Source organism: Pseudomonas sp. AC172 (assembly GCF_979258595.1).
Genome location: NZ_OZ409868.1, coordinates 1,137,680 through 1,363,230 on the forward strand (window position 1 = coordinate 1,137,680; position 225,551 = coordinate 1,363,230).

204 protein-coding genes and 1 pseudogene are annotated in these 225,551 nt (G+C 59.8%); 108 read left to right on the forward strand and 97 right to left on the reverse strand.

Annotated elements, in window-relative coordinates; all coding sequences use genetic code 11:
• Positions 1–236 precede the first annotated feature (236 nt).
• The 9 genes from ACZ0A4_RS05235 (at position 237) to ACZ0A4_RS05275 (ending at position 10,670) form a co-directional block, all read left to right on the forward strand.
• Positions 237–1,391 carry a mandelate racemase family protein gene (locus tag ACZ0A4_RS05235; protein WP_463573407.1) on the forward strand — a complete coding sequence of 385 codons (1,155 nt, stop codon included), beginning with the start codon at positions 237–239 and terminating at the stop codon, positions 1,389–1,391.
• 72 nt (positions 1,392–1,463) lie between these two features.
• Entirely contained in the window at positions 1,464–3,074 is a 1,611-nt protein-coding gene (locus ACZ0A4_RS05240) for an ABC transporter substrate-binding protein (RefSeq protein ID WP_463573408.1), read from the forward strand.
• Positions 3,075–3,158: 84 nt separating this feature from the next.
• Positions 3,159–4,172 (forward strand): ABC transporter permease, encoded by a 1,014-nt coding sequence (locus tag ACZ0A4_RS05245; RefSeq protein ID WP_016987798.1) that lies wholly within the window; start codon positions 3,159–3,161, stop codon positions 4,170–4,172.
• A 46-nt stretch (positions 4,173–4,218) separates the two neighbouring features.
• Complete coding sequence (locus ACZ0A4_RS05250; protein ID WP_463573409.1) at positions 4,219–5,829, forward strand: ABC transporter substrate-binding protein; 1,611 nt, start codon at positions 4,219–4,221, stop codon at positions 5,827–5,829.
• Between the two features lie 62 nt (positions 5,830–5,891).
• On the forward strand, positions 5,892–6,809 hold the full coding sequence (locus ACZ0A4_RS05255) for an ABC transporter permease (RefSeq protein ID WP_034152645.1): 918 nt from the start codon (positions 5,892–5,894) through the stop codon (positions 6,807–6,809).
• 11 nt (positions 6,810–6,820) lie between these two features.
• The gene (locus tag ACZ0A4_RS05260) at positions 6,821–7,660 is read left to right on the forward strand and encodes an ABC transporter ATP-binding protein (protein ID WP_463573410.1); all 840 of its coding nucleotides are present in this window, start codon (positions 6,821–6,823) and stop codon (positions 7,658–7,660) included.
• 10 nt (positions 7,661–7,670) lie between these two features.
• On the forward strand, positions 7,671–8,447 hold the full coding sequence (locus ACZ0A4_RS05265; protein ID WP_463557559.1) for an ABC transporter ATP-binding protein: 777 nt from the start codon (positions 7,671–7,673) through the stop codon (positions 8,445–8,447).
• A 23-nt stretch (positions 8,448–8,470) separates the two neighbouring features.
• A complete protein-coding gene (locus ACZ0A4_RS05270) occupies positions 8,471–8,839 on the forward strand; it encodes a 5-carboxymethyl-2-hydroxymuconate Delta-isomerase (protein ID WP_463573411.1) in 369 nt (122 codons plus the stop codon).
• A gap of 13 nt (positions 8,840–8,852) precedes the next feature.
• A complete protein-coding gene (locus ACZ0A4_RS05275) occupies positions 8,853–10,670 on the forward strand; it encodes a glycosyl hydrolase family 28 protein (RefSeq protein ID WP_463573413.1) in 1,818 nt (605 codons plus the stop codon).
• A 7-nt stretch (positions 10,671–10,677) separates the two neighbouring features.
• On the opposite strand, the gene ACZ0A4_RS05280 is transcribed toward ACZ0A4_RS05275, so the two are convergent.
• On the reverse strand, positions 10,678–10,956 hold the full coding sequence (locus ACZ0A4_RS05280) for a hypothetical protein (RefSeq protein ID WP_463577489.1): 279 nt from the start codon (positions 10,954–10,956) through the stop codon (positions 10,678–10,680).
• A gap of 99 nt (positions 10,957–11,055) precedes the next feature.
• The gene (gene rtcR, locus ACZ0A4_RS05285; protein ID WP_463573414.1) at positions 11,056–12,660 is read right to left on the reverse strand and encodes an RNA repair transcriptional activator RtcR; all 1,605 of its coding nucleotides are present in this window, start codon (positions 12,658–12,660) and stop codon (positions 11,056–11,058) included.
• 204 nt (positions 12,661–12,864) lie between these two features.
• Here rtcR and ACZ0A4_RS05290 point away from each other — a divergent pair, with 204 nt between their 5' ends.
• The 5 genes from ACZ0A4_RS05290 (at position 12,865) to ACZ0A4_RS05310 (ending at position 18,293) form a co-directional block, all read left to right on the forward strand.
• Positions 12,865–14,412, forward strand: a complete 1,548-nt coding sequence (locus ACZ0A4_RS05290; protein WP_463573415.1) for an RNA-binding protein — start codon at positions 12,865–12,867, stop codon at positions 14,410–14,412.
• 336 nt (positions 14,413–14,748) lie between these two features.
• Positions 14,749–15,975 carry an RtcB family protein gene (locus tag ACZ0A4_RS05295; protein ID WP_463573417.1) on the forward strand — a complete coding sequence of 409 codons (1,227 nt, stop codon included), beginning with the start codon at positions 14,749–14,751 and terminating at the stop codon, positions 15,973–15,975.
• A 15-nt stretch (positions 15,976–15,990) separates the two neighbouring features.
• Positions 15,991–16,779 carry a nucleotidyltransferase domain-containing protein gene (locus ACZ0A4_RS05300; RefSeq protein ID WP_463573418.1) on the forward strand — a complete coding sequence of 263 codons (789 nt, stop codon included), beginning with the start codon at positions 15,991–15,993 and terminating at the stop codon, positions 16,777–16,779.
• Between the two features lie 8 nt (positions 16,780–16,787).
• Complete coding sequence (rtcA, locus tag ACZ0A4_RS05305; RefSeq protein WP_463573420.1) at positions 16,788–17,813, forward strand: RNA 3'-terminal phosphate cyclase; 1,026 nt, start codon at positions 16,788–16,790, stop codon at positions 17,811–17,813.
• A 150-nt stretch (positions 17,814–17,963) separates the two neighbouring features.
• Positions 17,964–18,293, forward strand: coding sequence for a hypothetical protein (locus tag ACZ0A4_RS05310; RefSeq protein ID WP_463573421.1), 330 nt, complete (start codon positions 17,964–17,966; stop codon positions 18,291–18,293).
• A 56-nt stretch (positions 18,294–18,349) separates the two neighbouring features.
• Here ACZ0A4_RS05310 and ACZ0A4_RS05315 read toward each other — a convergent pair whose 3' ends face one another.
• The gene (locus tag ACZ0A4_RS05315; protein ID WP_463573423.1) at positions 18,350–18,763 is read right to left on the reverse strand and encodes a VOC family protein; all 414 of its coding nucleotides are present in this window, start codon (positions 18,761–18,763) and stop codon (positions 18,350–18,352) included.
• Between the two features lie 223 nt (positions 18,764–18,986).
• Here ACZ0A4_RS05315 and ACZ0A4_RS05320 point away from each other — a divergent pair, with 223 nt between their 5' ends.
• The gene (locus tag ACZ0A4_RS05320; RefSeq protein WP_463573424.1) at positions 18,987–20,798 is read left to right on the forward strand and encodes an ABC transporter ATP-binding protein; all 1,812 of its coding nucleotides are present in this window, start codon (positions 18,987–18,989) and stop codon (positions 20,796–20,798) included.
• Here ACZ0A4_RS05320 and ACZ0A4_RS05325 read toward each other — a convergent pair.
• From ACZ0A4_RS05325 to ACZ0A4_RS05335, 3 genes are all read right to left on the reverse strand, one after another.
• Entirely contained in the window at positions 20,795–21,739 is a 945-nt protein-coding gene (locus ACZ0A4_RS05325; protein ID WP_463573425.1) for an alpha/beta hydrolase, read from the reverse strand. The two genes, ACZ0A4_RS05320 and ACZ0A4_RS05325, sit on opposite strands and share 4 nt — an antisense overlap.
• A gap of 112 nt (positions 21,740–21,851) precedes the next feature.
• Positions 21,852–22,850, reverse strand: coding sequence for an NAD(P)H-quinone oxidoreductase (locus ACZ0A4_RS05330; RefSeq protein WP_463573427.1), 999 nt, complete (start codon positions 22,848–22,850; stop codon positions 21,852–21,854).
• Between the two features lie 60 nt (positions 22,851–22,910).
• Positions 22,911–24,110, reverse strand: coding sequence for a YbfB/YjiJ family MFS transporter (locus ACZ0A4_RS05335; RefSeq protein ID WP_463573428.1), 1,200 nt, complete (start codon positions 24,108–24,110; stop codon positions 22,911–22,913).
• A 111-nt stretch (positions 24,111–24,221) separates the two neighbouring features.
• On the opposite strand from ACZ0A4_RS05335, the gene ACZ0A4_RS05340 reads away from it, so the two are divergent.
• Both ACZ0A4_RS05340 and ACZ0A4_RS05345 read left to right on the forward strand, forming a co-directional pair.
• Positions 24,222–25,097 (forward strand): LysR family transcriptional regulator, encoded by an 876-nt coding sequence (locus ACZ0A4_RS05340; RefSeq protein ID WP_463573429.1) that lies wholly within the window; start codon positions 24,222–24,224, stop codon positions 25,095–25,097.
• A 249-nt stretch (positions 25,098–25,346) separates the two neighbouring features.
• Positions 25,347–25,742 (forward strand): hypothetical protein, encoded by a 396-nt coding sequence (locus tag ACZ0A4_RS05345; RefSeq protein ID WP_463573431.1) that lies wholly within the window; start codon positions 25,347–25,349, stop codon positions 25,740–25,742.
• A 49-nt stretch (positions 25,743–25,791) separates the two neighbouring features.
• Here the strand turns inward: ACZ0A4_RS05345 and ACZ0A4_RS05350 are convergent, their stop codons facing one another.
• Positions 25,792–26,514 carry a pirin family protein gene (locus ACZ0A4_RS05350; protein WP_463573433.1) on the reverse strand — a complete coding sequence of 241 codons (723 nt, stop codon included), beginning with the start codon at positions 26,512–26,514 and terminating at the stop codon, positions 25,792–25,794.
• A gap of 215 nt (positions 26,515–26,729) precedes the next feature.
• On the opposite strand from ACZ0A4_RS05350, the gene ACZ0A4_RS05355 reads away from it, so the two are divergent.
• Positions 26,730–27,680 (forward strand): GlxA family transcriptional regulator, encoded by a 951-nt coding sequence (locus tag ACZ0A4_RS05355; RefSeq protein ID WP_463573435.1) that lies wholly within the window; start codon positions 26,730–26,732, stop codon positions 27,678–27,680.
• 90 nt (positions 27,681–27,770) lie between these two features.
• Positions 27,771–29,228 carry an ATP-binding protein gene (locus ACZ0A4_RS05360; protein WP_463573436.1) on the forward strand — a complete coding sequence of 486 codons (1,458 nt, stop codon included), beginning with the start codon at positions 27,771–27,773 and terminating at the stop codon, positions 29,226–29,228.
• On the opposite strand, the gene ACZ0A4_RS05365 is transcribed toward ACZ0A4_RS05360, so the two are convergent.
• Positions 29,205–32,093 (reverse strand): ATP-binding protein, encoded by a 2,889-nt coding sequence (locus ACZ0A4_RS05365; RefSeq protein WP_463573437.1) that lies wholly within the window; start codon positions 32,091–32,093, stop codon positions 29,205–29,207. The genes ACZ0A4_RS05360 and ACZ0A4_RS05365 overlap by 24 nt on opposite strands.
• A 125-nt stretch (positions 32,094–32,218) precedes the next feature.
• The gene (locus ACZ0A4_RS05370; protein ID WP_463573438.1) at positions 32,219–32,650 is read right to left on the reverse strand and encodes a helix-turn-helix domain-containing protein; all 432 of its coding nucleotides are present in this window, start codon (positions 32,648–32,650) and stop codon (positions 32,219–32,221) included.
• A 248-nt stretch (positions 32,651–32,898) separates the two neighbouring features.
• On the opposite strand from ACZ0A4_RS05370, the gene ACZ0A4_RS05375 reads away from it, so the two are divergent.
• The 7 genes from ACZ0A4_RS05375 to ycaC all read left to right on the forward strand — a co-directional run bounded on the left by ACZ0A4_RS05375 (position 32,899) and on the right by ycaC (position 39,604).
• Positions 32,899–33,882 carry an MBL fold metallo-hydrolase gene (locus tag ACZ0A4_RS05375; protein WP_463573439.1) on the forward strand — a complete coding sequence of 328 codons (984 nt, stop codon included), beginning with the start codon at positions 32,899–32,901 and terminating at the stop codon, positions 33,880–33,882.
• Between the two features lie 54 nt (positions 33,883–33,936).
• Positions 33,937–34,860, forward strand: coding sequence for a LysR family transcriptional regulator (locus tag ACZ0A4_RS05380; protein WP_463573441.1), 924 nt, complete (start codon positions 33,937–33,939; stop codon positions 34,858–34,860).
• Between the two features lie 520 nt (positions 34,861–35,380).
• Positions 35,381–35,740, forward strand: a complete 360-nt coding sequence (locus ACZ0A4_RS05385) for a DUF6124 family protein (RefSeq protein WP_397482160.1) — start codon at positions 35,381–35,383, stop codon at positions 35,738–35,740.
• 255 nt (positions 35,741–35,995) lie between these two features.
• Positions 35,996–36,409 carry a DoxX family protein gene (locus tag ACZ0A4_RS05390; protein ID WP_463573442.1) on the forward strand — a complete coding sequence of 138 codons (414 nt, stop codon included), beginning with the start codon at positions 35,996–35,998 and terminating at the stop codon, positions 36,407–36,409.
• Positions 36,402–37,028, forward strand: a complete 627-nt coding sequence (locus ACZ0A4_RS05395; RefSeq protein WP_463573444.1) for an antibiotic biosynthesis monooxygenase — start codon at positions 36,402–36,404, stop codon at positions 37,026–37,028. Before ACZ0A4_RS05390 ends, ACZ0A4_RS05395 begins: the two co-directional genes overlap by 8 nt.
• 43 nt (positions 37,029–37,071) lie before the next feature.
• Positions 37,072–38,910: an amidohydrolase gene (locus tag ACZ0A4_RS05400; RefSeq protein WP_016987824.1), complete on the forward strand. Its 1,839-nt coding sequence runs from the start codon at positions 37,072–37,074 to the stop codon at positions 38,908–38,910.
• A gap of 70 nt (positions 38,911–38,980) precedes the next feature.
• Entirely contained in the window at positions 38,981–39,604 is a 624-nt protein-coding gene (ycaC, locus tag ACZ0A4_RS05405) for an isochorismate family cysteine hydrolase YcaC (protein WP_007913541.1), read from the forward strand.
• Positions 39,605–39,889: 285 nt separating this feature from the next.
• On the opposite strand, the gene ACZ0A4_RS05410 is transcribed toward ycaC, so the two are convergent.
• Complete coding sequence (locus ACZ0A4_RS05410; RefSeq protein WP_463573445.1) at positions 39,890–41,317, reverse strand: mechanosensitive ion channel domain-containing protein; 1,428 nt, start codon at positions 41,315–41,317, stop codon at positions 39,890–39,892.
• A gap of 108 nt (positions 41,318–41,425) precedes the next feature.
• Entirely contained in the window at positions 41,426–42,448 is a 1,023-nt protein-coding gene (locus ACZ0A4_RS05415) for an alpha/beta hydrolase (RefSeq protein WP_463573446.1), read from the reverse strand.
• Between the two features lie 161 nt (positions 42,449–42,609).
• On the opposite strand from ACZ0A4_RS05415, the gene ACZ0A4_RS05420 reads away from it, so the two are divergent.
• A complete protein-coding gene (locus ACZ0A4_RS05420) occupies positions 42,610–43,509 on the forward strand; it encodes a LysR family transcriptional regulator (protein WP_463573447.1) in 900 nt (299 codons plus the stop codon).
• Between the two features lie 145 nt (positions 43,510–43,654).
• On the opposite strand, the gene ACZ0A4_RS05425 is transcribed toward ACZ0A4_RS05420, so the two are convergent.
• From ACZ0A4_RS05425 to gspG, 3 genes are all read right to left on the reverse strand, one after another.
• Positions 43,655–44,179: a hypothetical protein gene (locus ACZ0A4_RS05425; RefSeq protein ID WP_463573448.1), complete on the reverse strand. Its 525-nt coding sequence runs from the start codon at positions 44,177–44,179 to the stop codon at positions 43,655–43,657.
• Between the two features lie 76 nt (positions 44,180–44,255).
• Positions 44,256–45,443, reverse strand: coding sequence for a type II secretion system F family protein (locus ACZ0A4_RS05430; protein WP_463573450.1), 1,188 nt, complete (start codon positions 45,441–45,443; stop codon positions 44,256–44,258).
• Between the two features lie 14 nt (positions 45,444–45,457).
• Complete coding sequence (gene gspG, locus ACZ0A4_RS05435) at positions 45,458–45,886, reverse strand: type II secretion system major pseudopilin GspG (RefSeq protein ID WP_007913548.1); 429 nt, start codon at positions 45,884–45,886, stop codon at positions 45,458–45,460.
• Positions 45,887–46,092: 206 nt separating this feature from the next.
• On the opposite strand from gspG, the gene ACZ0A4_RS05440 reads away from it, so the two are divergent.
• The 21 genes from ACZ0A4_RS05440 to ACZ0A4_RS05540 all read left to right on the forward strand — a co-directional run bounded on the left by ACZ0A4_RS05440 (position 46,093) and on the right by ACZ0A4_RS05540 (position 70,188).
• Positions 46,093–46,701 carry a lytic transglycosylase domain-containing protein gene (locus ACZ0A4_RS05440; RefSeq protein ID WP_456023965.1) on the forward strand — a complete coding sequence of 203 codons (609 nt, stop codon included), beginning with the start codon at positions 46,093–46,095 and terminating at the stop codon, positions 46,699–46,701.
• Between the two features lie 200 nt (positions 46,702–46,901).
• Positions 46,902–52,724: a manganese-oxidizing multicopper oxidase MnxG gene (gene mnxG / locus ACZ0A4_RS05445; RefSeq protein ID WP_463573452.1), complete on the forward strand. Its 5,823-nt coding sequence runs from the start codon at positions 46,902–46,904 to the stop codon at positions 52,722–52,724.
• Between the two features lie 295 nt (positions 52,725–53,019).
• On the forward strand, positions 53,020–54,942 hold the full coding sequence (locus ACZ0A4_RS05450; protein WP_463573454.1) for a YncE family protein: 1,923 nt from the start codon (positions 53,020–53,022) through the stop codon (positions 54,940–54,942).
• 14 nt (positions 54,943–54,956) lie between these two features.
• Positions 54,957–55,607, forward strand: coding sequence for an SCO family protein (locus ACZ0A4_RS05455; protein WP_463573455.1), 651 nt, complete (start codon positions 54,957–54,959; stop codon positions 55,605–55,607).
• Positions 55,604–56,224 (forward strand): SCO family protein, encoded by a 621-nt coding sequence (locus tag ACZ0A4_RS05460; RefSeq protein ID WP_463573456.1) that lies wholly within the window; start codon positions 55,604–55,606, stop codon positions 56,222–56,224. Before ACZ0A4_RS05455 ends, ACZ0A4_RS05460 begins: the two co-directional genes overlap by 4 nt.
• Before the next feature lie 9 nt (positions 56,225–56,233).
• Positions 56,234–57,784: a cytochrome c/ABC transporter substrate-binding protein gene (locus ACZ0A4_RS05465; RefSeq protein ID WP_463573457.1), complete on the forward strand. Its 1,551-nt coding sequence runs from the start codon at positions 56,234–56,236 to the stop codon at positions 57,782–57,784.
• A 15-nt stretch (positions 57,785–57,799) separates the two neighbouring features.
• Positions 57,800–58,561, forward strand: a complete 762-nt coding sequence (locus ACZ0A4_RS05470; protein ID WP_463573458.1) for a peptidylprolyl isomerase — start codon at positions 57,800–57,802, stop codon at positions 58,559–58,561.
• 219 nt (positions 58,562–58,780) lie between these two features.
• Positions 58,781–59,311, forward strand: coding sequence for a response regulator (locus ACZ0A4_RS05475; protein ID WP_034152602.1), 531 nt, complete (start codon positions 58,781–58,783; stop codon positions 59,309–59,311).
• 81 nt (positions 59,312–59,392) lie between these two features.
• Entirely contained in the window at positions 59,393–61,114 is a 1,722-nt protein-coding gene (locus ACZ0A4_RS05480; protein ID WP_463573460.1) for a GspE/PulE family protein, read from the forward strand.
• Positions 61,095–61,898, forward strand: a complete 804-nt coding sequence (locus tag ACZ0A4_RS05485) for a hypothetical protein (protein WP_463573461.1) — start codon at positions 61,095–61,097, stop codon at positions 61,896–61,898. Before ACZ0A4_RS05480 ends, ACZ0A4_RS05485 begins: the two co-directional genes overlap by 20 nt.
• 1 nt (position 61,899) lies before the next feature.
• On the forward strand, positions 61,900–62,445 hold the full coding sequence (locus tag ACZ0A4_RS05490; protein WP_463573462.1) for a PilN domain-containing protein: 546 nt from the start codon (positions 61,900–61,902) through the stop codon (positions 62,443–62,445).
• Complete coding sequence (locus ACZ0A4_RS05495; RefSeq protein ID WP_463573463.1) at positions 62,432–62,980, forward strand: GspMb/PilO family protein; 549 nt, start codon at positions 62,432–62,434, stop codon at positions 62,978–62,980. The genes ACZ0A4_RS05490 and ACZ0A4_RS05495 overlap by 14 nt, the downstream gene beginning before the upstream one ends.
• Positions 62,980–63,492 carry a hypothetical protein gene (locus tag ACZ0A4_RS05500; RefSeq protein WP_463573464.1) on the forward strand — a complete coding sequence of 171 codons (513 nt, stop codon included), beginning with the start codon at positions 62,980–62,982 and terminating at the stop codon, positions 63,490–63,492. Before ACZ0A4_RS05495 ends, ACZ0A4_RS05500 begins: the two co-directional genes overlap by 1 nt.
• Positions 63,489–65,336: a secretin N-terminal domain-containing protein gene (locus tag ACZ0A4_RS05505; protein ID WP_463573466.1), complete on the forward strand. Its 1,848-nt coding sequence runs from the start codon at positions 63,489–63,491 to the stop codon at positions 65,334–65,336. Before ACZ0A4_RS05500 ends, ACZ0A4_RS05505 begins: the two co-directional genes overlap by 4 nt.
• A 2-nt stretch (positions 65,337–65,338) precedes the next feature.
• Positions 65,339–65,812 (forward strand): type II secretion system protein, encoded by a 474-nt coding sequence (locus tag ACZ0A4_RS05510; RefSeq protein ID WP_053119085.1) that lies wholly within the window; start codon positions 65,339–65,341, stop codon positions 65,810–65,812.
• 5 nt (positions 65,813–65,817) lie between these two features.
• Positions 65,818–66,192, forward strand: coding sequence for a type II secretion system protein (locus ACZ0A4_RS05515; protein ID WP_007919395.1), 375 nt, complete (start codon positions 65,818–65,820; stop codon positions 66,190–66,192).
• Positions 66,167–66,706: a type II secretion system protein gene (locus ACZ0A4_RS05520; RefSeq protein ID WP_463573467.1), complete on the forward strand. Its 540-nt coding sequence runs from the start codon at positions 66,167–66,169 to the stop codon at positions 66,704–66,706. Before ACZ0A4_RS05515 ends, ACZ0A4_RS05520 begins: the two co-directional genes overlap by 26 nt.
• On the forward strand, positions 66,703–67,095 hold the full coding sequence (gene csgE, locus ACZ0A4_RS05525; RefSeq protein WP_463573468.1) for a curli production assembly/transport protein CsgE: 393 nt from the start codon (positions 66,703–66,705) through the stop codon (positions 67,093–67,095). Before ACZ0A4_RS05520 ends, csgE begins: the two co-directional genes overlap by 4 nt.
• On the forward strand, positions 67,092–67,523 hold the full coding sequence (locus tag ACZ0A4_RS05530; protein ID WP_053119089.1) for a curli assembly protein CsgF: 432 nt from the start codon (positions 67,092–67,094) through the stop codon (positions 67,521–67,523). Before csgE ends, ACZ0A4_RS05530 begins: the two co-directional genes overlap by 4 nt.
• 29 nt (positions 67,524–67,552) lie before the next feature.
• Positions 67,553–68,413: a CsgG/HfaB family protein gene (locus ACZ0A4_RS05535; protein ID WP_463573469.1), complete on the forward strand. Its 861-nt coding sequence runs from the start codon at positions 67,553–67,555 to the stop codon at positions 68,411–68,413.
• Between the two features lie 1,406 nt (positions 68,414–69,819).
• Complete coding sequence (locus ACZ0A4_RS05540) at positions 69,820–70,188, forward strand: DUF6124 family protein (RefSeq protein ID WP_463573470.1); 369 nt, start codon at positions 69,820–69,822, stop codon at positions 70,186–70,188.
• A 179-nt stretch (positions 70,189–70,367) separates the two neighbouring features.
• Here ACZ0A4_RS05540 and ACZ0A4_RS05545 read toward each other — a convergent pair whose 3' ends face one another.
• From ACZ0A4_RS05545 to ACZ0A4_RS05570, 6 genes are all read right to left on the reverse strand, one after another.
• Positions 70,368–71,405 carry a hypothetical protein gene (locus tag ACZ0A4_RS05545; RefSeq protein ID WP_463573471.1) on the reverse strand — a complete coding sequence of 346 codons (1,038 nt, stop codon included), beginning with the start codon at positions 71,403–71,405 and terminating at the stop codon, positions 70,368–70,370.
• A 139-nt stretch (positions 71,406–71,544) separates the two neighbouring features.
• Positions 71,545–71,751 carry a type II toxin-antitoxin system RelB family antitoxin gene (relB, locus tag ACZ0A4_RS05550; RefSeq protein WP_081265247.1) on the reverse strand — a complete coding sequence of 69 codons (207 nt, stop codon included), beginning with the start codon at positions 71,749–71,751 and terminating at the stop codon, positions 71,545–71,547.
• A gap of 311 nt (positions 71,752–72,062) precedes the next feature.
• Positions 72,063–73,514, reverse strand: a complete 1,452-nt coding sequence (locus tag ACZ0A4_RS05555; RefSeq protein ID WP_463573472.1) for a curlin — start codon at positions 73,512–73,514, stop codon at positions 72,063–72,065.
• A gap of 28 nt (positions 73,515–73,542) precedes the next feature.
• Entirely contained in the window at positions 73,543–74,007 is a 465-nt protein-coding gene (locus tag ACZ0A4_RS05560; RefSeq protein WP_053119098.1) for a curlin, read from the reverse strand.
• 73 nt (positions 74,008–74,080) lie between these two features.
• Complete coding sequence (locus ACZ0A4_RS05565) at positions 74,081–76,315, reverse strand: Ig-like domain-containing protein (RefSeq protein WP_463573474.1); 2,235 nt, start codon at positions 76,313–76,315, stop codon at positions 74,081–74,083.
• A 35-nt stretch (positions 76,316–76,350) separates the two neighbouring features.
• Positions 76,351–77,697 (reverse strand): hypothetical protein, encoded by a 1,347-nt coding sequence (locus tag ACZ0A4_RS05570; protein WP_463573476.1) that lies wholly within the window; start codon positions 77,695–77,697, stop codon positions 76,351–76,353.
• Positions 77,698–78,056: 359 nt separating this feature from the next.
• Between ACZ0A4_RS05570 and ACZ0A4_RS05575 the strand changes: the two genes are divergently transcribed.
• From ACZ0A4_RS05575 to ACZ0A4_RS05595, 5 genes are all read left to right on the forward strand, one after another.
• Positions 78,057–79,505, forward strand: coding sequence for an ATP-binding protein (locus ACZ0A4_RS05575; protein ID WP_463573477.1), 1,449 nt, complete (start codon positions 78,057–78,059; stop codon positions 79,503–79,505).
• Between the two features lie 166 nt (positions 79,506–79,671).
• Positions 79,672–82,479 carry a multicopper oxidase domain-containing protein gene (locus ACZ0A4_RS05580; RefSeq protein WP_463573478.1) on the forward strand — a complete coding sequence of 936 codons (2,808 nt, stop codon included), beginning with the start codon at positions 79,672–79,674 and terminating at the stop codon, positions 82,477–82,479.
• Positions 82,476–83,579: an SCO family protein gene (locus tag ACZ0A4_RS05585; RefSeq protein ID WP_463573479.1), complete on the forward strand. Its 1,104-nt coding sequence runs from the start codon at positions 82,476–82,478 to the stop codon at positions 83,577–83,579. Before ACZ0A4_RS05580 ends, ACZ0A4_RS05585 begins: the two co-directional genes overlap by 4 nt.
• Before the next feature lie 94 nt (positions 83,580–83,673).
• On the forward strand, positions 83,674–85,167 hold the full coding sequence (locus tag ACZ0A4_RS05590) for a sensor histidine kinase (RefSeq protein ID WP_463573480.1): 1,494 nt from the start codon (positions 83,674–83,676) through the stop codon (positions 85,165–85,167).
• On the forward strand, positions 85,136–86,566 hold the full coding sequence (locus ACZ0A4_RS05595; RefSeq protein WP_463573481.1) for a sigma-54-dependent transcriptional regulator: 1,431 nt from the start codon (positions 85,136–85,138) through the stop codon (positions 86,564–86,566). Before ACZ0A4_RS05590 ends, ACZ0A4_RS05595 begins: the two co-directional genes overlap by 32 nt.
• 84 nt (positions 86,567–86,650) lie before the next feature.
• Here ACZ0A4_RS05595 and ACZ0A4_RS05600 read toward each other — a convergent pair whose 3' ends face one another.
• Genes ACZ0A4_RS05600 through ACZ0A4_RS05610 form a run of 3 tightly spaced genes read right to left on the reverse strand, consistent with a single transcriptional unit; the run spans position 86,651 to position 87,659 of the window.
• A complete protein-coding gene (locus tag ACZ0A4_RS05600) occupies positions 86,651–86,998 on the reverse strand; it encodes a hypothetical protein (RefSeq protein WP_463573482.1) in 348 nt (115 codons plus the stop codon).
• 56 nt (positions 86,999–87,054) lie between these two features.
• Complete coding sequence (locus ACZ0A4_RS05605) at positions 87,055–87,363, reverse strand: addiction module antidote protein (protein WP_158958961.1); 309 nt, start codon at positions 87,361–87,363, stop codon at positions 87,055–87,057.
• A gap of 2 nt (positions 87,364–87,365) precedes the next feature.
• Positions 87,366–87,659, reverse strand: a complete 294-nt coding sequence (locus tag ACZ0A4_RS05610; protein ID WP_422609320.1) for a type II toxin-antitoxin system RelE/ParE family toxin — start codon at positions 87,657–87,659, stop codon at positions 87,366–87,368.
• A gap of 206 nt (positions 87,660–87,865) precedes the next feature.
• Between ACZ0A4_RS05610 and ACZ0A4_RS05615 the strand changes: the two genes are divergently transcribed.
• A complete protein-coding gene (locus tag ACZ0A4_RS05615) occupies positions 87,866–88,663 on the forward strand; it encodes a class I SAM-dependent methyltransferase (protein ID WP_463573483.1) in 798 nt (265 codons plus the stop codon).
• A gap of 120 nt (positions 88,664–88,783) precedes the next feature.
• Here the strand turns inward: ACZ0A4_RS05615 and ACZ0A4_RS05620 are convergent, their stop codons facing one another.
• From ACZ0A4_RS05620 to ACZ0A4_RS05700, 17 genes are all read right to left on the reverse strand, one after another.
• The gene (locus ACZ0A4_RS05620) at positions 88,784–89,476 is read right to left on the reverse strand and encodes a GNAT family N-acetyltransferase (RefSeq protein ID WP_463573484.1); all 693 of its coding nucleotides are present in this window, start codon (positions 89,474–89,476) and stop codon (positions 88,784–88,786) included.
• Positions 89,477–89,590: 114 nt separating this feature from the next.
• The gene (locus tag ACZ0A4_RS05625; protein WP_463573485.1) at positions 89,591–90,382 is read right to left on the reverse strand and encodes a ChbG/HpnK family deacetylase; all 792 of its coding nucleotides are present in this window, start codon (positions 90,380–90,382) and stop codon (positions 89,591–89,593) included.
• On the reverse strand, positions 90,354–91,538 hold the full coding sequence (locus ACZ0A4_RS05630; RefSeq protein WP_463573486.1) for a GNAT family N-acetyltransferase: 1,185 nt from the start codon (positions 91,536–91,538) through the stop codon (positions 90,354–90,356). Before ACZ0A4_RS05630 ends, ACZ0A4_RS05625 begins: the two co-directional genes overlap by 29 nt.
• 4 nt (positions 91,539–91,542) lie before the next feature.
• On the reverse strand, positions 91,543–92,232 hold the full coding sequence (locus tag ACZ0A4_RS05635) for an N-acetyltransferase (RefSeq protein WP_463573487.1): 690 nt from the start codon (positions 92,230–92,232) through the stop codon (positions 91,543–91,545).
• A 68-nt stretch (positions 92,233–92,300) separates the two neighbouring features.
• The gene (locus ACZ0A4_RS05640; protein ID WP_463573489.1) at positions 92,301–94,223 is read right to left on the reverse strand and encodes a hypothetical protein; all 1,923 of its coding nucleotides are present in this window, start codon (positions 94,221–94,223) and stop codon (positions 92,301–92,303) included.
• Positions 94,220–95,527 carry a lipopolysaccharide biosynthesis protein gene (locus ACZ0A4_RS05645; protein WP_463573491.1) on the reverse strand — a complete coding sequence of 436 codons (1,308 nt, stop codon included), beginning with the start codon at positions 95,525–95,527 and terminating at the stop codon, positions 94,220–94,222. Before ACZ0A4_RS05645 ends, ACZ0A4_RS05640 begins: the two co-directional genes overlap by 4 nt.
• Positions 95,524–96,525 carry a polysaccharide deacetylase family protein gene (locus tag ACZ0A4_RS05650; protein WP_141128657.1) on the reverse strand — a complete coding sequence of 334 codons (1,002 nt, stop codon included), beginning with the start codon at positions 96,523–96,525 and terminating at the stop codon, positions 95,524–95,526. The genes ACZ0A4_RS05645 and ACZ0A4_RS05650 overlap by 4 nt, the downstream gene beginning before the upstream one ends.
• A gap of 13 nt (positions 96,526–96,538) precedes the next feature.
• On the reverse strand, positions 96,539–97,675 hold the full coding sequence (locus ACZ0A4_RS05655) for a glycosyltransferase (protein ID WP_463573493.1): 1,137 nt from the start codon (positions 97,673–97,675) through the stop codon (positions 96,539–96,541).
• On the reverse strand, positions 97,668–98,633 hold the full coding sequence (locus tag ACZ0A4_RS05660) for a glycosyltransferase (RefSeq protein ID WP_463573495.1): 966 nt from the start codon (positions 98,631–98,633) through the stop codon (positions 97,668–97,670). The genes ACZ0A4_RS05655 and ACZ0A4_RS05660 overlap by 8 nt, the downstream gene beginning before the upstream one ends.
• A complete protein-coding gene (locus ACZ0A4_RS05665) occupies positions 98,630–100,003 on the reverse strand; it encodes an O-antigen ligase family protein (RefSeq protein ID WP_463573497.1) in 1,374 nt (457 codons plus the stop codon). Before ACZ0A4_RS05665 ends, ACZ0A4_RS05660 begins: the two co-directional genes overlap by 4 nt.
• The gene (locus tag ACZ0A4_RS05670; RefSeq protein WP_463573499.1) at positions 100,000–101,091 is read right to left on the reverse strand and encodes a glycosyltransferase family 4 protein; all 1,092 of its coding nucleotides are present in this window, start codon (positions 101,089–101,091) and stop codon (positions 100,000–100,002) included. Before ACZ0A4_RS05670 ends, ACZ0A4_RS05665 begins: the two co-directional genes overlap by 4 nt.
• The gene (locus tag ACZ0A4_RS05675; protein ID WP_463573501.1) at positions 101,088–102,680 is read right to left on the reverse strand and encodes a GumC family protein; all 1,593 of its coding nucleotides are present in this window, start codon (positions 102,678–102,680) and stop codon (positions 101,088–101,090) included. The genes ACZ0A4_RS05670 and ACZ0A4_RS05675 overlap by 4 nt, the downstream gene beginning before the upstream one ends.
• Before the next feature lie 16 nt (positions 102,681–102,696).
• Positions 102,697–103,722, reverse strand: coding sequence for a polysaccharide biosynthesis/export family protein (locus ACZ0A4_RS05680; RefSeq protein ID WP_331695387.1), 1,026 nt, complete (start codon positions 103,720–103,722; stop codon positions 102,697–102,699).
• A gap of 21 nt (positions 103,723–103,743) precedes the next feature.
• Positions 103,744–104,391, reverse strand: a complete 648-nt coding sequence (locus ACZ0A4_RS05685) for a CpsD/CapB family tyrosine-protein kinase (RefSeq protein WP_463573502.1) — start codon at positions 104,389–104,391, stop codon at positions 103,744–103,746.
• A complete protein-coding gene (locus ACZ0A4_RS05690; RefSeq protein ID WP_463573503.1) occupies positions 104,391–105,137 on the reverse strand; it encodes a sugar transferase in 747 nt (248 codons plus the stop codon). Before ACZ0A4_RS05690 ends, ACZ0A4_RS05685 begins: the two co-directional genes overlap by 1 nt.
• A gap of 18 nt (positions 105,138–105,155) precedes the next feature.
• A complete protein-coding gene (locus tag ACZ0A4_RS05695) occupies positions 105,156–106,193 on the reverse strand; it encodes an NAD-dependent epimerase (RefSeq protein ID WP_463573504.1) in 1,038 nt (345 codons plus the stop codon).
• On the reverse strand, positions 106,190–107,542 hold the full coding sequence (locus tag ACZ0A4_RS05700; RefSeq protein WP_463573506.1) for a UDP-glucose dehydrogenase family protein: 1,353 nt from the start codon (positions 107,540–107,542) through the stop codon (positions 106,190–106,192). Before ACZ0A4_RS05700 ends, ACZ0A4_RS05695 begins: the two co-directional genes overlap by 4 nt.
• Before the next feature lie 390 nt (positions 107,543–107,932).
• Between ACZ0A4_RS05700 and ACZ0A4_RS05705 the strand changes: the two genes are divergently transcribed.
• The 7 genes from ACZ0A4_RS05705 to ACZ0A4_RS05735 all read left to right on the forward strand — a co-directional run bounded on the left by ACZ0A4_RS05705 (position 107,933) and on the right by ACZ0A4_RS05735 (position 115,287).
• Positions 107,933–109,630, forward strand: a complete 1,698-nt coding sequence (locus tag ACZ0A4_RS05705; RefSeq protein ID WP_463573507.1) for a sulfatase-like hydrolase/transferase — start codon at positions 107,933–107,935, stop codon at positions 109,628–109,630.
• Positions 109,631–109,829: 199 nt separating this feature from the next.
• Positions 109,830–110,483: an ABC transporter ATP-binding protein gene (locus ACZ0A4_RS05710; protein WP_463573509.1), complete on the forward strand. Its 654-nt coding sequence runs from the start codon at positions 109,830–109,832 to the stop codon at positions 110,481–110,483.
• Positions 110,480–112,951, forward strand: a complete 2,472-nt coding sequence (locus ACZ0A4_RS05715; protein ID WP_463573511.1) for an ABC transporter permease — start codon at positions 110,480–110,482, stop codon at positions 112,949–112,951. The genes ACZ0A4_RS05710 and ACZ0A4_RS05715 overlap by 4 nt, the downstream gene beginning before the upstream one ends.
• The gene (locus ACZ0A4_RS05720) at positions 112,941–114,008 is read left to right on the forward strand and encodes a lipocalin-like domain-containing protein (protein WP_463573512.1); all 1,068 of its coding nucleotides are present in this window, start codon (positions 112,941–112,943) and stop codon (positions 114,006–114,008) included. The genes ACZ0A4_RS05715 and ACZ0A4_RS05720 overlap by 11 nt, the downstream gene beginning before the upstream one ends.
• 158 nt (positions 114,009–114,166) lie before the next feature.
• A complete protein-coding gene (locus ACZ0A4_RS05725; protein ID WP_150693427.1) occupies positions 114,167–114,409 on the forward strand; it encodes a hypothetical protein in 243 nt (80 codons plus the stop codon).
• A gap of 10 nt (positions 114,410–114,419) precedes the next feature.
• Positions 114,420–114,617, forward strand: coding sequence for a hypothetical protein (locus ACZ0A4_RS05730; RefSeq protein ID WP_463573514.1), 198 nt, complete (start codon positions 114,420–114,422; stop codon positions 114,615–114,617).
• Positions 114,618–114,702: 85 nt separating this feature from the next.
• Positions 114,703–115,287: a hypothetical protein gene (locus tag ACZ0A4_RS05735; RefSeq protein WP_463573515.1), complete on the forward strand. Its 585-nt coding sequence runs from the start codon at positions 114,703–114,705 to the stop codon at positions 115,285–115,287.
• 353 nt (positions 115,288–115,640) lie between these two features.
• Here the strand turns inward: ACZ0A4_RS05735 and ACZ0A4_RS05740 are convergent, their stop codons facing one another.
• On the reverse strand, positions 115,641–116,444 hold the full coding sequence (locus tag ACZ0A4_RS05740; protein WP_463573516.1) for a glycosyltransferase family 2 protein: 804 nt from the start codon (positions 116,442–116,444) through the stop codon (positions 115,641–115,643).
• Between the two features lie 223 nt (positions 116,445–116,667).
• Between ACZ0A4_RS05740 and ACZ0A4_RS05745 the strand changes: the two genes are divergently transcribed.
• Positions 116,668–117,480: a VanW family protein gene (locus ACZ0A4_RS05745; protein ID WP_463577490.1), complete on the forward strand. Its 813-nt coding sequence runs from the start codon at positions 116,668–116,670 to the stop codon at positions 117,478–117,480.
• Between the two features lie 265 nt (positions 117,481–117,745).
• Here ACZ0A4_RS05745 and ACZ0A4_RS05750 read toward each other — a convergent pair whose 3' ends face one another.
• The 12 genes from ACZ0A4_RS05750 to ACZ0A4_RS05805 form a co-directional block, all read right to left on the reverse strand.
• Positions 117,746–118,714: a tetratricopeptide repeat protein gene (locus tag ACZ0A4_RS05750; RefSeq protein WP_463573517.1), complete on the reverse strand. Its 969-nt coding sequence runs from the start codon at positions 118,712–118,714 to the stop codon at positions 117,746–117,748.
• A gap of 142 nt (positions 118,715–118,856) precedes the next feature.
• Positions 118,857–119,954: a DUF6708 domain-containing protein gene (locus tag ACZ0A4_RS05755; protein ID WP_463573518.1), complete on the reverse strand. Its 1,098-nt coding sequence runs from the start codon at positions 119,952–119,954 to the stop codon at positions 118,857–118,859.
• A complete protein-coding gene (locus ACZ0A4_RS05760; protein ID WP_463573519.1) occupies positions 119,954–123,316 on the reverse strand; it encodes a toxin VasX in 3,363 nt (1,120 codons plus the stop codon). Before ACZ0A4_RS05760 ends, ACZ0A4_RS05755 begins: the two co-directional genes overlap by 1 nt.
• Positions 123,313–124,212, reverse strand: a complete 900-nt coding sequence (locus ACZ0A4_RS05765; protein WP_463573520.1) for a DUF4123 domain-containing protein — start codon at positions 124,210–124,212, stop codon at positions 123,313–123,315. The genes ACZ0A4_RS05760 and ACZ0A4_RS05765 overlap by 4 nt, the downstream gene beginning before the upstream one ends.
• Positions 124,205–126,247 carry a type VI secretion system Vgr family protein gene (locus ACZ0A4_RS05770; RefSeq protein ID WP_463573521.1) on the reverse strand — a complete coding sequence of 681 codons (2,043 nt, stop codon included), beginning with the start codon at positions 126,245–126,247 and terminating at the stop codon, positions 124,205–124,207. Before ACZ0A4_RS05770 ends, ACZ0A4_RS05765 begins: the two co-directional genes overlap by 8 nt.
• A 130-nt stretch (positions 126,248–126,377) precedes the next feature.
• Complete coding sequence (locus tag ACZ0A4_RS05775) at positions 126,378–126,893, reverse strand: Hcp family type VI secretion system effector (protein WP_007919523.1); 516 nt, start codon at positions 126,891–126,893, stop codon at positions 126,378–126,380.
• Positions 126,894–127,250: 357 nt separating this feature from the next.
• Positions 127,251–128,630, reverse strand: coding sequence for a 2-oxoadipate dioxygenase/decarboxylase HglS (gene hglS / locus ACZ0A4_RS05780; RefSeq protein WP_463573522.1), 1,380 nt, complete (start codon positions 128,628–128,630; stop codon positions 127,251–127,253).
• An 88-nt stretch (positions 128,631–128,718) separates the two neighbouring features.
• Positions 128,719–129,939 (reverse strand): glycolate oxidase subunit GlcF, encoded by a 1,221-nt coding sequence (gene glcF / locus ACZ0A4_RS05785; protein ID WP_463573523.1) that lies wholly within the window; start codon positions 129,937–129,939, stop codon positions 128,719–128,721.
• A 2-nt stretch (positions 129,940–129,941) separates the two neighbouring features.
• Positions 129,942–130,991 (reverse strand): glycolate oxidase subunit GlcE, encoded by a 1,050-nt coding sequence (glcE, locus tag ACZ0A4_RS05790; protein WP_463573524.1) that lies wholly within the window; start codon positions 130,989–130,991, stop codon positions 129,942–129,944.
• On the reverse strand, positions 130,991–132,490 hold the full coding sequence (gene glcD / locus ACZ0A4_RS05795) for a glycolate oxidase subunit GlcD (RefSeq protein ID WP_463573525.1): 1,500 nt from the start codon (positions 132,488–132,490) through the stop codon (positions 130,991–130,993). The genes glcE and glcD overlap by 1 nt, the downstream gene beginning before the upstream one ends.
• A gap of 58 nt (positions 132,491–132,548) precedes the next feature.
• Positions 132,549–133,475, reverse strand: a complete 927-nt coding sequence (locus ACZ0A4_RS05800) for an alpha/beta fold hydrolase (protein WP_463573526.1) — start codon at positions 133,473–133,475, stop codon at positions 132,549–132,551.
• A 21-nt stretch (positions 133,476–133,496) separates the two neighbouring features.
• Positions 133,497–134,951: a flavin-containing monooxygenase gene (locus ACZ0A4_RS05805; protein WP_463573527.1), complete on the reverse strand. Its 1,455-nt coding sequence runs from the start codon at positions 134,949–134,951 to the stop codon at positions 133,497–133,499.
• Between the two features lie 177 nt (positions 134,952–135,128).
• Between ACZ0A4_RS05805 and ACZ0A4_RS05810 the strand changes: the two genes are divergently transcribed.
• The 3 genes from ACZ0A4_RS05810 (at position 135,129) to ACZ0A4_RS05820 (ending at position 138,431) form a co-directional block, all read left to right on the forward strand.
• Entirely contained in the window at positions 135,129–136,202 is a 1,074-nt protein-coding gene (locus ACZ0A4_RS05810) for a diguanylate cyclase (protein WP_454565144.1), read from the forward strand.
• 126 nt (positions 136,203–136,328) lie between these two features.
• Positions 136,329–137,567 (forward strand): M20/M25/M40 family metallo-hydrolase, encoded by a 1,239-nt coding sequence (locus ACZ0A4_RS05815; protein WP_463573528.1) that lies wholly within the window; start codon positions 136,329–136,331, stop codon positions 137,565–137,567.
• 561 nt (positions 137,568–138,128) lie between these two features.
• Positions 138,129–138,431, forward strand: a complete 303-nt coding sequence (locus ACZ0A4_RS05820; RefSeq protein WP_038369113.1) for a hypothetical protein — start codon at positions 138,129–138,131, stop codon at positions 138,429–138,431.
• A 122-nt stretch (positions 138,432–138,553) separates the two neighbouring features.
• Here the strand turns inward: ACZ0A4_RS05820 and ACZ0A4_RS05825 are convergent, their stop codons facing one another.
• The 8 genes from ACZ0A4_RS05825 to ACZ0A4_RS05860 all read right to left on the reverse strand — a co-directional run bounded on the left by ACZ0A4_RS05825 (position 138,554) and on the right by ACZ0A4_RS05860 (position 146,814).
• Positions 138,554–139,423, reverse strand: a complete 870-nt coding sequence (locus ACZ0A4_RS05825) for an isocitrate lyase/PEP mutase family protein (protein ID WP_007919546.1) — start codon at positions 139,421–139,423, stop codon at positions 138,554–138,556.
• A gap of 167 nt (positions 139,424–139,590) precedes the next feature.
• Positions 139,591–140,625 (reverse strand): arginine N-succinyltransferase, encoded by a 1,035-nt coding sequence (astA, locus tag ACZ0A4_RS05830; RefSeq protein WP_463573529.1) that lies wholly within the window; start codon positions 140,623–140,625, stop codon positions 139,591–139,593.
• Positions 140,626–140,686: 61 nt separating this feature from the next.
• The gene (locus ACZ0A4_RS05835; protein ID WP_463573531.1) at positions 140,687–141,703 is read right to left on the reverse strand and encodes an arginine N-succinyltransferase; all 1,017 of its coding nucleotides are present in this window, start codon (positions 141,701–141,703) and stop codon (positions 140,687–140,689) included.
• A gap of 118 nt (positions 141,704–141,821) precedes the next feature.
• Positions 141,822–143,171 carry an APC family permease gene (locus ACZ0A4_RS05840; protein WP_141129837.1) on the reverse strand — a complete coding sequence of 450 codons (1,350 nt, stop codon included), beginning with the start codon at positions 143,169–143,171 and terminating at the stop codon, positions 141,822–141,824.
• A gap of 77 nt (positions 143,172–143,248) precedes the next feature.
• Entirely contained in the window at positions 143,249–144,001 is a 753-nt protein-coding gene (locus ACZ0A4_RS05845; RefSeq protein ID WP_463573532.1) for an N-formylglutamate amidohydrolase, read from the reverse strand.
• The gene (locus tag ACZ0A4_RS05850) at positions 143,985–145,316 is read right to left on the reverse strand and encodes a type I glutamate--ammonia ligase (RefSeq protein WP_463573533.1); all 1,332 of its coding nucleotides are present in this window, start codon (positions 145,314–145,316) and stop codon (positions 143,985–143,987) included. The genes ACZ0A4_RS05845 and ACZ0A4_RS05850 overlap by 17 nt, the downstream gene beginning before the upstream one ends.
• The gene (locus ACZ0A4_RS05855; RefSeq protein WP_463573534.1) at positions 145,313–145,957 is read right to left on the reverse strand and encodes a cysteine hydrolase family protein; all 645 of its coding nucleotides are present in this window, start codon (positions 145,955–145,957) and stop codon (positions 145,313–145,315) included. Before ACZ0A4_RS05855 ends, ACZ0A4_RS05850 begins: the two co-directional genes overlap by 4 nt.
• A 2-nt stretch (positions 145,958–145,959) precedes the next feature.
• Positions 145,960–146,814, reverse strand: a complete 855-nt coding sequence (locus ACZ0A4_RS05860) for a MurR/RpiR family transcriptional regulator (RefSeq protein WP_007919561.1) — start codon at positions 146,812–146,814, stop codon at positions 145,960–145,962.
• Positions 146,815–147,144: 330 nt separating this feature from the next.
• Between ACZ0A4_RS05860 and ACZ0A4_RS05865 the strand changes: the two genes are divergently transcribed.
• Positions 147,145–147,714 carry a histidine phosphatase family protein gene (locus ACZ0A4_RS05865; protein WP_463573535.1) on the forward strand — a complete coding sequence of 190 codons (570 nt, stop codon included), beginning with the start codon at positions 147,145–147,147 and terminating at the stop codon, positions 147,712–147,714.
• A complete protein-coding gene (gene cobF, locus ACZ0A4_RS05870) occupies positions 147,714–148,469 on the forward strand; it encodes a precorrin-6A synthase (deacetylating) (RefSeq protein WP_463573536.1) in 756 nt (251 codons plus the stop codon). Before ACZ0A4_RS05865 ends, cobF begins: the two co-directional genes overlap by 1 nt.
• 199 nt (positions 148,470–148,668) lie before the next feature.
• Here the strand turns inward: cobF and ACZ0A4_RS05875 are convergent, their stop codons facing one another.
• The 3 genes from ACZ0A4_RS05875 to ACZ0A4_RS05885 are packed head-to-tail and all read right to left on the reverse strand — an operon-like array spanning position 148,669 to position 151,250.
• Positions 148,669–149,850 (reverse strand): acetyl-CoA C-acetyltransferase, encoded by a 1,182-nt coding sequence (locus tag ACZ0A4_RS05875; RefSeq protein ID WP_463573537.1) that lies wholly within the window; start codon positions 149,848–149,850, stop codon positions 148,669–148,671.
• Between the two features lie 11 nt (positions 149,851–149,861).
• Entirely contained in the window at positions 149,862–150,527 is a 666-nt protein-coding gene (locus ACZ0A4_RS05880) for a CoA transferase subunit B (RefSeq protein ID WP_122599988.1), read from the reverse strand.
• 24 nt (positions 150,528–150,551) lie between these two features.
• Positions 150,552–151,250, reverse strand: a complete 699-nt coding sequence (locus ACZ0A4_RS05885; RefSeq protein ID WP_007919568.1) for a CoA transferase subunit A — start codon at positions 151,248–151,250, stop codon at positions 150,552–150,554.
• 171 nt (positions 151,251–151,421) lie between these two features.
• Here ACZ0A4_RS05885 and ACZ0A4_RS05890 point away from each other — a divergent pair, with 171 nt between their 5' ends.
• Positions 151,422–152,309, forward strand: a complete 888-nt coding sequence (locus ACZ0A4_RS05890) for a LysR substrate-binding domain-containing protein (protein WP_463573538.1) — start codon at positions 151,422–151,424, stop codon at positions 152,307–152,309.
• Between the two features lie 199 nt (positions 152,310–152,508).
• On the opposite strand, the gene ACZ0A4_RS05895 is transcribed toward ACZ0A4_RS05890, so the two are convergent.
• The gene (locus tag ACZ0A4_RS05895; RefSeq protein ID WP_463573540.1) at positions 152,509–153,351 is read right to left on the reverse strand and encodes an NAD-dependent protein deacetylase; all 843 of its coding nucleotides are present in this window, start codon (positions 153,349–153,351) and stop codon (positions 152,509–152,511) included.
• A gap of 55 nt (positions 153,352–153,406) precedes the next feature.
• Entirely contained in the window at positions 153,407–154,453 is a 1,047-nt protein-coding gene (locus ACZ0A4_RS05900; RefSeq protein ID WP_463577492.1) for a class I SAM-dependent methyltransferase, read from the reverse strand.
• 406 nt (positions 154,454–154,859) lie between these two features.
• Here ACZ0A4_RS05900 and ACZ0A4_RS05905 point away from each other — a divergent pair, with 406 nt between their 5' ends.
• A complete protein-coding gene (locus tag ACZ0A4_RS05905) occupies positions 154,860–155,699 on the forward strand; it encodes an HvfB family MNIO-type RiPP peptide maturase (RefSeq protein WP_463573542.1) in 840 nt (279 codons plus the stop codon).
• Positions 155,692–156,444 carry an HvfC family RiPP maturation protein gene (locus ACZ0A4_RS05910; RefSeq protein WP_463573543.1) on the forward strand — a complete coding sequence of 251 codons (753 nt, stop codon included), beginning with the start codon at positions 155,692–155,694 and terminating at the stop codon, positions 156,442–156,444. Before ACZ0A4_RS05905 ends, ACZ0A4_RS05910 begins: the two co-directional genes overlap by 8 nt.
• A 1-nt stretch (position 156,445) precedes the next feature.
• Here the strand turns inward: ACZ0A4_RS05910 and ACZ0A4_RS05915 are convergent, their stop codons facing one another.
• From ACZ0A4_RS05915 to ACZ0A4_RS05930, 4 genes are all read right to left on the reverse strand, one after another.
• Positions 156,446–157,474 carry an NAD(P)/FAD-dependent oxidoreductase gene (locus tag ACZ0A4_RS05915; RefSeq protein ID WP_463573545.1) on the reverse strand — a complete coding sequence of 343 codons (1,029 nt, stop codon included), beginning with the start codon at positions 157,472–157,474 and terminating at the stop codon, positions 156,446–156,448.
• Positions 157,461–159,656 (reverse strand): hypothetical protein, encoded by a 2,196-nt coding sequence (locus tag ACZ0A4_RS05920; protein WP_463573546.1) that lies wholly within the window; start codon positions 159,654–159,656, stop codon positions 157,461–157,463. The genes ACZ0A4_RS05915 and ACZ0A4_RS05920 overlap by 14 nt, the downstream gene beginning before the upstream one ends.
• Before the next feature lie 241 nt (positions 159,657–159,897).
• On the reverse strand, positions 159,898–161,205 hold the full coding sequence (locus tag ACZ0A4_RS05925; protein WP_463573547.1) for an ATP-binding protein: 1,308 nt from the start codon (positions 161,203–161,205) through the stop codon (positions 159,898–159,900).
• Positions 161,202–161,942 (reverse strand): response regulator, encoded by a 741-nt coding sequence (locus ACZ0A4_RS05930; protein WP_007919579.1) that lies wholly within the window; start codon positions 161,940–161,942, stop codon positions 161,202–161,204. The genes ACZ0A4_RS05925 and ACZ0A4_RS05930 overlap by 4 nt, the downstream gene beginning before the upstream one ends.
• A 297-nt stretch (positions 161,943–162,239) precedes the next feature.
• Here ACZ0A4_RS05930 and ACZ0A4_RS05935 point away from each other — a divergent pair, with 297 nt between their 5' ends.
• The 3 genes from ACZ0A4_RS05935 to ACZ0A4_RS05945 are packed head-to-tail and all read left to right on the forward strand — an operon-like array spanning position 162,240 to position 164,036.
• Positions 162,240–162,503 carry a DUF2790 domain-containing protein gene (locus tag ACZ0A4_RS05935; protein WP_463573549.1) on the forward strand — a complete coding sequence of 88 codons (264 nt, stop codon included), beginning with the start codon at positions 162,240–162,242 and terminating at the stop codon, positions 162,501–162,503.
• 29 nt (positions 162,504–162,532) lie between these two features.
• Positions 162,533–162,787, forward strand: coding sequence for a hypothetical protein (locus ACZ0A4_RS05940; RefSeq protein ID WP_463573550.1), 255 nt, complete (start codon positions 162,533–162,535; stop codon positions 162,785–162,787).
• A 37-nt stretch (positions 162,788–162,824) separates the two neighbouring features.
• Positions 162,825–164,036 (forward strand): cytochrome c biogenesis protein DipZ, encoded by a 1,212-nt coding sequence (locus tag ACZ0A4_RS05945; protein WP_463573551.1) that lies wholly within the window; start codon positions 162,825–162,827, stop codon positions 164,034–164,036.
• 17 nt (positions 164,037–164,053) lie between these two features.
• Here ACZ0A4_RS05945 and ACZ0A4_RS05950 read toward each other — a convergent pair whose 3' ends face one another.
• On the reverse strand, positions 164,054–164,515 hold the full coding sequence (locus ACZ0A4_RS05950) for a GNAT family N-acetyltransferase (RefSeq protein ID WP_463573552.1): 462 nt from the start codon (positions 164,513–164,515) through the stop codon (positions 164,054–164,056).
• Positions 164,516–164,740: 225 nt separating this feature from the next.
• Here ACZ0A4_RS05950 and ACZ0A4_RS05955 point away from each other — a divergent pair, with 225 nt between their 5' ends.
• Positions 164,741–165,013: a DUF4242 domain-containing protein gene (locus ACZ0A4_RS05955; protein ID WP_034152514.1), complete on the forward strand. Its 273-nt coding sequence runs from the start codon at positions 164,741–164,743 to the stop codon at positions 165,011–165,013.
• A 33-nt stretch (positions 165,014–165,046) separates the two neighbouring features.
• Positions 165,047–165,859: a class I SAM-dependent methyltransferase gene (locus tag ACZ0A4_RS05960; RefSeq protein WP_463573554.1), complete on the forward strand. Its 813-nt coding sequence runs from the start codon at positions 165,047–165,049 to the stop codon at positions 165,857–165,859.
• A gap of 125 nt (positions 165,860–165,984) precedes the next feature.
• On the opposite strand, the gene pcsA is transcribed toward ACZ0A4_RS05960, so the two are convergent.
• Entirely contained in the window at positions 165,985–166,707 is a 723-nt protein-coding gene (gene pcsA / locus ACZ0A4_RS05965; protein WP_463573555.1) for a phosphatidylcholine synthase, read from the reverse strand.
• 260 nt (positions 166,708–166,967) lie between these two features.
• Here pcsA and ACZ0A4_RS05970 point away from each other — a divergent pair, with 260 nt between their 5' ends.
• From ACZ0A4_RS05970 to ligD, 4 genes are all read left to right on the forward strand, one after another.
• Positions 166,968–167,729, forward strand: coding sequence for a tellurite resistance TerB family protein (locus ACZ0A4_RS05970; RefSeq protein WP_463573557.1), 762 nt, complete (start codon positions 166,968–166,970; stop codon positions 167,727–167,729).
• A 163-nt stretch (positions 167,730–167,892) separates the two neighbouring features.
• Positions 167,893–169,269, forward strand: a complete 1,377-nt coding sequence (locus tag ACZ0A4_RS05975) for an iron-containing redox enzyme family protein (RefSeq protein ID WP_463573559.1) — start codon at positions 167,893–167,895, stop codon at positions 169,267–169,269.
• An 11-nt stretch (positions 169,270–169,280) separates the two neighbouring features.
• A complete protein-coding gene (locus ACZ0A4_RS05980) occupies positions 169,281–170,234 on the forward strand; it encodes a methyltransferase (RefSeq protein WP_463573560.1) in 954 nt (317 codons plus the stop codon).
• 17 nt (positions 170,235–170,251) lie between these two features.
• On the forward strand, positions 170,252–172,843 hold the full coding sequence (gene ligD, locus ACZ0A4_RS05985) for a DNA ligase D (RefSeq protein ID WP_463573561.1): 2,592 nt from the start codon (positions 170,252–170,254) through the stop codon (positions 172,841–172,843).
• Here the strand turns inward: ligD and ACZ0A4_RS05990 are convergent, their stop codons facing one another.
• From ACZ0A4_RS05990 to sodC, 3 genes are all read right to left on the reverse strand, one after another.
• Complete coding sequence (locus tag ACZ0A4_RS05990) at positions 172,844–173,245, reverse strand: hypothetical protein (protein ID WP_463573562.1); 402 nt, start codon at positions 173,243–173,245, stop codon at positions 172,844–172,846.
• 80 nt (positions 173,246–173,325) lie between these two features.
• Positions 173,326–173,640 carry a DUF2388 domain-containing protein gene (locus tag ACZ0A4_RS05995; protein WP_077572201.1) on the reverse strand — a complete coding sequence of 105 codons (315 nt, stop codon included), beginning with the start codon at positions 173,638–173,640 and terminating at the stop codon, positions 173,326–173,328.
• 160 nt (positions 173,641–173,800) lie between these two features.
• Positions 173,801–174,322 carry a superoxide dismutase [Cu-Zn] SodC gene (gene sodC, locus ACZ0A4_RS06000; RefSeq protein WP_463573563.1) on the reverse strand — a complete coding sequence of 174 codons (522 nt, stop codon included), beginning with the start codon at positions 174,320–174,322 and terminating at the stop codon, positions 173,801–173,803.
• Between the two features lie 247 nt (positions 174,323–174,569).
• Here sodC and ACZ0A4_RS06005 point away from each other — a divergent pair.
• Positions 174,570–175,325 (forward strand): annotated as a pseudogene (locus ACZ0A4_RS06005) (MCP four helix bundle domain-containing protein); the annotation flags it as partial.
• A 132-nt stretch (positions 175,326–175,457) separates the two neighbouring features.
• Positions 175,458–176,183, forward strand: a complete 726-nt coding sequence (locus ACZ0A4_RS06010; protein WP_463577494.1) for a methyl-accepting chemotaxis protein — start codon at positions 175,458–175,460, stop codon at positions 176,181–176,183.
• A 141-nt stretch (positions 176,184–176,324) separates the two neighbouring features.
• Here ACZ0A4_RS06010 and ACZ0A4_RS06015 read toward each other — a convergent pair whose 3' ends face one another.
• The gene (locus tag ACZ0A4_RS06015) at positions 176,325–176,756 is read right to left on the reverse strand and encodes a nuclear transport factor 2 family protein (protein WP_463573564.1); all 432 of its coding nucleotides are present in this window, start codon (positions 176,754–176,756) and stop codon (positions 176,325–176,327) included.
• 472 nt (positions 176,757–177,228) lie between these two features.
• On the opposite strand from ACZ0A4_RS06015, the gene mqo reads away from it, so the two are divergent.
• Entirely contained in the window at positions 177,229–178,875 is a 1,647-nt protein-coding gene (gene mqo / locus ACZ0A4_RS06020; protein WP_463573565.1) for a malate dehydrogenase (quinone), read from the forward strand.
• A 170-nt stretch (positions 178,876–179,045) separates the two neighbouring features.
• Here mqo and ACZ0A4_RS06025 read toward each other — a convergent pair whose 3' ends face one another.
• Positions 179,046–179,477: a nuclear transport factor 2 family protein gene (locus tag ACZ0A4_RS06025; protein ID WP_463573567.1), complete on the reverse strand. Its 432-nt coding sequence runs from the start codon at positions 179,475–179,477 to the stop codon at positions 179,046–179,048.
• Positions 179,478–179,913: 436 nt separating this feature from the next.
• Between ACZ0A4_RS06025 and ACZ0A4_RS06030 the strand changes: the two genes are divergently transcribed.
• Positions 179,914–180,360: an NUDIX hydrolase gene (locus tag ACZ0A4_RS06030; RefSeq protein ID WP_463573568.1), complete on the forward strand. Its 447-nt coding sequence runs from the start codon at positions 179,914–179,916 to the stop codon at positions 180,358–180,360.
• A 188-nt stretch (positions 180,361–180,548) separates the two neighbouring features.
• On the opposite strand, the gene ACZ0A4_RS06035 is transcribed toward ACZ0A4_RS06030, so the two are convergent.
• A complete protein-coding gene (locus ACZ0A4_RS06035) occupies positions 180,549–180,740 on the reverse strand; it encodes a hypothetical protein (RefSeq protein ID WP_141129804.1) in 192 nt (63 codons plus the stop codon).
• Positions 180,741–180,936: 196 nt separating this feature from the next.
• Between ACZ0A4_RS06035 and ACZ0A4_RS06040 the strand changes: the two genes are divergently transcribed.
• The 4 genes from ACZ0A4_RS06040 to ACZ0A4_RS06055 all read left to right on the forward strand — a co-directional run bounded on the left by ACZ0A4_RS06040 (position 180,937) and on the right by ACZ0A4_RS06055 (position 185,084).
• Positions 180,937–182,433, forward strand: a complete 1,497-nt coding sequence (locus tag ACZ0A4_RS06040; RefSeq protein WP_463573570.1) for a helix-turn-helix transcriptional regulator — start codon at positions 180,937–180,939, stop codon at positions 182,431–182,433.
• A gap of 137 nt (positions 182,434–182,570) precedes the next feature.
• Positions 182,571–182,828: a DUF1652 domain-containing protein gene (locus ACZ0A4_RS06045; protein ID WP_141129802.1), complete on the forward strand. Its 258-nt coding sequence runs from the start codon at positions 182,571–182,573 to the stop codon at positions 182,826–182,828.
• A 1,408-nt stretch (positions 182,829–184,236) separates the two neighbouring features.
• Positions 184,237–184,449, forward strand: a complete 213-nt coding sequence (locus ACZ0A4_RS06050) for a hypothetical protein (protein WP_463573572.1) — start codon at positions 184,237–184,239, stop codon at positions 184,447–184,449.
• Positions 184,434–185,084 (forward strand): trimeric intracellular cation channel family protein, encoded by a 651-nt coding sequence (locus ACZ0A4_RS06055; RefSeq protein ID WP_463573573.1) that lies wholly within the window; start codon positions 184,434–184,436, stop codon positions 185,082–185,084. Before ACZ0A4_RS06050 ends, ACZ0A4_RS06055 begins: the two co-directional genes overlap by 16 nt.
• 125 nt (positions 185,085–185,209) lie before the next feature.
• On the opposite strand, the gene ACZ0A4_RS06060 is transcribed toward ACZ0A4_RS06055, so the two are convergent.
• From ACZ0A4_RS06060 to ACZ0A4_RS06090, 7 genes are all read right to left on the reverse strand, one after another.
• Positions 185,210–185,977, reverse strand: a complete 768-nt coding sequence (locus ACZ0A4_RS06060) for an SDR family oxidoreductase (protein WP_016985259.1) — start codon at positions 185,975–185,977, stop codon at positions 185,210–185,212.
• A gap of 22 nt (positions 185,978–185,999) precedes the next feature.
• Positions 186,000–187,067: a phosphotransferase family protein gene (locus tag ACZ0A4_RS06065; protein ID WP_463573574.1), complete on the reverse strand. Its 1,068-nt coding sequence runs from the start codon at positions 187,065–187,067 to the stop codon at positions 186,000–186,002.
• A 190-nt stretch (positions 187,068–187,257) separates the two neighbouring features.
• A complete protein-coding gene (locus ACZ0A4_RS06070) occupies positions 187,258–188,226 on the reverse strand; it encodes a 2-hydroxyacid dehydrogenase (RefSeq protein WP_463573575.1) in 969 nt (322 codons plus the stop codon).
• A 171-nt stretch (positions 188,227–188,397) separates the two neighbouring features.
• Positions 188,398–188,826: a hypothetical protein gene (locus ACZ0A4_RS06075; protein WP_141127698.1), complete on the reverse strand. Its 429-nt coding sequence runs from the start codon at positions 188,824–188,826 to the stop codon at positions 188,398–188,400.
• A 15-nt stretch (positions 188,827–188,841) separates the two neighbouring features.
• Positions 188,842–189,324, reverse strand: coding sequence for a DUF4822 domain-containing protein (locus ACZ0A4_RS06080; RefSeq protein ID WP_463573576.1), 483 nt, complete (start codon positions 189,322–189,324; stop codon positions 188,842–188,844).
• A 342-nt stretch (positions 189,325–189,666) separates the two neighbouring features.
• A complete protein-coding gene (locus ACZ0A4_RS06085) occupies positions 189,667–190,191 on the reverse strand; it encodes a cysteine hydrolase family protein (RefSeq protein ID WP_463573578.1) in 525 nt (174 codons plus the stop codon).
• A gap of 206 nt (positions 190,192–190,397) precedes the next feature.
• Positions 190,398–190,781, reverse strand: a complete 384-nt coding sequence (locus tag ACZ0A4_RS06090) for a tautomerase family protein (protein WP_463573579.1) — start codon at positions 190,779–190,781, stop codon at positions 190,398–190,400.
• A gap of 253 nt (positions 190,782–191,034) precedes the next feature.
• Here ACZ0A4_RS06090 and ACZ0A4_RS06095 point away from each other — a divergent pair, with 253 nt between their 5' ends.
• The 4 genes from ACZ0A4_RS06095 (at position 191,035) to ACZ0A4_RS06110 (ending at position 194,727) form a co-directional block, all read left to right on the forward strand.
• Entirely contained in the window at positions 191,035–191,229 is a 195-nt protein-coding gene (locus tag ACZ0A4_RS06095; protein WP_034152472.1) for a hypothetical protein, read from the forward strand.
• A 68-nt stretch (positions 191,230–191,297) separates the two neighbouring features.
• A complete protein-coding gene (locus tag ACZ0A4_RS06100) occupies positions 191,298–191,480 on the forward strand; it encodes a hypothetical protein (RefSeq protein WP_463573580.1) in 183 nt (60 codons plus the stop codon).
• 233 nt (positions 191,481–191,713) lie between these two features.
• Positions 191,714–192,994 (forward strand): HAAAP family serine/threonine permease, encoded by a 1,281-nt coding sequence (locus ACZ0A4_RS06105; RefSeq protein ID WP_463573582.1) that lies wholly within the window; start codon positions 191,714–191,716, stop codon positions 192,992–192,994.
• A gap of 80 nt (positions 192,995–193,074) precedes the next feature.
• On the forward strand, positions 193,075–194,727 hold the full coding sequence (locus ACZ0A4_RS06110; RefSeq protein WP_463573583.1) for a SulP family inorganic anion transporter: 1,653 nt from the start codon (positions 193,075–193,077) through the stop codon (positions 194,725–194,727).
• A 51-nt stretch (positions 194,728–194,778) separates the two neighbouring features.
• On the opposite strand, the gene acnB is transcribed toward ACZ0A4_RS06110, so the two are convergent.
• A complete protein-coding gene (gene acnB / locus ACZ0A4_RS06115) occupies positions 194,779–197,388 on the reverse strand; it encodes a bifunctional aconitate hydratase 2/2-methylisocitrate dehydratase (protein ID WP_463577495.1) in 2,610 nt (869 codons plus the stop codon).
• Between the two features lie 469 nt (positions 197,389–197,857).
• On the opposite strand from acnB, the gene ACZ0A4_RS06120 reads away from it, so the two are divergent.
• Entirely contained in the window at positions 197,858–198,328 is a 471-nt protein-coding gene (locus tag ACZ0A4_RS06120) for a DUF1289 domain-containing protein (RefSeq protein WP_064117650.1), read from the forward strand.
• Positions 198,329–198,432: 104 nt separating this feature from the next.
• On the opposite strand, the gene ACZ0A4_RS06125 is transcribed toward ACZ0A4_RS06120, so the two are convergent.
• Complete coding sequence (locus ACZ0A4_RS06125; RefSeq protein ID WP_463573584.1) at positions 198,433–199,296, reverse strand: universal stress protein; 864 nt, start codon at positions 199,294–199,296, stop codon at positions 198,433–198,435.
• Between the two features lie 158 nt (positions 199,297–199,454).
• On the opposite strand from ACZ0A4_RS06125, the gene ACZ0A4_RS06130 reads away from it, so the two are divergent.
• The 3 genes from ACZ0A4_RS06130 to ACZ0A4_RS06140 all read left to right on the forward strand — a co-directional run bounded on the left by ACZ0A4_RS06130 (position 199,455) and on the right by ACZ0A4_RS06140 (position 202,214).
• The gene (locus ACZ0A4_RS06130) at positions 199,455–200,063 is read left to right on the forward strand and encodes a MiaE family protein (protein WP_463573586.1); all 609 of its coding nucleotides are present in this window, start codon (positions 199,455–199,457) and stop codon (positions 200,061–200,063) included.
• A gap of 156 nt (positions 200,064–200,219) precedes the next feature.
• The gene (locus ACZ0A4_RS06135; protein WP_463573587.1) at positions 200,220–200,927 is read left to right on the forward strand and encodes a response regulator; all 708 of its coding nucleotides are present in this window, start codon (positions 200,220–200,222) and stop codon (positions 200,925–200,927) included.
• The gene (locus tag ACZ0A4_RS06140; protein ID WP_463573588.1) at positions 200,928–202,214 is read left to right on the forward strand and encodes an ATP-binding protein; all 1,287 of its coding nucleotides are present in this window, start codon (positions 200,928–200,930) and stop codon (positions 202,212–202,214) included.
• A 172-nt stretch (positions 202,215–202,386) separates the two neighbouring features.
• On the opposite strand, the gene ACZ0A4_RS06145 is transcribed toward ACZ0A4_RS06140, so the two are convergent.
• Both ACZ0A4_RS06145 and ACZ0A4_RS06150 read right to left on the reverse strand, forming a co-directional pair.
• Positions 202,387–204,585 (reverse strand): TonB-dependent siderophore receptor, encoded by a 2,199-nt coding sequence (locus tag ACZ0A4_RS06145; protein WP_463573589.1) that lies wholly within the window; start codon positions 204,583–204,585, stop codon positions 202,387–202,389.
• 224 nt (positions 204,586–204,809) lie between these two features.
• Entirely contained in the window at positions 204,810–205,298 is a 489-nt protein-coding gene (locus tag ACZ0A4_RS06150) for a GFA family protein (RefSeq protein WP_463573590.1), read from the reverse strand.
• A gap of 137 nt (positions 205,299–205,435) precedes the next feature.
• Between ACZ0A4_RS06150 and glsB the strand changes: the two genes are divergently transcribed.
• Complete coding sequence (glsB, locus tag ACZ0A4_RS06155) at positions 205,436–206,344, forward strand: glutaminase B (protein WP_034152462.1); 909 nt, start codon at positions 205,436–205,438, stop codon at positions 206,342–206,344.
• A gap of 200 nt (positions 206,345–206,544) precedes the next feature.
• A complete protein-coding gene (locus ACZ0A4_RS06160) occupies positions 206,545–208,047 on the forward strand; it encodes an aldehyde dehydrogenase family protein (RefSeq protein WP_463573592.1) in 1,503 nt (500 codons plus the stop codon).
• 51 nt (positions 208,048–208,098) lie between these two features.
• Here the strand turns inward: ACZ0A4_RS06160 and ACZ0A4_RS06165 are convergent, their stop codons facing one another.
• The 3 genes from ACZ0A4_RS06165 to cynS all read right to left on the reverse strand — a co-directional run bounded on the left by ACZ0A4_RS06165 (position 208,099) and on the right by cynS (position 209,555).
• Positions 208,099–208,758: a carbonic anhydrase gene (locus tag ACZ0A4_RS06165; RefSeq protein ID WP_463573594.1), complete on the reverse strand. Its 660-nt coding sequence runs from the start codon at positions 208,756–208,758 to the stop codon at positions 208,099–208,101.
• Between the two features lie 11 nt (positions 208,759–208,769).
• Positions 208,770–209,006 (reverse strand): DUF2790 domain-containing protein, encoded by a 237-nt coding sequence (locus ACZ0A4_RS06170; RefSeq protein WP_463573596.1) that lies wholly within the window; start codon positions 209,004–209,006, stop codon positions 208,770–208,772.
• A gap of 81 nt (positions 209,007–209,087) precedes the next feature.
• Entirely contained in the window at positions 209,088–209,555 is a 468-nt protein-coding gene (gene cynS / locus ACZ0A4_RS06175) for a cyanase (RefSeq protein WP_129392419.1), read from the reverse strand.
• Positions 209,556–209,675: 120 nt separating this feature from the next.
• On the opposite strand from cynS, the gene cynR reads away from it, so the two are divergent.
• Entirely contained in the window at positions 209,676–210,569 is an 894-nt protein-coding gene (gene cynR, locus ACZ0A4_RS06180) for a transcriptional regulator CynR (RefSeq protein ID WP_463573598.1), read from the forward strand.
• A 244-nt stretch (positions 210,570–210,813) separates the two neighbouring features.
• On the opposite strand, the gene ACZ0A4_RS06185 is transcribed toward cynR, so the two are convergent.
• The 3 genes from ACZ0A4_RS06185 to ACZ0A4_RS06195 all read right to left on the reverse strand — a co-directional run bounded on the left by ACZ0A4_RS06185 (position 210,814) and on the right by ACZ0A4_RS06195 (position 214,149).
• Positions 210,814–211,143: a hypothetical protein gene (locus ACZ0A4_RS06185; RefSeq protein ID WP_463573599.1), complete on the reverse strand. Its 330-nt coding sequence runs from the start codon at positions 211,141–211,143 to the stop codon at positions 210,814–210,816.
• A 510-nt stretch (positions 211,144–211,653) separates the two neighbouring features.
• Positions 211,654–212,157, reverse strand: coding sequence for a GNAT family N-acetyltransferase (locus tag ACZ0A4_RS06190; RefSeq protein ID WP_463573601.1), 504 nt, complete (start codon positions 212,155–212,157; stop codon positions 211,654–211,656).
• A 48-nt stretch (positions 212,158–212,205) separates the two neighbouring features.
• Positions 212,206–214,149 carry a DNA topoisomerase III gene (locus ACZ0A4_RS06195; RefSeq protein ID WP_463573603.1) on the reverse strand — a complete coding sequence of 648 codons (1,944 nt, stop codon included), beginning with the start codon at positions 214,147–214,149 and terminating at the stop codon, positions 212,206–212,208.
• A 277-nt stretch (positions 214,150–214,426) separates the two neighbouring features.
• On the opposite strand from ACZ0A4_RS06195, the gene ACZ0A4_RS06200 reads away from it, so the two are divergent.
• On the forward strand, positions 214,427–215,833 hold the full coding sequence (locus ACZ0A4_RS06200; protein WP_463573604.1) for a serralysin family metalloprotease: 1,407 nt from the start codon (positions 214,427–214,429) through the stop codon (positions 215,831–215,833).
• A 289-nt stretch (positions 215,834–216,122) separates the two neighbouring features.
• On the forward strand, positions 216,123–216,491 hold the full coding sequence (locus ACZ0A4_RS06205) for a DUF427 domain-containing protein (protein WP_463573606.1): 369 nt from the start codon (positions 216,123–216,125) through the stop codon (positions 216,489–216,491).
• 53 nt (positions 216,492–216,544) lie between these two features.
• Here ACZ0A4_RS06205 and ACZ0A4_RS06210 read toward each other — a convergent pair whose 3' ends face one another.
• Positions 216,545–218,167, reverse strand: a complete 1,623-nt coding sequence (locus ACZ0A4_RS06210; RefSeq protein WP_016982967.1) for an MFS transporter — start codon at positions 218,165–218,167, stop codon at positions 216,545–216,547.
• A 170-nt stretch (positions 218,168–218,337) separates the two neighbouring features.
• Positions 218,338–219,984, reverse strand: coding sequence for a GMC family oxidoreductase (locus tag ACZ0A4_RS06215; RefSeq protein WP_463573607.1), 1,647 nt, complete (start codon positions 219,982–219,984; stop codon positions 218,338–218,340).
• Between the two features lie 133 nt (positions 219,985–220,117).
• Here ACZ0A4_RS06215 and ACZ0A4_RS06220 point away from each other — a divergent pair, with 133 nt between their 5' ends.
• The 8 genes from ACZ0A4_RS06220 to ACZ0A4_RS06255 all read left to right on the forward strand — a co-directional run bounded on the left by ACZ0A4_RS06220 (position 220,118) and on the right by ACZ0A4_RS06255 (position 225,424).
• A complete protein-coding gene (locus tag ACZ0A4_RS06220) occupies positions 220,118–221,002 on the forward strand; it encodes a LysR family transcriptional regulator (protein ID WP_463573608.1) in 885 nt (294 codons plus the stop codon).
• Between the two features lie 209 nt (positions 221,003–221,211).
• Entirely contained in the window at positions 221,212–221,559 is a 348-nt protein-coding gene (locus tag ACZ0A4_RS06225; RefSeq protein ID WP_463573609.1) for a metalloregulator ArsR/SmtB family transcription factor, read from the forward strand.
• A 15-nt stretch (positions 221,560–221,574) separates the two neighbouring features.
• Positions 221,575–222,045 (forward strand): arsenate reductase ArsC, encoded by a 471-nt coding sequence (locus ACZ0A4_RS06230; protein WP_463573611.1) that lies wholly within the window; start codon positions 221,575–221,577, stop codon positions 222,043–222,045.
• 12 nt (positions 222,046–222,057) lie between these two features.
• Positions 222,058–222,756, forward strand: a complete 699-nt coding sequence (gene arsH, locus ACZ0A4_RS06235; RefSeq protein WP_463573612.1) for an arsenical resistance protein ArsH — start codon at positions 222,058–222,060, stop codon at positions 222,754–222,756.
• Positions 222,757–222,971: 215 nt separating this feature from the next.
• Positions 222,972–223,943 (forward strand): tetratricopeptide repeat protein, encoded by a 972-nt coding sequence (locus ACZ0A4_RS06240; protein ID WP_463573613.1) that lies wholly within the window; start codon positions 222,972–222,974, stop codon positions 223,941–223,943.
• A 125-nt stretch (positions 223,944–224,068) separates the two neighbouring features.
• Complete coding sequence (locus ACZ0A4_RS06245) at positions 224,069–224,281, forward strand: DUF4287 domain-containing protein (RefSeq protein WP_128615608.1); 213 nt, start codon at positions 224,069–224,071, stop codon at positions 224,279–224,281.
• Positions 224,282–224,294: 13 nt separating this feature from the next.
• The gene (locus ACZ0A4_RS06250) at positions 224,295–224,774 is read left to right on the forward strand and encodes a GNAT family N-acetyltransferase (protein ID WP_463573615.1); all 480 of its coding nucleotides are present in this window, start codon (positions 224,295–224,297) and stop codon (positions 224,772–224,774) included.
• Positions 224,775–224,902: 128 nt separating this feature from the next.
• A complete protein-coding gene (locus ACZ0A4_RS06255; protein WP_463573617.1) occupies positions 224,903–225,424 on the forward strand; it encodes a GNAT family N-acetyltransferase in 522 nt (173 codons plus the stop codon).
• Positions 225,425–225,551: the final 127 nt, after the last annotated feature.

The following is a 225,551-nucleotide window of genomic DNA, read 5'->3' on the forward strand; positions in this document are numbered from 1 at the left end:
GATTTTGCTTGTTTGGAAACATGTTGAAACAAATTCGCCCTGTGAATAGGCATTTAGCGCCATTCATGTTATTCCACAGTCATCTTTAAATATGGCGCTTTGCTGGACGTTTAGCCTATAAGGCTTCGATTCAAAGAGGTGTTATTGGGTCTTTTCAAGTGTTGTACGATGACCTATGATCGGTCGCAACCGACGACACTCCTGTCACAAATCCAATAAGAAGGCTCAAGACGTCCATGAGAATCACAGCAGTCAACGTCCAGGTTTTTTCCTATCCCACCCGCCGCGCAGTCGACAGCGCCGGTCATGCTCATCCCGGTGATGTCAGTCAGGCGCAAATGGCGTTGCTGCGCATCCAGACCGAAGACGGCAAGGAGGGTTACGCCCTCGGTGCGCCGGAGCTGATTCGTCCTTATGTGCTGGATGGTTTTGTGCGCAAGGTGCTGGTCGGGCAGAACGCCTTTGATCGCGAAAAGATCTGGCATGACCTGGCGCACTGGCAGCGTGGCAGCGCCAGCCAGTTGACTGATCGCGCGCTGGCGTTGGTCGAACAGGCGTTGTGGGATTGGGCGGGGCGCAAGCTGGGCGTGCCGGTGCACAAGTTGATCGGCGGTTTCCGCGACAAGGTGCCGGCGTACGGCTCAACCATGTGCGGCGATGAATTGCCGGAGGGCCTGGCGACGCCGGAAGACTACGGACGCTTTGCCGAAACGCTGGTCAAGCGCGGCTACAAGGCGATCAAGTTGCACACCTGGATGCCGCCGGTCTCGTTCGCACCGAGCCCGCGCATTGACATCAAAGCTTGTGCGGCAGTGCGCGAAGCGGTGGGCCCGGACATCGCCTTGATGCTCGACGGTTATCACTGGTACAGCCGCACCGAAGCGCTGTACATCGGACGCGAACTGGAAAAACTCGACTTCGCCTGGTTCGAAGAACCGATGATGGAAGAGTCCGCCGAATCCTATGCCTGGCTGGCGGGGCAACTGGACATTCCGGTACTCGGGCCGGAAACCCTGTCCGGCAAACACCTGAGCCGGGCCAGCTGGGTCAAGCACGACGTTTGCGACATCCTGCGTGCCGGCGTCGCCGGGGTCGGCGGGATCGGGCCTTGCCTGAAAGTTGCGCACATGGCCGAGTCGTTTGGCATGGACTGCGAAATCCATGGCAACGGCGCAGCCAACCTGACGGTGGTCGGCGCGATCAAGAACTGCACCTGGTACGAGCGCGGCTTGCTGCACCCGTACCTGGATTACGACGAGGTGCCGGCGTACCTCAAACGCCTGGTTGACCCGATGGACAGCGACGGTTTTGTGCATTTGTCCGACCTGCCAGGTCTGGGCGAAGACATCGACTTCAACTTCATCGAGATGAACACGCTTAAAAGCTTCTGACGTGTACGCGGGCTGCCCGGTGCATGCCGGGCTGTCCGAGAGCCCTATAAATATAAGAAAGGCACTCTCGCTATGAACATTCTTCCTTCGCTGTGGGCGCGGGTTCTGGCGGCTACCCTGACGGTGACCGCGCTACCTGTCGTCCATGCCAAAACCCCGGCCGATCAATTGATCGTCGGCATGAGCATGATCAATCTGCTGTCCCTCGACCCGGCGGCAGCCACTGGTCTGGACGTGTCCGAGATCAATGCCAACCTCTATGACATGTTGCTGGTGCAAGACGTCGCCGATCCGGATCAGCTGTTGCCGGCACTCGCCGAGCGCTGGCAAGTCAGCGACGACCGCAAGACCCTGACCTTCAATCTACGCCAGGGCGTGCAATTTCAATCGGGCAACCCGTTGAGCGCCGAAGACGTCGCCTGGTCGTTGCAGCGCGTGCTCAAACTCAACCTCGCATTGGCGTCGACCTGGAAGGCTTACGGTTTTACCGCCGAGAATGTCGAGCGTTCGATGCGCGCGATTGATGCCAATACCTTCGTCATTGAGCTGCCGCGACCCACCGATCCACAGTTGGTGCTCAACACGCTGGCGACGTCGCCCAGCGCCTTCATTCTCGACCGCAAAAAAGTCCTCGAACATCAGAAGAACAATGACCTCGGCGCCGCCTGGCTGGTGACGCACGCCGCCGGCAGTGGTGCCTTCGTGCTCAATGACTGGCGGGCCAACGACGTGATTCTGATGAGCCGTTTCGACGGTTATTGGGGTGGCCCGGCCAAGCTCAAGCGCATTGTCATGCGCAACATGACCGAGTCGCAGTCGTTGCGTCTGATGATCGAGCGGGGCGACCTCGACATCGCCAAAGGCATGTCGGCGCCGGACATTCAGGCCTTGCAGAAAAGCGACAAGGTCCGCACGCAAACCCTGCAACGCGGCACGCTGTATTACGTCGCACTGAGTGTGAAGCAGCCGATGTTCGCCGACGCGCGCGTGCGCAAAGCCGTGCGCTCGTTGATCGACTACCAGGGCATCAACCAGACCGTCATGCCGCACTACGGCGTGATCAATCAGCGGCCGATGCCGTTGGGACTGGCTGCGCGCCTGCCGGATCCGGGTTATCGACTGAATGTCGATGAGGCCAAAAAACTCCTCGCCGACGCCGGTTACCCCAACGGGTTCAAGACCAGCATCCGCGTGCTGGCCGAACCGCCGTTCATCAACATTGCCTCCAATCTGCAATCGACGTTGGCGCAGGCGGGGATCGAAGCCAGCATCATCACCGGCACCGGTAACCAGATCTACGGCGCCATGCGTGAGCGCAGTTTCGACATCATCGTTGGCCGTGGCGGTGGCGGCGCCGAACGTCATCCCCATTCGAGCCTGCGCACGCTGGTGTACAACCCGGATAACCGTGACGAAGCCAAACTGAGCAACTTCCAGGGCTGGCGCACTTCGTTCTACAGTCCCGAGTTGAATCAGTTGATCGAGAGTGCCGAAGTCGAGCCCGATGCGCAGAAACAGCAGGCGCAGTATCAGGACATCCAGCAGCAACTCGATCAGCAAGTGGGCGCGATTCTGCCGGTCTCACAGATGACCGACACGGTGCTGGTCTACGCCGATGTTGCCGATTTTCAGGGGCACACGGCCGCGACCACGCGCTACAAAGACGTCTACAAAAAACGCTGAAATGCACGGATGAACTTCGCGTGCCGGGTGCACCGGTAACCGTATTATCAGGAGCTGACTATGTTTGTTATGACTGCCTCTGCCATGGGAGCCCGCGCCTCCAATACCGCGCGGCGTGCCAGCACGGTACTGGTGACGTTGCTGGGCCTGCTGGCGCTGACGTTTATCATCGGTCGGGTGATGCCGCTCGATCCGGTGCTGGCGGTGGTCGGGCCGGACGCCGACAGTTCGACCTACGATCAGGTGTACCGGGCGATGGGGCTGGACAAGCCGATCTGGACCCAGTTCGGCCTGTACCTCAATGACTTGCTGCACGGCAATTTCGGCAACGCGCTGTTGACCGGGCACCCGGTGCTCGACGACATCCGCCGGGTGTTCCCGGCCACCATCGAGCTGGCGACCCTGGCCATCCTCTTCGGTGTGCTGATCGGTTTGCCGCTGGGCGTTTGCGCGGCGAGTAATCAAGGGCGACTGGGCGATCATGTCGCGCGAGTGATTACCCTGTTCGGCTATTCCACACCGATTTTCTGGCTGGGCATGATGGGCTTGCTGGTGTTTTACGCCTGGCTCGGCTGGGCCGGTGGCGCCGGTCGCATCGACCTGGCGTACGACGGCATGGTGCCCGAAGTCACCGGGCTGTTGCTGATCGATTCGAGCCTGGCGGGTGATTGGGAAGCCTTCGCCAGCGCCTTGCGCCACATCGTTTTGCCGGCGCTGATCCTCGGGCTGAACTCGGTGGCTTACATCAGTCGGATGACCCGCAGCTTCATGCTCGAGCAACTGTCTCAGGAATACATCATCACCGCTCGGGTCAAGGGTTTGTCCCGTCGCCAGGTGGTCTGGGGTCACGCCTTTCGCAACATCCTCGTGCAACTGCTCACAGTGGTGGCGCTGGCTTACGGCTCGCTGCTCGAAGGCGCGGTGCTGATCGAAACGGTTTTTGCCTGGCCCGGTTTCGGCCAGTACCTGACCAGCAGCCTGATGCTCGGCGACATGAACGCGGTGATGGGCTGTGTGCTGGTGATCGGTTTGATTTTTGTCGCGCTCAACCTGATCAGCGATGCCTTGTACAAGGTCTTCGACCCGCGCACGCGTTAACACGCCTGGCAGCAGCACTAAAAATTATAAAAAGAAGGATTTTTCAATGACGACTGCATTTACCAAACTGCACGCTGGCCTGTTGGCGGCGATCCTGGCGCTGGTGCCGATGACGCAGGTCAGCGCCAAGACGCCGGCCGATCAACTGATCGTCGGCATGAGCATGGTCAACCTGTTCTCCATCGATCCGGCCAACGCACCGGGCCTCGACGCTTCCGGCGTCAATGCCAATCTTTACGACACTCTGGTCAAGCGTGATCAGGGCAATCCGGAACAGCATCTACCGCAACTGGCCGAGCGCTGGACAATCAGCGACGATGGCAAGCAGATAACCTTTCATTTGCGTCAGGACGTGAAGTTTCACTCCGGCAATCCGCTGACCGCTGAAGACGTGGCCTGGTCGCTGTACCGGGTGATGAAGCTCAACTTCGGCCTGGCCACGACCTGGAAAGCCTACGGTTATAACGTCGACAACATCCAGTCACTGATCCGCGCCAGCGATGCCCACACGTTGGTCATCGACTTGCCGCAAACCATGGATCCGCTGTTGTTGATCGACTCGCTGGCGATCTCGCCGAGCGCAGTGGTGATCGATCGCAAAACAGCGTTGGCGCATGAGAAAAACGCTGACCTCGGTGCTAACTGGCTGGTGACCAACGAGGCCGGCAGCGGCCCCTTTGTGCTCAGCAAATGGACGGCGAACGACTCGTTGTTACTGACCCGCTTCGACGGTTATTGGGGCGGTGCTGCCAAGCTCAAGCGGGTGGTGGTGCGGCACATGACCGAATCGCAGTCGCTGCGGCTGATGCTGGAGCGCGGTGATCTCGATCTCGCGTACGGCATGGCCGCACCGGACATCCGCGCCATCGACGGTTCGGAAAAAATCCACGTGCAGTCACTGTCGCGCGGCACCATGTACTACGTCGCGCTGAGCATGAAGCAGCCCGAATTTGCCAATCCCAAAGTGCGCGAAGCGGTGCGTAACCTGATCGACTACAAGGGCCTGGACGAACAGGTGATGCCGTATTACGGCCAGCTGAATCAGCAGCCGATGCAACTCAGTCTGGCGGCGCGCCTGCCGGATCCGGGTTATCACATGGACGTCGCCAAGGCGAAAAAGCTCCTCGCCGAAGCGGGTTATCCGGACGGCTTCACCACGACCATTCGCACACTGTCAGAGCCGCCCTTCATCGACATCGCCGCCCGCCTGCAAGCGACGCTGGCCGAGGGCGGGATCAAGGCCAGTATCGTCAACGGCACGGGCAACCAGGTGTACGGCGCCATGCGCGCGCGCAACTTCGACATCATCGTTGCGCGCGGGGCCGAGCGCTATCCGCATCCGTATTTCAGCCTGCGCACGTTTGCCTACAACCCCAACAACAGCGATGACGCCGGCCTGCCGAATTTCCAGGGCTGGCGCGCGTCGTTTTTCAGCCCGCAGCTCAATAGCCTGATTGATCAGGCCGGGGTCGAACGCGATGCCGGCCAGCGCCTGAACCTGTATCACCAGGCGCAGAAAATCTACGACGAGCAGGTTGGCCCGATCATGATGATTTCGCAAATGACCGACACCGTGGTCAGCGCCGCCGACGTCAAGGGTTTTGCCGGTGATGATGCCGAGGCGACGCGTTATCTGGGTGTCTACAAACAACGCTGAACGCTGCCCGGTGCGTCGGCGTACGCGCCGGGTGATCCTCAATTCAATCCGAGAACATGCCCATGATTGCCAACATGTCGTCTACTGATTCGAGCGCCAAGCGGCGGTCGGATCGTACCCCCGGATCCAGCTTCGACGCCTTCTGCAAAAGTGCCCTGAAAGTCTTGCGGCATTTGCTGCGCAACCCGATGACCCTGGCCGGATTGCTGGTTGCGCTGGTGCTGGTCGTGGTGGCGCTGTTTGCGCCGTGGATCGCCACCCATGATCCGGTGGCGCAGAACCTCGCCAATGCCCTGCAGGCGCCGGGCGCTGCCCACTGGTTCGGCACCGATGAATACGGCCGGGACATCTTCAGTCGGTTGGTCTACGGCTCGCGTATCACGCTGTACATCATCACCCTGGTGACCGTGATCGTCGGCCCGATTGGCCTGTTTATCGGTACCGTCTCCGGCTACTACGGCGGTGTTGTCGACACGGTGTTCATGCGCCTGACCGACATCTTCATTTCCTTCCCCAGCCTGGTGCTGGCGCTGGCATTTATCGCTGCGCTCGGTCCGGGCCTGGAACACGCGGTGGTAGCGATTGCGCTGACGTCGTGGCCGCCGATTGCGCGACTGGCGCGGGCCGAAACCCTGTCGTTGCGCAAGGCCGACTTCGTCGTGGCGGTCGAGCTGCAAGGGGCTTCGTCAACGCGAATCATCCTGCGGCACATTGTGCCGATGTGCATGTCGTCGGTGATCATCCGCCTGACCATGAACATGGCCGGGATCATCCTCACCGCAGCGGCATTGGGCTTTCTCGGCCTCGGTGCGCAAGCGCCGTCGCCGGAGTGGGGCGCGATGATATCCACCGGGCGCCGCTACATGCTCGAGTGCTGGTGGCTGGTGGCTGTTCCGGGGGCCGCAATCATGTTGGTCAGCCTGGCTTTCAACCTGTTGGGCGACGGCCTGCGGGACATTCTTGATCCGCGCAGCGAGTAATCGGAGGCTGTATGTCTGCAATCAAATTGAACGTCGAAGGGCTCAATGTGCGCTTCGTCAATACTCAGAAAGAAACCCACGCCGTGCGCGACGTGTCCTTCACCCTGGGGCGGGAAAAACTCGCCATTGTCGGTGAGTCGGGCTCGGGCAAATCGACGGTCGGTCGCAGCCTCCTGAAGCTGCACCCGGCCAGCGCGCGGATCACCGCCAAGGCCATGCAGTTCGGTGAAGTCGATCTGCTGTCAGCTGGCGAAAAGGTCATGCAACAGATTCGTGGCCAGCGCATCTCGATGATTATGCAGGACCCGAAATACTCGTTGAATCCGGTGGTCAAGGTCGGCGATCAAATCGCCGAGGCGTATCTGGCGCACCACAGGGCCAGCCGCAGCGAGGCCCGCGAGCGGGTGCTGGAAATGCTCGAAAAGGTCCATATCCGTGATCCGCAACGGGTCTACAACCTGTACCCGCATGAGGTTTCCGGTGGTATGGGCCAGCGCATCATGATCGCGATGATGGTCATCACTCGTCCACAGGTGATCATCGCCGACGAGCCGACCTCGGCCCTTGATGTGTCGGTGCGTCAGCAAGTGCTCAACGTGCTGGAAGAACTGGTCGAACAGCAGGAAATGGGTCTGATATTCGTCAGCCACGACCTCAACCTTGTGCGCAATTACTGCGACCGCGTGTTGGTGATGTACGCCGGCAGGGTGGTCGAATCGCTGGCCGCCGGCGACCTGCAACATGCACAACATCCCTATACCCGAGGCCTGATGGCGGCGTTGCCGAGCATGGACAACCGTCGCGAACGGTTGCCGGTGTTGCAACGCGATCCACTGTGGCTGACTTGCTGAGGAATCGACCATGTCCATGATCCAAGCACACGCGCTGAACCTGAGTTTCGGCGCCGGCCCGGCCCTCAACCAGGTCCTGCACGACGTCAGCCTCAGTGTCGCCGACGGTGAATCCTTCGGTTTGGTGGGGGAGTCCGGCTCCGGCAAGACCACTGTATTGCGCTGTCTGGCCGGGCAGTACCGGCACTGGACGGGCGAGTTGAGCATTGCCGGCGCGCCGCTGCAGCACAAGATTCCCAAGGCGCATTTCCGTCAGGTGCAGATGGTGTTTCAGGACCCTTACGGCTCCCTGCATCCGCGCCACACCGTTGACACGGCGCTGCGTGAGCCGCTGATTATTCACGGCGTGCGCGACAAGGACGACCGGATCAACGAGATCCTGCTCAAGGTCGGTCTGAACGACAGTTACCGTTTTCGCTATCCGCACCAGTTGTCCGGTGGCCAGCGCCAGCGCGTGGCGATTGCCCGTGCGCTGATTCTCGAGCCGCGCGTGTTGCTGCTCGATGAGCCAACCTCGGCGCTGGATGTCTCGGTGCAGGCGGAGATTCTCAATCTGCTGGCGGATTTGCGCCGGCGCGAGAAACTCACCTACCTGATGGTCACTCACGATCTCGGTGTGGTCACGCACCTGTGTGATCGGGTGGCGGTGATGCAGCAGGGCAAGATCGTCGAGCTGCTCGACAGTCAGGCGCTCAGCCAGGATCTGGCAAGCCACGCCTACACGCGGATGCTGGTGCAGGCCAGTCGTGATTTCAGCCAGGAGTCGGTGCGCCAGCTCGCTGGTTAAGCCGATCCATCAAGGAGCACGACATGCCGCATTGCCTTATCGATTGCCCGCAAACCCTGGCCCAGCGTGTCGGCGAGCAAACCCTGCTCACGACCGTGCATGACGCCCTCGACGCCTTCGGCCTGTTCAAGGCCGGCGACATCAAGGTGCGCCTCAATACGTTTGAGCACTACCGCTGCGGCGCGGGCGAGGACGATTTTGTCCACGTCGTCCTGTCGGTGTTGTCCGGGCGCAGTGCTGAACAGCGCCGGCGTCTGGCCTCGGCGACCGTGGCGGCGCTGGTCGCTTTACTGCCGGACGTCGAGTCGCTGTCGATGGAGGTTGTGGAAATGCCCCGTGAGACGTTCGTCAACCGCAGCCAATTTCTGCAAGAAGCCGGATTGTCGGCCTGAACAAGGAGTGCTCATGCCTTATCGAAATGTTGTTCCGACGCGGCGCAAACAGCCTTTGGCCTTGTCGCTGGCAGCCACGTTGACGCTGGTTTGCAGCGTGCCGTCGTGGGCGCTGGAGGCGCCGGAAAAATTGCAGGTGCCGACTCTGGCCTACGATGATCAGCAGATCATCCTGGTCTGGGAAAAGCCCGCCGATCACGCCGATATCAGCGACTACCGGGTCTACGCCAACGGTGTGTTGCTGGGCGGCAGCAACGCCAACAATGACCGCATCTCGCCGGCCAAACCTTACATTGACCGCTTCTACGAACAGGATGTTGCCGGTTTTCACCATCGCATCGGCATTCACAGTTACACCGCGCAAGGCTTGAAACCGGATACGGCCTATCGGTTCACCGTGCGTTCGGTGGGCACCGATGGCAAAGAGTCGGCCGACAGCCCGCCCGTTTTACAACGGACGAGCAAGGTTGCCGCTGTGTTCGATGTCAGGAAATATGGCGCCAAGGGTGACGGCAAAAGCCTTGATACTTTGGCGATCCAGAACGCCATCGACGCCTGCACCCCCGGCTGCAAAGTATGGTTGCCCAAGGGCACCTATAAAAGCGGGGCGCTTTACCTGAAGAGCAACATCACCGTAGAAATCGCCGAGGGCGCAACGCTGCTGGGGTCCGAGCGTGCCGAAGACTATCCGCTCGCCGGCTACATCCAGTATCCGTATTCGAGCACCGTGCGCCCGGCGTCGCTGATCAATGCCTTGCCGCGCGATCCGCGTCAGCATCAGTCGTTCGAAAACATTCGCATCGTCGGCAAAGGCACGATTGACGGCAACGGCTGGAAGCGCCGCGCCGATGTCGTCGACGAACGCGGTCAGCCATTGCCGTTCTACCTGCCCAGCGACAACACCCGCTACCAGCAGGACGGCATTCTGGCCAAGGCGCAAGTCGAGCAAGCGGTCGCGCGCGGCATGAACGTCAAGGACGCCTACGGGCAGATGCGCTCGTCGCTGATCACCCTGCGCAACGTGAAAAACGTGTTCTACGGCGGTTTCACCGTGGTGAACCCGGCCTTCCACGGGATCATGAACCTGGAAACCGAAAACGTGGTGCTGGCCAATACCACGCATAAAACCTACGACGCCAATAACGGCGACGGCATCGAATTCGCCAACAGCAAGGGCGCGATGGTCTTCAACAACTTCTTTGATACCGGCGATGACTGCGTCAATTTTGCTGCGGGTACCGGGGCGGATGCCGTGCAGCAAAAGCCGCAGGAAGATGCCTGGATCTTCAATAACTACTTTCGCAAGGGCCACGGCATGGTGGTTGCCGGCAGCCATACCGGCGCGTGGATTCAAAACATCCTGGCCGAAGACAATGTTTCCGATGGCACCGATGCCGGCCTTCGCATGAAAAGCACCAACTTCATGGGCGGCGGCGCGCGTAACGTGATTTTCCGCGACTCGGCGATCCGCAATACGCTCAAGCAAGCGTTCATTTTTACCCTCGACTACAACGATCCGAACGCCAAGCTGGATTACCAGCGCTCAACCATTCCCGGGCAATTCCGCGATATCCGCGTCGCCGATGTGAGCATTGAAAATGCACAAGGCAAGGCGATTGAGGTCAAGGGCGACAGTCAGCACAACGCCTGGCATCAGGGGTTGGTGTTCGAGCGCGTCCGCTTCAGTGGTCCGGCCAAGGCGCAGATCGACGGGTTGAAGGATTCGCTGTTCGACCATGTGTCGTTCAGCGAGCATGGCGCCGCCAACCCGTGGCAAATCACCGGGAGTGTCGGGCTGACGTTCAAGGATGTGCAGCCGCCACCTCCGTAGAGCCTGATCAAGGTTTCGGCGTTTTACCGAGGTCTCCCGAGTCGCTTGAAGTAGCAGCATCTTTGGCCGTTTCATGTGACTCGGCGCCGGAGTTCGAGCCCGACGCCTCTTCACCTTTCTTGTCGGCCTTGTCTGCGTTGGACTGAGCTTTACCGGCCTGATTCACGCCGGGAAGCGCGGTCGGTGGCGCGGCAGACTCGTCAGCGGCCTGCCCGACTGCCGAGGCGAAAAGCGGGCAGGCCGCGAGAAGGCCAGTCAGGGTAATCGCTGCAATTTTTCTGTTCATGATGAGCGTCTTCCGGTCGAAGCGGATGGTGATCATTGGAAGTGCCCTGCGAGCAAAGGTGCCCGCTGCTGGACGGGCGGTCAGTCGCTGACGTTCTCATCACGTGAGGTCGACGATCTGGCCCCACTCAAGCCCGAACCGGCCGAGGTATTTTCTCAGTCGATCGGCGTCGTTGGCTTGTGCCTTGGCCTGGCGTGAAATTCCGAACAGCCGGCGGCCGGCATCGGACAAACTGTCAGCCTGTCGGCACACCTCGATTACTGCCTTCAATTGCAAACGGTCAAACAGATCCATGGTTTCGGCGTCCCCCGGCAACGCTCCTGAAATCGCCTGCGGTTGCGCCCAGCCCCACGCGTAGCGCAGCCGATCAATTTCCTCCTGCACCTGCGCCTCATCAATTCGTCCGCTGTCGGCCAGGGTCGCCATGCGCGTGATCGAGGCGGAGAGTTCGCGAAAGTTGCCCAGCCACGCCGCCTCGCGAGAGCTGGCGAACGCCAGATAACTGCGCCGGGCTTCCAGGTTGAAGCGCACCAGTTGCCCGTGTTCGCGGGCGTGGCGTTCCAGCTCGAAATCAATGTTCGGTTCGATGTCCTCGCGGCGGCCGGCGAGGCCGGGCAGATCGAACGTCCACAGGTTGATGCGCGCGTACAAATCTTCGCGGAACAGACCGTCAGCGACTCGGCTGCGCAGGTCGCGGTGGGTGCCGGCGATGATCAGGAAGTCGCTTTCCACTTCCTTGTCCGAGCCCAACGGAAAGAAGCGTTTTTCTTCAATCGCCTTGAGCAGCATTGCCTGTTCGTCTGCGCCCAGTTCGCCGATCTCATCGAGAAACAGCATGCCGCCATCGGCAGCGCGCAACAGGCCGTCGCGGGCATTCTGTGCGCCGGTGAAGGCGCCTTTGACATGGCCGAACAACGCCGACATCGCGCCATCGCCACGCAAGGTGGCGCAGTTCACCTCGACAAAACGCCCCTGCATCTGATGGCGACTGCGTTTGAGTTCGTAGATGCGTCGGGCGAGGAAGGATTTGCCGGCGCCGGTCGGGCCGATCAGTAGCATCGGTGCCTTGGAGCGCACAGCCACGCGCTCGATCTGTTCGATCGAGCGGTTGAAAGCCGCGTTGCGTGTGGCGATGCCGGACTTCAAGAACTCGAGGCCTTCGAGGCGCTTGTTGGCGAAGCGCGAAGCGATGCGATCGTAGCGCGACAGGTCGAGATCGATCAGGGCGTGAGTGCCGATGGCGTGATCGCTGTCGCTGTTGCGCTTGGCCGGGGAGGTCTGGATCAGCCGCGCCGGCAGATAGCGCGCCTCGGTCAGCAGGAACCAGCAAATCTGCGCGACGTGGGTGCCGGTGGTGATGTGGACGAGGTAGTCCTCGCGCTCGGTGTCGAAATCGTAGGCGGTGGTGAAGTCGTGCAGAGCACCGTAGACCTCTTCGAAATCCCATGGGTTGCGCAGTGCCATTGGGTGCAAGCGCACCTCGGTCTCCGGTGAAACCTGCTGGATGTCGGCGCGCACCCGCTCGGCGAGGCTGACGTCGCGGGCGTCGGTGCCGTGAATCAGCTCGAGCCGGTTGATCAGCACGTCGTGCTGTTGGCACAAGCCAACACTGGGGCGCCAATGGCTCCAGCGATTGGCGCCTTTGCCGACGCGATCGAGGGTGGCGCCGATAAAACCGATGGCGACGGTTTGCTTGTTTGGCATGTTTATCTCAAAAGATAAAAAACGATATCCAATGATAAATATTCGGTGAGGGTTTTGTCGTCAATTCATTCGATGAAAAACGGATTAGTAAATAAAATCGATATAAATCAAGAAGATATAAATTTTATTTGAGAAAAATCAAAAGCTGGCACAGCCGCTGCAATACCTATCGCAACGAACAGGACAACACAGCGAGACGCCAAGATGGCCAACTCAAATCTCTTCAACACGCAATCGAATCACTTGCTGGCTTGCGACACCTTGAATGCTTCCGGTGCCAGCGCTTATGCCTACAGCCCGAAGCACCAACTGGCGCAATTGGCAGTGACCGGTTGCCTGAACCAGACCTTTTACGCCTGCGCAGAAAGTCAGCTGGATCAAGTGCTGAAGCTGGTGGGCGAGCTCGACAGTCGCTTCGTGGCGAAAGCCGCGATCTACGCTCGCAAGAAAGGTCACATGAAAGACATGCCGGCATTGTTGCTGGCGACATTGACCGCGCAGCGTTCAAGTCTGGTGCCAGAGGTTTTCGAGCAAGTCATCGACAGCGGCAAAATGCTGCGCAACTTTGTACAGATCCTGCGTAGCGGTGCCACCGGGCGTAAATCCCTTGGCTCGCAACCCAAGCGTCTGGTGCAGAACTGGCTGAACAGCGCGACCGAGCGGCAATTGCTGCAAGCGTCGATCGGCAATCAACCGTCGTTGGCGGACGTGGTGAAGATGGTTCACCCCAAACCTGCCGAAGCGTGGCGCGAAGCGTTTTTCGCCTGGTTGATCGGTAAACCGGTGGAGGCGAAGGCCTTGCCGGAGCTGACTCGCGATTTGCTGGCGTTTCGCAGCGGCGCGAGTGATGAAGTGCCGGCGGTGCCGTTTCAGTTGCTCGGCAACGAAACAATGAGCAAGGAGCAATGGGCCACTCAAGCCCGCAACATGGGCTGGCAGGGATTGCGCATCAACCTCAACAGCCTGGCGCGCCACGGCGCGTTTGAAGTACCGGGTTGCATCGAATATGTTGCGGCGCGATTGGCCGATCCACAGGAAGTGGCGAAGGCGCGGGTGTATCCGTACCAGTTGTTGTCGGCTTATCGGATGATGGGCGAAAACACCCCGGCGGCGATCCGCGACGCCTTGCAGGAGGCGCTGGAGTTGTCGCTGGCCAACGTGCCCAAGCTTGAGGGCGCAGTAGTGGTTTGCCCGGATGTGTCGGGTTCGATGGGCAGCCCGGTGACCGGTTATCGCCCTGGTGCGACCTCGCAGGTGCGCTGCATCGACGTAGCGGCGCTGGTGGCTGCAGCGGTCTTGCGCAAACAGCCGGCTGCCTGGGTGATGCCGTTCGAGATCAACGTGGTGGGTATCCAGCTCAACCCGCGTGACAGTGTGATCAGCAACGCCGAGAAGCTCGCCGGCATTTTTGGCGGCGGCACCAACTGCTCGGCACCGCTGAAGAGATTGGCGGACAGCGAAGCCAGGGTCGATACGTTGATCATGGTCTCGGACAACGAATCGTGGATCGATTCGCAGCGTTACGGCGCCAGCGAGACGATGCGCCAATGGGAACGGATAAAGAAGCTCAACCCACAAGCCCGACTGGTGTGCATCGACATCCAGCCAGGCTATGCAACACAGGCGGCGGATCGTGATGACATCTTGAATGTCGGCGGTTTCAGCGATGCGGTGTTCGATGTGATCGAGCAGTTCACCAGCGGCCAATACAGTGCGCAGCACTGGGTCGAGGCGATCGAAAGCGCGTCATGAATTGATTGATCACCGGCGCTGAATGCCGATGGGACTACATCCAATACGTCTCATCAAGCCCTTGTCAGCGCCAGTGACGGCACGAATGCCTGATGGCTGTACATCTTAGGCCGGTTAAGTCCGGAGCGCGGCAACGCGCAACAGTCATCAACTTTTGTCGTGCCACCTTTTTTGCAGTTATCGGCAGCGAATGCGACAGGTACTCCATCGGAACGCGGGTTCGACACCCGCCCCGGCAACGGGGGCTCAACTGGCAGAGCCACAGTGCCTGTGTTTTTGTCGCTGCGACTTACAGAACAACGCCGAATCATCGGCCAATGAATAAAGAATGAAGACATGAAAGAACACGCTTACCAACTGCTCGAAGTCGCCAACGGCAAACCGATCAAACTCTGGACCGAAGGCGTCCCGGTGGAAAACGAGGCCCGCGAGCAGTTGATGAACACCGCGAAAATGCCGTTCATCTTCAAACATCTGGCGGTCATGCCGGACGTGCACCTGGGCAAGGGCTCGACCATCGGCAGCGTGATCCCGACCGTCGGCGCGATTATTCCGGCAGCGGTCGGCGTCGACATCGGCTGCGGCATGATCGCCGCGCGCACGTCGCTGACCGCCGCTGATTTGCCGGACAACCTGCTCGGTCTGCGCAGCGCTATCGAGCAAGCCGTGCCGCATGGCCGCAGTTCAAACCGCTCGCGACGCGACAAGGGCGCCTGGGATGAAATCCCGCAGCAAGCCGATCAGGCCTGGGCGGGGCTGCAGCCACGGTTCAAATTGATTACCGACAAGTACCCGAAACTGGCCAACACCAACAACCGTGGGCACCTCGGTACGCTCGGCAGCGGCAACCACTTTATCGAAGTGTGCCTGGATGAAGCCAACCGGGTCTGGTTCATGTTGCACAGTGGCTCGCGCGGTGTCGGCAACGCCATCGGCAACCTGTTCATCCAGATGGCTCAGGCGGATATGCGTCAGCACATCGCCAACCTGCCGGACCGTGACCTGGCCTACTTCGAAGAAGGCAGCCAGCACTTTGATGATTATGTGGAAGCGGTGGGTTGGGCGCAGGACTTCGCCAGGCAAAACCGTGAGCTGATGATGCGCGCAGTGATTCAGGCGACACGGCAGATTATTCGCAAGCCGTTTGAAGTGGCGCTGGAAGCGGTCAACTGCCACCACAACTACGTGCAGAAAGAGCGGCATTTTGGTGAAGAGGTGCTGGTTACCCGCAAAGGCGCGGTGTCGGCGAAGAAGGGCGAGTTGGGGATTATTCCGGGCTCGATGGGTGCCAAGAGTTTCATCGTTCGCGGTCTGGGCAACGAAGAGTCGTTCAGCTCCTGCAGCCACGGCGCCGGCCGCACGATGAGCCGCACCAAGGCGAAGAACACCTTCACCGTCGAAGATCAGATTCGCGCCACTGCCCACGTCGAGTGCCGCAAGGACGAAGCGGTGATCGACGAAATTCCGATGGCCTACAAGGACATCGACAAAGTCATGCACGCCCAGCGTGAGCTGGTGGAAGTGCTGCACACCTTGCGTCAGGTGGTGTGCGTCAAAGGATAAAAGGAAAAGCAAGTCATGGAACTGCAAGAGCGTCATCCGCTGTGCGCCACAATGCGTGCGCGGGTACTGGAAGAGCTGGCGCGCATAGAGCGTGAACGTAATGTCACGGTGTTATACGCCTGTGAGTCAGGCAGCCGGGCCTGGGGTTTTGCCTCGACCGACAGCGATTACGACGTGCGGTTTGTTTATGTGGAAAAGCCCGAGTGGTTCGTTCAGGTCGATGCGCCGCGCGATGTGATCGAACGTCCGCTGGGCGATGAACTCGACGTCAGTGGCTGGGAACTGCGCAAGACCCTCGGGTTATTGCGCAAATCCAATCCGACGTTACTGGAGTGGCTCGACTCGCCGCTGGTTTATCGCAGTGAAACCGCTCAGGTGGCACAGCTGCGCGAACTCGCCGAAGCGTTCTACAGCCCGCCAGCGGCGCGCAGTCACTATCTGTCGATGGCGAAGAAGAACTTTCGCGGTTACCTGCAAGGTGGAACCGTCCGTTTCAAGAAGTACTTCTATGTGCTGCGGCCGCTGCTGGCGGTGCGCTGGATCGACCAGGGCCGAGGGCGGCCGCCGATGACGTTCGCCGACCTGCTGACCACCGTCGACGACCGCGCGCTGCTCGCGGAAGTCGACGAACTGCTGGCCCTCAAACGCAATGCCGACGAGAGCGCTTACGGGCCGCGTCGTCCGGCGCTGCACGGGTTCATCGCCGCCGAACTTGAGCGCGAAGTGCCCACATTACTCAGAACTCAGGAAGACTCGCGACGTCTGGATCGGTACCTCAGGGATACCGTCGGGCGATACGCGTAAGGAATGCAATGAAACAGGAAGTGATAGAACTGGACGGTGCCATCGGTGGCGGCCAGGTGTTGCGCAGTGCCTTGAGCCTGTCGATGCTGACAGGCAGGGCATTTCGCATTAAACAGATCCGCGCCAAACGCAGCCGTCCGGGATTGCTCAGGCAACATTTGACGGCCGTCATGGCGGCGGCCGAGGTCTGCGGCGCGACGGTTTCCGGTGCGCAGTTGGGCTCGCAAGCGTTGAGCTTTGAGCCCGGCGCGATTCGCTCTGGCGAATACCAGTTCGCTATCGGCACCGCCGGCAGTTGCACGCTGGTCTTGCAGACCTTGTTGCCGGCGCTGTTGCGGGCACCAGAGGTGAGTCGGGTGCGCATCTCGGGTGGCACGCATAACCCGCTGGCGCCGCCGACCGACTTTCTCTCGCGCAGCTGGTTGCCGCTGTTGCGGCGTATGGGCGCAAACGTCGAGCTGGACTTGTTGCGACATGGATTTGTCCCGGCAGGCGGTGGCGAGATCGAGGTGAACGTGCAGCCGTCGAACCTGATGCGGCTGGACTTGTGTGAACGTGGCGAGGCGATTTCGCAGCACGCATCGGCGCTGACCGCCGGGCTGGCGCCGACGGTGGCCGAACGTGAGTTGAGCCAGGTTGCCAAGCGCTTGAGTCTGCCGCCTGCGGCGCTGCAACATGTCACGCTCGATCCGGCGCGGGGGCCGGGCAATGTGTTGTTGCTGGAGTACGCATTCGAGCACGTCACCGAAGTGTTCAGCGCGTTTGGCCAAGTGTCGCTACGGGCGGAAAAAGTAGCCGACGCCGCGATCAATCAGGCCGCCGACTGGTTGCGTAGTGGTGCTGCGGTGGCCGAGCACCTTGCCGATCAGTTGCTGTTGCCAATGGCGCTGGCCGGTGGTGGCTCGTTCACCACGCCACGCATGACCGAGCATCTGCACAGCAATATCGCGGTGATCGAGTTGTTTTTGCCGGTTCGCATCGATTGTCGGGAGGAGGGCGCTGATCGATTGCGCGTTGAGGTCATCGCCATTTGATTGCCAGGCCAGGGCGGTGGGATTTCATCAGGAAACCCCACCGCCCTTTTTTACGTCCGCAAAAAACTCGCGAAAGGCGGCAAATTGCTGGCCCCCGGATTTTTGCTTCCCCGGCAAAATCGCCTTTTTTCAAAAGGTTAGGTTGGCTCTATGCGGACGATTGTCATCACCGTTGCAACGCTTTCCCTGGCTGTTTTCGCGGTGGGAGTGCAGGCGAAAGAACTGAGCAAAAGCCATCGCTTTGCCTGCACCTGGGGCTCGGAGATTGCTGCCGGTGCCCAGCAATCGAAGTTGTCGGGCGTCTCGCTGTACGGCGCACGCAAACAATTGCAGGTGCGCCGGTTCCAGCAGCCCTGGATGCGCATGACCGCGATGGGGATTACCGAGCAAACCTACAACAGCACGTCGAAGCTTAAGCCAGCGGCGGTCAAGCAGACCTATTACGAACAATGCGTGCGCCACGAATTGGCCCAGCGTTAATACAAAAAGCCCAACCTGAACAGGTTGGGCTTTTTCATGCCTGACGAATCTCAGCGTCACTTTTCACTTTCGCAATTGACCATCCACGACACGCCAAAACGATCCACCAACATGCCGAAGCGTGCGGCCCAGAAGGTCGCTTCCAGCGGCATGTCGACGCGACCGTCCTTGGCCAGTGCGTTGAACACGCGCTCCGCTTCGGCGATGCTGTCTACGTTCAGCGAAATCGAGCAGCCGCTCATGCCTTGAGTCGGCCGATCGGGCGTGGTGTCCGAGGCCATGATCATTTGATCGCCGACTTTCAGGCAAGTGTGAATGATCAGGTGCTGATGCTCTTTAGGCACATGCTCGGCGGCGGGTGTTTCGCCGAACGTCATCATGGCCTCCAGTGTTCCCGGCAAGGCTTGTTCGTAGAAGGTGAAGGCTTCGCGGCAATCACCGTTGAAGATCAGGTACGGGTCGATTCTCATGTCTCTGCTCCCGGCAGTCAGGCGCGGAGCGTGGCGGGTGTTCGCCGGGTTCCGCGTGGGGCGGTTAAAACATAGCAGAGCGTTGGACGCCGCAAAGACCCGATTCTTCCAGATGTTTTTGTTCTAAAAAACGCGTCGACAATAACGCGCTCGTCGTGTGAAATTCGGTCGTAGCGCTGGAGTACCATAACGCACCACCATCGCCTGCCGAGTCCAATGCCCCATGCCTGATCTATCGCGTTTCAGCTCTTTGTTCGATCAGGCGCAGCGCGCCTTGCGTTTGGTTTGGGGGACATCGCGCGGCTTGTTTCTGGGGCTGGTGCTGGCAACGTTGGTTGCCGGTTTGCTGCCGGCACTGGCGGCGTGGTTGGGGCAGCGGATTGTCGATGCCGTGGTTACAGCGATGCAGTTACACGCACAACACGGCAGTGCGCCGCTGTGGCCAGTGTTGCGGTACGTTTTGTTGGAGGCCGGGGTATTGGCGTTGTTGTCCGGCACACAACGGGCACTGTCGGTGCAGCAGTCGCTGTTGCGGGTGCAGCTAGGGCAGAAGGTCAATACGCTGATCCTGGAAAAAGCGCAGACCCTGTCACTGGTGCAGTTCGAGAACTCCGAGTTCTACGACAAACTGGTGCGTGTCCGTCGCGAGGCTTCGACCCGGCCACTGGCGCTGGTCATGAAGTCGTTGGGCTTGATTCAGAACCTGATCATGCTGATCAGCTTTGGTGTGCTGCTGGTGCATTTTTCGCCTTGGGCGCTGGTGCTGCTGGTGGTGGGGGCGTTGCCGGTGTTCTTCGCCGAAGCGCACTTTTCCGGGGACGCCTTTCGCCTGTTCACCCGCCGCGCGCCGGAGAGTCGGCAGCAGAATTACATCGAAACCTTGCTGTCCCACGAGACCTATATCAAAGAGGTCAAGCTGTTCGGTTTTGCACCGTTGTTGCTGCAACGCTACCGCGACACGTTCGCCAGGCTGTATGCCGAAGACCGACGCCTGACGTTGCGGCGCGATGGCTGGGGTTTCGCTCTCGGTCTTCTCGGTACCGCGGCATTTTACGCGGCCTATGCCTGGGTGGTGATCGATGCCGTGCATGGCCAGATCAGCCTCGGCCAGATGACCATGTATCTGGTGCTGTTCAAGCAAGGCCAAAGCGCGGTGAGCAGCAGTCTAAGTGCGATCAGCGGCCTGTACGAAGACGGCCTCTACCTGACGAGTCTTTATGAATACCTGGCCGAACCGGTGCAGGTGGATTCCGGTCACCTGACGGTCGGCGTCTGCCCGGGCGATGGTTTGCGTTTCGAAAACGTCGGTTTCCGTTACCCCGGTGCCAGTCGGCCGGCACTGGAAAACATTGACCTGCAACTGGTGCCCGGCAAGAGTGTGGCGCTGGTCGGGGAGAACGGTTCTGGCAAGACCACACTGATCAAGTTACTGACCCGGCTCTACCGCCCCGATCAAGGGCGCATCCTGCTCGACGGCAGCGATTTGCAGGATTGGCAGGAGACCGCGTTGCGTCGGCGGATTGGCGTGATTTTTCAGGACTACATTCGCTACCAGTTCAGCGTCGGAGAAAACATCGGCGTCGGCGATACTTTGGCGTTTAACGATTCGCAACGATGGAAAGAGGCCGCTGCCCAAGGCATGGCTGCCCCCTTTATCGAAGGGCTCGACAAGGGCTATGCCACGCAATTGGGACGCTGGTTTGCCGGTGGCCAGGAGTTGTCTGGCGGGCAGTGGCAGAAGATTGCCTTGTCCCGCGCGTACATGCGCCGTGAAGCCGACATTCTGATCCTCGATGAACCGACTTCCGCCCTTGATCCGGCGGCCGAAGCGGCGGTGTTCGAGCATTTCAGCCAGCACAGCGAAGGTCGCATGACCTTGCTGATTTCCCATCGTTTTTCCAGCGTGCGCAATGCCGACCATATTATCGTGCTGCAACAAGGCCAGATTCTGGAACAGGGCGGCCACGATCAACTGATCGCCGCTGCCGGGCATTACGCGCAACTGTTCGATTTGCAGGCTCGCGGCTACCGTTAAGTATCCCGTCCGCTGCGCACGGTTGCCGGCCCGGCCATCCGTGGGGCGGGCTTGCTCTGCATCAGGCTGTCGAGCGCCTTGCGGTAATTCTGCCCGCCGAGCGCCATGCTGTTGTTGTGCGTTGCCCCCGGCACCAGCAACAGGCGTTTGGGTTGTTGCGCGGCGTTGAACAGTTGCTCGCTGAAACGCGGAGGAACGAAAGCGTCAGCCAGACCGTGAACCACCAGCAGCGGCATATGAATGTCGGCGATCTTGTCGATCGAATCGAATTTCTGCGACAGCAGCCAGCGCACCGGCAGTGACGTGTTGGCCACGGACGCGGCGACATCCGCCAGCGTGGTGAAGGTGGACTCGATCACCAGTCCGCGCACGGGTAGCGCGGAGTGATCGCGGGCGGCCGCCTGCCCAAGTTCCGCTGCCAGATCGATCGCCACGGCGCCGCCCAGCGAGTGCCCGTAGATCAGGCGTTTGGCGGGATCCGGTTGCAGCAGTTTGAAGCGCTCCCACGCCACCCTCGCGTCTTCGTAGACACTGCTTTCCGATGGCAGATCACCGTGACTCTTGCCGAAACCACGGTAGTCGATGGCCAGCACTGAATAACCCGCCGCGCGCAATTGTTCGATGCGGAACAACTGTCCGGTGAGGTTCCAGCGCACGCCATGCAGATAGAGAATGGCCGGCGCATTGGCCTTTTCCGCCGGCCACCACCAGGCATGAATGTTCTGCCCGGCCTTGAAACTCTTTGGTTGCAGGTCGAGTTCCTGCACGCTGCCAGGCAAGCCGTGATACCAGCCGGCGGTGCCCGGTTCGATGCGAAACAGCAGTTTGCGTTCGGTGTGTTCGAGTACGGCACAACTGGTCGGCACGCCGATAATCAGCGCGGCCATGCAGGCGAACGCCAAACGGCGGCGGCGCAGACGCGTCATGAAGGACAGGAACATTAAACGTTTCACCCAGGCGCAGACAAAGAAGGCTTTTTACCAGATGACTTGGTCTGCGCGTGAATTTTTCGACCACCGTCCCGGCGCAACGATTACAAAATGCTGCAACGATTCACACCACCCTTAGCACGATCTTGCCGATATGGTCGCCGGCCTCCATGTGCGCGTGAGCCTGAACCGCATCGTTGAGCGAATAAACCTTGTCGATCATCGGCAGGCAGCGCCCGGCAGCCAGCGCTGGCCATACATGCTCACGCAGTTGATCGGCAATCGCGGCTTTTTCGACAGCAGTGCGGGCGCGCAAGAGGGAACCGGTGATGACCGCACGTTTGGCCATCATTGCCAGCAGATCAAAGTCAGTGGCCCGTGCGCCGCCAAGGAAACCGAGCATGACCAGACGACCGTCCATCGCCAGAGCGCTGACGTTAGCGTTGAGGTACGAACCGCCCATGATGTCGAGGATCACATTGACGCCCTGGCCTGCAGTTTTATCGGCGATGACTTCGGCGAACTCCTGCTCGCGATAGTTGATCGGCAAGCCGCCAAGCTTGCTGATCGCTGCGCATTTGTCCGGGCTGCCGGCGGTGGCGAACGCTTCTATACCGAATTCGCGGCAGAGCATCAGTGCGGTAGTGCCGATGCCGCTGGTGCCACCGTGAATCAGCGCGCGTTGACCATGGCTGGCGCCGCCTAGGCCGAACAGGTTGGCCCACACGGTAAAGAACGTTTCCGGGATCGCAGCGGCGTGCACCCAGTCCACGCCATCGGGAGTCGGCAGGGTCTGGCCGGCCGGGACTGCGCAGTATTCGGCATAACCGCCGCCATTGGTCAGCGCGCAGACTTTGTCGCCCACGGCGAACTGACTGACACCCGCCCCGAGCGCCACGATTTCACCGGCGACCTCCAGCCCGGGAATCGGATTCATGCCGGGTTTCATCGGGTATTTGCCAGCACGCTGCAAGGCGTCCGGCCGGTTGATTCCGGCAGCGTGTACGCGGATCAGTACTTCGCCTTGTGCCGCGACCGGCAGCGGCACGCGTCGAGGTTGCAAGACCTCGGGGCCTCCGGGTTCGGTGATTTCGATTCGGGTCATTTCATTGGGCAGGGACATATCGTTTCTCTTGGCTTGAGTGGTGTAAGTGGGAGCATGCCGAGCCGGCAATGATTCCCTTCAATTTGCGCAGCAGCGCGGCTCAACCGGGGCGGGCAGCCATTTCATGACTTGCTCCAGCAGCAGCGCCACGACGATCGCGCCAGCGGCAATGACGAACAACAACGCGTGATGACCGCCGCTGGCATTGAACAGCGCCGAATAGGCAAACCCGGCCAGCGCCTGAAACGTGGCGAATGACACCGTGGCACGGCTCCAGGCGATCTGTTGGCGATGGTGCTCCGGCACCAGCTCATGCACTCGAGCCAGGGCGAGCGGCACGATTCCGGGCGGAAATGAACCGAGAATTACCGCCAACAGCGCCAGCGCCACAAACGAGTGGGACATCGCCAGCAACCCAAGGGCAATCGCCTGCACTGCCAGCACCAGGCGAATGCCGGAGCGTGCGCCAAGCTGATCGGCAAGAAAGCCATAACTCACCGGGCCGACAATCGCGCCCAAGCCGTACATCACCCAGATCAACGCGCCGATATGCGCCCCGGCACCGAGTCCTCGCGCCACGTAATCGACCAGAAACACCATGGCGGGCACCAGGCCTGCGGCCATGAAGGCGTATTGAGCGAACAGCAAATACACCCCGCGCGGTGTCGGTTCTGCGGGCATTGTTTCTTGCGCAACGACCGGGTGCTGGAAATCAGACGGCCAGCCGAACCAGCTCAACGCTGTCAGCAACAAGGCCAAAGCCCCCAGGCCCAGCCATGTCGCTTGCAAACCAAGACTCAAAAGCGGTGGCACCAGCGTGCCCGAACCGGCAATGCCGAGACCGATGCCGAGAAAGATTGCGCCACTGGCCAGACCTTTACGCGCCGCCGGAACATGCGGCAATACCGTCGCGGCCACCAGCACCATGATCGCACCGCCGGCAATCCCTGACAGCAGTCGCCAGCCGAAGAACCAGCTCACCGACAACGGAAACGCGCAGGCGAAAAATGCCGCCGTGACCACCAGCATCATCAGCCGCAAAGCATTTTTATTGCCGAGCTGGCGCGCTGTCGGCCGGCCCAGCAGGGCGCCGATCAGATAACCCACCAGATTGGCTGCGCCGAGGTAGACCACATCATTGGCGCTAAACCACTGCGCTTCTATCAGCGAAGGAATCAACGGCGTGTAAGCGAAACGCGCCAGACCGATGCTGACCAGGCTGGCGCACAGGCCAGCAAAGATCGGCAGCCAGATACCGGTGGGACTTGGAGTGCGCATGTCAGCAATCTCGTGGAAGGTTTATGGCGCTCAGCATATCGGCTATCTTTGCTGCGTTAATGCAGCGATTAAGCGGCATTGCGATGCGAATTTGCATCATTGGGAGGCAGCATGAATTGGGATGATGCACGGGTGTTTCTTGCCGTTTGCCGCGAGTCGACGTTGCGCGGCGCAGCACGGGTTCTGGGGGTGGATCAGGCGACCGTCGGGCGGCGCATCACGGCACTGGAAAAATCCCTGAGCGCGACGTTGTTCCTGCGTACCTCTGACGGGTACGCGTTGACAGCGGTCGGCGAAGCAGCGCTTAAAAGCGTTGAAAAAATGGAGCATTCGGCGCTGGAGCTGGAGCGGCAGATTCAAGGCCTGGACGATCGCCTGACCGGCACGGTGCGCGTCAGTACCACTGATTCGCTGGCCATCGATTTCCTGATTCCGGCGATTGCCCGTTTGCACGAGCAGCACCCTGACGTGCGAGTGCAACTGGATGCGTCCACACAGATCCTCAGCCTGGCCAAGCGCGAGGCGGATATCGCTGTGCGCAACACCCGACCGGACAACCCGGACCTGATCGCCCGGCGAATTGCCCGATGGCCGGTGGGGCTGTTCGCTTCCCAAGCGTATATAGACGCCAATGGAGTACCGCCGCCGGGCACGGCATTTGAAGGGCATGATCTGGTGGTTTATCAACCGTATCTGCAAGGCAAAAAGGACCTGACGCTGGTGTCTGAGCCGTTGAGTCGTGGTCGGATCGTCGCCAGCCTCAGTTCCAGTTTGCTCGTCCGTCGTTCGATTGCAGCAGGGCTGGGTGTAGGAGAAATCCCGGTGTACATGGGCGAGCGCGATGGCTTGATCAGACTCTGGCCGGAGCGCGCTACGCCGTTGCCATATGAGGTATGGCTGGTAACCCACGCGGACCTACGCCATACCGCGCGGGTGAGGGCGGTGATTGAGCAGATTGTCGACGTGTTCGCGTCGGAGAATGGGTAGGTAGATGCTGTGTTGGCAGGGCTACAACCTCTGACGAAACGGCCTACACCAGAGGCAGAATCTCCCGGCTTGTGAGCCTGTTGGATGGGGCCTATTGTTACGGCATGTCGGTGAGGGGCGCAGGGCTCGCACTGATGTTGATACCAGGGAAGGTATTGGTAAACCCAGGAAGGTGCCGAATTGAGAACCACGGAATTCAGTCAAAATCCAATCAGTGACCTATCGAGTAAAGGTCGGAATACTCAAACCATGAACGCTATAAGCCGTGAAGAGTTCAATGCCAGGATCGAGACCATTGAGACGAGGATGGATGCTCGGTTCGAGGGTGTGTCGGCAAAAATCGATGCTTATCTTTTGACTCAGGCGGAGAGGGACAAACGGTACGATTTGATGTGGGACGGCGTACAAAAAATCGCCGAAGACTCAAAAGAAGCCATCAAACAAGCCTCGACAGTGAAGGCGCATTACTGGGCGACGACAGCCGTCCATTTTCTCGGAATGATCACCGTCGTCGTGGGGGCGCACTTCGCCAATCAGGCAGCGGTGTTATCCACCTTGCAGACGACACTCGCGGCGATCCAGGTAGGTAAAGATATAGGCGCACCAAGACCTGCTGCGCAACAAGCACCCGAATCAGCACAATAGAAAACGGCCTTCAAAGAAGGCCGTTTTTCGTGAGCATTGAAATACCAGGTCATGGCATCTCTGGCAATTCCTGCGGCCGCAAGTCGAACACCAACACCTCGGCATCGACACCGTTGCTCAAAGTCAGCAACTGTTCCTCGCGAACCCGCACGCCGTCACCTTCGCGCAGTTGCTGGCCATTGAGTTCAACGCTGCCACGTGCGACATGCACATAGGCGTAGCGGTTGGCCGGCAATTTCAGCGTGGCGCTTTCCTTGCCGTCGAACAGCCCTGCGTACACCCGTGCGTCCTGCCGCACTTTCAGCGAGCCGTCGTGGACGTCCGGCGAAATGATCAACTGCAGACGACCGCGTTTTTTCCCCGCGCTGAAATGCTCCTGTTGATAGCGCGGTTTGGCACCGGCGACCTCCGGCACAATCCAGATCTGCAAAAAGTGCACCGGTTTGGTCGCCGAATGGTTGAACTCACTGTGTGCCACGCCACTGCCGGCGCTCATCAATTGCACGTCACCCGGGCGGATAACCGAACCCGTGCCCAGCGTGTCCTTGTGTTCCAGCGCACCTTCCAGCACGTAGGAAAAAATCTCCATGTCGCGATGCGGGTGTTGGCCGAAGCCTTTACCGGCGGCAACGCGGTCATCGTTGATCACCAGCAGGTCGGAAAAACCCTGCTCGCGAGGGTCGCGATAGCTGGCGAAGGAAAAGGTGTGAAAGGACTTCAACCAGCCATGATTGGCGAGGCCACGATCGGAGGCTTTGCGAAGGGTCAGCATGATGAAATCTCCTTGCGGGACGTGAATTCGTCCGAGTGAGGAGAAGGTTACTGTTTACCGGGTTGCGCAATAAGTAGGTGGAAATTGAAAGACTGTCCCTGTCAGGTTGACAGTTTTGCGATAGCCTTCACACAAAACTTTTGCGCCCAAGCGGCCGTGGTTGGCCATAATGTCCGGGTTGTCTCACGCCTCTTAGATTTAAGTGATGTCCTCCCATGAAAACCGTGGCAATGGTGCTGTTTCCCGACTTTCTTCTGCTCGACATGGCCGGGCCATTGGAGGTTTTTTCGGTTGCCAATCGCTACTTGAAGCCCGATGCGCATTATCGCTTGATCACCCTCGGCACCGAACCGGGTCCGCTTCGGGCGTCCAACGGCGTCTTGGTACATGCCGACCGGACCATTGACGACGACGCCGAGCATTATGATCTGCTGCTGGTACCGGGAGGCCCCGGCGCCTACAACCGGCGATTTCCGTCTCTGTTTGCCTGGCTCAAGGGCGCCGCCCAGCGGGTCGACTATTACGGTTCGATTTGCACCGGCGCCTTCGTGCTGGGGCATGCAGGTTTGCTTGATGGTTATCGCGTGACCACGCACTGGAATTACACCGAGCGCCTGATCAAGGGGTTCCCGAAAGCCCATGTCACGACCGATCAGATCTATGTCGAGGATCGCAACCTGATCACCTCGGGTGGCGTCACGGCCGGTATCGATATGGCGCTGGCGGTGATCGCCCGTGATCATGGGAAGAAACTCGCCCAGGATGTAGCCAAAGTCCTGCTGGTGGTGATGAAACGGCAGGGCGGTCAAGCGCAGTTCAGTCCGCTGATGGCTGCCGTGGCACCGCAGGAAACGCCGATCACCCGCGCGCAGAATTATGTGCTGGAGCACCTCGACGAAGCTTTCACGGTCGAGCGCATGGCGGCCATTGCCAACATGAGTGCGCGGCACTTCGCGCGAGTGTTCACCCGCGACATCAACATGACGCCGATGGAATTTCTGCAAAGTGCGCGCATCGACTGCGCGCGAAATCTGCTGGAAACCAGCGATCTGCCGCTTAAAACCGTGGCTTACAAAAGCGGTTTCGGCAGTGTGCGGCACATGCGTTCACTGTTCGCTGAAAAGCTCGGCCTGACCCCTGCGCAGTACCGCGAACAGTTCAGCTAGAGCGCTTGTGTCCGTCTGGCGCACCCGGATGTCCGTGCTGCGCCTCGTCTAGCGGTTGTCGCGTCATCTGAGGCTGCCAAGATAGTTGGCATGGATAGCCTCAACGATTTGAACACGGCGTCGGTGCTGCATTTCGGCCCTTACGCCTTCCACCTGCGGCAACGGCTGATACTCGATGGAGATCGGCCCTTGCGCATGGGCGGTCGTGCGCTGGACATCCTGCAAGTGCTGGTCGAGCGTGCCGGTCGAGTGGTCAGGAAGGAACAGTTGATCGCTCTGGTATGGCCGACGTCGGTGGTCGAGGAGATCAATCTGCGCGTGCACATTGCCGCACTCCGGCGCGCATTGGGTGATGGTGAAAACGGACAGCGCTACATCGTTAACGTGCCGCAATGCGGTTACAGCTTTATTGCCCCGATACGCTGCGACAGCGTCACGCAAGTGGTCTTCGAGGGCTTGCAAACGCCCCAGCATAATCTGCCTGCGCGACTGACCCCGGTCGCCGGCCGCGATGCGCTGGTCGGCGGGCTGGTGCGGCAAATGCCACTTTGTCGACTGATGACCGTGACGGGCGCGGCCGGGGTAGGTAAATCCACTGTCGCATTGCGGGTCGCAGAACTGCTGTTGCAGTACTACCGAGACGGCGTGTGGCAGGTCGATCTGAGCTTGAACGACGGCGACACGTCGCTCCTCGATCATGTGCTGCGCACCCTGGATTGCGATTTGACCGGGCTCTCTACTCGCCATGCCTTGCTGCTGCTGGATAACTGTGACCACCACCGCGACGCTTGCAGAGCTGCGATTGAAACGTTGCTCGAAGCCGCGCCTCGACTGTCGATTCTCGCCACCAGCCGTGAAGCCTTACACGTCAGTCTGGAAACGCATCAGTACGTGCCACCCCTGGCCATCCCGAAACGCTCGACGGCAGATTGCATCACTGAAGCCATGGGTCATTCTGCAGTGCAGTTGTTTGTCAGCCGGGCTCGGGCTCGACAGCATGATTTCCGCCTGCGTGAGCAGGATGTCAAAGCGGTCTTTGAAATCTGTCGCCAACTCGACGGTTTGCCCTTGGCGATCGAGCTGGCGGCGGCGCAGATCGATGCGCTGGCGCTGGTCGGTTTGCAAGCGCAAATAGCCAAAGGTCTGCAAGTGCTCAGCCATGGCCGGCGCACCGCAGTGTCGCGGCACCAATCCATGCAGGCGGTTCTCGACTGGAGCTATCAGCGCTTGAGTGAGCAGGAACAACGTGTGCTGCAACGCTTATCGGTGTTCAAACTGGCGTTTACGCTGGAGGCGGCGCTGGCGGTGATCAGTTGTCCGCAATCGGCTCCGCAGACGCTTGCCGCGATTATCGACGGTCTGGCGCAGAAGTCATTATTGACGGTGGAGCGGGGCGGCAGTGCGGGCCGATACCGGATGCTCAACACCACCCGCTGCTATGCCCGCGAGCAACTTGAGCGCAGCGGGGAAGGGATTGAGCTTGAACGCCGGCATGCGCGTTACATCAAGCGGATTCGCCAGGCCTCAGGCGTGCACGTGCTCGCGTAAATCGTCGATCAGCAAGCGCACCTTGCGCAGGTCCGGAGTCGCGTAGCCCTCGGTAAAGCGTTGATAGAGCGGGCTGAGCAAATCCAGCGCCTCTTGGCTGCGCGATTGGCGCTGCCAGAGTTGCGCCAATGAAGTAGCGCTGCGCAGTTCCCAGGCGAGCGCGCCTTGGGCACGGGCGATGGTCAGGGATTGTTGCAGGAGTGCTTCGGCTTCCTGAATGGCCCCTTCGCGAGCAAGCTCGCTCCCACAGAGATTTTGGGTGTGCTCAGAACCCATGTGGGAGCGAGCCTGCTCGCGAAGAGGCCCGCCCAGACAAACCCTCTTTCCACTCAATAACGCATCCGCCCGAGCCCGCAAGATTTCCGCTGTGCTCCACCCCGCATCACCACTCAACGCCCCCTCAACCAAAGCGTCATCCACAAAACGGCCATCCAGCGTCACCATGATTTCCCGAATCAGCCCGCTGCTGTCCTTGGGCACCGGCGCCTTGGCTTGCGCGTCGATCACCTGCGCATAGTGCCGTGCCCACGCGTTGAACAGCAGCACCGAATGCTTCTGCGACTGCTCCAGCAACAGCTGCAACAGTGCCCGAGCGTTCTGTTGATCGCCGTTGTAATGGGCGATCAGGCAACTGGCCAGCGCCAGGGTGTAGCAAATCGAGGTGCCATGGTCGATCTGTATGGCAATGTCCAGGGCCTGCCGCGCCGTGCGCCAGGCTTGTTCCGGCAGACCTTGCATCCATAAGACCCGTGCCAGCACCGTCAGCGACGCGACGCTCTGGTCGTATTGCACGCCAAAGCCATGAGTGAAGCGGTTGACATGGCCGCTTTGCGCCATGTACTGCAACACTTGCTCGGCATGCAGGCGCGCCTGCGGCTGATCGCCGGCATAGTGCAGGGCCAATACCCGCAAACGGTGGGTGCTGAGTGACAACAGTGGGTCACCGTGCAGACCGAGGCGGTCGAAGTGCTCGCTCTGTGCCAGCGCCATGCGGTAGTGGCCGCAGCTGAGGTTGACCGCCATGTGCCCGGACACTGCGCGTAACTGCCCGGCGACGTCATCGTTTTCGTGCGCCAACCGGCGGGCATCGATGAAGGCTTCGATGGTTTCTGCAGTGCCGCCCCATGTGTGGTAGCAGGCGCTGCCAAGAGCCAGTTTCAGCGCAACTTTCAGGCGCAGGCAGGGTTCGCCGAGTTCATCAAGCAGGCTCAGCGCCCGACGCACATAGGCACCGTACTCCTTGAGCAGTGACAGCTCCTGCCATAAGGGCGCCGACGCCGCCGCCAGGCGAATTCCCAACCCCCCGGGGCCGACACCGTTCAGGCTCCAGTCCAGCGCTGCGCGCAAATCTTCCAGTCCTCGGGCGTAGCGTTCGATCCACAACAGCGTCGGGGTATTTTCCCAATCGTTCTGCGCCTGCTGCATTAACGCCAGACAGCGTTCGGCATGCCGTTCGCGGGTTTCTTCGCATTCGGCAGCGTGATCGAGTTTTTCCAGCGCGTAACGCCGGGTGGTGTCGAGCAAACGGTAGAACACGTCCTCGTCACCGACTTCGACGGCGAGCAGGGACTTGGCCACCAGTTGGCTGATCGACACAAACACCATGCTGGGGTCGATTTGTTGGCCGACGATCACGGCCGCCGCTGACTCCAGGGTGAACCCTCCGCGAAACACGCCCAAACGGCGCAGACAGGTTTGCTCGCAACGGTCGAGCAGATTGAAACTCCAGTCCAGCGTGGCGCGCAGGGTGAGGTGGCGCTCAAGACTGTTTTGATTGCCCGCTGCCAACGGCGGCAAGCGGCCCTGTAACTGGCTCAACAGACCGTCCAGACCCAGTTCGGCGACCTGCGCAGCGGCCAGCTCCAACGCCAGTGGAATACCGTCGAGTCGGTGGCAGATCTCGATCGCTTGCGGCAACTGGGTATCGCTCAGTTCGAAGCTTTCCTGCGCGGCCGTCGCTCGTTCGACGAACAATTGCAGCGCCGAAAAATTCAGCGTTTGCTCACGATTCAGCGTCGTCGTCATTGGCGGGTATTCGAGGGAGTCCAGACGCTGCACGTACTCGCCTTCAGCCCGCAGACTCTCGCGGCTGGTGGCGAGGATATGCACGTGCGGCGCCCCGCGCAGAATGCTTTCACTGAGCGCCGCAACGGCATCAATCAAATGCTCGCAGTTGTCGAGCAGCAACAGCATTTGTCGCTGTTGCAAACCATTGACCAGCGCTGCCAGTGGATCACCTTCGAGTAACGCCAGATCAAGCAGGGCGGCCAGATGCGAGTAAATCAACCGGGGATCGTTGAGCGGTGCCAGGTCCACCAGCCGAATACCATCGGTGTAATGCCCGATCAACTGCTCGGCCACGCGCAGGGCCACGGTGGTCTTGCCGATCCCGCCAGGGCCGACCAGGGTGATGCAGCGTTGGCGCGGCAACTGCGTCATCAAGCTGTCGACCAGCGGCTGGCGGCCGATCATCCGCGTGCGCCGCAAGGGCAGATTGTGCCGACCGCCAGCATCGCCCACAGGACGCTCCTCCATGGATTGCGGTAAAACCGGTGCGACAAAACTGTAACCGCGTTGCGCCACGGTGATGATGTAGCGCTGGCCGGCCTGACCGTCACCGAGCGCCTTGCGCAGCGCCGCCATGTGTACGCGCAAGTTGATGTCTTCAACGACAGTGTCCGGCCAGACCCCGGCCATCAATTGCTGCTTGCTCACCACTTCGCCGGCATGCGCCAGCAGAATCAGGAGGATGTCCATTGCCCGTCGGCCCAGACGTAACGGCTGCTCGCCTTCGAGCACGCGCCGTTGTCCGGGATGAATCCGATAGGGGCCAAAACCGAGGGCCTGATTCGGCGAAAGACTCAACAGCTCACTCCTGCGGTGCTGCGACGGACAGAGCGGAGTAGGGCCAGGTGCGTGCGCAGGCCTTCTAATCCGGGGTGTTCCGGCATAATCCTCAGGTTTGAGCCTCAGTGCAACGGGGGCCGCGATCAAAACACAGCGTGCTGGGAACGGTGAGTCCTCGGTTCTCTCGTGATCTGGCAGCGCCAGGCAAACGGATTGATGCCTTCGCTGCGGGTGAACATATGACAAAAGTGCGCCTGATCGCAGAACCCGCACTCCAGGCTGATTTGCGTCAGGCTCAGGTCAGTGTGCTGAATCAGCAGCTTGGCCCGCGCGATGCGCTGGGTGCGAATCCAGTCCTGCGGCGACAACCCGGTGCTGCATTTGAAGGCGCGGGAAAAATGGCTGCGTGACAGCGAACAAGCGCGCGCCAGTTCAGTGACCTCGAGGCTTTCGCCCAGACGTTCGAGGATCAGCTGTTTGACCTGTCGTTCGCGCTGCGGACTGAGTCCGCCGATCCCGGACTTGCGCGGTTCGCTGGCGGGGGCGAGGGCGACGCTGTGCTGTAAGTGAGCCATGGCCAAAGTCCGTGTCGATGGGGAATGCACGGTCGGCGCATCCCCTCAGGTCAAAAAAACAACGCTGCGCAGAGGACTTCATTGTTGGGTGAGGGCCGGGAACTGACGAGTTAATCGTTGTTAATTCCAGCGCATTGACCTGAACTCAGCACATCCCTGCAAGTCTGCGCCCCGCTGTTTGCGGCACGATGACTGCAAGCGTGGCGAGCCGATGGGGCGCCGCAATCGGCAGGTTCAGGGGGAATCAAATGAAAGGCATTTCCAAAGCAGCGGCGGCGCTGACGTTCGCGCTGGTAACGTCCAGCGTCATGGCTCAGGCACCACAGCAGGGCACTCAGGCGCCCGGCTATTTCCGCCTGGCCCTGGGAGATTACGAGGTCACCGCATTGTTCGATGGCTACAACGACCTGTCGCCGAAGCTGTTGCAGGGCATGAGTCAGAGTCAGATCCGCGCGCTGCTGGCACGCCGTTCGATTGAAACCCCGGGTGTCCAGACCGCGTTCAATGCCTTTCTGGTCAATACCGGCAAGCAACTGATTCTGGTCGACAGCGGCGCCGGGCAATGCATTGGCGCTACCGCCGGGCAGCTCCTGGCGAACATGCAGGCCGCCGGCTACCAGCCAGAGCAGGTCGATACGATCTTGCTGACGCACCTGCACCTTGATCATGTCTGTGGTCTGGTCGATGCACAGAAGCAAGCGTTGTTCACCCATGCCACGGTGTATGCCGCCAAGGCGGAAGCAGATTACTGGCTCGATCCGGCCGCGCTGGCCAAAGCTCCCGCCGGCGCCAGAGAATTTTTCAAGATCGCCCAGGACTCCACCGCGCCCTACGTCGCCGCCGGGCGTTTCAAGACATTCGCCGCTGACCAGTCGCCGTTGCCGGGGTTAGTCGAAGCGACACTCGAAGCCGGACATACGCCGGGCAGCACCACCTACCGTTTCACCTCGCAGAATCAGAGCATCGTATTCATGGGGGATCTGGTACATAACCTCGCTGTGCAGTTTGAGCATCCGCAAGTGTCAATCGGCTTTGATGTCAACAGTGCGCAAGCGATCAACGCTCGTCAGGCAGTCTTCAGTGCGGCGGTGGTCAGCAAGACGTGGGTGACGGCGGCGCACCTGCCGTTCCCGGGCATCGGTCATATCACCGCGCAGGGCAAACATTTTCAGTGGGTGCCCGTGGAATACGGTCCTTACAAGCGCGCGGCCAAGGTGCCGTTAATCGAGTAAAGTGCGCAGCGCCCACCCGCAAAAACGGCCTACACCGAAAAGGAAAACATGCCCATGAACCGTAACGATCTGCGTCGCGTCGACATGAACCTGCTGGTGATTTTCGAAGCGCTGATGTTCGAAAAGAACCTGACCCGCGTCGCCGAAAAACTGTTCATGGGGCAACCGGCCGTCAGCGCGGCGTTGGGGCGGTTGCGTGATCTGTTCGATGATCCGTTGTTGTTGCGCAACGGGCGTGGCATGGAGCCGACCGCGCGGGCACTGGCGATTCTCAAGGAGCTGCAGCCGGCGATGGATGTCATCTCCGGCGCGGTCAGCCGGGCCAAGGAGTTCGAACCGGCGAGCAGTTGCGATGTTTTCCGCATAGGCCTGTCGGACGACGCCGAATTTGGCTTGTTTCCGCCGTTGTTGCGTCAGCTCCAGCAAGAAGCACCGGGGATTGTTGTGGTCGTGCGCCGAGCCAATTACTTGTTGATGCCGGCACTGTTGGCCTCTGGGGAAATCTCCGTTGGCGTCAGTTACACCACTGAATTGCCGGCCAACGCCAAGCGCAAAAAACTGCGCGACATTCCCTGCAAAGTCCTGCGCGGCGACGACCGTCCGGGGCCGCTGACGCTGGATGAATACTGCGAGCGCCCGCATGCGATGGTGTCGTTCTCCGGCGACTTGAGCGGCAACATCGACATGGACCTGGCCAAGGTCGGCCGTTCGCGTCGCGTGGTGTTGGGCGTGCCGCAATTCAGCGGTTTGCGCGCCTTGCTTGCCGGCACCGAGATGATCGCCACCGTGCCGGATTACGCGGCCTGCGCACTGGTTGAAGGGTGTGCGTTGCGCGCCGAAGATCCACCGTTTCCGATCGATGCGGCGCAATTGTCGATGGCCTGGAGCGGGGTGCATGACAACGACCCGGCGGAGAAGTGGTTGCGCGCGCGGATCAGCCAGTTCATGGCGGCGCCGCTGGATATTCCAGTGATTTGAATCCCTGACAAAATGCCAGCAAGCACGCGAAACCCCTGTGGGAGCGAGCCTGCTCGCGAAAGCGCTGTGTCATTCAAAGCATTTAGCGACTGACCCGACGCCTTCGCGAGCAGGCTCGCTCCCACATTGGCTCGGTGTGATCCATAGATTTTCGGTGGTTTAAACACCGCCGTTTAAGCAACACCCACAGACACTCTTTCAGGCTACGCAACCTTGCGCCTTTGCCTACAGCTACGCCAGAATCCGCCGGCTTGTGCGCTTGTGGTCGGGTCTCTATCGTTTGGTGGTCGCTGAATAGTTCAGCGATCGGGTTTAGCGACCCGAATTGGATACAGGCGCACAGTGCACCCTACGTCTTTGCAGATTGTCTTTTTGCAATTGATGTTATGGCGGCTGCGCGCGGGAGGCCTTTGGGTCTGCCGGGTTCCTGTTCCTCCCGGTTCGCTAACCTGCGTGCAGCTGCCACCATTATTTGTTTAGCGACAAGTCATGGTGGTTAACCCAGGACAGGAGATTCACCATGTTCAAAGTCACACCCAACCCGCCCGACATCGACCCCACATCCCCCTACGAATCCATCGATTCCAGAAAACTCCACGAAGCCGCCGACCGCGCCCTCGACCATTACCTCCTTCCACCCGGCTCCACGCCACCCCCACGCAGAACCCGTGGCATGTACGCGGTAACTGCCGACACCAAAAACGAAGAACTGCTGACTGATGCCAGCGAAACACTCGCCTCGGCCAAGACCATCGCCCAGGATGTCGCTCATCTGTTGCCTGCACCGCAGCGTCGGGCGCTGTTGGGGATTGCGCAGTTGATCATGCTCGGTGAACTGGCGGTGAACCGGGTGCTGGATAACCTCGAAGTGCCAGGCTAACCGGAACCACTGATCGTTCCCACACAGAACTTGTGGACGTTCAGAAACCCTGTGGGAGCTGGCTTGCCAGCGATGGCGTCAGCTCAGCCAACAGCGACGGCGCCTGACACTCCGCTATCGCTGGCAAGCCAGCTCCCACAGAGTTCTTCGGCGTTCCGGTAACCTGGTTGATCGCAAGAACTGAGCACACCCATCCAATTTCCTCCCGACCATCATTGGCATGATTCCAGCCAATGACATTTCAAGGGTCGGGTCATGAATGCCTCAACAGATGAACGGGCACGCGACATCGGTTTGCTGTTCCTGCGGGTCAGCGGCGGATTGTTCCTGCTGTGGGTGCACGGCTTGCCCAAGCTGCTGGATTTCACCGCGCAATTGCAACTGATCGAAGACCCGTTCCACCTCGGATCTCACCTCACGTTGATCCTGGCGATTTTCGCCGAAGTTCTCTGTCCGCTACTGATCGTCGCCGGGTTACTGGCGCGATTGGCCTGCGTGCCTATTCTCTTTGTGCTGCTGGTGGCGTTGCTGGTCGTGCATCCGCAATGGAGTGTGGCCGAGGGGCAGTTCGGCTGGTTACTGCTGATCCTGTTTACCACTGTGTTGATCGCCGGGCCGGGACGGCTGGCGATTCCTGTTCGTTTGCCCGGAGTGCTGCGTTATGCCTGAAGTCCTCAATCCACAAGCACCGGGGGCCGATGAGACGGTCACATTGATTATCAAACACCGGGTCAAGGCCGGTTTCGAGTCGGCGTATGAAGCCTGGCTGCGCAATATCGTCCACGTGGCAGGGCAGCGGGAAGGGCATCTGGGTGTGGACGTGGTGCGCGGCAAGCGCGGTCGTCTCGACTTCTACACCTGCGTGTTGCGCTTCAGCTCCACCGAATCGATGCAAGGCTGGCTGGAGTCGTCGCAGCGTCAGGCGCTGGTCGCCGAAGCCGCACCGATGCTGGCTGATGGCGATCAGACCGAAGTCGCGCCGATCAATGAATTCTGGTTTACCCCATTGGCCGATGCCGCTTCGCCACCGCCGCGCTGGAAGCAAGCTGTGGTCACGCTACTGGTGATTTTGCCGCACACCTTGCTCGTGCCGCTGATCTGGGGGCCGCTGCTGGCGCTGCATCCGCTCTTGTCCAATTACGTGGTCGCCACGTTCCTGATCACCCTGACCATCGTCCTGTCGGTGGTGTACGTGGTAATGCCGCCGGTCACCCGTTTGTTTACGCCGTGGCTCGAAGCCAGCCTGGCCCATGAACACCTCGATTCCCAAGAGACCTCGCCACGCTGAGCACGCGGGGTTTGCTCCTTTTCACTTTGCTTGAGGAACTGCGATGAGCGCCGATCTGATTCTGTTCAATGGCCAATTTCATACCGTCGACCGCACCAAACCGCTGGCCAGTGCCGTGGCCATCACCGACGGCCGCTTCGTGGTCGTCGGCAACGACAACCAGGCCATGGCCCTGCGCGGGCCGAACACGCAAGTGGTCGATATGCATGGCCGTTGTGTGATCCCCGGTCTCAACGACTCGCACTTGCACCTGATTCGTGGCGGTTTGAACTACAATCTCGAACTGCGCTGGGAAGGCGTGCCGTCGCTGGCCGATGCCCTGCGCATGCTCAAGGATCAGGCTGACCGTACGCCGACGCCGCAATGGGTGCGCGTGGTCGGTGGCTGGAACGAATTCCAGTTCGCCGAAAAACGCATGCCGACCCTTGAAGAAATCAATCAGGCCGCGCCGGACACCCCGGTGTTCATCCTGCATTTGTACGACCGTGCGCTGCTCAACCGCGCCGCGCTGCGTGTGGCCGGTTACACCCGCGACACGCCGAACCCGCCGGGTGGCGAGATCGTCCGCGATAGCAATGGCAACCCGACCGGCATGCTGGTCGCGCGGCCAAACGCGATGATTCTCTACTCGACGCTGGCCAAAGGGCCGAAGCTGCCGTTGGAATATCAGGTCAACTCGACCCGCCAGTTCATGCGCGAACTCAATCGCCTCGGCTTGACCAGCGCGATCGATGCCGGCGGTGGTTTCCAGAACTACCCGGACGATTACCAAGTGATCGAGCAACTGGCCAAGGACGACCAGTTGACCGTGCGCATCGCCTACAACCTGTTCACCCAGAAGCCCAAAGAAGAGCTGAGCGATTTCCAGAACTGGACCGGCAGCGTCAAGTTGCATCAGGGCGACGACTTCCTGCGTCACAACGGCGCTGGCGAGATGCTGGTGTTTTCGGCGGCGGACTTCGAAGACTTCCTCGAACCGCGCCCGGACCTGCCGCAAACCATGGAGGAGGAGCTGGAGCCGGTGGTGCGCCACCTGGTCGAACAGCGCTGGCCATTCCGTTTGCACGCCACTTACAACGAATCGATCAGCCGCATGCTCGACGTGTTCGAGAAGGTCAATCGCGACATTCCGTTCAACGGTCTGCCGTGGTTCTTCGACCACGCCGAAACCATCACCCCGCAGAACATCGAGCGGGTGAAGGCATTGGGCGGCGGCATTGCGATTCAGGATCGCATGGCGTTCCAGGGCGAATATTTCGTTGACCGCTATGGCAAGCAAGCTGCCGAAGCGACCCCGCCGATCAAACGCATGCTCGCCGAAGGTGTACCGGTCGGCGCCGGCACTGATGCGACGCGGGTCTCCAGTTACAACCCGTGGACGTCGCTGTACTGGATGGTCAGCGGCCGCACCGTCGGCGGTCTGGCCTTGTACGAAGAAGGTCTGCCGCGCACCACCGCGCTGGAACTGTTCACCCACGGCAGCGCCTGGTTCTCCTCGGAGCAGGGCAAGAAGGGCCAGATCAAGGTCGGCCAACTGGCGGATCTGGCGGCGCTGAGCGCGGACTTCTTCCATGTCGAAGAAGAAGCGATCAAGTGGATCGAATCGGTCATGACCGTGGTCGGCGGCAAGATTGTCTACGCCGCCGGCGACTTCGAAGACCTCGGCCCGCGTTCGATTCCGGTGCTGCCGGACTGGTCGCCTGTCGTGAAGGTTCCGGGCCACTGGCGGCCGAATTCGCCGTTGCAGGCGCAGGTGCACCAGTGCAGCGGCCCGTGCGCCGTACACACCCACAGCCATGAAAAGGCGCGGATGTCGAACGCACCGGTCAGCGATTTCGCCGGTTTCTGGGGCGCGTTCGGCTGTTCCTGCTTCGCCTTCTGATTTCCCCTAAAGCGCCGGCCATCCGGTCGGCGCTTCACGCTTCATCCATCCGTCCATCAGGAGTTTTCCCATGAGCGTTCCTTACACACGTCTGAACAAAGATGATGCGGTTGTACTGCTGGTCGATCACCAGACCGGCCTGATCTCGCTGGTCCAGGATTTCACCCCGAACGAATTCAAGAACAACGTGCTGGCGCTGGGCGACATCGCCAAGTTCTTCAAGCTGCCGACCATCCTCACCACCAGTTTTGACGCAGGTCCAAACGGGCCGATCGTGCCTGAATTGCGTGAGCAGTTCCCGGATGCGCCGTTCATTCAGCGCCCGGGCCAGATCAATGCCTGGGACAACGAAGACTTCGTCAAAGCGATCAAGGCGACGGGTCGCAAGCAACTGATCATCGCCGGTGTGGTGACTGACGTTTGCGTTGCATTCCCGACGCTGTCGGCGATTGCTGAAGGTTATGAAGTGTTTGTCGTGACGGATTCGTCGGGCACCTTCAACACCACCGTGCAGCAAGCGGCGTGGGCGCGGATGTCGGCGGCGGGTGCACACCTGTTGAACTGGTTCTCGGTGGCGTGCGAGCTGCAGGGCGACTGGCGCAATGACATGGAAGGTTTGGCGCATCTGCTGTCGGAGCGTCTGCCGAACTACCGCAACTTGATTAACAGCTATACCAAGTTCACTGCCAAGTAATCGGCTGATCCTGAAAAGCCCCTCACCCTAACCCTCTCCCGGAGGGAGAGGGGACTGACCGAGGGGTTCTTTCGAGGTACGCCGACGTGCAATACCGAGTCGAACTCAGGTCTTGAAAATCCCGGAGATCGGCTTCTTTCGTGGTACGTCGACCTGCAATACCGAGCCGAACTCCGATCTTGAAAAACATGGAGATCGGCTCCCTTTCCCCTCGCCCCCTTGGGGGAGAGGGCTGGGGTGAGGGGGTAGGCTCTTGGTCTTGATCTTGATCTTGATCTTGCCGCTTCAACGCTTCTGCAGCCAACCGAGAAACCCGCCTTTCCTCACCGCCACCGGTTTGCCCATCAACGCGAGGCGACTGTTCTGTTGACGCACCGCCTGCAATTTATTCAACGCCCGACTGACCTCCGTGCGCTGTTCCATGCACTCACGAGTCAGCTTCTTGTCGAGCCGATAAATGATGCTCGACGTCAACGCCGTGAACGTCGCCTGCGACGGCGTATCGGCCAGAATGCTCTGTTCGCCCATGACCTCACTGGGCCCCATTCGCCCGGCCTCGACCTTATTGTCGCCGTCAGGCACGGTGGCACTGACCACCCCGGTGGCGATCACAAAAAGACTGTCCGGCACCTCATCCAGATCCAGCACCACCTGGCCCGCCGCGTACTGTTGCGCGACCATCGATTCGGCGAGGCGATCACGTTCTTCGCTGCTCAGCGAACGGAAGATTTTCACTTCATCGAGCAGCGCGCGGGCACGGGTCGACGGCTCAATTACGCCGTCGGGATGGCGCGAAATGCCCGCCGCTTCGAGATGCCGGTGGGCGAGGTCGAACAGTTGATTGCGCACTTCGCTTTTTTTGCCCAGCTCGGCGATGAAGCCGCTGGCGACGTATTCCGACATGGTTTCACCGGCCTCTTTCAACACGGCTTTCGGCGCCGGACTCAACAACAGAGAACTGCTGCCCTGCAAGGTGCGATCAAGCGCATCCAGTACCCGGCGCGGGCGAATGTGATTTGGCACCTGAATGCTGATCGACACGCCGTGCATGTTGTTCGGGCGGCTGAGGTTGACGATTTTTGCCTTGGCCGCCACCGAGTTCGGCACCACCGCCATGGTCCCGGCGCTGGTCAGCAGGTGCGTAGCGCGCCAGTCGATGTCGAAGACTTTGCCTTCGACGCCGTCGATCACCACGAAATCATCCACCTGATACGGCTTGGTGGTGTTGAGCACGATCCCGGAAAACACATCGGCCAAGGTGCTTTGCAGCGCCAGACCGACAACGATGGCCACCACGCCCGAAGTCGCCAGCAAACCTTTCACCGGCAACTCCAGCACGTAACCGGCAGCGGCGACGGTGGCCACCAGAAACACCAATGCGCCGATCACGTCTTGCAGCAAACGACCGCTATGGCCGATGCGGCGCATCAGCGCCAGGCCGATGACTTCGGTCAGCACCCGCGCCGCGTACAGCCACCAGAAAATCCCCAGCGCCGTCGCACCCAATTGCGCCACGCGGTCATCGGCGAACAGCGGAGCCTGCAACGGACTGACGCCGGCGTTGATCACCAGCGCCGTGAACGCCAGAAACAGCACCAACCGTACACCGACTCTCGGGGCGCGATGGGTGAAGGGCGAGAAGTGCCAGAGCACAGCGTCGAGCAGCAGCAGGGCGCCGCTCCAGGACAGCAGGTGGGTGTAGAAAAATGTCATGACCTTGGCTCCGTGGTGTCTGCAAGTGAAAAGATCGCAGCCTGCGGCAGCGCCTACAGGAGAACGTATTCCAATGTAGGAGCTGTCGCAGGCTGCGATCTTTTGCCGTTATGGATTCAGATGGGTCTTCAGCTCTGCCGCCGCCTGACGCACCGCTGCTTTCACCTCAGGAATCTGACTCAGCGGATTGAGCAAACCAAAGTCATGAATCATCCCGTTGTAACGCACCGAGGTCACCGCCACGCCGGCCGCATCGAGATGCCGCGCATAGCCTTCGCCTTCATCACGCAGCACGTCGAATTCGGCGGTCTGCACCAGTGCGGCAGGCAGGCCCTTGAGCTGTTCGGCGCTGGCGTTCAGCGGCGAAGCATGGATCTGCGCACGCTCGGCGGGGTTGGTGGTGTAGTTGTCCCAGAACCACTGCATCATGCCTTTGGTGAGGAAGTGGCCCTCGGCAAATTGCTGGTACGAACCGTCGTCGAATTGCGCGTTGGTCACCGGCCACATCAGCAGCTGGAAACGCAGCGCCGGGGCTTTCTGTTCCTTGGCCATCAGCGCCACGACCGCCGCCATGTTGCCGCCGACGCTGTTACCGGCTACCGCCAGACGCTTGCCATCGACACCGATGTCTTTGCCGTGCTCGGCCACCCATTTCGTCGCGGCATAGGCCTGGTTGATCGCGGTCGGGTACTGCGCTTCCGGCGACGGCGTGTAGTCGACGTACACCGCAACCGCGCCAGAACCCACCACCAGATCACGAATCAAGCGCTGGTGCGTTGGGTAATCACCGAGGACCCAGCCGCCACCGTGGAAGAACATGAACACCGGCAGCTCGCCTTTGACCTTGGCCGGACGCACCACTTTCAGGTTGATCGTCTGGCCGTCGACCTTGATCGCCTTGTCGCTGACTTCAACACCGGACAAGTCCACCTTCACCGAAGCCTGGGCGCCGGTCAGCACCGCACGTGCGTCTTTCGGGCTCAGTTGTTCAAGGGGTTTGCCACCGCCGGCGGCGAGGGCGTTGAGGAAGGCCTGGGTGTTGTGCTCGACGCCGCTGCTTTCAGCGGCAAAAGCGTTGCCGATGGACAGGGCGAGGAGGGAAGCGGTGAGGGTTTTCTTGACGAGGTTCATGGTGGAAATCCTTTTGAATATTTTTTGATTTATTTGCCTGGGTTGCGGGCTGCTGTGGCGCTGGGCTTCAGGCCTCAGCAACACCGTGAGCACAGATTAATAGGCTGCCGAAAAGTGAAAAAGCGGCTATAAAGCGTTTAACTGTCCACCAGAGAGTGACAATGAACCCGTTCGAAGACATGCGTATTTTTTGCCAGGTCATGGACTCCGGCAGCTTCACCTCAGCGGCTGATCAATTGGGCCTGTCAAAGCAGTTCGTCAGCCGGCGCTTGATGCAGTTGGAAGAGCGCCTCGGCGTGCGATTGTTGAACCGCTCGACCCGGCGTCTGGACGTGACGCCGCTGGGGCAGAGTTACTACGAATCGGCATTGCGCCTGCTCGGTGAAGTCGAACAGGTCGAGCAGGGCATCGCCGGGCAGACCGCCGAGCCGCGCGGTACGATTCGACTGAGCGCGCCGCTGTCGTTTGCTGTGGCGCATCTGGGGTGTTTGCTGCCGATGTTCTTGCAGCGCTATCGTGAGGTCACGGTTGAGGTCGACTTGAGTGATCGCCCGGTGGATTTGCTCGGTGAGGGCTACGATCTGGCGCTGCGCATTGGTGTGCTGGAAGACTCGACACTGATTGCCCGGCGCATCGCGTCGATCGAGCGGGTGTACTGCGCCAGCCCGGCGTATCTCGCCGAGCGCGGCACGCCGCTCCAGCCGGAAGATCTGCACAGCCATGATTGCTTGCCATACGGGCATAGTCGTTCGGTGCAGTGGCGCTTCAACGCGGGGCAGGGCAAGCCTGTGTTGGTCAATGTCACCGGGCGCATGCGCGTGAACAACGGCGAGTTGCTCAGAGATGCGGCGGTGCAGGGGATGGGTATTACGTATTTGCCGACGTTCATTGTTGGCGCGGCGTTGAAGGATGGCCGGCTGGTGCCGGTGCTGGATGATTTGCGTCCCGAGCCGCTGACGTTGTCGGCGGTATATCCGCAGCATCGTCAGGCGTCCAGGCCGGTGCAGGCACTGGTCGAATTCCTGCGCGAACGCCTGAACGAGAGCCACGTCGCCCTCTGAGCTGCGCAATGGTTTTCAAACTCCACAAAACCCCTGTGGGAGCGAGCTTGCTCGCGAAAGCGGTGTGTCATTCAACTCATTCTTCACTGACCCGACGCCTTCGCGAGCAAGCTCGCTCCCACAGGTTTTGTGGTGTTTCTAAAAATCAGTTGGCGCGCTTGTCATCGCCCGGCTCACCGCCGACATGCACGCCGCGATCATCGCCGGCTTCAGCCGCAGCATGGACACCACGATCATCACCGACTTCTCCAGCGCGGTGGACCCCGTGGTCATCGCCGACTTCACCGGCGCGATGCACGCCATGGTCATCTCCCGCTTCAGCATGGGTGCCGTTGCGGCCGGATGAGGCGCTGTCGCCCGAGTGCCCCGAGCCGTGGTCGCTGCCGCTGTGTCCACTGTTGCCGCCGCCACCGCTGCCGCTATTGCCGCCGCCTCCATGGCTGCCGCCGCCACCGCTACCGCCACCATTGCCGCCACCTCCACTTCCACCACTGCCGCCTCCGCCTCCGCCTCCATTTCCTCCACCACCGCCGCTACCTCCACCACCACCGCTTCCCCCATCCTTGGCATGAGCACTGGATACTCCGGACACACTGTCCGGAATGAGTACCGTAGACGCCGACAGAACTGCGCCGATGGCCATTGCGAGCACGAGCTTTTTAATGTGCATATCGTTCTCCGTCTTTGTGGTTTTGTCTGGGAACGCAGTAGTGCGTGGGTGCAGAGATCCGACCCGTTCCCGGGGATCAGTGAATACTCGAAGCCAGTTCGAAAATCGGGATGTACATCAGGATCACGATGACCCCGATCAGCAGTCCGATAAACGTCATCAACAGCGGCTCGAACAGTTTTACGAACCACTCCAGCCAGCGGCTGATTTCCTCGTCGTAGAAGTCGGCGCTGCGTTCCATCATTTGCCCGAGGTTGCCGGACTGTTCACCGGCCCGGAGCAGTCGTAGAGACACCGGCGTCACCAGGTGATTGAGTTCCAGCGCGGAGGACAGCGACTGCCCCTCGCGCACCCGCTCGCAGGCCTGATCCAGCCGCACCCGCGAGGCCACAGTGAGCAAGCCACGGACCATGGCCATGGCGGTCACCAGTGGAATCCCGCCTTGCAGCAAAATCCCCAGCGAGCGATAAAACCGCGCCAGTTCATACATGAAAATCCGCTGGTGCACGGCCGGCAGTTTCTCCACCAGCCGATCCAGCCCACGGCGAAACGCCGGTTGCTTTTGCAGCACGGCGAGGGCGATGACAATTGCCGCCAGCGCACCAAAGAATTCCGCCTGATGCGCATGCAAAAACATGCCGCTGCTCATCAACACCTGCGACAGCCACGGCAGGTTATTCCCCAGCCCTTCGAACACCAGACTGAAGCGCGGCACCACATAGCCCATCAAGAACAGCACCACGCCACCGCCGACTATCAGCAACAGCATCGGGTAGATCGAGGCGCTGATGATTTTCTGCCGCACCTCGTCCATGCGCTGGCGATAACTGACGTAGCGACCGAGCGCATCGCCGACCGCGCCGGTCTTCTCGCTGGACTGTACCAGCGCCACGTACAGCGGCGGGAAAACCGCCGACAACTGGCCCAACGCCTGCGAGAAGGATTTGCCCTCGTACAGCAGGCGCACCAGCTCACTCAAGGTTTTCCGGGCAGCGGGGGCGGTTTCTTTTTCGGCGAGGCTTTCCAGCGCATCGATCAACGGCAGGCCGGCATTCAGCAGGGTGGTCAGTTCCTGGCTGAACAACACCAGATTGAAGGTCTCGCGCTGGCGCAGTTTCAGCGAGCGCCAATGCTTGTCGGCGTGCGAGCTGAGCACACGTAAACCCTGATCCTCGGCGATGCGCCGCGCTTCGCTATCACCGGACGCCTCGACGCTCAACGACACCACGCCCGCCTTTCCGACCGCTTTCAGATGAAATCGCATGGGCCGCGCTCCGCTTACTGCCAGTTAGTCACTTCGGCGTTCTCGCCTTCGCCGCCGGGCTGGCCGTCCTTGCCCATCGACAGCAAGTCGTACTCGCTGTTTTCGCCGGGATAACGGTAAGCGTAATTACGCCCCCACGGATCCTGCGGCAGCTTTTTCTGCAGGTACGGGCCGGTCCATTTCGCCTCGTCACTCGGCGCGGTGACCAAGGCTTGCAAGCCCTGTTCGGTGGACGGGTAGTGGCCGACTTCCAGTCGATAGATATCCAATGCTTTGCTCAGCCCTTCGATCTGCGCCTTGGCGACTTTCACTTCAGAGCGACCGAGTTGGGCGAAGTATTTCGGCGCGACGATCCCGGCCAACAGGCCGAGCACCACCAGCACCACAAGCAATTCGAGCAGGGTAAAACCGCGTTGGCCACGCGGACGAAATTGCAGCTTCATGATGACCTCCCGTGAGTGGCAGCCGTGTCGCCTGAAGGGCTTATGCAATTGCCATGCTCAGCCCCCAATGAAAATCAATGGATAGGCTGTAACCCTTGTAATCCGGGAGTTTCAAGAATCGGCACAGTGCTTGCGTATGGCTCAAACGTGATCGGCCATTGGGGCATTTCCCCCAATTTATCGGGGTCGATCCGGGGAGGCCCGACATGAAAATTATCGCCAGCGGATTGCTCGGTTGTGTGCTGCTCAGCGGCGCCGCGCAGGCCGATGTGTTCATCTCGGTGGACGCCAAGGGCAGCTATGTCCTGTCCAACGTTCACCGGCCCGGACGCACTTACGAACGGGTGATCCACGAGGCTGAATTGCCGGTGGCCAGCCTCGACCAACAGCCGCAAATGATCGCCAACCAGCCCTACGCGGAACTGGTTTCGGCGGCGGCCAAAGTCAATCAATTACCCGAGGCGCTGCTGCACGCGGTGATCAACGCCGAGTCGCATTACAACCCCGGCGCCACTTCAGCCAAAGGCGCGGGCGGACTCATGCAGTTGATGCCCGACACCGCGCGTGAACTGGGCGTGACCGACGTCTACGACCCCAAGGCCAACATCCAGGGCGGAGCGAAATACCTCAAACGCCTGATGACCCTGTTCGACAACGACATTGCCCTCGCCGTAGCGGCCTACAACGCCGGGCCGGACGCGGTGCTCAGCCGTGGCCGGGTGATTCCGCCGTTCGCCGAAACCCAACGTTATGTGCCGAATGTATTGCGTCAGTACCGGCGTCTGCAGGGCCTGGCGATGGATGCGCCGTTGTAATCCCCTACCGGTTTTCCCCACTTTCGGGGCAAACCGGATGGCCCCGAAAAGTGGGGAAAAGGGGTGGGGAATATTCCCCGGACTCTCAAGTGGTCGCGGTAACTGATTGAACAGTAATGAGATTTTTTGTGGCACGCGGATTGCTCCGAGGCATTTGTCGAGAAGTGTTCCCAAGAGCACCCACTACGAGGTTACTGATCATGGTTGGCATTCATCACGCTCCGTCTCTATTGAACTGGCTAGTGATTCTGGCCTCGATGCTCAGCGTCGAGCTGGCCAGCGCGGCCGTGCGCTGTGAGCGCAACCTGGTGGCCAACGTCGTCGCCTTCGATCAACCGTTGATGTTCAACCGCCTCGGTGCGCAGAACATCAACGGCATGATGTTCGCCCTGCGCCGCGATGTCGTTGATGAACATGAGCAGTCGCTGGCTTACGGTGGCGCTGCGGTGCCGGGCAAAGTCTCGCTGCGCCCGGACAAGCGTCCTCGGCCATTAGTGTTGCGGGTGGCGGCGGGTGATTGCCTGACGATCAATCTGCAGAACCTGCTCGACTATCAGGCCAACCCGAACAAGCATTTTGAGAACGAGGGCGAAGAAGAGGGCGTCGAAAACGCCAACGGTGCCGAAGACTTCAAAGTCGACGAGCAAGTGGCGGATCGTCACGTCGGTTTCCAGGTCAACGGCCTGCAAGCGGTGAACAGCATCGATGACATTTCTTCGTTCACCGGGCGTAACGCCAACAGCCTGGTGCCACCTGGCGCGAGCCGTTCCTACACGTTGTTCGCCGAGCGCGAAGGCGCGTTTGCCGTCAGCAGCCGTGGCGCGACGTTTGGCGGCGAGGGCGCGGCCGGCAACGTCGCCAATGGTCTGTTCGGCCAGGTCGTCGTGCTGCCCAAAGGCGGTCGCACTTATCGCAATACCCTCACCGAAGAAGAAATGCGCCTGGCCACGACTGGCCGCGCACCCACCGGCCAACCGATCGTCGACTACCAGGCGCGCTACCCACAGCGCGAACCGTGGCTGCGTGAAGGCAAGGCTGGCACGCCGATCATCGGCATGGTCGATGGCAATGAAGTCATTTCCAGCGAAAGCGATGCGATTGTCATGGGCAGCAACGCCGACGGCAGTTTCCCGCCCAGCACCTATGCGCTGGAGTCGATGGGCAAACGCAACCCGGCGATCCCCAACCGCCTCGAAGCGTTCCGCGATTTCGCTTCGCAATTTCAGGACGAAACCGCCGCCACTCAAGCATTCCCGGCGTATTGGGCTGATCCGGTGATGGCCCATGTGCTGGAGCCGACCCGCGACTCGTTCATGATCAACTACGGTTCCGGCGGCATGGGCGCCGAAGTGGTCGCCAACCGCTTGGGCGTGGGGCCGATGCACGACTGTCTGTCGTGCGCCTATGAAGAATTTTTCCTCAGTTCGCACACCGTCGGCGATGTGGCGATGCTGGTGGATGTGCCGGCCAACACCGGGCTTGAGAACATCGCCCCGGGCCAGATACCGCGCGCCGATCAGATCGGCGTGAAAGCCACCATGGCGCTGTATCCGTCGGAGCCGTCGAACGTCAATCACAGCTACATCGGTGACTTCGTCAAATTCCGCAACACCCACAATGGCCACGAGCAGCACATCTTCCACCTGCACGGCCATCAGTGGCTGTTCAACCCCAATGACGACAACTCCGATTACGTCGACGCCCAGGGCATCGGTCCGGGCGCCGGTTATACCTATGAAATCGCCAACGGTGGTTCGGGCAACCGCAACCGTGTGGCCGGCGATGCGATCTATCACTGCCATTTTTATCCGCATTTTGCCCAGGGTATGTGGGCGATGTGGCGGGTGCACGATGTGTTCGAAGAAGGCACCCGGCTCGATGTTTCGCAGCAGGGCGCCGACGGTTATCACAGCGAACCGTTTGCCCTGCGCAGCGGCAAACCGGCGGCGGGTGCACGGGCCTTGCCCGATGGTGAAATCGTCGCTGGTACGCCGATTCCGGCCATCGTGCCGCTGCCGGGCAAAGCCATGGCGCCAATGCCCGGCAAAGTCGTGGTCGTTCCGAAAATCGGCGAAACCCTGGTCGCCGGCAATGATGACGAAGAGGATGAAGAAGATGGCGAGCACCACGGCGGAAACGCCGGTGGTCAAGCCATCGGCTCACTGGCGCTGGTCGATCGCAGTGAAGCCAATCGCAACGCCGACGGCAGCCTGAAAAATCCTGGCTATCCGTTCTGGATCGGCGGCATGGAAAGTTCGGTCGGCCAACGTCCGCCAACGCCGCCACTGGACATGCTCGACGCCGCCACCGCGCAAGCGCTCAAGGCCAGCGGCAAAGCGCTGTGGGCCAACCTCGACCCGGCGCAATCCGGTGGCTGGAATGGCGGCTTGCAGCGGCACGCACTGGATGGCGTCGCGGCCGGTGGCGAAGCGCACACCGTGACCACGTCACTGGACTTCTCCAAGGAAGTCACTCGCGCCAAACCGATTTACCTGCCGGAAGAAGGCACCGAAGTCGAACAAGCGGCGATGGCTTTCCATGCGAAAAAAGACCACCCAAGCTACGCCTTGCTGCCCGGCAATCAAGTGGTGGCCAAGGCGTTCCGCACCAACGGCGCCTTGCCAATGGCCGGCGCGCCGTACTACGAGCCGTGCATGGACGATCGGCAAAAGCGCCTGACCAGCAGCGCCGGCAGCGGTGAGTTCGCCAGCGGTGAGCGCATCGACGGCATGTCCTTTGTCGGCGCCTCGAGCTTCACCGCCGACCGCCCACGGATCTACAAAGCCGCCAACATTCAGTTCGATGCGGTGTACAACAAGGTCGGTTATCACTTTCCGCAGGCGCGCATTCTCGCGCTGTGGGAAGACGCCTGGCCGGTGATCACCAAGCAGCGTCCACCAGAGCCACTGGTGATGCGCATGAACACTTTCGATTGCGTGCAATACCAGCAAACCAACCTGGTGCCGGCCACTTACGAGATGGACGACTATCAGGTGCGCACGCCAACCGACGTGATCGGTCAGCACATCCACTTGCCGAAGTGGGATCTGACCTCGGCGGACGGCTCGTCCAACGGCTGGAACTACGAGGACGGTGTGCTCTCGCCCGGCGCCGTGCAGGAACGTATTCACGCGATCCGTGAGTTCAATCAGTGCGCCAGTACTGACTCGCGCGACGGCACCCAGGCTTGCCCGAAAGCCAGGAACCATCCGTTCTTCGGCCAGTATGGTCGCGCCGACTGGCTCGGTGCGCGCACGGCGATGCAGCGCTGGTTCGTCGATCCGGTGGTCAACGCCAAAGGCGTCGATCGCGGCCTCGGCACCATCTTCACCCACGACCACCTCGGCCCATCGACGCACCAGCAAATTGGTCTGTACGCCACTGTGTTGGCCGAACCGGCCGGTTCCACCTGGTTCCACGCCGAAACCGGCGAGCCTCTGTACAGCGGCGCGCGTCAGGACGGTGGGCCGACGTCGTGGCAAGCGGTGATCAATACCGGCGACCTCGATGGCGACGGCAAGAACGACAGCTTCCGCGAGTTCTTCCTCGAATACAGCGACTTCCAGCACGCCTATGAAGCTGGCGTCTATGTGGGGGCAGGTCCTAACGGTGTGCCGAATGCGCAAGCGTTCCCGGCGACTGCCGACAGCTTCCGCTACGCGATCAACCCGCCAGTGCGCAACAACGCCAGTAACCTGCTTGAAGGCGTGCTGGAAGTGCAGGGCGGTCAGGTGCCGGGCTGCCCGAGCCGGCCATGTCCGCAGGCGATCTCGGTGGATGATCCGGGCATGTTCGTCGTCAACTATCGCAACGAGCCGCTGGCCCTGCGCGTGTACGACCCGAACAAGGTCGGCCCGGACGGCAAGCGTGGCATGCAGGCCGACGGCCTCGGTGGCGATCTGTCGTTCGCCATGCAAAGCCGCACCGACCGGGCGATCCCGGCGATGAACCTGGCGCCGAATCTGCTCACCTCGGCGACCGGCCCAACCGGCGGCACCACGCTGTTCCCGCCGCACATCAACAAGGGCGGCGCTGAACCTGGCGATCCGTTCACGCCGATGCTGCGTACTTACACCGGCGACAACGTGCGGCTGCGGGTGCATGCCGGCGGCCATGAAGAAGAGCACAACGTCACCCTGCACGGTGTGAAATGGCTGCAGAGCGGTTCCGGTTTCGGCAACAGCTCCAACTCCGGCTGGCGCGCGTCGCAGATGATTGGTATCTCCGAGCAGATGGGCTTCATTGCGCCGGTATCGATGCTGTCCAGTTCGGCAGCGACCACCGGGGATTATCTGTATTCGATGGACGCTTCGATCGAAGGTTACTGGAGCGGCATCTGGGGGGTGATGCGCAACTACACCGCTAAACGCAGCGACTTGTTCGCCATCCCCAACAACCCGAATCCGGCGGGCATGCGCAACACCGTGGCCTTCGAGGGCAGTTGCCCACGGATCAGCGCCAACCCCAACGGTATTGGCACGCGGCCGACGGTACAGCGCAACTACGAGGTGGTCGCGGCGCTGGCCAACGACATTCTCGGCAATACGCTGGGCCTGACCCTCGGCGACCCCGAAGGGCTTGGTCAGCATGTCGGCGGGCCGCTGAATCCAGCGGGTGGCACCCTGGTGCTGAACTCGCGCACGGTGAGCATTCCACAGGTTACCGTGACCGATCCGGAGGATGGCGAAACCATCACCATTGGCGGGCAGAGCGGGCCGCTGCATGACCCGACCGCGATCCTGTATGTGCGCAAATCCGATCTGGATCCGGTGAGTGGCAAGCTGAAACCCGGCATCCCGGTCGAACCGCTGGTGCTGCGTGCGGCGGCGGGGGATTGCATCAACATCACCCTGGAAAACCGTCTGCCGAGCGTGATGCCTGACCTGACGCAAACCGCGGTGATGCAAGGCATGGTCAAGCGTGATCGCAACAGCGGTCTGGGCTCGACCACCTTCAGCAACAACTTGATGCGGCCGTCCAGCCACGTCGGCCTGCACGCACAGTTGCTGGCGTATGACATCACCAAATCCGACGGCGCCAACGTTGGCGGCAACCCAATCCAGACCGTGCCACCGCGCGTCGGCAACAGCGGCGCGTACCCGACGCGTACCTATCAGTACTACGCCGGGCACCTGGAACGTGAAGGCAAACCGGTGACCCAACTGGGGCGCAGCGTCGACAACATCAACGCCACCGCAGTCGAGTTCGGCGGTTTGAATATCACCCCGGCGGACGTGATCAAGCAGCCGCAAAAAGGCCTCGGTGGTGCGATGAGCATCCTGCCGATCGGCGCGACCTGGGTTGACGATGCACGCAAGGTCAACGCCACGGTCACTGCGCCTGGGCAAACGAGCTACCGCGACTTTGCGATGGTCTGGCACAAGGCGTTGAACACCCGTTGGGCCAATGGTCGGCCAGTGGAGGGGATCGCTGCAGAAGGCTTCGGTGTGCCGACCGATCCGCAGGACAACTCCAGCATGGCGATCAACTACAAGACCGAACCGCTGTGGTATCGCTTCGGCCTCGCCCCGGACGCACCGTTTGGTCATGCCGATGGCGCGGGTTATGGCGACATGACCAATGCGCATATGGCCTACAGCAATGCGCTGGTGGGTGGCGATCCGCAGACACCGGTGTTGTATGCCAAACCGGGGCAACCGTTCCGCACGCATATTTTGATGCCGAGCGGTGGCAGTCGCGGCACCACGTTCCAGCTCGACGGGCATGTCTGGTCGGTGAATCCGTTCCAGGCCGAGAAGAGCGATGTCGGTGGTTATCCGATGGGCTCGCCGGGCGTGGGATCGGTGCGCTTCGGCTACAACCCGATGTCGATGTACATCGGCGCCCACGAAAGCGTCCTGCCGGCCGCGCACTTCAGCTTCATGATCCCGAGCGCTGGCGGCAGCAATGCGATTCCCGGTGACTACCTGTTCCGCGACTACGCCGCCTACGGCAATACGTCCGGGTTATGGGGACTGCTGCGCGTGACCAACGAACCGGAACCGGCGCCACCAAGCCAGTAGGCACAAACGCAAGACCTGTAAATGCAAAACCCTGTGGGAGCTGGCTTGCCAGCGATGACGGCGGCACAGGCGCCATTGATGTGACAGAAAGGACGCCATCGCTGGCAAGCCAGCTCCCACAAGGGGCGGTGGTGGGCAGTGAGGATGCGGTAGGAATGCAAATCCCTTGTGGGAGCGAGCCTGCTCGCGAATGGGGGCAACTCGGTTTCAAGGGTGCAGCTGAAGACGCTTTCGCGAGCAGGCTCGCTCCCACATGGTCGGTGTTTTGCCAGATGAAGAGGTAGGGGAGTGCTAGATGAACAGGATCATCAACATCATCGGTATTTGCTCGCTGGCCATGGCCGGGGCGTTGCTGACGCTGAGTGAGATTGCGCTGGCGCAAACGGGGGCCGGTCAGACGCTGAATCGCGATGGCGTGGCGGTGGCCTTCAACCTCAAGCCACTGGCCGTTGACGGCAAGCTGCGCGAAGGCGAATTCGCCGATGTGCAGTTCCGTGTCACCGACAGCGCTTCCGGCCAGCCTTTGTCCGGCGTGGCCCCGGGCGCTTGGGTCGATCCGCAAGCCCTCGCCGCGGACCAGGCTCAGGGCCGCGACCAGAGCTGCAAAGCCCGGGTCGGGGTGTTCCTCAAATCCAACATCGGCGCGCGGCCGTTGCTCGACCTCAACAGCTATTTCCTGCTGGTGATGAACCGCGACGCGAGCATCGCCGTGGTCGATCCGTCGGTCTCGGTCGGCGGCATCACCAGCACCCTGGCGCGCATCGAACTCAAGCAACCGCCGATGGACTGGGTCACGCCCAAAGACAACAAACGCGTGTTCGTCTCGATGCCGACCGCAGGCGAAGTCGCCGTCATCGACAGCGAACAATTCAAAGTCATCGACTCGATCAGCGCCGGCAAGCAACCGTTTCGCGTCGCGCTGCAACCGGACGAACGCCTGTTGTGGGTCGGCAACAATGCGAGCAAGCCCGAAGACTCCGGCGTCACGGTGATCGACAGCCAAAGCCTCAAACCCCTCAAACATTTACAGACCGGTGCCGGCCACCACGAAATCACCTTCAGCAAGGACAGCCGCTTCGCCTTCGTCAGCAACCGCGACGACGGCAACGTCAGCGTGGTCGACATCGCCACTCTGAGCATCGTCCAGCAGATCAAAACCGGCTCTCACCCGTTGTCCGTTGCCTACTCACCACTGTCCGGCGCGGTGTATGTGGCCGACGGCAAGGACGGCACCGTCACCGTCATAGACGCCAGCACCCACGCCATTCGCCGGGTACTCAAACTGCAACAAGGCCTCGGCCCCATGGGCTTCAGCGCCGATGGCCGCTTCGGCGTCGTGCTCAACACCGTAGAAAACCGCGCCACCGTTATCGATGCCGCGACCAACAGCGCGATCCATGATCTGGACGTCAGTGCCGAACCCTACCAAGTGGTGTTCACCCAGGCCTACGCCTACATCCGCGGACTGGCTTCACCGAAAGTCACCATGCTCAACCTGTCCTCCCTCGGCGAGGGCCGCCAGCCGATCAGCCAAGGCTTCGAAGCCGGCCCGCAAGCGCCGCGTATGGCCGGGGATTTACCGCTGGCCTCAAGCCTGGCGGTCTCGCGCGACGACAACGCAGTGTTCGTGGTCAACCCGGTCGACAACACCACCTACTTCTACGCCGAAGGCATGAACGCGCCGATGTCCGGTTACCCCAACCGTGGCCAGATCGCCCGCGCCGCCATGGTTATCGATCGCAGCCTGCGCGAAGTCTCGCCGGGGCTTTACAGTGCGCGGGTGAAGCTACCGGCGGCGGGGCGCTTCGATGTGGCGTTCCTGCTCAATCAACCGAACATCATTCACTGCTTCACCGCGCAGATTGATCCTGACGGCAAACCGCAAAAACACTTCGGCCAGCCGAAGGTTGAGTTCCTCCTCGACAAGACTGCCGTGGCGCTAAACGACCCCTACGTCGTGCGCTTCCGCATTGTTCAAGGCAAAGACAAAACCCAGCGCAGCGGCGTCAAAGACGTGCAACTGCGCTACTACCTCGCGCCCACCTCGCACCCCCGCGAAGTGGCGGCGCTGGAAGTCGCCGACGGCGTGTACGAAGCGCCGATCACTCTCGACCGCAGCGGCGCCTGGTACCTGCATGTGCGCGCGGCCTCGCTGGGCGCCGGTTTCGATGACAAGACCTTTGCCAGTGTTCGGGTTACCCCCGGCCAGGCCCGTTGAAGAGGAGTTTCGACATGAACCGATTTGCATCCACTGGCCTGCTGACCCTGTGTCTGTTGAGCCTCGGCATCCAACAAGCCCAGGCCCATTCGGCGGACGAACACGCTGGGCACAAAGCCTCGGCCAGCAACACCCAAGAACACGCCCAGGTGAAATTCGCCAACGTGCCGCTGCTCGACCAGAACGGCAAAACCGTGCGCCTGGAACAGGATCTGGTGCAGGGCAAAATCGTCGTCATGAGTTTTATCTACACCAGTTGCACGACGGTGTGCCCGGTGGTTTCGTCGATCATGGGCAAGGTACAAAAACAACTCGGCGCGCGGGTCGGCAGCGAAGTGCAGTTGGTCTCAATCAGCATCGACCCGCAACGCGACGACCCGAAACGCTTGCAGGATTACGCCCGCGCTTTTCAGCGTGGGCCGGGCTGGAGCTGGCTGACCGGTTCGCCACAGTCGATCGCTGAAACACTCAAGGGCCTCGGCAGTTTCAGCGGTGACTTCAAGAATCACCAGCCGTTGATCCTCGTCGGCGACGGCAACAATCGTCACTGGATGCGCTATTACGGCTTCACCGATCCGGCGCTGCTGGCCAAGGAAGTGGAAAAACTCAGCGGCCTGCGCACCCACGCCAAACACACCGCCATCGCCATGGAGCAACAGCCATGAGACTGCTCGACTGGATCTCCCTGAGTGTATGTTTCTGGATCTTCAGCAACGTCGCGTTCGCCCACGAAGGCCATGCCCCTGAGCCGACAACAGCGGTTGCCGCCGCGCCGGCCAAAGGCACTCACGACGCGAAAACCTGGTTCACTGACACGCCGTTGCAGGATCAGAACGGCGAGACTTTGCGCTTCTACAGCGATGCGCTGCAAAACCGCATAGTGCTGCTCAACGTGATCTTCACCCGTTGCACCGATGCCTGCCCGCTGATCACCCAAAAGCTCAAGGAAGTCCGCGAGCTGTTGGGCGACAAGGCGCCAGGCATCACCTTCATTTCCCTTACCAGTGACCCGCTGCGCGATACGCCGGCGGTGCTCAAGGCTTACAGCTTGAAGCAGGGTTCCGATGACCCTCATTGGCTTTTTCTTACCGGCGACAAGGCGCAAATGGACCTCGTCTTGAGTCGCATCGGCCAGATCGTGCCGACCCCCGAACAGCACTCCACGCAGTTGATCGTCGGCGATGTCGCCAATAAACGCTGGAGCAAGATCCGCCCCGACGCCCCGGCCGCCGCCATTGCCCAGCGCCTGCAGTTGCTGACAATGCCTGTGGCCGGTCGTTGAGCCCGCGCCATGAAACGCTGCCGCGTCCTCACCCTGATCCTGCTCGCTGGCGTCAGCCTTGGCGCGGGCGCTGCGCCGTTGACCCCAGAAGAAGCGGCGGGAAAGCGCCTGTACCGTCAGGGCTTGTCGGCCAGTGGCGAAGCGATCATGGCGCGGGTTGGCGCGGCGGATGTGTTGCTGCCAGCGACCAGTCTGCCGTGTGCCAATTGTCACGGCGCCGACGGCCTCGGCCGACCGGAAGGCGGGATACGCCCGCCGCCGCTGAACTGGGCGCGACTGACCAGCACTTACGGCCAGCAACAGGTCAACGGGCGTAGCTATCCGGCGTACACCGAAAGCACGCTGGCGACCGTCATCGAGCAAGGCCGTGACCCCGGCCACAATCGTCTCGATCCGAGCATGCCGCGCTTTGTGCTGTCGATGAAAGATCAGCGCAACCTCATCGCGTACCTTAAACGCCTCGCCGACGAACGTGATCCGGGCCTCGATGCCGAGACCTTGCACCTGGGCACCTTACTGCCCAGCCAAGGCCCTTTGGCCGAGGAGGGCGCGACAGTTGCAGCCGTACTCAACGGCAGCGTGGCGCGGATCAATCAGGCCGGTGGCATTCACGGTCGGCAACTGCGCTTGACGGTGATCGATCCCGGCCCGGATCGCGCCAGCGCCGAGCAAGCCCTGCAACAGTTGATCGAGCAGGAACAGGTGTTCGCTTTGGTCGCGCCGTTGGCGCCGGCCCTCGACAGCGAACTCGGGTCGCGCCTGGAACAGGCCGGTGTACCGCTGATAGGACCGATGTCGATCCTCGGCACCCTGCCGGCCAGTCCGCAGATTTTCGAGCCATTGCCAGGATTACGTGAACAGTTGATCGCGCTGGCCGACTACGCCACGGCCAGCCTGCGCGTGCTGCAAGGGCCGACGCTGATTGCTTATCCCGATGACCCCGCTCAAACGCTGGCTGCGCAAAACCTCGGCCAGTATTTGCAGGATCACGGCTGGCAGAAAGTCCATCTGCAAGCCTACGACCCGGCGGCGGACGCGCTGCCGCTGGGCTCGCGCTCAGTGTTCTATCTGGGCAATGGCGGTGGTTTCAGTCGTCTGGCGACGCGGCTGCACAGCGCCGGTCAAGTGCCGTATCTGTTTGCCGCTTCAAGCCAGGTGGCCGGTGATCTGCTGCAAGTGCCCGACGGATTCACCCGACGGGTGTTTCTCGCCTATCCATTCGTGCCGAGCGACTGGACCCAGGCCGGGCGCATGGCCCTGACGTTGCTGCGCGAAGGTCAGGGCCTCGGTGCGCAACACGCGGTGCTGCAAGTCGGCGCCTTCGCCTCGATGCTGTTGCTCAGCGAAGGCATGAAACAGGCCGGCCGCGACGCCAGCCGCGAAAAACTGGTTACAGCGCTGGAAGGCCTGCACGACTTCGACACCGGCCTGACCCCGCGCTTGAGTTTCGGCCCCGGTCGGCGTCTGGGCTTGAGCGGCGCGCACGTGGTCACCGTGGATTTGCCCGATCAGCGCTTTTATCTGGTCGCACCCTATAAACCGATTGCTGCCAGCCCCTGAACGGAGGACCCGAACATGAAAGTCACAACGCTGATCTTGCTGCTGACCTGTTGGCTGCCGCTGGCGTGGGCCAACAACGAACCGGCCGTGGCGCGAGTCAACGGCGAGGAGATTTCCGGGTTTCGCTTTGAGCGCTTCTTCGCCGAATACCTGGAAGATCAGGGCCGCGCCGTGGCGAGCATTCGTAGCCCCAGGGCCTATAAAGAGCTGCGTCAGGCAGCGCTGCAAACGTTGATCGACAAAGAACTGCTATGGCAGGAGTCGCAAAAACGCGGCGTGCAGATTGACGATCAAGTGGTGCGCGAGCAAATCGAGCAAACCCGCATGGCCATCGGCGGCGCGGATAAATTCGTCCGGCGCTTGCAGGACGCCGGTTTCGATGAGGCATCCTTCACCGAGTACACCCGCCGCGAACTGGCGGCGCAGCAGATGTTCGCCGAGCTGATCCGCGCTAATACCTTGCAACCCCGCCACCTGCTGATCCGTGTGCCCGCGCAAGCGGATGCAGTCACAGTGGCTCAAGCGCGTCTACGCTTGATGCAAATGCGCGCCTCGATTGTCAGCGGGGCGAGTTTCGCCAGCGATCCGGTGCGTTCACCGTTCGGCTGGCATGTGATTTATTTGCCGAACCACTTGGAGGTCGCCGATGTCCCAGATTTGCAGGGGCTGGACACAGTCAGGGCAGAGCTCGCCCGACAGCAACAGACCCAGGCTCGTCGCCAAGTGCTCGCGCAATTACGGGTGCAGAACAGGATCGAACGAATTGACGACGACTGAAGGTTCCCCCCCAATAGTGGGGAATGGCTTCGATGCCCATTCAGGTGCTTCCCCGTTTCTGGGGAACGGGGTACCAGGACGAGCGGGCATTGTCATTAAATTCAAGGACATGAAAAGGTAAAATTACCGGCACTCAGCCTGGCATGAAGTGTGCGTTACCGATGGTAAGGCGCACTCTCAGGGCGGGGTCATCGGACCTGCTGTTTCAAGGAGTCGACCTTGGTTAACAAAGTACTGGTTGTCGAAGACGAACAGCTGCTTGCACAGAACCTTCAGGATTATCTGTCAGCGCAGGGGCTGGACGTCGCGATTGCACATGACGGAGCGACGGCTATCGGTTTGGCCGAAACCTTTGCCCCCGACGTGCTGGTGTTCGATTACCGCTTGCCCGATATGGAAGGCTTTGAGGTGCTCGACGCGGTCCGCCAGAACAGGACGTGCCATTTTGTGCTGATAACGGGTCACCCGACCGCTGAAGTCTGTGAGCGGGCGCGGCAACTGGGGGTCAGCCACATCCTGTTCAAACCGTTTCCCTTGGCGGAACTGGCGCGGGCGGTCTGCGACCTTCTGGGCATAAAGCGTGAAGCGAAACCCGGTGCGAGCCCTTCCGAAGGGTTTGTCGAACGACGCCAGAGCAGGACCGAGAGCTTCCCGTTGCAGTTGTACGATGGCAGTTGGGTGTTGGCGGATCGGCGACGACAGTTGCACGCCATGGCACCGGACGACGATCAAATGCTCACCGGGGAGTAATGGCGCGAACAGACGTTCCGGCACTTGCCGTCAAGGTTTGCCGCGCCGACAGGGCTCTAAGCCCCGGTTGGAGAGCAAGCCATGGAACGTCTGTCCGTTGTCGTCGAACCGCTGTTGGCCGAAAGCGCCCCAGAGCGTTTTTCCAGTGAATACTTTTCCAGCGAGCAGTTGTCCCAGGCCCGGGGGCGGGCCGCCACTTCCGGCGAACGCGTCCTCGAATCCCTCGGCGTACTCTGTGAACTGGCGCCGATGCCGTTCATTCACACTCTCGGCGCCACCCTGCATTACCCGGTGCTCGATACCGACAGCCTGTTTGCCGCGACGCCGGTATTCGACCGGGTCACCCTCGCACAATGCCTGAAACGTGAATTCATCCTGCTGCGCCACAACGAAGAAGTCATCGGCGTGTTTGCCGACCCCTTCGACCCGGCACGGCTGGCCTGGATCGACGACTGCCTGCACGGCGCGCCGCTGTATCTGGTGCACGCCGATGATCTCAAGGCCTATCTGGCGCGCCACGAAGAAAGCTTTCACGCCGTCGAATCGTTGAACGCTCAGGGCGATACCCATCACGAAATCGACACCCTGCAAAGCCTGTCGCTGACCAGCATCAGCGAAGATGCCAGCAGCGTGGTGAAGCTGGTCAACTCGACCCTCTACGACGCGCTGAAAATGCACGCCAGCGACATCCACCTCGGCACCACCGGCAACGGTCTGGTGATCAAGTACCGGATCGACGGCGTGCTCAACAACATCAGCAAAGTCCAAGGTACGGAGTTCTCCGAGCAGGTTATCTCGCGGGTCAAGGTCATGGCCGAACTGGACATCGGCGAGAAACGCGTGCCGCAGGATGGTCGTTTCAAGATCGGCATCAGTGGCCGCCAGATCGACTTTCGTGTGTCGATCATGCCGAGCATCTTTGGTGAAGACGCGGTGCTGCGGGTGCTGGATAAACAAGACCTCGCCGACAAGGTCTGCGGCGTGCAATTGCAGGCCTTGGGCTTTGAAGACGAAACCCTGCGCCAGTTGCGTCGCCTCGCCGCCGAACCCTACGGCATGGTGCTGGTCACCGGCCCGACCGGCAGCGGCAAAACCACCACGCTGTACGCGATGATCACCGAGATCAACCACGGCGTGGACAAGATCATCACCATCGAAGACCCGGTCGAATATCAATTGCCGGGGGTGCTGCAAATCCCGGTCAACGAGAAAAAAGGTCTGACCTTCGCCCGAGGCTTGCGCTCGATCCTGCGCCACGACCCGGACAAGATCATGGTCGGCGAAATCCGCGACCCGGACACCGCACAGATCGCCGTGCAATCGGCGCTCACCGGCCACCTGGTGTTCACCACCATCCACGCCAACAACGTTTTCGACGTGATTGGCCGCTTCACCCAAATGGAAATCGACCCCTACAGCCTGGTCTCGGCGCTCAACGCGATTCTCGCCCAGCGCCTGATTCGCTTGGTGTGCGCCAGTTGCAGCGCGCCGGTCAATCCGAGCGATGAAGAGTTGCGCGCCTCGGGCCTCGATCCACAGAAAGTCGATCACTACCACTTCGTCCACGGCAAAGGCTGCGGCCACTGCCGGGGCAGCGGTTATCGCGGGCGCACGGCGATTGCCGAGCTGCTGCACCTCGACGACGAACTGCGCCAGATGATCGTCGAGCGCCAACCGATCACCCAAATCAAAGCCCTGGCCTGCGCCCGTGGTTTGCGCCTGCTGCGCGAATCGGCGCTGGAGCTGGTGGAACAAGGTCGCACCACGCTGGAGGAGATCAATCGTGTCACATTTATCTCGTGAGCGTTTTGTCGCCGTGCTCGGCGCCAGCGGTGTTGGCTTGGGTCAACGGCGCGGCAGCGACACCCTGTGGCTGGGCAGCGTCGGGTACATCGACGAAGGCTTCCAGAGCTACGCGGTGGCGCTGGACACCCTCGATCGCCTGCTCGGCGAACACGCCCGCGCCGGTGCCGAACTGAGCGTGGTCATCTCCGGGCACTTCAGCCGTTTCTGTCTGGTGCCGTGGAGCGCGCAGATCAGCAGCCCTGAGGAACTGCGCGGTTTCGCCCAACTGTGTTTCGAAGACCTGTTCGGCGCGCCGACTCAAGCCTGGAGCCTGGTGCTGTCCGCCGAACCTGCCGGTTACGACCGCATCGCCAGCGCTTTGCCGCAAGACTTGCTTGAACGCTTGCGGGTGCTGGTCAGCGGTCGCGGTTTGCGTCTGCGCTCAGTGCAGCCGTACCTGATGGCGGCGTTCAACCGTTTCGACAAAAGCCTCGATGCCGGCGACTTCCTCTTCGTCGTCGCCGAGCCGCAACGCAGTGTGTTGTTGCTGGCAAGGGAAGGGCGCTGGGCCGGCGTGCGTTCGGTGGGCGGCAGCGACAGCGACGTGGCACTCAGCGCGTTGATCGGTCGCGAACGGCAGTTGCAAGCCTCGACCAGCGAACGCGGGTTCAACGTGTATCTGCATGCCCCGGCGCGCCTCGATGCGCATCCGGACGTGGCGGGTGTGCAACTGCGCACCCTTGAAGACGCCTCGATGACCGTGCGTGACGGCTTGTACGTCATGTCCCGGGCGGTGGCCTGACATGCGCGCGCTCAATCTCGACTTTCAGCCACGGCCACGTTCCGGCCCGTTGGGCTGGACCTTGCTCGGCGGTGGTGTGCTGCTGGCGCTGCTGTGCTTCGGCGTGCAACAGCACCTCGACGCGCACACCGAACAGCAACAGGGCCATCTGCAAACCACTCAGCGCCAGCTCACCGGCGACAGCGGTGCCAAGTCCACCCTGAGCCCGGCGGAAACCCGTGAGCAAGCGGCGAACCTCGCCGAGATGCGCAAGGTCTCGCAGCAATTACGCCGGCCGTGGGAACGCCTGTTCGCCATGCTCGAAGCGATGCCGCGTGATGACGTCGCGCTGCTGACCCTGACCCCGGATGCGCGCAAAGGTCAGGTACGCATCAGCGCCGAAGCCCGGGATCTGCAAGCGATGCTCGATTTCCACAAACGTCTGGAAGCCAGCGACGAGCTGTCCGACGTGTCGCTGTTGAGCCACGAAATCGTCGTCAAATCGCCGGAACAACCGGTGCAGTTCAACCTGTCGGCGACCTGGGAGATGGGCGATGCGAATCCCTAGACTGATCGTCCACGAATACCTGCAAGGCCTCGGCGTTCCGGGCCTCGCCGGGTTGGCGTTGCTGCTGGTCGCCATGGCTTGGGCACTCGGTGGTTTGCTGCCGGGCTGGCAATCGTTGCAGCACTTGAGCCAGCAGACTCAGGAAGCCAGCGAGTACCTGGCCAAGGTTGAAGACGGCAGCATCGCACCGCCGGTGGTGCCGCAACGTCAGCTCGACGACTTCCGCAACAAACTGCCGGCGCAGCCGCAAGCCACGGTCGCTATCGACCGCATCTACGCCCTCGCAGCGCAAGAGCACATCACCCTGGCGCGCGGTGAATACGCGCTCGGCGTCGACCCGAAAACCCATCTGGCGCGTTATCAGATTCTCCTGCCTGTACGCGGCAGCTACCCGCAACTGCGCCGCTTCGTGCACGCCTTGCTCGGTCAGTTGCCAGCGGTGGTGGTGGAAGACCTCGAGCTGCAACGCAAGAAGATTGGCGACACCGACCTCAATGGCCGGATCCGTATGACCCTTTACCTGTCGAGGTCGTGATGAATACCAAGCGCGTGACAGGGTGGGTAGCGTTCTTCGGCGTGGCGGCCGCGCTGGCGTGGTTGCCGGGGTATTTCTCGCCGAGCGAAGACGCCGATTCGAACGAAGTCGCCGTCGCCACACCGGGGAAAACCCGTGGCGCGCTGCCGGCCAGCACCGCCAAGGCCAAGGATGCGCCGATCAAGGACCTGAGCCCGGCCGGTGATCTGTTCGCCGCCAAATCCTGGAAGGCCGCGCCGACACTGGCCACGGTCACCGAACAAGCGATCAACCCGGCCACAGTGGTGCAAGCCCCGAGCCTGCCACCGGTGCCGTTTCAGTTCGTCGGCCGGCTGCATGACCGCAGCGACCTGCAAGTGTTTTTGCAGAACGGCGAAAAGATCTACGTCGTGCGCAACGGGGATGTGATCGACGACACATGGAAGATCACCGGCATTTCCGATGTGGAATTGAGCCTGGTTTACCTGCCTTTGCATTTGTCGCAGACCTTGTCTGTGGGGAGTACGCAATGAACCGTTCCCGTTTGCTGATGAGCCTGGGCCTGTGTGCCGGGCTGGCCGCGTGCAGCACTGCGCAGGTGGCCAACAAGGAAGCCGCCGACCTGATTGAACAGGGTCAGTACGAGGCGGGGCTGGCCCGGATCGAGGAAGGTCTGCGTGAAAATCCTCGCGACACCGAATTGCATTTGCTGCTCAACAGCGGCCGAGCCAAGGCGATCACCGCGCTGCTGACTTCCGGCGACACCGATCGCTCGCGCCGCGACTTCGCCTCGGCGCGTATTGCTTACGCACGCGTGCTGACCATCGAGCCAAACAACCGCCGCGCCCAGGATGCCCTGAAGCAGATGGATTATCTGCGCAGCATGGACGAAAAACTCGAGCTGGCCCGTGGCGACCTGCGTCGTGGCGATATCTACGGTGCGGATCGTCAGGTCAAACAGATCCTCGAACTCGACCCGAACAACGATGGTGCGCTGGAGCTGCAAGGCAACATTCGTCTAGTGCAGAGCCGCAATGTGATTGCCTATCCGCAACTGCGCACCAAGCTCGATCGCCCGGTAACCCTGGAATTTCGCGACGCCAACCTCAAGACCATTTTCGAAGTGCTGTCGCAGGTCGCCGGGCTGAATTTCATCTTCGACAAAGACCTGCGCCCGGACATGAAAGCCACAATCTTTGTGCGTGACGTGCGCATCGAAGACGCGGTGACCCTGCTGCTGCAACAGAACCAGTTGCACCAGAAAGTGGTGAACGAAAACACCTTGCTGATCTACCCGGATTCGCCGCAGAAAGTGAAGGATTACCAGGAACTGGTGATGCGCACCTTCTACCTGACCAGCATCGACGCCAACACCGCGCTGAACATGGTCAAAACCATGCTCAAGACCCGCGACGTGTTCGTCGACGAACGCCTCAACACTCTGACCATGCGCGACACCGAAGACGCCGTGCGCATGGCCGAGAAACTCCTGCAATCGCAAGACCAGTCCAACCCGGAAGTGGTGCTCGAAGTGGAGGTGATGGAGGTCGCCACCCAGCGCATTCTCGACCTCGGCCTGCAATGGCCGAGCACCTTCGGTGTGGTCAACTCCGATGGTTCGCCGGTCACGCTGCTGGGGCAACTCAAGGGGATCAACTCTGACCGCATCTCCATTGGCCCTTCGCCGCAAGCCAAGATCAACGCGCAGGACAACGACATCAACACCCTCGCAAGTCCCGTGATTCGCGTCAGCAACCGCGAGCAGGCGCGCATTCACATTGGTCAGCGCGTGCCGATCATCAGCGCGACTTCGGTGCCGTCGACGCAGGGGCCGGTGATCACTGAAAGCGTGACCTATCTGGATGTCGGTCTGAAGCTCGAAGTGACGCCCACGGTGCATTTGAACAACGAAGTGGCGATCAAAATTGCCCTGGAAGTGAGTAATGCCACACCGCTGGAACCGACCCGCCAAGGCACGATCCCGGTGCAGGTCGATACCCGCAACGCGCAAACCTCGCTGCGTCTGCACGACGGCGAAACCCAGATCCTCGCCGGGTTGGTGCGCAACGACCACGGCGCCACCGGCAACAAGATTCCCGGCCTCGGTGACATTCCCGGGCTGGGCCGCTTGTTCGGCAGCAACAAAGACACCATCGGCAAATCGGAACTGGTGCTGTCGATCACCCCACGGATCGTGCGCAACCTGCCGTACCAGAGCCCGTCGGACATGGAGTTCTCCACCGGCACTGAAACCAGCATGCACATCCAGGCACCGGATCGGTCGCAGAGTTACGTGATGCCATCGCCTGCCGCGCAACCGCGTGCCGTCGGTGAATCGGCCGTGGCCACCACCCGCGTTACTGTCGAGAAGCCTTGATCATGAACGCCTCCCAACGCGGTTTCACCCTGATCGAAGTCGTGGTGACGCTGGCCCTGATCGGCCTGTTGGCGAGCATGGCCGCGCCGCTGACCGAGACCCTGGTGCGGCGTGGCAAGGAGCAGGAATTGCGCAACGCGCTGTATCAGATTCGCGACGGCATCGACGCCTACAAACGTGCGTTCGATGCCGGCTACATCGAGAAGTCGCTGAACAGCAGCGGCTACCCGCCGAACCTGAAAGTACTGGTCGAAGGTGTGCGCGATGTGCGCAGCGCCAAAGGTGCCAAGTTCTACTTTTTACGCCGCATCCCGCGCGATCCGCTGGTGCCGGCCAAACGTGATGACGAAGGGGGTTGGGGCGTGCGCGCCTACAACAGTTCGGCTCAAAACCCGCGCGATGGCGAGGACGTTTTCGACGTCTACTCCCACGCCCGGGGCAAGGGCCTCAACGGCATCGCCTACCGCGAGTGGTGAACCTCATGCGCCGGGAAAAAGGTTTTACCTTGCTGGAGCTGATGGTGGTGATGGCGATCATCGCCACGCTGATGACCATCGCGCTGCCGCGCTACTTCAACAGCCTCGAAGCGTCGAAGGAAACCACGCTGCGCCAGAGCCTGTCGGCGATGCGCGAGGCGCTGGATCACTTTTACGGTGACACAGGCCGCTACCCGGATTCCATCGAGCAACTGATCGAACAACGTTACCTGCGCAACGCGCCACTCGATCCGATCACCGAACGCAAAGACCAGTGGGTGCTGATCGCGCCACCGGACGGTGTTGCCGGTGGCGTGGCCGATATCAAAAGCGGTGCTACCGGGAGGGCGCGTGATGGCAGCCAGTATTCCGAGTGGTAATCGCGCGCAGCAGGGTGGTTTCACGTACCTGGGCGTGCTGTTCCTGATTGTGGTGATGGGCATGGGCCTGGCCAGTGCCGGCGAATTGTGGTCGACCGCTTCACGTCGTGACCGTGAGCGCCAATTGCTCTGGGTGGGTACTCAATACGCTCAGGCACTGCGCAGTTACTACCGCAGTTCGCCGGGGCTGGCGCAATACCCGAAAGAGTTGGTGGATCTGCTTGAAGATCAGCGTTTTCCCGAGGCGAAGCATCATTTGCGTCAGCTCTATCCGGACCCGATCGGTCAGGGTGAATGGGCGCTGCAACGCGGGTTCGACGGGCGCATCACCGGCCTCAACAGTCCTTCGACCGAGCTGCCGTTGAAGCAGGCGGACTTCCCGACGCAGTGGTCGGATTTCGACGGCATGCAGCGTTATTCGGATTGGCAGTTCGTCGCCGAAAAAGCCTTTCTTGAGGGCACCAATGGCCCAGCGAAAGGCCAATCGAATTTGCCACAGGCGTTGCAGCCATGACTCGTCAGTGGTGGTGCGCGCTGGTCCTCACCGCTGTGGCGTGCTGCGCCAGCGCCGGTGAAGAAGACGAAATGATGGGCTTCATCGTCGACGACACGATCTCGCACATCGGCCACGACTTTTACTACTCGTTCAGTGAACGTTTGCGCGACACCAGCCGGATGGATTTCAACCTGGTGGTGCGTGAGCGGCCCGACGCGCGCTGGGGCAGCCTGGTGACCGTGGAATATCAGCAACGCCTGGTTTATCGGCGCTTCCTGCCGCCGAACACCGTGGAACTGAAGGACGAGGCCTACGCGGCCGCCGACTGGGTTCGACGCCAGGTTGTCCAGCGCAAGCTGGAGGCTCTGTTGCAGGACACCACCGACCTTGAGAAGGACGAACTATGAACAGCACAACGTTCTCACGGCGCAGCGGATTGTGGATCTCGGGGTTGTTGATCGGGCTCGCCAGCGCTGCCGCTGTCCAGGCCACTGAACTGGTCTACACGCCGGTCAATCCGTCGTTCGGCGGCAACCCGCTCAACGGCACCTGGTTGCTCAACAACGCGCAGGCACAAAACGATCACGACGACCCGGACATCAAGAGCCGCTCGGCGGTGGCCGGCACCTCGGCGCTGGAGCGCTTCACCAGTCAATTGCAATCGCGGCTGCTAGGGCAGTTGCTGGACAACATCTCCACCGGCAACACGGGGAGCCTGTCCACCGACTCTTTTATCGTCAACGTCATCGACGACTCCGGGGCACTGAGCATTGAAGTGACCGATCGAGCGACCGGTGAGGTTTCGGAAATCCAGGTGAACGGCCTCAACCCATGACGGGCTGACGGTTCCGGGGAGTGATGGACATGAAAAAAATAATCGCGTTAGGGCTGCTGTTGGCGACATTACAAGGGTGCAGTCTGCGTGAGCCGATGTCGGCCGAGCAGGACACCGAAACCCCGACCCTGACCCCCAGGGCCTCGACGTACTACGACTTGCTGAAGATGCCGCGACCCAAGGGGCGGTTGATGGCGGTGGTGTACGGCTTCCGTGATCAGACCGGGCAGTACAAACCGACGCCGGCGAGTTCGTTTTCCACCAGCGTGACACAAGGCGCGGCGTCGATGTTGATGGACGCGATGCAGGCCAGTGGCTGGTTTGTCGTGCTGGAGCGGGAAGGGCTGCAGAACCTGTTGACCGAGCGCAAGATTATTCGCGCGTCGCAGAAGAAGCCGAATACGCCGGTGAATATTCAGGGTGAGCTGCCGCCGTTGCAGGCGGCGAACATGATGCTTGAGGGTGGGATCATCGCTTATGACACTAACGTGCGCAGCGGTGGGGAAGGGGCGCGGTATCTCGGGATTGATTTGCAGCGTGAGTATCGGGTGGATCAGGTGACCGTGAATTTGCGTGCGGTGGATGTGCGCAGTGGGCAGGTGTTGGCGAATGTGATGACCAGCAAGACGATTTATTCGGTGGCGCGCAGTGCGGGGATTTTCAAGTTTATCGAGTTCAAGAAGTTGCTTGAGGCTGAGGTTGGGTACACGACCAATGAACCGGCGCAGCTTTGTGTGTTGTCGGCGATTGAGGCGGCGGTGGGGCATATGGTGGCGCAGGGGATTGAGCGGCATTTGTGGCAGGTGGCGGGGGACGCTTCTGTGCCTGGGCAGGATGATGTGTTGAATCGGTATTTGAGCCAGAACAAGGTGGATCCGGAGGCGGAGTGAACGTGGCGGCCTTCGGGCCGACCAGGTTCTTGCAGAGGTTGGCGGGGCTGATGATATTGAGAATGTCCCCAAAACCTGTGGGAGCTGGCTTGCCAGCGATGGCGGCCTTACAGCCGACCAATCTCTGGCAGATGTACCCAGTTCCAATTGTGGGAGCGAGCTTGCTCGCGAAGGCTTTCTGTCAGGCGGTAGGGTTCTTTCTGATTGAGTACATATCCATTCCTGCGGCAACGGCCACCTAGGGTTTCGCCCTGACGGCGACTCACTTTTTTTACAAACGCCTAAAAAAAGTAAGCAAAAAAACGCTTGCTCCTGCGTGCGGCCCGCTCGCTGGGGCTCGGGGTTCCTTCGCTCCGGGACCGCTCCGGGCGCAGCGCCTACGGTTTGCTTCGCTGCACCTCCTCTCGCTGTGTTTGGCTGCGCCAAACGGTCGCTGCGCTCCCACGCCCGGATCAATCCCTCCACTCAGCCTTCCGACGTCGCCCGTGGGTCAAGATCAAGAGCAGGCGAGCTGACACTCGGCCTATTGAGTGGTGAGGAGCACAGCGTGGTCGGCTTTGGATTTGTGGTGGATTCGCCCCTCACCCCAGCCCTCTCCCGAGGGAGAGGGAGCCGATTTTTGGGCCTTTCAAAATCTGAGTTCAACGCGGTATCGCACGTCGGCGTACCTCTACCAAACCACTCGGTCAGTCCCCTCTCCCTCTGGGAGAGGGCTAGGGTGAGGGGCTCTTGCTTCAACGCTTCAAAACCTGAATTCAGCTCGGTATTTCACGTCGGCGTACCTCTACCAAACCACTCGGTCAGTCCCCTCTCCCTCTGGGAGAGGGCTAGGGTGAGGGGCTCTTGCTTCAAAGCTTCAAAATCTGAGTCCAACTCGGTATTTCACGTCGGCGTACCTCTACCAAACCACTCGGTCAGTCCCCTTTCCCTCCGGGAGAGGGCCAGGGTGAGGGGCTCTTGCTTCAACGCTTCAAAACCTGAATTCAGCTCGGTATTTCACGTCGGCGTACCTCACCCAAACACCTCGGTCAGTTCCCTCTCCCTCCGGGAGAGGGCTAGGGTGAGGGCTGCGATCTGAAGTGTGTTTAAAGAAGTGTCTGAATCGACGGAACCTTCCCACAAGGTTTTCAGGTTGTCCGTCGGACGTCCGGTCTCTAGCCTGTGTTTGTCGCTGCCAATTCAGCGACCGGGCATGGAAACCCGAAGACACGAGAGAGCAGATACGCCTTTCATAACGTATGCTTGCGCACTTTCATTGTGTGCACTCTGTTATGGCGGTTGTGCGCGGGAGACATTCGTGTCTGCCGGGTTGCTCTCTCCCGGATTTCCAGCCTGCGTACAGCTGCCACCCATTTTTCCTGGAAGTCGAATGGGCCAGCTGCAACTATCAATGAGAGAGAATCACCATGAAAAAACCAACACCCAACCCCCCAGAACCAGACACCAACACCACATCCCCCTACGCCTCAGTCGACAGCAAAAAACTCCACGAAGCCGCCGACCGCGCCCTCGATTTCTACCTCAACCCCACCGCCCACATCATGTCCAGCGCCAACGAGCCGGAACCCATGTACCTCGCCAACCCCAGGTACAACACCGAATCCCTGCTGGCCAACGCCAGCGAAACCCTCGGCTCGGCCAGCGAAATGCTCATCAACTTCGCCGCCTCGCTGGAAACCTCACAGCGCAAAACCGCACTGGGCATCGCACAAGTCGTCATGCTGGGCGAACTGGCTGTCAATCAAGCGCTGGATCACTTAGAGCTGCAATCTTAAACAAGCCTCTGTGGCGAGGGAGCTTGCTCCCGCTGGGTTGCGAAGCAGCCCAAACCCCGCGAACGCGGTTTGCCAGACAAACCGCAATCAGCGGGTTTACGACGACTGCGTCGCTGAGCGGGAGCAAGCTCTCTTGCCAACAAGGAGGGCCTGTCTCATTAATTGGAATCAAGCCAAGATTAAATGCAAAGATCACCATTTAATATTGAACAGAATTGGACGGGGCAAGATACAGGCGGGATCGTGTTGAAAGAATTCAGCTCGTGATCTTTGTAATGGAATCGATGCATGGGCTTTATTTTTCTGATGTCGTCTACAACGGGTTGCATAGTGCAGTCGGCAGTTGTGAAGAGGTAGCCAAGTTCTCTGTCGGGTGTGGCAACGACTGCCTGTTTTTCGCTGATGGGAGCTACGCGTGTTCCAAATTTCCGGTTGTATATTCCGCATGCCTCTGCTGGCAGGTGGAATGAAGCACTGACCAAAGTTTCCCTCAGGCGTGTATTCATGGAGGAAAACAATGTGTCCATAGCACCTAGAAGTATCATTAGTGTATAGGTTGCGCCGAGCATTGCAGCGAAAGCAAGGTTGAAATTTCTTTTGATGTTATTGAAGGGGGTCGTATAGGAGTTTACATAGGAGGGTTTGTTTCTTTCGTTGTGAACGAAGGTTTTCATTAGTTTCGCGAGTACAAAAAAGTATGCAGGTAAGCTTGCATACATTCCGATATATAACCATAGCAACACGGTTCCAATGAGAATGAATGCCTTTTGTGCGCCCGGGAAATGGGAGGCGTCGACGTGGGTGTAGTTGATAATGGCATCCTCTGTCAGTGAGTTTGCCATTATGGTAAAAACGACTGTTGTAGCCGTTAGCACTATTTTCACTGTGCCGGAATGCTTTTTGTAGTACTCCCGAAGGTTGTAATGGATTGTGGCGAATATAATGGTGCTGGCACAAATGACGAGGAAGATTGACTGAGGGATTATCTTTGGTGGTCTGCTACCGCTTTCATGAATAAGTACCAGTACAACCAGGGATAAAATACTGAAAATGATGATGAATGCAAGGTAGTCGACAAAATACCAACGCTGAAGGCTCGAGATTAGTTTTATTCTGAAGTTGCGCGTCCATATTTTCTGGCCGGCTAACATTTTGTCTAGTTTGTAAAACGTCGCAATCGAAGCGAGAAATAATATCAAGATATAAGGCATCAACATCGGCTAATTCCATTTGGCAGGTGCTTCAATTTAACATTTTTGGATGTTCTAGATAAAGGCTATAGGCTGTTGCTATGTTTGGGGTGTGTTATCGGTTTTTGTGAATTGGCGGTGTGCCTAAGGGTGGCCCTGCCTCCACTCAATCGGCCTCGAAACCATTGTCTTTTGCCTTGATCAAGGCATGTATCTCGGCCATTACGTGTTCATGCGAAAGATTCGGGCGCGGATCATCGAGAGACGCTTGTACTTCCGCCCTGAACCAGCGGTCATAACTCGCAGCCTGTTCTTCAGGATCAAGATCCGAGACGACTGGGCACAGCGGGTCAATCATCTTTGGGTCGATCATGGCACCTCCGGGATCAATGCCTGGAAGTCTATTCGGTAAGGGGAATGTTGTCGTGGTTGTCTGGATGAGTTGCACGTCGGTCGAGCTCCGTAGGGTTCAGGTTGTCCCGAAAAATCCTAGTCCCTGCGCTTCCGACGGCCAACCGCCAGAGGTAGTAGGAAAACGTGCAGCTTTTCCAGAAACCATTCCTTTTTCTGTAGGATGTGGCTGATCTGAAGCTTTAAAGAACGCGTGTCGTTGATCGGTCCTACGGACACAAAAAAACCGCGACCCCCCTCACCAGAGAATCGCGGCCCATCAACACCCAACCCCTACTGCTGCAAAACCGTCGCCTGGTTAGCCGACCCGAACTGCTGAATATTCGCCGTCTGCGTAACCCCACTCTGATCGACATTGGCAATGTTCCCCGTCCCACCCTGGGTCACATACGCCACGTTCATCGTATCCGCCTGTTTAACCGTGATCATGTTGTCACTGCCATACAACTGCGCGGTATACGCCTGGTTTCCGGATCCCGACTGGTCAAACTCAGCACTGTTACCCGTGCCATTCGAAGAACCCTGCACCAGGTTGCCGGTGCCGCGCTGATCCGAGATCAAAATGTTGTCGCTGCCATTCTGATCAAAATACAGCTCGTTATACGACTCAGCCTGACTGACCGTGGTCTTGTTACCGGTCCCGGTCTGGTGCGTGGTCATCACATGCCCGACGCCATCCTGAGTGAAGCTGGCGATGTTGCCACTGCCTGCTTGAGTGACGGTCGCACGCTGGTTGCTGCCGAACTGCCCACCCGACTGCGGGCCTTTCCAGTTGCTGGCGTAGACCTTGTTGTCGTTGCCCACCGAGGTGGCACTGAGCGTGTGGCCGTCGCCGCTCTGATAGGTGTAGTGCACGTTGCCGTTGCCGACTTGGTAAAGCGCCAGTGTCGAGTTGACCGATTCAAACTGGTCGGCGTAGATCGCGTTGGTGTTGCCGACCTGGGTGACGGCGGCGGTGTTGTTTTCGCCGAAGCTTTGGTCGACCACGGTTTCGTTGCTGTCGCCGTATTGGTTGACGGTGGCCTGACTGGCGAGTTGCGAGTCTTGCCAGATTTCGCTGCCGTTGAGGTTGCCGAACTGGTTGATGGTGATGTTGCCGCCGGTGCCGTTGCGCTGGTCGCCGTAGGCGTAGTTGCTTTCGCCAGCCTGGTTGATGCCGATCTGGCCGCCGTTGTGGGTGACTTGTTCGGCGGTGCCGTAGTTGGCAGTGCCGTACTGAGTGATCACCGAGCTGTTGCCGCTGCCTTCATAGAGTTGTTCGATGTTGGCTTCGTTGCTGTCGCCGAACTGGAAGGTTTTGCCTTCGCTGCCGTTCTGCGAATCCTGATAGATGAACGAGAAGTTGCCCGTTCCTTGCTGTTGTTGCAGCGCGCTGTTCGGTGAGCCGAAGCCCAGCGACTGGCTGGCGTGAGCGGTGTTGAAGGCGCCGACCTGTTGTTGGGTGATGGTGGCGTTGTCTTCGTAAAGCTGTTCGGCGTATCCGGCGTTGTAGTCGCCGACCGCGTCCTGGGTGATCACGCTGCTGGCGTGGTCTTGCACGGCGGCGGCGTCGTTGCCCTGGCCCAATTGGGTCTGGGTCGCGGTGCTGAACGGCGCTTGGGTCTGTTTCACGTCGGCGATGTTGGCGGTACCGACCTGGCTTTGGTTGGACAGGCTGTCGTCGGCCATGGCCTGGGCACTGATCATGACCAGCAGGGCGGCGGTGAGGGGCGTCAGTTTGAACATGATTGAACTCTCCGATGATTTGCAGTGCTTAGCGATATTGCTTGACCGAAACGCTCATGCCGTTGCCCGACTGGGTCACGGCGCTTTGCAGCCCCGCGCCGGCCTGCTCGATGCTGGCGTCGTTGTTGTTGCCGTTTTGCGAAATCTGCGCGCGGTTGTGGCTGCCGTTCTGAGTGATCGAGGCGGCGTTGCCGGAACCGTTCTGGTTGATCAGCGCCATCAGGTCGCTGCCCTGTTGCAGGATGTACGCTTCCTGATTGCTGCCCGACTGCACGATCTGCCCGAGCAGCGACTGACCGTTCTGTTGCAGCAGGGCGACGTTGGCCTGGCCGAGCTGATCGATCAGGGCTTGCTGACCCACGGGTGGGGGCAGTTCGCCGAGGTCGCTGCTGGTCGGGGCCAGGTCGTCGTTGTCCATCAGGTCGTCGGCGCGCACGCCCGCACTGCTGCACAGCAGAAGCAGGCAAAGCAGGGCGGCGGTCGGCGTGTTCATGGCTCACATCCTGTCAGGCGTTAACCGGTTTCAATTCAGCCCCAGCCACCCGAAAGTGGCTGGGGGATCAGGCTTACAGCGTGGTCACCGAGACCGTGCGCACGGTGCCCTGGGACGAGCGGATCGTCGCGGTCGGGTTGGCCGATGGCACCACCGTCGTGTTGTTCAGCGTCAGCCGCCAGCGTCCGGTCACCGGTACGGTGGTGGTGCCGAGGGTGACCAGCCCGGTCGGGGTGGTGACCTGCACGGTGATGGTGTTGCCTGTGGTCACCGACGAGGTACCGGTGAAGTCCCAGTTGAAGCGTCCACCTGCTCGCGCCTGCACTGTTGAAGCCGTGACGGTGAAGGTTTCCGCCGCTGGCCGTGGCGAGACTTGCACCGTGACCGTGGCCGGCGTCGACAGGGCGCCGAAGCTATCCCGGGCGATGTAGGTGAAGGTCGTGGTGAACGCCGTGGTGACGGTGGCCGGTGGCGTGTAGGTGATCAGCGTGCCGTCAGTGCTGACCGTGCCGCGCCCAGCGGCCGGTTGGGTCAGGCTGGCGACGCCCAGCGGCACGTTGCCTTCCGGATCGGTGTCGTTGGCCAACACGTTGATCGGGATTGCAACGCCCAGAGTGGCGACGCTGTCGGCGACGGCGGTCGGTGCCCGATTCGGCGCGACGGTAATCGTCACGGTGGCCGGGTTGGCCGAGGTCAGGCCTTTGGCGTCCTGTGCTTTGTAGGTGAAAGTCGTGGTCAGCGGCGTGTTGACCACGGCTGGCGGCGTGTAGACCACAGCGGCGGTACCACTGAGGGCTACGGTGCCTTGGCCGGCCGCCGGTTGAGTCAACGCGGTGATGCCCAGTGGATTATCGCCATCAGGATCGCTGTCGTTGGTCAGCAAGCTGAGGGTGATCGGCACACCAAAACTGGTGCTGCCAGCATCGGCGTTGGCGATTGGCGCCTGGTTTTCACCGGTGTCCGGCGCAGTGCCGACCACGACGACAGCCTCGGTATCACTGCCGCCAGCGGCGGATTTCACCGTCACGGTAGCGGGTGGCTGTGTCAGGTCAGCGACGGTGATGCGCTGCAGGGTGCCGGTTTTTGACAGGCGTCCGTAGCCTTGAGCAACCATGTCCGGGATCGCCACTTCATCGGTCGATGTCGCTTCGATCAACAGGGTTTTGTTGGCCCAGTTGTAGCGCGCAGTCTGCACTTTCACCACGTCGGTGAGCTTGCTCGACACCGATGTCGGGCGTGTGGTCCCGGCCGGGTTGGTCGCGGTCACGACGACGATCGAAGGCAGCGTGCCGTTGCCCAGGCGCTGGCCGAAGAACAGACCGGTGTTGTCACCCGTCAGGCTGGTCTGGCATGGCGTCGGCGGAGGGCCGGGCAGCAGCGCTACGGTTTCACGGAAGCACAAAGTCGAGCTGGCGTCAGCCTTGGCAAACACTTCGGCACGCACGCCCGCCGAGGTGCGGCGATAGGTGGCGCGGTCGATGTCGACATGGGTTTGCTGACGGCTGTCGAGCACCTTGCCGGCGACGGTGAACAGGGTGGTCTGAATGGTGCCAGCGCCGGACGGCCCGACGATGCGTACGAAGTTGGTGTTGAACGGGCTGCCGGTCACCGCTTCAGTGAGGTTCGGATCGCCGACAAAGGTTTCGACGCCGCCGGTGTCAGGGTTCACTTCGGTGTAGGGGCCGTTGACGCTGCGCAGGAACGGTCCGATAGCGCCATTGAGCGTGCCGCTGAAATCGCCCGGCGCACCGATGCCGATGTCTTTGGTGATGTTGATTGCGCGGCGCCCTGGGGTGGTGACGTTGACGGTTTCGACGCCATACGGGTGAGTGATAACGTAGGTGCCGGCCACGGGGACGTTCACCCGGATACGGATCCGCGCGAAGCTTTGTTGATCGCCGTCAGCCGGGTTTTCCGAGGCGAACGCCGCTTCGATCCCGGCGACATACGCGTCCATGCCATAGCCGGCACCGTTGTTGGGGATCGTGGTTTCGGCGAGAAACCAGAAGGCTTCCGGCGGCCAGTTGTCGGGGAACACCATCGGCAGGCTGTCATCGAAGATGCCCGGTTCCGGCAGCAGGGTGCACATGTAGGCCGGTGGTGTGGTGACGCCGACGCGCGAACTGGCGGCGCGCGACTGGCACAGTTCCATCGACAGGTTATTGCTGTCCTGATACCACATCGGGAATTTCCCGGTGGCGAAGGTGTAGGGGCCGGGGTCGACGGCGGCGAGTTGCGCATAGGCACTGCCGGTCAGCGAGAGAGCGAGCCCGAGCGCGTTGAGCGCAAAGCGTGGCCACTTGTTCATGATGCCTCCTGATACGGATCTGGGCATGTGAGCGTTCATTGCACGATGACCACTTCTTCGGTGTCGCTGCCGCCGTTGGATGACGTCACGTGAACCTTGGCTGGCGGTATCGGCGAGATTCCGGTGGCCAGGGTTTTCACTGCGCCGTCGCCGCTCAGCGCACCGATGGCGGCGCCGCTGCCGGAGGTGCCGGTGAGTACCGGTGGCGAGGTTTCGTCACTGGTCGAGGCCACTACGGTGAGTTGTCCGGAGCTGAGGCTGTATTGGGCGCTCTGGATCACCACCAGGTCGGTCAGGGTCATGGGCAGGGTGGTCGGCGTGCTGCTGGCGATGGCCAAGTGGTTGTCGGCGGTCACTTGCAGGACGCTCGGCACGGTCGGGTTGGCCGACGATTGCGCGTACCAGGCGCCGGTGGAGTTGGCTTCGGTCATGTTCAGCACCGGGGTGAAACTGGTCACGGCGACGGTGCCCGGCGCTGGTGGTGCGAGGACAAAAACGTCCTGCTGGGCGACCGGTGCGCTGGTCCCCGCTTTTCGCGAGTAGGTGCTGCGCTGGGTGATCATCGGTGTAGGTCGAACCACGGTCGACAACTTGCCGGAGACCGCGAACGTAGTGGAACGCAGGTCGATCCCGCCGGGGCCTTCAATGCGCACGTAGTTGGTGTTGAACGGGCTGCCGGTGACCGCCTCGCTGAGGTTCGGGTCGCCGACAAATTGTTCGGCCGCGCCGCTCACCGGGTTGGTCTCGGTGTACGGGCCGTTGACGCTGCGCAGGAACGGGCCGATGTCGCCCTTGAGCGCGCCGTCATAAGTCTTAGGCGTGCCGATGCCGATGTCGCGAGTCATGTTGATCGCGCGGCGACCGGGGGTGTCGATGTTGAACACATCGACGCCGTACGGGTGGGTGATCACGTAGGTGCCGGCGGTGGGCACATCGACGCGAATGCGGATGCGCGCGAAGCTGACTTGATCGCCTTCCACCGGTTCTTCGGCGGCGAAGGCGGCTTCGATGGCGCTGACGTAGGTCAGGTCGATCCCGCGCGCCGCGTCGACGAGGGTGGTTTCACCGGTGAACCAGAACGCTTCGTCGGGGAAATTGGTCGGGAAGACGATCGGTTGCGCGTCGTCGAACACACCGGGGGTTGGCAGCAGCGAGCACATGTACGACGGCGCGCCGGGGGCGCTCGGTACGCGAGAACTGAGTGCTTTGGACAGGCACAGGTCCAGGGTGCGACCGTGGGTGTCCTGATACCAACTGGCGAAACCGCCGTTGGCCGGTGCGTACGGCCCCGGATCAACAGCGAACAAAGCGGCCTGAGCAATGCCCTGGGCCAAGGCGCTCACGACCAGGACGGTCGCGGTTTTGGACAGTAAAGGGTGCATGAGTTAATCCCTCTATCGAAGTACCTGCCCCTTGGGGATGGGTCAGTTGCACAGGGCCTGTACACCTTCCATGCCAAGGTGCGGTGGATGGGCGGGAGAGGGCCGGGGTAGAGGGGTTGGCAGGCGGGATGGTGAGATTTCCGGGCTGCGGAGAAAGGGCGTCATTCCCCAGGATTGGGGATGTTGGGGATGAAGACTGAATATCTGCCGGATGAAGAACCTGTGGGAGCGAGCAAGCTCGCTCCCACAGGGATTTGGGGTGGGTTTGGAAGGTGTAGATCGGGTCGATATCCCCGCAACCGGGCAAACCCCCAGCCGTGGGCTATAACCCTATAGGGACGTATCGGGAAGTCGCCACCATGAACATGCAGTCGAAATCGCTACCGGTCGAGGAGGGCAATCTACGGTTGGGCTCGCGCAAGCAGCCGTTCAACCTGCTGCGCTGGTTTTCGCTGATCAGCATGGCGGTGATCGGCACCGTGGCCGTGGCGCTCGGGACGGTGTCGACGCGGTTCGTGATTGAAGAAAGCGTGCAGCGCGATGCCTTGCTCACGGCACAGTTCATTCAGGCCATCGCCTCCGCCGAAGTGCGCCATGTGTCCATCCCCAACATCCGCACAATGGGCGAATTGCTCGATCCTCGACAGGACAAGGATTTTCCCGATGTCGACCCGCTGGCCCGGGCGGGCGCGCGGGGTGAGTTTCTCGATCACATCGAACACCTGCCGGACGTGATCCTCGCCAACATCTATGCGCCGGACCGCCAAGTGATCTGGTCGACCAACCCGGTTCTGATCGGTACCAGCATTCATGCCGACGAAGACCTCGATCGTGCCTTCAACGAAAAGATTCCGGTGTCGGCCAGTTACCACGACGTCGACAAGGCCCGTGAAGAGCAGAAGTTCGTCATCCCGCCGGATTACATCTTCATCGAGAACTACATTCCGCTGTTCGACGCCGAGGGCAAGAATGTCACGGCGATGGTCGAGATCTACAAGGAGCCCAAGGACCTTATCGCGCGCATGGAGCGCGGCTTGACCCTGATCTGGCTGGCCACCGCACTGGGCGGCGGGCTGATTTATCTGGGGCTGTACTGGATCGTCCGGCGCGCGGCGATTCTGCTTGCAGCCCAGCAAAAACAACTGATTGCCAACGAAACCTTTGTCGCGTTAGGCGAGATGTCCTCCGCCGTGGCGCACAGTTTGCGCAATCCGTTGGCGACCATCCGTTCCAGTGCCGAGCTGGCGCTGGAGTTCGATGCCGGTCCTGCAGAAAAGAACATCAAAGACATCATCGGTCAGGTTGACCGCATGTCGAAGTGGGTGCGCGAGCTGCTGCAGTCCCTGCGTCCGCTCAACGATGATCCGGAACCGGTCAACCTCGTCGCGACGCTGCACGAAAGCCTCGTCGCCTTCGAGCAGCAGATCGCCAGGGCCGGCGTGCAAGTGGTGTTTCATCCGCAGCAGACACCGATGGTACTCAGTCAGCCAGTGCAACTGATCCAGATCATCAACAGCCTGCTAGCCAATGCGCTGGAGGCGATGGACAAGGGCGGCACGCTGACCGTCAGCCTGGAACCGAGCGATGACGGTGGCGTGTGCGTGGTGCTCAGCGATACCGGCAAAGGCATGAACGAAGAACAACGCAGTATGGCGTTCCGGCCGTTTTTTACTACCAAGTCCGGTGGCCTGGGCGTCGGCCTGGTGCTGGTCAAAAGAATCATGGAGCGCTTTGGCGGCGGCGTGACCCTGGACAGCCGCGAAGGCGAGGGCACCACCGTTCGTCTGGCCTTTCAGCTTGTCCCATAAATCCACAAAATTTCTCTGAACTTCCCCCACCAGTGGGTGTCAAGCCCCGGTCACCGGGGAGTGGGGAAACCCACAGCATCCCCAAGTACCTGTAACAACTGGAAATAATTTATTGGCGCAGTAGTTGCAAAACACCATCACCCCTTCCTTGATGAGGCGGCTGGTGATGGACAAAACAACGCGTGACCCAAGTAATACCTGTCTGCTGACGCCTCTGAGCGTCTTTCTGATGTTGACCCTCGGCACCATGGCCGGCGTTCGCGCTAGCCCGATCGATGACGAGCGACAGCCAGAAACCTCTGACCCGTCGGCGTACTACGACGAACCGGCCGACCGCGCCGGTGCGCTCAACAACATCCTAACCCTGCCCGAGGCCAACGAAGACTCTTTCGATTTACCCGACGGCGTCAAAGGCAGCCGCGACTCGACCCGCACGGAAAACATTCTGCCGCCGACTGTGCAGACCAGTTTCAACTACCCCACCAACGGCAAGCCGAGCCCGCTCTATGGCGCGCAGCCGTTCACCCAGCAGTTGACCCTGTTCGAAGAGTTCGGCCCGGAAAAACTCGACCCGACCACGCCGGCCGCGCCGCTGCCATTTCCGCCGGCAGCGATTGGCCCGGCGCCCGCGCAAGACCCGAACAACGTCGCCCGCAGTGCGCCACCCGGCACCGCCCTCGATGCGTTCCTGCGCCAGCCGGGACTGACCCCGTTCCCGAGCCAGTTCTCCAATATCGTCGACCGCAACCCGTGGCAGGCGCAGATCGAAGTGTTCCTCAACCGCCACATCGGCTCTTCCGCTGAAGGGCGGCCGCCAGGAAAAGGCTGGTCGCATCAGCGCTGGAATGAGTTCTACCCGCAAGTCGCCTACAAAACCGCGCAGACTGGCGCGCGCCTCAATGGTGGGCTGCGTGACAGCGTGCAAATGCACCATTACGCGGTGGGCGAATTCGGCCCCGGCGGCCTGTACCACAACGTCGCGGGTGTACCGCTGACTGACGGTACGGCGAAAGGCGTCGACCCGCGTTTCCACCCGTCCATGCCGGTGCAAAACCACAACGCAGTGTGGACCTTCGACGGCACGCTGCCGCCGAAACTGTTGATGGTGCGCTACGGCCAACCGGTGATGATGCGTCACTACAACGGATTGCCGATCGACCCGTCGGCCAACCGTGGTTTCGGCCTGCACACCATCAGCACCCACGAGCACAACGGTCACGCGCCGGCGGAAAGCGACGGCTATGCCAACGCGTTCTTCTTCCCCGGCCAGTTCTACGACTATCGCTGGCCGATCCAGCTCGCCGGTTATGACAGCATCAACACCAAGGCCGAAGACCCGCGCGCGGCGTTCCCGTGCGCACCGGGCGAAGCCTTGTGGGTCAACGATCTCGCACCGGCGAAGAAGACCTGCGACAACGGCACCATCAAGATCCGCGGCGATTGGCGCGAAACCATGAGCACCCACTGGTTCCACGACCACATGCTCGATTTCACCGCGCAGAACGTCTACAAAGGCAACGCGGCGATGATGAACTACTACAGCGCGCTGGATCGCGGTAACGAGTCGGTGAACGACGGCGTCAACCTGCGTCTGCCCAGCGGCAGCGCCTTGCCGTGGGGCAACCGCGACTACGACGTCAACCTGGTGTTCGCTGACAAGGCCTGGGATCAGGAAGGTCAGTTGTGGTTCAACCCGTTCAACACCGACGGCTTCCTCGGTGACCAGGTCCTGGTCAACTGGCAGTGGAAACCGACCCTCGATGTACGCGCACGCAGCTATCGCTTCCGCATCCTCAACGGCTCGGTGTCGCGCTACTTCAAACTGGCGCTGGTACGCGAAATCAAAGGCAGCGGTGGTGAATTTCAGGGGCCGAAAAACTCTGGCGTGACCTACAGCCGCGTGCCGTTCCACATGATCGCCAACGACGGCAACATCATGGAGCACAGCGTACCGTTCGACGGCAGCATGGACCTCGACGCCGATGGCGATAAACAGAACCACAACGCGATCCTGCCGACCCAGGGTATCGCCGAGCGCTTCGACATCATCGTCAACTTCTCGAAAAACGGTATCAAGCCTGGCGACAAGCTGTTCTTCGTCAACCTGCAATCCCACGACGACGGCAAAGGCCCGAAAGACGTGATCTCGCTGGCCGACGTGCTCTCGGAGAAATACCTGCCGGTAATCAAGCAGACCAGCAAAGGCCCGCAGTGGGACAAAGGCGATCCGGCGGTGGGCAAGGTCTTGCAGCTCAACGTCAAGGCTTACACCGGTCAGGATCTGGCGATGAACCCGGCAGCCTACGAACCGGCAAAACCGGGCAAGGCCGAAGGGCTGGTGATGATCCCGCTGAAGCTCCACCGCGACAACGCCGCCGATAAAGCCGTGCTGGCCAAGGCTCGCCACCGCACCTTCACCTTCGGTCGCTCCGACGGCACCGATGAAGCGCCGTGGACGGTCAAGACCGATGGCGGTTTCGGCTTCCACATGGACCCACGTCGCTTGAACGCCTCGACGCAACTGTCCAGCGGCCCGACCGATGCCGGTGTCACCGGGTTCGGCACCCTCGAAGTGTGGAACATCAAGGCTGGCGGCAAGGGCTGGAGCCATCCGGTGCATGTGCACTTCGAGGAGGGGATCATCCTCAGCCGCGGCGGAAAGGCACCGCCAGAATGGGAAAAATGGGCGCGCAAAGACGTCTACCGGATCGGTTCCGAAGCCGACGGGCTGGACAGCGTCGAAATGGCGATCAACTTCCGCGAGTTCGCCGGGACGTATATGGAGCACTGTCACAACACCCAGCATGAGGACAACTCGATGCTACTGCGCTGGGACCTTGAGAAGCCCGGGCAACTGCAGTTGATGCCGACGCCTCTGCCGAGCTGGGACGGTGTGCGCTACGTCAACTCCGCCGCGCTGCCAACTTTCCGCAACGGCGACGGTATGGGCCCACAAGTGGTGGTCAAGCCATGAACCGCCGCCACGGTGACAGCCGACCTGTGCATACCCCGCGCTCCCGGGCGCTGGGCATGCACCTGGTGCTGATGCTGGTCGCGTGCGTGCTCGGCAGCCGCGTGCTGCTGGCGCACCAGGCCAGTGTCGGCGAGCCGTCAGCGGCGAGCGAATCCGCCACCCCATGGGGTGGCGACTATTTCCCCAACACCTTGCTGACCGATCAGGACGGTCGGCAGGTGCACTTCTTCGATGACCTGATCAAGAACAAAGTGGTGGTGATCAACTTCATCTTCACTTCGTGCAGCGACTCCTGCCCACTGGAAACCGCACGCCTGCGTCAGGTGCAGAAACTGCTCGGTGATCGGGTCGGCCAGGACATCTTTTTCTACTCGATCAGCATCGACCCGCTCAGCGATACGCCCGAAGTGCTCAAGGCCTATTCGCAGCGCTTCAAGGTCGGCCCCGGCTGGAAGTTTCTCACCGGCGAATTCGAAGATGTCACCGACCTGCGCAAGAAACTCGGGTTGTTCATCGAAGGCGTCGACAACGGTCGCAGCAAGGATCATAACCTCAGCCTGATCGTCGGCAACCAGACCACCGGGCGCTGGATGAAAGCCTCGCCGTTCGAGAATCCGTGGATCCTCGCCGATCAACTGGCCAACACCTTGCAGAACTGGAAGCAGGCGAGCATCGAAGAAAGCTATGCCAATGCCCCGGACATTCGCCCTCCGAGCAACGGCGAAGAACTGTTCCGCACCCGCTGCGCCTCGTGCCACAGCCTCGGCCCAATGGATGGGCAGGGCATTGGCATGCGCAGCATTGGCCCGGACTTGATTGGCGTGACCCGCAACCGCGATCCCAAGTGGCTGAATCGCTGGATCCGCGAACCGGATCGCCTGCTCGCGGAAAAAGACCCGATTGCCCTGCAACTGTACGAACAATTCGAGCGAATCCCGATGCCCAACCTGCGCCTCGACGAGCCGTCAGCGCAGTCGATCATCGACTTCCTCAGCGATGAAACCGAGCGTCAGCAACCGTCCGCCAATGCCGTGGCCGACGGTGCATTGACGCCAGTAAAGCCGGGCGATCCAGCCGCGACGGTGAGTCAGATGCGGTAGCGGCGAAATAGCATCATCGAACCGTGTGTCGTGGTCAGAGCCACCTACACTGATTGCTGTAACTGGCCCGATACAAAAACTCCAGGGCACTCCCATGCAGCGACTGGAAGCACAAGAAACATCTGCGCCGGACACACCGGCGGCAATGGGCAAGAGTTGGCGCGAACAGTTCAATCTGCTGCGCTGGTTCTCGCTGGCGAGTTTTTTCATCATTGCCGCCGTGGCGGTGGGCCTTGGCTATATCTCCACGCGCTTCGTGGTCACCGAAAGCGTTGAGCGCGATGCGTTGCTGACTGCGCAATTCGTTGAGGCTATCGGTGCGGCGGAAATACGCCACGCCGGCATCACTCCGGCGCGGACCATGGGCGAAATGCTCGACCCGCGCCAGGACAACAACTTTCCCGACGTCGATCCGGGCGCCCATGCGGCGGCCCGCGCCGAGTTTCTCGACCATGTCGAACACCTGCCCGACGTTCTCCTGGCCACGGTGTATGCGCTGGATCGCACGGTGATCTGGTCGACCAATCCAGAATTGATCGGCGTCAAATTCGAGGATGATGACGAACTCGACGAGTCGTTCGAGATGAAAGTGGCGGTGTCCTCCAGCTACCACAAAATCGACGATGAGAAACCCGAGCAGCAGTTGCTGCGCGAACCGAAATACCTGTTCATCGAGAACTACATCCCGATGTTCAACGCCGAAAAAAACAAAGTCGTCGCCATGGTCGAGATCTACAAGGAGCCGGCGGATCTGGTTGACCGCATCGACCGTGGGTTTGCCTCGATCTGGGCCGCCACGTGTTTCGGCGGTGCGGCGATTTTTCTGGCGTTGTTCTGGATTGTCCGCCGTGCGGCGAAACTGCTGCAGAGCCAGCAGCAACAGTTGATCAGCAACGAAACCTTTGTTGCTCTCGGCGAGATGTCGTCGGCGGTGGCGCACAGCCTGCGCAATCCATTGGCGACCATCCGTTCCAGCGCCGAACTGGCCCAGGAAATCGCCAGTCCGGGCGCGCAACGCAACATCGGCGACATCATCAGCCAGGTCGATCGCATGTCGCGCTGGGTGCGCGAATTGCTGGTGTCACTGCGGCCGATGAATGAGGACGGCGAGGCGGTGGATCTGCTGATGGCGGTCGAAGACACCTTTGGTGCCTTCGGCGCGTTGATCAAACGCTGCAATGTCGAAGTGCGCTTCACCCCGCAAAATTGCGCGCTGGTCGTCAGTCAAAAGGTGCTGCTCACGCAAATCCTCAATAGCCTGTTTGCCAACGCCCTGGAAGCCATGCCCAAGGGCGGTGTGCTCAGCGTCGAATTCGAATCGCCGCAACCTGACCGTGTGCGCCTGACCGTGAGCGACACCGGCAGAGGCATGAGCGCGCAGCAGCAACTGTTGGTGTTCAAACCGTTTTTCACCACCAAACAGGGCGGCCTCGGGGTTGGTCTGGCGTTGGTCAAAAGAATCATGGAGCGTTTTGAAGGTTCGGTCGTGCTGACCAGCCGCGAGCAGGAAGGAACCCGCGTCAGTCTCAACTTCAAAGTGGCATCGGGAGGGGAATATGGAACACAGCATTCTGCTGGTCGAGGATGACGAACTGCTGGCCGAGAATATTCAGACCTACCTGGAGCGCAAGGACTTCGAGGTGACGGTCTGCCATTCGGCGGAAGACGCGCTGGAGCAGTTGGGCAGCTTCATGCCCGACATCGTGCTGACCGACAACTCGCTGCCGGGCATGAGCGGCCACGAACTGATCCAGAAGCTGCGCGTCAGCGCGCCGGATCTCAAAGTGATCATGATGACCGGATACGGCAACGTTGAAGATGCAGTGGTGGCGATGAAGGAGGGCGCGTTTCATTACGTCACCAAACCGGTCGCGTTGCAGGAACTCAAACTGCTCCTCGACAAGGCCCTGGCCACCGAACGAATGGAGCGCACTCTGTCGTTCTATCAGGAGCGTGAGGCGCAGAAATCCGGGGTGCAGGCGCTGATTGGCGACTCGGCGCCGATGCAGTTTCTGAAAAACACCATTGGCCAGTTGCTCGATGCCGAGCGACGTATGGCCAACACTGATCTGCCGCCGGTCTTGGTGGAGGGTGAAACGGGCACCGGCAAAGAACTGGTGGCCCGTGCGCTGCACTTCGACGGCCCGCGCAGCAAAGGCCCGTTCATTGAATTCAACTGCGCATCGATTCCGTCGAATCTGGTCGAGTCGGAGCTGTTCGGGCACGAGAAGGGGGCGTTTACCGATGCCAAGGACCGCCGTGTCGGGCTGGTGGAAGCGGCGGATGGCGGCACGTTGTTTCTCGATGAAATCGGTGAGATGGACCTGCTGTTACAAGCGAAGATTTTGAAGTTGCTGGAGGATCGCACCATCCGCCGGGTTGGTTCGGTGAAGGAACGTAAGGTCAATCTGCGGGTGATCAGTGCGACCAACTGTAACCTGGAGCAAATGGTCCAGCAGGGCAAATTCCGCCGTGACCTGTTTTTCCGTCTGCGGATCATTTCGATCAAGGTGCCGCGCCTGTATGCGCGGGGCGAGGATATTTTGCTGCTGGCGCGGCACTTCCTCGCCAGTCACGGCAAACGCTATGGCAAACCGAATCTGCATTTCAGCCAGCAGGCCGAAGAATTGCTGCTCAGTTACACCTGGCCGGGCAACGTGCGCGAATTGCGCAACATGCTTGAACAGACCGTGCTGCTGGCGCCGAGCGACACGATTGCCGCGCATCAGTTGAATGTGTGCATGAGCCTGGTCGACGAGCCGCCGCTGCATATTCATGAAGCTCCGATGCACTACGAACCGCGCCCGGCGAGCAACACCGAATCGATGAACCTGCCGGAAGTCGAACGCGACATGGTGCGCAAGATGCTCGACAAGACCGACTGGAACGTCACCAAATCCGCGCGCCTGCTGGGCCTGAGCCGCGACATGCTGCGCTATCGCATCGAAAAACTCGGCCTGGCCCGGCCGGATAAACGGCAATGGTAACCCCACCGCAAATCCCCTGTAGGAGCGAGCAAGCTCGCTCCTACAGGGTTATCTGGCGTCTGCAGAATGTTTGGGCAACCTGAATCAATGCTGCTGCCGACTCAAACATTCCAGCAAACAACCCGGATCCAGCACCTCGTCATTCACATAAATCCCACGCTCGGCATCGTACGTGCGAATAAACACCCGCACCGTCGCATCCGCCACGGTCGGCAACTGCGAATCGTAGAATTCATGGTCACCCGGAATCACCACAAAATCCTGCGGCGCCGTATCGTCGTAAGACTTGGGCGGTGTGGCGTTCAGCGAATACGGGGCAGGGTGGGCGAAGGGCTGGTTCGGCCCGTAATAATTGAAATTGCTGTCCAGCGCTTGCGCCTGAGTGGCAGCGAGCAGACAGCCGGTCAACAGCAGCCGATCGAACATTTGCATGGCGGCACCTGCGAGTGCGGTTTTCCCCAAGGCTATTAACTATAGCTGCCCTGCATTCAAGCAACCGGGTGATTGATCACGTGCCCCGGCTGTGCGTAAAGATCGATGCCGAGGGCATGCATAACTTTCAAAACCGTTTCGAAGCGCGGCTTTGCGCCGGGCGCGAACGCCTTGTACAGACTTTCGCGACCCATGCCAGAAGTTTTGGCTACCTGCGTCATCCCGCGCGCCTTGAGCACATAGCCGATTGCGCGAAGAAACTCTTCGTTATCCCCGTCTGCAAGAACCTGGGACAGGTATTCGCTGATGGCTTCGTCACTGTCCAGCAATGCTGCCACGTCGAAATTCGTTAACGTCTGGCTCATGGTTAAACCTCCTTAGCCATTTTTTGTGCGCGTCGGATGTCTGCGCTCTGTGAGGACTTATCGCCTCCAGCCAATAGAACGATGATTGCACCGTTACGCACCGTGAAATAAACCCGAAAGCCCGCACCCACATCTACGCGCATTTCCGATACGCCATCACCCACCGATTTAACATCGCCGAGATTTCCTGTTGAGGCCCGATCAATGCGACGTGCGATGGCTACTTTTGCCCGCAGGTCTCGAACAGAACGGTGCCAAGCCTGGAAGGCTGCTGTTTGTTGAATAAGATAATCCATTGCTTGACTGTATCCAAGTGGATACTTTTTGCGCAGTCAGCCAAGTCGTCCATCAAGCCTTGAAATATCGTTGATATTTGTAGGCAAGATCTTCCTCATTTGTAGGAGCTGCCACGAGGGTTGGCTTACAAGTTTGCAACAACCGCAATTACCGGGCTGATCTAGACTCGGATCCGCTCAATCACGAGCATCGTCCGGAGTGCGCCATGGAAGTGCCTAATAATAAAACCGCCATCGAGAGCAATCGACAGGCGTGGAACGATTCCGCTCGCCATCATCAGGATTCACCTGACTGGCAGGCTTTACTCGGCGAAGTCGCACAGGCGGATTTCTCTTGCCTTGATGAGACGTTGAGCGGGTTGCTGGAGGTCGACGGTAAAGATGTGATTCAACTGGGCTGCAACAATGGCCGTGAGAGTCTCTCACTGTTTGCGCTGGGTGCCAGACGCGTGGTCGGTGTCGATCAATCGGCGGCGTTTCTTGAACAGGCCCGCGAGCTGAACAAGCGTTCACCGCACAACGCCGAGTTCATCGAAAGCGATATTCATCATTTGCCGGAGTCATTGCAGAACCGCTTCGACGTGGCGCTGATCACCATCGGTGTTCTCAACTGGATGCCGGACATCGGCGAGTTCTTCCGCCATGTCGCTTCGACGCTGAAACCGGGTGGCAAACTGGTGATCTACGAAACCCATCCATTTCTGGAAATGGTCGATCCGGATGGCGAAGATCCATACCGCCTTGCCAGCTCGTACTTCCGCGCCGAACCGTTTGTGCAGGAAGAACCGATTGTCTACGTCGGCAAGGTTGAACAGCAGGCGGCGAAGTCGTATTGGTTCGTGCATAACCTTGGCGCCATCTTCAGCGCTGCCATTGCGGCGGGGCTGAACATTGCGCACTTCAAGGAGTATGCGCATTCGAATCGGGAAGAGGTGTATGACCGGTATTTGAATCGAGAGGCGCAGATGCCGATGTGTTTTACCCTGGTCGCCAGCAAGGTCTGAATCGTTCATTGCCTTCACTGGCCCCTTCGCGAGCAAGCTCGCTCCCACATTGGATCTGCGCCGAGCAAAAATCCAATGTGGGAGCGAGCTTGCTCGCGAAGGCGGCCTTTCAGATGCGAATCAAGCCTGCGCCGCCGCACTCACCACCGGCCGCCCCGGTTTGCGCAACGGCTCCAGCCGCGAACCCTCATACCGCGTTTCGCGGAAAAATTTCCAGCGCCCGAACAGGCAGTAAACGTGCATCACGCGACCCTGCTCGTGGTAACCCATGCGCAGATGCAGCTTCAGCGCCGGTATATTGTGCGTCTCGCAAACATCCACCACCTTGTCGCAACCCTGCGCCGCCATGGCCTCCCACAGCGCCACCTGCACGTCCACCGACAGGCTGCTGCCGAAATATGCGCGGGTCATCTCACCGCCAAATTCAAAGAACTCGCCGGGCTTCACCGGGAAGGTGCAGCCGTAATAGTGGCGGTCGTGATAGTCACGAATGCTGCCCCAGATAAACCCGACCGCATGCCCGTCAGCGTCGAGGTACATGTGCCCGGTGTGGCCTTCAGTGGCCAGCTCGGCCATGGTCTCCACGCGGTCACCGAAATGCTTGGAAAACGCGATGGCATTCTCCGGCGTAATGTCGACTTTGTGCAGGCCGTCATAAGGGCGCAGTTTGTGCGGTGGCACCGGGCTGACCAGGTCGCGCTCCATCCACAACAGTTCCCAGTGGAAGAACACGTAGCGTTTCCACAACGTGCTGAAGGTACGGCCGAGGCCTTTTTGGCGGATGCGTTCTTGTAGTTTTTCGATGATGCTCATGCTGCCCTCCGTGGCCGAAGCCCGGGTGTTGTGGATGGTGCTTTTGTGGGTATAGATCACCCTTGCCAGTTCATTTCAAAGTGCCATCTTCGAAAGTATTGCAAGGTATGTAACTCAGTCGAGTGCTGTCGCACCGCGTAGAAAATCCTTGTTCAGATCGCTGTAGGAAACCCTTGGGATGCCCGCCAGCCGCTGCTCTAGCACGCGGCTCAGGGATTCCTCCGGGTTGAGATAGGCGTCACCGAAATCGGCGCCGAGTTGCGTTGGATGCGCGACGATTTCCAGCACGCCGTCGGTCGGCGCGCTGACGTTGCGCAGGTCGATCGGCGTGCACACATAGTCAGCGGTGACACCCGCCAGATTCTGCAGGCGCCAGTTGAGCAAACCCTTGAACACGCGCTTGGGCAGATTGAGGTTTTGCCCCAGGTTGCGCGCCAGCCGAATCGGCACCCCTTGATGCGCGGCAAACCGCGCGACGATCTCGCCGATCGGCCAGATGTTGTGCACGTGCTGATGCGAATCGATGTGGCTGGGGCGCAGGCCGTGATCGACGCAACGCTGCCACTGCGCCTGCAATTCTTCGCGCACCGCTTCACAATCCTCGCGAGCCAGCGAAAAACTGTGGCGGGGCAGGCTGAGGTCGAACACACCGAAGTCATCGCAGAAGGTGCGGCGGGCCAGAATCGCCTGGCTCAGCGGTCGTCCGTAAGTCAGGTTGAAATGCAGACCGACCCGGCCTTGCAGGGTTGCATGCCGGGCCATGGCACACGCCGCTTCGAACGCCGGCATGTTGGCCATCGCTGTAGCAGAACTGATGACCCCGGCCTGAAACGCGGCGAAGATCACCGCGTTTTCGTTCGGGCTGAGGCCGAAATCGTCAGCGTTGACTATGACTTGGCGAGGCATGTTCGCCCTCCGTGGTGATCGCGACAGGTTTCGATGTGGGTTTCGCGGGCTCGGCACGCCGTACCCGCCAGGTTTGTACTCGGGGTTTGAGTCGATGCCACAGGCGCAGGCCCAGGCCGAGCACCAGACCACTCGGGCGCCAGGAATAAAAACTCCAGCGCCAGTGCTCCAGTTGTCCGGTCATGCGTTCGTGCAGTTGATGGCTGGAGTTTTCCAGACTGACCCGCGAGGCATCGATCCAGCGCCAGTTGTCGTCCAGGCCCCAGCGAATCCATTCCTCCAGCAACACCCGGCCGCTGCCCAGATCGGCGTATTGCGGCAGGAACGCGAGGTTGTAATCGTAGAGTCGTCCTTGCTCCAGCAGGCCGAGGCGATAGCTGATGCAGCGGCCGTTCAGTTCCAGCGTCACCACGCGCACCAGGCCTTGGCCGGCGAGGGCAGTGAAGGCGCGTTCGATCAACTGGCGGCTGCGTTCGCCGGCGAAAATCCCCACGCCTTCGTCACCTTTCCAGCTCACCGCTTCGACTTCGCTGATGACCTGCAGCAATGGGCCCATGCTCAGCGCATCGGGAGTGATCCGCCGCACTTCGGCACCGCACGCAGCGATCCGCTTGCGCGCGCGGCGCAGCTTGTAACGCGGATCGCCGGAAACTTCCTGATGATCCGCCTCGCTGATCAGATGCACCGGCACCCGACAGCTCAACCGCCGTTCGCCGGTGGAGCTGTGCATCATCCATTCGGTCAACGCACTTTCCTCGCCGGCTGGCTCGGACAATTCATTGAGTTGCAGCAGTGCGTGGGGCACACGCTGGCGAATCAACCGCAAGGCCTCGCGCATGTCTTCGCTGCCGAGCAAAGACAACAGTGCCAAGCGATCGGCCAGCGGATAACCCAAGTGATGCAACACCCGAAAGGGCACGCCGGCAAAGCGCTCGCGACTCGCCACCAATGGCAGACACAGACGCAATTCGTCGGTTTCCCAAGCCAGCAGGATGTGCAAACGCTCACCCTCGCCAAGGGCCAGCTCGGCCGCGCACAACCAGCCAAGGTTGTTGAACGGCGTGTGATCCGTCACCCGCAGGCGCAGCGCTTCATACGCCGCTTCCGGGAAATCGGCGGCGCACAGCGAAGTGCGCCATTCAAATCGCGTCACCATAGGCTCAGGCCGCCGTGGCTGTTACGGGTGGACGGGACGGTTTGCGTAACGCATCCAGACGCGAACCGCTGTAGCGGGTTTCGCGGTAGAAGCGCCAGCGACCGAACAGGGTGTACACATTCATGATGCGGTTTTGCTCGGTATAACCCATGCGCAAATGCAGCTTGAGCGCCGGGATATTGTGGAACTCGCAGACGTCGACCACCTTGTCGCAGCCTTGCGCCGCCATGGCTTTCCACAGTTCCAGTTGCAGATCCACCGACAGCTCGCTGCCCCAGTAGGCGCGGGTCAGCTCACCGCCGAATTCGAAGAACTCGCCGGGTTTCACCGGGAACAGGCAGCCGTAGTAGTGCCGGTCGAAATAGTCGCGAGAACTGCCCCAGATAAACGCCACGGCGTCGCCCAGATCGTCCAGGTGCATATGCCCGGTGTGACCTTCGTTGGCCAGTTCGGCCATGGTGCCGACGCGGTCGCCGAAGTAGCGCGCGAAGGCGCTGGCGTTGTCCGCCGTGATCTTCACCACCCGCAATGGCGGGTAGGGTTTGAGGTTGTGCGGCGGCACCGGGCTGACCAGGTCGCGCTCCATCCACAACAGTTCCTGATGGGAAAAAACGTAGTGTTTCCATGCTTTGGCAAGGGTGGCGCGCAGGCCTTTCTGCTTGATGTGTTGACTGAGTTTTTGCACAACGTTCATGGTCTTGGCTCCTGATGACGAGGCATCGCGCGGCCTGAAACCCGCGCGGCTGAACATCAACGGACGGTTCATGAAGCGCTCCAGCTAAGGGAGAAGAGGGTCTGCCCCGGAAGCTCGAAACGCACACGCCCGTCCTGGCAGGAAAATGGCGCGTCGCGGCTGCGGTTGTCGGCGCCGAAGTAGCGCAGGGCGCCGTTGTTCAGCGGGCACTTGGCGCCGCTCAGATCGACACGTTGCAAACGCGTGCCTTTGTTGACGCCGAGCAAGCCGCGCTGATCGTCGCCGGCCATCGCCAGCACATCGACTTCAAAGGCATCGCTCTCCAGCCACAACACCTGATGCAGCCAGTGTTGGGCGATGAACTGCTGGGCCAGGCCCACCGGTTTCAACTCAAAGCGTTGTTCATCCTGCGAGACGCGCAACATGCCCTTGGGATACTGCGGCTCATCGGCGGCCTGAAACCAGTTGAGCATGCTCAGCAAACCGTCCTGCGAAGCGTTGATCACCACCGACGCCCACCACAGCGAAGCGTAGTGGGTTTCCTGATCGTAAGGGCTGAGGCTGGAGCCGCTGGACAGGTTGGTCTGGTCGAGCAGCAAGGCCTTGCGCGGCTGACCTTTGCCGTCGAGGCCGACCAGAGCGGCGGCGCGGCGCACACTGTCGCGGTAGACGCGGGTGGCGAGCAGGTCGCGGATCATCCATTCGTGCCACGCCAGCGCGTCGACCTGATCGCCGGATTCGCTGAGCAGACGCCGGGCCCAATCGATACCGCGTTTGTCCGCTGCGTTATTGGCAAACGGCCCGTTGACCAGTCGGGAACTGGCCGGCATGGCAATGCGCACGCCAGCCTTGGCATTCGCCGGATCACTGCGCACCTGTCGCGCCATGCTGGTGAAAATCGCCTGATACTGCGCATAGCTGGAATAGTTGAGGTTCGGCTCGTCGGCAAAACCAATGTAGTGCGTGCCTTTGCCGCCCAGCGTACGCGTGCTGGCCAGCCATGCATCGAGGCCGCTGTTGCTTTGCACATCAGCGCGCAGATCGGCCTGACGCTGACTGCCGGCCAGCAGGGTGATGTCCTGTTTGATGCCGAAACGATCCTGATAGACCTGGCGGAACGCGTCTTCGAAATGCGGGTTTTTCGCCGTGACATCAACAAAGCTGTAGTAACTCGCGGCGGTCGGTTTCAGTGCATCCAGCGCAGCATGACTGGCGGGGGGCGGCATCACGTAGGGCAGGGCGATGCCCAGGTCCGGCGTGCGCCCAAGCATTTTTTCGTGCAACACCAGACGTGTCTGGCCGGCGTCTTCACGCAAGCCTTTCAGTTGCTGCGGATTCTGTGCAAACAGGTTCGCCGTGCCGTCCAGCCAGAACGCCGCTTTGCCGCTACCTTGCAGACGCAGGCGCCAGACCTGCTCGCGTTCACTGACGGGCAAGGCGACCTGATCGAACTGCCAATAGGCACGATAGGGTTTCAATGCCAGCGTCAGTTGCTGATCATCGCCGACGCGCTGCGCCTGCAAGCCGCTGACGCCACCATGAAACTTGCCCGCCAGCACTGCGTGTTCACCCGGTGCGACTTTGAAATACAACTCGTCGCCATTGTGCGTGTCGGCGCTGAAATGCACTTTCGCCGGGGCGAACAACGCGACCGTGCGCTCGTCGTGTTCGACGCGGTAATTGCGGAAGCTGTAGCCGGGAATTTCCAGCCGATAACTGCTCGCGCCGGGCAGCAATGGCCAGCTCTGACTGCCACGCACTTCACTGGCCTTGATGAACCGATCGCCCGCCAGTTTGCCCTGACCATCGAGCAGATACAGATGCTCTTCATTGGCCTCGGCCTGCCACGCCGGCGTCCAGCGCACTGTCACCGTGTCCGGGCGATCCGCTTGCAGATACAGACTGCCGTCGCGGATCTCGCCCCAACGCATGGACGCGGCAAAGGCGTCCAGCGACAGGCCGAGACCGAGCAGCAGGGCGAGGGCTTTCATGCGGTTTTGCGCCGTTGCAACATCAGCCACATCGGCGTGACATCGCGGGGCAGGATGATCAGCGTTTGCCAGAACGGCACACCGCTCAAGCGGCAGTAGAGCACCAGCATCGCCACGGTCACGGCCAGATAGGCAATCGACGAAGCCGCCGCTGCGCCAACGATGCCGTAAGCGGGAATCATCACCAGGTTCAACGCCAGATTGAGCAGGGCACCGAGGCCCATCAGCAACGACACCGTGCCGGGACGATTCTTGCCCAGCAGATCCAGACGCAGAATGCTCGCGTAGCACAGGCCCAACAGCCCCGGTAGCAATGCGAGCAGCGCTGGATACGCCGATTGATACGCCGCACCGAACAGCGTGACGATCAGCCATTCGCCAATCACCGCCATGGTCAAACAGGCGCCGAGCATCACCGTGGCGGTCAGGCGCAGGGCCAGCGGGGTGACTTTGTCCATGCCTTCGTCCTGCTGCAGCAAGCGCTTCATCAACGGCGTGGTCACAGCTTCCGGAACGATCAGCAGCAGTTCAGCGGCAGCGCTGGCCATCGCGTAATGACCGAGCGCGGTGCTGCCGAGCAGGGCGCCGATAAACAGATAATCCGAGCGCAGAATCACTTGCTGAAACAGCAGGTCCGGATGACTGCGCGCGCTGTAGCGCAGCAGTTCTTTCTGGCTGGCGCGGTCCCATTGCAACTGCAACGGTTGCGCACGTTTGAGCCAGACCCAACCGGCCAGCGCCACCAGACTGATCCCGGCCAGCCAACTGATCAACGCCGCTTCGAGGGCTGCGCTTTTCCACATCCAGAACAGCGCGAGAAACAGCAGCAGCGGCGCCAGCGACTCGACCAAGCGCAAGGCATTGAACGCGACCACGCCGCCCGTGGCGTTGTGCAGCGTCAGCAAACCGCTTTTCAATACCGTCAGCGGCACCGCCAACAGCAATAGCCAGGCGAGCAGACCGAGTTGCATCGTCACATCGAGTTCGCTGCCAAATTCCCGCACCAGCGCCACCACCAGCAACGTCAACAACGCCGCGAGTAAACAACCAAACACCAACACCTGACTGAGCAACAAACCCATCGGCCGTTGCTTGGCCGCCTGATAACCGACCGCCGAATTCAAGCCGCCACTGGTCGCGGCGCTGATCAGATCCGGCAGGGTGCTGAGCAGCGCAAACAAGCCGCGCTCACTCGGCCCGAGAATCCGCGCCAGCAGCACATTGCGCAGCAAGCGCAGGGCGATCATCGCCAGTTTGGTGCCCATGCTCAGCGCCAAATGTTTGAGGTAATTGCCTCGGCTCATGGCCGCGCCCCGCGAAAGATCCGCCACGACAGTAGTTCCGGATTACGCGCGGTGCGTTGGCTGACGCCGAAACGCGGCAGGTTGAGCGGGTCGCCTTCGCCACGATAAATGCCGGTGCCGGTGCCCAGCGCGAACGGGTAATCGTGATTGGCAATCTGCCCGCGTACGCGCTCGTCGTTGTCGCCATTGGGGTAGCAATACACCGGCAGCGGCCGGTTGCAGCCGTTGTGCAGGGCATCGCGGCTGCGGCTGATTTCTTCGCTCAGGCGCACATCGTCAAGGCCAGTGAGGATCGCGTGACTGGCGCCGTGCGGGCCGAAGCGCACGAGGCCGGAGGCTTCGAGTGCGCGCACTTGATGCCAGTCCAGCGCTTGCGGTTGCGACTCCTGCGGACATTCATCGGTCAGCCGTTCAAGCTCCTGCGGGTCAATCGACTTCAGGCCTTGCAGGTAATGCAACAGCGCCAGGCTACGGCGATCGACGTCGATGTCATCGAGCAGCACCGGCAGCGGATGATGCAGGACTTGCAGGCATTCGATCAGATGTGTCCGCGCCTTTTCACCGTGGCTACCCCACAGGGTTTCGCCAAGGCTTTCCCACCAGAAGCGCTGACGGCTGCCGATGAAATCGGTGGAGAGAAAGATGCTCGCCGGCACCTGATGTTTTTGCAGCAACGGGAAGGCGTTGACCGCGTTGTCGCGCCAGCCGTCATCGAAGGTCAGCGCCACCCGTGGGCGCTCGGTACGCAGCGAGTTGGGCTGAAGGATTTCCATCAGCGGCACGCAATCGAAATGCTTGCGCAGCCACACCAGCAAATGCTCGAAGGCTTTCGGCCCCACGCACAGTTCATTACGGTGCGGCAGGTCGGCGGCGCGGTCGTTCGACAGCACCCGATGGAGCATCAGAATCACCCCGGCGCCGTGCAACTGGTTGCGGCCCATGGACGAGTTGAGATAGAGCCAGCCACTGGTGCGTTTGAGTAATTGTTTGATCGCCATGGCTTCGGTCCTCTTAACGGTTCTGTTCCGGATTCCACTGGGCATACCGCTGACCGCGCAGAAACTGCCACAGGCCAAGACTCATCCCGGCGAGGGTGACCAGCAGAAACGCGGCGAGGCGGAAGGGCTTGGGCAAACGGTGTTGCGAATCCAGCAGGCCGGCAATCGCGATGGCGTAGCCAAACAGTTGCGCGATCAGGGCGAGGCGATAGAAACCGTGGTCTTCCCACAGCCAGAAGTTGCTCAGCAGCAGCGGCAGCAACAGCACCGGTGCGAGACGGCGGATCAGCTTATGGCTGATCAGCGCGATCGAATACAGGCCATATTTCAGCGGATTGAGCAGTTCGCGGCGCTGCGCCAGGCTTTGCAGACCGCCGACGGTAACGCGTTGACGGCGGCGAAATTGCTTGTCCGCCTCATCGACACCGTGATCGATCACTTGCGCTTCAGGCACGTAAACGATGCGTTTGTGCGCGACCGGTGCGCAGGTGCTGATAAAGAAATCGTCGTTGACCTCGGCCGGCACGTTCTGGAACAACTCGCGGCGCAGGGCGAGCAGGGCGCCGTCGGCGGAAACCATGCAACCGGTGCGATTCTCAACCCGGCGCAGCCAGCCTTCGTAATGCCGGTAGAGGCTGTCACCTACACTCAAACCACCGCCAGTGACCGGAATCACCATGTGTCCCGCGCAGCCGCCGACTTGCGGATCATTCAGCGGCGCAAGCAAGTAGCCGAGGGTTTCGCGGGACCATTGGTTGTCGGCGTCGGTGAACACCAGAATATCGCCGGTGCTGAGGGCCACGCCGGCATTGAGTGTCGCGGCTTTGCCCTGGCGCGGCAGGTCGAGAATGGTGATGCGCGGGTCAACGACCTTGTGCGCGCAGGCCACCGTGTCATCGGTCGAACCGTCGCTGGCGAGAATGATCTGCAGGGTCGCCGGCTGATAATCCTGGGCCAGCAACGTGCGCAACTTGTGCTCGATATGCCGGGCTTCGTTGTGCGCAGCGATCACGATGCTGACGTTCAGCGGCGGCGCCGGGGTATGGCGCCAGGCTGGAAACAGTGGCGCGATCAGCGTCAGCAGCAACGGGTAGCCGACGTAGGCGTAGACCGGCAACAACAGGCACATCCAGAAAATGAATTCAGCCACGGGCAGGCCTCCTGGCGTTCCAATGACACAGACTCAAAATGAAAGCGGCGCCGGCCAGGTGCAGACGCACCCAGTGCAGGCCCCACAGTTGCAGGCTCAAGCCGATGTCCCGGTGTTTGGCACTTTGGCGCAGGCTGAGGACGAGCCCCGGCAGGCTGGTGATTGCCACCATGATTGCCGCGTGATGCGGGAAGCCATCGAGCAGTGCCGAGATCGCCAGAAAATCCAGCAACCAGACCAGCAGCGAGAGCATCGGGAAACGCAGCAGGCGCAAGCTGAAACCGTGGGTGCGCAGCAGTTGCAGATGACTGCCCTGACGCCACATTTCCTTGCCCATCCATTCGCGCCAGTTCATTTCGTAACCCCAATGCAGAGCGGCGTTGCTGACCGACAGCAGCCGTGCGCCCTGTTCGTGCAAGCGCAAAGTGAACTCTTTGTCTTCGCCGGTGCGCAGGGTTTCGTTGAAACCACCGACCTTGTCGAACCAGCGCCGACGCATCAGCAGGTTGGCGCTGGGCAGCCAGTCGACGGCGTGCGAGGTTTGCGACGACACGCGCAAGGTGCGCCGTTGCCACGCGGTGGCGTACCAAGGCGCCTCGGCCGGTGTGTGCAGGTCCAGCGCAAAGATATCGGCCTGACCGCCGGCCTCGATATCGAACAACGGCACGAGCCAGCTTTCCGGCATTTCAATGTCGGCATCGATAAACGCCAGCCATTCACCCGTGGCAATCGCCGTGCCGCGATTGCGCAACGCGCCGATCAACAACCCCGGCAGCACCAGCACCTGCGCGCCGAACTGGCGGGCAATGTTCGGACCCTGATCGGTCGAGCCGTTATCGACCACGATCAGCTCGCACTCGACATTGGCCGCGTGCGCGGCTTTCTGCGCGGCGAGCAAGGTGCGGCCAATGTGCCGCGCCTCGTTGAACATCGGGATGACGATGCTGATGCGGCTCATGCCTTGGCCTCCGTGGTCAGGGGTGCCTGCTCGGCTTTCAGACGCAGGACGCTGGTCATGGCGAGCATGATCCACACGTATTTCTGGTTCGGCGCACTGAGGAACATCAGGAACAGGGTCAGCGACAGAAAACTCACGGCCAGGTGCGTCATCAGATCCGCTTGATACGCATCACGGCGCAGCATCCACGCCGCCCGTGCACGAATAAGGTTGTACAGACCGAGGCCGAGCATGCCGACGAACAACAGCCCGGCAGGCACGCCGAGTTCACTGAAGATTTCCAGATACGTGTTGTGCGCGCGGCGATAGAGGTCGCCGATCTTGCGGTTGGCCGAAAACGCCTTGGCGTAACCGGTGGTCGCGTAATGCAGCGGGAAGGTGCCGGGGCCAGAGCCGAGCAGCGGGTTCTCGCGGATCATCTGGCTGCCGACGACGATGTACGAGGCGCGGCGACCGAGGGATTCGTCGTTGTGCCCCTTGGCTCCGGCGCTCAACACGCTCAGCGACTGAATACGCGCAAGATAGCCGGCCGGCATCGCGTAGATCGCCAGCGGAATCACAATGGCCGCGCCGAGCATGGCGAAACCCAGATGCCGAGGACGAATCCGTGTCAGTTGCGCGCGGTAGTGCCAGCAACCGATCAACAGACTCAAGGCCAACACCACCAGCCCTGAGCGCGATTCGGTTTTGGTCATGCCGCCCAACAGCAGCAGGCAGCAAGCGCCCCAGAACAAGCGATGCAGCAGGTTCGGGCTGCGGATCACCAGAAAAAGCCCTATCGGTATTGCAAACGCGATCAGCAGGGCGAAAGCGTTAGGGTCTTCGAGCAGGCCAGCGGCGCGGCCCTGATCCTGGAATTTGGCCGAGAACATCGCCATCGCGCAGGTGGTGCTGACGGCAAGAGTGACGAGGCGTGCGAACAGGTCGAGGTTCAACTCGCGGCCGATCAACAGGGTGATGACAAACAGAATCAAACCCACACTGAGTTCACGCAAATGGCCGAGCGACATGCCCATGTCATCGGTGTTGAGCAGACTGAGAAAGTACAGAACCATGAACCAGATCAGGTAGCGCCAGATATTGCTGCGCAGGCGCTCCGAAGGAATCTGGTGCAGCGCCAGTTGCAGCATCAAAATCACCGCCAGCCCGGCACCGAGCAATTTACTCCCGGAAAACGAACTGTCCTTGAAGAAACCCTCGAACGGCACCAGTGCAGCGATACCGAGCAGGCCCCAGGTCGGTTTGCGGTACAGCACCGCAAAACCGACCAGGCCGAGCACCACTCCCGGCGCCAGAAACGGATAAGGGCTGGCCAGCAAAGCGATGCAGACCAGACCGAGCAAACTGACGATCGAGAGCGGGAAAATCATGCGCGTGCCTCCCGTGCCGTGCGGATGTACAGCTGCGACCAGCGTTCGGCCAGGGCCTTGAGGTCGTAGCGATCCTGTTGCGTGCGTTTTGCGTTGTCGCGCAGTTGCCGAGCCAGTTTCGGCTCGCTCAGCAAGGTGTCGAGCTGACGGCTGAGGTCGGCGTAATCGGCGGGTGTGGCGAGCAGACCGTTGTGCCGGTGTTCCAGCACGTCGGGAATCCCGCCGACGCCGAACGCCACCACCGGCACCCCGGCCTGCATGGCTTCGAGCAAAATCATCGGGGTGCCTTCGGTGCGCGAGCTGATCACCAGCGCATCGAGTTGCTGCCACCACGGTTGCATGGCGATCTGGTAACCGGGCAAACGAATACGTTGCTGCAAACCGGCGCTGTCGATCCGCGTCTGCAACGCCTCGCGTTCCGGGCCATCGCCGAGCATCACCGCATCCAGTTGCGGATGCTGATGACACAGCGGGATCAAGGCGTCGAGAAACAGATCCGGGCCTTTCTCGCTGCTCAACCGCCCGACATAACCGGCCAGCCAGCGTTGCCGATCCGCGTCCGGCACCAGCGCTGCAGCGGCCGGCAAACCGTTAGGGATCACCTGCAACTTCTCCGCCCGGACGCTGGCCTGACGGTGCAGCACAGCGATGCTTTCCGCCACGCAGACCACCCGGTCCACCGATGCGGTGCGGCACAGTTGCAGGCTGAGCCAGGTGTAGAACTTCTGCTTGCGACTGCGCGGTGTGAAGCCGTGCTGAGTGATCACCAGCGGCAAGTGCAACAGCGTCGCGCCCACCCAACCGAACAACAGACCTTTGAAATTGTGCGTATTGATCAGCGGTTTTTCACTGCGACGCTGGCGTAGATGCCGCAGCAATTCCCTCAGCCCAGCACAGCCGCGACCGTCCACCCCGGCCTCGCGAAAGCGCGCGATCAGTGCTGGCGGCGCGTCGAGAAACAGCACCTGATGCTGCCCCGGCGTCGCCAGACAATGATCCAGCAACATGCGCTCGGCCCCATAGAAGCCGCCGCTGCTGAGCAAATGAATGATCGGCAGCGCGGCGGAAGGGGAGGACGCGGTGCTCAATTGCGCACCCAGTGCAGGAAGCTTGGCACGGTCCAGTTCTTGTGCGGATTGCTCGGCAGTGTGTTCTGGTCGTTGATCACCAACAGCACCGGTACGCCCAGCTCGTGGCTGATTTGCGCCGGGTGTTTGAAGCGGTGATCGAAGAACTCACGCACGTAGACCAGGGCAATCGCCAGCAGCAATCCGGTGAACAAACCGAACGGAATGATCAGGCCCGGTTTCGGGAACGCCGCTTCGGTCGGTTCGAACGGCGGGCTGAGCACCCGGGCGTTGGACAGATCGTCGTTGAGCGCGCCGGTGGTGCTGCTTTCGGCAAACCGCTGAGCGTAAGTCGAGAACGCGGCGTGCAGCGCATCGATTTCGGTGTCCATCTGCCGCAGCTTGCTTTGGGTCTGCTGCAACTCGTGAATGCGGTTCTTGAACTCGGCGATGCGCGCCGTTTTTTGATCGATCACCTGCTTGACCACCGCCAGATCGTTAGTGCGTTCCTGGATGCGGTTGCTCACCACTTTGAGGAACTGGCCACGGGTGCGGGCGATCTGCTCGCGGGTCAGCAGCATCGGTTCGCTGCCGGGCTGGAACACCGCCAGGTCATTCATGTAGCGGCTGACCTGGGTGGTCAGTTGCTCGCCCATCTGTTTGATTTCCCGATCCTCGAACGCCACGTTGTCGACGGTGGTGGTGAAGGTGTAGGGGAAGGTGTAATCGTTGAGCTTGTTATTGCTCGCGGCCGCCAGTGCAGTTTTCAGGTATTCGAGCCAGCGCTGGCTCTGTAACAGGCGATCCTGGTACAGGTTCAGGGCTTGCTCTTCAGTGTTGATGGCGTTGAGGCGGAAGGTGATCTCTTCCTTCGGATCCGACGAGCCGACACTTTCCAGCAACGTTTGACGGTTGCCTTCGAGGCCATCGAGGCGCACTTGATAGAGGTGCTTCTTCGACTCGTAGAAGGACTGCGGCAAATCGATTGACTGCAAGGCCTGACGGCTGAACAGATAGTTCTGCAGCAAAGCTGAAACAAACGTTGTGCCCTGATGCGGATCGGGGAAGCTGTAGACGATCGAGATCACGTTGGAGCCGGGCAGGGTCTCGATTTTCAGGCTGTCGATGGCTTGCTGGGTCAGCGCGTCGAGCGCGGTGTCACGCACCGGATCAGTCTCAAGTCCAAGCACGTTACGCACGGGGTTGATCACGTATTGGCGCAGCGGCGAACTGACGTAGCGCTTGAACGGCTCGGCCACCAGTTTGCTGAAGATGCCCGGCGAAGGTGTGTATTCACCTTTGTCGCGCAGTTCACTGATGGTCTGCCGGATCAGTGCTGGCGAGCGGAGGATATTGCTCTCGGTTTCCATGTCCGCCAGCGACGGCGGAATGAACGTAGCGTTGTCCACCGTCAGCGACGTGGTGGCGTCACCCTGGGAGAGTTTTTTCGACTGCACGATGACCTGCGCGGTGATATCGAAGCTCTGTTTGAGCACCAGCGGCAGGAGCAGGGCGATGACTGCAAAGATCAGGAAGACCCGTTTCACCAGTTGCTTGTTGGCGAAGAAGATCCTGAAGAACTCATGCAGGTAGTTTTCCTTTGGATTCATGTCGGTCACCTGAGAGTCAGTTGTTGTTGCTGTCTTTGTTGTCGACGCGGTAGCCGAAGCTGAACCCGACGCCCTGGAACAGCACCACGTCGGCCAGTTGACGGGCGAGTTCGCCGGCGCTGGCCAGTTTGGTTTTCGGCACGTAAAGCATGTCGTCCGGTTGCAGGTAGGCGATCTGCGAAGCGTCGCCAGACAGGGCCTTCTCGACGTCGTAATGCACCGCCTGCACCTGATTGCCGTTGCGGCGCATGATCACCACCGAATCCAGGCGCGCCTTGACGTTGGTGCCACGGGCCAGGGTCAGCGCTTCAAGCACCGAGACCGGCCGGCGAATCGGGTAGGAACCCGGTTGGCCGACTTCGCCGAGCACATAGATCTCGTTGCCGGCGGTGGATTTCAGCAGTACGTCAACGGTCATGCGGCCGGGCAGTTGCGCGTACTTCTTGTTGAGGAAGGTTTCCAGTTGATTGACGGTCATGCCTTGCAGCGGCACGGCGCCGATTTCCGGGAAGCTTGCGTAACCGTCAGTGCCGACGGTGATCTCGCGGCTCATGCCGGTGGCCGGGTGGTTCAGCGCGCTTTTCAGGTTCTGCTCATTGGTCAGCGGGCTGATGATCTGCACGGTCAACTGATTGCGGTTGGGCTGGAACAGTTGCTTGCGCTGATAGGCACGCTGGATTTCTTCGCGGGCCTGATCGCTGGTCAGCCCGGCGATTTTCACCGAGGTGTTGGCGCCCGGCAGTTCGATGGTGCCGTCGGGCAGCACCAGTTGATTGCCGTTGAGCTGGCTGGCGGCGGTGAAGTTCAGGCCGATCTGGTCACCCGACTGCACGCGGTACGCGTCCGAGCCGCTGGTGCTGATATGGAAGATCACGTCGAGCACATCCTGCGGGCGCAGGGTCTGCTCGATCTTCGGCATGTCGGTCGCCTGGGCGTTGGCCGGGGTGGCGGTGAGGATATTCACCGGCATGTTCTGGGTTTCTGAGGTGCTTGAGCAGCCTGCAAGCGGCAGCATCAGCAGCACAAGAATCTTGGCGTTCATGGCGTCATCCTTCGCGTTCGCTTAGAGGTTTTTGTAAAGCCATTTGGGCATGTAGTACTTGCGCCGGTTGAACACGCTGCCGACCACTTTTGCCCCGGCCTGGGTCAGGCGTTGCACGGCGGCCTGGGCGACTTCCCAGCGGGTGTCTTCGGCGCGTACGACAAACACCACGCCATCGACCTGAGTGCTGATGACCAGCGTGTCGGCGGCGGAATACACCGCGTCGCCGTCGATCACCACAAAGCGGTACTGGCTGCTCAATTGATCGAGCAACGGGCTCAGACGCTCGGCGGTCAGGTGTTCCATGGTGCGGATCGGCCGGCCGTTGGGCAGCACATGAAACGGCAGGCTCGACACCTGCACCACGCAGTCCTGCAACAGCGGCGGGTTGTCCGGGTTGAACAGCAAGTCGCGCAGGCCGCGCTCCTTGCTCAGGTTCAACTGCTGGGTGAGGTTGCTCGCCGACTGACTGGCGTCGACCAGCAGCACTTGGCCGCTGCTCATTTGCGCCAGTTGGCTGGCCAGCGCCAACGCACTGGTGGTGGTCCCAGCGCCGGGGTTGGCGGCGGTCAGGAACAAGATCCGCAGATCGAGATCCAGCACGGTCGAGGTCAGGTTCGATTCGCTGGGATTGGCGATGCTCAGGCTTTTGTTGGTTGAACCGTCCATTAGCTTGCTCCGTGGCCGCTGAATACTTTGAAGGGGGTTTTCAACAGAATCTTCAGATCAAGCAAAAGGCTCTGCTCGGCGATATAGCTGAGGTCCAACTCAACGCGCTGGTCGAAGTCGATATTGCTGCGTCCGGAGATCTGCCACAGACCGGTCATGCCGGGGTAGATCGCCAGACGGGCAAGGTGGTTGTCCTTGTAGCGGTAGGCGTTGAACGAGGTCGGACGCGGGCCGACCAGGCGCATGTCGCCGGTCACGACATTGATCAGGTTGGGCAGTTCATCGAGGCTGGTGCGCCGCAGGAAACCACCGATGCGGGTGATGCGCGGGTCGTGGTCGATCTTGAAATCGATGGCATCGGCACCGTGCTTGTTCAGGTGACGCAGCGACTCTTTCAATTCTTCGGCGTTGGCGACCATGGTGCGGAATTTGTACATGCCGAACTTGCGCCCGCGATAACCCGTGCGCTTCTGCACGAACATCACCGGGCCTTTGCTGGAGTATTTGATGGCCACTGCCAGGCCTAGCAACAGGGGTGAAATCAGCAGCAGAATCATCAGCGCACCGAGGCAGGCGACCACGCGATTGGTGCGCGACAGTTGCCATGGGCGACCGCCGTCGCGACCGGTGAACCAGCCGCGCCCCTGACGATGAATCGCTGCGTCGAGACGCATTCGGTGCTCGGGATCCACGCGCTTGTCGCGGCGCATTTGTTGGATCGGTACACCTTTCTCATGTCCAGTCATAAAATCCTCCGCATTAATTCAGCCGCGTACGGCGCTTGGGCGATAGGCAGTGGGGTAGTAGTCGCGAAACCAGGCGATAAAGCGTCCGAGTCCCTCATCCAGCTCTATCCGGGGTTGAAATCCGGTGGCCTGGGCCAGATCACTGGCCTCGGCGCAAGTGTTGAGCACGTCGCCCGGTTGCAGCGGCAGCAGCTCGACAATGGCTTTCTGGCCAAGGTGTTTTTCCAGCAGCGCCAGATAGGTTTTCAGCTCGACCGGGTGCTGCCCGCCGATGTTGAACAACCGCCACGGCGCCATGCTGCTGGCCGGGTCGGGCTGTTCGCGATCCCACTGCGGATTGACCTGCGGTGGCTGATCGATGAGGCGGGCGATGCTCTCGATGATGTCGTCGATGTAGGTGAAGTCGCGCTGGTGCTCGCCGTAGTTGAACAGCTTCAGCGGCGTGCCTTCGCTGATCGCCCGGGCGAACTGGATCGGCGACATGTCTGGCCGGCCCCAAGGCCCGTACACGGTGAAAAAGCGCAGGCCGGTGCAGGGGATGCCGAACAGGTGGCTGTAACTGTGCGCCATCAGCTCGTTGGCTTTTTTGGTCGCGGCGTACAGCGACAGCGGGTGATTGACGCCGTCCTGCACCGAGTACGGTGTGTGCTGGTTGGCGCCGTACACCGAGCTCGACGAGGCGTAAATCAGGTGCTCTACCGGGTGATGCCGGCAGCTTTCCAGAATGTTCAGAAAACCGTTGAGGTTGCTGTCCAGATACGCCCGGGGATTTTCCAGCGAGTAGCGCACCCCGGCCTGCGCCGCCAGGTGAATCACCACTTGCGGACGTTCGCGGACAAACAGTGCTTCGATGGCCGAGGCATCGGCCAGGTCAACCGTGGCGAGCTGGAAATCGCCGACCTGCTCACGCACCCATTGCACGCGGTCGTGCTTGAGTTGCGGGTCGTAGTAGGCGTTGAAGTTGTCCAGACCGACCACCGAGTGTCCGTCGCGCATCAACCGCAACACGCAATGGGCACCAATGAAACCGGCCGCACCGGTGACCAGCACCTTCATGGCCGTAACCCTTCAGGGGCAATGTGGCGCAGTCCGATGCCGCTGTAATGCAGGCCGGCGGCCGCCACTTGTTCCGGGTTGTACAGGTTGCGGCCGTCGATGATCACCCGCGAACGCAGTTTGCTGGCGAGCATCTCGAAATCGACCACGCGGAAGTTTTTCCACTCGGTGCAGATCACCAGCGCATCGGCATCTTCCAGGGTGTCGTCGCGGGTGGCGCACAGGTGCAGATCGTTGCGGTAACCGTAGAGGCGCCGGCATTCGGACATGGCTTCCGGGTCGTAGGCCTGTACGCTGGCGCCTTCGGCCCATAGCGCATCCATCAGATAGCGGCTCGGCGCTTCGCGCATGTCATCGGTATTGGGCTTGAAGGCCAGGCCCCAAATCGCGATGGATTTACCCGCCAGGCCTTGCGGGAACTGCGCTTTGAGTTTGCTGAACAGAATGTGCCGCTGCAGGTCGTTGACGTCGGTGACGCTGCGCAGCAGTTTCAGCGGCATGCCGTTGTGTTCGGCGGTGTGCAGCAGGGCGCGCAAGTCTTTGGGAAAGCACGAACCACCGAAGCCGCAGCCCGGATAGATGAAGTGGTAGCCGATGCGCGGGTCGGAGCCGATGCCTTTGCGTACCGCTTCGATGTCGGCACCGAGCAGTTCGGTGAGATTGGCCAGTTCGTTCATGAAGCTGATGCGCGTGGCGAGCATCGCGTTGGCGGCGTACTTGGTCAGTTCGGCGCTGCGGTTGTCCATGAACATCAGCTTTTCGCGATTGCGGCAGAACGGCGCGTACAACTCGCTCATCTGCTCGCGGGCCGCGTCGTCGCGGGTGCCGACGATGATCCGGTCCGGGCGCATGCAGTCGGCGAGAGCGCTGCCTTCCTTGAGGAATTCCGGGTTGGAGACCACACGTACAGTCAGGCTGGTCTTGTCGCGTCGCTGCAATTCGCTGTTGGCGGTGTCCAGCACTTGATCGGCCGTGCCCACAGGCACCGTGGATTTGATGATCAGCGTGCGGTCAGCCTCCATGTACGAGGCGATCTGCCGGGCGACGTTGAGCACGTGGCTGAGGTCGGCAGACCCATCCTCATCGGCCGGTGTGCCGACGGCGATGAAGATCAGCTCGGCATGCTCGACCGCATCGCTGGCCTGGGTGCTGAACAGCAGACGACCGGCCTTGATGTTCTCCTCGAGCGTGCTGGACAAACCAGGCTCGCTAATCGGCGGCACCGCTTGTTGCAGTTGTTTGATCTTGTTCGGGTCAATATCGACACATAAAACCCGATGACCGACATCTGCAAGTGCGGCGGCTTGTATTAGTCCAACATAGCCCGTGCCAAATACGCTCACGTCCATCTGCGCACCCTCGATAGAGCGAAAAGAAGAAGTTCAGAAGAAAACTGTAAAAGGGGTATAGCGCAGGGTTTGCAAAGCGTGTCAGCAAAATGACATGTTGCATCTGTATAACAGTTGAGCGTTTTTTGGCGATTGGCCATCAAGTCATTGCTGCGATTGGAATTGTTGAGTTTTTGCAGATTTGTTCAGATTTGAAATAAGCGATAAACGGTCGAAAGCCGCTTGGGTAAAGGCTTTTGGCGTTGGCGGTGTGTCAGATTTGAGTCACCGGTTTTTTGACGCTTTACCTGAAAAAGCAGTCAATTCTTGCGCTTTGATGGCCGGGTGCTAGTGTCAGATTCTGACTGACAAACCTTTGACTTCCAGCCGTTCTGCGCGTCCGGTATCGCCATGTTCAAATATGCTAAAGAAGTGCTTTTGTTTATCTATTTGCTTCTTTATTCCGAATATTACATTGATCGGTTAAATGCTATCGGCTTCGGTTTTTCTGTACTTCTTTTTGGCGCGATGTTTTTGGCGCTTACTTTGGCGTTATATCTAACGGCCTATATACGGCAGACGCTCATTCGACATTTATTCGCATTGGCAATGTTTGTCTCGGCGGTATTTTTCGATGTCTATACACGGGTCACGGCGGATTACCTGAGCTACAGCAGCTTTGTCTCCCTGGTGTATTCCGGTGGCTTCATTCAGGAAGCGGCGTACCAGTATCGGGGCGCGATTCTGCAAGGCGTCCTCAGCGGTCTGCTGTTGTTGTTCGGCATTGGTCTGAAACCACGCCATGGCCTGGCGATTGCGAATTCGCTGCGGGTGGCTGCGCCGCTGTGTGGTGTGCTGCTGCTCAGTGCGGTGTTGTTTTTGCGTGCAGGTGAGGGCGCGCGGGGCTTGCCGATCATGTACACGCCGCTGGCGTACCTGAATCTGTTTACCTATGAAGCGCTGCACAATACGGTCGGCCCGCGCGAAGCGGTGACACTGGCGCGCAGCTCGCAAGCTGTCGGCCATGACATCGTGCTGATCATCGACGAAAGCATCTCTGGCAATTATCTGGACATCAACGCGTCGTTCGGTGTGCACAGCAACCTCAAGCAAGTGCGTCCCGGCGTCGACATCTTCAATTACGGCTACGCGGCGTCCATCGCCAATTGCAGCGCTGACACCAACGTAACCCTGCGCTACGGCGGCACCCGCGCCGATTACATGCGCATCAACAGCACGTTGCCGTCGATCTGGCAGTACGCCAGGAAAGCCGGGCTGCGCACCGTCTACATCGACGCCCAGCGCACCGCCGGCAATCTGCAGAACCTGATGACCGACACCGAGAAAAAGGACATCGACCAGTTCGTGCAATTCGACCAGACCAGCGTGCGCGACCGCGACATGGCGGCAGCGGCGAAACTCATCGAGTTGCTCAACGATGACCAGCCGGAGCTGGTGGTGATCAACAAGGTCGGCGCGCATTTTCCGGTGCATGACAAATACCCGGATGCGTTCATGGCCTACCGCCCGACCCTGCCGCGCGGGCAGTTCACCGAGGTGGCCGATACCGGCGAGCGCAACGGTTTCAATGGTCAGCCGGATGACTGGGTGCTGTACCGCAATGCCTACAAGAACACCGTGTTGTGGAACGTCGGCGAGTTTTTTGCGCGGGTGTTCGCTCAGGGCAATCTGAACAATGCGTTGCTGATCTATACCTCTGATCATGGCCAGGATTTGCATGAGCGCGGCAATCCGGGCTTGAACACCCACTGCGGGGGCGATCCGGTGGAGGAAGAGGGCTTGGTGCCGTTGGTGGTGATTTCCGGCAGCGAGCTGAAGACGCTGGACTGGTCGGCGCAATTGGCGGCGAACAAGGATCGCTCCAGCCACTACAATATTTTTCCGACCCTGCTGCAGTTGATGGGCTATGACCTGGCGGGGATCGAGGCTGTTTATGGCAAGCCACTGAGTGTTGCGACGGCGGACGAGTTCACCTTCAACTACCGCTTCAATGCACGGTTGGGGGCCAAGCCTGAGTGGAAGCACATTGATCTGGGCAGCATTGTCACGCCGACGCAGGCGCCGGCGAGTGTGGCGGCTGGTCAGTAGATTTTGGGTTGGCAGGACTGGCCCCATCGCTGGCAAGCCAGCTCCCACAGTGTTTTAGGGTGAATTCAATATTTGTGAACAACCTCATTCCCTGTGGGAGCTGGCTTGCCAGCGATGAGGCCATTGAGTTCACTGCAAGATTCAGGTCTGTCATCGCCATCCGCTATCCTTGCCCCACACTGACCGATCAGGTGGCGGCATGCTTCGTGTTGAAAATGTCTTCAAAAGCTATCTCACACCGCAAGGCCCATTGCCGGTGCTGCAAGGTGTCGACCTGTCGCTCGAAGCGGGCAGCAGCCTCGCCCTGATGGGCGAATCCGGCAGCGGCAAAAGCACCTTGCTGCATCTGGTGGCCGGGCTCGACAAGGTCGACAGTGGCAGCATTCGCAGCGGCGAGCATCGGCTGGAAAACATGAACGAAGCGCAACTGGCGAACTGGCGGCGCACAGAAATCGGTCTGGTGTTCCAGCAGTTCAACCTGATCGGCAGTTTGCGCGTCGAGGACAATCTTGCCTTCCAGGCGCGCTTGGCCGGGCGCCATGAGCCGCGTTGGCAGGCGCATCTGGTGCAGCGTCTGGGCCTGGGCGATTTGCTCAAGCGTTATCCCGAGCAACTTTCCGGAGGCCAACAGCAGCGGGTCGCGTTGGGCCGGGCATTGGCCTCGCAGCCGAAATTACTGCTGGCCGATGAGCCCACCGGCAGCCTCGATGAAGCGACCAGTGACGAAGTGCTGCGCTTGTTGCTGGAATTGCTCGATGACACGCCGACCACGTTGTTGATGGTCACCCACAGCCCGCGAGTCGCGGCCCGATTGGCGCAGCGAGTAATGTTGTCCAACGGGCGGCTGACGTGAGCGTTTTCCGCCAGACCCTGCGAGCGTTGCTCAGCCATTGGCGGCGCCATCCGGTGCAGTTTTTCAGTGTGCTGACCGGGTTGTGGCTGGCGACCAGCCTGCTCACAGGCGTCGAAGCGCTGAACAGTCAGGCGCGCGACAGTTACGCGCGGGCCAGCCAATTGATCGGCGGCGAACCGCAGGCCAGTCTCAGCACGCCAAACGGTGCGACTTTTGCGCAGCAATGGTTCGTTGATCTGCGCCGACAGGGCTGGCCGGTGTCGCCGCTGTTGCAGGGCCGGTTGCTGCTCAAGGGCCTTGAAAGTCAGCGGCTGCAATTGATGGGCATCGAACCGGTGTCGCTGCCGGCCGATTCGGCGGTGGCCGGGCAGGCGCTACCGATTGAGCGTGTCGTCGAGTTTTTCATGCCGCCGGGCACTACGTGGATTTCACCGGAAACTTTGCAAGCGCTGGATCTGCGCGAAGACGACACGCCGCAAACGGCTAATGGTCTGAACTTGCCGCCGTTGCTCGCGCAAAAGGACATGGCGCCCGGCCTGTTGCTGGTGGACATCGGCGTCGCGCAAACCCTGCTGGAACAACCCGGACAATTGTCGCGTTTGTTGCTGCCCAAGGATTTTCGCGCCGAGTTGCCCGCCGCGTTCAAGGGTCAGTTGCAGCTCAAGAGCAGCGGCGAGGAAAACAATCTGGCGCGACTGACCGACAGCTTTCACCTTAATCTCGATGCGTTGGGTTTTTTGTCGTTCATGGTTGGCTTGTTCATCGTTCACGCCGCGATTGGCCTGGCTCTTGAGCAACGGCGGGGTCTGCTGCGCACGCTGCGCGCCTGCGGGGTCAGCGCGCGGATGTTGATCTTGTGCTTGATCGTCGAACTGGGTGTGCTGGCGCTGATCGGCGGGCTGTTCGGCGTGATCAGCGGCTATTGGCTGGCCAGTGTCTTGCTGCCGGATGTCGCCGCCAGCCTGCGCGGATTGTACGGCGCCGAAGTGGCGGGGCAGTTGCGCCTCAGTCCTTGGTGGTGGTTCAGCGGCATCGGCTTGAGCCTGCTCGGCGCGTTGCTTGCCGGGGCCAACAGTCTGTTGCGCGCCGCCCGTTTGCCATTGTTGGCCGTGGCAGATCCGCAAGCCTGGCATCAGCAATACGCGCGCTGGCTGCGCCGTCAGGGTTGGCTGGCGGCGGTGCTGGGTGTGCTTGCCGTGGTGGCGTTGATCTGGGGCGACAGCCTGGCCAGTGGTTTTGTCCTGATGGCCGGATTGCTGATCGGCGCCGCATTGGCGCTGCCGGTGTTGCTCAGCGCGCTGTTGAATCAGTTGCTCGGGCGCAGTCGCTCGGTGCTGGGTCAGTGGTTTCTCGCCGATTGCCGTCAGCAATTGCCGGCACTCAGTCTGGCATTGATGGCGTTGCTCCTGGCGCTCGCCGCCAACATCGGCGCCGGCAGCATGACCGCCGGTTTTCGCCAGACCTTCAGCGATTGGCTCGAGCAACGCCTGAGCGCCGAGTTGTATATCAATCCGAGCAATCCGGCACAGTCGCGTGAAATGTACAGTTGGCTCAAGCAGCAGCCGAATGTTGCAGCAGTGCTGCCCAACTGGCAGGTTGCGGTGACGTTGCAAGGCTGGCCGGCGGAGGTGTTTGGCATCATCGATCACGCGCATTATCGCCAGCACTGGCCGCTGCTCGATGTCAGTGGCAGCGACCCGTGGGCGCATCTGGCCACCGATGATGCTGTGATGCTCAGCGAACAACTGGCGCGTCGGCTGAAGGTGCGGGCGGGCGATCGACTGACGATTCCTGCGCCGAATGGTGCGTGGACGCCGCGCATCGTTGGCATTTACGCCGACTACGGCAATCCCAAGGGACACTTGCTGGTCAACATAAACCACCTGCTGCGTGGCTGGCCGCAACTGACGCCGAACCGGTTCAATCTGCGCATCGAGCCGCGGAACATTCCGCCGTTGTTGAATGGCTTGCAGGCGCGCTTTCAACTGGATGACAGCCGCATCGTTGATCAGGCTCGGCTCAAGGGCTGGTCGGTGCAGGTCTTCGAACGGACCTTTGCGGCGACGGCGGCGTTGAACAGCTTGACCCTGGCGGTGGCGGGCGTGGCGCTGTTCATCAGTCTGCTGACCCAGAGTCAAAGTCGCCTCGGTCAACTCGCACCGCTGTGGGCGCTGGGCGTGACGCGACGGCAGTTGATGTTGCTCAATCTCGGTCAGACCTGGCTGCTGGCGGTGCTGACGCTGGTGTTGGCGTTGCCGCTGGGGATCGCGCTGGCGTGGTGCCTGGACGCGGTAATCAATGTGCAGGCGTTTGGCTGGCGGCTGCCGTTGCGGGTGTTCCCGTGGCAATTGCTGCAGTTGATGGGGTTGGCGTTGTTGGCGACGTTGCTGGCGTCGGCATGGCCGTTGTATTCGTTGTATCGCACGCAACCGGCGGACCTGCTGAGGACGTTTGCCCATGAGGATTAACCTCGGTGTTCTCATAATTTTGCTGCTGCTCGGTGGTTGCGATCAATCCGCACCTGAGCAAAAAGGCTTTGCCGGAATGGGCAATCAGGCGTTGACGTTTACGCCGGTGGTGCCGGGGCGGGTGTTCAGTTTTCCGGCGGATCACGGAGCGCATGACGGTTTTCGCATTGAGTGGTGGTACGTCACCGCCAATCTCAAGGATCAGCAGGGCAATCAATTTGGCGTGCAGTGGACGTTGTTTCGCAGTGCGCTGAAACCAGTGGCGGAGCAGGCCGGGTGGGCTGATCAGACGATCTGGCTGGGGCATGCGGCGGTGACTTCGAGCACGGTGCATCACGCGGCTGAACGCTATGCGCGGGGCGGAGTGGGGCAGGCGGGTGTGCAACTGGCGCCGTTCGAGGCGTGGATCGACGATTGGCGGTTCGCCAGTCAGGCGCAGGATCCCTTGAGCGACCTGCAACTCAGCGCTCGCGACAAGGATTTCGCCTATCAACTGCACCTCACTTCCAGCCGCCCGCTGGTGTTGCAGGGCGACAAGGGCTTCAGTCAGAAATCCGAAGAAGGTCAGGCGTCGTATTACTACAGTCAACCGTTCTTCCAGGCCAGCGGAACATTGCAGATCGACGGCCAGAGCTACACCGTCAGCGGCCCCGCGTGGCTCGATCGCGAATGGAGCAGTCAGCCGCTGACCGCTAATCAAACCGGTTGGGACTGGTTTTCCCTCCATCTGGACGGTGGTGAACACGTGATGCTGTACCGCATGCGCCAGGAGGACGGCGCGCCGTATCTCACCGGCACATGGATAGCCGCCGATGGCCAGACGCAAACCCTGCGCAGTTCGCAGATCCGGCTCATCCCGCAAGACACCGCTGAAGTCGCCGGTCGGGCGATGCCGGTGAAATGGTCAATCAGCATTCCCGACAAACACCTCGACATTACCCTCGACGCGCTCAACCCGAATGCCTGGATGAACCTGCGCATCCCCTATTGGGAAGGCCCGGTGCGCATCAGCGGCAGTCATCCCGGCCAGGGCTACCTGGAAATGACCGGGTACTGATTCGCGGTGAACCCACGACGCTGACCTGGCTACCCGGAACCCTGTGGGAGCTGGCTTGCCAGCGATGGCGTCAGTAGTGTCACCACTGATCAAACTGCCCGGAACTCTATCTCACGCACACCCCTCTACCCAGAAACCGCCCCCTTCTGGACTCCCCCATGAGCGACGACCTGCAACCCCCAGACATGACCACTTGGCAGCGTCTGTTCGACGACGAAACCTACTGGCAGCAATCCCCCGACGCGCATTATTTCGACCTGCAACGCATCGCCGACGACTTGCTCGGCCAGGGCGCCATCGATCTGGAGCAATGGCAGCTCCTGCGCGCCAAGGCCGACGACCTGCACAAGGATTCCCCCGCGATCAACGTCGCCCGTGAACTCGACGATCCCGAAGCCTGAGGACAACCCCATGAAACCCATCAGCCAAGGCGAACACCCCGACGAACCCCGGCCACCGGGCGAAACCGAACGCGACAACGACGCCCTGCGGCCCACCGACCCGAAACAGCGTGAAAACACTGGCAAAGGCACGCCCAGCGGCGAATCCACCGCGCAAGACACCGCCAAGCAACAAACCTCACCGGCACAAACAAAAGCCAAGCCCTGAACAGCGTCTATGCTCAGTGGCACGCCCGGCGCCGAAACCGCTTCGACGCCGGGTGCTGCCATTCATCACAGGGAAAGTATCGCTTATGAAGCTCGACGCACTGGCCAAGGCCATCACCCTCGCAACCGTACTGTCCGCCACCAGCTTCGGCGCCCTGGCTGCCGATATTCCGCTGTCTGCCACTGTTGAAGCCGATCAGGTCACCACCAAAGTGATCTCCGTCGATGCCGCCAACCATCAGGTTGTGCTCGAAGGCGCCGAAGGCAAGCCGGTTCACGTTCAGCTCAGCGACAAGGCGAAAAACCTCGCCAATCTCAAGGCCGGCGATCAGGTGAAGATCGAAGTGCAGCGTTCTGTCGCCGCTTACCTCGACACCGATGTGGATAAAGGTCTGCCTGGCACCACCGAACGCACCGGTGAGTTGCGTAAGGCACCGGGCAGCGATAACCCCGGTGGCGAGGCGTATCGCCAGGTTCAGGTGCAATTGAAAATCACCAAAATTGATTTGAAAACAAATCAGGTGACCCTGCAAAACCCGGCGGGCGTATCGAAAGTTCTCGACGTGAAAAAGCCTGAAATTCAAGCCAAATTGAAAGATCTGAAAGAAGGGCAGAGCGTTATTGTCACTTACACCGATATCTTGAAAGTGACCAGTCAACACGAAAGTTGAGCTTTAACTCTACAGAGTGACTGCTCTTGTACAGTTTTTGTATGAGAGTAGTCATACTATTAGTTTGGATGGATCTCATTGAAAGTTTCATGAAAGGAATCGTCGATAAATATCTATTAACGTTTTCGTACATAAATTTCATATTCAAGAATGAGGACATAAGCGCCAACTTCAATTAAAATCCTTCCCGTTCGCCCAGTGTCAGGGCTCTTTACCGGTGCATGGATTGCCAGGCCATTACACTGGGCGAACACCTCTTCGGAGTGAATGTATACAATTTCCGCTAACAAAAAGGGCGACTTTATAGTCGCCCTTTTTGTTTGCAGAAATTAAACCGAGGTGTGCGCCGCAGGCTAGCCTTGCTGCCCTTGAAAGCGCTTCAGCGTGGCCTGATACATTTTTGTCCTGCGGTGATTTTCCCCGTAGGTGCCTGCAGCCGCGACGGTTCCTGCCTGGATGTGATCCAGATAGCTGAAAATCTTGCGCGGGGAGAGAAACTTGATGCCGTAGCCCATACCGGCCATTCGATCTTGCAGCGTGTAACCGGGCACTTGGTCATCCATGCAGAAGTGCAGGCCTTGGGACTTCATCAAACGCGCATTCCACAATGTGCAGAAACTTTTCAGATGAGTTTCTTTGTAGGGCCTTGGCATTTTCGAACGCAGGCCCAGACGCACTTTCGCTTTGCGAACATAGTGCTTGCAGAAGCGCGAAGTTAAACGCCAGGTATCACGAACAATGCCGCGATTGAGTTGTTCGACGCAACCAACTGCCGCCATATCCGCGGTCTTCGTGCATTCACGCATCATCATGGCAAACACCTCTTTGTCGTAGACAAAGGTATCGGTGTGCAACAAAAACAGATAATCGGTGTCGACTTTTTCCAGCGCCAGATCCAGAGCTTTACCGTGCGCAATATGGCCGGCTTCCTTGCCCGGCGAAGGCCGTTCGATCAACTTGATCCAGTCCAGCGAGCGCAAGTAATCCAGACTGGCATCCGCTGAATCGTTGTCCACCACCCACACAGGAATGCGCTGGTCCTGAACATGCTCACGCAAAAGCTCGAGGCACATTTTGGTGATGTCCGGGGTTTTGTAATTTACCAAGACAAGGCTGAAGTTCGACGATGGCTGGGTTGGTAAATCAAACGCTTTCATGTCAGAAGGACTCATCTGCGATTCAAGGGCAACAGGGTTTCGTGGCCGCGATCGTAGCGAGGCAACCTTAGGCGAACCTTAATTTGCGAATGTGACGGTAGAGGTATGCCGCGCCGAGGCTGCTGATCTTGTGAAATGCATAGGGTGCTGCCGGTCATTACCGGATAAAATGCGCGCCCCTCTCACGTTCAAGGAAGAAACGGCGCGCGCCGTTGTGTCACGGATGAAACCACTTTCCCTATATCACCCGGCCTTGTACTGGCTGCGCGTGTGGCAAAAAAGACTGTTCCGCCAGATTGCCTGGCACTGTTCCAGCAGACGCTACGCACACCGCGTCGCCACGACCGAGCGCCTGCCATATCGCTACCTCAAACACACCTCGAAACTCATCCGCAAACTCGGCGACTCCGACCTCGCCCTGCAACACAACAAAGTCATCAACCTCAAACTCGCCGTCGCCGCCATCGACAGCGTCATCATCGCCCCCGGCGAACACTTCTCCTTCTGCCGCCTCGTCGGCCGCCCCACCTTGAAGCGGGGCTACGTTGAAGGCATGGAACTGTCCTTCGGCGAGGCTCGACGCGGGGTAGGCGGAGGCATTTGCCAACTGAGCAACCTGATTCACTGGATGGCGATTCATTCGCCGTTGGTAGTGGTCGAGCGTTCCAACCACAGCTTCGACCCGTTTCCGGATGAAGGGCGGGTGCTGCCGTTTGGGTCCGGGGCGGCAATTTTCTATAACTACGTTGATCTGGTGCTGCATAACCCGACGGATCGGTACTTTCAGCTGAAGTTGAACGTCGGCGAGACACAGCTCGAAGGGGAGTTGTTGTGTGATCAGGTTCGCCAGTATCGCTATCACGTGTTTCAAGAGGCGCATCGGTTTGTGCGGGATGGCAGCAGGGTGTATCGGGAGAATGAGATTTGGCGAGAGGTCAGGGAAAAAGGGCAGGTGGGGGCTTTGGTGGAAAGGGAGAGGCTTTATCGGAATCGGGTCGTGGTGAAGTATGAGGTGGCTGGGGAGCTGGTTGAATAGATGCATTGTCAATGCGGGGCTTCAGCTTTGATGACTTAAGTTTTGCTCTTCAGCTTTTCGCGATTTTTTATACGGGTTAGCCGGTGAGCGTGTAAGAGGGCAGGTTATTCGCGGGGAGACCACTTCTAGAAGAAAGAAAACGTGGTTTATCCCCCATTGTTCCCGATCGCCGTCGGTGATCGTAGAGCGCTCCAGCCGCAGCTTCGCTCGCTCCGGGATCAGGCCCCGGCTCCGGGCGGTGATTTGCTTTACCTACCAGGAGATCTCAGTAGCCATAAACAGGAACGAAATAAGAAAGCGGTGGGTGCGTTTTTTTCCATTCCTCTGCGAATAGAAGGCCTTGCTTGATTTCTTGCTCAGTCATTTTTTCAGCTATATCAGGCAGTATCATCCTTCCATCTTCACCTGCTGTCCCGCCGCCCTCGAATTTCGACATGAGATAGGCTAGTCCATAAGCCTCAATCATGTGTTTTGGATAGTCTAGATCGTTTGGCAAATGGGCTAATCTGAGAGCGTAATTGCCGACTGCGCTGGCATAACCGTTTTCGGCCGATTTTTTCAGCCAATAAGCAACTTCTTCTTTCTTGCCATCATGTTCGAATAGATAGTTGGCATAAAGATACATTGCCTTGGGATATCCACCTTCAGCTGAGGCTTTGTACCACTTTTGAATAGTTTTATCGCGGCTACCGGGAATAAGAAACCATCCGTCTCCGTCATCGTAGATTCCAGCGAGTGTATTTTGCGCTAAAGGATCACCTGACTCTGCGGCCATCTCCAGCCAACTAAACCCTTGTCTGGTGATAAATAAAACGGTCATCGCTTCAGTGTCGTTGTTCTTGGCTCGTTCCTGAGCTATTTGTATTACTTGCTCACGCCATTCGTCTGCACCTTTGCCACCGCAGCCTTTCATGTCGAAACAAATATTGTTTTTACTGCTTAGTCTCAACATTGCGTAGAGGTGACCCTGATTCGCTGCTGCTTCGTACCATTTTCTCGCTTCGTCAGTTGTGTATCGGTTGCTCAGACGAATTGCCTCTGCGAGGTAATACTGAGCTGTCTCGTCACCGGCTATGGCAGCACGCTCTAGTAAAGGTTGAGAGTCATACCAGTCGCTTTGCTGATAGAAAGTTAGACCTTTTTCTTTTGCTAGCTGCTGTTCTTGGGTTAATTGCGCAAAAGCTGTGCAGGGAAAAAGGGTGGATAGAAGTACGGTTAATACGAATTTATTCAATGTTTGGCTCCCTGAGAAGCGAAAAGGGGATGGAATTATTTTTTTTGAAAATGGACCATCCCCCTTTTGTTTTTCATTTTTGTAAATGCTCAGACTTGACCTGACGGTTATCGGGCTATCTGATTTCTGGCTACTATATAGCTCAGCTGTTTTTTAATTCCTCTGCTTTGCTTTCGTTTAGGTTTGCCTTGAAGTACGTCATAAAATCCTGCCCTTGAGCAAAGGCTTTTTCGATTTTCGCGCTTTGCTCTTTAAGCGCCGGGCTTGGCTTGCCCCATTGTTCAGGCGGAAGAGGTTTAGACCACTCAGCAATGGATTCAGGTAGAGATTTCATGTTGAAACGATGGTCCCATTCTGCTACCCAATACGGAAAACGCCACCAAGTGATCAGGTGCGTCAGGTACCACCAACCAACCCCTAAAGCGGAACGTTCGTTGTGCTGGTATTCCTCGTGCATGTCTTGTCGTTTTTTATCAAAGGTGTGGCGACCCTCGTAGGGTGCCTTGCCTGGGCTGAACTCTGGACCTTTTTCCATATAGATCCGTATGGCTTCCCACTTACCCAGGGCATGGGCAGGAGTCATCACGCCTTGTCTCACAAAATGCACTACGTCAGCTCTGGAATCGTCGAACGCCATACCAAATGTATAGGCGCTTGTTACGCCTACTCCAGTAACACCTGTACTGATCGAAAGCCAAGATACTAGCTCTTCCCATGGTTGAATGACGGGAAGGTCAGAACCTTCGGGAAAGAAACAGACTTCACGACGTTGGCGGTTGAATCTAATTGGACGGGTGCGCGACTTCGCTCTGGTAGTGCTCAAGATAACGTAAATACCCAAGAGCGCAGCTATTCCTCCACCCCAAATACTAAAGGTCACACCGAAATCGAACATGCCTGCAGTTCTGTCCCAAAAGGACTCGGAAAATGGGGATCCCCAGGTAGTAGATCCTGCAAGCAAAGGCAGAATAATCAGGCATGAAAAAATAAACATCATCCCGAGCCCAATCATTGCCCTCGCTTGGAAAGCCTTGCCGAAATTACTACTGCCTACGTCGAGGAATGTGTCATTTACCTCAACAAAGCTTCCGCCCAAATCCATGGGGACATTGCCCGTTGGTATCGGAAGCGGGGAGAAGAATAATGCCTCACCTGTCGCGAATTTACGTTTCTCACCAGCCACGGGCCGTATTTTTTTGAGATTTAGATCGTCGCTGGATTGCTCATTTATTGAAGACATTAGGTTTGCCCGGCTTGTTTTGATGATTCGAGCACAGTTAGCGTGTCGGTGCTCACAATGAATGCTTGAGCAGTTGTATTTCGTGCGCTGAGAAACCCGGTTGTTGAAAATTCCTTCCCGCTTCCAACGTTAAGTGTCTTGGTTTCAAACATTATTTCCTGAAGTTTTTGGTCTCCGGGGAGTGGATGGTATCGCAACTTTATGGCAAGACCGTGCTGAGCGTTAGCCTCATGCGCAAAAATTTCTAACCCCAATTGGAGTGGCGCGTCTGGTGGACTCAGTAAATTGAGTTGATATAGCAAAGGTTCAGTCCAAGGCTCCCAGTCATTGCGCTGGAGATTGCTTGACCAATACGCGGTAAGGCCAAATCCAACATCATCCAGCTCTCGAATTGTTATATTTGGAATGCTAATCACTGCAGTAGGTCTGTTATTTATTTGTCTTAGACCGACCTGAGGGGTTGAAGTGATCTCTGCCAATTGCATGCGATCTTCTTGGAATCCGCGATTTTGGTTCTTCTTTCCCCACGCGCCCTGCTGAAGCCAGTTATCAAGCTTCGTTTTATTGTTTCGGTTGTAAATCCACTCGCCACCTAGCTGCAACACCGTCAAGCCTAACCCTATTAGGTTGGCTCTCGCAGCAACGCTCAGAAGTTTGCCTCCAGCTGTAACCCAAGCGACAGCTCTTGCTTGACTAACATTTGAAGCCGCCTCAAACATATATTGCCCTGTTCGTGCAACTGCCCAACCGTTAACGACGAACTGTCCAGAGTCGCCCGCGATTGTCATGCTGGCACCAGCCAGCTTTGCACTATCTCCCGACCTCAAGGCTTCAGTCCAACGAGCGACAGAGCCTTTTTCCCCGTACAGACTTGTGGCTGCCGCCGCCATACCGAACCCGTAAGCAGCTAGTCCCAGCCCCCCTGTGAGCTTTCCAATGCGCGCGGCTAGCTGGACTTTGCCGGCAGCACTTGAATAGTTGTTTTTGACTACGTTTAGAGTGGTGGCAGATATCCCCTGTGCAGCCGCAAAGCCTCCTCCGCTTGCAGAGAAGAACGCATTGCCAAATGCAACGTAATCGGTTTTATCCCAGCTGGGTTTTCTTCTTAACTCTGAATAAACAGTGACAAAGCTAATTAATTGCACGACAAATACAGCGGATGCGAAGATGTCGCCTCCCGCAGATTGAAAGATATCTTTTCCTAGTCCTCTTACCTTATCGCCTGTGTTTAAGCGATGATCTTCGGCCATTCGGTGGACTTCAGCTTCTTGGGCGCTGGTTAGGCCTTTTATTTTTATACTTGCTTTACTCGGGCCTTCGCCAACAGCAATCATCGCAGGCGCGATTCTTTTCTCTAACGGGGCGACGGATTGCTGAACAGATTTACGCTGTGCAACCAAAGATCGATAGCTCCCCTTGGGGGCCCGACCTTTTCGCTCGTTAGCCAATGTCTCTCTGATCCTGTTTTTCAACGAGGACATCTGCTGGCGGAGTTCGGTGAGTTTCGCCATGTCAGCTTCGAACGCATGAAGCTGGCTTGCAGAAGCAAACTCAAGAGTAATTCCTTTTTTGCCAAATGTTCTTAGTACGTCGATCCATGCTGAGCCGGGAATGTTTCGTAGAATTTTAGATGGGTCTATTGCCCGGCCGTTGCGTAGTCCTTCTATAGCTTCTTCTAGAGCATTTGCCAAGCGGAGTTGTTTGGCAGGTTCATAAGCAGTGTTTCGTGCTTGATCGAAAGTTATACCATCATTGCTTAGATTGATTGATGCAGCGAGATCCTGGGTCAGGAGCGTGACAAAATCTCGACTAATTTTTTGCAGTCCTTGGAAGTCCTTCGCTGAAAGGGGTATATCCCGAGCCGATTTTATTAATGAGCCGATTTTTGCAAACAGGTCCTTCTGATCGGTCAAACTTGCAGTAAAGAAAGTTGGAACTGTAAAGCCCGGCTCTTTTTCTATTAGGTCTGCAATCGCTTCGGTAGCCTTGTCGGTGCGGCATATATCTTTCATGCACGCGTATTCAGTAGCAAGAGCCGATTCAAGTTGGATTACAAGTTTTGGGTCAAAATACCAAGCAGATTTATAGAAGCGTTTTTCACATACTAATTTTGCTCGATCTTCAGTTATCAGATCCAAACGCTTGTTCCAACGGCTTAATTGTGCTCGCTGTTGTTTAAGGAAGGCTTCCATAGCCGGTCGGTCAATCAGGTCGTTAATGCCTTCTTGTCCCATTTTTGCGCCATTGAGCGCTTCATCCGCGTTGTCTTCGATGGTCTCGATCAGGTCTTCGTACTTGGAATACAAAGGTCCAAGATTCGTACGCATCCGCGACTTTGAGGCTGCAATAGCCCCACGATGCGTACCAGCGCCTGAATACTGGGTTTGATTTTTAACGTTGACATAGTCGACGATCGATTGTCGCTGCTCTTCGCTTGTTTCGTCCTTGAGTTTGGCAAAACGAGGGTCGCCTTGGGCGGCATTCAGAATGGTTTCGCCTGTTACGGTGTACAACGATTCGATGTAGCAACCAAACACATACTTCTTTTGATTGGCCTCAGCGTCGCTCCAGTCGCTGATCCAGCCAGTGACCAAGTCCTGATGCTCAGCGAGATCGCGTAACACGCCCAGGTCATCCTGTAAGACCAAGTACAGATGGTCACGCTCATGTTCTGCCTTGACTTGCTTTTTGAGTGTGCCCAACTGAGTTTTCTTGAAGTGCGACGCTTGCTCCCAGAGATAGTCCTGACTTTCCTCAGGTTTGGCACCCGTAACCGACGGCTCTTTACTCGGCTGCTCCGAAACCTCCGCAATCCACTTTTCCGCCTGACTTGGCGTCAGTAGATTAGCTGCGCCTTTCTCAGGGTCTGCATTGGTGAGATCGACCTTCTGCATGAAGTACTCACGTTCAGACTTGTGCTTGATGACCTGCGCGCATTTCGCGGCGGTCCATTGCACCTCGGAGTAGTTGACGTAGAGATTGCTCAAACGCGGGAAGACCAACACGGCTTCGCCCACATTACTTTCGCGTTTATTGGCGGTGATCTCACCTTTCTCCCACAGCAGTTGCGTAACGATGCCGTTCTGGATTCGGTATTCGTGCATTACGGCTTCAGGCTTCTTGTCGACGATGACGTAGAGCCAGCCGTCACGCATCAATCGAATGCCTAGTGGGCGAGAAGTGGTTTTGTACGGCATGGTCAGCGCGCTTGACGGGTCGAGTCGTTCAACGAGGCCGTAACGCAGTGGGATGAGCTGGATTTTTGCCTTCATCAACGAGCAGCCGCCCATGGCACACTTGCCGTCATCCCGGCTTTTTGCAGCGTTGTTCGGGCTTTTGCCGGTCAATGTTGGCGTTGTCATCCTTGGCTCCTGTTCAATGTTGCTGCCCGTTCCTGGGCAATATCAGCGACCCTTTCGAGTCGTTGTGCGGGCGTTTGTTCCGACGGGGTTTTGAGTATGGCGTCGAGGTCTGGATGTTCTTCCAGTGCTCGCTCGCCAAGGAACCCGTGAATGTTGGCATAGAGGGTGATATCGAGTTCGGTGTTGAAGCCGCGATCATAGGAGGTCGACGCCAGCGCATGCAGGTGTTCCCAGCGTTGCTGTGGGGTCGACTGTGCCTGATAGCTTGGGAAATATTCTTGCATGTGTGCATCGAGACGCATCACAACATTGCGAAAGTTCACCTCGTCCAGTTGACTGAGTTGTGCGTCGCTCAATCGATAGCGCTTGCTGTGGTCGGGCTCGGGAGCGTTGCCCGGCCTATTGTTTATGTACCAGCAATCCAGTGCTGCATCGGCAGTTACGATTTGTTTGCAGGGGCCAAATAGGGTCGGATCCTTGATGGTTTCTGCGTGAGCGAGCAGTGCATGGGTTACGGCTGGGTCCGCGATGCGCAACAACACTTCCTCACCGAGTGGGTGCATGACGCTGGTGAGCCAGCGAAAGTGTGCGACCAGTTGATCCCATGATTGATCGCTGAACACCAAGTGCCCCCATTCCTGACGCGAAGCGTTCAGGAACCGGGTCAGGACCGGGTTGTTCTGTGCTTTTATTTGCACGAGGCATGGGGAGATATCGCCCAGTTCTGCCCAACGAGTCCCAAGATAAAGCGGCTCGAACTCGGGGTTTTCCGTCCACTGATACAGGTGCTGCGGAAGCTTCTCAACGCTGACGCCATCAAGCAGTAAACCTACCGTGCCATTCCATGGAAGGCCTTGGGGGAGGCCATTTTCCAATGGAAATTCCGACTTAAGCATTCTGTGCCTCCAATTTGGCTTTCTCGCACACCGCACAAATCGGCTTCTTCTGCATCAACGCCTGCCGCTGCGCGGGCACTAGCAACTGCCCAGCCTTATCGGTATCCGCTTGCTTCAACGGCCCCGGCAACAACGGCGCAGCCCCCGTGCCGCTCCCCGGACTACCCCCCGAGTTCATATTGATCACCGGCCCACTCATGGTCACGCCGCCAGCATCAATCTTGATGAAGCTGCCGCCGCCGATCAGGGTCAGCTCTGCGCCTGCTTCCATCACCACTTTCATGCCGCTGCTGAGGTGGATTTCCTGGCCGGCGTCGATGAACTGGCCGGTGCCGATCTTGATGTGCTGATTGACGCCGACGGTGAGGTGGTCGTTGGCGCGGGTTTCGACTTTGCGGTCGGCGTAGACGGTGTGGTGCTCTTCGGCTTTGAATTCGCTGTAGCTGTTCTGTTCGACGGTGTCGTGGCGTTCGTTGCCGACGCGGATTTTCTGGTCGTGCTCGATGTTTTCGTCCCAGTCGCGCTGGGCGTGCAGGTAGATCTGTTCCTGACCTTTTTTGTCTTCGATGCGCAGTTCGTTGTAGCCGCCACCGCCCATCGAACTCAGGGTCTTGAAGGTGCTGCGGGTCTTGTTCGCCGGCAGCTCATACGGGACGGTGTTTTCCTTGTGGTACAGGCAGCCGCTGATCAGTGGTTGATCGGGGTCGCCTTCAAGGAAGGTGACCAGCACTTCCATGCCGATGCGCGGGATGGCGATGCCGCCATACTGGGCGCCGGCCCAGGCGCTGGAGACGCGTAGCCAGCAGCTGGTTTTGTCGTCGGCTTCGCCTTCGCGGTCCCAGTGGAACTGGACTTTGACGCGGCCGTATTCGTCGCAATGGATCTCTTCGCCTTTCGGGCCGGTGACCACGGCGCTCTGGCTGCCGAGGATGCGCGGTTTCGGGTGGCGCAGGGGCGGGCGGTTCGGTACGTCCCATGGGGTGGCCTGGAAGCGGTTGCGATAGCCCTGGTGGAAATCGTCTTTGAGTGCGGTGGTGTCGCTGGTTACCGACTCTTCGAGGACCTGCGGTTGCTTGCCTTCGTGGTGGACTTCGGTGAGCAGCCAGAGGTCGTTCCACTTGGCTTTCGGGTGCGCGGTGAGGGCGAGGAAGTGGCCGCTGACCAGCAACGGTTGATCGCTCTTGCCTTCAGCCAGCTTGAAATCGCTGCGATGACGTTCGAGGGCGCGTTTGGCCAGGTGTTTGCCGCGTTCGCGGTCGATGAAACGACCTGGGTAGTCGTAGTCTTCGAGGTCGGGCAGGGCGTCGCCACGGTTTTCGCTTTCGAGGGTGATGCGCGGTTTTTCGAAGTCGTAATCGCGGCGGGTGGTGCGGCTGGTGCGGGTTTCCAAGCGCAGGTCGAAGCGCTTGATCACCGGGTCGCTGGCGACCATGCCGGAGTCTTGCTGATAGGCCACAGGCTTGAGTTTCGGGAACACCGTCTGGTCATCGCCGAACACCAGTTTGTGCGCCGTCGCCGTGTGCTCGAAGTGGTAGTGGATACCTTCTTCCTCGCACAGGCGCTGGATGAAATGCAGGTCCGATTCATCGTATTGCACGCAGTAGATGCGCTCGGGATAGATCGAACCGGTCTTGAATTCGTAGGCGTTGCTTTGAATGCCGTGCTCTTCGAGGACCATACCGATGATTTTCGGCACCGTGAGGTTCTGGAAGATGCGCTGGTTGATGCGGTGCGCCAGGTAGGACAGTTGCGGGCGCAGGGTCACCGAGTAACGGGTCAGGCGTTTGCCCGAATCGCCTTGCGCGGCGCGGTAGATCTGGCCATGGATGCCGCTGCCGTCGGGCGACAGTTGCAGAAAGGCCGGTTTGTGCAGCAGGGTTTCGAGGTCCAGCGACGGCTGCTCACTGACCAGCTCCACCTCAAAGACAAAAGGCTGGCTGATGGCTTCGCGACCTTGCAGGGTGAATACCTGAAAGTCAGCAGAAAGACCTTCGATGGTCAGGGCAAAGTGGGTTTCATTGGCCGGCGCGAACATCCCTTGTTCCTCGTGCTGTACAGCGGCGTGAGTCGACGACCGCAAAGCGGCTCAACTTACGCGAAATTCTGGAGGGCGAAAACAACATCGACCAGCAGAGCTGGCCGATGCTTGTAACGATCAGCCGTAATTAAACGACTGGAGCACGCCAGTCATCGGAACCCGAAGTACCGGATACTTCGTGGGTCCAGGTGATTTTACGGTAGGTGAACTGCACTTCTTCCAGGTGGGTGAAGTGCGAGTTGCCTGGATCCTGGCAGTTGTGCATTTTGTTGTTGATGGCGACGATGATCGCGTCTTCCAGTTTGGTGGTGTAGTAGTGCTCTTGGGTGCCTTGAGCAGAAGTACGGAACCACTGGATAACGATTTCGCTCATGCGCTCGCCGGAGGTCAGAGCAGCTTGCAGCAGAGGCGAAGCCTTGTCGTAGACCTTGGTGATCACAACTGGCTTGTGTACGCGCTGACCGGTTGGCTGACCGGATTGCGGGTCACGCGGGATGATCACGTCGTGGCTGAAAGCCTGAACCATAACCTGGTCTTCGTGGCCTTCCTGGTAGGTGTTGCCTACGGAGTCAGCGGTGAATGCGCCTGCAGTGATCAGGCCTTGTTTTTCGCCGGTAACCGACATGTACGCTGGTGTTGCCATGGGGTGCTCTCCTTGCGGAATAATTTAAGGTGCCCGGGAGGCGAAATCGCCCGGTGGGTGCCTGACTGTTATCAAGGAGCGTGCCAACAATTGTGGCGACCATGCGGGCCGGGGTGTTTGTCTGATTTTTCAGGCGCTTGTGCGAAATAAAGCGCTCGCCGAATGCGAAAGTGCGCAAGAAGTTGCGCAGTACTGCGCAACTTCTTGCGCACTTGGCTACAGGCCTTGTACGGCGCAGCTCTCAGCGGTTTTATCAGGCCTTTTTGCAAAACAAGTGCGCAACTTCTTGCGCACAGTGGCCAGATGCCTTCATTTGGCTGAAGAGGTTGCATCAAGGCTTTTAGATCTTTTGATTTTTCAACGCGTAAGTTGTGTCAGACACTCATCGATCGAACGCTGCTGCGTCGCCGCATACAGCCCCAACTCATCAATGGTTGCGCGCCCCAACGCCTGCTCAAAAGCCTGCCGATTGGAATGCTCGCCATAATGCGCCTGCGCCGCATCGCCAAGGTTCGACTGAAAAATCCCCGCTGCACTGACCGGCAGAAAATCTTCGTACACCAACGGTTCCGCTTTCACATAGCCATCGCGCAACAAGTCTTGCAGAGACGACTGCCCAAGCCCTCCAGCAGCCAGACCTTTTTCCGTGGCGAAATAGCTAAAGTACGCCAACCCTTGTTCACGCATACCCTCGACACTGTCAGGAAATTCGCCAAAGTGCTGAGCCATCAGCGTGTTGTAGCGTGCGGCGTTTGCCTCGCTGGGGAAGTCGCCGAGTTCATCGCGTGCGGCATTCAGCAACCGGTCATACAGCGCCCGGCCTTTGGGCGTGAGTGCCGCGCCGCGCTGTTCGATCTCGCCAAAACGCGCGCTGTGGCTGCCACGGGTCTGGTTCTGATCGGTGAAGGCGATCGGCTCGTCCAGCGCTTTGAAGCTGGTTTGGCGCAAGAGGATCGGGCATTGGCGGCGCGGCGGGCCTTCGATGACCGCTTTCGGGGTGATGCCATGGGCCGGCATTTGCTCCTGCACGCGGTCGATGTCCAGCGTACGCGGCGTCAGGTGATTGATGTGCGGGCCTTTGAACGCCACGACGTCGGCGATCAAGCGGTGTTGGGCGCTTAAAGTCTGGTATTGCGCGGCAGTAACCGTGGCGCTGTGATGCCAGCGAAAGGTTTCCAATGCCTGTAGGACGAATGCCTCGGCCTCGCTTTCATTCAGTCCGCCCGCGGTTTCAGCCTGCGCGATCAGGCGTAATGCTTCAGCGGTAAAGATCGAACGCTGGGCCAGCACGGATTCGGCAAAGGCGCGCAGCTTCGCATCCTCAATCAACTCCAGCCGCAACAGCGACGTAAACACCCGAAACGGGCTGACTTGCAGCGCCTCTTCATGCACCGCGCGAAACGCTGTGGAATGCACCGGCACGCCCGCCGGGGTCAGGTCGTAATAACCCACCGGCTGCATGCCCATCACCGCAAACAAGCGGGCGAGGGTGGCCAGTTCGGTGGCGGTGCCGACGCGGATGGCGCCATGGCGCTCCATGTCCAGCCGTTGGATTTCACCGGTGCTGTCGAGTTGCCGGGCGATGTCCGGCTGACGTGCAAGCACTTCGCGGTTGGTCTGTTCCACCAACTCCATCAGCGCGCCGTACAGCGGCACTTCTTCGCGGTACATGTCGGACATCGCTTTGGAGAAGCGTTGGCGGATCAGGTCGGGGCTGACGAACGGCTGCACGGTCATGAAAAAAATTCCTGCCACGGTCACGGAATGGATGAGGGAAAAGATCGCAGCCTTCTCGCACGCGGGCAAACGAAGAATCCTACGAACTTCATTCTGCCAACGACTGATCCACCAGTTCGATCCAGTGCATCACCCGCGTGCGTCCGGCACTGGCCAGATGGCTCTGGCAGCCGACGTTGGAAGTGACGATCAGCTCAGGCCGGCCACTCTCCAGCGCGTTGAGACGGTTGTCGCGCAATTGCCGGGCGAGCACCGGTTGCGTCAGCGAATAGGTGCCTGCCGAGCCGCAGCACAAATGGCCGTCGGGCACGGCGGTAAGGTTGAAACCGAGGCGCGTCAGCACGTCTTCCACCGCGCCACCCAGTTTCAACGCGTGCTGCAACGTGCACGGACAATGCACGGCAATCCGCCGTTCAGTGGCGGCGCAGATCTGTTCGAGCGGTTCCTGCGCGAGTATCTGCACCAGATCCAGCGTCCGCTCGCTGATTTCCTGTGCCTTGGCCGCATACACCGGATCGTCTGCCAGCAAATGCCCGTAATCCTTGATGAATGCGCCGCAACCGCTGGCGGTCTGCACAATGGCTTCGGCACCGTTTTGCAGGTGCGGCCACCAGGCATCGATGTTTTGCCTGGCGCGGTCGAGGCCTTTGGCCTGGGCATCGAGGTGATAGTCCAGCGCGCCGCAACACCCGGCTTCAGTTACCGGAGTGACGCTGATGCCCAATCGATCCAGCACCCGTGCCGTCGCATCGTTGGTATTGGGTGACAGTCCCGGTTGCACACAGCCTTCCAGCAACAACACCCGCCGGGCATGACGCAGGGCAGGACGCACACCGGAAATAGCCAGATGCTTTGGCAGTTTACTTTCCAGCATTCGCGGCAACAGCGGCCGAAACGTCGTGCCCACCCGCAACAAGCCTTTGAACAATCCCGGATTCGGTGCCAATGCGCGCAACCCCTCGCGCAACAGACGCTGAGCTGCCGGACGCGGCACCGCGTGATCGACCACCGCGCGGCCGATGTCGAGCAGGTTGTGATAGTCGACGCCTGACGGGCAGGTGGTCTCGCAGTTGCGGCACGACAGGCAGCGATCCAGATGCAGTTGCGTCTGCGCCGTTGCCGGTGCGCCTTCGAGCACTTGTTTGATCAGGTAGATGCGCCCGCGCGGGCCGTCGAGTTCATCGCCGAGCAACTGATAGGTCGGGCAGGTCGCGTTGCAAAAGCCGCAATGCACGCAGGTGCGCAGGATCTTCTCCGCCTCGGCGGCACGGGGCAGTTGCCGGGACTGTTCGCTGAGGGTGGTTTGCATGGCTAGAACTCCGCGTACATGCGCCCGGGGTTGAACAGCCCTTGCGGGTCGAGTTGCGCCTTGAGTTGTCGGTGATAGCGCAGCAGTGTCCAGGCCAGCGGCTGGAACGGCGAAGAGCTGGCGCCGTGGCTGAAGCAGGTGGCATGGCCGCCGAGTTCCTGAGCGAGGATATGAATGTGCGCCGCGTCGGATTTCAGCCAGCGTTGTGCACCGGCCCAGTCGATCAGTTGCTCGCCGGGCAGATCCAGTGGCCCGAGATTGTTCGGCAATGACAAGCGCCACAACGGCCGCCCCTCATCGAAAAAATCTAGCCGCTGCTCATTCAGATCACCCCAGAACTGCGAGTCCAGCGGCTCACCGCCGAGGCGTTGATGCGCCGCCGTCACCGAGCCTTCACCGCCCTCAAGCCGCAGATACAGGCTCTGACCATCGTGGCAGGCGGCACTGATCGGCAACGGTTGCTGGCCCCACTCGGCAAGCTTGGCCAGTGCCCGCGCGCAGTCCATATCGAGGCGAATGCTCAGGCACTGGCGCGGTTTCGGCAGGACTTTGAGCGAGACCTCGGTGAGCACGCCGAGGCAGCCATAACTGCCGGCCATCAGCCGTGACAGGTCATAACCGGCGACGTTTTTCATCACTTCGCCGCCGAAGCGCAGGTGCTGGCCGAAGCCGGTGATCACCCGCGTGCCGAGGACGAAATCGCGCACCGAGCCAGACCACGGCCGCCGAGGCCCGGACAAACCCGTGGCGATCATGCCGCCGACGGTGGCGCCTTCATCGAATGCCGGCGGCTCGCAGGGCAGCATTTGTCCGGCAGCATCCAGCGCCGCCAGCAGCTCGGACAACGGCGTGCCGGCGCGCACCGTGATCACCAGTTCGGTCGGCTCGTAGCGGACGATGCCGCAGTGGGCACGGGTGTCGAGCACTTCGCCGGCCACCTCGCGGCCGAGGAACGCTTTGCTGTTGCCACCCTGAATTTTCAGTGGCGTGGCATTCGCCCGCGCCTCGTTGACCTGATCGAGCAGGGCGCTGGCGGCGTCGACGTCAGCCATCAGAAACGCTCCAGTTCGGGGAAGGGCAATTGCCCTGCGTGAATGTGCATCGCGCCGAATTCGGCGCAGCGGTGCAGGGTCGGAATGTTCTTGCCGGGGTTGAGCAGGCCTTGTGGGTCGAACGCGGCTTTTACTGCATGGAACAGGCTTAGTTCATCATTGTTGAACTGCGCGCACATCTGGTTGATTTTCTCGCGGCCGACGCCGTGTTCGCCGGTGATGCTGCCGCCGACCTGTACGCACAGTTCGAGGATCTTGCCGCCCAAGGCTTCGGCGCGGTGCAGTTCGCCCGGTTGATTGGCGTCGAACAGAACCAGCGGGTGCATATTGCCATCGCCAGCATGGAACACGTTGGCCACGCGTAAACCGTATTCTTCGCCGAGGCGGGCGATACCTTGCAAGACGCCGGGCAATTCGCGGCGCGGAATGGTGCCGTCCATGCAGTAGTAATCGGGCGACAAACGACCGATGGCCGGGAAAGCATTTTTGCGTCCGGCCCAGAAGCGCACGCGTTCGGCTTCGTCGCGGGCCTGACGCACTTCGGTGGCGCCGGCCTCGGTCATGACCTCGCGCACCCGCTGGCAATCGTCGTGAACATCGGCTTCTACACCGTCGAGTTCGCACAGCAGAATCGCCTCGGCATCGACCGGGTAACCGGCGTGAATGAAGTCTTCGGCTGCGCGAATGGCGAGGTTGTCCATCATCTCCAGACCACCGGGAATGATCCCCGCCGCGATGATTTCGGCGACCGCGCGACCAGCCTTTTCCACTGAATCGAAACTGGCCAGCAGGACTTTCGCGACTTGCGGTTTGGGCAGCAGTTTGACCGTGACTTCGGTGATGATCCCCAGTAAACCTTCGGAGCCGGTGAACAACGCGAGCAAATCGAAACCCGCTGAATCGAGGGCGTCCGAACCGAGGGTCAGGCGCTCGCCTTCGATGGTCAGCACTTCGATTTTCAGCAGGTTGTGTACGGTCAGGCCGTACTTGAGGCAATGCACGCCGCCAGCGTTTTCCGCGACGTTGCCGCCAATCGAACAGGCGATTTGCGACGATGGATCCGGCGCGTAATACAGACCGAAAGGCGCGGCTGCCTGGGAGATCGCCAGATTGCGCACCCCCGGTTGAACCCGCGCGGTGCGCGCGGCAGGGTCGATGTGCAGAATATTATTGAAGCGTGCCATCACCAGCAGCAGGCCCTGTTCCAGCGGCAAGGCGCCGCCGGACAACCCGGTGCCGGCGCCACGGGCAACCACCGGGACGTTTTGTTGATGGCAGAGTTTGAGCAGGGTTTGCACCTGCTCGAGTCGCCGGGGCAGGGCGACCAGCATCGGGGTGGTGCGGTAGGCGGAGAGGCCGTCGCACTCGTAGGGTTTGAGTTCGTCCTCGCGCCATAAGATGTCGAGGTCAGGCAGCGCGTGCTGCAGGGCTTTGAGCAACTCAGCCTTGTTCACCTGCGGCAACGGACCGTCGAGGCGTTCGTCATAAAGAATGTTCATCTCAGGCTTACCCCTTGCTGATCGTTCCCACGCTCTGGGGCAGGGGCAAGGCGCGTTGTCATCTTTGGCTCCCCAGAAACTCGCCATACAGCCGCGCAGTATTCCCCGGCTGTTCAACCATCGGCATATGCCCGACGTGATCCCAGACATCCACGCGCAAATTGGCAATGCCCTTGCTCCACACCGGCACGCTGCTGACGTCGATCAGCCGATCCTTGCGCCCCCAGAGCAACAGCGCCGGGCACTTGATGTCGGCGAGTTTCGGCTCCATCGGCGGGCTGGCGCGAAAATCGCGGAAGATCTCTTCCAGTTCATCGCGTTGTTGTTCGTAGCGCTGGGCGATGGCGTCCAGCACCAGGTTCGGCACCCACGGTGGCGACTCCATGGTCATCGCGTAAAACTGGCGAAACTCTTCCCGGGAGTTGATCAGAAACGGGTTATGCCCGCGCGCCAGATGCCGCTCCATGTCGCTGGCCTCGGGCGCGGTGACGCCCGCCGGGTCGATCAATGCCACCGAAGCGATGCGGTCGGGATAAGTCGCCGCCAGCCACGCCGCGATGTAGCCGCCCATTGAGTTGCCGATCACGTGGACTTTCTCCACGCCGCAGACGTCGAGCAACTGGATCATGCGTTTGGCCTGCAACGGAATGTCATAACCGCCGCCAGCCTTGAAGCCGGTTTCACCATGGCCGGCGAGGTCCGGAATGATCACCCGATACTGGCGCACGAAATGGCGGGAAAAGCGCAGCCACAGGTTCTTTTCGGCGCTGTAGCCATGCAGCATCAGAATCGCGCTGGCCGCTTCGTACGGCCCGCCCTGCCAGGTCGAGACGGTCATCTCGGCGATCGGCACTTCGATCTTGTGCAATTTGTACAACCTGGCCTCGATGGCCATGTTCAGGTCGTACAGCCAATGACCGACCGCCGGATAACTCAACCAGCTCCAGGCCACGAAAACCGCGAGGGCGACAAACAGCAAAAGCATCGACGTCTTCCTTTTACGTGTTCAGGACAGAATGTGGTCGGCCGGTTTCAGCGTCCGGGTCAAGCGGTGATAGCTGAAACTGAAGCCGGGAAACATCGCGATCACATGACCGCTCTTGCTTTGATACCAACTGTGGCAGCCGCCGGACTTCCAGACCGTGCGCTCCATCTCCCGATGAATCATCTCAGTGTAGGTACGTTCCGCATCACGGCGCACTTCGATGCTGCGCAAGCCTTTGGCGTTGAGCGTCGTGATGCAGTCGAGGATGTAGTTCATCTGCGACTCGATGATGAACAGCGCCGAGGTGTGGCCGATGCCGGTGTTGGGGCCGGTAACGATAAACAGGTTGGGAAAGTCCGGCAGGCTGGTGCCCAGATACGCGTGCGGGTATTGCGACCAGACATCTCTGAGTTGCACGGTGTTTTTTCCGCTGACCGGGTAGGAAATCACCCCGTCGGTGGCGTCGTAACCGGTCGACCAGACGATCAGATCAACATCGATGTGCTGACCGTCCTGGGTGTTGATCCCGGTTTCGTCGATGGACGCGATGCCTTGTTCGCGGGTATGCAAGGTCACGTTGGGACGGCTCAGCGCCGGGTAATAGGTGCTGGACACCAGTACCCGTTTACAGCCGATGGTGAAGTCCGGGGTGAGTCTGTCTTGCAGCACCGGGTCCGGCACCTGGCGTTTAAGAAAGCGCAGGGCGTGCTGCTGGACCATGTGAATCGCCGCTTTCGAGTATTTGAACGCGATGACCCGGGTTTCGAATTGCCAGTAAATCAGCCAGCGCAAAAGCTTGTAGGCGGGTTTGCGGCCAAGCAGCCAGCGCTGTAACGGCCCGAACTGGCGATCGGCGCGGGGCAGCACCCAGTGTGGCGTGCGTTGAAACACGTGCAGTTGCTCGACCTGTTCCGCAATGGCTGGAATCACTTGCACCGCACTGGCGCCGCTGCCGACGATGGCCACGCGTTTACCGCGATAGTCGTAGCCGTGATCCCAATTGTTTGTATGAAAAGTCTTGCCTTGAAAGCGATCCTGGCCGGGAAAGTGCGGGATGACCGGCTGGCTCAGCGGCCCGGTGGCATTGATCAGGAACTGCGCATAAAAGGTGCCTTTGCTGGCGGTGTGCACGGCCCAGCGTTTTTCCGTGTCGTCCCATTCGACGCGCTCGACATTGGCCTCCAGCTCCACGCGTTCGCGCAAACCGAACTGCTCGATGACATGCTCGGTGTAGCGCTGCAGTTCGGCCTGTCCGGCGAACATCTGCGACCAGCGGTACGGCGCGAACGACAGCGAGTACAGCGGCGACGGCACGTCCACCGCCGCGCCGGGGTAGGTGTTCTGGCACCAGGTGCCGCCAAAGAAGTCCCTTCGCTCCAGCAGTCGGAAATCGTCGATCCCGGCCTTCAGCAGGTTGACTGCGGCACACTGGCCGCCAAAACCGCTGCCGATGATCAACACTTGAAAGGTGTGCATGGGCCTCCTTCTTATAGTTGTTTTTCCATTTTGCTCCTTTCATGTATAGCCAAATATTTGCACTGTGTGCGGCCCTGATGTCGCTCTATTCAGCCCGCTGGCCGGTGATGGCTATTTAACGTCGCCCTGATAGACTCCCATCACATCCGTCCTGCGGTGTGCGTGATCGAGGTCCTTATGGGAAATACGGGAGGAAAGGGACTTTCATTGGCCAGGAGGCTTTATACGTCGCGAACCCTCGGGCTGTTGCTTGGGCTGCTGTGTGTATCCGTTGCGATGTATGCGCTAAATCCGCCGCTGTGGGTCTGGGCACTGATGTTCTTCAATGGCCTGGTCTGGCCGCATCTGGCGTTTCAATGGGCGCGCCGCTCCAGCGTTCCCTATCACGCCGAACATCGAAATCTGTTGATCGACGCTTTTCTCGGCGGTTTCTGGGTCGCTGCCATGCATTTCAATCCGCTGCCCACGGCAACGACCATTTCGATGATGGCGATGAACAACGTCGCTATCGGCGGCTCACGCTTTCTATTGGCAGGTTCTGCGGCGCAGTTGCTCGGGGTCGGCGTCGGGCTGGTGGTCTTTGCCCCGGCATTCGTTCCGCAGACCTCGCCTGCGCAAATGTACGCCTGTTTCCCTTTACTGCTGCTGTACCCGTTGGCGCTGGGCTGGATCTGCTTTCGCCAGGCCTACACCCTCGGTCGGCATAAACGCGAATTGCTCGCCCTGAGTCGCACCGACAGCCTCACCGGGCTGCTCAATCACGGCGCCTGGAAAGACCAACTGGAGATCGCTTTTCAGCGTTGCAAACGGCAGAAGCAGGGGGCGGCGATTGCGCTGATCGACATCGATCACTTCAAGGCGATCAACGACACTTACGGCCATGTTGCCGGCGACATTGTGTTGCGCCAGTTGAGCAAGTTGCTCAAGCAGAACCTGCGGGCGACGGACATTGCCGGGCGCTATGGTGGAGATGAGTTCTGCGTGATTCTGCCGGAACTGCCGCTGTTCAACGCCGCGCAGGCCATGGAGGCGTTGCGCGAGCGTTTCGCGATTCTGGGGTATGAGCAGAACCCGGCGTTGAAGGTCAGTTTGAGCATCGGCCTGGCGGCGTACGATCCGGCACATGCCGACGCGACGCGCTGGCTCAATGATGCCGATCAGGCGCTGTACGAGGCGAAGGCCAGCGGGCGCAACCGGGTGATCTGCAATTGCGATGACAAGCCCCGGCGGACGTTGCTGGATTCGGTTTGATCGCTACACCGTAGATCCCACAGGGTTTGTGTGTTGTCGGTTAGATCAGTGTCGCATTCGGTGTAGAGCCTCGCGCCGATGTCGGGTACGGTTAAATCCCCCCCGACGCGAAACAAGGATCGCTTCATGACGTTCTCATTTTCTCGCTCCCTGCTGGCCGCCAGCCTCGGCCTGTCTCTCGCTTTTTCCGCTGCCCACGCCTTCGCCGAACCGCACAAACAAGTGCTCGCCGATGCCGAGCAATACCAGCCAGAAGCCCTGAAATTGCTGGAGCGGCTGGTCAATATTGACTCCGGTTCAGGTTACGAGCCGGGCCTCATGCAAGTCAGCGATATTGCTATCGATGAGCTGAAAAAACTCGGCGCCACCATCGAACTGGTGCCCAACACACCGGAAAAATCCAACCATGTTCTGGCCACGTTCAAAGGCACCGGCAAGGCGAAAATTCTGCTGATGGCGCACATGGACACGGTGTTCAAGGAAGGTTCGGCAGCCGAGCGGCCGTTCCACATCAAGGACGGTCGCGCTTACGGGCCGGGGGTGATGGATGACAAGGGCGGCATCGTCGCCGGGATCTATGCGCTGAAAGTCCTGAAAAACCTCGACTTCAAGGACTACGCGCAAATCACCTTTCTGCTCGACGCCAGTGAGGAAACCGGCTCGGACGTCGCCACCGACCTGATCAAGAAAACTGCCAAACAGCACGACGTGACCCTCAATCTCGAGCCGGGCCGCCCGGCCGATGGCCTGGTGGTGTGGCGCAAGGGCAGCGCGACGGCGCTGGTCGAGGTCAAGGGCAAAGCGGCGCACGCTGGTGTCGCACCGGAACTGGGGCGCAACGCCGCGATGGAAGCGGCGCACCAGATTCTGCAACTGGGCAAACTTGGCGATGAAGCGAAGAAAACCACCATCAACTTCACCGTGCTCAAGGCCGGCGACCGCACCAACGTGATTCCCGATCAAGCCACGGCCAAGGCCGACGTGCGCGCGGCAGTGCCGGAGGAATTCGACCGGATCGAGAAGGATCTGGCGCGGGTGTCGCAAGACAAATTGATTGCTGAGACGGAAGTGAAGACTTCATTGCAACGCGGGCTGCCACCGATGCCGCAGACGCCCGAGTCGGATCGCCTGATGGCCATGGCCCAGGGGATTTACGGCGAGATTGGCCGCAAGTTGACGGAGGAGGGTAGTGGCGGTGCGGCGGATGCCAGTTTGTCTGCCGGGGTTGGAACGCCGACGCTGGATGGCTTCGGGATTGTTGGCGGCAATATTCATACGCCGGAGGAATACGCCGAAGTGGCGAGCGTGGCGCCGCGGATTTATCTGTTGTCGCGGATGATCATGGAGTTGGCCAAGCCACGGTGAGTGGTTTTGTGTTGTGACTGATGCGGGTGGGGTGTCAGGTGCATTTGCCCTCACCCTAACCCTCTCCCGGAGGGAGAGGGGACTGACCGTGTTGTTTGTGATGAATACGGCGACCTGAAAGATCCATTTGAATTCAAAATCGGATTCAGCTCGGTATCACAAGTCGGCGTAGATCCAGAACATCCCCCAATCAGTTCCCTCTCCCTCCGGGAGAGGGCTAGGGTGAGGGGCTTTTGTGGGAAAAGTGGAAGGCGCGGGCGGCGCACAACTTTCCAAGACGTTTCCTACAACGTACCCTGTTGCCGCATTTCGGTATCGACCCTTATAGTTCGGGCTCGCGGAAAAACACCGCGAACGACCTTGGCCGGTCGATACAGAGACGTACAGTCTGCCCAACATATTCAGTCGATGTTTGTCTGTGATGTTGTGTTATGGCGGCTGTGCGTGGGACACCTTCGGGTGTGCCGGTTCCTGTATCCGGTCGGCCAACCCGCGTACGGCTGCCACCTTCCTCGTTTGGCCGCGACTGGTGGTAGCTCTCTCAATACAGGAGTTATACCAATGTGTGATCAAGTAATGCCCCGCTTCCTCCCCATCGACACCTACGACGCCGAATCCCCGGTGCTCTTCCTCAACACTCATTCAGAACTCAGCGACATGGCCGCCTGTGCGATGCACCGGTTTGTGGTTGTGCGCGATCTGGCCGACACCTTCGCCAGTCTCAACCTCAAGGGTATTTCCGATTGTGATCTGACGCGGGTGACCAGTGCGGTGCATCTGTTGATGCGCGAGGGCTGTGCGATTCTGAATGTGATTCAGGCGCGGGCGGTGCAGCGGGAGGAGGCTTACAAGACACCGGTGTAGCGGCTGTTGCTATCGCGAGCAGGCTCACTCCTACAGTAGATCAGTGCACACAGTATTTGTGTTCAACACTGATCAACTGTAGGAGTGAGCCTGCTCGCGATGGCGTCAGCCCGGCCAACCCGTCACTCCTTGACGCTCATGTATTCCTTGGCCCAGAGAATGTATTCCTCCGGCTGGGTATAGGTGTGCGTCAACTCAGTCGCGCTCAGGTCGGAGGCCTGAGTAAAGATCTGCCGCTGTTCACGCAAGCTGTCATACGTCGCTTTGATCGCCGCAAAGTAAGCGCCATGGCCATCAATGGTCACGCGCACACCGAGTTCGGCCAGACGTTTGTCGTCGCGCAGTGCCGGGTTGCCGTAGGTCACCAGCATCAGCGGCACGGTCAGGTGTTCGGCGATTTGTTCCAGCTGATCAAAATCCTGAATCCCGACCATGCAGATGCCGTCAGCCCCGGCCGCCTGATACTGGCGAGTGCGGCTGATGATTTCCTGGTTCGGCAGAATGCCGGCGTTGGTACGGGCGATGATCGCCATTTCCGTATCAACCCGGGCCTCCAGTGCCGCGCGGATCTTGCCGACGCCTTCGGCAACGGTGATCAGGTCGGTGGATTTGCGGCCGAATTGTGCCGGCAGCAAGGTGTCTTCGATGGTCAGGGCGGCGACGCCGGCGCGCTCCAGTTCGACGATGGTGCGCATCACGTTGAGGGCGTTGCCGTAGCCGTGGTCGGCGTCGGCGATCACCGGCAATTGGGCGACGCGGCCGATGCGGGTGGCCTGTTCGGCGAACTCGCTGAGGGTGATCAGGGCAAAGTCCGGGGCGCCGAGCACTTGCAGCGAGGCCACGGAGCCGCCGAGGATGCCTACTTCAAAACCGAGGTCAGCGGCAATGCGCGCGGACATCGGATCGAACACCGAAGCCGTGTGATAGCAGGTGTCGGAGGCCAGCAGTTGACGGAAGTTACGGCGCAAATCTTGATGGGAAAGCCTGGTCATACGAGTTCCACCAATACAAAGGAATGGAAAGGCTTGAACAAAGGTGTCAACGCCGAAGAATGAAAAGGCTATCACGCGAATGGGTCAAGGATCATGACGAATTTGCAAGGGACAGGTTGTCGCGGACTCTTTTGCTGAAAGGATTTACCTTTTTGCGGTGGTGACCGTCAGGCCGCCACCGCCTGTTGCTGTTGATTGGGCAGCATCGCCGCGCGCACGGAATTGCCCGGTTGCAGTTGCAGGCGCTTGGCTGTGAGGCGGTCAATCACCAGGCTGCTGCCGACCCGGCGGGCGCGGGCGACGGTGATGCGGCAGTTTTCCAGACGGCGGTTGTGAATCAGCCACAACGGCGCCTGTTCATCCGGGCTGCCGAGGCTCAAGGTCAGCTCAAGACTTTCGCGCACGGTGCGGATATTGCGCACCGGCGCCTCGATCACCGGGCCGCCGTCGAAAATGTCGATATAGCCTTTGTGGGTAAACCCTTCGGCCTGGAGGATTTTCAATGCCGGCTCGGTATTCGGGTGTGCCTGCCCGATGGCGGCTTGGGCCTGTTCGGTGAGCATGCAGGTGTACAGCGGCTGGCGCGGCATCAGTTCGGCGATGAACGATTTGTTACCCAGCCCGGACAAGTGATCGGCATGGCTGAAGTCCATTTGAAAGAAATGCCGGCCCAGACTGTCCCAGAACGGCGAACAACCGTGTTCATCGGCACTGCCGCGCAGTTCGGCAATCATCTTCTCGCCGAACAGGTGCGGAAACTCGGCAACGAACAGCAAACGTCCCAGCGAAAGCAGGCGGCCGTTGCTGCCGTGGCGCTGTTCGTGACCGAGAAACAACGAGCACAGCTCCGACTGGCCGGTCAGTTCGTTGTTGAGAAACAGCGTCGGGATCTGCCGCTGAATGCCCAGATCCGGCGCCGAACTCACCGTCAACCCGACCCGATAGTTGTACCAGGGCTCGCGCAGGCCGACCGCCCCGGCCAGTGCGCTGACGCCGACTACCCGCAGGTCGTCGTCTTCGAGCACAAACAGATAATCAGCGTCGGCGCGTTCCACCTGTTCGGCAAACGCCCGTTGCGCCCAACGGACCCGGTGGGACAGGCGATCTTCGTTGGCCGGCAGGGTGGTGAACCCCGGGCCGGCCTGTTGCACCAGCGCCATCAAGGCTGGCAGGTCGCTGACTTTGACCGGGCGGACAATCATGCTGTATCTCCTTCTGCGCGCCTGTTCGGGCACTGTCGTTGGCTGCGCAACCGCGCGGGTTTCACAGGGCAATCAGCCGGATCGGGCTGCCATCGGTCACGTTCAGCGCCGCACACATGGCAGGGGTGAGGGACAGCGGTTGATCGGGTTGGAAATCGAGTTCGGCAATGATTGCCCGGAAGCCGTGCAACGCGTCATTGCTCAGCAGATAACGGCCACGGGCATCGATCTGTGGCCGTTGCTGCACCGTTGCGGTCTGGCTGTGGGCAATCGATCGGATATTCGAGGTGCGCGCATACAGGGTCGGGCCGGCGTCGAACAGGTCGATGTAGCTGTTGGTTTCGAAGCCTTCTCGCTCAAGAATGTCGAACGCTTCCTGACCGTCTGGGTGGATCCGACCGATGCAGTCCTGTGCCGCTTGCGGCAGCATCGGCACGTAGATCGGGTATTGCGGCATCAGTTCGGCGAGGAACGTGCGGCTCTGCAGCCCGCACAGCCGTTCGGCTTCCGCGTAGGGCAGGTCGAAGAAATGTTTGCCCAGCGCATCCCAGAATGGCGAATGACCCTCCTCGTCGCTGTAGCCAACGATTTCGGTAATCACCGCCTCGGCAAAGCGCGTTGCGTGCGCAGCGATGAACAACAGGCGCGCCCGTGACAGCAATTCGGAGAACGGCGTGCGAACCAGGGCGGCGTCGATGTGAAAACCGCGCAGCAGCGTGTGGTCGTTGAGGTCGTGACACAGCGACAGCGCTGGCACGCCGTGTTCAATGTTCAGCTCGCGGGACGCGCTGGTGAAATGGCGGTTGCGCAGGCTGTAGAACGGCTCGTCGAAGCCTGCTTTGGCAAGAATTTCCGAGCAGCCGACCAGACGCTGGTCGTCCAGGTCTTCCAGCACGAAGAAGTAATTCTCCGGGCCGTGAGCCGCCGCTGCGCTGGCGAACGAAGCGCAGGAACCGGCAATTTTCTCGCGCAGGCGTTCGCTGTCGTCGGGCAGAGAGGTCACGCCCACCAGACTGTCGCGGGCCAATTGTTGGAGCTGGGGCAGGTCAGTCTGCTCGACTGGGCGTAAGACCAGCATGGATGTACTCCTGTATCAAAAGGTTTGGCGATGTCGCCGAACCTGACTATCACTGTCGGTTTCCACGCGATAAATCGGCGGTCGCCTGATTTGTTGTCAGACGCCGCTCTTTTTCTTGTCAGCCATTGCTCGGGTCAGGCAGCGCGGTATTGGCGCCGAGTTTGTTGAGGAAGAACAAGTACACCAGACCCAGGGCAATCCAGATCAGGCCGAGCTTCTGCGCATCGACACCCATGTTGTACATGATGGCCGCGACGATGATGAAGCCGACCACCGGGCAGATCAGGTGACGCACGACCTGACCGGACTTCTGCCGACGCCAGTAGTAGTTGATCACTGTCAGGTGCAGCAGCATGAAGCCGCTGAGCGCGCCGAAGTTGACCAGCGAGGTCAGGGTGTCGACCGAGTTGATGAACAGGTAGCAGATCACCAGCGACAGCACTGCCACCAGATAAATGCTCAGATACGGCGTGTTGTGTTTCGGGTGCACCTTGGCCAGCACTTTCGGCAGCTTGCCGTCGCGGGCCATGCCGAACAGCAGACGCGAGACGGCGGCTTGCGAGGTGATGGCCACGGCCACGCCCCAAGCCAATGCCGTGGCGACTGCGGTCAGGGTCGCCAGCCAGCTGCCGGCGGCGATTTCGGCGATTTCATAGAACGCGGTGTCGGCGGATTTGAAGCCCATGCCTGCCGCCAGATCGGTGGCGATCCAGGTTTGTGCAACGAAAATCACCCCCATGACTACCAGGGTGATCAGTGCGGCTTTGCCGACGCTCTTGCCCGGATCGCCCTTGATTTCTTCGGCGAGGGTAGAGATCGCATCGAAGCCGAGGAACGACAGCACCGCAATCGATACCGCTTGCATCAGCAGGGCGAAGTTGAAGGTTTCCGGGTGATACAGCGGCGCCAGGGTCAGCTCGCCGTTACCGCCACCGTTGTGCAGGGCATTCCACGCGTAGAACAGGAAAATGCCCAGTACCACCAGTTGTGCCAGCAGGAAGATGATGTTCATCCGAGCGGTAAAGGTGATCCCGCGCAGGTTGACAAAGGTCGCGCTGACCAGAAACGCCAGAATGAAGCCGACTTTCGGAATGTCCGGGTACAAATGGTTGAGCGCCATCGCCGCGTAGACATAGAGCAGCGGCGGAATCAGCAGGTAATCGAGCAGCATCAGCCAGCCGGCGATGAAACCGACATGCTGATTGAGGCCGCGTTGCGCGTAGGAATACACCGAACCTGCGATCGGAAACGCCTTGGCCATGCTGCCGTAGCTCAGCGCGGTGAACAGCATCGCCACCATGCCGATGATGTAGGCCAGCGGCACCATCCCCGGGGCCTCGGCGTTGACGTACCCGTACACCCCGAACGGGGCGATGGGGATCATGAAGATCATCCCGTACACCACCAGGTCGGTCAGCGTCAGGCTACGTTTCAACTCTTGCTTGTAGCCGAATTCTTCAATTTCCATGAAGCGCAACTCCTTGTCAGCCAGTCGGTCGTTTTAGTTGTTATCGGTCCATCGTTTACAGCGTCAGCAGTCTTTCATTACAGCAATGGCGCGAGGTATCCGGCCCAGCGCGATACGGCTTCGGGGCTGCGCAGCAAGTCATTGCGCACCTCGATCAGCACCGAGTCGAGGCCACGGGCATCGCCGTGTACGGGCACGGTCATGTCGCCCAGCGGATCGATCTTGTACGGCTGATTGCCGGCCACTTTCAACGGCAGTTCGCCAAGACCGTCGAGCAGGCGTTGCGCGTAGGCCTTGGCCTGACCGAACAACACGCCGACTTCCAGCGGTCGCGGCTGGCCGTAATACACTGGGGTGAAACTGTGAATCCCTACCACGCGCACCGTTTGGCCTTTAGCAACACGTTCGTCGATCAAGGTTTGCAAGCGCGCGTGAAACGGTTTGAACAGGGTCTGGCGGCGGTATTCGCGGGTGGCCTCGTCCAGCTCGCGGTTGCCCGGCACTTGATAAATCTCGCTCTGCGCCGGAATGCTGTCCGGGGCGTGGCGTGGCCGATTCAAATCGATCAGCAGGCGCGAATAGTTGGCGCTCAGCAGCGTCGCGCCGAGCATCTCTGATAGTTGCTCGGCCAGTTGCAGGGCGCCAATGTCCCAGGCGATGTGTTCGCGTGCGGCGGCATCGTCCAGGCTCAGATTGTTCAGGGCGTCGGGGATGTAGCGGCTGGCGTGTTCGCACACCAGAATCAACGGGTGCGTCGAGTCTTCGCGGCTCAGGTTATAGGCCGGTCGGGTGTACAACCCCAGCTCGGCGGATTCAGTACAGGCGTGCATAGTGCTCACACAAGTCAGCGGGCGAGAGCTGTTCCGTCAGCGCCAGTTCCTCGGTTTTCAGGGCGTAATAGGTGTCGAGCAACGGCTTGGGCAGCCATTCGCTGAAGGCGCCACTGTTGCGCAGGCAATCCAGTGCCTGGGCCAGCGAGGCGGGCAGGGCGACGATGCCCCGGGCCTTGCGTTGCTCGTCGTTGAGTGAATCGGGAATTTCATCGGTGATCGCGTTCAGCGCCAGGCGCTGTTCGATACCCAGCCGTCCGGCGATCAGCAGCGCAGCCATGGCCAGATGCGGCGAGGCAGTGGCGTCCATGGCGCGGAATTCGAGGTTGAACTGGTTGGCCACGGATTTGCCGCCGAGAGTCACGGTCGGACAGATGCGCAGCGCCGCTTCACGGTTCTGTTGGCCGAGACAAGCGTAAGAGGCGCTCCAGTGATGCGGCTGCAAACGTTCGTACGACACTGGCGTCGGCGCGGTAAACGCACACAGCGCCGGCAAGTAATGCAGGATCCCCGCCGCCCAATGCTGGCCGAGGCTCGACAGACCGTTGCTGGTACCAGCGTCGTAAAGCATCGGCTGGCCGGCCAGATCGAGCAGGCTGACGTGCAGGTGCACGCCATTGCACACCGCGTCGGCGGCGGTCTTCGGCGCGAAACTCAAGTCCAGGCCCATTTGCCGGGCGATCTCGCGGCTGATCTCGCGCACGTTGACGGCGCGATCTGCCGCTGCCACGCCAAGCGTCGGGCGGCAGGTGATTTCGTATTGGTGCTTGCCGTATTCGGGCAGAAACATTTCCGGCTCGACACCGCCGGCGCGCAGGGCGCTGAGCAGCCAGCCGCCGAACTCGGCACCCTGACGCTGGGCTTCGAGGGAGAACGCCAGATGCTCGGCGAAACCGGCGTGCAGGTTGAATTCGTGTTCGAACGCGGCGTTGACCTGCAAGCCCAGCTCATCGCGATAACGCTCGATTTCGTCGCGCAACAGCGTGCGCGGGCAGGCGCCCCACGGGCGGCCATCGGTTTCGCGGATGTCGCCGTGGATGAAATCCAGCGCCGGCGCGTCGGCGTCCGGGCCGTTGCCGACGGTGACGCGGCTGCTCAGATCGGGAATCAACCGCAGGTCACCATAAGCGCCCCACGGATTGGTCGAGGCAATGATGTCCTGCGGCGTCAACGCGCTGTTGGCCGGCACCCAGCCGCAACCGGCGGCTTGATAATGCTCAATCTCATCAGTGGGAAACGAGCGGCCACGGGTAATACCGATCAGGTCGGTGGTGACCAGCGTAGTCATCGGCAGTGGCGTCAGGCGCGTGCTCATGGCCGCATCTCCTGCAGGCGGGCGAGCACGGTGTCGGTGTCGGTGATCCAGCAGTAACCCTTGATCGCATTCAGGCAGGCATGGTGGCGCTCGGCGCTGTAGGTGGCGCATGCGTCCTCGACCAGCGTGACCAGATAGCCACGGTCGGCAGCGTCTCGCACGGCCATATCGACGCATTGATCGGTGACGATGCCAGCGATGATCAGGTGGCGGGTTTCGAGGTTGCGCAGCACGTAGTCGATGTTGGTCGAGTTGAACACCCCGGACGAGGTCTTCGGCAGGACGATTTCGTTTTCCACCGGGCTCAGGTCTTCAATGATCCTGGCCTGCACGCTGCCTTTGGGCAGGTGCATGTCCGAGAGTTTGTGGTCGAGCGAGCGGTCGCGACCGTCGGCGGTGAGGCTTTCGATAATGGTGTGCAGCACGTCCTGCCGCGCCTCGCGAAAGGCACTGAGCAAGCGACGTTGGTTGGGCACCACCTGCATGTGCGCGCGGGTCAGGAAATATTCGGCGTCGGGGTCGTTGAGGTGCGCGTCGAACTGCGGTTCGAGCCAGGCACGCTGCATGTCCACCAGCAACAGTGCGGTGTGGTCAGTGACAAACGGCAGATCCCGCGGCGAGCGGTGGGGAAGGCTGAACATCCTTATTTATCCTCCAGCAGGTGGGTGTTGAAGTCATTGCGCAGGGCATCGATGCCTTCCAGGCGATCGGCGAGGTTTTCGGTGCGCAGGGTCAGGCAGGCGATCAGCGCTTCGACCTGAGCCAGCGCCGGCACCATGGTGTCGAACGGCGAGGCTGACTCCACCGGCGCGCTGATGATCAGGTCGGCCAGTTCACGCAGCGGCGAGGCGTAGATATCGGTGAACAACACCACGCGCGCGTTGTTGTTTTTCGCCGCACTGGCGACGCGCAGTGCCTGAGTCTGGTAGCGGCGATAGTCGAACAGCAGCACGACGTCCTGACGTTGCAGATCGAACAGTCGATCAGGCAGTTGCGCGTTGTCTTCCAGCGCGAAGCAACCGGGGCGCAGCAGGCGCAGGTGATTGAGCAGGTAAGTGGCCATCAGGCTGCTGAAACGCCCGCCGAAGCAGTACACCTGATGGCGCGCGTCGAGCAGCCAGTCGGTGAGAATGCGCACGTCTTCCGGTTGCGTCAGCGATTGGGTTTCGACCAGCAGGCGATGGCTGTCGCCCAGATAGTGGCTCCAGGCGTCGTCCTTGTGCTGATGGGCGCGCGGTTGCAGCAGCGTGCGCGGCGAGCGCAAGCGGTGGTCCATGTCGCTGAGCAGCGCTTCCTGGAATTCGGCATAACCGCCGAAGCCGAGTTTTTTCACCAGCCGCACAATGGTCGGGTCGCTGACGCCGGCATGTTCCGCCAGACGCGCCATCGGTCCCAGGCCGTTGCGTGGGTACTGATCAAGCAAGGCGCGAACGACTTTGCGCTCCGACGGCGTAAGATCCAGGCCGGGATCGGTGATCAGGTCTCTAAGAGGGGGCATCCGGGCTCCTGCTGGATGAGGGTGTTGAATTCGCTTCACAATCCGTTAAAACAGTATTTATGTAACTGGCGCTACATGTCTAGTGAATTTTTTTGCGTGTTGAAAAGGTGCCAAAACATGGCGCAATGCCCGTGTAACAGGGGCTACACGTAATTCGACCGGCGTTGTAGTCCATTGCCTACAACGCTGTCAGATATTGCCGTGTTCCTGGCGTCGTCGGTTTTTGCCGGTGGCTATCCCGCCGCCCCGCAACCCTCGGTTTACGGCACAATTGCCCACAGAGCGGCTTTGTGTCGTTGATTTTCATGAAGGCCTACCGGAGCGCTGCCTGTGCAGACCACTCGTTTGACATTGATTTGCCATGCGCGAACCGTCGCACAGAAATTGGCGTGTTTTCCTACGAATGAGCCTGTTGAAAATAGTGGATTGGCGTCGGGTGCATTGGCCCTGCGTTTCGACGCCGCGCACCGCTTGATTTGCGCGCCCGAATTGCGCACACGCCAGACGGCGGCGTGGTTTGGCGCGGATGCGCAGATCGACGAGGCATTGCGCGATTGTGACTGGGGCCATTGGCACGGGATGTCGATCAAGGATCTGCAACGCTCGGAAGACGCCGCGCTGCATGCCTGGCTGGAAGATCCCCACGCCATGCCCCATGGTGGTGAGTCGGTGGCGCAGTTGTGTGATCGCGTGGCGCAGTGGCTGACCAGCCTGCAAGCCACGCCGGGGCATTTAGTGGCGGTGACGCATCCGTTTGTCATCCGCGCCGCGCTGATTCACGTGATGCGCGGTTCGGCGTTTCATGACATTGATGTCGAACCGTTGTCAGCGGTCGAATTGCACTTCACTGGGCGCTGGCGCCTGCGTCTGCCGAGACTCGACGTTAAAGGAGCACTTTGATGAAACAACTGCTGGTAATCGGCATCGGGGCCGGTAACCCCGACTACATCACGATGCAGGCGGTGAAGGCGCTGAATCGGGTCGACGTGTTTTTTCTGATGGATAAAGGTCAGAGCAAGGACAAGCTGATCGACCTGCGCCGTGAGATCTGTGAGCGCTACATCGACGAGCCCGACTATCGCTTCGTCGAAGCCCACAGCCCCGAACGCGAACGGGGCGATGTCGACTATACGGCCAGTGTCGATGACCTGAACCGTGCCAAGCAGCAGACCTTCGAACGCCTGATCAATGACCAATTGTCTGACGGTCAGTGCGGCGGTTTCCTGGTGTGGGGCGACCCGGCGTTGTACGACAGTACTGTGCGCATCCTCCAGGCGATTCTTGCCTCGGGCGCGTGTGCCTTCGAGTTTGAGGTGATTCCCGGGATCACCAGTGTTCAGGCGCTGGCGGCGCAGCATAAGGTGCCGTTGAATACGATCGGCCGTTCCATTGAAATCACCACCGGGCGGCGTTTGGCGGCAGGGCAGGTGAGTGATACGGACAGTCTGGTGGTGATGCTCGATGCTGAGGATTCGTATCACCGGGTGGCCGATCAGCAGACCGAGATTTACTGGGGCGCTTACCTCGGCACGCCGGACGAGATTTTGATCAGCGGCAGGCTGGCGGATGTCGCGGATGAGATCGAGCGGGTGCGCAAGGCTGCGCGGGGGGAGCATGGGTGGATCATGGATACGTATTTGTTGCGCAAGCCCTAGATTTTAGCTGGCCGGGCTGGCCCCTTCGCGAGCAAGCTCGCTCCCACATTTTGAAATGCGTTGCTCGCGAAGGGGCCGCAACATTCAAAGCCGATTTCTAACAGGCAAAAAAACACCCGGTGCAACGCAAGTCGCACCGGGTTTTTGTTGCCAGAAAACAGCGGATGTCGTGGATCCGCCATTCACTGTTGAACCCTGGTTATGCGCGTTCCAGCGCCAGTGCCACACCCTGACCGCCGCCGATGCACAGGGTCGCCAAACCCTTTTTCGCATCACGCTTGATCATTTCATGCAGCAGGGTCACCAGCACGCGGCAACCCGATGCACCGATCGGATGGCCCAACGCGATGGCGCCGCCGTTAACGTTGACCTTGTCCAGATCCCATTGCAGATCCTTGGCCACTGCCAGCGATTGTGCGGCGAAGGCTTCGTTGGCTTCGATCAGATCGAGCTGGCCGATGTTCCAGCCAGCCTTGTCGAGGCAGCGGCGGGTGGCCGACACCGGGCCGATGCCCATGATTGCCGGATCAACGCCTGCGTTGGCGTAGGCGGCGATTTTCGCCAGAACCGGCAGGCCGAGGACTTTGGCTTTCTCGGCGCTCATCAGGATGACCGCTGCGGCGCCGTCATTCAGCGACGAAGCGTTGCCAGCCGTGACGCTGCCGTCCTTTTTAAAAGCCGGACGCAGTTTTGCCAGGGATTGTGCGGTGGTGTCGCCGCGCGGCTGTTCATCAACCTTGAACGCCACCGGATCGCCTTTGCGCTGCGGGATCAGGATCGGTGTGATCTCATCGACAAAGCGGCCGGCCTCAATGGCGGCAGCCGCTTTCTGCTGAGAAGCGGCGGCGAAGGCGTCCTGCTGCTCACGGCTGATCTCGTATTTGTCGACCAGATTCTCGGCGGTAATGCCCATGTGGTAATCGTTGAACGCATCCCACAGGCCGTCGCTGATCATGGTGTCGACGATTTGTGCGTGACCCATGCGCAGACCGGTGCGTGCGCCCGGCATCACATAGTTGGACAGGCTCATGTTTTCCTGGCCGCCCGCAATAATCACCTCAGCGTCGCCGCAACGGATCGCCTGTGCGCCGAGGTGCAGTGCCTTGAGACCCGAACCGCAGACCTTGTTCAGGGTCAGCGCCGGCACGGCGTGGGGCAGGCCAGCCTTGATCGCCGACTGACGCGCCGGGTTCTGGCCGGCGCCGGCGGTCAACACCTGGCCCATGATCACTTCATCGACCTGCGCACCGTCCAGACCGGTTTGTTCGAGCAACTGGCGGATCACCGCCGCGCCCAGATCCACCGCGGACACGCTGGCCAGAGAACCCTGGAAACTGCCGATCGCGGTACGCGTGGCGGCAACAATTACGACGTCTTGCATTTTCGAATTCCTCACTGGGCAGCGAACTGCATTTCCGGTACGTGATCCGGGACGATCAGTTTACCAGCGGTTTTGGCGACGATTTCCTCGACGCTGACGCCAGGTGCGCGTTCCTTGAGGACAAAAGCGCCATTTTCGATTTCCAGATAGGCGAGGTCGGTCAGCACGCGTTTGATGCAACCGGCACCGGTCAGCGGCAGGCTGCATTTGGCGAGCAGCTTGGACTCACCATCCTTGGAGGCGTGGGTCATGATCACGATGATGTTGTCGGCGCCGGCCACCAGGTCCATCGCGCCGCCCATGCCCTTGACCAGTTTGCCGGGGATCATCCACGAGGCGATGTTGCCTTCGACGTCGACTTCGAACGCGCCGAGCACGGTCAGGTCGACATGGCCGCCGCGAATCATCGCAAAGGACTCGGCGGAGTTGAAAATCGACGCGCCGATGCGTGCGGTCACGGTCTGTTTGCCGGCGTTGATCATGTCGGCATCAATGGTGTCTTCAGTCGGGAACGGACCCATGCCGAGCAGGCCGTTCTCCGATTGCAGCATGACTTCCATGCCTTCGGGAATGTAGTTGGCGACCAGGGTCGGAATGCCGATGCCGAGGTTCACATAAAAGCCGTCCTGCATTTCGCGGGCGACGCGCTGAGCCATTTGTTCGCGGGTAAGTGCCATGTTTTTATTCTCCGTCAGCCTGAATTATTTGCGGATGGTGCGCTGTTCGATGCGTTTTTCGAACGTGCCGCAAATGACCCGATCGACGTAGATGCCCGGGGTGTGGATCTGCGATGGATCGAGTTCGCCGGGTTCGACGATTTCTTCCACTTCAACCACGGTGATCTTGCCGGCGGTGGCGGCCAGCGGGTTGAAGTTCTGCGCGGTGTGACGGTAGACGACGTTGCCGAAGTGGTCGGCTTTCCAGCCTTTGACGATGGCGAAGTCGCCAGTGATGGATTCTTCCATCAGGTATTTGCGACCCTTGAATTCACGTACTTCCTTGCCTTCGGCGACCGGGGTGCCGACGCCGGTGGCGGTGAAGAAGGCCGGAATGCCAGCGCCGCCCGCGCGCATTTTCTCGGCGAGGGTGCCTTGCGGGGTCAGGATGACTTCGATGTCGCCCTTCAGCAGTTGCTCTTCGAACAGCTTGTTTTCGCCGACGTAGGAGGCGATGACTTTGCTGATCTGACGATCGGTGAGCAGCACGCCGAGGCCGAAACCGTCGACGCCGCAGTTGTTGGAGACGACGGTGAGGTCGCGGGTGCCTTTGCGCTTGATCTCGGCGATCAGGTTTTCCGGAATGCCGCACAGACCGAAGCCGCCGGCGATAACGGTCATGCCGTCCTCAAGCCCGGCCAGGGCTTCCTCGTAGGAACTCACGCGCTTGTCGAAACCTGCCATATGCACCTCTTTTATTATTTGCGGGCGGCTGGCTAGCCGAATGGTTGGAGTGTCTCGCCGGTGGATATATTTGTTAAGTTGATTTTTAAGGTTGATTGATTGATAAAGCTCAATAGTCGCGTTACGGCTTGCCGCTTAACGCTTGTAGCTTACAACTGGAGCGAAGCGACCATGACCATCAAACAGATCCGCGCCTTTCTCGCCGTTGCCCAGAGCCTGAGTTTTGCCTTGGCCTGCGAGCGTCTGCACCTGTCGCAATCGGCGTTGAGCCTGACCATCAAAGCGCTGGAAGAGGGCCTGGGCGGTCGCCTGTTCAGCCGCAACACCCGCAACGTCGCGCTGACTGCCGAAGGTGAATCCTTGCTGCCACTGGCGCGACGGCTGATCGCCGATTGGGACAACGCCGAAGACGAAATGCGCCAGCGCTTCAGCTTGCAGCGCGGGCGAGTGACACTGGCAGCGATGCCGTCGTTCGCCGGCAACCTGCTGCCGCCGATCCTCAAGACATTTCGCGCGCGCTATCCGAACGTCAACGTCACGGTTAACGACGTGATCAACGAGCAAGTGCTGGAGATGGTTCGTGATCGTCAAGTCGAACTGGGCGTGGCGTTCGAGCCGATGCAAAACACCTCAATGACCTTTACGCCGTTGTACACGGATCGCTTCGTCGCGGTGGTGTCGAAGGATTCGCCACTGGCGCAGCGCGGCGAGATTGACTGGCAGACGTTGTTGCAGGAGCCGTTTATTACCTTGCAGCGGCCCTCGACGGTGCGGGTGATGCTCGAAGAGCACTTGCAGGCGCGGGGCATGAAGTTGCCGGTGGAGTTTGAAAGCCATCAATTGGCGACGGTCGGGAGGATGGTTGCCAGCGGACTGGGGGTCAGTGCCGTGCCAGCGTTGTGCGCCGGGCAGATGCAGGAGCTGGGCGCGCATTGCCTGACGCTGGATGACTCGGTGGAGCGTGCGATTGGCGTGCTGACTGAGCCGGGCAATGAACTGTCGGCGGCGGCGCAGGCGTTGTTTGACATTCTCAAGGCTGAAGATCTGAGTCGACTGTGAGATCTACCCCCTCCACCCCAGCCCTCTCTCCCAGGGGCGAGGGGGAAAGGGAGCCAATTGGGGATTTCTCAAAGCCTGAGTTCGACTCGGTATTTTCAGGCCGCCGTATTCAGACCTGACAACTCGATCAGTTCCCTCTCCCTTGGGAGAGGGCTAGGGTGAGGGGCTGGGCCTTAAGTCGAACCTGGATTGCAGCAACTCACCGAATCAGCTGCAGTACCAATAAAGGCAACAGCTGTTCACACGACGCTTCAATCTTCAAATCCAGCAAATCATCCGCGCGGGTCTTGCCCAGATTGATCGCAATCAACGGTTTACCGCGATCGGAGATCACCCGGCACAAACGAAACGCCGAATACGCCATCAATGAAGACCCCACCACCAACATTCCCGAAGCATTTTCTGCCGCCGCCATCGCCCGCGCTGCCGTGTGCTGCGCAACGTTCTCGCCGAAAAACACCACGTCCGGTTTCATACGCTCGCCAGCGCAATGCGGGCAGTGCGGTACCTGAAAGCGCGCCTCGAACGCCGGGTCGAGCAGGGTGTCGCCATCCGGTGCCTGTACCGCGTCCACCCCGGCCAGATACGGATTGTGCAATTCCATCAGTTGTTGAATCGCGTCGCGCTCGCTGCGCAGACCGCAGTCCAGGCACAACACCCGGTGCAGGCTGCCGTGCAGTTCGATCACATCGTGACTGCCGGCCTGATCGTGCAGGGTGTCGACGTTCTGGGTGATCAAGTCGCTGATCAGTCCTTGGCGCTGCAAACCGGCCAACGCTTCGTGTGCAGCATTCGGCTGTGCCTGACGCACCCTCGGCCAGCCAAGCATGGCCCGCGCCCAATAGCGGCGGCGCGACTCGGAGGCGGCGAGGAATTCCTGGTACATCATCGGCTGCCGGCCACGGCGCACGCCCTCGCTGTCGCGGTAATCCGGAATGCCCGAGGGCGTGCTGATGCCGGCCCCGGTCAATACGATGAAATCGCCATCAGCCATCACCTCTTGCAGGGTGTCGAGGTGTTCGCGGGTCGAGCTGTCGAGCATGGTCAGCGCTCCGGTGAAGGACGTTGCCAGCAGGTTAGCACGCGGCCCGCGCGGGTTACTTGCGCGCCTCCAGAATCAGGTTGAACGGCGTTTGGGTGGCCCGGCGGAACTGCTTGAATCCAGCCTCGACAAACACTTTACGCAAGCGCATTTCCCCGGCTTGCGCACCCAGGCCGAGGCCGACTTCCTGAGACAGCGAGTTCGGTGTGCAGATAAACGTCGAAGCCGCGTAAAACAGCCGCCCGACCGGGTTGATGTTGTCGTCCAGCGTGTCGTTGGCGAACGGTTCGACGAGCAACACCGTGCCGTCGTCTTTAAGCGACTCGTAGGCATGACGGGCAGCACCGACCGGGTCGCCCATGTCGTGCAGGCAGTCGAAATAGCAGATCAGGTCGTAGTCGTTGCCGGGGTAGCTTTTCGCCGAACCCTGGAAGAACTTCGCCCGGCTGCTGACCCCACCTTCCTCGGCGCGCTGGGTGGCAACGGTGATCGAGGGCGCGTGATAGTCGTAGCCGACGAAGCGCGAGTTGGGAAACGCCTGAGCCATGATCACCGTTGACGCGCCATGGCCGCAGCCGATGTCGGCGACTTTGGCGCCTTCCTCCAGTTTGGACACCACACCGTCCAGCGCCGGCAGCCATTCGGCGATCAGGTGACCTTTGTAGCCGGGCCGGAAGAACCGCTCGGTGCCGGTGAACATGCACGGATGGTGATCGCCCCAGGGCAGAGCGCCGTTGCCGCGCATGGCTTTGACCAGTTTGTCTTTGTCGTGGAAAAACGATGCCACCACGCCGAGACCGCCAGCGACGTAGACTGGCGAGTCCTCGACGGCCAACGCCAGCGCCTGTTCTTCCGGTAAACGAAATTGGCCGTCGTGGTGCTCCATGTAACCGGACGCCGCGTGGGCGCTGAGCCATTCGCGCACCAGACGCGGATTGCACGTGGTTTTGGCGGCGAGGGCATCGGCGCTGATTGGTTGACTGTCGGCCATGGCCCGGTACAAACCGAGTTCTTCGCCGACGATGACATTGGCCAGCATCGCCGCGCCGCCCATGTCGTTGACCAGTTTGCCCATGAATTGGTTGAGCTTCGCCTCGTCCATCATGTGTGCTCCTGAAACAGGATCACGGTCCGGCGGCGTCGAAGGTCGAGGCGTGCGCCACCGGGCGGTGGTCACGGAGTTGGGCAGGGCACCGCTGACGTCCTGCGTCCCCCTCGACTGGGTAATAAAGGAGTCTAGCCCCGGTCTGGGGGGGACGCTGGATTTGTGAACACTGAAATACCTGTGGGAGTGAGCCTGCTCGCGAAGAGGCCGGCACAGTCAACATCCTTGTCGATTGTTCAGCAGTCTTCGCGAGCAGGCTCGCTCCCACAGGTTATTCGGCGTGTATCACTGTGTATCGCGGTTGTGGAGAGATACATCGGGCTGCAAATGTTTAGTCAGTTGCACACACCAGCGATACAGCCAGCGCTTCAACTGGAGAAAACCCACTGCTGAGGTACTCCCTATGCAAACGCCTGTCTCATCACTGCAACCGAGCGTCGGCCTCGGCCTGCGCCGTGGCCTGCTCAAAGACCTGCAAACCGCTCGCACCGGCGATTTCGATTTCCTCGAAGTCGCCCCGGAAAACTGGATCGGCGTCGGCGGCGCCCATGGCGCGGCGTTGCGTGAACTGGCCGAACGCTACCCGTTGTCCTGTCACGGCTTGTCGCTGTCCCTTGGCGGGTCGGCACCGCTGGATGTCGGGTTCTTGCAGGAAGTGCGGGTGTTTCTCGACCATTACAACGTGCCGCTGTACAGCGAACACCTGAGTTATTGCAGCGATGACGGGCATCTTTATGACCTGCTGCCATTGCCGTTCACCGAAGAGGCAGTGCATCACGTCGCTGCGCGCATCCGTCAGGCTCAGGACATTCTGGGTCGGCGTCTGGCCGTGGAAAACGTCTCCTATTACGCTGCGCCGCGTCAGGACATGGACGAAGTGACTTTCACCAACGCCGTGCTGCACGAGGCCGATTGCGACCTGCTGCTGGACGTCAACAACGTTTACGTCAATGCGATCAACCACGGTTTTGATCCGCAAGCATTTCTAGCCGGTATCGAGCCGGGCCGGGTGGTCGGCATGCATGTGGCCGGGCATTTCGATGAGTCCGATACGTTGAAAATCGACACCCATGGCGCCTCGGTAAAACCGCAGGTCTGGGCATTGCTGGCGGAGGCCTACGCGCGGTTCGGCGCGCAGCCAACGTTATTGGAGCGGGATTTCAACTTCCCGGCATTCTCCGAACTGATTGCCGAGTTGCAGACCATTCGCCACTTGCAAGCGGGAGGTCGCCATCGTGGATAACCTGATGTTGCAACAACAGGCGCTGACCCGATATTTGCGTGATCCCGAACATCAATCACCACCGGCCGAAATGAATGCGGCGCGGGTTAACGTTTATCGCGACCTGGTATTCAACAACCTGTCGCAATTGTTGCGCGGCACCTTCCCGTTGTTGATCCGAATCATTGGTGAACAACGCTGGAGCTTGTTGGTGAGAGGTTTCTTGCGCGACTGGCGGGCGCAGACCCCAAGGTTCGGCGAGATTGCCGAAACCTTTCTCGACTATCTCGCCACCCGACCGCAGGTAATGCGCGAAGGTGAGTGGCCGGCGTTTTTGCTGGAGCTGGCGCATTACGAATGGGTCGAGATGGTTTTGCAGCAGTCTGATGCTCAAGCGCTGCTGCCGACAGATCCGGCGATGTTGCTGGAGCGGCCGCTGCAAATCTCGCCGCTGGCCTGGCCGTTGGCGTATGAGTGGCCTGTGCATGAACTCGATCCGAACCATCAGCCCGCCACGCCACCGGACCAACCGACGTTTTTGCTGGTGCGGCGTACGGCCGACTGGAGTGTGAAGTTTTCCGAACTGAGCCCGCTGACCTGGCGCTTGCTGCAGCGCATTGACGAGTATCCCGTCCTTGTTGGCTGTCGGCAGTTGCAAGCTTTGGCCGTGGAGGCGGGGGTGGCCGCAACCGCTGCGTTCATGGACAAGGGATTGATATTGCTGCGGCAATTGCATGAGGACGGCGTGCTCGGTAGCGTCGTTTGAATCAATGGGCAGGCAACCACGACGGCGGGCAGGGATGCTGCCGATAGAAGATGCGCAGTTGCGCCATATCGCGTGTGAACCCATCGATGAGCCATTGGCGATAGTGCGTCTGGGCAGGCACTTGCAAGGCCGGCCGGCGAAGAAGATCCGCCACCGCTTGCGCGGCTTGCATGCCGCTCATCATCGCTTTGAGTACGCCGTGGGAAGACGCCGGGTCGAGCCGGTTGGCGGCATCACCCACCAGAAAATAACCGGCACCGGCGGTGGCCGGGGTGAGGCGCCAGGTCACATCGGCGCCACGCACGGCCCTCACCGCGGGCAATGATTGCAGGGTGGAGGGGAGCATCACCGACCGAGTGTTGCGTTCGAAGGTCAGGCGCGTCCAGTGCAGCAAACGATCCTCAATCTGGGCGATCCACGTCCACCCATCAGGGTCGGCCAGCAAGTGTGCTGTCGTGGCATAGGCTGCGTTATAGCCTTGCAAGTAGCCGTAGCGTGCGACCAGCGATGCAGAACAATTGTGGGTCGTCAGACCGAGTTGGCGGCTCAGCCAGTCGCGAGCGCCGCTGGCATCGATCAGGCAGGTTGCGTAGAGGCAGCCGCTGTCGGTATCGACGCCGATCACTCGATTGGCCTGAGTCAGCACCCGTAGTGCCCGGCAGGGCTGGTTTACCTCAACGCCCAAAGAAACGGCTCGCGCCAGCAATGTCGCGTCCAAATGCGCTCGCTCGAGATGAAAGCCCCGCCAAATGCCGCAGTCATCGGCGCCAAAAGCGTTGAAGCGCGGCGCGCCGTTCCACGTTACCCAGTGGCCGTCAAAGCGCCGGGCCGACGGGCCGCACAACTGCTCGGCGACTCCCAGTTGCTGCAGCAGCGGTTCGATGCCCGGATGCAGGCTTTCGCCGGGGCGAAACCGTGGGAACGCCTGCCGTTCGATCAAGGCCACGTGCAAGCCATGCCGTGCGCAACTGATTGCCGTTGCGCATCCCGCAGGGCCGGCGCCGACGATCACCACATCAAAGTGCTTCATCGGCGACCTGCCACGGCAGCGTGTCGGTTTTGATCAGGATCGCATCGGCGCTGAGCAACAGAATCACCAACGCTTCGACTTCGACGTGGCGCAACCTGAAATCGCTTTCAGCGATCTGCACGGCGCCGCGCTTGTACAGCAAAAAGCGCTGCACCCAGCCGTCGAGGACCTGCCCGGACTCCGCCTGCGCAATGTCCAGTTCGGCATTCGGCCGCTGCACTTCAATGAACGACAACAGCGGCCATGTGTTGCGCAAGGGGTTGTCGCTGGCGGCGCCGAGCGCGCGGTACACGCGATACATCGACAGCACGCGCCGTTGATACGCCGTTTGCGAGGTGTGACCGGTCATGCCCAGGGAAAACAGGTTATCGAGAGCCACTTGTGTGTAATCGGCATGGGCGTACGCGCGGTATTGGGCGAACAATCGATTGTCATGCGTGATCAGTTGTGGGGCGCGCTGGTGATCCCAGGCCACACCACCGCCCATGCCGATTTCGTCATCGGTCAGGGGAATGATGCTGTGCAGGGTCGAGCGCGGCTCGAACACCCGCGCCGAATCCGGTGCCACGCCGGGCCAGAAAGAACCTAGCGCCGCGCAAATCTTCGCATCCTCGGGAAACGGACTGGCCATCTGATAACCGGCGAGGACGTTGATCCATTCGTCGTCCGCAGTCCGCTGACGAACCCAACCGACCTCCCAGCCCGGCCCGAAAACCCCCGCGGCGCCGTCGGGCAGCGAGGTCGGGCGCGACGGCGACGGCGACGGCGACGGCAGTGTGCTGGTGGATTGCAGCATGCCGGTTTGATCGGCGAGACCGACGATGGCGCTCACTCCACGATCGGCGGGGGAAAACAGGTGATCCTGCAAGTCCAGGTTGGCGCAGTAGCGGACATTGGAAAGGGCTTCCAGTCGGGCGTGCCAGAGACCGGTACTCGGTAACGTCGGCTCGTCGCTGATCCAGTGCAACAGCTTGCGTTGACTGCACAGCGGATAGAAATCCGGAGAGCCGATCACCGAATACGCTGCCACCGTCGGCAAACTGTTTTCCAGCGTCGGGCAGCGTGGCCGCACCCAGCCATCGGCGGTGCCGTCCTGATAGTGCAAGGCGCGATAACCGCCCTGACGCACCAGTTCCTCGACATTCTCATGCTCGTTCAGGTCTTCGATACTGCCATCCGCCTCGACCCGGTGACGCCCGTGAATCATGCCGCCGGTATTGGCCGGCATCACAAAGGATAACGGTTGACCCTGATATACGACCGGCTCGACCAGCCGTGTTCTGGCGTCGGGCACCAGCAACCCCGCGCCGACATCGGTAACCGCTGCCCAATGCGCCAGATTATCGGTAACGACGAAGGGCGGCTGGCTGATCTGCGGTTCCTGCCAGCCGGTGCCGCTGTGGCGTAAATGGATATGCCGCAGTTTTTCGTTGATCTGGTGGTTGTCCAGCGTCACGTTCAGCGTCATGTCTTCCAGGCATTGCGAGCCATTGAACAACTTGTGCAACGGTACCCAGAAATCCAGTTCGGCATCGATGTCCGCCTGGAAATCCATTGGCCCGAAGCGTTCGGCATCGCCCTTCAGTTGCATGGCGATGTAGGCGCTGTATCGAACTGGCATCACTCGAATGCCGTGCGGGTCATCGTCGACGAACGGCAAAAAGCAGCGCAGTTTCGCGTCGTAGCGCGCGGCGGCGGTGCCGACGCGGGCAATGCCGGTACGCGAGAAACACAAGTCGGCATGCCGGCCATGCACGGTGTCGGCGGCGCAGCGATATTCGCTGGCGAACGCGACCATTGCCAACGGTGCGCCCCGGGCTTTGTGGCGAAGGTTGTCGAGCGTGGGAGGGCTGACGCTGAAGACATAGTCGAGCACCGTCTCGATCTCAGCGGCAGTGGGAAACAGCTGCAATGTTTGCCCGTTCTCATCACAAATGACCCGTGGCGAGGCCAATGCGTGAAAGAGCAGGCTGCGCGCCGGTGCCCCGGCTTCGATCGCGCGGCTCCCGGCCAGTGCGAAATCGGCAAACCCGTGCAATGAACGATCAATGTTCAGTGGCTTTTTCAATTCCGCCGCCAACGGGTCGGCGAGCAGGTCCAGGCCATGGGCGAGCATCAGCGAATGCCAGCCGCCGGGCGCCAGTCGCCTGCACACTTGAGTGACGGATTCGAGTTGATTCATGTTGCGCCTCGGCAGGTTGGGCCAATCGTCATGGAACCGCAGCCCGGCGCTGATTCGCCACTGTCAGATCTGACAGTGGCGACCAGCGGTGATCAGTGCAGGACGGGCAGCACAACGATAAGCGCCCCGACGAAGACGCACAGTCAGCGGATTCTGATGAAGTCGTAGGCATTGGCGCTGTGGTGCGCAGGCTACCGACCGGCGCCTGTCGGTAGCGTTTAAACAAGCGCCGTTGAAATGTTCAGGGTTGCAGCGGCAACTTCAACTCAGCGCACAACCCGCCACCCTCGCGGTTGCTCAAGGTCAGCGAGCCACCCAGCGCCATGGCCAGTTGCTGGGCGATAGCCAACCCCAGTCCGGTGCCGCCGGTATCGCGATTACGCGAGTTTTCCACGCGGTAGAATGGTTGCAGCACTTGCGCCAGTTCGGCGTCGGCGATGCCCGGGCCACGATCCATGACAGTGATCGCCAGACTGCCCTTGTTGGCTTCGACCCAGACTTCGGCGGCGCCGGCGAATTTCAGTGCGTTGTCGGTCAGGTTTACCAATACCCGGCGCAAGGCATGGGGCCGGGTGTCGATGACCGTTGCACTCTTGCCGACCAGTTGCACCTGCTTGCCCATGTCCTGATAGTCGAACACCAGGCTTTCGAGAAAGGAATCCATGTTGGTGCGGCGGCTTTCCTCGGTCGAGCCATGAATGCTGCGGGCATAAGCCACGCCTTCGCGTACCAGATGCTCCATCTCGCTGAGGTCATTCCACAGTTTGTCTTTCTCGGAGGAGTCGTCCATGAACTCGGCGCGCAGTTTCATCCGCGTGATCGGCGTTTGCAGATCGTGGGAAATCGCCGCAAGCAGTTGCATGCGCTCTTTGAGGTAGGCAGCGATGCGCGCCTGCATCGTGTTGAACGCCCGCGCCGCGTACACCACTTCGTTCGGGCCGCTTTCGTCGAGGTGGATCGGGTGGGCGTTGGGGTCAAGGGTTTCCACGGCGTTGGCCAGCCGGGTCAACGGGCGGATCGCAATACGCACCGCCAGCCAGGTGCAGGCGATCATCAACGCCAGTTGGCCGAGCAAGACCACCGGCAACCAGGGCGACAACGGGGCCATGGCGGGGCGCACGTCGATGGTCACCGGGCTGCCGTCGCTCAGGCGCAGATGACCCTGAAAGTGTTTCTTCGGCCCGGGAATATCGGTGAAGGTCAGCGGATAGCGTTCACCGATGGCTTCGGTGATCGAGGTAACGGCCACCGGCACATCATTCGCCTCAATCGGCGTGCCCGGTTCGCCTGTGCTCAACAGGTAACCGTAATTGGCTCGTGCCAGACGTGTAAGCCAGTCGGGGCGCTCGTTGGCGGGCAAGCGATCAAGGATCGCAATCGAGGTCGACACGTCGTTTTCCAGATTGCCGAGCATGGTGTTTTTCGCGCTTTGGTAACGCTCGTAATACTGCGCGCCGAACGACAGCGCCTGAGCGAGCAGCAAGCCGATCAGGAAAATCAGCGACAGGCGCGAGGCGAGGGTGCGTGGCCAGTGTAGATTGACGCTCATGCCGGGGCACCGAGAATTTCGACCGGCAGCGAGAACACGTACCCCTCGCTGCGCACGGTCTTGATGTAGGCCGGCTCGCGCGCATCATCGAGCAGACGCTGACGCAAGCGGCTGACCAGCAAATCGATCGAGCGGTCAAACAGATCGGCGTCGCGGCCCTGGGTCAGATTGAGCAGTTGGTCGCGGCTGAGCACCCGTTGCGGGTGATCGAGAAACACCCTTAGCAATCGATACTCGGCACCACTGAGGGCGACCATGGTGCCGTCCTTGTCCAGCAAATGACGGGCCGAGGTGTCCAGTTGCCAACGCCCGAAAGCGAGCAAACGGCCGGCTTCGGTGACCACCAGATTCGGCGGCAGCATCCGTGTGCGGCGCAGCACGGCGTTGATCCGCGCGAGCAATTCGCGGGCGGCGAACGGTTTGGTCAGGTAATCATCGGCGCCCATTTCCAGGCCGATGATGCGGTCGGTTTCATCGTTGCGCGCGGTCAGCATCAGCACCGGCGTGGCCTTGTGTTTGCCCACCCGCAGTTCGCGACAAAGCTGCAGGCCATCGTCGCCGGGCATCATGATGTCGAGCACGATCAGGTCGACGGTGTTGGCTTCGAGAAAGCTGCGCATCTGCCGGCCATCGGCGACCACCGTGGTGCGCAGGCCGTTTTTCTTCAGGTAGTTGCCCACCAGTTCACGGATCTCGCGGTCGTCGTCGACGATGAGAATGTGATCGACATGATCCATCGGTTCAAGCCTCAGTCAGAAGGGGAATGCCGTGCAGTCTATAGAGCCTTCACTGGCTCGCCTGCCTGCCTTTGTATTGCAGTGTATCTGCCGTATCGGTGGATACACGGGAACGCAAAAACGCGAATTTTCCAGGGTTTTGTATCGCTGTGTATCCCCCAATGCCAGGGATACACAGCGATTGAAACGCGCCTGTTCCTGACACAGACGCGATACCTCGCGAGCCTCAAATAGGTTCCATCGAGGCCCACACGGATCGCCTCGGCTCAAACCCACTGAAGCCTTGAGGAAAACGCCATGAACAACAAATCCGTAATCGCCGCCTGCCTGTTTGCCGCCCTGAACATCTGCACGCTGTCGGCCCGCGCCGAAGCCGATGTCACCGCGCAAACCTACACCTACGGCACCCACCTGGATATCCAGAAAGTGATCTCGCTAAAACAGGACAATTCGGTGACTTGCGGGATTGTCGAGGCGCGCATGACCTACCTCGATTCGGCCGGCCAGACCCGCGTACTCGATTACAGCAAATTTGCCGACGGCTGCAACAACGACAACTGAGTCATCACTCTTTATAGAAGGAAACAACCATGAACAACGTTTCGCGCTTTTTGACCGCCATCGCCTTCTCCCTGGCTGGCGTCGCCGCCCATGCCAACGCCGCGGTTGAACAGCATAGCTGCCACAGCAGCAGCTGCTTCCAGCTGACGCCAGTGGCCAAGCAGGGCAGCGATGGCCTGATTGCAGCGGACGGTTCCAGCCGCACACCGCAGGGCCAGATGTTTGCCGAGAACGGCGCCAGCCGTACGCCGCAGAGCCATTGGCTGGAAAGCCAGAACGTCTGAATGGCTCGTCACATTCATTGATCAAGGGTGACTCACCATGTACCTCATCGCATTTCTCGGCGGTCTGCTGACCGTGCTCAGCCCCTGCATCCTGCCGGTGGTGCCGTTTCTGTTTGCCGGCGCCCAACGCAGTCGCGCTTCGATACTGCTGACCCTCGGCGGAATGGCGTTGACCTTCGCGCTCATCTCCAGCCTCGCCGTGGTCAGCAGCGAATGGGTGATCCAGGCCAGCAACAGCGGACGTTACGTCGCACTGATCGTGATGAGCGTGTTCGCCCTGTCGCTGATTTCGGCACGCGTCGGCGACTGGCTGACGCGACCTTTCGTGATGCTCGGCAACCGCCTCGATCCGGACACCCGGAAAAAGGCCGGGCCGATGGCTTCGATCATGCTCGGCGTGGCCACGGGCCTACTGTGGGCACCCTGCGCCGGGCCGATTCTCGGCGTGATCCTCACCGGTGCCATGCTGCAAGGCGCCAACGCGCAGACCAGCCTGTTGCTGCTGGCCTACGGCGCCGGCAGTGCATTGTCGCTGGGTACGTTGATTTTCACCGGACGCAACGTGGTCAATCGCCTGAAACCGTCGATTCCGTTCACCGGTTGGTTGCGCCGTGGTGCCGGTGTTGCGGTACTGGCGGCGGCGGCGGTGATTGCCACCGGCTTCGATAAAACCTTGCTGGCGAAGACCTCCTCTGAAGGCGCCGCCAGCGTCGAAAAAAGCGTGTTGGAGAACGTGCCAAAAGTGGTCGACTACGTCATCAGCAAAGTCCGCGCGGACTCGCCGATGGAGCAGGGCAACGGTGCGATGCCGTCACTGGCCGGCGCCGTGCAGTGGTTGAATTCACCCCAGCTGAACACTGAATCCCTGCGCGGCAAAGTCGTGCTGGTGGACTTCTGGACCTACGACTGCATCAACTGCCAGCACACCCTGCCATACGTCAAAGACTGGGCGAAGAAATACGAGAAGGACGGCCTCGTGGTGATCGGCGTCCACACCCCGGAATACGGTTACGAGCGGATCATTGACAACGTTCGGGATCAGGTGAAAAAACTCGGCATCACCTATCCGGTGGCCATCGATAACAACTATGCGATCTGGCGCAACTTCGACAATCAGTACTGGCCGGCGCATTATCTGATCGACGCCAAGGGACAGGTGCGTTACAGCCACTTCGGTGAAGGTCGCTACGAAGCGCAGGAGCAGATGATCCAGCAGTTGCTGAAGGAGGCGAAGGCGCCTGCCGCTTGATCAACAGAACCAATGGCTCAGAGGTCGCGCACCATGAGCCATTGTTCGTTGTCCCAGGCGCGAAAGCGCTCCAGGACTTGCCAGCCGCGCTTGGCGTAGTAGTCCTGCTTGCTTTGCGTATGCAGGTACAAACGTGCAAACCCGCAGTCTTTCGCCTCCTGACAAATCCCTGCAATCAAGCGTTCTGCCAGTCCTTGCCCGCGCGCTTCAGGGCTGACAAACACGCAGGCCAGCCAAGGCCCGAGATCGGGCCGCAGGGCGAGGTCATCGCGTGCCAACGCGGCGCCGCCGACCAGATGTTCACCGTCCATGGCGATCAGGCAGGACCAGTCACCATTGCGTTGGCCCTCGGCAAATTCACGCTGCCATGCGGCCAGCGGGTGATCGACGTATTCGTAGGGGAATTGTTGATGGATCCATTGCGCATAACGGTCGCTGTGGTGCATGTGATGCGCGAGCCAATCGAGTTTCAGTGTCATCGGTCGAGTCCTTTGCAGAAGCGAGGGAGCATCAGAAACCAATCCCCCAACCTTGGCAATCCTCAAGGTGTTCCAGACCCTTTACAGATTTCCACCGCTCATCGGCAAACCCTCGGTTTTACAGGGTTGCCAGACGATTGGCAGGGACGCCGAGCGGTCTCGGCGCGATAGTGCGTGAGCAGGGTCACTGCCGGCCCTGCCACATAAAAAGAACGCGAGGTTGCCATGCCGAAGTTCGTGATTGAACGCGAGATTCCAGGAGCCGGAAAGCTGTCGGAAGCAGAGCTCAAAGCCGTGTCGCAAACGTCTTGTCAGGCGTTGCGCGATCTCGGTCCGCAGGTGCAGTGGCTGCAGAGTTACGTCACCGCTGACAAGGTCTATTGCGTGTACATCGCACCTGACGAAGAGCAGGTACGCGAACACGCCAGGCTTGGAGGATTTCCTGCCAACAGTGTGGCGCGTGTGATGACGGTCATCGATCCGACGACGGCCGAATGAGCACCGCCCCCACCCGCAGCGGAGTTCACTCTTATGAGTACCCCGATTGATCTGACTGCCTTGAAAGAACGCCAGAAAGTCGCCTGGGCCAGTGGCGATTACGCCGTGATTGGCACGACGTTGCAAATCGTCGGCGAAAACCTCGCCGAAACCTGCGATCTGCGTTGCGATGAGGAGGTGCTGGATGTCGCTGCCGGAAACGGTAATGCGACGCTGGCGGCGGCGCGGCGCGGTTGTCTGGTGACGTCGACCGATTACGTCGCGGCGCTACTGGAACGTGGCCAGGATCGTGCCCGCGCGGAGCATCTGGACGTGACGTTTCAGGTGGCCGATGCTGAAGCGCTACCGTTCGCCGAGGAGAGCTATGACGCCGTGCTGTCGACCTTTGGCGTAATGTTCGCACCGGATCAGGACAAGGCTGCTGCCGAACTGGGCCGGGTTTGTCGCCGTGGCGGGCGGATCGGTCTGGCCAACTGGACACCGGAAGGTTTCGTTGGCCAGATGTTCAAGATTCTCGGCCGTCATTTGCCACCACCTGCCGGTGCACAACCGCCCTCGAACTGGGGCTCAGATGCGTGGTTGCACAAGCATTTCGATGACCGCGATTTTCTGCTGCGTGTGACGCGGCGCGAGTTCAATTTTCGCTATCGCTCGGCCGCGCACTTCATCGACATTTTCCGCCATTGGTACGGGCCTGTGCACAAGGCCTTTGCAGCACTGCCACCGGAAAGCGGGCAGGCGCTGGAAAGTGATCTGGCGGATTTGCTCAATCGTTTGAATCGGGCGGGGGAGAGTTCGCTGGTGGTGCCGAGTGAATATCTGGAGGTGGTGATCATTAAACGCTGAATGAAGATCTCCTGTAGGAGTGAGCCTGCTCGCGATAGCGGTCTGTCAGTTGAATATTTTTCGACTTATAGACCGCTATCGCGAGCAGGCTCACTCCTACATTGGATTTGTGTTGGTTCTGGAGCCTATTTCAGGTGTGGCCGATCAAACCATTCCAGCGCCGTGCGCCAGATGCAGATCCCCAAAAAGTACGCCGACATCAGCAACCACAAACCCATCACCAACGGATTGATCACCGGGTGATTCAGCACCAGCGACAGACTGCACAGCAGCCAGATCGCCGTCACCGCAATGTTGATCGGCATGAACCGGCGCACACGGAACGGGTGCAGGAACTTCATCCGCGTCACGGTCAGCAGCGCCAGGCCGATCACCGTCAGGAAGGTAATCCACGGCCCCGGCCCGATGATGTACAGGCACAGCGCGACCACATTCCACGCCGCCGGAAACCCGACGAAGTAGTTGTCCTTGCTCTTCATATTGACGTTGCAGAAACAGAACAGCGACGACACCAGAATCAGCGACACGGTCAGCAGCAGGGTGTAGTCGGGCAATGGAATGTAGCGATAGATGAACAGCGCCGGAATGAACACGTACGTCAGGTAATCGATCACCAGATCAAGGATCGAACCGTCGAAGCTCGGCAGCACCGATTGCACATTAACCTTGCGCGCCAGTGCGCCGTCGAGGCCGTCGACAATCAGCGCCACGCCCAGCCACATCAGGCAGTGGGTCGGCTGGTTTTCCAACAGGGCGAGGGTAGCCAGAAAAGCAGTGACCACGCCGGTCGCGGTAAAACCATGGGCGCCCCATGCTTTGAGCCTGGCGATGTGTACGGTCGATATCACGGGGGCGTTCTCCAGAAAGTGAAGCAAGCCGGGTACCACCCTTGGACAACAAGGGCGCCGGCAAACCGGGTCGGGGTTGCAGCTATCGACCGGTCTGGCCGGGATAAGGTTCACCATTGATCAATCTTAGCTGGCCGGCGAAAAAAAACTCGGGCGAAATCCGCCAGCCCCTTGAGTGTCAGCCAAACGGTGCTGGCGCTATGGCTTGAGGGGTCTATCGTTGCCAGACGCAGTCACTGCCAATGCTTGAGGATGACGTCATGAACACCAGCGATTTGCTTGAACAACTGCTGCGAGGCCAAGCCTCGGCGGGACAACAATCTTCAGCCTCCGCCGGTGATGGTTTGGGCGGCCTCGGTGGTTTGCTGGGCGGTCTTCTCGGTGGCGGTTCGGGCGCAGCCAGTGGCAGTGGATCCGCCGGTGGACTTGGCGGCTTGCTCGGTGGTTTGCTCGGCGGCGGTGCCGGTGGCGGGCTCGGCGGCGCATTGGGTGGGGCACTGGGCGGCGGTGGCAGCACGCAAGGTCGCTCCGGCGGCACCAACTACGCAGCGCTGGCATCGCTGGGGATGATGGCGTTCCAGGCGTATCAGGCCTGGCAGCGCAGTCAGGCCAGCGCGGCCCCGCAACAGGTCCCGCAAACGGCGAATCTGCTTGCCGGGCCGGAAGTCGAGGAGCACGGCCATGCTGTGTTGCGCGCGTTGATTGCGGCGGCCAAGGCTGACGGTGAGATCGACGACCGGGAACAACAGATGATCAGCGGGGAAATCAGCAAACACACCGACGACCCACAATTGCAGCGATGGTTTGACGACGAAGTCTCGAAACCGCTGGACGCCAACGAAGTCGCGCAGGCGGCCAAAGGCGATCCGGCCATGGCCGCTGAAATGTATCTGGTCAGCGTGATCCTCGTGGATGATCAGCATGACGCCGAGCGCAGTTATCTGGATGAACTGGCGGCAGCGTTGCAGATCGATCCTGAGTTGCAGGTGCATCTGGAACAGCAAGCCAAAGGTCAGGCTTGAAGTAATGTCAAAAAAATCATAGCCACCCGCAGCTCCGCCAAGGAGCTGCGTCGCCGTCCGTCCGGGCATTTTTCACGTCGATTGAATTTTTCGCAGGCGCTGCCTCTCTGCTGCTGTAGAGGCGTGTGGAACAGCGTCCTGCCAACCGACCGAGAATTTTGCCATGACTGTCCTGACACACCTGCAAGCCGGACCTGCCCAACCGCATGTAATGAACAGCGCCGGGAACATCCGGCAGGTCTATGAAGCGTTGTTGCGTGATGATAATTCCCCGGACCTCGCGCAGGCATTTTTGCAGGAGCAACTGCAACATGCCGCGCAACTGGCCGACTCTCTGCCCGAAGATCCCACGACCTGGCACGCCTGGGTGGCCGAACATTGCGCCGATGTCGCCCGGCAATACGCCGATTACCTGCAGCAGCGCAAGGCCGGCAGGCCTCGGCAATTCTTCCGTGGCAAGGCGCAGGCGCTGTATTTCCTGCAAGCGGTGGCACCGACCAAACTGGTCGATGGCGCTTGGCTCCACGGTCTGTTGCCGCGCTGGCAGGACCCGCGTTTCCAAGGCCTGCTGCGAACTTTTCTGGAAGAACTGGGCGAAGGCAATCCGGCGCAAAATCACGTGGTGATTTACCAGAAATTGCTCGCCGAGCACGATTTGCAGGATGGCAGCGCCATCGACGATGAGCGCTACCTGCAAGGTGCGATACAACTGGCCCTGGGTGTCTGTGGTGCTGATTGCTTGCCCGAGGTCATCGGCTACAACCTCGGCTATGAACAACTGCCGTTACACCTGTTGATCAGCAGTTACGAACTCAGTGAACTGGGGATCGATCCTTACTATTTCACCCTGCATGTGACCATCGACAATGCCAGCACCGGCCACGCGCAAAAAGCCGTGCAGGCGGCGCTCGATCTATTGCCCCTTGAGGCCGATCGCGGCGAGTTTCTGCGCCGGGTCGCGCTGGGTTATCGGCTCAACGACCTCGGGCAAGGCAGCCGCGCGATCATTGAAGGTTTCGATCTTGAGCAAGAGTTGCTGGCGATGCTTGAACGCAAGTGTCCATTCGGCCAGCACATGCACTCCGATTACTGCCGCTTCGAAGGGCAGACCGTCAATCAGTGGCTGGCTGCACCGGAACAATTGCCCGGTTTTCTTCAGGCACTGCAGAACAAAGGCTGGATCAAACGCCACGAAGACCCGCAGGCCAGCCGCTTTTGGCAGCTGATCGCGGGCGATGGTGCGGCGATGTTTGGCGTGTTCAATGTCTACGAAAAACAACTGGTGCACGACTGGATTGCTGGTGACTGGACGTCTTCGGATAAAACGAAACCCGCTCGGCGGCACAGTCAAACTGCAGCGCCCGTCGAAGGGCTTGAACAGGATCCCGACGTACAGGCGCTCAACGCCGCGCTGCAAGGTCAGGACGGCTTGGCGCAGATGGCAATTCTGATCCCCTGGCTCGCCCCGGCCCGTCATGCACACCCGGCCGGACTGCTCGCCACCCGGCGCTTTATCGAACTCAAATCCCGCTTGCCTTAAGGACACCGCCGATGAATCAGGAAGAACAATTCTGCCCCAACGACCTCGTGCTGCTGCACCTCGGCCGGCGCTTGTTGGCAGACGGTTATCGGTTCATCACCCCGACGCCGTTGACCCATCAACGGGTCAACCAGCGTGATGAGGGTCAGATGGCCGATTCTTTGCGCGATGTGTTCGGCTGGTCGCGTCCATTTGCGTCGGGGTTGTTGTCGGCCGATGAACAGCGGCAACTGCAAGACGCTCAGATCATTGACGCATACGAAGGTCACCTGAAGAGTCGGGTGCGCTGGTCAAGTCTGGATGATTTGCTCTTCGTGCATTCAGCATTCCCCACCGAGGCGGCCGACGCGGTTTTTTTCGGCCCCGACACTTACCGCTTTGCGCAACTGATCCACGCTCACCTTCAGCAAAATTTCGCGCCCATCCATCGCGCAATAGATATCGGCTGTGGGGCTGGCGTCGGTGCGATTCTGATCGGCCGCGCCCGTCGCGAGGCGCAAGTGCTGGCGCTGGACATCAACCCTGCGGCACTGCGTCTGACCGCGATCAATGCGGCACTGGCAGAGGTCGCTAACGTCGAAGCGCGCGCCAGTGATCTGTTGCAGGGTGTCGACGGTGAATTTGACCTGATCGTCGCCAACCCGCCGTACATGGCCGATCCGGCAGAGCGCGCCTATCGCCATGGGGGCGGCACGCTGGGGGCAGGGCTGTCGCTGCGCATCGTCGAGCAGGCACTGAATCGGCTGGCACCCGGCGGCTCGTTATTGCTCTACACCGGCGTGGCGATGGTCGATGGTCGCGATCCGTTTCTCGACACCGTGCTACCGCGACTCGATGAAGAACGCTTCGGCTGGACGTACCGCGAACTTGATCCGGATGTTTTCGGCGAAGAACTGCTCAACCCCGGCTATCAACGGGTTGACCGCATTGCAGTGGTGGCGCTGACCGTGACCCGAATGGGCTGAAACAAGGCAGGTGGACGATGAACAGGAACCTCGACGACTACAACCGCATGCGCGATTTTTCAGCGACCTCGGAGCCGGCCGCCGTCAAGCGCTCCGGGCGTAAAACCGCCACAGATCACGCGTTGCAGTTCTGCATCCAGAAGCACGACGCTTCGCACCTGCATTACGACTTTCGCCTGGAACTCGATGGCGCACTGAAAAGCTGGGCAGTGCCGAAGGGCCCGTCGCTCGATCCCAAGGTCAAGCGGCTGGCGGTGCATGTCGAGGATCATCCGCTGGATTACGCGACGTTCGAGGGCAGCATTCCCGAAGGGCATTACGGCGCTGGGGATGTGATCGTCTGGGATCGTGGCGTGTGGATTCCGCTGGAAGATCCGCACAAGGCCTACGAAAAGGGCAAGCTCAAGTTCGAGCTGCAAGGCGAGAAGCTCGGCGGCATCTGGAATCTGGTGCGCACGCACATGCCGGGCAAGAAAGAGCAGTGGTTTCTGATCAAGCATCAGGACAGCGCCGCACGGCCGCAGGATGACTACGACGTATTGGTGGCCGAACCGGACAGTGTCCTGAGCGAACGCACGCTAGTGAGCAAGCCGAAGTTGTCCGCCGAGCAAAGCAAACCGCTGAAGAAGCCCTCGGCCAAGACCAGCAAATCCGCGACCGGCAAGCTAACCGGTGCGCACAAGGCCAAACTGCCGACGCAACTCAAGCCGGAACTGGCCACGCTGGTCGACAGCGCGCCCGAGGGGCAATGGAGCTACGAGATCAAATTCGACGGCTACCGGATCATGGCGCGCATTGACCACGATCAGGTGCAGCTGTTCACCCGCAATGGACATGACTGGACGCACAAGTTGCCACAACAGGCCGCAGCTCTGGCGGCGCTGGGATTGGAATCGGCGTGGCTGGACGGGGAAATGGTCGTCGCCAACGAACAGGGCGTACCGGACTTTCAAGCCCTGCAAAATGCTTTCGAGGCCGGACGCAGCGGCAACATCCTTTATTACCTGTTTGATCTGCCGTATCTCAACGGTGTCGACCTGCGTGAAGTGCCGGTCGAGGAACGTCGCGCCGCGCTGGCCACGGTGCTCGGCAGTCATGAGCAACCTTTGTTGCGTTTCTCTGAAGCCTTCGATGAAACCCCGGACGCCCTGCTCAACAGCGCCTGCCAGATGCAGATGGAAGGCCTGATCGGCAAACGCCTTGGCTCTCCCTATGTATCGCGGCGCAGTGGCGACTGGATCAAGCTCAAGTGCAAGCATCGCCAGGAGTTCGTGATCGTTGGTTACACCGATCCGAAAGGTTCGCGCAGTGCGTTCGGTGCGTTATTGCTGGGGCTGCATGATCGCGACAGTGGCCAGTTGCGCTACGCCGGCAAGGTCGGCACTGGCTTCAACGAATCGACGTTGAAAAGCATCCTCGCGCAGCTCAAACCCTTGCAGGTGAAGAAAGCGGCGGTGGTCAATCCACCCAGCGGGTTCGAAGTCAAAGGCGTGCACTGGCTCAAGCCAAAACTGCTGGCGGAGGTTGCGTTTGCCGAAATGACCAAGGATGGCTCAGTGCGCCACGCTGTCTTCCATGGTTTGCGCGATGACAAACCGGCCAAGGACATCACTGAGGAGCGAGCGAAACCCGTGAAGACCGCAGAGAAGAAAACCGCCGCGAAAAAAACCACGAAAAAAGCGCCAGCGAACAATTCCGAGGCCGCGCCGTCGCAGCTCGGACTGGCCAACGGCAAGGTGCGCATCACCCACCCGGATCGGGTGATCGACGCGGTCAGCGGCACCACCAAGATGCAACTGGCCGAGTATTACGCCAGCGTCGCCGAATGGATCCTGCCGCAACTCAAGGATCGGCCAGTGGCGCTTGTACGCGCCCCGGACGGCATCGCCGGCGAGTTGTTCTTCCAGAAAAATGCCGAACGCCTGGCGATTCCCGGTATCACCACGCTGGACAAAGACGTCACCGGTCAACCGGTGATGCTGATCAACAACGCCGAAGCGCTGATCGGCGCGGTGCAGATGAGCACCGTTGAACTGCACACCTGGAACGCCACCACGGTCGATCTGGACAAGCCCGATCGCTTCGTCCTCGACCTCGACCCGGATCCGGCGCTGCCGTGGAAAAGCATGGTCGAAGCGACGGCACTGACATTGACCGTGCTCGATGAATTGGGATTGAAAGCGTTTCTTAAAACCAGCGGCGGCAAGGGTATTCACCTGGTCGTGCCGCTGACCCGCAAACTCGGCTGGGACGAAGTAAAGGACTTCAGCCACGCCATCGTCAGTCATATCGCCAAGCTTTTGCCGGACCGTTTTTCGGCGGTGTCCGGGCCGAAAAATCGCGTCGGGCGGATCTTTATCGACTATCTGCGCAACGGTCTGGGCGCCACCACCATTTGCGCCTATGCGGCGCGCACCCGCGAAGGTCTGCCGGTGTCGGTGCCGCTGTTTCGTGAGGAGGTTGCCGAGATCAAGGGTGGCAATCAGTGGAACGTGCACAACGTTCACCAGCGGCTGGCCGAGGTCGGTGACGAGCCGTGGGCCGACATGAAGAAAACCCGCCAGAGCATTACCGCCGAGATGCGCAAACGCGTGGGTCTGAAAAAGTGATCAGGTGTCGCGCAGCAAGTCGTGGGCGTTGAGCAGTTCGAAGGCGATTTCCGGGTGGTTTTCCAGTCCGCGGCGAATGGCCGCCGGAATCGCTGCGCGGGTCTTGCGGCACAGGCCCGGTAACTCGTCGATCTGAATGGCAATGCCGCGCATGGTGCGCACTTCGTTGAAACCGGGGGCGACGTCGACGCGAATCCCCAGTTGCTCGAACATTCGCTGTTGCAGATGTTTGAGATCATTCAGGTCTTTGAGCATTTCGAGGCGAGCGAGCAGGCGTTTTTCTTCCTCTCGGGTCAGGCGCAGGATGCGCAGATCCGCATCGGGCATTTCCATCAGCGGATCGCGCCCGCAATTGCAGGCGCCGGGCGGGCAGGGAGAGCGCAAGGGCAGAGGAGTCGTCATGGCCTCCATCATAGAGGCCGTCGGACAGTTTTGCCTATGCGCCGTCAGCGGCCATCCATCGGCTGCTTTATCCGTGACGGCTACTGATTCAGGCCTTCGTAATGCACCAGAATCGCGTTGGCCAGATCTTCATCGCTGGCGTTGATGCCAGGGTTGTTCTGGCGAACCTGTTGCAGTACCGATTCAAGATAAACCCCACGAATGGCCCCGCCACTGGCGACAAATGCAGACAAGTCGTCACGGGCCGGAATCACCATTTTGTGATCCTTGAAGGTCGAGTACAGCGACGCGGAGACACCGGCCGAGGTGGCGACATCACCCGCATCGACGCGGGCCAACGCCGAACCGACGGGCAGGCATAAGAGTAAAGAAGAAACGAGCACTAACTTGCGCATGACGGTGTTCCTCCACAAGCGCGAAGCAAAAAGGGAAGGACTACATAATGTGAGAGGGGCGCGGTGAGCGGGAGTTCCGCATGGCCGGAAAGTCTGCGTTATTGCAAGACAGACGCGGGCAACACCAGTGCGGGTTGCCCGGCCTTCAAACTGCGACGGCTCAGATCACCCCGCAGGCCATGCGATCACCGCCACCGCCCAACGGTTTGGGCATGTCGGCGTGGTTGTCGCCACCGGCGTGGATCATCAGGGCGTGACCTTTAATCTCGGAAATCTTTTTCAGACGCGGCGCCAGTACCGGATAGTTGGCGATGCCGTCAGCGGTCACGTAAACCGCCGGAAGATCACCCAGATGACCGTCGGCGTAAGGGCCGAGGTGCTTGCCGGTTTTTTGCGGATCGAAATGTCCGCCCGCGGCCAGTGCGGCGCCTTTCACGCCGTCCTTCATGCCGGCTTCACAGCTACCGTTTTCATGCACGTGGAAACCGTGCACGCCGGCCGGCAAGGATTTCAGGTCGGGCGTGAACAACAGGCCGTACGCGGTTTCACTGATGGTGACCGAGCCGATTGCCTGCGGCGCGCCGTCGGCGCTGACCAGATTGATGGCGACTTTCTCCGTCGCCGCGTGTGCGGTACCGATGGCGAAGGTGCCGAGCAAACCCAACCACAATGCGCGTTTCATAAGCGTTTCCTTTTGCTGCATGAGAATTCAAAACGACAGACTCAATAGCCTGCCGGCATTAACCGGTGATGAAGGCGTTGGCCGTGCGCGTTGAAAAGTGAGACTTACCGCGTAATCCGAAAGTTTTGTGGCATTCAGGCTTCGTGGCGACACCTGCTGACACGCTCTGGCCCGACAGACCTGCACAAATAGGCTTAACTGAAGGTCTGACGGGCGCTTGCGGCGCGTGGCCAAGGAGAAAACCAAGGTGTCGATCAAATTGCGTTTAGTGTTGCTGATTGTGACAAGTCTGCTGACGGCCGTGATCGTCAGTCTGGTCAGTTACGTCGGCAACCAGCGAATGGCGGCAGCGGTCAGCGATAACGCGGTCAGCATGAGCGCGCTGCGCAACCACATGGAAGCCGACATGATGCACGACGCCCTGCGCGCCGATGTCTATTCGGCCATGCTGGTCGGGCTGGGCAAAAGCACCAGCACGGCGACCGAGGTGCGCGATTCGATCAACGAGCATGCCGGGCATTTTCGTGAGGTACTTGAAGAGAACCTCAAACTGCCGATCAACCCGACATTGCGTACTGCGTTGGAACAGATCAAACCGAGCCTCGATACCTACATCAACGCGGGCGAACGGATCGTCGGATTGGCGCTGGACAATCCTGATGCCGCTCAACAGGAACTGGGCACGTTTAACACAGCGTTCAGTCAGCTCGAAGAGCAGATGGCCGCGCTCAGCGAGTTGATTGAAACCAATACACGGCAAACCAGCGCAGGCACCGAAGCGGCGATCCACAATGCCAACGTCGCGCTCGGCTTGGTGTTGCTCGCCAGCCTTGTACTGCTGTTGATTCAGGGGCGCTGGGTCATTCTGAGCATCATGGGGCCGTTGAAGACTGCCAGTCGCATCGCCGAAAGCATCGCCCACGGTAACCTCAGCGAGCCGATTGCCGAACCGTCCGGCAAGGACGAAGCCAGTGTCCTGATCCGCACGCTGGCGACCATGCAGCGCGATTTGCGCAACATGATCGATGTGGTGCGGCGCAATGCTCTCGGCGTCAGTGGCATGAGCGAGCAACTCAGCCACGGCTGCCATCAGGTCGCCGACAGCAGTCAGCAACAAAGCGTCGCCGCTGGCACCATGGCCGCCGCTGCCAGCCAGATGACCGCGAGCATCGAGGAAATCACCCGCCACGCCGAGCGCGCCTTGAGCATGGCCAGTCAGGCCGAAACCCTGGCGAAAGAGGGCGGTGGTGTAATTCATCAAGTGGTCAGCGACATGGACGATATCGCGCGCTCGGCGCAACAGTCGGCACAGGTGATCCGCACGCTGGATCAGGAATCCGAAGCCATCTTCAACATCATCCAGGTGATCAAGAGCATCGCCGACCAGACCAACCTGCTGGCGCTCAATGCTGCGATTGAAGCGGCTCGCGCTGGCGAGCAGGGCCGGGGTTTTGCCGTGGTGGCTGATGAAGTGCGCAGTCTGGCGGCGCGCACCAGCGCCTCAACCCAGGAAATAGCGGCGATGGTCGCGCGCATTCAACACAGCACTCGCGAGGCGGTCAGCAGCATGGAGGCAGGGGTTGCGCAGGTCGACAAGGGCATGGCGGTGACAGCGGATGTCGAGCGAGCCATCCGCGAAATCCTCGATGCCACGCTGAGCACGACACAACTGGTCAACGACATCACCCGCACGATTGGCGAGCAAAGCCACGCCAGCAACGAGATTGCCCATCAGGTGGAAATGATTGCCGGGATGTCCGAGGGCAACAGCCGGGTGATCGGGCAAACGGCCAATACCACCGATGAATTGTCGAGCCTGGCGGGTCAGTTGGCGCAGTCGGTGGATCGGTTTCGGTTGTAACCAGGAAGATTTGTATTGCCTGGGCTGCCGCCTTCGCGATCAGGCTCGCTCCCACCTTTGGAATGCGTTCCCTTGTGGGAGCGAGCCTGCTCGCGAAGAGGCCAGCCCAGTCAACATCCATTCAGGCCAGATAAATTTCAATCAGAACTTGAACGCCTGCCGCCCCACCAGCAGCCACTTGCCATCCTGCTTCTGCCAGATCTGAAAGTTCTCGATTTCGGTCGGTACAACCTCTGTACCCTTCAACGCCTGCGCGGAAAAGTGGTGGCGCACCAGTGCGGTATCGCCTGAGAGGGTGATGGTCTGCTTCTGCATCTCGAGGGTCTTGAAGGCGCTTCTGCCGGTTTCGATGTCGGCGATGAATTCCTTCTTGTCCTGAATCTTGCCACTGGAATGGCCGTAGGTCAGGTTGGGCGCGGTGAGCGCGTTCAGTTCGGCGATGTCCTTGTGCAGCATCGCCTGGGTCAGATGATCCACCGCTTGGGCGATGTCTTTTTCCGCCGGGGCAGACGCAGCCATCGCGTAACCGTTGAAGGCACAGAGAAAACCGATCAGCAGTCGGGTCTTGGTCATGGAGGTTGTTTCCTTGTTGTTATGAGTTGACGACTGATTCATCAGTCATCGTACAACCTAGCAGAAAATCTTTAATCAGGGCACTGCTTCAAAGCGCTGATCGTCGGGGGTCATGTTCAGCCTTCATCGGCCGATAGTGTCCTGAGCGGAAAAAGACTCTCAAGTCGGGAACAGACGCGCGGGTTTGCCCTGACGTGATATTCTTCGCGCCAACTTGGTTTGACCTTATTCAGTTTGCTTGCCTTTGGGCGGGCCGACGGAATCCCTGTCGCTCAAGTAGCTGAGCCAATAATGATAAGAAGTCAGTTCAGAAGGGACATTAACTGAGGTCGATGCAGCATGTCGGCCTTGTGTGCCCACCCGTCAAAATTGAAGTGTGCCGCAATCCCAGACGCTAGCCTGAGCGTCATCAAAGCGGATCGCATACAGATAACAGCGGCGGGCGGAAGGCGTTTTATCATAGGTGCAACAGATGTTTAAAAAAGTGAACACAGCCCTGCTGGGTCTGGCTTTGGCGATGGGGATGACATCCGCCAATGCTGACGAAGCAAAGAAAGTCGACGTTCTGCTGATCGGCGGCGGCATCATGAGCACCACCCTCGGTGTGTGGATCAATGAGCTGGAGCCAAGCTGGTCGATGGAAATGGTCGAGCGCCTCGACGGCGTCGCCCTCGAAAGCTCCAACGGCTGGAACAACGCCGGTACCGGTCACTCGGCACTTGCCGAGCTGAACTACACCCCGGAAGACGACAAAGGCAACGTAACGATCCCGAAAGCCGTCGAGATCAACGAAGCGTTCCAGGTCTCCCGTCAGTTCTGGGCCTGGCAGGTTCAGCAAGGCGTTCTGAAGAACCCTCGCTCGTTCATCAACACCACGCCGCACATGAGCTTCGTGTGGGGTGACGACAACATCAAGTTCCTGAAGAAGCGCTACGAGGCCCTGCAAGCGAGCCCGCTGTTCGCCGGCATGCAGTACTCCGAAGACCCGGCTGTGATCAAGAAGTGGGTTCCGCTGATGATGGAAGGGCGTGACCCGAACCAGAAAATCGCGGCCACCTGGAGCCCGCTGGGTACCGACATGAACTTCGGCGAAATCACCCGCCAGTTCGCCACGTACCTGCAGACCAAGCCTAACTTCGATCTGAAACTGTCGAGCGAAGTCCAGGACATCACCAAGAATGCCGATGGCACCTGGCGCGTCAGCTACAAAAACCTGAAAGACGGCACCAAAACCGAAACCGACGCCAAGTTCGTGTTCATCGGCGCCGGCGGCGGTGCACTGCATTTGCTGCAGAAGTCGGGCATTCCTGAAGCCAAGGAATACGCTGGCTTCCCGGTAGGCGGCTCGTTCCTGGTGACCGATAACCCGGCCATCGCTGAACAGCACCTGGCCAAGGCCTACGGTAAAGCGTCGGTTGGCGCACCACCGATGTCCGTTCCGCACCTGGACACCCGTGTCCTGGACGGCAAGCGCGTCATTCTGTTTGGCCCATTCGCGACCTTCAGCACCAAGTTCCTGAAGGAAGGTTCGTACCTGGACCTGCTGACCAGCACCACTACCCACAACATCTGGCCTATGACCAAGGTCGGCATCAAGGAATACCCGCTGGTCGAGTACCTTGCTGGCCAGCTGATGCTGTCGGATGAAGACCGCATGAACGCGCTGAAGGAATACTTCCCGAACGCCAAAGCCGAAGACTGGCGCCTGTGGCAAGCCGGCCAACGCGTGCAAATCATCAAGCGTGATGAAGCCGCTGGCGGCGTGCTGAAACTGGGCACCGAGATCGTTGCTGCACAAGATGGCTCCATCGCCGGCCTGCTGGGCGCATCGCCAGGCGCGTCGACCGCTGCCCCGATCATGCTGAGCGTGCTGCAGAAAGTCTTCAAAGACAAAGTCGCAACGCCTGAGTGGCAAACCAAGCTGCACCAGATCGTTCCAAGCTACGGCACTCAGTTGAACAGCGATCCAGCCAAAGTGGCTGCAGAGTGGGCGTACACCGCCAAGATCCTCGAACTGCCGACACCTCCAGTGATCGGTCAGGCTGCCGCTCTGGCTGCACCTGCCGCTGAAAAAGCTGAAGCTCCGAAAGAAAACGCTGCACGTGACATGGCGCTGTAACTAGACGCCTGACACACAAAGCCCACTGAACCGGCGACGGTCAGTGGGCTTTTTTGTGGCAAATAGTTTTGTAGGAGCTGTCGAGTGAAACGAGGTTGCGATCTGTTGATCTTGATCTTGCTTTTGAAAGATCAAGATCAAGATCAACAGATCGCAGCCTGCGGCAGCTCCTACAGGGATTTGGCTGATGCCAGATAAGCGCCGAGGCGCCGGCCCATTTCTTCGCCCAAGGCTTGCAGACCGCTGAGTGGCCGCACCATCACCTCGAACTCGACAATCTTGCCGTTCTCGTCAAAGCGAATCATATCGATGCCTTTCAGCTCCTTCGAACCCACCTTGGCGCTGAACTCAAGAATCACATTCAAGCCATCGGCAGTCGCTAGTTCGCGGTGGTAGGTGAAGTCTTCAAATACTTCAAACACGGTATTGAGGATCATCGACACTGCCGGCGCACCCGGGTAAGGCGTGTGCGCCATCGGCGAACGAAACACGGCTTGCGGATCAAGCAATGAGGGCAGGGCGCTCAAATTGCCGGTGCGGATCATTTCGTGCCATTGCTTCAGGGATTCAGCGACGTTGGCTTGCAGGTTCAGGTCAGTCATGTTCACTCCGCGATGTTGTTGGTCTTGTGGCGACCGCCATGACTCTAGATCAATCACGGTGAAAGGAAACCCTTGTGTGTCGACCTGAATATCGGTCCATGGCCAGTGCAGATCAGATGCGCATCTGATCCGTATTTTTTCGTCTTATCTGACGCTGTTACCGGCGCAGCTGAACGCTCAAAATGCCCCGGCAGTGCGGTCACTCTCGACAGTTCTTCATTCCGAAGCGTTCAGTGCACCGCAAACCCGGCATTGAGGAGAGCAACATGAACAAAATGGCGATTTTCCTGGGTGGCTTTCTGACACTGACCATTCTGATTGGCTTGCTCGCGACGATTTCTCCGGTCTGAGATCCGGCCACCGGATGATGTCGGGGGTGTTGCGTGCGAATCGTGTTTAAATGCCGCGCCTTCAAACCTCGAAATGGACATCACCCATGGCCGAACAGCGGATCCGTGCCCTCGCACTTTGCGTTTTTCATCACAATGGCAAAATTCTGGTCAACGAGTTTCGTGACCCGGTCAGCCAGCAAACCTGCTTTCGGCCTATTGGCGGCGGTATTGAATTTGGCGAGACCAGCGCCGAAGCGATCGTGCGCGAAGTGCAGGAGGAGTCAGGCCTGTCCATGACTGACGTGCGCCTGCTCGGCACACTCGAAAGCCTCTTCGTCTACAACGGCAAGCCGGGTCATGAAATCGTTCAGGTGTATGACGCGACGTTTGTCGACCGTGGCGTTTACGCGCACCCGCAGATCGAGGGTCATGAAAGCAACGGAGCTCCCTTCACCGCGCGCTGGCATGCCAGCTCAAGCTTCAGCGAGCAGGCGCCGTTGGTGCCCAAAGGCTTGTCCGATCTACTGAAGAACGCCGGATTGCTGGTTTGAGAACCGGCGAAAAAACCAGGTTTATCGGGCCGTCGGGGTGAAATTGGCAATCGCGGCCCGCATTATGTCAGTGTCTGTACTGGCCTCTTCGCGAGCAGGCTCGGGCCCACAATGATTGAGTGTGAACACACATTTTGTGATCGGCCGCAAAACCCTGTGGGAGCGAGCCAGCTCGCGATCGCGAATTGTCAGTCAGCGCTATTTCGGCGACGTTCGATGCCGTCTGGATTGCCCATGTCCAGCAATCTTCTTTCCAGCAGAATGTTCTCAAGCGCCTGACGCTCGATCGGCGCCATTTGGTGTGCGCGCTTTTTCAGCTCCAGCAGAATCGGGCTGGACCAGGCGCGATAGGTCTGTTCAATGTTGCGACGCGACGTCATCAGTCTCTCCTTGATCAAAAGCCCGGTGAAGCTGGCAGGGGCTCAATCCGATGAGGTATTAACCCTAGTCGACAAAGCCGTGGCGCGCGAATGCATACGTGCTGTGCAGGCACTGCGCAGGTTTGGACTTGGTCGGCACGATCAGAGGTCGCCGCGGTCGTACTCTTCACATGGGCGTATCACTTGTGGAGATCCAATGAGCCAGGAAGTCCTGACCACCGAAACCAACCGCCGCCAGTTGCAGCAGATCATCGCCGGGCTGTCCGACGGGGTGATTCTGCTGGAGCTGGATCAGAGCATTCTCTGGGCCAACGAAGCTGCGCTGTCCATGCACGGTGTCAGCCGGATCACCGATCTGGGCCACAATGCCGACGAATACGCCAAACAGTTCAACCTGCGCTATCGCAATAATCACTCGATCACCGCCGAAAACTACCCGATCAGCCGTGTTGCGCGCTGTGAAAGTTTCAATGACGTATTGATCGAAGTGTCGCCAGCTGACGATCCGGAGCGCATCTGGGTGCACAGCGTGCGCAGCATGATTCTCACAGATCGCGAAGGGCAGCCGGAGTCGCTGGTGCTGATCATGAGCGATGTCACTGACTGGGCCAACGCCGAGCAGCGTTTCGAAAAGACCTTCAACGCCAACCCGGCGCCGGCGGTGATCTGCCGTCTCAGCGACCTGCGTTACATCAAGGTCAATCCCGGGTTTCTGGAGATGACCGGCTACACCCGCGACCAGGTGATCGGCACTTCGGCCTATGAAATCGACATCTTCGAGCGGGCCGAGAAAAAGGATCTGGCGATCCAGCGTCTGCGCGACGTCGCGACCATTCCGCAAATGCAGGCCGAACTGCGCCTGCCCGATGGCGGCAGCAAGCAAGTGATCGTCGCCGGCCAGCCGCTGACGCTGAACGATGAGGATTGCATGCTGTTTTCCTTCGTCGACATGGAGCTGCGACACAAGGCGGAAGTGGCGTTGCGTCAGAGTGAGGAGCGTTTTGCCAAGGCGTTTCGCCTGACGCCAGTGCCCATCCTGATCTGCAGTGCCGACGAGCAGCAGGTGATTGACGTCAATCAGGCGTTCCTCGAAACCCTGGCCTATGACAGCGAAGACGTGCTCGGCAAAACCGTGACGCAGCTGGATTTCATTGATGACAGCGGTGCGCGCACGCGGTTGCTGGCTGCGTTGGCGAAAAACGGGCGAGTCGATCGGGTGGATGTGCGGGTGCGCAGGAAGGATGCGGATCTGCTCGAATGTGCGCTGTCCGCCGACACCGTGAATATTCAGGACACACCGTGTTATTTGCTGGTGTTGATGGACATCACCGAGCGCAAACGCACCGAGCTTGAGCTGGTGGCGGCGATTGAGGAAGTGATGAAAGATGCTTCGTGGTTCAGTCGGACGCTGATCGAAAAACTGGCCAATGTGAAGAAGGTCAATTCGCCGCAACTGCCCAGCGTGTCGTTCACTGATCTGACGGCGCGCGAGCGCGATGTGTTGGGGCTGATCTGTGAAGGGCTGGCGGACAAGGAGATCGCGGCGCGGCTGAAGCTGGCGCCAAATACTGTGCGTAATCATGTGGCCATGGTGTATTCCAAGCTGGATGTGCACAGTCGCAGTGAGGCGATTGTCTGGGCGCGGGAGCGTGGGTTGTTTTCTGGGGATTCGGGTGGCAAGGGTCAGCGATAGGGTGCAAATGCACTAGTGGGCCTGGTGCAATTTGAGGTGTTGGCGGGCGGCGGCTGTTCTTAGTCTGGTGGGGTGCGGTGCAAGCCTTTTGAGGTTTGTGGTCGCGTCCCTTCGAAGTGGCTAAAGGAACAACCGCAATGATGAATCTTGCGCAGTTGCGCGCGCAGCTCGAGCGCAGTTTTTCGCCGCTGGCGTGTGAGTGTCTGGTGGATGGTGATCATTCGCTGACCGTGAAGCTTTATCACCCGGTGTCGGGTCAGGTTGATCTGGTGATCAGTGGGTTGAAGCTTGATGCGTTGCGTACGCCTGAGTCGGTCGAGGCGTTGGTTGAAGAGTTGCGGTATGAGCTTGAGAGCAATTCTTTGCGTTCTTCTCGGGATCCGGATTTGGCTTAGGCCTTTGGGCTTGGGCTTGGGCTTGGGCTTGGCGGCCTTTGGGCCGACCATGCGCTTGGGGGTTGGGTGTATATCCGTTTCTGCGGGTGCTGCCGTTGACGGTTTCGCTTTTACAGCGAGTCCCTTTGGCAAACGCCCCAAAGGAACCAAAGGTCTTTGCCCTGACGTTCGGCCCGCTCGCTGGGGCTCGGGGTTCCTTCCTTCCGGGATTGATCCGGGGGCATCGCCTACGGTTTGCTTCGCTGCACCTCCTCTCGATGAATTTGGCTTCGCCAAACGGTCGCTGCGCTCCCACCCCCCGGATCAATCCCTCCACTCAGCCTGCCGACGGGCTTTAAGATCAAGAGCTGCAGCCGAGCTAACGCTCATCCTGTTGAGTGGTGAAAAGCAGACGCGATGCGTGTTCTGCTCTTGTGCTTCTGTAGGAGTGAGCCTGCTCGCGATGGCGGCCTGACAGCCGACCAATTTCCTTTAGATGCACAGGATCCCTGTGGGAGCTGGCCTGCCAGCGATAGCGGCCGACGAGCCGACCTGTCTTTTGCTGATGCATCCAGTTCAAGTGTAGGAGTGAGCCTGCTCGCGATGGCGGCCTGACAGCCGACCAATTTCCTTTAGATGCACAAGATCCCTGTGGGAGCTGGCCTGCCAGCGATAGCGGCCGACGAGCCGACCTGTCTTTTGCTGATGCATCCAGTTCAAGTGTAGGAGTGAGCCTGCTCGCGATGGCGGTCTGACGGCCGACCAATTTCCTTTAGATGCACATGATCCCTGTGGGAGCTGGCCTGCCAGCGATAGCGGCCGACGAGCCGACCTGTCTTTTGCTGATGCATCCAGCACAAGTGTAGGAGTGAGCCTGCTCGCGATGGCGGCCTGACAGCCGACCAATTTCCTTTAGATGCACAGGATCCCTGTGGGAGCTGGCCTGCCAGCGATAGCGGCCGACGAGCCGACCTGTCTTTTGCTGATGCATCCAGTTCAAGTGTAGGAGTGAGCCTGCTCGCGATGGCGGTCTGACGGCCGACCAATTTCCTTTAGATGCACAAGATCCCTGTGGGAGCTGGCCTGCCAGCGATAGCGGTCGACGAGCCGACCTGTCTTTTGCTGATGCATCCAGTTCAAGTGTAGGAGTGAGCCTGCTCGCGATGGCGGTCTGACGGCCGACCAATTTCCTTTAGATGCACAGGATCCCTGTGGGAGCGAGCTTGCTCGCGAAGAGGCCCTGGCCGGCAAAGCACATTTCAATTTGCCAGTTTTCTCGAATCCGAACGCAAAATCGACAGCCACTTCCTCCCGATCCGGCCGATTCACTGGCGCTTGCAGGGTGCTCGGCTATAAAGAATGAGTGGTCAGGTCTTCCGTGGTCGGTTGGGTCGCGGGAGTTGCTCTTCCATTCATCGCGGGTCGTCCTATGAACAATCTTGGGAAACGCGTGTTGCCGTTGGCTTTTTTTGTCGTTTTGCTGGCGGGTTGTTCCAGTCCTCCACCACCTGCGCCGGTAACACCGCCGCCACCGCCGGAGCGCACGTGTCAGGTGCTCGAAAACACCGAGGTCGCCGGTGACGTGTACGCCGACGGGCAGGTGACTCGCCACATCACCACCACCCGTTGCGTCACGCAGTAGCGTCGGCGGGGCGCAAGTCCCGCGTTGAGCGGATTGTGCTGGTGGCCGATCTGGTCGGTACGGCGGTGTTTGCCGTGGAAGGTGCCATTGCGGCGATGCGCAGTCAGCTCGATCTGCTTGGGGTGATGGTGATTGCGTTTATCGTCGCCCTCGGCGGCGGGGTTACCCGTGACTTGCTCATTGGTGCGACGCCACCCAATGCCGTGGCCGACTGGCGCTATCCGGCGCTGGCGTTTTTCATGGGCGGGTTGGCGTTTGTCTTTCATGAACAGGTGTTGGGCTGGTCCGGTTCAACCCTGATCGTGTTGGACGCAGCGGGGTTGGCGCTGTTTGCCGTGGCCGGTGCGCAGAAGGCGTTGAATTTCGGGATCACGCCGTTTGTGGCGATGCTGATGGGCACGATCACCGGCGTCGGTGGCGGGGTAATTCGCGACATTGTGCTGGCGCGGATACCGGTGGTGTTGCAGGTGGATTTGTATGCGAGTTCGGCGTTTGTCGGTGCGGCGGTGTTGATCACCGCCCGCAGGTTGGGCGTTTCACCGGTAGCGGCGGCGTTGCTGGCGGGGGCGGGGTGTCTGGTTTTGCGTTTGCTGTCAGTGCATTTCGGCTGGCAGCTACCGAAAGTCATTGCCTGATATATAAGCCTTGCAGTAGTGAGCCTGCTCGCGATAGCGGTCTATCAGTCAACATTTGTGTATCTGACACACCGTTATCGCGGGCAGGCTCACTCCTGCAGGGGGTTACGTATTTGCTTTGGGGATCAGGACAGGAACCCACCGTCCACATTCAGCGCGACGCCGGTGGTGTAGCTCGACGCATCGCTGGCCAGGTACAACACCGCACCGGCCATTTCACTCGGATCCGCCACACGCTTGAGCGGGATCTGCGTCAGCGCCTGCTTGAGGATCGCATCGTTCTTCACCAGTGCCGAGGCGAACTTGGTGTCGGTCAGGCCCGGCAGCAGGGCGTTGCAGCGGATGCCGAATTGCGCGCATTCCTTGGCAAACACCTTGGTCATGTTGATCACCGCCGCTTTTGTCACCGAGTAGATGCCCTGGAAGATCCCCGGCGAAATGCCGTTGATCGACGCGACGTTGATGATGCTGCCACCACCGTTTTCGCGCATCAGCTTGCCGGCTTCGACCGACATGAAGAAGTAGCCGCGAATGTTCACGTCGACAGTCTTCTGGAACGCGCTCAGATCGGTGTCCAGCACGTTGCAGAACTGTGGGTTGGTCGCGGCGTTATTGACCAGAATGTCGAGGCGGCCGAACTGTTCCTTGATGCCGGCAAACACTTGGGCAATCTGCTCCATTTCACCGATGTGGCAGGCCACTGCGGTGGCTTTGCCGCCGGCCGCGATGATCGCGTCGGCGACGTGCTGGCAGCCGTCGAGTTTGCGGCTCGAGACGATGACGTGGGCGCCTTGCTGGGCCAACAGTTTGGCGATGGCTTCACCGATGCCACGGCTGGCGCCGGAAACGAAAGCGATTTTACCGTCGAGGTCGAACAACTGAGTCTTGGACATAAGGGTTCCTGGGTGTGGGCCGTCAGAGGCTCGATTTCGCAATGACCTGCAAACTCATCTGCTCCAGCAGTTTGTTCATGTGAATGAACTGCGCGAAGCGTTTGTCCTGGGTTTGGCCATGGTAGAAGCGGTAGTAAATCTGCTGCACGATGCCGGCCAGGCGGAACAGGCCGTAGGTGTAGTAGAAGTCGAAATTGTCGATCTGGACGCCCGAACGTTCGGCATAGTAATCGACGAATTCACGGCGGGTGAGCATGCCCGGGGCGTGGCTCGGCTGGCGGCGCATCAGTTGCACCGGCGCCGGGTCATCCGCCTGAATCCAATAGGCGAGGGTGTTGCCCAGGTCCATCAGCGGATCGCCGAGGGTGGTCAGTTCCCAATCGAGCACGCCGATGATCTGCATCGGGTTGTTCGGGTCGAGGATGACGTTGTCGAAGCGATAATCGTTATGGACGATGCTCGAGGTCGGGTGGTCGGCCGGCATCTTGTCATTGAGCCAGGCTTTGACCTTTTCCCAGTGTGGCGCGTCGGGCGTCAGGGCCTTCTCGTAACGCTCGCTCCAGCCTTTGATCTGGCGCGCGACATAGCCTTCCGGTTTGCCCAGGTCGCCGAGGCCGCAGGCGTTGTAATCGACGCGGTGCAGTTCGACGAAACGGTCGATGAAGCTTTTGCACAAGGCTTCGGTTTTCGCAGAATCGAGGCCCAGTTCCGGTGGCAGCTCCGAGCGCAGGATGATCCCCTTGACCCGTTCCATGACGTAGAACTCGGCGCCGATCACCGATTCGTCGGTGCAATGCACGTAGGCTTTCGGGCAATACGGAAAGCCGTCGCGCAATTGATTGAGGATGCGGAATTCACGGCCCATGTCGTGGGCAGATTTGGCCTTGTGGCCGAACGGCGGACGGCGCAGGACGAATTCCTGTTCCGGGTATTCCAGCAGGTAGGTCAGGTTCGACGCACCGCCGGGAAACTGGCTGATCGCAGGTGTGCCGCTCAGGCCCGGAATATGTGCCTTGAGGTACGGATCGATCAGGCTGGCATCGAGTTCTTCGCCAGAGCGGATACGGGTGGACTGGTCAGTAAGCGCCATGCTTATCCCTTCTGCTTATTTTGGAGGCCAGACATCATTGGCTAATCTAATGGCGCGCCCGATTGCTCACAAGCGCGGGCCGGTCTTATAGGTTAGCGTGTTGCCGGATAATCAGCGTTCCGAATAAGCGCAGAAGCCCCATGCACAAGCCGCCGCAGGCTGGGGCGTGTCTGCAGCAGTCGGATGTTGGTCAGTGCACGCGCTGGTTGTTGAGTTTCGGTGGAAGTGCGATGGGCGTCAGCACCGGTTCGCCCGAGAAGAATGCCACAAGGTTCTTGCCCACCAGTTCCACCGTACCTTGCGTCGCTTCCGGTGACAGCCCCGCGACGTGGGGCGTCAGCAGCACGTTGCTCAGGGTTTTCAACGTATCCGGCACTTGCGGCTCGTGGTCGAATACATCCAGTGCGGCGCCGGCAATCCGGCGTTGTTCAAGGGCCGTGATCAGATCGGCCGTGGCGATGACGCTGGCGCGGGCAATGTTGACGATGAAACCTTTCGGCCCGAGCGCATCGAGTACCGGGCGGGTGACCAGATGCTGTGTGCCGATGCCTCCGGGCGTGGCGACAATCAAAAAGTCCGAGGCCCGCGCCAGTTCTGTCGGCGTGGAGCAGAACGCGTAAGGCACATCGCTGCGCACCTGGCGGCTGTGGTAGCTGATTTCCATGTCGAAGCCGAGGTTGGCGCGTTTGGCGATCGCCATGCCCACGGCGCCCAGGCCGAGAATGCCCAGGCGTTTGCCGGCCAGCGACGGACGCATGATTTTCGGCCATTCACCGCGGCGTACCGCAGCGTCGCAACGCGGAATATCCCGCACCAGCGCCAGCAGCATCGCCATTGCATGGTCGGCCACCGACGAAGCGTTGACCCCGGCACCATTGGTGACGGTGATACCACGGTTGCTGGCGGCCTGCAGGTCGACGTGCTCGTACCCGGCGCCGATGACGGTGATGATTTTCAGCGCGGGCAGGGCGGCGATTTCATCGGCGGTCAGGCCCAGCGGGCCACGGGTCAGCACCGCGTCGATACGGCTGCCGTGGGTGGCGATGGCTTGCGCACGTTCGGCGGGCGTGGGGGCGAGGATCAGGTGAAAGCCCTGGTGTTCGAGAATGGGCAAGTAGTCATTGATGGTTTCAACCAGTACCAGAACGGTTGCGGGCATTGCGCGGCTCCTGTGATCGGCGGCGGGTAGATCGCGAAAGTCGTTTCAGAGTGCTGAATCCGCAGCGGCTTGGCAATCGTTGTCATTCACGCGGTGGTGCTTTGATTCTGGACGGCTTCGGGCAAGAAGCAAGGGTAGGCAGCACACCGGTGATCCGGTGTGCTGTTGGCATCATTGGGCCGCTTGGGCTTTGGCTTGTTCAGCCATCGCAAGCGGCTTGATATCGTAGGTCGGATAAAACTCGGTACGGTAACTGCCCCATGCGGTGCTCTCCAGCGCAAGGTTGACTTCCGCCAGACGCGAGACAGGAAAGCGCACGGTAACGACCTGGCCGATACCCATCATGATGTTCCAGCTCACCACCTCGACACCGGCCGGGGGAAATGTTTTATGGAAACCCTGCTGCGCGAGCTGGGCCTTGAGTTCACTTAACGGTCGGGTTTGATCATGTTTCAGAAATACGGTCAGCATCATCGCGTTGTCGGCAGTGGCGACGGCATTTTTTGCGGGCTGGTTGGCGGCTTGCGCGCTGACCCCGGCACAATAGACGGAAGAAATCAGTAACGTCGACATCAGCAGGCTTTTAAGTGACTTTTGCATATTGAACTCCTGGTTTTATTGTTTGATCGCGGACTTGGTTTCTATCGTCCCGGTATAGGGCGCGTGAACGACATGAATGCGAACCAGGGGGTTGTTGTCGATCATGTCGCGGGGTACTTCCCGAGAATAAGTAAACTCACGGTTGTTCAAAGTTTCCAGACGCCTGACAAATATTTTGGTCGGGCCGATATCCGGCACAAGAATGTGCTGTTGCTGATCGCCGGTGACAAAGAAATAACCGCCACCACCATTGTTGTACTTTGACTCGCCTGTGTCGGTGTAAAAGAACTCATATCGATTGCGCTCGGGATCCCACGTCGATATGCCTACGACGCCGGGGTACTTCGCCTTGACGTCGGTTTCAGGGGCGCCGTCGATATAGACCTTGGTGGTCAGCCATCGCGGCGAAGAAGCCAGCTCGCGGACATCGGCGTTGGCGTTGGCGAACGGTGCAAGCAGTGCGGCCAACAACAGGCCGGTCATCATGTTCTTTTGCATGCTGTTTCCTCTTGATCACACTTTAATTATCAGTCTTCGAGTTCGGGCGATAAAAATATAGACCAGCCATTGAATGATGTTCAATGGCTGGGTAGTCGCTTGTAACAAATGGCTGGCATTCGATTTTAAGTAATATTTTGTTGTAAGTTTTTTTGGATGTTTAATGTGTAGGATTGTTCTGAAAGGTTATTGGTTGATTCATTTATTTGTCGCGTTTTCTGTGGTTGACGTCGCTGACGCCATTAACTAATTACACGATGCTGCAGGACAAGTAATGCCGTAAAAAATGTCTGGTTGACGCAACCGCAGCAAGTGAAGTTGCGTCAATTTCGGGACGCTTCCTTAGAACCTCACGTCAGCGCTGTCGATTAACTGTGCGAAAGCGGCGCCGAGGGTTGCGTTGTGATGGTTGATGATCATTTCGGCCGATAGCGCAGCGGTGTCCATGCAAGTGTGGGCGTCACTGACCAGCAGTGGTCTGAAGCCCAGATCGGCAGCGCTGCGACAGGTGCTGTCGATGCAAAACTGGCTTTTCATGCCGACTACATAGAGGTCTTCTACCTGTGCGGCTTTGAGTTGCTGCGCAAGGTCAGTGCCATGGAAAGCATTGGGGCGGGATTTGTCGAAGAGAGTGTCTATCTCGGCGTCCAATTCAAGCGCTGGCAGCAATTGCCAGAATGGACTGCCGGCGGCAATCGGTGAGCCGTCCGGGCCGGTGTGGCGCACGGCGAAGATTGGCACTTGATTCACGCGGGCCTGAGCGACCAGGCGCTGGATGTTGGCCAGAACCCGTTCGCCTTGGTAAGGTTTTTCCGGGCCGTGGAACAGGCCAACCTGCATATCGATGATCAACAGTGCTGCGGGCATGGTGCTTCTCCTTGAGTGCTGCAGATGCCGCACGGACGGGAGAAACAACAAGGCCCCGTCCATTGCTGGCGGGGCCTCGGGTTTGCTGCGCTGAGGTTACCTCACGCACAAACACCACGCCCCGCCGGTGGCGGTCGTGGTGGTGTGGGTGAGTTGCAGCGCGCGAATGTTCATGGGCTGATCATGCTGGGGGCGTCGCGCCACTGTCAACTGGCGTATTGGGCGATGCCGTTGCCGAACGACCAGTTTTCTTTTTTTACTTCCACCAGGTTGATGAACACGTCTTCGAGGCGGATGCCCAGTTGCGTGTTCAGGTTATGGGCGATGGTCTGGTAGAGGGCTTTTTTCTGCTCCGGGGTTCGACCTTCGTTGAGGGTGATCTGGATGATCACCAGATGCTCGCTGCGCGGGATGCCCAGATATTGCGGGTCGAAGATGAAATGCTCGCCGTCGTGTTCGGCGAGGATCTGGAAGTTGTCGTGCTCCGGCACGTTGATCGTGTTGCGCATGGCAGCGTAGATCTGTTCGCCGATGCGTTTGGCGAAGGTGGGGTCGGGGTTTTGTTTGAGGTCGATGCGAACGAGGGGCATGGGCAGGGACTCCGGGGGGGCAGGGGACTCATTCACGCTAGAACATTTCAACCAGATTGAAAGCATGGGGTGATGACCTCGCTACTGTTGTTGTATGAGGCTACCTACGAAACTCGCGGATTTTACCTACGCATTTGGCAGAGCCATCTGCTATCGGGCAGACGGTTAACGCGAAATCATGGGGCAGTAATGGGAGGCGGTCCAGGATGGAAAAGCTTCCCGAGCGTTAACTGTCAGCAGCCAGGGAAGGTTCATGCATCTTGATGACCACAAAAATGTGGAGCTCGAAAGGCTACAAACGGAAACCCAAAAGCTCGGTGCGGAGAGGCGCAAGCTTTTGGCGGAGGAAGCAAAACTGAAACTTGAGACTTTCTTGTATCCCCTTGTAGTGGGGGCTGGGGCATTAACTGCAATTGCCACCGCCGTTGGGCTTTATTTGAAACTGTAAGAGAGCGCAGCAGGTTGCCGTCGCGCATACGTGTTGATTCAGAGCATAAAAAAAGGGAAAGGGGCAGTATGAGCACAGAGGAAAGCAGAGCCAGGATAGACCGACTGTATCAAGAGGAGTTTGAATTCAGAGAAGCCATGAAGCCCTTTCGCAAAGCCGAAAGGCGTGAAACGGTTTTGCTGTTTAGCCTTGGAATGTTGATGGGCGCGATGGGGATCGCTTTCGTGATGGTGTTGGCTCGAACCCTCTGAATACCCTCGCATGTGCCTGTTAACGACATCATGAATACCCATTTACGACAGATAATTTCCCGAAAACGACGTCAAACGGATCTGCTCCGCACAACCATTCCTCAGCTAAGTCTTTGCTTCTGCTCATTTATCGCGGAGAATCGCGCCCCTGTTTCGGCCGGAGCATGTCTGTCGGTTTTTTCCGACGCGTCCTGACCGAGTGGCAAGTGACCGGAATGCGGAGATCCGACCGGATGAATGATCAGGCCAATAGCGTCGAAGAGCGCTTTGATGCAGCAGCACCCGCTGAACTTTCGAGCTGGAATCGCCAGGACACCACCTGGATGTTGGGACTGTTCGGGACGGCCATCGGCGCCGGCACCCTGTTTTTGCCGATCAACGCAGGTCTGGGGGGCTTCTGGCCGCTGGTTATCCTCGCGCTGCTGGCGTTCCCGATGACGTTCTACGCCCACCGTGGCCTGACCCGCTTTGTGCTTTCCGGTCGTGAAGGCGCCGACATCACGGAAGTGGTCGAGCAGCATTTCGGCATCAAGGCCGGTGCGCTGATCACCTTGCTGTACTTTTTCGCCATTTTCCCGATCCTGCTGATCTACAGTGTTGGCCTGACCAACACGGTCGCCAGTTTCCTTGAACACCAACTGCACATCACGCCGCCACCGCGTGCGCTGCTGTCGTTCGTGCTGATCCTCGGTCTGCTGGCCGTGGTGCGTTGCGGTGAGCAGGCAATCGTCAAGGCGATGAGCCTGATGGTTTACCCGTTTATCGTCGCGTTGCTGTTCCTCGCGGTGTACCTGATTCCGCACTGGAACGGTGGCATTTTCGCCACCGCTTCGCACGTGCCAGCGCCGTCGGCGTTGCTGCATACACTGTGGCTGGCGATTCCGGTGATGGTGTTCTCGTTCAACCACTCGCCAATCATCTCGGCGTTTGCGGTCGATCAGAAGCGTCGTTATGGCGTCCACGCTGAAGAGCGCAGCTCGCAGATCCTGTCCCGCGCGCACCTGTTGATGGTGGCGATGGTGTTGTTCTTTGTCTTCAGCTGCGTGCTGACCCTGACGCCGGAACAACTGGCCGAGGCCAAGGCGCAAAACCTGTCGATCCTGTCGTACCTGGCCAACCACTTCAGCAATCCAACCATCGCTTTCGCAGCGCCGTTGATTGCGTTTGTGGCGATCTCCAAGTCCTTCCTCGGTCACTACATCGGCGCCAGCGAAGGTCTCAAAGGGCTGATCATCAAGAGCGGCAAACGTCCGGGCGCCAAGGCGCTGGACCGTATTGTGGCGGCGTTCATGTTGGTGGTGTGCTGGATCGTGGCGACCCTGAATCCGAGCATTCTGGGCATGATCGAAACCATCGGTGGCCCGGTGATCGCGGCGATTCTGTTCCTGATGCCGATGTACGCCATTCGCAAGGTGCCAGCAATGGCGCGTTATCGTGGTCAGGCGTCCAATGTGTTTGTCACCGCAGTAGGTCTGGTGGCGATTTCGGCGCTGATTTATTCGCTGACCGCGTAAGCCACAACTCCAGATACTCAGCTACAGTGGCCGCTGCATACGATGTATGCAGCGGTTTTTTTTCGTCTGGAGACAGTGGATTGTCGAGCGTCCCGCAACCTGTTGAACCACCCAATCGCTGGCAGGATTTGCTGGCCGGTCTATCGATAGCCGGCCTCTTGCTGCCCGAAGCGGTGGCGTATTCGACCATCGCCGCATTAGCGCCTCAGGCCGGGGTTATCGCCCTGTTTGCCGGGCTGCTGTGTTACGGGGTGTTCGGCACCAGTCGCTTTGCGATTGTCTCGGCGACGTCCTCTTCGGCCGCAGTGCTGGCGGCGGCGACGGCAACGCTGGCCAATGGTGACCCGCAATTGCGCTCCACGCTGGCGGTCGGCCTGGTGCTGGTCACGGGTGCGTTGTTTTTGCTGGCCGGTGCTTTTCGTCTGGGCAGTGTCACCTCCTTTATCGCGAAACCGGTTTTGCGTGGATTCGCCTTCGGTCTGGCGTTGACCATCATTCTCAAACAGGTCGCCAGTGTGGTCGGCGTGCATCTTACCGAGGCCAATCTGGTGCGCTTCGCCCCGCAACTGCTTGAACAGCTGCCACGGTGGAACTGGCCGGCCGCGGCTGTCGCGGCTGTCGCGCTGCTGTTGCTCTGCGTGTTCTCGAGATTCCCGCGAGTGCCCGGCGGCTTGCTGGTGGTGGTGATCGGCATCGCCGCCGGGCAATGGCTGAATTTTGCGGCTTACGGCGTGAAGATGATCGGCATTATCGACCTGAGCCTGGAACTTCCCAACCTGCCGGTGCTGCCGTTCGCCGATTGGCTCCGTCTGGGTGAGGTGGGGTTTGCGCTGGTGATGATTCTGTATGCGGAGTCTTACGGGTCGATCAGCGCCTATGCGCTCAAGCATGGTGATCGCGTTACCTCGAACCGCGATCTGTTGGCGCTGGGCGCGTCGAACCTGCTCTCCGGGTTGTTTCATGGCATGCCGGCAGGCGCGGGGTACTCGGCGACCTCGGCAAATGAAGCCGCAGGGGCGACGTCTCGCTGGGCCGGCGGGGTAGCCGCGTTGGTAGTGTTGATCATCGTGCTGACGGTGTTGCCGTGGATTGCCCTGACGCCGGAGCCGATTCTTGCCGCGATTGTCATGCACGCATTGGGTCGCGGTTTGAGTTTGCAGCCGCTGGGCCGCTACTTCGTCTGGCGCCGGGATCGTGTGCTGGTGATCTGCGCGGTCTCGGCCGTACTGCTATTGGGCGTGCTGGACGGCCTGCTGGTCTCGGTGGCGATCAGTGTGCTGTTGATGCTCAAACAGATGTCGGCGGCGGACGTTCAAGTGCTGGGGCGGATTGATGGCGGGCACGATTTTGTCGATGTGCAGCGTCATCCCATTGCGCAAGCGGAACCCGGCGTACTGATCATTCGGCCGAGTGAGGCGTTGTTTTTTGCCAATGTTGAACGAATTCTGGGGGCGGCGTTAAGACTGGTCCGCCATGCAGAGGTGCCGGTGCACACGGTGATTCTGAGTCTTGAAGAGACGCCGAACCTTGATGGCACCAGTATTGAGGCGATGCAGGAGTTTTTCCTGCGGGTGCATCAGCAAGGCAAGCGTTTGATTCTGGCGCGGCTCAAGCATGAAGCGTTGACGGTGTTGGACGCTTTGCCTGAAGTACTGGCCAGCGGCGTCATCCTCAGCGGTTTGAGCGTCGATGGCGCTGTGCAGAAAGCCCTCACGCTGAAACCCGAGGCATAAAAAAACGCCGCTCATCTCACGATAGGCGGCGTTTTTTATTGCGTTGTAACGTTAGGCTTGAACGACCGGAATGTTGGCGTTCGCAGCAGCTTCACGGAACTCGGCGATCTGGTCGAAGGACAGGTAGCGGTAGATATCGGCCGCCATGCTGTCGATCTTGCCAGCGTATTCCATGTACTCCTCGACGGTCGGCAGGCGACCCAGGATCGAAGCCACGGACGCCAGCTCAGCCGAAGCCAGGTAGACGTTCGCGCCGTCGCCCAGACGGTTCGGGAAGTTACGAGTGGAAGTCGACACAACAGTCGCGTTCGGCTCTACACGTGCCTGGTTACCCATGCACAGCGAGCAGCCTGGCATTTCCATGCGTGCGCCAGCCTTGCCGTAGATACCGTAGTAGCCTTCTTCGGTCAGTTGGTGAGCGTCCATTTTGGTCGGCGGCGACAGCCACAGTCGGGTTGGCAGCTGACCCTTGACCTGATCCAGCAACTTACCGGCAGCGCGGAAGTGACCGATGTTGGTCATGCACGAACCGATGAACACTTCGTCGATCTTCTCGCCAGCAACGCTGGACAGCAGACGGGCATCGTCCGGATCGTTCGGCGCGCACAGTACAGGCTCGCTGATGTCGGCCAGATCGATTTCGATGACTTCGGCGTATTCGGCGTCGGCATCGGCTTCCATCAGTTCCGGGTTGGCAACCCAGGCTTCCATCGCTTGAGCACGACGTTCCAGAGTACGCGCATCGCCGTAGCCTTCGCCGATCATCCAGCGCAGCAGCGTGATGTTGGAGTTCAGGTACTCGGTGATCGACTCTTTCGACAGCTTGATGGTGCAACCGGCAGCCGAACGTTCGGCCGAGGCGTCGGACAGTTCGAACGCCTGCTCCAGAGTCAGACCTTCCAGACCTTCGATTTCCAGGATGCGGCCGGAGAAGGCGTTTTTCTTGCCTTTCTTCTCGACGGTCAGCAGACCGTTCTGGATAGCGAAGTACGGAATCGCATGAACCAGGTCACGCAGGGTGATGCCAGGTTTCATTTTGCCTTTGAAGCGCACCAGGATCGATTCCGGCATGTCCAGCGGCATAACGCCGGTGGCCGCAGCAAACGCAACCAGACCGGAACCGGCCGGGAACGAGATGCCCATCGGGAAACGGGTGTGCGAGTCACCACCGGTACCGACGGTGTCTGGCAGCAGCATACGGTTCAGCCACGAGTGGATGATGCCGTCGCCCGGACGCAGGGAAACGCCGCCGCGGGTCATGATGAAGTCAGGCAGGGTGTGGTGGGTGGTCACGTCGATCGGCTTTGGATACGCCGCGGTGTGGCAGAACGACTGCATTACCAGATCAGCGGAGAAGCCCAGGCACGCCAGGTCTTTCAGTTCGTCACGGGTCATCGGACCGGTGGTGTCCTGAGAACCCACGGTGGTCATTTTCGGTTCGCAGTAGGTGCCAGGACGGATGCCTTTGCCTTCTGCCAGACCGCAAGCCTTGCCGACCATTTTCTGCGCCAGGGTGTAACCCTTGGTGCTTTCGATCGGTGCATCAGGCTTCTTGAACAGGTCGAACGCTGGCAGACCCAGTTCGGCGCGAGCCTTCTCGGTCAGGCCACGGCCGATGATCAACGGGATACGGCCGCCGGCACGGACTTCGTCCAACAGCACCGGGGTCTTCATTTCGAAGGTGGTCAGGACTTCGTCGGTGCCGTGTTTGCAGACTTTGCCAGCATGCGGGTACAGGTCGATCACGTCGCCCATGTTCATGTTGGAAACGTCGAACTCGATTGGCAGTGCGCCGGCATCTTCCATGGTGTTGTAGAAGATCGGAGCGATTTTGCTGCCGAAGCAGAAACCGCCAGCACGCTTGTTCGGCACGTAAGGAACGTCGTCGCCGAAGAACCACAGTACCGAGTTGGTCGCCGATTTACGCGACGAACCGGTACCGACCACGTCACCGACGTAGGCGATCGGGAAGCCTTGACCGCGCATTTCTTCGATCTGCTTCATCGGGCCGATAGCGCCCTGCTGATCAGGAACGATGCCGTCACGGGCCATTTTCAGCATGGCCAGGGCGTGCAGCGGGATGTCCGGACGCGACCAGGCATCAGGAGCAGGGGACAGGTCGTCGGTGTTGGTTTCGCCGGTGACCTTGAATACGCGCAGGCTGATCTTGTCGGCCAGGGTCGGGCGGTTCTTGAACCACTCGCCGTCAGCCCAGGATTGCAGCACGGCTTTAGCGTGAACGTTGCCGTTCTTGGCTTTTTCCGCGACGTCGTGGAACGCATCGAACATCAGCAGGGTGTGCTTGAGTTGCGCGGCAGCGACTGGCGCCAGCTCGGTGTCGTCCAGCAGGTCAACCAGAGTGACGATGTTGTAGCCGCCCTGCATGGTGCCGAGCAGTTCTACAGCGCGCTTCTTGTCCAGCAGAGGGGAGGATACTTCGCCCTTGGCCAGTGCAGACAGGAAGCCGGCTTTGACATAGGCCGCTTCGTCCACGCCTGGTGGAATGCGATTGGTGATCAGGTCAACGAGAAATTCTTCTTCGCCAGCCGGAGGGTTTTTCAGCAGCTCGACCAGGCCTGCTGTTTGTTCGGCGTTAAGCGGCTGGGGAACGATACCCAGGGCTGCACGCTCTTCGATATGTTTGCGGTAGGCTTCAAGCACAGTTATTACCCTCATCAGTGGTCCCAAATGGGTGTCCGGGACGCTCATCCCGAAATTGCCGTACTCATGCTCCTCACGACGTTGTGGGTCGTTCGGCCAGAATTACCGGCAATTCCTTACAGAAGCTGCTTTCAAAGTTTTACGCCTGCAGAACGGGGAGCTGATGAGGGTTGGCGCTGGATTTTTCCCCGCTGGAAAAATCCCTCGCCAACACCGCTCTGAAGGAACGACTGTGCTCGTGACGCTTTGAAAACAGCTTCTAACGGACATTGGCGCCTTAAAAGGCTGGCTGATTCTACGGCAAAAAAAATTTAAAGGTAAGTCGGGCTCTATTGGACTTTCGTGGCAATGCGCGCGGCCGGGTCAAACGCGCGGTGCGCCTGAGACCCTGATGTTTGAGGGGTGATCAATGCCCGACAAAGGGCTAACATGCCAGTCTGTTCAGCGTTTCAGTGCCTCTGCCTACTTTATGCCCAATCAGACCATCAAGACCCCCTGCGTCGGCCTCTGCTCCACTGTTTACGGTGATCTGGTGTGCCGTGGCTGCAAGCGTTTCCACCACGAAGTGATCCACTGGAATGGTTACAACGAGGAGGAAAAACGCGCGGTGTGGTTGCGTCTGGAGCAATTGCTGTCACAAGTGATGGCGGCCAAGGTCGAGATTTTCGATTCGGCGCGTCTGCGCGAGCAACTCGAACAGCGCAAGATCCGCTTCGTGCCGCATCAGTCGGAATATTGCTGGGCGTATCAGCTGATTGCCCGTGGTGCGCGAGTGATCATTAATCTGGAAGCGTACGGGATGGTGTTGCTGCCGGAGTTTCGCGACTGGAACCTGCCGGAATTGCGCGATGCCATTGATCGGGAATTTTTCCTGCTGTCGGAAGCGCACTACCAGCGCTACATCGCCCCGGGCTTTTTGAAAGACGCCTTCGGCGCCTAGAAGCTTCGCGAGCAAGCTCGCTCCCACAATGGTTTTGTGAACGACATCAATCCAATGTGGGAGCGAGCCTGCTCGCGAAGGGGCCGGTTCAGACACCGCAATCCTTAATGCTTCACCGCCAACTCCACCAGATGATCCTCAACCTCCTGCGGTTTGAGCACCAGCACATCGCTCTCCAACTCATCCAGCACCACTTCCGCCGTATTTCCAATCAAAGCCCCTGACAGCCCGGTGCGCGCGACGGTGCCGATCACCGTCACCGCCGCCTGCAGCTTGTGCGCCATGAACGGGATCAACACATCCGCCGGGCCTTCCTCGATGTGCAGATGTTCATCATCGACATCGAATTCAGCCTGAAACGCCCGGCATTGCTCGCGATAACGCGCCGCGATGGTTTCGCTCAGTTGCAGCGTCGGGTCTGCAGCCGAGAGCATCGGCGATGGATGCGCCGCGATCACATGCAGATGCGCCTTGGCCAGACTGGCAATGTCATAGCCGTGATCAATGATCGTCGTGTGCAGATGCCGGTGCTCACCGTCGGCATTGCCCACATCAACCGCCGCCAGAATCACTTTGTCCTTCCAGGAGCCGGCGGTTTTCACCAGCAGCACCGGCGTAGGGCAGTGGCGCAACAGCTTCCAGTCCGCCGGGGTCAGCAGGGCTTTTTTCAACGAACTGTCAGGGAAGTGCTGCTTGATCACCAGCCCGCACCCTTCGGCCTGCTGCACATCGATGATGGTTTCATGCAGGCTTTCGTTCCACGCCTGTTCGGTGGTCACGCTATAGCCGTCGGCCAGCAGTGCAGTCTTGAGCACGCCGAGCATACCGGCGTGATCGTGCTTCTTGTCGCACACCAGCAGGTGCAGATGGGCCTGGGTCACGCCAGCGATCAACTTGGCGCGCTTGAGCGCCAGGCTTTCCGAATGTTCGGGTTCGATGACCACCAGAATGCTGCGAATGGCTTGCATGAGCGGAGTCTCCAGCAAAGAAAAGGCACGGCGTTGCACAACTATAGTTGTTGCTTGATCATCCGCGACTTGATGCATATCAACGCGCGCGGCTGGTGGTCTGCGGGCAGGCCGGTATAATCGGCGCCTTTCGCTCGAACACCTTTACCGTGAGCCCCATGATCCTTCCCGAAATCCACGAATTCCTTGGCTGCCGCACGCCCGACGCCTGGGTTCAGGCGGCACTGGCCGATCAGGAAACTCTTCTGATCGACCACAAGAACTGCGAGTTCAAGGCTGCCAGCACCGCCCTGAGCCTGATTGCCAAGTACCATTCCCACGTCGACCTGATCAACATGATGTCGCGTCTGGCCCGGGAAGAACTGGTGCACCACGAGCAGGTCATGCGCATCATGAAACGGCGCAAGATCGAACTGCGCCAACTGCATGCCGGGCGTTACGCCTCGGGCTTGCGCAAGGTGGTGCGCAGCCATGAGCCGGTGAAACTGGTGGATACGCTGGTGGTCGGCGCGTTTATCGAAGCGCGCAGTTGCGAGCGGTTTGAAGCGCTGGTGCCGCACCTGGACGAAGAACTCGGCAAGTTCTACTTTGGCCTGCTGAAAAGCGAGGCGCGGCATTTTCAGGGTTATCTGAAGCTGGCCTATCAGTACGGCGATGCGAAAGATATTGCCCAGGTCATCGACAAGGTTCGTGCCGCCGAGCAGGAACTGATCGAGTCGCCGGACGAAGAGTTTCGCTTCCACAGCGGTGTGCCTGCCAACAGTTAAAGATCTTTTGCGTTTGAATGTTAAAAACTCTTAAGAGTATGAAACATCACCGAAAACCGGCCCCGGCGGCCGGTTTTTGCTGCCTGAAGCAAACGCCTTCAGCGCGATTGCCGCCATAATGCCGACCACTTCACACATGGGTGGCAGACGGTCGTTATGGATAACCTGGGTTTTGGCAAAGTCCTGCTGGTGGAAGACGATGAGCGCCTCGCGGCGCTGATCGCCCACTTTCTCGAACAACATGGCTACGAGGTGCGCACCGTGTTGCGCGGCGACCTGGCCGTGGCTGCCTTTCTGGAATTCAAGCCAAACGTCGTGGTGCTCGACCTGATGCTGCCGGGGCAGAGCGGGCTGCACGTGTGCCGGGAGATTCGCAGCGTGTCGGACACGCCGATCGTGATCCTGACGGCCAAGGAAGACGATCTTGACCATATTCTCGGTCTGGAATCCGGTGCCGATGACTACGTGATCAAACCGATCAAGCCGCCGGTGTTGCTGGCCCGATTGCGGGCTCTGCAGCGGCGGCAGGTGCCGGACAGCAACGTGGTGAGTTTTTTGGAGTTTGGCCAGTTGAACGTCGATCGCAGTTGCCGTGAAGTACGCCTCGCGGGCGAACTCATCGAGATGACCACCATGGAATTCGAGCTGCTGTGGTTGCTGGCCAGTGCGGCCGGCAAGGTCCTGTCGCGTGATGACATCCTCAATCGCATGCGCGGGATCGCCTTCGACGGGCTCAATCGCAGCGTCGACGTGTACATCAGCAAATTGCGCAACAAACTCAAAGACAATCCCCGCGAGCCGATGTGTATCAAGACCGTGTGGGGCAAGGGTTATCTGTTCAATCCGTTCGCGTGGGAGTTGTAGATGCTGCGGTTATTTTTCGGACTGTTTCTGGTCATGACGATAGGTCTGGTGCTGGCCTTGCAGACGGTCGAGCGAACCTTTGATGCCTTGCTTGATTATCAGATGCAGGACTACAACCGTGAGGCCGTGCGGGGACAGGCATGGACATTGGGCCAGCAGTTGCGGGATCTCGACGGCCCGGCCCGGGAAAAGCAGCTGGAAACGATTCGCCCGCATTACGGTTTGGGGCTGACGCTGGTCGATACCTCTGAACTGGCCCTCAGCGACGAGGAAAAAGCTGAGCTGGCCAAAGGGCTGCTGGTGATCCGCGACAAGTACACTCAGTACATTTCGGCGATTGACGATGGCCCGCAACTGCTCAGCATCCGCTTGCCGGCCGAGCCGAGTCTGATGCCGTTCTACATCGCTGGCGCCTACCTGATGATTGCCGTGATGATCGGCATCGTCCTGTTTTTCTGGGTGCGCCCGCACTGGCGTGATCTGGAGAAGCTGCGCCTGGCCGCCGAGCGTTTCGGCGACAACGATCTGTCGGTGCGCATTCAATTGTCGAAGCGCTCGAACATCCGCGATCTGGCCGAGCACTTCAACCTGATGGCCGCACGCATCGAAGGCCTGATCGCCAACCAGCGCGAGCTGACCAACGCCGTGTCCCACGAACTGCGCACACCGATTGCGCGGTTGTCGTTTGAACTCGACCAGCTCAAGCAGCAGCCGGACGCCAGCCAGAATCGCGAGCTGATTGCCGACATGTACGCCGACCTCGGTGAGCTGGAGGAAATGGTTTCGGAACTGCTGACCTATGCCAGCCTTGAGCGCGGCGCGACGGTGATAAAACGCGAAAACATCCAGGCTGCCAATTGGCTTGATAGCGTGGTTGGCAGCGTGGCACTGGAGGCCGAAGCTGCGGGAGTGCAGTTGCTGATCGGTGATTGCCGCATCGACACGGTGCGTATCGAGCCACGATTCATGGCGCGGGCGGTGATCAATCTGCTGCGCAACGCGATTCGTTATGCTGAGCAGCGGGTTGAAGTGACGCTGGTGCGCACCGGTGATTATTACGAAGTGCGGGTCAACGACGATGGGCCGGGGGTGCCGGTGCATGGGCGGGAGAAGATCTTCGAGCCGTTTTCGCGGCTGGATGCCAGTCGGGATCGGCGCACGGGTGGGTTTGGCTTGGGCCTGGCGTTGGTGCGCCGGGTGTCGCAGTCCCATGGCGGGCAGGTTGAAGTGGGTGACTCGCCTTGGGGTGGGGCGTCGTTTCGCATGACCTGGGCGCATCTGGATTAATGGCAGCCCAATCAAGATTTTTGTAGCTGACCCACCGCCATCGCTGGCAAGCCAGCTCCCACAGTTATTGGCGGTGTGACTATTCTCACGGCAATACCTCGAATCCTTGTGGGAGCTGGCTTGCCAGCGATGGGGCCATCCGTGGCGCCGTCAATTCAAGGTTTGTTAACGATCAGAAATCCCACTTGGTCGTCAGCATCAAATTGCGCGGCTCACCGTAGAACGTAGTGTCGAAGTTACCCAGTCCCGTCAGGTAGCGCTTGTCGAACACGTTGTTGGCGTTGACCGTGAAGCTCAGGTGCTCGTTGTATTGATAGCGGCTCATCAGGTCGACGAGGGTGTAGCCGCCTTGTTTGATCCGCGTGTAGTCGCCGGCCGGAGCGCTGTAGATCTTGCCGTAGAACGCGCTCTGCCAGCTTACGCCGCCACCGACAGTGACCTTGTCGAGCACGCCGGGCAAACGATAGGTGGTGAAGGTGCGCACCGTGTGCTCGGGTTTGGTGGTCGACAACGGATAACCGAACATGCGCTGCTCATCGGCATCGCGAGTGCGTGCGTAGGTGTAGCCGGCGGAGACGTTCCAGCCTTCGGCCAGTTCGCCGGCCAGTTCCAGCTCCACGCCTTTGGTGGTTGCGCCATCGATGGCTTTGTAGATGCCTTCATTAGTCACCGCGTTGGTGCCGATCGACTCGGCAACGCCGTCCTGCTCAATGCGGAAAAACGCCAGGCTGGCATTGAGGCGGCCGTCGAAATACGCCGCTTTCAAACCGGTTTCATAGCTGTCGCCCTCGACCGGCGCGAGGGTCGAACCGTTGGCGTCCTTGTAGGTCTGCGGCTGATAAATACGGGTGTAGCTGGCGTACAGCGAATAGGTGTCGTCGAGGTCATAAATCACCCCGGCGTAAGGCGTGACCACGCCGTGTTCCTTGTAACTGGTGTGGGTGTCGTCGAGACCGGCGCCGGGGTTGTAGCGGTAGTCTTCGTTGTATTTGAAGGTGCTCAAGCGGCTGCCGAGAATCACCGACAGATCATCGGTCGGGCGCAAGCGCGTGGCCAGGTAAATGCCGTTCTGGCTCTGGGTGCGCTCGTATTTGCCGTTTTTCGGGAAGTCCTGTTTCGGCAGATTGCCGTCCCAGTCGTAAATGCTGCCCGGGACTTCGGAAAACGCACTGGTGTCGTAGGTCGAACCGGTCTGGCGCGAGTGCGAGGTCATCACGCCAGCGATCAGTTCATGCTCGCGACCGCCCAGTGTGAACGGGCCAGAGACGTTGATGTCAGCGGTGTTCTGCACGCGATGACCTTCCCAGCGACCCCAATACATGAACATGCCTTCACCCGTGGCGCGATTCGGATTGCCACCGCTGGCCGAAGCCAGGCGCGTGTCGTGATCGGTGGTTTTCTGGTCGAGGCTGACCTTGAATTTCCAGTCGTTGGCCAGCGCCTGTTCCAAGGAGGCGAAGTAGGTGATGTTGTCGAAATCGCGGCGACTCCAGTCAGCGGCGGAGTTGAAGTGACGCCCGAAATCAGTTCGCCCGCCATCGGCGAAATACACCGGGTTGCCGGTCCACGACGAACCGCGTGGTGTGGTGCTGGATTTGTCCACGCCGAAGGTCAGCAGGGTGTCGTCGCTCAGATCCGCTTCGAGGATGCCGTAGAACAGGTCTTTGCGCTGGCTGTAGTGATCCAGGTAAGAGTTCTGATCGGAATAGGCGCCGACGAAACGTCCGCGCACGTTGCCCGACTCTGTCAGCGAACCGGAAATATCACCGACGGTGCGGTAGGCATCCCATGAGCCGACGGTGCCGCTGATCGAGGCTTTGAATGTCTTGGTCGGCTTCTTGCGGATCAGGTTGACCGTGGCCGACGGGTCGCCGGAACCGGTCATCAGGCCGGTCGCGCCCTTGACGATTTCAATGCGGTCGATGCTCGCGGCGTCATCGCCGTTGTTCGGGTTTTCGCCGTAGACACCGTCGTAGGGAATGTTGATGCCGTCGTACTGGAAGTTGGTGATCGCCAGGCCACGGGCGGAAAACTCGGTACGGTCGCTGTCGTACTTCTGCATGGAGATGCCGGGGGTATTGCGCAGCGCATCGCCGATGCTTTGCACGCCGCGATCGTCCATTTGCTGACGGGTAATGACCGTCACCGACTGCGGGGTTTCGCGGATAGACAGCGGCAGGCCGGTGGCCGAGGACATGGCTCCGGTGGTGTAAGAACGGGTGTCTTCGGTAGTGGCGCCGAGGCCTTGGGCGGAAATGTTGGTGGCGCCCAGTTGCAAGGTCTGGCCGGTTTTCTCAGCGGCGTTGGCAGAAATGCTCAGCAGGGTCAGTGCCAGCGGGCACAGGGCGAAACGGAAACGGACGTGCGACATGGAGATCCCTTTGCATCGAATCGATCGGTAGTTGAAGTGCTTCTGAGGGGTTAACCGAACGAGTGCGGGAAAAGGGAACTGCAAAAATCAAAAGGTGAAAAAAGAACCTTGTGGGAGCTGGCTTGCCAGCGATAGCGGTGGGACAGCCAACATTGATTTTGAACAAGCTGTCCTCATCGCTGGCAAGCCAGCTCCCACAGGGATAGAGGAATGGCGGCGATTGTCTATCGGGTCAAACCGAGGCGTTCATGCCATTGGGCGATGGATTCCTCGGGGTAGACATCGAACTGTTTGTCTTTGGTTTTAGCCTCGACTTCGACCCAGGGTGCTTTCGAACCCAGCATCAAATGCGTGTGCTCCGGCGGCACCGGCAACGGCGTATCGATGGCCGAGGCGAACGGGTGGATCAGCTCTGGCCACTCAGGGCTGAACAGCCACAAGCCGCTGCCGCACAGTGAACAAAAATGCCGCTCGGCGCTGCTGCGATGGGCGCGTTTGTCGCCTTCGTCTTTCATCTTCGCGTGGTAAACGCTGATATGTTTGCGCCCGCGCACCTTGAGACTGGTCGCGTCGCCGCCGAGGTTGATCGCATAACCGCCGCCACCCTGAGTCTTGCGGCAGATCGAGCAATAACAGCGTTGATAAGGGTAGGGGTGGGCGCTGGTAAGGCTGAACGAGACCTCGCCGCAATGGCAGGAGCCTTCGAGATGCATGGGTGCTCTCCCGTTTTGAATGTGCGGTTGAGCCTAGAACATTCAGTGCGATGCAGGCCGGTGTGATTCGACGGGCGGGCGCAGCGTCTAGCCCCAGTGTCCCCGCAATCCCATGGGGCGAGACTTCGGAACCCGGCATGCAAGCGCTGTTGAACGAGATTCTTGACGCTGTCCGCCCGCTGATCGGACAAGGCAAGGTGGCTGACTACATTCCTGCCCTCGGCACCGTGCCGGCTAACCAATTGGGCATCGCCGTGTACGGCAACGACGGCGAGATGTACTGCGCCGGTGACGCCGAGACGCCGTTCTCGGTGCAGAGTATTTCCAAGGTGTTCAGCCTGGTGCAGGCGATCGATCACTCCGGCGAAGCGATCTGGGAGCGCCTCGGTCACGAGCCGTCCGGGCAACCGTTCAACTCGCTGGTGCAGCTGGAATTCGAGCGCGGTCGGCCACGCAACCCGTTCATCAATGCCGGCGCGCTGGTGATCTGCGACATCAACCAGTCACGCTTTGCCGCACCAACCCTGTCGATGCGCGATTTCGTCCGACGCCTGTCCGGCAATCCGCAGATCATGATCGACGGCAAAGTCGCCGACTCCGAATACCAGCACCGCGCGCGCAATGCGGCGATGGCGTATCTGATGCAGTCGTTCGGCAACTTTCACAACGATGTCGAAGCGGTGCTGCGCAGTTACTTCAGCCACTGCGCATTGCGCATGAACTGTATCGATCTGGCGCGGGCGTTCTGCTTTCTGGCCAACGATGGTTTCTGCAAACACAGCGGCGAACAGATCCTGACGCGCCGGCAAACCCAGCAGGTCAACTCGATCATGGCTACCAGCGGGCTGTATGACGAAGCAGGCAACTTCGCTTACCGCGTCGGTTTGCCAGGCAAGAGCGGCGTCGGTGGCGGGATTGTTGCAGTGGTGCCGGGGCAGTTCACGGTGTGCGTGTGGTCGCCGGAGTTGAATGCGGCGGGGAACTCACTGGCGGGGATGGCGGCGCTGGAGATGCTCAGCTCGCGGATTGGCTGGTCGGTGTTCTGACCCGATCCGCCAAACACCGCAAAACCCTGTGGGAGCTGGCTTGCCAGCGATGAGGTCCTGTCAATCACAATAAATTTGACTGAACCACCGCTATCGCTGGCAAGCCAGCTCCCACAGGTTTCTTTAGTGTTTGAAGAGGTGTATTTCATCGAGTAATCCGCTACATTTTCCGGCCGCCCTCTGCATGGTGAATCCGTTTCATGTCTCTCGCGCTCGAACGTCTAGTCGCTGGCACGCCGATCCCTTTCGCTGGTAATCGCGTCACCGTGGTCAGCCCCGAACTGGCCGCGCGCTTTCAGCCCGGTGACCATCTGCTGGTGGAGCAGGTCAGTGGACAGCTGCTGCTGATCCCCGTGGCGGATCAGCAAGCGGCGTCGGTGGCGATCGAGCGTGCGGCAGCGGCGTTCACCGTGCTGTCGGCGGTGTCCGATGAGGCTATCAGCCAGTTTTTCGACCAGTTCGCGCAACGTCTGGAAACTCCGGATTGCTGGGCGCGCATCGAAACCGCCAACCTTGCCGACATCGAGCGGGCCAAGGCGCGCGGCCGCTCCACCACGCGCCTGCTCGCCGATGAGCGCATGCGTGGCGATATGATCGCCGGCCTGCGCGCCTGGCGTGATGCGACGGCAACGCGTGGCAAAGTCATCAGCAGCGTCGAGCACGACGGCTGGAAGGTCGAACAAGTGGTCTCGCCGCTGGGCATTGTCGCGTTTGTCTTTGAAGGTCGGCCGAACGTGTTTGCCGACGCGGCCGGAGTCTTGCGCACGGGCAACACCGCCGTGCTGCGCATTGGCAGCGATGCCTTGGGCACCGCGCAAGCCATCGTCACTCACGCCTTGAACCCGGCGCTGGCTGATGCCGGTCTGCCCGCCGGTGCGGTGGCGTTGGTGGAAAGCGTCAATCATGCGGCCGGTTGGGCGATGTTCGCTGACCGACGCTTGTCGCTGGCGGTGGCGCGCGGCTCGGGTCGTGCGGTCAGTCAACTGGGCAGTATTGCCCAGCAGGCCGGCACCGCCGTCAGCCTGCACGGCACGGGGGGCGCGTGGTTGATTGCCGATCGTGCTGCCGATGCCACACGTTTCGCCGCCGTGGTGCGCAACTCGCTGGATCGCAAAGTCTGCAATACGTTGAACGTCTGCCTGATCCAGCGTGATCGTGCGGCGGAACTGGTGCCGTTGTTTCTTGAGTCATTGCAGCAGGCCGGCGCCGCGCGTGGCCAGAGCTGCAAATTGCACATCGTTGAAGGCAGCGAACGTTATCTGCCTGGTGAGTGGCAGAACGCAACGGTCGAGGTTTATCGCGCTGAGGGGTATCAGACTGAATCATTGGCTGAGCCCTTGGCGGAATCAGCATTGGGCCGCGAATGGGAATGGGAAGAAACCCCGGAAGTCAGCCTGATGATCGTCGACGATCTTGATCAGGCGATTGCGCTGTTCAACCGCTACAGCCCGCAATTTACCGTCTCGTTGATCAGCGAAGATGCCACCGTACAAGAGCGTTTTTACAACGCGGTGAATGCACCGTTCGTGGGCAATGGTATTACCCGTTGGGTCGATGGGCAGTACGCGCTGAACAAGCCGGAACTGGGGCTTTCGAACTGGGAGAGCGGGCGCTTGTTTGCGCGCAGTGCGATTCTTTCCGGTGACGGCGTGTTCACTGTGCGCAGCCGCATGACCCAAATAGACCTCACAGTAAAACGCTGATCTTGCGGACAATGATCGTTCCCACGCTCCAGCGTGGGAACGATGAGTTGCTCAGGCGGCGTGGGTGGATTGTGCGTGGATTGCGCAAGTCGCCGGTTGCTCCGCCAACGGCACAAACGTACGGCGGTCGGCGGACAGTGCATCGACCGAGCCGGTCTCGATGTCATACACCCAGCCATGCAGATTCAGCAGGCCTTTCTCCTGAGCCAGACGCACGCTCGGGTGGGTCTGAATGTTCGCCAGTTGCGCGATCACGTTCTCGCGCACCATCGAACTCAATTTCGCCGCGTCATTGGCGTGCGGCCGCGCTTCGTTAACCACTTTCGCCGACTCGGCATGCTGCAGCCAGCCGCTGACCGCAGGTAAGTGATCCATGCATTTGCACTTCGCGATCGCGGTCATCGCGCCGCAGTCCGAATGCCCGCAGATCACAATGTCGGTCACCCCGAGCACCGCCACCGCATATTCAACCGTCGCCGAAACCCCGCCCGGATGCGGGCTGTAGGACGGCACGATATTGCCGGCGTTGCGGATCACGAACAGCTCGCCGGGTTCTTGTTGGGTCAGCAGTTCCGGCACGACACGGCTGTCGGAACAGGTGATGAACAAGGTGCCGGGCTGTTGCGTGGTCGCCAGGTGTTTGAACAATTCGGTGCGCTGCGGAAACGCTTCGCTCTGGAATTTCAGGAAGCCATCAATCAGGTTTTTCATGGTGTTGTCCTCTAGTTCGAGCAACCGCTGCCGAATTCGCTGTATTGAAGAATGTGTTTGTCGCCGTGGCTGTCCAGATACGTCATCTCCACCGGCACCACGCCACACACATCGGCAACCGGGGTAATGCTCAGCACTTGGGCGACGTCCAGCTGCATGCCGTAGCGGTAGGCAACCGCCTCGTCAGCGGCAAATGTCTGGACGGAAAAGCCGCCGAGCAGGGCCAGAATCAACAGGATTTTTTGCATGGGGCAGCCTCCAGATGTGTTTGGTGACGGGTAGCCATTTGAGGTCGGTTGGCCCGCACGCAGGGTGCGGGCCGATGTGGATCAGAACGGACGCAGGGGCAGGAACTTGCCGTCGAGGGTGACCACAGCGCGGGAGCCGCCTTCCGGGTCTTCGACTTTCTTGATGTCGAGTTTGAAGTTGATCGCGCTGATGATGCCGTCGCCGAACTGCTCGTGAACCAGCGCTTTGAGGGTGGTGCCGTAGATCTGGATCATCTCGTGGAAGCGGTAGATGGTCGGGTCGGTCGGTACGCCGCTGAGGCTGCCACGCAGCGGGATGATCTGCATTGCCGCGACGTCTTCAACGCTCAGTTCCAGCTTGTCGCCCACCACTTGGGCGGCGTTTTCCGGCAGTGGGTGCTGGCCGAGCAGGGCGGCGGTGACATACGCCAGGCTCAGGCCAGTGCCGTCAGCGAGATCCTGCCACGACAGATCTTTGCGTGCCTTGGCGTCGAGAACGCGGGTGGTCAGGGCCAGGCTGGTGTCGTTGTAGGCGTGGGACTGTTGCATGGTGTCACTCCTTTCAGGGTTGGCTTGCTGTGTGGGAGCAATCTTCTGCCGATTGATCCATAGCGTCCAAGACCGATATACAATGCTTCGCATAAGTCCTACCTATAGATGGGGTTTCCCATGCTGCTGCGACATTTGCGTTATCTGCTGGCCGTTGCCGATCACGGCGGCTTCACCCGTGCCGCCGAGGCGCTGCATGTGTCGCAGCCGACCTTGTCGCAACAGATCCGCCAACTGGAAGAATCCCTCGGGGTGAATCTGTTTGATCGCACCTCGCGCACGGTCAAACCCACCGATGCCGGCGAGGCTTACATCGAATGCGCGCGCCGGGTGCTGGTGGAACTGGAGGCGGGCAAACGTGCGCTGCACGACGTCAAGGATCTGTCTCGCGGAACGTTGCGTCTGGCGATGACACCGACGTTCATGGCGTATCTGGTCGGGCCGTTGGTGCGCGACTTTGCGGCGCGGTATCCGGGGATTCATTTACAGATATTCGAGTTGTCGATGGACGACATCGAGGCGGGGCTGGCGGATGACTCGCTGGATATTGCGATTGCGTTTACGCCGGTGCGTAACGCCGATATCGAGTGCATCCCGGCGTTTACCGAAACGTTGGGGATCATGGTTGGGCGGGAGCATCCGCTGTATGACAGCCACTCGGTGCTGACGCCGGAAGATATCGCGTCACTGGAGTTCGCTTTGCTGGCACCGGACTTCATCACGCGGTTATCGGTGGATGAATATTTTCGTCAGCACGGGATTACGCCTCAGGTGCGGATCGAGGTGAATTCGGTGAGTACGTTGCTGGAAGTGGTGCGTCATTCGCCGCTGGCGACGATGTTGCCGCAGGCGATTGCGACGGAGGATCGGGCGTTGCGCCGGTTGCGGGTGGAGAGCGAGGCGCCGCAGCGTGGGGCGGCGTTGTTGCGGCGGCGTAATAATTATCACAGTGCGGCGTCGGTGGCGTTTGTGGAATTGGTGTTGGGCATGGGAAGCCCCTCACCCTCACCCTAACCCTCCCGAAACGTCGGACCGCCCAGAGGGAGAGGGGACTGACCGAGGTGTTTGTGCGATTTACGCCGACCTGAGAAACCTGAGCCGAACTCTGGTTCTCAAAGCACCATAAACCGGCTCCCTCTCCCTCGGGAGAGGGCTGGGGTGAGGGCTACAATTCCAGTCACGCCAAATCAGTGAAAGTGAACAAAAAAAGGCCTGCTTTCTTCAAGGAAGCAGGCCTTTCAATTATTGAATGACTAACTCAGCAGAACCGATCAATCACCCGAACTTCATTCTTGTTCTGCATCGAATCCCACGCCTGTTTCAGCGTTTGCAAAACATTACCGATGAAGTCCTTGTCGGCCGCGGCTTTCTTGCCAACATAACCGTGGCCGCGACGGTACATCTTCAGGCGGGCCAGCAGGTTCTGATGGTTGCGGTCGAACTCGCCTTCGTCAGCATGGGTCGCCAGGCAGTCGATATGCACCTGACCCGACTTGCTGATCCACAGAATATGGCTGTCATGGCTGTCTTTTTGCGCAGCGAACATACGAGCCAGTTCTTCGATAGTAGGTTGATTGTTCAGATTCATGATATTGCCCCTTGACCAGTCTGGTGATCTTTCAAAGTTGATTCGCTAATACAGGTAGCCCATCGGTTAGTTGATCCCTGGCACCGAAACCAGGACGTCAGCGCTCGCCCGTGGAAAGTACGGGGTCGTGCATCTGTTGCATGTAGTCGTGTTGAATAACTGCTACGCAATAGCGTCACAACGAGGAGAAGCAGCGAAAACCGGGAGGCTCCTTGACGACATTTACCGTGTCGACCACAAGCGTCTTGAGAATTTTCGCCAGCGCTTCTCGTCCTTGTACTGGACGTTCAGGCCAGGTCAGCTTCTTCAATCTGCCTTGTGGGCAGCGTGTATCCGGAAAAAACAACTCGGCGGTCAGACGAGTTTGCTCAAGCGTGTTACTCGTGTTCCCGATCGGGGAACGTCTTCATCATGCAAAAGCAAAACGACGCCGTCAACGCTTTTGTAGTGATTATTTTTGTTCACTACATATTGTCGGACAAAGCTGTTTTGGAATGAGAAAGAATCCGTTCAGGCAACGGAAAAAGGCGTGCGCAGCACATAGAAGGTGCATGGATAACCGTCTACTTTGCGCTGCTCCAGGGTGAAGTGGCCGTCGCTCAATAACGGAATCAGTCTGGCCCAGAAGCGCTGGGCCGGCAGGTTGGCGTCGATATGGAAAATCTGCCATTGACCGGGGATCTGGCTCAAGAGGGCAGAGACGACAAATTGCGCGACGCCTTGGCCACGAAAGCGCCGGGCGATGAAGAAATAGCCAATGTTGTGTTCGGTACCGGCGACATGGGTTTCGTCATCGACGGTCACAAACCCGGCCAGTTCGCCGTCGACGCGAATCAGGAACGGTCGGGTGGCCGGATGGCGCCAGTAGTCAATTTTTGGCTGGATGGAGAAGAAACCATGATCAGCGAGCTTCAGCGGCAGCCATTCGCTGAAGTCGTACATGTAGAACTGCATGAGGTTTTCGATGATCTCCAGCTCATCGCGTTGAGCAGGGTGCAGTTCGATATTGGCCATGCGCCGGGTTCCTGAAAGTGATGAGCCTTGCAGAAACACTAGCGGGTTTTATTTGCTCGCCGGTTTCGCCGTGCGTTTGGTGGTGCCTGCGGATTTGCTGCGGGTCGATTTACGTTTCTTTTTCCACGGTGCCGAGGCTTTGCCGGCAGGGGGCGGGCCGCTGATGGTCAGGCTGAGGCTGGAGCAGCGCGCCACCTGTTTGCTCATCCACGCCGCTTGTTTGGTAACGAATTCTTCCAGGCTCATTTCGCCACTTTGCACCATGTCCAGTGCCTGCTCCCAGATCGCCGTGGTGCCGGGGTCGGCAATCGCGCGCGGCACCGCATCGATCAGGCTGAACGCGGCCGGGGTGGCGGCGAGGGCCTTGCCGTTTTTCACTAGATAACCACGGTCAATCAAGCCCTGAATAATCGAGGCGCGAGTAGCTTCGGTGCCGATCCCGGTGGTGTCCTTGAGCTTCTGTTTGAGCAGTGGATCCTCGACCAGTTTGGCGACGTTCTTCATCGCCTTGATCAGGTCACCTTCGGTGTAGGGCTTGGGCGGTTGCGTCCACAGGTCCTTGAGTTTCACCGACGCGATGGCGCATTCGACACCCTGGCTCAGGGCCGGCAAGGTTTGTGGCGCAGGGGCTTCGCGGCCCTTGGCCGCTGCCAGCGCTTCGGGCAGAGCACGCTTCCAGCCCGGTTCGATGATTTGCTTGCCGACCGCGCGCAGCGCTTCACCGGCGCAATCGAAGTCGGCCTGGGTGCGATCGTATTCATGATTAGGCAGGAATTGCGCCAGATAGCGTGCGCGGATCAGCGTGTAGACCGCACGGTGCTTGCCGCTCAAGCGTTCGAGATTCTTCGCCGCGGCGGTGGGAATGATGCCGTGGTGAGCGCTGACCTTGGCGTCATTCCACGCTCGGGAGCGGCGCTGGGAGTCGAGATGGCCTTGCAGTGCGTCAAGACTCGAGTCGGCCTGACGCAACGCGGCAAGAATCCCCGGCGCCTCACTGTGCTGGCTTAGCGGCAAGTAGCCGCAATCACTGCGCGGGTAAGTGATGACCTTGTAGGTTTCGTAGAGTGCCTGGGCGATGTCGAGGGTTTCCTGCGCGCCGAGGCCGAGTTTCTTCGAGCAGACTTCCTGCAAGGTGCCGAGATCGAAGGGCAGGGGCGCCACTTCGCGCATGCGCTCGGTTTTCAGTTTAACCACCCGGGCACTGGCCGCGCCGTTGATCGCCGCTGCCGCTTGTTGGGCCAGCGCCTGATTGAGGCAGCGCTCCTGATCATCACAGACATCCGGTGGCGCACGCCACTGCGCGGTAAACGGAATGCCGTTGTGCAGCAGATCGACATCGATCGCCCAGAATGGCACCGGCACGAAATCGGCGATGCTGCGGTCGCGATCCACCACCAGTCGCAAGGTCGGCGTCTGTACCCGGCCTACCGGCAACACGCCTTGATAACCCGATTGTCGCCCGAGCAGGGTGAACAGCCGGCTCATGTTCATGCCGATCAGCCAGTCCGCCCGCGAGCGGCCCAGCGCCGAGTGATACAGGCTGAATGTTTCGGCCCCCGGTTTCAGTGCGGCCAGGGCTTTGCGGATCGAGGCTTCGTCCAGCGCCGACAGCCACAAGCGGCGGATCGGACCGCGATAACGACAGTGCTCAACCAGTTCCCGGGCGATCATCTCGCCCTCACGGTCGGCGTCGGTGGCGATGATCAGTTCGCTGGCTTCACCCAGCAGGCGTTTGACCGCTTTGTACTGGCTGGCCGTGCGCGGCTTGACGGTCATTTTCCACTTGTCTGGAATGATCGGCAGATCGGCCAGCACCCAGCGCTTGTAGCGGGCGTCATAGGCATCCGGCGGGGCGGTTTCGAGCAAATGGCCAATGCACCAGGTTACCGTGACGTCCGTTCCCAGCCAGCAGCCGTCGCCCCGACGCCTGGCGCCGAGCACGGCCGCAATGTCTTTGGCCTGGGAGGGTTTTTCACAGAGGTACAGCCGCATAACCACCATCGTCGATCAAGGTCGGAACAGGTGCACAGAATGGCCGGACTTGGCGTCAGGGGCAACTTTTATCTGTATGGATATACAGATAAAAACCATTGCAGCAGGTGACGGGTAATACAGGGACGCAGGCAGGGCTATCGAGAAATTGATTAGCGCCCGGTTTGCGCCTGTGTCAGGTTTTTCGCCGATTCAAGCACGCGAGTGACAGGACGATCTCGCCAGAAGATCGCCGTGGTCTGTCGACACTGACTACTCAGAAACAAGGAAGTCCATCATGGCTCAAGCCAAATCGAAAACCAGCAGCGCCTTCGACGAAATCGATACCTTCAGCCACCTGTATGACCGTGGCGTCGGGCTGGTAAACGGCAAACCCTCATTCACCGCCGACCAGGCCGCTGACGAAATCCTGCGCAAAGGCCTGTCGTGGGGCGACAAGAACGCTGACGGCAAGATCGGCCTCAGTTACACCTTCCTGACCGAGAAACCGGCGAACTACAACGTCAAACTGGGCAACTTCAGCGAGTTCAGCGCCCAGCAAAAAGCTCAGGCCGTGCTGGCCATGCAATCCTGGGCCGACGTTGCCAACGTTACCTTCACTGAAGGCAAGGGCGGCGATGGCCACATGACCTTCGGCAACTACGATGTCAGCACCGGTGGCGCAGCGTTCGCTTACCTGCCGAGCGGCGGCAGCTATGACGGCCAGTCGTGGTACTTGATCAACGATCAGTATCAGGTCAACAAAACCCCGGACACCAACAACTACGGGCGCCAGACCCTGACCCACGAGATCGGCCATACCCTCGGCCTGTCGCACCCGGGCGCCTACAACGCCGGTAACGGTAACCCGACTTACAAAGACGCGACATATGCCGAAGACACTCGCGGCTACAGCCTGATGAGCTACTGGAGTGAAGCCAACACCGAGCAGAATTTCAGCAAGGACGGCAGCGGCGCGTACGCTTCGGCGCCATTGCTGGACGATATCGTTGCGGTGCAGAAACTGTATGGCGCCAACTACGCAACCCGCGCCGATGACACCACGTACGGTTTCAACTCCAACGCCGAGCGCGACTTTTACAGCGCCACTTCGGCATCCTCCAAAGTGGTGTTTTCAGTGTGGGATGGCGGTGGTAATGACACGCTGGATTTCTCCGGTTTCAGCCAGAACCAGAAGATCAACCTCAATGAAGGTTCGTTCTCTGATGTCGGTGGCCTGGTCGGCAACGTGTCGATTGCTTATGGTGTGACCGTGGAGAATGCGCTGGGCGGTTCGGGCAATGACCTGCTGATCGGCAATGCGGCCGCCAACGACCTGTTTGGCGGTGCCGGTAATGACATCCTTTACGGTGGTGGCGGTGGCGACACCTTGTGGGGCGGTGCCGGCGCAGACACTTTCGTGTTCGGTGCCGCCAGCGATTCGACCATGACTGCGCCGGACTGGATCATGGATTTCACCAGCGGCCTGGACAAGATCGACCTGTCGGGTATCGCCGGTTTCGCCACGGGCACGGCGTCGCTGAACTTCGTCAGCGGTTTCACCGGGCATGCGGGCGACGCTATTCTGACCTACTTCGCGCAGACCAATCAGACCAGCCTGATGGTTGACCTGACGGGGCAGGGTTCGGTGGACTTTGCTGTGGGTGTGGTGGGGCAGGCGGTGGCGACTGATATTGTTGCGTGATGCCTGAAGAGCGGCCCTCACCCTAACCCTCTCCCAGTGGGAGAGGGGACCGATTGGGGGATATTGGCGAAATTCACCGACTTGAACGATTGGCTTTGAATCCATAATCGACTCGATTTTTCAGGTCGATGGATTTCGCCAGACAACTCGGTCAGTTCCCTCTCCCTCCGGGAGAGGGCTAGGGTGAGGGGCTTTTGAAGTTGATGGGCCGTTCAGCTGTAAATCCACCCCAACCAGAACCGATGGGCTATACCTGAACCGGTCTCTTCGCCGTATTCAGGAGAACCCCATGAAAAGCTCCGGCCCCAGTCCCGTCATTGCGCTCGAACAACTTCCCGGCTGCCTGATCGTTAAATTCCACGGCATCCAGGTCGCCGCGTCCTCCCACGTATTGATCCTCAACGAAGCCAACTACCCGCCGGTCTATTACATCCCCCGCGAAGACATCGACGAAAAGTATTTCGCTCGCACTGACCACACCAGTTACTGCCCGTACAAGGGCGACGCCAACTACTTCAGCTTGCAGGTGCCGGGACATGAAGGCGCGAATGCGGTGTGGACGTATGAGAATCCGAAAGTGTCAGTAGCGCCAATTCGCGACTACGTGGCGTTTTATCCGGATCAGGTGAAGTTCGAGGTGATCAAGGCTGATGCCTGAGCAAAAAAAACGGCGAGGGTAAAAGCCCTCGCCGATATTTGTCTGGTTGAGTTTCAGTTCTTGTCGAGATCGATATTCTTCGTCTCACGCAAACAGATCATCCCCACCACCAGGCTCACCCCGGTGATCAACACCGGATACCACAGCCCATAAAAGATGTCCCCGGTGTACACCACCAGCGCAAACGACACCGTCGGCAGGAACCCGCCAAACCAGCCGTTGCCGATGTGGTACGGCAGCGACATCGAGGTGTAGCGAATGCGCGTCGGGAACAGTTCGACCATCAGCGCCGCCAACGGGCCGTAGCACATGGCCGAGATGATGATCAGCGCCACGATCAGGGCAACGATCATCGGTTTGTTGATCTGCTGCAGATCGGCCTGTTGCGGGTAGCCGGCGAGGGTGATCGCGCCGCGCAGGGCGGCTTCATCGAAGCCATCGAGTTTGACGTCGCCAACACTCACTTGCACGGCGCTGCCAGCAGGCGCAGCGGCGCTGGAGTAGGGCAGGCCTTGCTTGACCAGGAAGGTTTTGACCTTGTCGCACGGGCTGTCGAATTTGGCTTTGCCGACCGGGTCGAACTGGAAGGTGCAAGTCGCCGGATCCGCCAGCACGGTGATCGGTGCCTGACGGCTGGCCTGATCGATCGCCGGGTTGGCGTAGTGCGCCAGGGATTTAAAGATTGGGAAGTACAGCGCCGTGGCCAGCAGCAAGCCGAGCATCAGCACTGGTTTACGGCCGACCTTGTCCGACAGCCAGCCGAAAAAGATGAAGAACGGTGCGCCGATGACCACGCTGATGATCAGCAAGGTGTTGGCCACCGCCGGGTCCATTTTCAGGAACTGGGTGAGGAAGAACAGCACGTAGAACTGCGCCGCGTAGAAGGTCACCGCTTGGCCGGCGTTGATGCTGAACAGGGCGATCAGCACGACTTTGAGGTTCTCCCATTTACCGAAGGATTCGCGGATCGGCGCCTTCGAGGTTTTGCCTTCCTCTTTCATTTTCAGGTACGCCGGCGACTCGTGCAGGCTCAGGCGGATCCAGGTGGAAATGCCCAGCAGCACGATCGACAGCAGGAACGGAATGCGCCAGCCCCACACTTCAAACTGATCGCCGGTGAAGTAGCGGCAACCGAGTACCACCAATAGCGACAACAGCAGGCCGAGGGTAGCGGTGGATTGAATCCAACTGGTGTGGAAGCCGCGTTTGCCAATCGGTGCGTGCTCGGCCACATAGGTTGCAGCGCCGCCGTATTCACCGCCAAGTGCCAGACCCTGAAGCATGCGCAGCAGCACCAGAATGATCGGCGCGGCGATGCCGATGCTGGCGTAAGTCGGCAGCAGGCCGACGCAGAACGTCGCCACGCCCATCAGAATGATCGTCGCGAGAAAGGTGTATTTGCGCCCGATCATGTCCCCCAACCGACCGAACACCAGCGCCCCGAACGGCCGCACGATAAAGCCAGCGGCGAAGGCCATCAGCGCAAAGATGAACGCCGTGGTGTCGTTGACCCCGGCGAAAAACTGCTTGCTGATCACCGCCGCGAGGGCGCCGTAGAGGAAGAAGTCATACCACTCGAACACCGTTCCCAGTGATGAGGCGAAGATGACTTTGCGTGTATCCGGGCTGGTCTCCGCGCTGCGCACGGCGTCCAGCGGCTGAACGTGTTCTGACATATCGGTATCCCTCACAGTGATTGTTTTTGTTGTTCCACTGGTGTTGCGTGTCCGGGTGATGCCTTGGATTAAACGCGGTCCCTTGTAGGAGCTGCCGCAGGCTGCGATCTTTTGATCTTGCTTTTGATCTGGAAAATCCAAAGTCAAAAGATCGCAGCCTTCGGCAGCTCCTACAGGGTTTGGGCCAGCTCCAATTTCGCGGTGCTGCTCCTGGTGTTGGGGCTGAGGATCAGTTGTGCCGCTTTCTCGGCAATCATCAGCGTAGGCGAACACGTGTTACCCGAGGTGATGCGCGGCATGATCGACGCATCAGCGATGCGTAAACCTGGCACGCCGTGAACGCGCAGCTGTGCGTCGACCACCGCATCACCGTCATTGCCCATGCGACAGGTGCCGACCGGGTGGAAAATCGTCGTGCCGATTTTCGCTGCTGCTTCCTGTAACTCTTCTTCACTCTGCAGGTTGGCGCCCGGCAGGTACTCAACCGGTTTGAACCCTTGCAGGGCAGGCGCGCTGACGATGCGTCGGGTCAGGCGAATGGCATCTGCCGCCACGCGCAGATCTTCAGGATGACTGAGATAGTTGGGCTGAATCAGTGGCGCCTCCTGCGGATCCTCCGAACGAATATCGATCCGTCCACGACTCTGCGGACGCAGATCGCACACCGAAGCGGTAAACGCCGGAAAGCTGTGCAACGGCTCGCCAAAACGCTCCAGCGACAGGGGCTGCACGTGGTACTCAAGATTCGCCGAGGTCTGCTCCGGCCCCGAACGCGCAAACGCGCCCAACTGACTCGGCGCCATCGACAGCGGCCCGCTACGGTCATACAGATAACGCAGGCCCATGCCCATCTTGCCCCACACGCTGCCGGCGATCTGGTTCAGCGTGCGTGCGTTTTCCAGTTTGTAGATCAGGCGCAGTTGCAGGTGATCCTGCAGGTTGCCGCCGACGCCCGGCAGCTCATGAATCACGCCGATGCCCAAGCGTTCGAGCAACGGCCGTGGGCCAATTCCGGAGCGCTGCAGAATGCTCGGCGAGCCGACAGCACCGGCGCACAAGACAATCTCTTTGCGTGCCTTGAACTGTTTGACCTGACCTTCATGACGCGCGCTGACTTTTGAAGCGCGACCGTCTTCGAGCAGAACCCGATCCACCTCAACCCCGGTCAGCACCGTCAGATTCGCCCGGTCACGCACCGGTTTCAAAAAAGCCTTCGCCGCGTTCCAGCGCACACCGGATTTCTGATTGACCTGGAAGTAGCCGCAACCTTCGTTGTCGCCCTGATTGAAGTCATCGATGCTGGCGATGCCACTTTGCTCGGCGGCACTGCGAAACGCATCCAGAATCGGCCACGACAGTCGTTGTTGTTCAACGCGCCATTCACCCTTGGCACCGTGAAATTCAGCATCCCCGGCAAAATGATTTTCGCTTTGCTTGAACAGCGGCAGCACGTCATTCCAGGCCCAGCCCGGATTGCCCTCGGCTGCCCAGCCATCGTAATCGTTGGCCTGGCCGCGCATGTAGATCATGCCGTTGATGGAAGAACAGCCGCCCAACACTTTACCGCGCGGATAACTCAGCGCGCGGCCGTTGAGGCCCGGTTGTTCTTCAGTCTTGAAGCACCAGTCGGTGCGCGGGTTACCGATGCAGAACAGGTAACCGACAGGAATGTGAATCCACGCATAGTTGTCGCGCCCGCCGGCTTCAAGCAACAGCACACGCTGCTGCGGATCCGCCGACAGCCGATTGGCCAGCAAACACCCGGCAGGGCCGGCGCCGACCACGATGTAGTCGTATTCATCGAGGGAAGTCTGCATTCCCTGACCTCGCTTTTTGTTTTTATTGTCGGACACTCTAGTTGTTAGCTTTCGTCAAAAGAATGTTAGTTTTTGCGCAGCCGCTGTGCGTTTTCAAACAGCCTGCATAGACCATAGCTGACAAGGACACGCCATGTTCGACTGGAACGACCTGCGGTTTTTTCTCGAACTGCAACGCAGCGGTCGGCTGCTCACCGCCGCCCGCCGCCTCAACACCACCCACGCCACCGTCGCCCGCCACATCGAAGCCATCGAAAAAAGCCTCGGCACCGCGCTGTTCGTCCAGCACGCGCAAGGCTACGAAATGACCCCGGCGGGGGAGGCGTTGCTTAAACATGCCGAAGCGATGGAAAACGTTGCGTTGCTGGCGCAGGAAGAAATCACCCAATCCACTGCGCCACTGGGCAAGATTCGTGTCGGCGTCACCGAAGGGCTGGGCATCAAGTTTCTCGCCAGTCGCATGATTGGCTTGTTCGAGCGTTATCCGGGGCTGGAAGTGGAACTGGTCGCGGTGCCGCGCTTTGTCAGCATCCTCAACCGTGAGGCGGAAATCAGCATTCATCTGGAGCGCCCGGCGGCGGACATGCTGGTGACGCGCAAACTCACGGACTATCGACTCGCGTTGTACGCCAGCCAAAGTTATCTCGATAAGGCGCCGCCACTGCACAGCCGCGAAGACCTCGGGCGGCATGCGTGGATCGGCTATGTCGATGACTTGCTGTTCAGCCAGGAACTGATGTTTCTCAACAGCTTCTGTCGCAGCCCTCGGGTTGTGTTTCACAGCACCAGTGTCATTGCGCAGCAGGAAGCGGCGCGGTCGGGATTGGGCATTGCAGTGCTGCCTTGCTACATGGCCGAGTCGGATCCCGATCTGGTGCCGTTGCTGCCGGATGAAAGCATCGAGCGCAGTTATTGGATCAGCACGCGGCGCGAGTTGCACAAGTCGGTGCGGCTGCGGGTGGTCTGGGATTATGTGGTGGGGTTGTGTGAGGCGGAGCAGGGGCTTTTACGCGGTTAAACCAGCCGCATCCAAATCCCCCTGTGGGAGCGAGCCTGCTCGCGAAAGCGGTGTATCTGATACGCAAATCTCGCCTGACCCACCGCCTTCGCGAGCAGGCTCGCTCCCACAGGGGTATGCGCATATCACCCGAGATGGGTGTTATTTCCGGGTTGATAAATATATGGATATCCGTATATTCGAATTTCCATATGTGCTGAGCCCCTCCCATGATCACCCCCACCGAAGTCTTCAAGAGCCTCGCCGACGAAACCCGCGTTCGCGCCATGCTGCTCATTTCCGATCAAGGTGAGCTGTGCGTCTGCGAGCTGATGTGTGCACTCGGCGACAGCCAGCCGAAAATCAGCCGCCACCTCGCGCAATTGCGCAGCAATGGTTTGCTGCTTGATCGCCGTCAGGGCCAGTGGGTCTATTACCGTCTCAACCCGGAGCTGCCGGCGTGGGTGCGCGAAATCCTGCAAGTGACGTCCAAAGCCAATGCCGATTGGCTCAAGGACAATGCCGCCCGCCTGCAGAACATGGACGGTCGTCCCGTCCGTGAAACCGCCTGCTGCTGAGGAAGCAAGAAAACCATGCGAATTCTGTTTATGTGCACGGCCAACAGCTGCCGCAGCATCCTCTCTGAAGCCATGTTCAATCATCTGGCGCGCCCCGGATTCGAGGCCGTGAGTTCCGGAAGTTTCCCCAAGGGCCAAGTGTTGCCACGCAGCCTGTCGACGTTGCAACAGGCCGGCATTGCCATCGATGGCTTGTATAGCAAAGGCAATGACGCGTTCGAAGACAATCCGCCAGACATTGTCATCACCGTCTGTGACAAGGCCGCCGGTGAGAGCTGCCCGGTGTACTTCGGCCCTGCGCTCAAAGCCCATTGGGGCCTGGCAGATCCCTCGGATGTGATCGGCGACGATGCCGCCGTGGACGCGGCGTTTGCTGCCACGCTGGCGATCATCGAGCGGCGCTGCGCGACCTTTCTCGGCCTGCCATTCAAATCACTCAACCGCGCTGAACTCCAGCGTGAGCTGGATCGTATCGGCTCCCTCTGAGCTGGAGGACATATGTCAGAACAACTGCCCAATCTTGATCATTCGCTGTTCGAAGGCTTACAGACGTCTTCTTTGGATCAACACAAACCACGCATCCTGCTGCTCTACGGCTCGACCCGCGAACGCTCGTTCAGCCGTTTGCTGGTAGAGGAGGCCGCGCGCCTGCTCGAACACTTCGGCGCCGAAGCGCGGATCTTCAACCCGTCCGGTTTGCCGCTGCCCGACGACGTTCCGGTCGACCATCCCAAGGTGCAGGAACTGCGCGATCTGGTGCTGTGGTCGGAAGGCCAGGTCTGGTGCTCACCCGAACGCCATGGCGCGATGTCCGCCGTGTTCAAGGCGCAGATCGACTGGATCCCGCTGGAACTCGGCGCCGTGCGTCCGACCCAAGGCAAAACCCTGGCCGTGATGCAGGTCTGCGGCGGTTCGCAGTCGTTCAACGTGGTCAACCAGTTGCGCGTGTTGGGGCGCTGGATGCGCATGTTCACCATCCCCAACCAATCCTCGGTGCCGAAGGCCTATATGGAGTTCGACGATAACGGGCGGATGAAACCGTCGCCGTTTTATGATCGTGTTGTGGATGTGACGGAAGAGTTGGTGAAGTTCACCGTGCTGCTGCGCGATCAACAGGCGCATCTGGTCGACCGCTACTCCGAGCGCAAGGAAAGTGCCGAGCAATTGATGGCGCGGGTGAATCAGCGTTCGATCTGAGGCTGTCCCTCGGCGAGGGACGGCAGACTCAACTCTGCGGCGGCTCGCGGGTGCTGTGTTGCGAAGCGGGTCAGACATCGACAAGGTGGCGCGCAGGCCGCCCTCAGCGCGGTTCACCAGGGGGATTCGCCCACCCAACTGCGTGGCGATGCTGTTGATGATCTTGGCTGACACACCGCCTTCGCGAGCAAACCCGCTCCCACAGGTTTTTTCTGGTGTTTTCGAGCAACCGACACTTCAGGTTTTGCGTCTGCCTGCCGATGAAATCTGCACGATTTCAACGGATGCCATTCATGAACAAGGTTGTTGCTGTACTGGCGCTTACTGCCCTCGTTGCAGGCTGCAAATCCCACCATCGCCCCAATTTTGCGGGCGATGAATTCCCCAGCTTTCGTTGTGCGGCGTACTTCAAGCAAGCGTCGATCAGTGAGCAGCAGTTCGACGAGATCCGCTATCTCAGCACCCAGAACGCCAACTGCAAGGTGATCCTCGGTGAGATGTACGAGCAGGGACATGGCGTGCCGAAAAACATCGAGAAGGCCAAAGACATCTATGAGTCGGTGGCCCGACGTGCGCCGAATGTCTACAGCCGACTGGGCGATATGGCGGCAGCCGGTGTCGGCGGGCCGGTCGATCTGGTGGCTGCCCGGGACTTTTATGAGCGCTCAATCGCGGAACCCGGCAATACCGCAATGGAGCTCAAAGTCGCCGAGTTTCTGGAGAACGGCAAAGGCGGCCCGCAAGACCTTCAGGGGGCGCTGAAGCTGTATTTCAAAGCCGACTCATGGGACAACCTCCAACGCCTGCGCAGCAAAGGCGTGGTGATGACGATCGAACAACAACAGCAGTACAACAAGGTTTATCTCAACCGGATGCAGTATGGCGTCAGGGCGAAGATTGACGGTATCGAGAAGGCTCTGGCGCGAGAAAAGCTGTCGACCCCCGAGCGCAAGTCGGTGCAGCTGGAACTGACTTACACCCCCGGCTCGTTGGTGCCAGCGATCGCCTTGCGGCAAAGTTGCGGTAACAGTGTCATCGACCAAAAAGTCATGCAGGGCTTTAGCGATTACCGATACCCCGGCGCACCGATCCTTTCGCCGGAGCAGAAAAACCACACGACTGTCGCCAGCGTCAGGACCGATGGGCTGACCGATAGAGAACGACTCAGAGCGCTAACGAAAAAATAAGCGGTGCCGTGTCGCCCGAACTGATCGGCGGGCCACTTGCCGGAACAGCGTCTCGCGTCCACTCTATGACGTGCCGACAAGGAGCGTCCGCCGACCCTCCGTCGTGACCACAGGGAGCTTGCAGCATGAGCGAAGACAACAAGGTAAAAGGCCCGGCGTCGTACTTCCCCTCCATCGAGAAAAAATACGGCCAGCCCATCGATCACTGGCTGAACCTGCTCGCCGGCATCACCGACAAGAAGCACATGGAACTGGTGGCTTGGCTCAAGGACGAACACGGCATGGGCCACGGTCATGCCAACGCCTTGGTTGCGCATCATCTGGCGGGTAAAAAGTGAGGGCAGGGCAGCGATGAATTTCTCCCACCGGCCAGTGACGGCCGACGACGTCAACACCCTCTGCAGCTTTCCGCAAGGCGAACAAGAGCTGTTCTTCATGTTCCCGAAAGCCAACTTCCCGCTGACGGAAGAACAGATGCACAGCGCAATCAGCCAACGCTTCGACTCCACGGCTTTCCTGGCCAACGGCGAGTTCGTCGGCTTCGCCAACTTCTACCGCGCTGAGCACGATGGCATCTGCTGTATCGGCAACGTCATCGTCGCGCCCTACGCCCGAGGCCAGGGTGTTGCGCGGTACATTGTCGAGACCATGACCGCATTGGGTTTCGAAAAGTACCGGGCCAAGGAAGTGCAACTGTCCTGCTTCAACGAAAACACCGCAGGCCTGCTGCTCTACCCGAAACTTGGCTTCGTGCCGTTTTCCATCGAAGAGCGCCCGGCACCGAATGGTGGACGATCCGCCCTCATCAACATGACACGCCACCGACCCTAACCATCCCCTAATCCCTGTGGGAGCCCCATGCCAAACAAAAAAACCTGTGGGAGCGAGCCTGCTCGCGAAGACGCCAGCCCAACCGCCACACAACCCACTGACCCACCCAAAATCCCAAGGCTTCGATCATGTCAGACCCCACCCCACGCCTGATCTACAGACGCCCAAAACAAGCAGACCTACCCACCGTATTCGCGATTTTCAGCGACCCACAAACCAACCAATTCAACCCCGCCGGCCCCATGACCGACATCGCCCAGGCCGACGCCCTGCTAAATCGCTGGCTACAACACTGGACAACCCACGGCTACGGATGGTGGACAATCAGCAGCACCCAAGCCCCCGAAAAAATCCTCGGATTCGCCGGCATCGCTGCCCATGACTATCTGGGGAAAACAGTCATCAACCTAGGCTACCGCTTCGCCGTCGAAGCGTGGGGCCACGGCTACGCAACAGAAGCCGCCCAAACCGCGCTGACCCACGCATTCGAACACCTCGGCTTACCCGAAGTCTTCGGACTGGTCAGACCCGACCACATCGCCTCAATCCGCGTCCTGGAAAAGATCGGCATGCAGCGCTTCGGCGATCTAGACGACGTCCCAGGCAAAGCCCCCAGCCTCGTATTCCGCATCCAGCGACATGACGCCTAACCCGCATTACCCAGTGGGAGCGAGCCTGCTCGCGAAGACGCCAGCCCAGCCCAACCACAATCCCCTGTAGGAGTGAGCCTGCTCGCGATAACGTCAGCCCAGCCACCACCAACCCCAACCCAACCAC

What these genes read in the sequence shown, in the direction of transcription:
- ACZ0A4_RS05235 (WP_463573407.1), top strand. Translation starts at nt 237, where the DNA reads ATGAGAATCACAGCAGTCAACGTCCAGGTTTTTTCCTATCCCACCCGC.
- ACZ0A4_RS05240 (WP_463573408.1), top strand. Translation starts at nt 1,464, where the DNA reads ATGAACATTCTTCCTTCGCTGTGGGCGCGGGTTCTGGCGGCTACCCTG.
- ACZ0A4_RS05245 (WP_016987798.1), top strand. Translation starts at nt 3,159, where the DNA reads ATGGGAGCCCGCGCCTCCAATACCGCGCGGCGTGCCAGCACGGTACTG.
- ACZ0A4_RS05250 (WP_463573409.1), top strand. Translation starts at nt 4,219, where the DNA reads ATGACGACTGCATTTACCAAACTGCACGCTGGCCTGTTGGCGGCGATC.
- ACZ0A4_RS05255 (WP_034152645.1), top strand. Translation starts at nt 5,892, where the DNA reads ATGATTGCCAACATGTCGTCTACTGATTCGAGCGCCAAGCGGCGGTCG.
- ACZ0A4_RS05260 (WP_463573410.1), top strand. Translation starts at nt 6,821, where the DNA reads ATGTCTGCAATCAAATTGAACGTCGAAGGGCTCAATGTGCGCTTCGTC.
- ACZ0A4_RS05265 (WP_463557559.1), top strand. Translation starts at nt 7,671, where the DNA reads ATGTCCATGATCCAAGCACACGCGCTGAACCTGAGTTTCGGCGCCGGC.
- ACZ0A4_RS05270 (WP_463573411.1), top strand. Translation starts at nt 8,471, where the DNA reads ATGCCGCATTGCCTTATCGATTGCCCGCAAACCCTGGCCCAGCGTGTC.
- ACZ0A4_RS05275 (WP_463573413.1), top strand. Translation starts at nt 8,853, where the DNA reads ATGCCTTATCGAAATGTTGTTCCGACGCGGCGCAAACAGCCTTTGGCC.
- ACZ0A4_RS05280 (WP_463577489.1), bottom strand. Translation starts at nt 10,956, where the DNA reads ATGAACAGAAAAATTGCAGCGATTACCCTGACTGGCCTTCTCGCGGCC.
- rtcR (WP_463573414.1), bottom strand. Translation starts at nt 12,660, where the DNA reads ATGCCAAACAAGCAAACCGTCGCCATCGGTTTTATCGGCGCCACCCTC.
- ACZ0A4_RS05290 (WP_463573415.1), top strand. Translation starts at nt 12,865, where the DNA reads ATGGCCAACTCAAATCTCTTCAACACGCAATCGAATCACTTGCTGGCT.
- ACZ0A4_RS05295 (WP_463573417.1), top strand. Translation starts at nt 14,749, where the DNA reads ATGAAAGAACACGCTTACCAACTGCTCGAAGTCGCCAACGGCAAACCG.
- ACZ0A4_RS05300 (WP_463573418.1), top strand. Translation starts at nt 15,991, where the DNA reads ATGGAACTGCAAGAGCGTCATCCGCTGTGCGCCACAATGCGTGCGCGG.
- rtcA (WP_463573420.1), top strand. Translation starts at nt 16,788, where the DNA reads ATGAAACAGGAAGTGATAGAACTGGACGGTGCCATCGGTGGCGGCCAG.
- ACZ0A4_RS05310 (WP_463573421.1), top strand. Translation starts at nt 17,964, where the DNA reads ATGCGGACGATTGTCATCACCGTTGCAACGCTTTCCCTGGCTGTTTTC.
- ACZ0A4_RS05315 (WP_463573423.1), bottom strand. Translation starts at nt 18,763, where the DNA reads ATGAGAATCGACCCGTACCTGATCTTCAACGGTGATTGCCGCGAAGCC.
- ACZ0A4_RS05320 (WP_463573424.1), top strand. Translation starts at nt 18,987, where the DNA reads ATGCCTGATCTATCGCGTTTCAGCTCTTTGTTCGATCAGGCGCAGCGC.
- ACZ0A4_RS05325 (WP_463573425.1), bottom strand. Translation starts at nt 21,739, where the DNA reads ATGTTCCTGTCCTTCATGACGCGTCTGCGCCGCCGCCGTTTGGCGTTC.
- ACZ0A4_RS05330 (WP_463573427.1), bottom strand. Translation starts at nt 22,850, where the DNA reads ATGTCCCTGCCCAATGAAATGACCCGAATCGAAATCACCGAACCCGGA.
- ACZ0A4_RS05335 (WP_463573428.1), bottom strand. Translation starts at nt 24,110, where the DNA reads ATGCGCACTCCAAGTCCCACCGGTATCTGGCTGCCGATCTTTGCTGGC.
- ACZ0A4_RS05340 (WP_463573429.1), top strand. Translation starts at nt 24,222, where the DNA reads ATGAATTGGGATGATGCACGGGTGTTTCTTGCCGTTTGCCGCGAGTCG.
- ACZ0A4_RS05345 (WP_463573431.1), top strand. Translation starts at nt 25,347, where the DNA reads ATGAACGCTATAAGCCGTGAAGAGTTCAATGCCAGGATCGAGACCATT.
- ACZ0A4_RS05350 (WP_463573433.1), bottom strand. Translation starts at nt 26,514, where the DNA reads ATGCTGACCCTTCGCAAAGCCTCCGATCGTGGCCTCGCCAATCATGGC.
- ACZ0A4_RS05355 (WP_463573435.1), top strand. Translation starts at nt 26,730, where the DNA reads ATGAAAACCGTGGCAATGGTGCTGTTTCCCGACTTTCTTCTGCTCGAC.
- ACZ0A4_RS05360 (WP_463573436.1), top strand. Translation starts at nt 27,771, where the DNA reads ATGGATAGCCTCAACGATTTGAACACGGCGTCGGTGCTGCATTTCGGC.
- ACZ0A4_RS05370 (WP_463573438.1), bottom strand. Translation starts at nt 32,650, where the DNA reads ATGGCTCACTTACAGCACAGCGTCGCCCTCGCCCCCGCCAGCGAACCG.
- ACZ0A4_RS05375 (WP_463573439.1), top strand. Translation starts at nt 32,899, where the DNA reads ATGAAAGGCATTTCCAAAGCAGCGGCGGCGCTGACGTTCGCGCTGGTA.
- ACZ0A4_RS05380 (WP_463573441.1), top strand. Translation starts at nt 33,937, where the DNA reads ATGAACCGTAACGATCTGCGTCGCGTCGACATGAACCTGCTGGTGATT.
- ACZ0A4_RS05385 (WP_397482160.1), top strand. Translation starts at nt 35,381, where the DNA reads ATGTTCAAAGTCACACCCAACCCGCCCGACATCGACCCCACATCCCCC.
- ACZ0A4_RS05390 (WP_463573442.1), top strand. Translation starts at nt 35,996, where the DNA reads ATGAATGCCTCAACAGATGAACGGGCACGCGACATCGGTTTGCTGTTC.
- ACZ0A4_RS05395 (WP_463573444.1), top strand. Translation starts at nt 36,402, where the DNA reads ATGCCTGAAGTCCTCAATCCACAAGCACCGGGGGCCGATGAGACGGTC.
- ACZ0A4_RS05400 (WP_016987824.1), top strand. Translation starts at nt 37,072, where the DNA reads ATGAGCGCCGATCTGATTCTGTTCAATGGCCAATTTCATACCGTCGAC.
- ycaC (WP_007913541.1), top strand. Translation starts at nt 38,981, where the DNA reads ATGAGCGTTCCTTACACACGTCTGAACAAAGATGATGCGGTTGTACTG.
- ACZ0A4_RS05410 (WP_463573445.1), bottom strand. Translation starts at nt 41,317, where the DNA reads ATGACATTTTTCTACACCCACCTGCTGTCCTGGAGCGGCGCCCTGCTG.
- ACZ0A4_RS05415 (WP_463573446.1), bottom strand. Translation starts at nt 42,448, where the DNA reads ATGAACCTCGTCAAGAAAACCCTCACCGCTTCCCTCCTCGCCCTGTCC.
- ACZ0A4_RS05420 (WP_463573447.1), top strand. Translation starts at nt 42,610, where the DNA reads ATGAACCCGTTCGAAGACATGCGTATTTTTTGCCAGGTCATGGACTCC.
- ACZ0A4_RS05425 (WP_463573448.1), bottom strand. Translation starts at nt 44,179, where the DNA reads ATGCACATTAAAAAGCTCGTGCTCGCAATGGCCATCGGCGCAGTTCTG.
- ACZ0A4_RS05430 (WP_463573450.1), bottom strand. Translation starts at nt 45,443, where the DNA reads ATGCGATTTCATCTGAAAGCGGTCGGAAAGGCGGGCGTGGTGTCGTTG.
- gspG (WP_007913548.1), bottom strand. Translation starts at nt 45,886, where the DNA reads ATGAAGCTGCAATTTCGTCCGCGTGGCCAACGCGGTTTTACCCTGCTC.
- ACZ0A4_RS05440 (WP_456023965.1), top strand. Translation starts at nt 46,093, where the DNA reads ATGAAAATTATCGCCAGCGGATTGCTCGGTTGTGTGCTGCTCAGCGGC.
- mnxG (WP_463573452.1), top strand. Translation starts at nt 46,902, where the DNA reads ATGGTTGGCATTCATCACGCTCCGTCTCTATTGAACTGGCTAGTGATT.
- ACZ0A4_RS05450 (WP_463573454.1), top strand. Translation starts at nt 53,020, where the DNA reads ATGAACAGGATCATCAACATCATCGGTATTTGCTCGCTGGCCATGGCC.
- ACZ0A4_RS05455 (WP_463573455.1), top strand. Translation starts at nt 54,957, where the DNA reads ATGAACCGATTTGCATCCACTGGCCTGCTGACCCTGTGTCTGTTGAGC.
- ACZ0A4_RS05460 (WP_463573456.1), top strand. Translation starts at nt 55,604, where the DNA reads ATGAGACTGCTCGACTGGATCTCCCTGAGTGTATGTTTCTGGATCTTC.
- ACZ0A4_RS05465 (WP_463573457.1), top strand. Translation starts at nt 56,234, where the DNA reads ATGAAACGCTGCCGCGTCCTCACCCTGATCCTGCTCGCTGGCGTCAGC.
- ACZ0A4_RS05470 (WP_463573458.1), top strand. Translation starts at nt 57,800, where the DNA reads ATGAAAGTCACAACGCTGATCTTGCTGCTGACCTGTTGGCTGCCGCTG.
- ACZ0A4_RS05480 (WP_463573460.1), top strand. Translation starts at nt 59,393, where the DNA reads ATGGAACGTCTGTCCGTTGTCGTCGAACCGCTGTTGGCCGAAAGCGCC.
- ACZ0A4_RS05490 (WP_463573462.1), top strand. Translation starts at nt 61,900, where the DNA reads ATGCGCGCGCTCAATCTCGACTTTCAGCCACGGCCACGTTCCGGCCCG.
- ACZ0A4_RS05495 (WP_463573463.1), top strand. Translation starts at nt 62,432, where the DNA reads ATGCGAATCCCTAGACTGATCGTCCACGAATACCTGCAAGGCCTCGGC.
- ACZ0A4_RS05500 (WP_463573464.1), top strand. Translation starts at nt 62,980, where the DNA reads ATGAATACCAAGCGCGTGACAGGGTGGGTAGCGTTCTTCGGCGTGGCG.
- ACZ0A4_RS05505 (WP_463573466.1), top strand. Translation starts at nt 63,489, where the DNA reads ATGAACCGTTCCCGTTTGCTGATGAGCCTGGGCCTGTGTGCCGGGCTG.
- ACZ0A4_RS05510 (WP_053119085.1), top strand. Translation starts at nt 65,339, where the DNA reads ATGAACGCCTCCCAACGCGGTTTCACCCTGATCGAAGTCGTGGTGACG.
- ACZ0A4_RS05515 (WP_007919395.1), top strand. Translation starts at nt 65,818, where the DNA reads ATGCGCCGGGAAAAAGGTTTTACCTTGCTGGAGCTGATGGTGGTGATG.
- ACZ0A4_RS05520 (WP_463573467.1), top strand. Translation starts at nt 66,167, where the DNA reads ATGGCAGCCAGTATTCCGAGTGGTAATCGCGCGCAGCAGGGTGGTTTC.
- csgE (WP_463573468.1), top strand. Translation starts at nt 66,703, where the DNA reads ATGACTCGTCAGTGGTGGTGCGCGCTGGTCCTCACCGCTGTGGCGTGC.
- ACZ0A4_RS05530 (WP_053119089.1), top strand. Translation starts at nt 67,092, where the DNA reads ATGAACAGCACAACGTTCTCACGGCGCAGCGGATTGTGGATCTCGGGG.
- ACZ0A4_RS05535 (WP_463573469.1), top strand. Translation starts at nt 67,553, where the DNA reads ATGAAAAAAATAATCGCGTTAGGGCTGCTGTTGGCGACATTACAAGGG.
- ACZ0A4_RS05540 (WP_463573470.1), top strand. Translation starts at nt 69,820, where the DNA reads ATGAAAAAACCAACACCCAACCCCCCAGAACCAGACACCAACACCACA.
- ACZ0A4_RS05545 (WP_463573471.1), bottom strand. Translation starts at nt 71,405, where the DNA reads ATGTTGATGCCTTATATCTTGATATTATTTCTCGCTTCGATTGCGACG.
- relB (WP_081265247.1), bottom strand. Translation starts at nt 71,751, where the DNA reads ATGATCGACCCAAAGATGATTGACCCGCTGTGCCCAGTCGTCTCGGAT.
- ACZ0A4_RS05555 (WP_463573472.1), bottom strand. Translation starts at nt 73,514, where the DNA reads ATGTTCAAACTGACGCCCCTCACCGCCGCCCTGCTGGTCATGATCAGT.
- ACZ0A4_RS05560 (WP_053119098.1), bottom strand. Translation starts at nt 74,007, where the DNA reads ATGAACACGCCGACCGCCGCCCTGCTTTGCCTGCTTCTGCTGTGCAGC.
- ACZ0A4_RS05565 (WP_463573474.1), bottom strand. Translation starts at nt 76,315, where the DNA reads ATGAACAAGTGGCCACGCTTTGCGCTCAACGCGCTCGGGCTCGCTCTC.
- ACZ0A4_RS05570 (WP_463573476.1), bottom strand. Translation starts at nt 77,697, where the DNA reads ATGCACCCTTTACTGTCCAAAACCGCGACCGTCCTGGTCGTGAGCGCC.
- ACZ0A4_RS05575 (WP_463573477.1), top strand. Translation starts at nt 78,057, where the DNA reads ATGAACATGCAGTCGAAATCGCTACCGGTCGAGGAGGGCAATCTACGG.
- ACZ0A4_RS05580 (WP_463573478.1), top strand. Translation starts at nt 79,672, where the DNA reads ATGGACAAAACAACGCGTGACCCAAGTAATACCTGTCTGCTGACGCCT.
- ACZ0A4_RS05585 (WP_463573479.1), top strand. Translation starts at nt 82,476, where the DNA reads ATGAACCGCCGCCACGGTGACAGCCGACCTGTGCATACCCCGCGCTCC.
- ACZ0A4_RS05590 (WP_463573480.1), top strand. Translation starts at nt 83,674, where the DNA reads ATGCAGCGACTGGAAGCACAAGAAACATCTGCGCCGGACACACCGGCG.
- ACZ0A4_RS05595 (WP_463573481.1), top strand. Translation starts at nt 85,136, where the DNA reads ATGGAACACAGCATTCTGCTGGTCGAGGATGACGAACTGCTGGCCGAG.
- ACZ0A4_RS05600 (WP_463573482.1), bottom strand. Translation starts at nt 86,998, where the DNA reads ATGCAAATGTTCGATCGGCTGCTGTTGACCGGCTGTCTGCTCGCTGCC.
- ACZ0A4_RS05605 (WP_158958961.1), bottom strand. Translation starts at nt 87,363, where the DNA reads ATGAGCCAGACGTTAACGAATTTCGACGTGGCAGCATTGCTGGACAGT.
- ACZ0A4_RS05610 (WP_422609320.1), bottom strand. Translation starts at nt 87,659, where the DNA reads ATGGATTATCTTATTCAACAAACAGCAGCCTTCCAGGCTTGGCACCGT.
- ACZ0A4_RS05615 (WP_463573483.1), top strand. Translation starts at nt 87,866, where the DNA reads ATGGAAGTGCCTAATAATAAAACCGCCATCGAGAGCAATCGACAGGCG.
- ACZ0A4_RS05620 (WP_463573484.1), bottom strand. Translation starts at nt 89,476, where the DNA reads ATGAGCATCATCGAAAAACTACAAGAACGCATCCGCCAAAAAGGCCTC.
- ACZ0A4_RS05625 (WP_463573485.1), bottom strand. Translation starts at nt 90,382, where the DNA reads ATGCCTCGCCAAGTCATAGTCAACGCTGACGATTTCGGCCTCAGCCCG.
- ACZ0A4_RS05630 (WP_463573486.1), bottom strand. Translation starts at nt 91,538, where the DNA reads ATGGTGACGCGATTTGAATGGCGCACTTCGCTGTGCGCCGCCGATTTC.
- ACZ0A4_RS05635 (WP_463573487.1), bottom strand. Translation starts at nt 92,232, where the DNA reads ATGAACGTTGTGCAAAAACTCAGTCAACACATCAAGCAGAAAGGCCTG.
- ACZ0A4_RS05640 (WP_463573489.1), bottom strand. Translation starts at nt 94,223, where the DNA reads ATGAAAGCCCTCGCCCTGCTGCTCGGTCTCGGCCTGTCGCTGGACGCC.
- ACZ0A4_RS05645 (WP_463573491.1), bottom strand. Translation starts at nt 95,527, where the DNA reads ATGAGCCGAGGCAATTACCTCAAACATTTGGCGCTGAGCATGGGCACC.
- ACZ0A4_RS05650 (WP_141128657.1), bottom strand. Translation starts at nt 96,525, where the DNA reads ATGGCGATCAAACAATTACTCAAACGCACCAGTGGCTGGCTCTATCTC.
- ACZ0A4_RS05660 (WP_463573495.1), bottom strand. Translation starts at nt 98,633, where the DNA reads ATGAGCCGCATCAGCATCGTCATCCCGATGTTCAACGAGGCGCGGCAC.
- ACZ0A4_RS05665 (WP_463573497.1), bottom strand. Translation starts at nt 100,003, where the DNA reads ATGATTTTCCCGCTCTCGATCGTCAGTTTGCTCGGTCTGGTCTGCATC.
- ACZ0A4_RS05675 (WP_463573501.1), bottom strand. Translation starts at nt 102,680, where the DNA reads ATGAATCCAAAGGAAAACTACCTGCATGAGTTCTTCAGGATCTTCTTC.
- ACZ0A4_RS05680 (WP_331695387.1), bottom strand. Translation starts at nt 103,722, where the DNA reads ATGAACGCCAAGATTCTTGTGCTGCTGATGCTGCCGCTTGCAGGCTGC.
- ACZ0A4_RS05685 (WP_463573502.1), bottom strand. Translation starts at nt 104,391, where the DNA reads ATGGACGGTTCAACCAACAAAAGCCTGAGCATCGCCAATCCCAGCGAA.
- ACZ0A4_RS05690 (WP_463573503.1), bottom strand. Translation starts at nt 105,137, where the DNA reads ATGACTGGACATGAGAAAGGTGTACCGATCCAACAAATGCGCCGCGAC.
- ACZ0A4_RS05695 (WP_463573504.1), bottom strand. Translation starts at nt 106,193, where the DNA reads ATGAAGGTGCTGGTCACCGGTGCGGCCGGTTTCATTGGTGCCCATTGC.
- ACZ0A4_RS05700 (WP_463573506.1), bottom strand. Translation starts at nt 107,542, where the DNA reads ATGGACGTGAGCGTATTTGGCACGGGCTATGTTGGACTAATACAAGCC.
- ACZ0A4_RS05705 (WP_463573507.1), top strand. Translation starts at nt 107,933, where the DNA reads ATGTTCAAATATGCTAAAGAAGTGCTTTTGTTTATCTATTTGCTTCTT.
- ACZ0A4_RS05710 (WP_463573509.1), top strand. Translation starts at nt 109,830, where the DNA reads ATGCTTCGTGTTGAAAATGTCTTCAAAAGCTATCTCACACCGCAAGGC.
- ACZ0A4_RS05720 (WP_463573512.1), top strand. Translation starts at nt 112,941, where the DNA reads ATGAGGATTAACCTCGGTGTTCTCATAATTTTGCTGCTGCTCGGTGGT.
- ACZ0A4_RS05725 (WP_150693427.1), top strand. Translation starts at nt 114,167, where the DNA reads ATGAGCGACGACCTGCAACCCCCAGACATGACCACTTGGCAGCGTCTG.
- ACZ0A4_RS05730 (WP_463573514.1), top strand. Translation starts at nt 114,420, where the DNA reads ATGAAACCCATCAGCCAAGGCGAACACCCCGACGAACCCCGGCCACCG.
- ACZ0A4_RS05735 (WP_463573515.1), top strand. Translation starts at nt 114,703, where the DNA reads ATGAAGCTCGACGCACTGGCCAAGGCCATCACCCTCGCAACCGTACTG.
- ACZ0A4_RS05740 (WP_463573516.1), bottom strand. Translation starts at nt 116,444, where the DNA reads ATGAAAGCGTTTGATTTACCAACCCAGCCATCGTCGAACTTCAGCCTT.
- ACZ0A4_RS05745 (WP_463577490.1), top strand. Translation starts at nt 116,668, where the DNA reads ATGAAACCACTTTCCCTATATCACCCGGCCTTGTACTGGCTGCGCGTG.
- ACZ0A4_RS05755 (WP_463573518.1), bottom strand. Translation starts at nt 119,954, where the DNA reads ATGTCTTCAATAAATGAGCAATCCAGCGACGATCTAAATCTCAAAAAA.
- ACZ0A4_RS05760 (WP_463573519.1), bottom strand. Translation starts at nt 123,316, where the DNA reads ATGACAACGCCAACATTGACCGGCAAAAGCCCGAACAACGCTGCAAAA.
- ACZ0A4_RS05765 (WP_463573520.1), bottom strand. Translation starts at nt 124,212, where the DNA reads ATGCTTAAGTCGGAATTTCCATTGGAAAATGGCCTCCCCCAAGGCCTT.
- ACZ0A4_RS05770 (WP_463573521.1), bottom strand. Translation starts at nt 126,247, where the DNA reads ATGTTCGCGCCGGCCAATGAAACCCACTTTGCCCTGACCATCGAAGGT.
- ACZ0A4_RS05775 (WP_007919523.1), bottom strand. Translation starts at nt 126,893, where the DNA reads ATGGCAACACCAGCGTACATGTCGGTTACCGGCGAAAAACAAGGCCTG.
- hglS (WP_463573522.1), bottom strand. Translation starts at nt 128,630, where the DNA reads ATGACCGTGCAGCCGTTCGTCAGCCCCGACCTGATCCGCCAACGCTTC.
- glcF (WP_463573523.1), bottom strand. Translation starts at nt 129,939, where the DNA reads ATGCAAACCACCCTCAGCGAACAGTCCCGGCAACTGCCCCGTGCCGCC.
- glcE (WP_463573524.1), bottom strand. Translation starts at nt 130,991, where the DNA reads ATGGCTGACGTCGACGCCGCCAGCGCCCTGCTCGATCAGGTCAACGAG.
- glcD (WP_463573525.1), bottom strand. Translation starts at nt 132,490, where the DNA reads ATGAACATTCTTTATGACGAACGCCTCGACGGTCCGTTGCCGCAGGTG.
- ACZ0A4_RS05800 (WP_463573526.1), bottom strand. Translation starts at nt 133,475, where the DNA reads ATGCTTTTGCTGTTTGTCGCCCTCGCGGTTTTCGTGGCCTGGAGCTGG.
- ACZ0A4_RS05805 (WP_463573527.1), bottom strand. Translation starts at nt 134,951, where the DNA reads ATGCACACCTTTCAAGTGTTGATCATCGGCAGCGGTTTTGGCGGCCAG.
- ACZ0A4_RS05810 (WP_454565144.1), top strand. Translation starts at nt 135,129, where the DNA reads ATGGGAAATACGGGAGGAAAGGGACTTTCATTGGCCAGGAGGCTTTAT.
- ACZ0A4_RS05815 (WP_463573528.1), top strand. Translation starts at nt 136,329, where the DNA reads ATGACGTTCTCATTTTCTCGCTCCCTGCTGGCCGCCAGCCTCGGCCTG.
- ACZ0A4_RS05820 (WP_038369113.1), top strand. Translation starts at nt 138,129, where the DNA reads ATGTGTGATCAAGTAATGCCCCGCTTCCTCCCCATCGACACCTACGAC.
- ACZ0A4_RS05825 (WP_007919546.1), bottom strand. Translation starts at nt 139,423, where the DNA reads ATGACCAGGCTTTCCCATCAAGATTTGCGCCGTAACTTCCGTCAACTG.
- astA (WP_463573529.1), bottom strand. Translation starts at nt 140,625, where the DNA reads ATGATTGTCCGCCCGGTCAAAGTCAGCGACCTGCCAGCCTTGATGGCG.
- ACZ0A4_RS05835 (WP_463573531.1), bottom strand. Translation starts at nt 141,703, where the DNA reads ATGCTGGTCTTACGCCCAGTCGAGCAGACTGACCTGCCCCAGCTCCAA.
- ACZ0A4_RS05840 (WP_141129837.1), bottom strand. Translation starts at nt 143,171, where the DNA reads ATGGAAATTGAAGAATTCGGCTACAAGCAAGAGTTGAAACGTAGCCTG.
- ACZ0A4_RS05845 (WP_463573532.1), bottom strand. Translation starts at nt 144,001, where the DNA reads ATGCACGCCTGTACTGAATCCGCCGAGCTGGGGTTGTACACCCGACCG.
- ACZ0A4_RS05850 (WP_463573533.1), bottom strand. Translation starts at nt 145,316, where the DNA reads ATGAGCACGCGCCTGACGCCACTGCCGATGACTACGCTGGTCACCACC.
- ACZ0A4_RS05855 (WP_463573534.1), bottom strand. Translation starts at nt 145,957, where the DNA reads ATGTTCAGCCTTCCCCACCGCTCGCCGCGGGATCTGCCGTTTGTCACT.
- ACZ0A4_RS05860 (WP_007919561.1), bottom strand. Translation starts at nt 146,814, where the DNA reads ATGCCCCCTCTTAGAGACCTGATCACCGATCCCGGCCTGGATCTTACG.
- cobF (WP_463573536.1), top strand. Translation starts at nt 147,714, where the DNA reads ATGAAACAACTGCTGGTAATCGGCATCGGGGCCGGTAACCCCGACTAC.
- ACZ0A4_RS05875 (WP_463573537.1), bottom strand. Translation starts at nt 149,850, where the DNA reads ATGCAAGACGTCGTAATTGTTGCCGCCACGCGTACCGCGATCGGCAGT.
- ACZ0A4_RS05880 (WP_122599988.1), bottom strand. Translation starts at nt 150,527, where the DNA reads ATGGCACTTACCCGCGAACAAATGGCTCAGCGCGTCGCCCGCGAAATG.
- ACZ0A4_RS05885 (WP_007919568.1), bottom strand. Translation starts at nt 151,250, where the DNA reads ATGGCAGGTTTCGACAAGCGCGTGAGTTCCTACGAGGAAGCCCTGGCC.
- ACZ0A4_RS05890 (WP_463573538.1), top strand. Translation starts at nt 151,422, where the DNA reads ATGACCATCAAACAGATCCGCGCCTTTCTCGCCGTTGCCCAGAGCCTG.
- ACZ0A4_RS05895 (WP_463573540.1), bottom strand. Translation starts at nt 153,351, where the DNA reads ATGCTCGACAGCTCGACCCGCGAACACCTCGACACCCTGCAAGAGGTG.
- ACZ0A4_RS05900 (WP_463577492.1), bottom strand. Translation starts at nt 154,453, where the DNA reads ATGGACGAGGCGAAGCTCAACCAATTCATGGGCAAACTGGTCAACGAC.
- ACZ0A4_RS05905 (WP_463573542.1), top strand. Translation starts at nt 154,860, where the DNA reads ATGCAAACGCCTGTCTCATCACTGCAACCGAGCGTCGGCCTCGGCCTG.
- ACZ0A4_RS05915 (WP_463573545.1), bottom strand. Translation starts at nt 157,474, where the DNA reads ATGAAGCACTTTGATGTGGTGATCGTCGGCGCCGGCCCTGCGGGATGC.
- ACZ0A4_RS05920 (WP_463573546.1), bottom strand. Translation starts at nt 159,656, where the DNA reads ATGAATCAACTCGAATCCGTCACTCAAGTGTGCAGGCGACTGGCGCCC.
- ACZ0A4_RS05925 (WP_463573547.1), bottom strand. Translation starts at nt 161,205, where the DNA reads ATGAGCGTCAATCTACACTGGCCACGCACCCTCGCCTCGCGCCTGTCG.
- ACZ0A4_RS05930 (WP_007919579.1), bottom strand. Translation starts at nt 161,942, where the DNA reads ATGGATCATGTCGATCACATTCTCATCGTCGACGACGACCGCGAGATC.
- ACZ0A4_RS05935 (WP_463573549.1), top strand. Translation starts at nt 162,240, where the DNA reads ATGAACAACAAATCCGTAATCGCCGCCTGCCTGTTTGCCGCCCTGAAC.
- ACZ0A4_RS05940 (WP_463573550.1), top strand. Translation starts at nt 162,533, where the DNA reads ATGAACAACGTTTCGCGCTTTTTGACCGCCATCGCCTTCTCCCTGGCT.
- ACZ0A4_RS05945 (WP_463573551.1), top strand. Translation starts at nt 162,825, where the DNA reads ATGTACCTCATCGCATTTCTCGGCGGTCTGCTGACCGTGCTCAGCCCC.
- ACZ0A4_RS05950 (WP_463573552.1), bottom strand. Translation starts at nt 164,515, where the DNA reads ATGACACTGAAACTCGATTGGCTCGCGCATCACATGCACCACAGCGAC.
- ACZ0A4_RS05955 (WP_034152514.1), top strand. Translation starts at nt 164,741, where the DNA reads ATGCCGAAGTTCGTGATTGAACGCGAGATTCCAGGAGCCGGAAAGCTG.
- ACZ0A4_RS05960 (WP_463573554.1), top strand. Translation starts at nt 165,047, where the DNA reads ATGAGTACCCCGATTGATCTGACTGCCTTGAAAGAACGCCAGAAAGTC.
- ACZ0A4_RS05970 (WP_463573557.1), top strand. Translation starts at nt 166,968, where the DNA reads ATGAACACCAGCGATTTGCTTGAACAACTGCTGCGAGGCCAAGCCTCG.
- ACZ0A4_RS05975 (WP_463573559.1), top strand. Translation starts at nt 167,893, where the DNA reads ATGACTGTCCTGACACACCTGCAAGCCGGACCTGCCCAACCGCATGTA.
- ACZ0A4_RS05980 (WP_463573560.1), top strand. Translation starts at nt 169,281, where the DNA reads ATGAATCAGGAAGAACAATTCTGCCCCAACGACCTCGTGCTGCTGCAC.
- ligD (WP_463573561.1), top strand. Translation starts at nt 170,252, where the DNA reads ATGAACAGGAACCTCGACGACTACAACCGCATGCGCGATTTTTCAGCG.
- ACZ0A4_RS05990 (WP_463573562.1), bottom strand. Translation starts at nt 173,245, where the DNA reads ATGACGACTCCTCTGCCCTTGCGCTCTCCCTGCCCGCCCGGCGCCTGC.
- ACZ0A4_RS05995 (WP_077572201.1), bottom strand. Translation starts at nt 173,640, where the DNA reads ATGCGCAAGTTAGTGCTCGTTTCTTCTTTACTCTTATGCCTGCCCGTC.
- sodC (WP_463573563.1), bottom strand. Translation starts at nt 174,322, where the DNA reads ATGAAACGCGCATTGTGGTTGGGTTTGCTCGGCACCTTCGCCATCGGT.
- ACZ0A4_RS06010 (WP_463577494.1), top strand. Translation starts at nt 175,458, where the DNA reads ATGGCCGCCGCTGCCAGCCAGATGACCGCGAGCATCGAGGAAATCACC.
- ACZ0A4_RS06015 (WP_463573564.1), bottom strand. Translation starts at nt 176,756, where the DNA reads ATGACCAAGACCCGACTGCTGATCGGTTTTCTCTGTGCCTTCAACGGT.
- mqo (WP_463573565.1), top strand. Translation starts at nt 177,229, where the DNA reads ATGTTTAAAAAAGTGAACACAGCCCTGCTGGGTCTGGCTTTGGCGATG.
- ACZ0A4_RS06025 (WP_463573567.1), bottom strand. Translation starts at nt 179,477, where the DNA reads ATGACTGACCTGAACCTGCAAGCCAACGTCGCTGAATCCCTGAAGCAA.
- ACZ0A4_RS06030 (WP_463573568.1), top strand. Translation starts at nt 179,914, where the DNA reads ATGGCCGAACAGCGGATCCGTGCCCTCGCACTTTGCGTTTTTCATCAC.
- ACZ0A4_RS06035 (WP_141129804.1), bottom strand. Translation starts at nt 180,740, where the DNA reads ATGACGTCGCGTCGCAACATTGAACAGACCTATCGCGCCTGGTCCAGC.
- ACZ0A4_RS06040 (WP_463573570.1), top strand. Translation starts at nt 180,937, where the DNA reads ATGAGCCAGGAAGTCCTGACCACCGAAACCAACCGCCGCCAGTTGCAG.
- ACZ0A4_RS06045 (WP_141129802.1), top strand. Translation starts at nt 182,571, where the DNA reads ATGATGAATCTTGCGCAGTTGCGCGCGCAGCTCGAGCGCAGTTTTTCG.
- ACZ0A4_RS06050 (WP_463573572.1), top strand. Translation starts at nt 184,237, where the DNA reads ATGAACAATCTTGGGAAACGCGTGTTGCCGTTGGCTTTTTTTGTCGTT.
- ACZ0A4_RS06060 (WP_016985259.1), bottom strand. Translation starts at nt 185,977, where the DNA reads ATGTCCAAGACTCAGTTGTTCGACCTCGACGGTAAAATCGCTTTCGTT.
- ACZ0A4_RS06065 (WP_463573574.1), bottom strand. Translation starts at nt 187,067, where the DNA reads ATGGCGCTTACTGACCAGTCCACCCGTATCCGCTCTGGCGAAGAACTC.
- ACZ0A4_RS06070 (WP_463573575.1), bottom strand. Translation starts at nt 188,226, where the DNA reads ATGCCCGCAACCGTTCTGGTACTGGTTGAAACCATCAATGACTACTTG.
- ACZ0A4_RS06075 (WP_141127698.1), bottom strand. Translation starts at nt 188,826, where the DNA reads ATGCAAAAGTCACTTAAAAGCCTGCTGATGTCGACGTTACTGATTTCT.
- ACZ0A4_RS06080 (WP_463573576.1), bottom strand. Translation starts at nt 189,324, where the DNA reads ATGCAAAAGAACATGATGACCGGCCTGTTGTTGGCCGCACTGCTTGCA.
- ACZ0A4_RS06085 (WP_463573578.1), bottom strand. Translation starts at nt 190,191, where the DNA reads ATGCCCGCAGCACTGTTGATCATCGATATGCAGGTTGGCCTGTTCCAC.
- ACZ0A4_RS06090 (WP_463573579.1), bottom strand. Translation starts at nt 190,781, where the DNA reads ATGCCCCTCGTTCGCATCGACCTCAAACAAAACCCCGACCCCACCTTC.
- ACZ0A4_RS06095 (WP_034152472.1), top strand. Translation starts at nt 191,035, where the DNA reads ATGCATCTTGATGACCACAAAAATGTGGAGCTCGAAAGGCTACAAACG.
- ACZ0A4_RS06100 (WP_463573580.1), top strand. Translation starts at nt 191,298, where the DNA reads ATGAGCACAGAGGAAAGCAGAGCCAGGATAGACCGACTGTATCAAGAG.
- ACZ0A4_RS06105 (WP_463573582.1), top strand. Translation starts at nt 191,714, where the DNA reads ATGAATGATCAGGCCAATAGCGTCGAAGAGCGCTTTGATGCAGCAGCA.
- ACZ0A4_RS06120 (WP_064117650.1), top strand. Translation starts at nt 197,858, where the DNA reads ATGCCCAATCAGACCATCAAGACCCCCTGCGTCGGCCTCTGCTCCACT.
- ACZ0A4_RS06125 (WP_463573584.1), bottom strand. Translation starts at nt 199,296, where the DNA reads ATGCAAGCCATTCGCAGCATTCTGGTGGTCATCGAACCCGAACATTCG.
- ACZ0A4_RS06130 (WP_463573586.1), top strand. Translation starts at nt 199,455, where the DNA reads ATGATCCTTCCCGAAATCCACGAATTCCTTGGCTGCCGCACGCCCGAC.
- ACZ0A4_RS06135 (WP_463573587.1), top strand. Translation starts at nt 200,220, where the DNA reads ATGGATAACCTGGGTTTTGGCAAAGTCCTGCTGGTGGAAGACGATGAG.
- ACZ0A4_RS06140 (WP_463573588.1), top strand. Translation starts at nt 200,928, where the DNA reads ATGCTGCGGTTATTTTTCGGACTGTTTCTGGTCATGACGATAGGTCTG.
- ACZ0A4_RS06145 (WP_463573589.1), bottom strand. Translation starts at nt 204,585, where the DNA reads ATGTCGCACGTCCGTTTCCGTTTCGCCCTGTGCCCGCTGGCACTGACC.
- ACZ0A4_RS06150 (WP_463573590.1), bottom strand. Translation starts at nt 205,298, where the DNA reads ATGCATCTCGAAGGCTCCTGCCATTGCGGCGAGGTCTCGTTCAGCCTT.
- glsB (WP_034152462.1), top strand. Translation starts at nt 205,436, where the DNA reads ATGCAAGCGCTGTTGAACGAGATTCTTGACGCTGTCCGCCCGCTGATC.
- ACZ0A4_RS06160 (WP_463573592.1), top strand. Translation starts at nt 206,545, where the DNA reads ATGTCTCTCGCGCTCGAACGTCTAGTCGCTGGCACGCCGATCCCTTTC.
- ACZ0A4_RS06165 (WP_463573594.1), bottom strand. Translation starts at nt 208,758, where the DNA reads ATGAAAAACCTGATTGATGGCTTCCTGAAATTCCAGAGCGAAGCGTTT.
- ACZ0A4_RS06170 (WP_463573596.1), bottom strand. Translation starts at nt 209,006, where the DNA reads ATGCAAAAAATCCTGTTGATTCTGGCCCTGCTCGGCGGCTTTTCCGTC.
- cynS (WP_129392419.1), bottom strand. Translation starts at nt 209,555, where the DNA reads ATGCAACAGTCCCACGCCTACAACGACACCAGCCTGGCCCTGACCACC.
- cynR (WP_463573598.1), top strand. Translation starts at nt 209,676, where the DNA reads ATGCTGCTGCGACATTTGCGTTATCTGCTGGCCGTTGCCGATCACGGC.
- ACZ0A4_RS06185 (WP_463573599.1), bottom strand. Translation starts at nt 211,143, where the DNA reads ATGAATCTGAACAATCAACCTACTATCGAAGAACTGGCTCGTATGTTC.
- ACZ0A4_RS06190 (WP_463573601.1), bottom strand. Translation starts at nt 212,157, where the DNA reads ATGGCCAATATCGAACTGCACCCTGCTCAACGCGATGAGCTGGAGATC.
- ACZ0A4_RS06195 (WP_463573603.1), bottom strand. Translation starts at nt 214,149, where the DNA reads ATGCGGCTGTACCTCTGTGAAAAACCCTCCCAGGCCAAAGACATTGCG.
- ACZ0A4_RS06200 (WP_463573604.1), top strand. Translation starts at nt 214,427, where the DNA reads ATGGCTCAAGCCAAATCGAAAACCAGCAGCGCCTTCGACGAAATCGAT.
- ACZ0A4_RS06205 (WP_463573606.1), top strand. Translation starts at nt 216,123, where the DNA reads ATGAAAAGCTCCGGCCCCAGTCCCGTCATTGCGCTCGAACAACTTCCC.
- ACZ0A4_RS06210 (WP_016982967.1), bottom strand. Translation starts at nt 218,167, where the DNA reads ATGTCAGAACACGTTCAGCCGCTGGACGCCGTGCGCAGCGCGGAGACC.
- ACZ0A4_RS06215 (WP_463573607.1), bottom strand. Translation starts at nt 219,984, where the DNA reads ATGCAGACTTCCCTCGATGAATACGACTACATCGTGGTCGGCGCCGGC.
- ACZ0A4_RS06220 (WP_463573608.1), top strand. Translation starts at nt 220,118, where the DNA reads ATGTTCGACTGGAACGACCTGCGGTTTTTTCTCGAACTGCAACGCAGC.
- ACZ0A4_RS06225 (WP_463573609.1), top strand. Translation starts at nt 221,212, where the DNA reads ATGATCACCCCCACCGAAGTCTTCAAGAGCCTCGCCGACGAAACCCGC.
- ACZ0A4_RS06230 (WP_463573611.1), top strand. Translation starts at nt 221,575, where the DNA reads ATGCGAATTCTGTTTATGTGCACGGCCAACAGCTGCCGCAGCATCCTC.
- arsH (WP_463573612.1), top strand. Translation starts at nt 222,058, where the DNA reads ATGTCAGAACAACTGCCCAATCTTGATCATTCGCTGTTCGAAGGCTTA.
- ACZ0A4_RS06245 (WP_128615608.1), top strand. Translation starts at nt 224,069, where the DNA reads ATGAGCGAAGACAACAAGGTAAAAGGCCCGGCGTCGTACTTCCCCTCC.
- ACZ0A4_RS06250 (WP_463573615.1), top strand. Translation starts at nt 224,295, where the DNA reads ATGAATTTCTCCCACCGGCCAGTGACGGCCGACGACGTCAACACCCTC.
- ACZ0A4_RS06255 (WP_463573617.1), top strand. Translation starts at nt 224,903, where the DNA reads ATGTCAGACCCCACCCCACGCCTGATCTACAGACGCCCAAAACAAGCA.